Consider the following 230,686-nt stretch of genomic DNA (forward strand, 5'->3'; position numbering starts at 1 on the left):
TAATCAAGTATGGTCGCATAAAAGGTAAAAATTTCATTTGATAATACAATAAGTTATTCTGATATCGAGCAATTTTTAATAAATTATCATAATCTAATAAATGATTATAATTAGAGATCATTTTATCCTGAGGCTTATAGGTTGCTGTCGTAAGATCTTTCCTAAAAACGGTAAATTCAATAAGACAATCTTTAGCCACATCAGCAACGCCTACGTTGTATAGGTGGCACTCCTCTTCAAATGGCGTCAAATACTTTTTGAGGCATTGAGGAATAGGCTCAAAACTATAAATCAATGCATTATGTTTACATTGACGTAGAGCGAACAGTGGAAAAAGCCCAATATGTGCTCCTACGTCCATAATGATCGAACCGGGACTTAAAGTGAGATAATCTGACAAATAAGTTTTTTGATAAAAAAATTTCATAGATTAAACCACGCGTTTCATACTCATTTACAAAATGCAATTTACCAATTGTAAATTGTTTATTTAAAATTGTATTAGACATGAACGAGTGTCCCATTATTAAAGTTTGTCTATAAATTAGAGCCTATAGTTCTGGACAAGCTTCCATCTTACCGCCATTAATATGAGATTATTTTGGAAAATGAGAGGACCTTTTAAAACTTATAATAATCTAGCCTTTCTATAAGTAGTATAGTCTAGGTCTTCTTGTTTCGACAGAAGCGCTATTCCTAGTTTATATTTAGGTCATTGCTAAGGTATTAGAACGTGATGAATACAATGTTGCAGATTTAATTCGTGAGTAATTCGCATTCTTGCGAATCTCAAAAATTTAGCCACGCCCTGCATCCTGTATATGTCCGGTAATTTGTTGACAAAAAAACAGAGGGATTGTCACTTTTTCGTATGGATTATCAATTGTCTCTTATCAGATAGGGATTGTCTCAATAGACATATTTTTAAACAAATATATACTTTATTTAATGGTTATGAATTATGCCAGAGTTCATGACTGGTTCACTTTGATTGAGATGAAGTGGGCAAGGCAAAAAATAAGGATATGTGAATTATGAAACATGGGCATGGTGAGCACGAGCACCATAAAACGCTTTCTACGCCCGAGAATGCGCATGAATCGTGTCATCAACATTATCAGATGCATAAGCAATCTAACTCGAATGCACAGCGAACTGTGACCGGAATTTATACATGTCCTATGCATCCAGAAATCCGTCAATCGGGTCCTGGACATTGTCCCATTTGTGGTATGGCCTTAGAGCCAGAAACTACTTCTGCAGAACAAGAAAATCTTGAATACAAAAGCATGAAGTATCGATTTTGGCTGGCACTGATTTTGAGTATCCCGGTTGTTGTATTAGAAATGGGCGGACATTTGTTCCATTTTATTTCAGCGAATCATTCTGCTTGGGCTCAGTTTGTTTTAGCAACCCCTGTCGTTTTATGGTGTGGATTTCCTTTTTTCCAGCGCGGCTTTCTTTCACTGAAAACACGTCACCTGAATATGTTTACTCTCATTGCAATGGGGATAGGTGTTGCCTGGGTTTACAGTAGCATAGGTCTATTGTTTCCTGGTCTTTTTCCTGTGGCATTCCGACATCAAGGAATAATCAATGTTTATTTTGAAGCAGCAGCAGTCATCACCACTTTGGTTTTGCTCGGACAAGTTCTGGAATTAAAAGCACGAGAGCAAACGGGCGGTGCTATCCGTGCTTTATTGAATTTAGCGCCTGAAAGTGCTCGCCGAATTGATCAGGACGGTAACGAAGAGGAGGTAACCCTAGATCATGTGCGGGTAGGTGATCAGTTGCGAGTTCGTCCAGGTGAAAAAATTCCCGTGGATGGAGAGGTGCTCGAAGGACACAGTCATGTGGATGAATCCATGGTTACTGGCGAGTCGATGCCTATAAGCAAAGATGTAGGGGCAAAAGTAATTGGCGCGACCATAAACCAGAATGGTAGTTTCGTGATGAGGGCAGAACATGTAGGCAGTGACACCATGCTTTCACATATTGTACAGATGGTAAGTGAAGCACAACGCAGCCGTGCCCCCATTCAGCGATTGGCTGATAGCATTTCAGGTTGGTTTGTTCCTGCAGTAATCTTGGTTGCAATACTGGCATTTATTATTTGGTTTTTCTTTGGTCCAGCACCTGCATTGAGTTATGGCTTGCTAGCAGGCGTTTCAGTGCTCATTATTGCTTGTCCTTGTGCCTTAGGCCTCGCAACGCCCATGTCCATTATGGTTGGTGTGGGCAAAGGCGCGCAAAATGGAGTGTTAGTCAAAAATGCTGAAGCACTGGAGCAGATGGAAAAGGTTAACGTACTCGTGGTTGATAAAACTGGTACTCTGACGCTGGGACATCCTCAACTCACCCAAATTATTACTGACAAAGAGTTTGAAACCAATGAAATATTGGCTTTGGCGGCTGCATTGGAACATCAGAGCGAGCATCCGCTTGCGTATGCAATCATGACTGCTGCAAAAGAAAAACAGTTATCGCTTGCTACTGTATCGGATTTTGAAGCAGTTTCTGGGAAAGGGGTTATTGCTAAGGTTGATGGTGTGAAAATTGCATTGGGTAATTTAAAACTGATGCAAGAATATGGAACAAGTAACACCGTACTGATTCAGCATGCAGATGAATTACGCGCACAAGGAGCAACTGTAATGTTTCTGGCGGTCGATGGTGAAACGATTGCGATTCTAGCAGTTGAGGATCCCATTAAACCGAGTACATCAAAGGCTATAGATGAACTGCAAAAAAATGGAATCAAGGTCTATATGTTGACTGGAGACAGTCAAGCAACGGCAGAATCTGTTGCACAGCAATTAGGAATAAACACCGTGATTGCTGAAATTATGCCTGAAGATAAGCGTCGAGTGGTCAGTGAGTTGAAAGAAAAAGGTCTGATTGTGGCGATGGCAGGCGATGGCGTAAATGATGCGCCCGCGTTGGCCATTGCTGATATTGGTATTGCAATGGGCACTGGTACGGATGTTGCGATTGAGAGTGCTGGTATTACTTTGTTGCATGGTGATTTGAGTGGCATCGTTAAAGCACATCATTTATCGCGCGCGACCATGCGCAACATCCGTCAGAATTTATTTTTTGCTTTTGTTTATAACGGATTGGGTGTGCCCTTGGCTGCTGGAGTGTTGTATCCGCTAACTGGGCTATTACTCAATCCTATCATTGCGGCAACCGCGATGGCATTAAGTTCTGTATCTGTGATTTTTAATGCGCTCAGGTTACGGGGGCTTAAGTTATAAAACGAGTTTAGGTTGCCTATGTGCAGTACGGAAATGAACCGTCCTGTGATTGTTTAACTACAGAGATTTTTATGTCTAAAATACTGATGAGTGCATGTCTTCTTGGTCAAAAAGTTCGTTATGATGGCGGTGATTGTTTGCAAAGCCATCCTCTGTTACAGCAATGGTTTAATGAAGGAAACATAATCACTATTTGTCCTGAAATGGCCGGGGGCTTGCCCACACCAAGACCTCCCGCCGAGATTCAAGATAAAAAATCAGGTGTTGATGTATTAAAGAGAGCTGCTTCAGTAAAAACAAGCAATAATCAAGATGTTACTGATTTTTTTCTACGTGGTGCACAAAAAGCACTTGAGTTGGTAAAGCAACATCATATTCGTGTTGCTATTTTGAAGGCAAGGAGTCCTTCGTGTGGGGCTGAGATGATTTATGACGGGACATTTTCGCGCACATTGATGCAAGGAGAGGGGGTTACCGCAGCACTATTGATGGAGCATGGTGTACAGGTATTTGATGAATATCATATTGATGAGGCATTAAGTGCTGCACTAGGGTAAACCCTAAGTGATCTTCGGTTTGACGCGTCCATAATCTATATGAGACATGAAATTTATTTGACGAGGAGTTTGCTCATGGAATACAAGTGCCATAAGTGTGGGATGGGCGTGAAAAACTTAACCTGCAGCAAATGCAACACACAATTAGTTAGTGATATTGTTAAAACTGAGAATGGACATGTTCAAGTAGCAAAATGTCCTAATGGATGTGGACAAATTAAATCACCAATATGTTGTGGCAATGATATGGTCTGCAATGATTGATACATTTGCACTCAAAACAGACCTTTCCTCAAGATTCTTTATTTGTGACTATGAGGCAAGGTGCTTTTAACTTTGTAGCCTGGGTGAAGTGCAGCGTAACCCGGAGTTACGGAAACATTTTTATCTATAACCTCAGGCTACGGCTTTGCCTTCACCTAGGCTACAAATCAGCAGATTTAATTGATCTTTATGGTAGGCTTGCAAACAGATGGATTTGCAAGTTAAGAATCAATCCGTGTTTCATGCAATATTCGGCTGCGTATTCATGATTACGTTGATTTTTTTTCAGATCTAAAAGACCAGGCTCCCAAAAACTGACTACTTCATTGATTTCAGAACGTTCTTCTAAAGTCAAGTCACGTCCTTTATCGCGAATTTTTTGAACACGTTGTGGTTCTCTAAGATATCTATTCATAGGGCTCACAAAAACTTGTTTCTTTGTTTTTTCGGCCCATTCATGCGCCCATGTGGGTATTTCGCTATAGGGCGTGTAGTGGTTGTCCTCAGGTGCTGACATGACAAACTTCAAATAATCAGCCCGTTCTAACATTTTAATATTAGGTTTTAGGTAGCGGATAATGGCGCCGTCTTTTTCCAGGCATTTGGGACTAACAACCAGAGTTGTGTTTTCGGGAAGATCAGGCAGAATGGAACTGCCGTTTGATTCAATTTGAGTTTGTTGGAAATAGGGTTGGGCTTTTTCTAAAAATGCAGATAAATTCCGTTGCAATGAAGGTTCACCACCAGTAATGACCAAAACCATTTTTTTTGCAAGTCCCTGGGCCCAAGCAGGTGTAGGGAGATTGCGTTTTTGAAAAAAGGCAGCAATGACCGTGTCAGCTTCTTCCAATAAGGAAGTAAAATCCAGCCATTCGCCCGTATCAAAATAAGTATCACAAAAAGAGCACGCCAAATTACATTTAGCTAAACGAATAAAGTAGGCAGGATGGCCACGAAAAGGACCTTCTCCTTGTAACGTAAAGAAACGGCTGGTAACAAAAAGCGCATCGGATTTCGCATCTTTGAAAAAAGATCTGCCTACTTTGTCATTCAGTCCAAACATCAATTAATCCTTTTCTGTATAAAAATTTTTCATATTATACGCTATTATGTTGCAAATGGTAGTCAGGATGCAGTGCAGTGGAACTCAGGATGTTGTGTAGAATAAGACCTCTTAATCCCAGGTTCTGCTAGGCTACAAGTTACAATATCATTTTGATTTATTTTCTAAGGATTGAATCAGAGCAAAGCGTTCAATTAAATTGATTTTTTCTGAAGCTAATTGATAAATTTTAGCAATTGTTTCCTGGCTCAGTTGATGAAATATAATTTTTACTTCATTTTGTTGTGGCTGGGGGATAGGGGCATATTGATGTGAACCGAGAATTTTTTTCATTGAATTTAAATTAATAGAATCAAAGGAGTAAAAATTATTACGGGTATAAATTTTAATGGGAAATGTAGTTTTTCTTATTTCAGAATCAAAATTCAACTTACTAAAAGGCAGTTTATTAGAGCCATAGCAATTTAATTCTTTATAGCGTTTTATAAAATTGATGCGATTTACATAGAAAAAATCTTGCGATATGCCACTGAGCTTTCTGTTTATAATAGAACAGTTAATTAAGGGAAGGCCAAAACCGATATAATTAATAAAAAGCAATTCAAATATACTTTCAATGTAGTGTTCTAGGTTGCGCTCATGGTGGTTGAGTAATGCTTCATGAATAAAATGGAAGTCCAGTCCCTTCCATGGAGCGGTATCAGAGTGTAAATACCAAAGAATATAATAAACTCCATCCCAGGGTTGGGCGTAGTATTGCTCTGCTACTTTATTCTGTAATCTCCGAACCTCATGAACTAGCGAGGGGGTAATAATGTATGGAATTTTTGGCTTTAAACAAACCGCCATGCCATTTGTTTTGTGATCCCGAATGGCTAGTAACTCAATATTATGCACAGCAATCCTTACAAAAATAGGCTTAAAATATCTCAATAAGGTAAAAAAAATAACATGTAGAAAGTGTAGTAAAGAAAATAGATTTTTTCAAAAAATAAACAAATTTTTTATTTATGGTTGTTTTTCATTTTGCCAGTTTGAACCAAAATGGCTTGGTTTTCGAATCCCGAACATGCAGCTCCGTTATCCCGAGCTGGTATACCCCATTGTTGTTTTTCCTACGAAGGTAGGAGCCTATTGAGATATTGTGCTGTTTTGATGGCTTGAAACCAGTCGTATATTGATTAAATTGGGGATATGCTTCAATTGATCGCACAGTTTGGAAAGGGATTCTTTAGAGCCTGATATATCAATAAGGTTCACGGCAATGGCGCCACGTGATTTATTTTCCATTTGTTCAATATTGTATCCAAGTTTTGAGATGTTCTGAGTGATTTTACCCATAGCTCCTGGAATATTTTCGTTAATCGCCAGCAAGCGGTAACAGTTAGATACTTGGGAGGTGGAGAGTGATATATTAGGAAAATTAATCGAATACTCGATAATTCCATATTCCAGATAATTACAAATATTGCGAATGACCATTTCTGCTGCAGTTTGCTCTGCTTCCTGCGTACTTGCTCCCAAATGAGGAAAACACAAGACATTAGGGTGTCCTGCTAAATTAATTGTTGGGAAATCAGTGATGTAACCCATGAGGCGTTGATTATTCAATTGTTGCAAAATTGCTGCTTCATTTACTATTTGTTCACGTGAAAAATTAAGTAAAAGAGTATGTGGTTTAACAAGGGAAATGTTTTCTTCATTGATTAAATGAGTAGTATTCGTATTTAAAGGGATATGTAGCGTAATGATATCTGCATGAACAAGCAATTCATTCATATCCATGATTTTTTCAACCCCAGGCATCAATGCGAGCGCATTAGTCAGGGTCATATTGGTGTCAAAACCTAAGACATTCATGCCTAAAGCCAGTCCTGCATTAGCTACTTTAACGCCGATATTCCCTAAGCCTATGACACCTAATGTTTTACCTGAAATCTCATGTCCAACAAATTTCTTTTTTTTAGTTTCTATCTCTCGATTTAATAGTTGATTGTCCTCTTTTGACAGTTCGGTAATAAAGGAGCGGGTTTCATCTAAATGTCTATAACCCATTATCATGGCCGCCATCACGAGTTCTTTAACTGCATTAGCGTTTGCTCCAGGGGCATAAAATACGGGGATACCCAAATTTGTAAGTGCCTCAACAGGAATATTGTCCGTCCCAGTGCCTGCTCGGGCAACTGCTTTTAGGTTTTTTTCAAATGGGTGATCATGCAATTTATGAGAGCGTACTAAAATAACATCAGGATCAACAGGGTTAAGACCCAACTGATAAAGGTCAGGATGAAATAAACTTAAGCCTTGAGGAGATATATTATCAAGAACTTGAATAGTGAACATGGTCATTCCCCTTGATCAGAACAACAGAATTATAAATATCTGTCAGTCCTTGTTCATAATAAGCATAATCTTGTGACGATAATTGTTTCAATTCGTCAGGCGTTAATCCCAAAGCAATTATTGGGTAAAAGCTTGTGCTAGTGATATAAAAATTGGCATGGTTTTTCACCCATTCTTTAGGGCTTAGTCCAGAGAAACCTATAAATCGGGTTACTGCGTCTCGAGCTTCCCAGTCACTCACGCCATCACCGACTAATAAGGAACGCTCGTCTGGTTTCAGGACTGACGCGATTTCTACAGTTTTACCATTGCCTTGAATCATATTACTTTGCTCATCAAATCCTTGATAGTTGCCTGCATCATCAAAATAAACGTCCACTGCGAGCACATGGCTCGCAGGAATTCCCAAAGTTTGCGCAAATGGAACTACTGCCGTTTTAATCCCTGCAGAAATAATATAAATTTTTTTATGCAAACCATGCAACAACTGAATGAGTTCTTGTGCCCCAGGAGCTATATGTTGCTTGTAGCACTCTGCCAATTCCTCAACTTGTTTGAGTGTAGGTTGAACATGGAGTAAACGCTGTCGATAATCATCAGGCGTCATGCCGGTTTTTCCCATGCAGCGTGCAGTGATTTGATGTACTTGTTTGGCAACACCATTTCTCGTTGCAAGTACATTAATCCCCTCAATAAGGGAGAGGGTTCCGTCACAGTCAAAGAAAAAAGAATCGATTGGGGCGTTTAAAGCCCAGGGATTTCTATTATCCATGAATTACCCTTATTTAAGCTCTATACAATTCGTAGCATTTGGCAAGATAGTTGAATTGTAAACAGACCCATACTTAATGTAGGCATAGATGTACTATAATCCATTTATTAAGTAGATTCCAATTTAGTGAATCCATGCTTGGAATGGGTTCAAATTGATAAGAAAAATTACTGCAAAGGAATGAGTATGAAAGTAAAGGGGATGTTATTGGGGTTAGTGTTTTGTTTTTTCTTTTCTACTTTAAGTCATAGTACCGTTCGAATTGGCACCCTCGTTTATAATCCTCCTTTTGTTATATCCAGTAGTGAAGGATTTGATATTGATTTATCCCATTTGCTTTGTTCGCGCCTGAAAATAAAGTGCCAGCTTATTCCAATAAAGAACACAAAACAGCTTTATCAAGCGTTAGAAAATGGACAAGTTGATTTGGTCATTGCTGGAGTTACTATTTCGCCTGCTCGTCAGAAGGACCATGTTTTTAGCTTACCGTACATGCTCAGTAAAGGACAATTTTTAACATTGAAAGATCAAAGCCACATTAATTCCGAGGCTGATTTAGAAGGGAGTACAGTCGGTGTGATCAAAGACGAACTAAGCGGCGGTGTTTTATATGCTTATGTACTCAATAAGTACCAAGGAAAAATTAAAGTGAATCAGTATGATACAGTAGAAAATATGTTTGCTGCATTAAGCAATAAAACGATATCTGCTGTATTTCTTTATCGTTCTGACGTGAACTATTGGAATCACAATTATGGTAATTTATTTAAAACCTTGGGGCCTGTAGTGACGCTAGGCGAGGGTATAGCCATTATGGCTCAATCTAAAAACTCAAACTTAATTGACCGCATAAATAAAATATTACAACAAATAGAACAAGATGATACGTATCTTGCTTTATATAAAACGTATTTTTCTAATCAATAGATGAGGTAGAGGGCGTAATCTTTCCCTGATTTCTAATAAATTATTTTAAAAGTCTATACTTGGAGTTAAGAGAGGTTTCAGGAAAAGGAATGCGCATGAATACCTATACTGCAGATATTCAACATCCCGTAACAATTCCCAGTAAAAATGTTTATCTGAACGGTTTTTTATTTATACCTGAAAAAGCCAAAGGGATTGTAATTTTTGTACATGGAAGTGGAAGCAGTCGATTTAGTAGCCGCAATCAGTATGTAGCAAGCACTTTGAATGAAGGGAACTACGCAACGTTGCTTTTTGACCTGCTCACATCACAAGAAGATATTATTGATAATGTGACTCGTGAATTTCGTTTTGATATTCATCTATTATCTTCTCGGCTTGTTGATGTAATTCATTGGTGTACCGAAGAATTAGCCGCATACCATTTTCCAATCGGTTTATTTGGGTCAAGCACCGGAGGTGGGGCTGCACTTGTCGCTGCAGCGCAAGAGCCTAAATTAGTCAACGCAGTTGTTTCGCGTGGCGGTAGGCCTGATTTGGCTAGGAATTATTTACCTCAAGTCAAAGCACCTACATTGCTTATTGTAGGCGGTCAAGATGATGTAGTTATTGATCTCAATCAACAAGCAATGTCGCATATGAATTGCACCACACAATTAGACATAGTGGAGGGGGCAACTCATTTATTTGAAGAACATGGAAAATTAAGCGAAGTTGCGAGTTTAGCCACAAATTGGTTCGATCAGTATTGTTCTGGAAAATAGATTGCTTCGGAGCTTGCACGCAACGCTCCACATACTTTTTGGCTTGAGCACAGCGAAGCTACAAAAAGACGATCATTGATAGTCACTTAATATTTAATGCAGCCAAATCTTCTTCATTTAGAGTTTCTTTTTGTAATAACAGCTTAGCCCCGTTTTCTAAAATTTTGCTGCGTTTTTTTATTATATCCACGGCATCATCAAATGCAGATTGAATGATTTTGCGGACTGCAGCATCAATTTCACATGCAGTTTCTTCACTAAATTCACGATCGTTATGCATTATGGGTGGTTCTAAGAAGCTAGAATGTTCTTTCTGATAAGTAACGGGCCCTAGTTCTTTATCCATCCCATAACGCATCACCATGCTACGGGCAATATCCGTTGCTTTGGCAAGATCATCTGCTGCGCCCGTTGAAAAGTGGCCAAAAACCACAAATTCGGCTGCCCTACCTCCGAGAAGAACCATCATTTTATTTTTTAATTCTTCTTCAGTCATAAGATAGCGATCTTCAGTGGGACGTTGAATGGTATATCCCAAACTACCTATTCCGCGTGGAATAATCGACACTTTATGTACTTGATCGACATTAGGTAACGAGAGTGCGATCAAAGTGTGACCCATTTCATGATATGCCACCGCTTTACGTTCTTCGGGATTGAGTAAACGGTTTTTTTTCTCTAGACCAGCTACAATGCGTTCAATTGCGTTAGTAAAATCATCCATGCTCACCGAGTGGCCATTATGACGTGTGGCCAGTAAGGCTGCTTCATTGACTAGATTCGCTAAATCAGCACCAGAAAAACCTGGAGTTAAAGCTGCAATTTTTTCAGGATCAATATCAGGAGCTTGTTTTATTTTTTTCAGGTGTACATTCAAAATTTCTATGCGGCCCTTTTTGTCTGGGCGATCAACCAATACATGGCGATCAAAACGTCCAGCACGTAATAACGCAGGATCAAGAATTTCCGGACGATTTGTTGCGGCAAGTAGAATGAGTCCTTCACTAGGGTCAAAACCATCCATTTCTGAGAGCAGCTGATTTAAGGTTTGTTCTTTTTCATCATGCCCGCCGCCAATAGGATAAGCACCGCGGGCCCTCCCTAAAGCATCCAGCTCATCGATAAAAATAATTGCTGGAGCTGTTTCTCGGGCATGAGTGAAGAGATCACGAACTCGCGCTGCCCCAACGCCAACAAACATTTCTACGAATTCTGAACCATTAATTGAGAAAAATGGCACCCCTGCTTCACCTGCTACGGCGCGTGCGAGCAATGTTTTTCCAGTTCCAGGTGGACCAACTAAAAGTACCCCTTTAGGTATATGCGCTCCTATACGCGTATAATGTTGTGGATTTTTGAGAAATTCAACAACTTCCATAAGCTCAGTTTTCGCCTCATCGACACCTGCAACATCTTGGAATGATACGTGTGTTTCTTTTTCCATGTAGACTTTGGCTTTGCTTTTGCCGACATCCAAGACACCACCAGCAGCGGTGCCCATACGTCGTATCAAAAAACTCCACAATGCAAAGAAAAGCAGGGCGGGAATAAGCCAAGATAACACCATGGTTAACCATTTATTTTCAGCTTGCCCATTAAACTTTACTTTTGCAGCTTCCAAGGTGGATACAAGTGAAGGATCATTGATACGTACGGTAGTCACTTGGGGGGCATCGCCACCATATTTCTTTATTTCACTTAATTTATCTTCGGGGAGTAATCCTACCAAACCGTCGGTTTTCACGTTTGCGGTAATGTAGCTGTCATCAAGGAGGACATTATCTAACTTATCGGCTTTCAAAAGATTGATAAAGTCACTGTACGCAATATTGACAGGATGTGGGGCGAAAAAAAAGTTCTGGAATAGAATGATAATCCAGAAAATCATCAGCACATACCAGAGCGACTGCCATTGTTTGTTTTCCACACTCTTCCCCTGATTTCACTATCCTAATGCGTAGAAAAAACGGACTGGTTTTGTATAAGTATATACCAACGGATAAACATCGGTTCGCTCATCTCGTAGTTTCTTATGTAGTGATATCCCAACATTGCGTCTTGAAGGCAATAATTTATTAAACAGTCTGTTTGTTGAGAATTTAATCTCTTGGTATTATAATAAATCTATTTAGTGATGATTTCCGGTCATTTATGTATACAGAGTTAGATAACAATGCCGTGCTGCCAAGTTCAACGCACTATGTTCTAGATTATCCTAATAAAAATGATTTATCTGTTTTCTTTGATTATGTTAATCACGAAAGCGCGATGGCAGAAATTTATTTTGAAAATGAAGATGAAGCGGTATTAGAGGATGTAACCATTCAGTTATTTAACAATAATGGAAAATTGCTCCATAAAGAGGGCAATCGATGTGATTTAATGCTTGTTTTGCGAGACAATGGAAAGATTATTGGCTTTATAGAATTAAGGCTAATTCAAAACTCAGAAATGATGTCTCAATTATATGGCCTATTTGTAAGTGAAAAATATCGCCAAAAAGGGCTAGCCAACTTAATGACGGCTCATGCTTTGGATTTTTTCGTACATACAGGGCTGACAAGTATGACAGTCAGTCCTTCAGCAGAATCGCTTACCGTTTATAATAAATTTGGTTTTTACCCCGCAGAGCTCGATGATGTTGATATAAAAAAATGGTTCCAACAAACACAGAAAGAACGGCTAGAACAGTTAATAGAGGAGCCTTCGTTGTATCTTTTAATGGATTTAGAAATGGACGTCTGTCAGCAGGCTTTTACAAGTCATTGTAAACAATCCGCCCAAAACTTTGTTCCATTTGAGATTTCTCAAAATTTAAAAAAAGATTTAAAAACGAATGTATTTGACTGGAGAAAAAGAGCGAGTTCCCCAACTTTATTATCGGACAGCGACTTGGGCGTTTTAAGTACTCCGGAAGACCATAAAAAAAGAAAAATCGAGTCAGACGCTCAATCATCTTTAAAGCCCTAGCAAAAAAATCGTTATTGAACTAACAAAGGGAGCGCACGTACACCATAAACTATAGTTATAGGAGGAGTGTGCAAAACCTAGGGATAATAATGATGTCATCAATAACATCTCAATTTCATATATTTTTATGTGGTGATGTCATGACGGGACGAGGAGTTGATCAAGTCTTAACTCATCCCTGTGAACCACAAATTTATGAATCTTATGTTCGCGATGCACGAGATTATGTCCGACTTGCTGAGCAGATCAATGGCTCGATTCCTCTGCATAACAAAGGAGAATACGTATGGGGGGATGCATTAGACGAATTAAATTTAAGAAAGCCTGATCTGCGTTTAATTAATCTTGAAACAAGCATCACCAGCAGCGATACACCATGGCCAAATAAGGGCATCAATTACCGCATGCATCCTAAGAATATAGACGTAATTACTGCCGCACATATTGATGTTTGTGTTTTGGCAAATAATCACGTATTAGATTGGGGAAAAGAAGGTCTTTTAGAAACCTTATTGACTCTGGACAAGGTGGGAATTAGCTATGTAGGTGCCGGAAAAAATATCCAAAAAGCAACAGCACCTGCAATTCTTTTTGTACCTGGTTTCAAGGGCAGAATACTCGTATTCTCTATGGGGCTCTCTTCTAGTGGTATTCTCAAAGAATGGGCGGCTACAGTGGAACAACCTGGCGTGTGGTTGTTACCTGATTTAAGTAAAGACACTATCAAGCAAATTAAAAAAGTGATTGAACATTATAGAAAAGCAGAAGATTTATGTATCGTGAGCATTCATTGGGGAGGAAATTGGGGTTATGAGATTCCCCTATACCATCAACGGTTTGCGCATAGACTCATTGATCAATTAGGTGTTCATGTGATTCATGGCCACTCCGCTCATCATCCAATGGGTATTGAGCTATATAATCAGGGTTTGATTTTATATGGTTGTGGTGATTTGATTAATGATTATGAGGGGATAGGAGGCTGGGAGCAGTTCAAAAGTGAGTTGTCATTAATGTATTTTTTAACCTTTAATGCGCAGGGACGATTAACGCAATTAGAGTTGGTGCCTATGGTCAGGAAAAACTTCAAATTACACTATGCAAGTAAGGATGACGGACAATGGATGGCTAAAAATCTTACTGCATGTTCGCGGAGGTTTAAGACTTCTTTTGAATTCAATAATTATGTAATCCATTGTTTATGAATGCATTAATTTGTAGTTGGTTGCTGCAGATAAAGGAGGGGCCATATAATTCGAAATCCCTTCGAAAAAAATAAAAGAACATCACCCATAAAAACCAATCATTTCGCAAAAGAATATACTGAAATCAGTAATCAATTAAATGGACTCAAAGTTGATACGGAACGAACAGATAACTTAAAAAGATTAAATGAGGGAATAGTGCAAATAAAGAAAGATGACGCGTTATCTGATGATGCAAAAATTGTTGCACTCCTGGATGTTTTTTTAACTGAAAATACACTGATTTCAAAATCATTTGGTGGCTCAAGTAGTGGTTTAAGTAAATTTATTAGAAATTTTTGTGTCGAAAATTTTGGTGTAGAATTAGTCCAGGAATCAACATTTCGTGTTAAACCAGATGGTTTAATAATGCAGGTTCTAAATGATCAAGGTATCAAACCTCCAGAGAAAGACAGTTTATTACCCCCTGTCCGAAGGAAAGAAACTGAAATGGGACGTGTCTCTAAAAGTGCTCCAGTGCTAAAAATACAAGACGAACCAAAGATTAGAGTCACCGCTTCACTAGACAGTATCGAAACATCTCGAGAGGAAATAGGTCAATTTACTTTGCGTAAAAACAAGGAATTCACTCGCTTAGGTAGTATGTTTGGTGCCAAACAATTTTGTTATGCGGAAAAGCCTGGTGGTGTAGAGCCAGGATTTAGAGCAGTTGATTTAGATGAATTATTCTTTAAAGAGCTGGATAAAATTTTAGCTGCAGAACGTTTGCCACCAATAAAACAAGTTGCTGATGTACAAAAGCTTAAAGACTTGAAGGATGTTTTGGGTAAAGAAGAAGATTTGCGCCAAAAGCAAATTATTTTTGCAACGTTTGTTAACACCCAGATAAAAGGGCCTCATGCTAAGGAGGTAATGGTTCCTAACATTCAATGGCTTTGTGATGAGGTAAAAGCGGCTGTTGCTAAGAATAATCAGTTAAGTGCTTGGATGTATAAACTCGATTATGCAGAAGGGCAAAAAAACAGAATCAAAGCGAATAAAGAAGCGCTTAGAGAATTTGTAGGTACACGCCTTGCTGGCATTTTTAGTGCACAAAATCAAAAGCAGGAAATTGTTTGGGTCAATAATGGGGAAGGAGACGTGCATGCCTTATTGGCTTGTGGTTGGAAAAATGGTTTACAAGAGTTAACACAGTTTCTACATGGTGGTTCTGAGCCTGATTATAATGGCGTTTTGGTTGAAGACAAGAAGGCATTCGTAAAGCGTTCTAAATATATTCGTGGTTTAGGCAAGAACCTGCCTTTTGGGATTGGGATTGGTGATCGTGATGGCATGGGTAAGGATGCGCAAAATAAAGGCTTTGCGGATGAGGCTTATTATGGTTTTGATTATGGCAAACCTTATGAAGGAGCAGGGGTGGCAGCAAGTCTAAGCGATGACTTTTCATTTGAAGACACTTTTGCTAAAGCACCAGCACTATTTAGAGGTTCTTCAGTGATAGGTTTTGCTCGTCATTTTATGTATCGAAATTACAGTGTTTTCTATGATACGGCTTTGTCTGAACGCATGGAAGGGATCCATTTACTCAGAAAGATGATTACTGGAGAAAATCCCAGCGATGAGGTGATAGAAAGCTATCCGGAGTTAAAAGAAGAATTACAGCGAATTCAAGAAATTACTCCGTCCCCTGAAGAATTATTAAACATTTTAGGCACGCTTAGAGAGAAAAGTAAGGATGGGAGTCCATTACAGTCTTTAATCGATGCGCAAATTTTAGAACTATGCTCAGGAAAATTATCCACTTTTGATTTGTATTTTGCTCAAATAAAAATTGATTTAATCGATATGGTTATCGAAAACAATGTGAATTCTGCAGAACTTGCTGACTATATAGAGTTTATTAATGAAATGGCTGCAAACGCGCGTAACAGCAACCAACATATATTAACCACGTTCAAACAACGACTATCATTAACCGCTCAAGAAATTGATCTGCTCGACCGCCTAGAGAAATATTTTTCTCCTACTTCGGTGATGTCTCATGATGGTGAAGTCTTCTTAAATCTGATGCGTTTTGATCCACCAAGTAGCAGAACTCCTTTTCAACTAAAAAAAGAAGAGAGTGGAACGTATACCTTAACTACAACGAATAAAGATATTGCTCGCCAATTAGAGGATGAGTTTGGGCTCAAGTGCACTAAAAGCGATGCAGGATTAAGTTGTACAGTCGATGCTGAGGCACTGAAGCAATTAATGAAAAACGCTGAAGTGAAGTACAATCAAAAACGAGATGGGTTGTTGATTAAACCAACCTATAAATTAGTTACTTTTCCTTATATGGTTTCCATACTGAATCAAGATAATGCACCTCAAGATCCCAAAGTGGATCTGAGCTTTTCATGGCTGGAGGACAACAGTTTGTCTCTACGAATCATTGCGAAAACAAAGCAACAAGTCGAGCATGTTGAGCAGTTATTCGGAATCAAGCTTATGCTGAATGACGCGCAATTGATACAAATTCCACCCGATATGCATGCTAAATTTCAAAAAAGTGTCGACAAACACTACGAGCAATTAACGAATAGCAAAGTAAGTATTGAGCAGAGACAAAGAGAGTCCGTCATTTCTGTCCTCTCTAAAAAAGAAGAAATTTTCCCACCTTCTGATAAATGGAAGGGGTTACACGACAAATCAGAGACAGAAATTTCCAAAACGAAGCTCCCAACTGAATTACTCATGAAGCGTCTGAGTGCACTAATCCATGATGGTGGTGTTTGGGAAAGGGCTCGCAATGTAATCGAAGATATAACCGATCTGCAAATCATTGAGCAGTTGTTGTCTTACAATGATCAATCATTATCTGCACCGGATAACCTCAAAGCGATTATTGATGAGCGATTTGCAGAAATTCATGCTATTGAGGACAAGCAAGCTGTAGCTGAAGCGTCTGATAAAGTTAGCGTAAGACAAACTTTATTTTAATAAATATAATCTAGATGCTTTGTAGCTACAACTCATAATAATGGTTTGTAAACAGTGGTTGAAAACCGATGCGTTTGTAGAGATTGAGACCTGCGCTCGACGCTTCTAAAAAACAGATTCGCACGTTTAATTCTAAAGCTTTTTGCAGCGCATAAGTCATCATGGCACTTGCAAAGCCACGTTGTTGAACATGGGGATGTGTCGCTAAATCATCGATGCGGGCAAGATGTTCCTTTACGGTTAATGTCATCGATACAACAGGTTCCCCTGCTAAAAACCCGGAAAAATGATAAACGCCGTTGCATTTCTTTAATGCATCGCTGTGTCTTTGAGTATAAATATGTGTAATTTCTGGGGTTGATTGAAAACCATGAGTAATCGGAATGCTCCAAGTATGTAACTCTTCATTCATTAGTTTAAATTCAAGCGGGCTTTCAACCGCATGCAGATTATTCGATAAAAGATTGAATGCCATCCCTACGCCTGTATCGGCTAATTCATATTCTTGGAGTAATTGATCATTTTTTTGGGTAAGCAATTGTTCTGAAATAATAAGTGCCCAAGGCAAATTATTTTTGGTGAAATAAGACTTACACTGTGCAAGATCATTTAAAAAATGCTCGTTTATTTGGGTCACAAAAGCGGGATTAAGTCCTGATGCAAGTACCCCTGTTGCAAATGCGGTTATTGTTTGATAATCAACGCAATGTAAGCTTATGAGAGAAAAAAAATGCCTCTCCATCTCATGAAAATCATTGATTAGTTGCATAAATATAGGTCCAACAATAATTTTTCCGGGCATTATATCAAACTATGAAAAAGCAGTAACATTTGCGAAGAAATTATCGTCTATAGTCTCTTGCATAGGGATAATTCTTCGCTTGGTTAAAATGGAGTTTAGGTGGGTTGTTTGCTACGGATAAGAAGAACAGGTATGGAGGCATTACGAATCACACCCTCTGCAACACTACCCAGTAATAAATGCTGAAAACCACGACGGCCATGGGTTCCTATAACAATCAAATCGGCTGACCAATTTTTTGCTGCGTCAATAATTTTATTTGCAACTTTTTCATGCGCTGAATTAATTTCCAGTAGCTGCGCATCACAATCTACATTATGTTCGCGTGCAATTGTTAGCATTTTACTCAAAAATTGTTGGCCATACTCCTTGAATGAAGCTTCAAGTTGTTCATAATCAATACCGGTCCCCACATAAGGTGCATGAAATTCATTGGCAATATGTACAAGGCATAATTTTGCACGATGTACTTTACTGAGCTCAATGGCTTCCTGGAACGCCAGCATTGATGTATCACTGTCATCAATTGCTACTAAAATATTCTGATACATTTCTATTTCCTTATGAAAGTAAATAAGTTTCACTAATCTGAAATATCTTACCTATAATCTAGATTGAAGCATAGATTGAGTTTCGAGGTACAGAAATATAACGAATTATTTTTTGAGTAACACCGCACGAGGCAATAATGACTAAGAATCATGAAATTCTATTTACTCCATTTAAATTAAGAGAACTTACTTTAAAGAACCGTATCGTTATGGCACCACTAACACGAAATCGTTCAATACACGGAATTGATACTCCTTCAGAACTTAATGCAGAATATTATGCCCAACGTGCGGAAGCAGGCTTAATCATCGCTGAGGCAACACAAATCTCTCCTACTGGAAAAGGATATGCTTGGACGCCTGGAATCTATTCTCCGGAACAAATTGTTGGATGGAAATTGGTAACAGATGCAGTTCATGCCCGTGGAGGGACGATTTATTTGCAGCTCTGGCACGTAGGAAGAATTTCCCATCCTTCTCTTCAACCTGGAGGTATTGCTCCGGTTGCTCCTTCTGCTCTTACAGCAACTGGGCAACGTACATTTGTTGAAAATGGTACATTTGTCGAAGTTGGAGCGCCACGTGCGTTAGAGCTTAGTGAAATTCCCGGTATTATCGAAGATTATCGAGTCGCGGCAAGGAATGCGGTTTTAGCTGGATTCGATGGGGTTGAAATTCATGCGGCGAATGGGTATCTCATTCATCAATTTTTGTGTGATGGCAGCAACCATCGAACCGATCAATATGGTGGTTCGATTACTAATCGATTGCGTTTTGCGTTAGAGGTGACCAGTGCAGTTGTTTCTGAGGTTGGAGCCTATCGAACAGGAATCCGAATTGCTCCAGTAAGCCATGCCAATGGTGTGACTGATACCTCACCTGCTGCTGTATTTTTCCCACTTGTCCAAGAATTGAGCCGATTTAATTTGGCTTATGTGCATGTTATTGAAGGAGAAACTCAAGGGGCGCGAGCGTTTTATGGCTTTGATTTCCATGCATTACGTAAAGCGTTTGATGGTCCCTGGATGGTGAATAATGGTTATACTTTAGAAATGGCAACTGAGGCAGTTGCAAGTGGTTATGCAGACCTAGTTGCTTTTGGACGATATTTCATTGCCAATCCTGATTTGGTGACGCGATTTAAAAAGAATGTGCCATTGAATGAACCAGAGCGCGCGACTTTATACGGTGGTGGTGTAAAAGGGTACACCGATTATCCTTTTTATAGTAATCCAATAAATGAAGATGACATAAAATGATGCTCAAAATAGCGCTTTGGATTTTCTTTATTTTTATTTTAATTTTTATATTGTCTTATCCATTGCAGCGCTATTTGATTTATTTTCCGTCTCCCGAACAACCTAATCGCAACGATTTTCATGCAGAAGACATGCACGTTGTTAAAATCCCAGTTGCTGATGGACTGTCTTTAAATTCTTGGTATAAACCCGCTGTGGATAACAAGCCTACGATTCTCTATTTACATGGTAATGCAGGACATATTGGCTTTCGGATGGATCTGATTCGACAGTTTCTATCAGAGGGATTGGGTGTGTTATTGCTTGAATATCGAGGATATGGAGGAAACCTGGGAAAACCTACAGAGTCAGGATTTTATCAAGATGCTCGCGCGGCAATGAAGTTTTTACAGCAGCAGGGTGTTCAAGAACATCGTATTGTGCTCTATGGGGAATCATTGGGAACTGGAGTGGCAACACAAATGGCAACAGAGTTTCCTGTGTGTGCTGTGGTATTACAATCCCCTTACACGTCGTTAACGGATTTGGCTCGATTTCATTATCCTTGGTTACCCGTACCGCTAATGGATAAGTATGATTCTTTATCACGTATTCAAAAAATTCATGTTCCTATCTTAATGTTGCATGGGAAATTAGATGAAGTTGTTCCTTATGAGCAGGGCATTACTCTGTTCAATCATGCCAACCAACCTAAGAAATGGATTGATTTTCCTGAGAAAGGCCATCAAGACTTATGGAATCCCCATTTTGCTCATAGTGTGATGCATTTTATTAATTCTTATTGTACGCATGCAAAATAAGGGGTTTAACCATAGTACCGTTTGCGTAAATGAAAAAATGAATAAAATATTTACAAAAATTCGTCCATCGATTACCATGTGTACAGGCTTCATGGGACGCCTATACCCACAAAAGAGGATCTCACCCTGGTTAGTAATTGATTGATTCATTATTCATTAACCTTTTTGTTGCTGGAAAAAGTGGGTGTCTAGCAGAGAGCAAAGGGGATTTACATGAATAAGCCACACAATTCATTTCGTGTTGACGAATATAAAATTCAAGCGTCTATTTTATTAAAATCGTTACATGCTACAAATCATGCAGTAGCACAAAAAGCTGCTCGACGTTTTCAAAATTTGCCTGAGTTTAAAAATTTTTCTCTTGAAGAAATAATACGTGCTGATATGAAGCGCAAACATGCGCTTACTGTGATTGCGATAGGAATCGGTTTTAAATCTTGGCGTGATTTGAAATGTCAGTTGCCATTTATTCGCGGTGGATTTCTGAATCATTGGTTTTCACATTATGCGGAAGCTAAATTACATCAGCGCACGCAGGGTGGTTTTTTATTGCCATTTAAAAATCAATTTTTTGTTTGTGACGCAGATTATATTCGTAATCTCGGTTTTAATCCTGAGGATCGGGATTGGACATTCATAGGAAATGACTGGGTGCATCCAGAGAGTAAAGAGGCATGGCAACGACTGTATAAAAAATGGATGGTAATTCAGCAATAAGGATATTAATTTTTATTTTTACGTGAACGTATGCGTGCTCTAGTGAGGGCCAGTGTAGCCTGTTGCTTGCAACCAGGCTACGTTTAGTTTTTCGGGCATGTCTTTACGTAATAAATAGTTCTCTTGCAGTAGGAAAAAAAATTAACATAGAATGGATTATGTTTTTTTGTTTGGAGGTTATGAATGGCCTATTTGAAGCACATTATCGTTACTTTTATTACATGCTTATTGACTCAAGGCTTGGCTTTTGCACATACAGAAACTAAGGCATGTGATGGCAGCATTTATAACCCTTGCATTGTAGAAGACAGTGCGTTTTCTTACTCTTCCTTAAAATGGTTGCGTGATGCATCCATGATTGCTACGGCTTATCAGGGCAATACACTGGGTATTAGAGATTTACCCGTTTCGGGTAGTGAGGAGCCGAGTGAGAAAGGGTGGAAAGAGATTTCTGAGTATATTGCCAAGCATAGGCACTCGAAAATAGTAGTACTGGATTTGCGCCAGGAAAGTCATGGCTATATTAATGGACGAGCGATTACTTTAGTGAGTGACTACGATTGGATAAATCGAGGAAAAAGTAATGCACAAAGTCTTACAGATCAGAATCATTGGCTTAAGTCATTAAGCACTCAGAAAAAGATAAGCGGTGTTTTATCACATCAGCAGTTTGCTGCTAAGGAATACTCTAGTGGAAAAACCATTCCCGTGAAAGTGGTAAAAAATGAAGAGGAGTTAGTTTCTCAATTAGGTTTTGCATATCAGCGACTATACGTTACTGATCATGCGGCTCCATCTGATGCAGAAGTTGATGCATTTTTGTCAATAATAAAAAATGCGTCTAAAGATACTTGGTTCCATATACATTGCCGGGGAGGAAAGGGGCGGACTACGACTTTTTTGGTGATGTATGACATGTTAAAAAACGCAGATAAAGTCAGTTTTGGCGAAATTATTGCACGACAGGCTTCAATACCACCTTATTATAATTTGTTTGAAGTGCACCGAGCAGATCCTTTTCTTACATCTTATTATGAACAGCGAGTTATTTTCCTTTCTCGTTTTTATCGATTTGCACAACAGTTTTTAAAGGGATATCAAGGAGCCTGGAGTCAGTGGAGTGCTGCAGATTTTGATAAGGTTTAGTCAATCATCTTAGCCCTCCGGCCCTAATGGCACCATCTCCCCACAAGGGAGAAGGGATTTACTTACTCTCACCCATATGGGTGAGAGCATCAATTCTAATGGGTTCTCTCTTCAATCAACAAAAGAGGATATTCCTAACTTTTTTGAGGATGAGTGGTATACCATTTTTCCCCGAGGATGATTTGCTCCCACCATACCTGCATTTTGGATTCATCCATTTCTTGCCATGCAACAGGGTGTAATACTAATGCATCCGCCATGCGTTTGGATAAATCATACATTGCAAGACGTTTCGGGAGAGCATCTTTTTCCCATGCAGAAATTGCTTGTTGGATATCCTCATAGGTCTCGAAATGCTCACGAAGACTCAGTGCATCTTGAATAGCCAAGGAAGCGCCATTGCCTACATGAGGGCGTAAAATAGCGCTGGCATCACCCAATAAAAGTGCTCCTTGAGTGGCAAGACGATTGACGCAGACATCAACAATGTTCTGCATAAAAGGAGCAGGGGTATCGAAGATAATTTGTGCCGCAGCCTCAGGCAAGTTATCTTGGGCTAATTGATACAGATGTTGTTTTGCTTTAATAGAAAAGTCGTTTACAGAGGTTGAGCCTAAGTCTTCTAGATCTGTACGTGCTAATTTTTCGTAGAAAACCCAGTTTAATTTGTTTGTTTGATGGTGATATACCGGATAAGTTAATAAGTGCCCCTTATCAAAACAGTAGTAAAGTCCCTGATCGTTGAAAAGTGTTTTATCTTTAATTCGTTCAAACTCCAATGTACCACGCCATGCAACATAACCTGAATATTCAGGTTGGACATCGGATATCAATGCTCTTCCAATGGATTGGACGCCATCTGCAAATACAATTAAATCGAAGCGTTGCTTTTCACCGGACTCTAAAGTAATTTGCCCAGCATTGCCTTCGTTAAGTTGCACATCGATGACTTTAACTCCATGGTGATATATCGAGTCGGGTATCCTTTTTCTGAAGTTTGTAAATAAAGTATCCCAGTGCAAGCTGGCCATGGATATTCCCTGCTGCCATAAAAATTTACCATAAACTGGCTCATTATCGGTTTTGCAATAAAAACTACGCATCGTGCACGTGTGCGATAAAGTGTTTTTATCAATAAGATTTTTGGCAATTAACAGATTTAACAATTCGATAGGAAGCGTAATCCCCGCGCCACGAGACTTTAAATCATGTGCTCGCTCAAAAACAGTGACTTGAAACCGGTCTTTCAATAATAAGGCCAAGGCACAACCTGCGATGGAGCCTCCAATAATAGCAACGTTCAATTATAATTTCTTCCAAGAAATTGAATACATATAAGGGATTATATAAAGTAAGCCAACAAAATCAATAAAGACCGATTAAACGTACAGGTGCTTCAGTTAAATCAGCAATTTTCATGGGTAAAACCATACTATAGGCACCTGAGGCAGGTAGTTTTGTTGCGTTGAAAATATTTTCTACAATATATTTTTTATTTTCCAGCATCAGTTGGTGCACGATATAATCATTTTCTGGCCTATCTGGAGACAGGGTATCGATACCAATACCTGCACCATTTCGCTCAAGTATTAATTGTGCCGCTTCTTCACTAACACAGGGAAAAATTAAATTATTTCGGTATTGCTTGGCATCATGCCAGTACTTTTCCCAGCCAGTATAAAAAATGACAAATGTATGTTCAATAATTTTTCCATGCACTTTCTCGAAGTTCAAAATGTCTTTTCCAGTAACGGTATAGCGTTCATGCGAGTGATAACTTACATCAATAACCACACAGTGAGTAATTAAATGGTGGTTTAAAAGATCGAGTTCAGCCACATAAAGTCCATTGCGGATGCAATGGGATGGTGCGTCAATATGAGTGCCAATTCCTGCAGGCATACTCATTTCCTGGACCTTAAAGTGTACTGCTGTAGAACATTCATCATAATCCAGAATGGTTTTATGATTAAAGCCACAGCCAATATCCCATGAGGGACTCTTTGTTGAGAGCGTATGAGTCAAGTCAATGATTTTAAAAGGAAACGTCATTTAATTCTCTAGAAAACTGGGTACTTTATTTTTTGTCATAATTTTGCAAAAAGCAAAAGCTTTTATTGCACCCTGGCTACAATCGATCCCTGATGTCATGTAGTATAATAATGAACAGATAATGTCCATGGAATTAGGAAACATGTCATGTTCACTCAACCTGCACTCAAATCTGATTGTTCACCAAGATTACTCATGATTAAGAGACAGTTGTAGCCTGGCTGCAAGCAACCAGACTACCTTTCTTACGTATACAGTATAATGGAGTTAAAAATGAGCCACAAAGCGCAAAATTCCATTAGTTCCTTGAGCTCGATTTTTAGCATCTTGCTCAGAATACACATTTAAAAAGACGAAATGATTTTTACTAAGGCTGTATACCATTCCTGGACCAATCGCCCACACACTTTCTTTACGACCAGGAACCCCAACACCATTTGCCAGGGTATCGGTAATTTGATTGAAAAAGTAGCCATTCACACCCACAGTAAATTTTTCTATTATTGCATAACCTACGGCAATATCGGCGAAAACAGCTTGTCCTGCTTGCGTGGTATGGACATTGGGGCCAAAGGAAACATTAGGACTATGATTCACTCCATTCCACAGATAATGCAGTCGTGCCGAAGTGGATAATTTGGGTGTCATCCACAATGTAAAAGCCCAGTAGGGATTTAGAGACCAAAAGTGACTGCTGGGGTTAATCGCATTGACACTGCTGTATCGTCCTATGGGCATAATCACGTCTAGATCGAGACGCATAACGAATAACGGTCCTCTTCCATCTTTGCGCATAATTGGATCAAATTGCAGAGCAGGGCCAATCCACAAATCACCAGGACCACTTTCAGCTTTTAAGACGGTATTATCCAAACCATCATTTACATAGTCATTTACTACCCATGGTAAGAGTACGGATAAACCTAAGTTCGCCCCGAAAATTTTTTTTGTAGACACATAAATAAACTGAGTCACGTTCGCAACAACGTCAAGATCAGTACGCGGCAGAGACAGTTTATTACCATTTTTGTCATTAAAACGATTGGACGTATAGTATTGAAAATAATCTTGGAAGTACAAACCGGGTCCTGAGGGCGGGCCTCCATCATAAAAACTGGTGTAGCCCAGATTCACAACTGGCTCATCATAAGCCAGCGCTGATGATGTGACGCATAGGATTGCTAAACTAAAACAAGAATGCAGTATTCTTTTCCATTGCATAAAAAATATCCTTTCTAAATCAGTCATTAGTTGCGGTGTATGATAGATCTTTTGGAGCGTCCATCCAGAAATCAGCTGAGTGTTACCTTGATGCTTATTGTACGGGAGTTTGTCAGGATTCACCGACTTTTGCTAGAGCCCGATCCTGAGCACTTATATATTTATTTTTCATAACTAAGGATACTCTTAATTGTTAATTAAATTATGTCTGATTTATTGAAGAAGAACAATATGAGTAAAAACAACTTTCTCATAGAAATCAATAAGTAAACCTTAGTTTTTAGAAGCTTTAATAAGAAGAGCCTCATAGAGCAATTTTAAATTGATCCGAGTCCTATTCTCCATAAGTTTTGCTTGTTAGTACTATAATTAAATTATAAAAATAAAGAGCTATGGGGATAAACGGACGAAAGAGATGAGAACTGTTGTAGTTACTATTGTGCGGCCAGGTAAATTTAATAATCCACTTACTACCAATATAGCTGTTACTTTTGATGATAATCCTTTTGAATTTCTTGATGAACGTAATAAACCAACGGATACAACTACAGAACAAGCGCAAGAGCTTGAAGCGGATCAAGTATGGAAGCTGCCCCTTAACCACGTAAAAGTATGGGGGGCTGGAATATAAAACATAATCCAAAACCGTGCTGCTCAACTCCATTGTTATTACGAAATGTACCTTTGCTTACCAAAATCATACCAGCTTTTTCGGGCACGCACACGTTCACGTTAATCAGCGTAGTAACTGTATTTAATTGTGTTTCTTATGTATTATTTTTGGAGGATTTTTTTAAATAAAACATACAGGAGGTACTTATGTGTCGTAGGGGCTATACAAATGTTTTTATTGCTATGTCATTGGCTTTATTGATTATTCCATCTTTTTCCTCTGCAGCACAAAAATCGAATCTTCGCGGACAGCGTTATTGTGAGATTATTTATAGTAAAAACCTCATGGATTATGCCGTCTATAACACCATCGGACTTAATGATTGCCCACAAGACATTTGGAGTAAAATAACACCCGAGAATGTGCAAAAAGAAGTAGGTACTCCACATGTCCATTTCAATGGTCCTCGCTATTGGATGATTGATGGAATGCAAAACTCCGATTTGGTAAATACTAAGATTAAAAAATTTAATGGACTGGCAATGCGAGAAGCCGGAGTAATCCATATTAGTTTAAAGGACTTATTATTAAATCCTGCCTATGAACAACGAAAAGTTGCTCGTAAAACAACTTGGGTTTATGACGCTGGTAAGCCTGTTTTTGAGCTCATCGATCCCCAAGGTAATGTATTTGTTATGCAATCCTATAGTGTTCAAAAATTACCACAAACACAACAATCCCTTTCTCAGCTCGGTTCAAGGCTTACTTTACCTCGCAAATGGCAATTTAAAACAGGTGTTCTTAAGAAAACAGAAATGGTACAAGCTATTGATAACATGGCTGTAGTTGTGCAAGATAACTTTTTAAATACGTATCAAAAAGCAACGCATGATTTGCTTGCGGATCAAGCCTCATAACAGGTGTTTTGATGAAGTCGGGTCTATGTGCTACGACTTGTTCGCGGCACATAGACGAGAGAATTATAGAACACGTCCTACTTATTTATCACTTTAATGGGGAAAGGAGGAAGTTCTTCATGAGCTTTTAAAAAGTTGGTTATCTGCTCTCCATCCTTAACTGTTGCGGATGAGTACATACCAGTCGTACAGGTATCTTTAGTGTATGTATCGGTAACAATCATGTAAGGCCCTTTATTGCTGACTACGGAGCATAAGCATGTCGCTTTTGTAGGATCTTTTTTATCAATGACACAAGGACTATCCAAACACCAAGCCCAAGGACGATCGTTTTTGCACACTGCATAGGATTTAATAGGATAATAGCGTGATTTAACGAGTTGTCCTTTATTGGTTTTCATGACACCAGAACAGGGTTTTGTGCCTACTGAGTATCCATCTTGTACGCTGCAGTGGCAAGAAACCCAACCTTTTTTTCCGCCAGGTATTGGATTACATGGTGCCGTAGTACATAGGGCAAATTTACTTTTACACAGCTTAAAATCAGAATTTTTGGCTGCTAAAGGAAAACTGAGTGCCAATAATAAGAATAAAAATAGATTCTTTTTCATGATCAAATGTCCTTATTGTTAATTTTACTTCCATACTAGAATTTCTGGTGATTTACGAGGTACCGCAGGCGGTTCACTTGCTGGAATACCAACAATAATTGGCGCAATTGCATTGATATCAGAGGGAAGCCCCAGTTTTGTTTTCCACTCTGGAGTATTTAGCGCTAAAACCGCAAGACCAATAACACAAGTGCCAAGCCCTTGTGCACAGGCAGTCAGCATTAAGTTTTCAGCAGCCAACCAACAATCTGCGGCGACAAAAGGGCCATGGTATTTACTGTAAATAACAATAAGTGTACTTGCATTGTAAAATGCATGAAAATCAGGGTTATTCACGAGCTCTTGCAGATGCTTCATTTGTATTTTGGGATAATTATGAGTTTCAGTGTAAATCAATGCTTTCACGCTGTTCGATAAACTGTCCAGCATCTCTTGGTCTTGAATGACAACAAAGGACCAAGGCTCTTCATCCATAGCCGTAGGTGCTTGCACTGCAGCATCAAGCAATGAATTAATAACTGTTTTATCTAGTGTATGCGAGGTGTAATTCCGTACAGCGCGACGCTTATAAATCGCTTCAATTTCGCTCATCAAAGGTTTTTCTTCCTTAGTTTTCTTTGAAGTAGCCATACTTTCCTCCAATTAAACTCCATAACCTATTTAACCGCGGCTCTAATATGATAACCGCTCTTAGATAATAGGGGGTTTTTCATCACATCAAATAATTCCTTTTATGGTTCTTAAAGTCTGGTTCATCTTCTTGCTTTGTCAAGTTCATAAGGCAACTCCCTTCTAGGCCTTTATTGAAAAAATCATGTGTCATTCCCACCCTGTGCGGGAATGACAAAGATGCAGTTTGGTCATTATCATATTCTTTCAAACTATTCATTCAACAACGCCCTAACCCTCCCACAAGAAGCGAGATGTTTGACTATCTTGGCTTAATAAGAGAGCGTTTCATGACGTTCCAATTGAGGCTTGAATTGATTGTTACTTTTTACTGCTTGGTGAAATATGGAATAGTAACTCAGTAACGTATTCGGTGAATCTTTTGGCATGCCTAAAGCTTTGAATGCGTCAGTAGGTATCTGCTTCTCTGGATCTTTACGGATATCACGTATTTCAATAAGATCAGCAGTCACATTATGGGCATCAGACTCTGTAGTACCTTGTAAGCGTCTTCCTTTAGTAGAAAACTGTGCCAAATGAATTAATTCCTGTGGATTTTCAGAGGTCACTTCGACTCGTTCTAATCTGGATATAGCGTTCGCAGCAATCGCATTGGTTGCCGTTGCTTTTAAATGTTGTAGTAATTCCTTGTTTGGTTTCTCAGCATAACTGTTTAAGTCTTTCTTCCATGTCTTTTTAGCGGCATCATCTTCAGTTCCTGAAAGCAAAGACACATGCATTGCAATCGTCTTATCACCATTTCCTACTTTAAACCAACTTGTAAACCTACCTAAGTATTTTAAGAATGACTTGCCATCGCCACGACCTGATGTTTGAGGTTTTACAACGGTTAAGGCTTTACGCTCTGCAGGAATTTCATTATATGCAGCTGCAGGATTCATATTCCAATTGGTGAGGTAAAGTAGCGGTGTAATAATCAAAAATTTAATTAACGGTTGAAGTGCATAATGTATTATTTCCTTAATTCCAGGAATTAATTTAGCGAAATTAAAAAGAGCTCCTAAAATAGGTAATTTGTCAGTAACCACATTAGCCATAGTACTCAACGTTCTGTCACAAAACAGATTAACTTGGATGCCTTGGGGATAGAGATCAGAGCGATAATCTTGTAGCTTTTTGGCTGTTGCTGCTGCGGTAGCTGCACCAATTGAAAATCCAGTTAGTTCAATATGGCTAGGGTTTACTCCTTTTTTAAGTAGAGCGACCACCTGTGCAAAAAGGGCATTAACTAAATCATCTTGACTCATTGTGATGCTGTCGCTGCCTTCCACGCCAGGATGGTTATAGGTTATTGTTTTTAATTCAGGATGGTTAATGCTTAATTGAGCCAATTCACCAAAAAAACGACCACAATTTCCAGCATTTCCTGAACAATGAATACGATAATACTGATCTTCTGGAGCTATTGTCTCAAATTGTGTGCTTGCAAAACTAAATGTTTCAAGCGTCACATTTCTGCCAAAATCGGTTTGATATGGAGTGTGGGTGTATTCTGTAATTAATTGATCGACTTGCTTAAATTGGTTTGCTTTGGGATTTTTATTGAACCAATCAAGCCAGCTTGACCTCTGTTCAACAAGTTTATCCAGGTGGTTTTTTTGAAAATCTTGATTGAAAATTTCTAATGCGGTTCGAGAATCTTTACCTGTTTTTCGTGCGATAAAACCTATGATTGATTTTAAGCCAGGTATTTTTCTTAGTGTACTAAGTGTTTGGGCTGGAAAAATGCCACTCGCCATAAAAAGCTGTGTGGGTATAAATAAAAAGATACGCCCAGCATTTCTTAGCCATTGAAACGATGATGGTGCATGAAAATTCTCTTCTGCAAGCGATTTTTTTCGAGCTTCAGCTACTGAATTACCTGGCATAATGATAAATCCTTACAATGTGTAGCAAGTTTCAAAAGTAACAAGTTTTGAGAAAACGAATTATACTGCAGTTATACTAAAAGGACAATAATTAATCAATTGACATGAAATGTTCGAGAAAAATGTTTTACGTAAACGGAGGCGCTTCCAAAAAAGGCGTAGGTTGGGGCTGATAAGCCCAGTATTTAACTTCCAAATCATTTTTTTGATAGTGTAAATTAATTAACAAACGCTGGACTTAACAGCCCAGCCTACGCCAATTTGGAGAATGAGGATGCGTTACATGTACCCAGAACCATTAAAACCTGGGGATACCATTGGCTTGGTTACTCCGTCGAGCCCCATGGTACCTGGTTTGTTGGAAGTCGGTATTTCCTATTTAGAACAAAAAGGTTTTCAAATAAAGTTAGGAGAACATGTGAACGCTGTAGATCGCTTCCTAGCCGGAGAGGATGAGTATCGAGCTAAAGACATTATGCGTTTTTTTATGGATGATGAAATCAAAGTGATTATGGCGATGGGAGGAGGTTATGGATCACAGCGTATACTCCCGCTTCTTGATTATGAATTGATCCGTTCTCGGCCTAAATATTTAAGCGGATTTAGTGATACTACTGCGTTACAAGCCGCTTTATTTAAGAACGCAGGAATTATTTCCTGTTCTGGTTTTGTATTTGGCGATTTGGCTGCAGGTAAACTTGATTCTTTAATTGAGCGAACGCTTTGGGCGTGCCTAAAAGGAGAGTCATTTCAAATCAAAAAAGGGCAAACCATGCAGCCAGGTGCGGTTAAAGGAAGACTAGTTGGCGGGAATCTGGAGTCTTGGATTGCATTAATGGGGACGCCTTTTCAACCGGAAGTGAAAGACTGCATTTTATTACTGGAAGATGTCGGTGCTGAACCATATCAAGTCGACAGCCGTCTCTCCCAATTGGATTTAGCTGGAGTTTTTACCCAAGTTGCCGGAGTTATTTTTGGGCAATTTGCGCGTTGTACTGCAAAGTATTTTCCAAAACGTGATGGAACAGTTGATGATGTGATTGAGGAGTGGGCATTACGCCTCAACGTTCCCTGTATTAAGAATTTTCCTTATGGACATTTTTCCCGACGCTGTGTGTTACCGCTGGGTAAAGAGGTTTTTTTGAATGCCGATCAATATAGCCTAACAGTATGCTAAATGAATCTTATCAACACCTGTGTTTTGCTGTACAATAAGTAAAAATGTTGTTTGTTTTGTGGTGCTTTAATGTCGTTTTTTGAAACAGTAGAACAGATTCGCTCACAGTCAGCTCAGACAAATGAACACCAACAGTCTGCAAGACTTTTCCAACTTCTGGAGACAGCCTATTTAACGGAAGTTAATAGACTTATAAAACAATTAAATGTGGCTCAGAGTGAGCAGCTTCAGCACATTTTACGTATGCTTCGCGAAGCAGATAGACTGTATCTTAATGCGCGAGGCATGGAAATTACTGGCCATATTTTATTTAGTCGCCATGGACAGTGCAGTATTTGGGATCAAAAGAAGCTGGGTGTAAGTCCTAATACAGCGATTTCAGAAGAAGCGGAGCGAAATATGGCAAAAACGAATCGCTCCAGTGGTGCTTTGTTATGCTATGCTCCTCAAGAACATCCTCCGTTGATTGCTGTTTCGCCAATGAATCGAGCGATGCAAACTGCTGGTTTGGCGACTCCTTTGGAAATTAAGAATGCAGACATCAGGGTTTTGTCTTTTTTAGCAGAAAACAGTATTGCACCATCTGGCTATGATGTTCGTTCCGTCGCTGATATGCAGGAGTTATATAACCAGCTTTCTTTTTGGACTTCTCCGATTAGAAAACTTCTGTTAAAACTTGCCATCTGGACTTACAGTGATCGAGACTTTGATTTGCTTTATGAAAAAAGAAAGAGTGCTGCGGAAAAAATACAGGAACACGGCAATAAAATCCTTTCTAATAGTGATAAACCGGATGTTTGTCAGGACCTAAAGTATCATGGTGATAAAATTAAGGATATTCGAGCACTGATTGATACTGTAGATCAGCGAGATTGTTGGTTGTTTGGACATGGAAAGAATTTTTGGGCTTTTTTCCAAGATGTTTTTGGCATGGAATCCGCGTTTGACTACGCAGAAACACGCAGAGTTTATAAGACCAATACCCAAGGTAACTCTTCATTGTATACCCCTCCCTATGTTTTAGTCATTAATCAAAAAACTGGAGTAATAGAAGGGAAATATACTGGTGAGCCTAGGATACCGCGCCAAGAAAAATCATCACACGTTGAACATGTATCTCCGTCTGGAGAAGAAAGTTCCCCTGATGTATCAAGAGCGATGACTCAGCTTGGAAACCCTGTTGTACAACAACAAGAAGGATCTAGCAAAAAAAGTACCTTAAAACCGTCAGTACATTTTGTAAAACAACCACATATAGAAACAGAACATTATGTACATAGCGTAACGCCTTGATAAATATTTCAAGCGCACGAGCATGCACGTTTACGTAAACGTGCATACCTTTTATCTCGTCAACATATAAAAAAAGTTAATCTACTTTTGATTGTCCTTTTCTTTTAATTTTATTTCTTAGCTTGACGGCTATGGGCCTTGGTCGGACAAAAATTTAGACAACAATGTATTATTTATTCGTGCATGCATATGTTCATATCAATAAGTCCTCTTACGTGTTGAGGTGATACATGATACAGTGGTTTTTAGTTGATAAAATGAACTTTGGATATTATGTTTGACGCGATTATCTTTGATTTTGATGGGGTTATTTTAGACAGTGAACCTATTCATTATGAAGCATATTGTCGTGCACTTAAGCCATTAGGGATAACAATAAGTTATTCGGAATATATGGCGCACTACCTGGGCTTATCTGACAAAGACATGCTCCCAAAGCTGCTTCACAATATGGGGCTGAGATACTCTGAAGCAGAAATTCAACACCTGATTCAGCAAAAAATTGCCGCCTATACACACATTATTAATACCTGTGAACCCTTACCATTGATTGTAGATTTTGACCAGTTTCTTTTTAAAATTGCTCTTAAGGTAAAAAAAATTGCTATTTGCAGTGGCTCCAGCCGTGTTGAGATAAACACAGTACTTTCTAAAGTTCGGCAGGGAAAATTACATGCTTATTTTGATGCGATTGTTACTGCTGAAGATGTGCAGGTTGGGAAGCCGTCACCTGAAGGATATTTATTAACTGCAAAACGTTTGGATGTTGCTCCTGGGCGTTGTTTGGTTATCGAAGACACACCCTACGGAGTAAAAGCTGCCAAAGCAGCAGGTATGCAGGTGATTGGTTTGATGACTACTTATGATCGACATCAATTTTTAACTGCAGATAAAGTGATTACGGGTTATAGGCAGTTATTGTCCAGAGTTTGGTAGTAGAAAAGCCCTATTTGGCGCATATTGAGCGAAAATCTGACTTTTCTATAAGGATTCTTTAATTTGTTATCAGATTACTTATCAGTTTTGCTACAAGCATTTAAGAGATAGAATTGTTCTATTGATTTGCTAACCAGTCTTCGTAGGTTAAGGCGAAACGAAAATGATCACACCATACGCCATTTATTTTCAGGTATCTTGGTGAGAAACCTTCTTTAAGAAATCCATTTTTAGTCGCTAAATGTATGGATGAGATATTAGTCGGTTGAATGTTGGCTTCGATTCGATGCAATTTTAAGTCTGAAAAAATTTCTTTTAAAACCAGTTTTAATGCCTGGCTCATTAAGCCTTGACCCGCATGGGTTACTGAGGCGAAATAACCTAAATAAGCACTTTGAAACACCCCTTGCACGATGTCACTAATGTTAAATATACCGATAATGTCCTCGTTTTGATTTAATGCTAAAAAACATCGGCGATCTTCTTGTAAAGACTTTTGTAAATAAGCTTGAAATTCCTCAGGGGTTTGAGGAGCAGTAACAAAAGGGTAATGAAAATCACGGCTTTTTTGCATGCTCAGGAGAAAACGAGCTTCATCGAGGTGATTTAATCGACGTAGATGTATGGTGTTTTGCATAAATAGAAACGTTTGGGAAAGAAGTCATTTTATCATGAACAGGAATGAAACATAAGGGAAGTCTTAATTTGAAACGTCCTATTATTTGGGATAAGATCGCGCGAAAAGTAACAGGGGTATTGTAGTCATGCCACTAATTGTTAATTTGTCATCCATTCATGAGTTACATCCAACAAGTACATGTGTCCAGGCATTTAAAGACATTTGTGATCAATATTCTAAAAAAGGTTCTTACTGCTGTTCCAGTTTTTTTCAATCGTGGACAAACTCAGCCTGGCTTATGTATCAATTAGCTATGAATGACTCTAAATTAATTCAGCCATATCGCTTAGGTAAACTCACTACAGAACAATTTCTCGAGCGTTTATTGCAAATTTTCTCTTTTCTTAAGAATGTAACTCCTAAAAAGGGTGAAATGGAGCGGTTGCAGAGTAAGCAGTTGTATTCCACAACTTTTCCAATGATGCTCCTAGAAGAGGCGTGGAATTCACAAGTTGGTTGGGATGCGGCAAAAGCGGGTTATCTCCCCGCATTAATTCGTGAAGCAGAACGACGTGATGAAAAAGAAGAGAAAGCTTCAGAGTCTCAGCCTAAACCTAAAATGGATCCTATTTATTTCATAGCTAATACCAATGAATTGCATGTGCTACAGATTCTCAATATGTTGCGAAAAGAATATCCAGACCTCAATTTTTATCGGGATGTGGATGTCCGCATTAAAGAAGATAAAACCCCTATTGAAATTGCACCCGGTATATTTCTTTGCCTGTCTTATCGCTACCAGCTGTTTAAAACCCAGGATCAAACGCAAACGATGAATCCTAGTTCAACCATGTCGTTACTGAATTATTTGGTTACTAAGCAACTTAAAGACGTTCCCGTTTCTGAGTTGCGTGTGATTAGCCAACACCAAGCTGATTTAGTTGAAGCGTTGCGAGTGGGTATTGATGCAGATCATATGTATCAGGCAAGTGATTATTTTGCAGCACAAACTACAAGTTTGAAAAAAACGCAGTAACTATATGAGCTGGCGTTTTCGTATGGTGTTATTCCTTTTCCTAATAGGGAGTTCAACGAGTATGGCAATGGATATCGTTACTATAGAGCAGCCGGAATACCGTCAGGTTCTGAAAAATAAAGCTCAAGAAATTCAGTTTCCTTTAAGTCAAGCAGATAAAGATTTAATTACTGCTATGAAAAGTAAATTACATGGATTGGGTGGGGTTGGTTTGGCTGCACCTCAGGTTAATTTTTCACGAAGAATTATTGCAATTTATATTCCTGAAGAGGCGACCTTACTGCGGGATAATGTGAAAAAATTCTATCCCATGCATATTATGATTAATCCAAGTTACGAACCAGTGGCCGGTTCTGGGGTGAGTTCTGATTTTGAAGGGTGTTATTCTGTGTCCAGCAAGTCTGGCAAAGTTCCTCGTTATGAGCAAATCACAGTGAGTTACTATGATGAGTCAGGTCAGTTGCATCAACAAATTGAAGAGGGATTTTATGCTCGGGTTTTACAGCATGAAATCGATCACTTAAATGGTTTTCTAATTCTTGATAGGCTAACTGCTGATTGTGTCCAAGGTTCTGTGGAGGAAATGATGGCTTTGCGACGAGCATCATTACCTCCAGGAAAAAGAATTATTTTTGATCAGGTTATGGCGAGAAAAGCAAAGAAGTAGCGAAGCAAATGTAGGCTGGGCTGTTAAGCCCAGCGTTTGCTGAATTAATTTCTTATGCCCCCAAATGCCCATTATAAAACTCATCACTGTACCCCAATTAACAAGTAACTTATCCGTGGTGTTCTTAAGAAAGAAACTAATTGGCGTTGTTTCATGCTGGGCTTAGCAGTCTGAGGTAGCCCCCTTTTTTTAAACAATAATATGGTGTTTTTAATAGACATATTGCTTACATATAGTGTCATTCCCGCACAGGCGGGAATCCATCTCTCAAACAAAGGGAAGTATTAATTTTATGGATAGATTCCCGTCTGTGCAGGAATGACAAGAATTAGAGGGATTCATTATAACCGGCGTTACTTTTTAAAAGCTCAGCTAAATTTTGGGCAGGCAGCTGCGCTTTTGCTTGTTGATAACCTGTTTCGATAATTTCGTCAAATTTTTTAAAATCCAAAATGCCGTATTTATCTACTTTTAAAGTGATGCCGCAATCTGCCATGGCCATCATTTTTGCCGTATTTTGATGAGAACTGATGGTTAAGAGCCTTAACACTAACTCACCTAAACTAAGGGGTAATATTGACTCTTTCCCCATGAATTTATTGTAGAGCAATTTCCAGCCAGAAAGTGAGTAGGGCAATGGGCTCAGTTTAAAGAGTGTATTGTTGTTAATATTGGAGGCAATAATCTTACTGCTGTGTGAGTACTGTCTCATGACATCGGTGGGTATATTATTAAGTACCCCACCATCAATAAGTAGTTTGTCATTAAAAGATACCGGAGGATAGATAAAGGGAAGAGAAATACTAGAGCGAATGGATTCCCATAATAATCCTCTGTCATGGACATATAAATTTTTGCTCACTAAATCTGTGGATACACAAAAGTAGTTCAGCCATAAATCTTCAATTTTACTGTTTTCACCATAGAGCTCGATCAAACTGTCTGTTGCTCTTCTTCCGGTAGCAATTGCAATATATGGGAAGGTAAAATCAATTTTAGTTCCTTTGATCAAATAATTTTCAACCAATTTCATGAGCTCAGCTGAAGAATATCCCATAGCAAAAGTGGCAGCGAGCATCGCGCCCATACTTGTTCCGGCAATATAGTCTACAGGTATGCCTCGTTCTTCTAACAAACGATAAACTCCTATATGAGCAAGACCTCTGGCGCCGCCACCGCTGAGAACCAAAGAAATGGTGTTGTCAGTAAAGATGCGCATCATTCGTGAAATGCCTGCTTCGGTGTTACTGCGAACATGGAAGTGGGAATTTACATTTCGTTTTTCTAACCAATTTTGAGTATTCAGAGGTGGGTTTGCTGTCTGGTGTAGCAGGACTAATACGTTGCGCTTGACAAAATTATGCTGCATGCTTAATGCATATTGTTCTACTTCAGATAAGTTAACATCATGTTCTTCTGCGAGTGCTAAGTATGCAATTGAATCGGCTTGGCGTACACAAAATTTGGTCCAATTCGTTATCTTTTCATCAGCCAAGTAAAAAATAAAGGAGTATTCCTTTTCGAGTTGGTTAATCCATAAAATCCCTTCATTGCTCATGTTTCCATGTACATCCAGCAGGTCTTTTTTATCTTTCAAATAACTACTGGTTAATAAAAGAATTTTTTCTCCATAAGAGAAGCGGAAAATCATTTCTTGTAATTGAAATTCTAGGTCGGATATTGGCCCTATAGGTACCAGGGCGATGGATTTATTACGTGATGCCGTTACAGGAGTCCCTTGCAATGAGTCTGTTAATCGTTTAATCGTGAATTGGGTTATTTTATTTAAAAGTTCTGGATATGATTTGCATAATTTCAAAAAGTTCTTTTTTGATAATTTTAAGATAATACTATCACGCAGTGTGTACACATTAGCAGAACGGGGTAAATCAGACAAAAGCGCCATTTCACCGATAATTGCTCCTTCCTGTAATTCACCTTGAAAGGTCACATTCCCGTCTGGGTCTGTTACTTGATAGTAAAGGCGTCCCTTAATGAGAATGTAAAGGTCATTCAATGTTTCTCCCTTTTTAATCAAAAGGGAATCACCAGTTCGAGATTCTATTTCCAAAACACGAGAAAGTTTTAAAAGGCATGCTGAGCTCATAAAACTAAAAGGCTCATGATTCTTAATGAACTCATAAATCTCTTTTGGTGTGAATAAGGGATTATTCATATATATCGTTATAATTTATTATATTAATTATTTTGATTATAGACATTGTTTCACCTAAGAGTGGTGAATCTTATAACAAATAATAATTCTTAGGTAATTCAATGAGATATTCTTTAATATAAGACAAAAGTTGGTGAAATGCTCATATTGCTCCTTATCTGAGTGGCAATCGATACAAATTTTCACATAAGCACGACAAAGTGTGAGTTTTTAAGTAGAAGTGATTTAAAGGAAAACCATTATTTTTCAAAGGTAACTTGACAAAATTAAAAATTACTTTCTAAAATGCAATTGGCTAAATTATATTTTGCCTATTGCTTATAACTAACTCTAAAAGGAATTAAGTAAATGAATAAATTACAATTAACAGGCGTTGCTCTTGCAATTGGTGCTGCTTCAATGTTTGCTATTGCTCCTGCTTTCGCTGCTGATGCTGCTTCTGGTATGGTTAAATGCCAAGGTGGTAATGCATGTAAAGGCCAAGGCGCTTGCAAAGGTGCTGATAACGCTTGTAAAGGTCAAAATGCTTGCAAAGGCAAAGGCATGAGCGAAATGTCTAAAGAAGATTGCCAAAAAGCTGGTGGTACTGTTGTTCAATAATTCTGATTGAGTATTGCGTTACTCCAGGCATGCATCGCATGCCTGGTCCACATTTTCCCCGGATATAATACATGGATAGCTCAAAATATAAATTAGCCCCAAAAATGCCTTTTCTAGGTTTTGGATTGGGATTACGACCTGATTATTATGAAGAAATCTTGACGCAAAAACCTAATTTGGATTGGTTTGAGATCCTCACCGAAAATTATATGGTTCCTGGTGGAAAACCACTATACTATCTTGACCAAATAAGAGCCCACTATCCCATAGTGATGCACGGTGTTTCTCTCTCGTTAGGTAGTACTGACCCTTTGGATAGAGAATATTTAAAGCAACTGAAAGAATTAGCAGCACGGGTCGAACCAGCATGGGTTTCTGATCATTTATGCTGGACAGGGGTTAACGGAATTAATGCCCATGATTTATTGCCTATTCCCTATACACGTGAGGCGGTAAATCATGTTGTTTCACGAATTCAGCAGGTTCAGGATTTTTTAGGACGCCCCATTTTAATCGAAAATGTATCTAGTTATCTGACTTACAAACAATCTGAAATGTCTGAATGGGAATTTATATTAGAAATTGTAAGACAAGCAGATTGTTATATTTTACTAGATGTAAATAATATTTATGTGAGCTCCGTAAATCATCAGTTTAATCCTATGGATTATATTTTTTCTATGCCCGCTGAGCGCATAGCTCAGATCCATTTAGCTGGTCACTCGGATCATGGTAATTACATTATTGATACACATGATGCTCCTGTCATTCAACCCGTTTGGGATCTTTATGCTGCAACATTGCAACGCCTGGGCCCTATATCAACGATGGTTGAACGAGATGATAATATGCCTCCCTTTGCTGAGCTACTTGCAGAAATAAATCATGCAAGACGAATTGCAGAATCTATTTTGATTGAAGAGGTGCTTGTATGACCGAGCTTGCACAGTTACAAAATCAATTTCAAAAGTTTTTATTATCAGAGCACAGCGAGATTCATGATTCTATTGTGCAAACTGAATTGGTTTCAGTGGATACTCGCTTAGGTATTTATGGTGATGCCTATAAACTCAGATTGATTGAAAGTTTGAGCACAAGTTTTTCTGCCTTGTATGCTTATTTAGGCACGGAGGAATTTAATAAGTTGTCGACTTATTATATTGAGGCACATCCTTCGTGTTATCGCTCCATACGTTGGTATGGGGATTTATTGCCTGAGTTTATAAAGCACAATTACCCACAGTATCCCTATTTGGCTGAGCTTGCTGATTTTGAATGGAAAATGTGTTTGGCCTTTGATGCTGCTGATACACCGGTAGTACGAGTTGAAGACATGGCTGTTGTTCCTCCTGAAGCCTGGGCTAATTTACAATTTGTTCTTCATCCCTCTCTACAGCGAATTAATTATTTTTGGAATGCAGTTTCTCTTTGGCAAGCCCTAACTTATGATCACGAGTTACCTGAATTACAGCAAAATGAGGCATTCACTCCTTGGGTTTTATGGCGTGCACCAGAATATATGCTCCAATTTTATAGCTTGTCTCAACAAGAAGCTTGGCTTTTGGATGGTGTATCACAAGGACTATCTTTTGGTGCTCTTTGTGAGGGGCTCTGTCAGTGGGTAACACCTGAGGAAGTGGGGATGACTGCTGCTTCTTATCTCAAGGGGTGGATTCAAAATGGTATGCTATCGCAATTATTGATTGCGGATTAATGTCTACCTGTCATCCCAAGTGCAGGCTGGGCTGTTAAGCCCGGCGTTTGCTGAATTAATTCTTACTCTCATATCCATCATAAAACTCAACTAACAAGTTTCTTATCGATGGTGGTTCTAAGAAAAAAATATTTTGGTACGTTATTAAATTAAATGCGAGGCTTAGCAGCCTAGCCTACGTTTATTTAGCTATTTTTGTCGAAACATGACAAGAGGTATATGTTGTGCTTCGGTACTCAAAAATCAGGCTCGAGAATTCCTCTCCTCAGTCAGAACCAGTTCGTTTGCAGCTCAACAAAGTAATAATAGGCGGTAAAATAGAAATAAAAATAATACCATAAATTACCACGGCGAAGTTTTCTTTTACTATGGGAATTGAACCGAGGAAATAACCTAAACTTAACAGACTCCCAATCCAAATTAAGGCACTAATCAAGTTGTATAGTGAGAAATGAACAACGCGCATCGTTCCTATGCCCGCTACAAAAGGAGCAAAAGTACGTATAATTGGAAGAAAACGAGCAAAAACTATCGTCTTTCCACCATGCTTCTCATAAAATGCATGCGTTTCTTGTAGATGCTTTTTATTCAGCAACCAGGATTTATCCGTGGAAAAAATGCGTGGCCCAAGTATTCGACCAACTAGGAAATTGATTTGGTTTCCTAAAACTGAGGCAAGAAAAAGCAGTAGAAATAGGATTGAAATATTTAATGGATTTCCAGATTGGGCAGCAATACTACCAGCAGCAAACAGCAAGGAATCACCAGGTAAAAAAGGTGTCACAATAAGCCCGGTTTCACAGAAAATCACTGCAAATAAAAGAAAATAGGTCCAAAATCCATAAGTTGAAACAATGGCATTTAAATAAACATCGATGTGAATTATATAATCAAAAAAATGCATTTTATCTTTTGAATTGAGTTAAATAGAGTAAATATTCTTACACACTTATTTCTTAATTAATATAAATTTTATATCATTTAGACTTTAGTGTGTTTACTATTCTATAAAAAAAGACCCAATAAGAAGCCCTATGCATGAATACTTTATTTCATCTTGCGTTCCCAATTCATGATTTCGCATTAGCAAAAGATTTTTATCACCATAAATTAGGTTTTTCATTAGGGCGTGAATCGGAACATGCCTTAATTTTAGAGTTTGGCAATCATCAAATTGTGGCACATAAAATTGATACTCTTCCCTCTCCTCAAGAGGGCATCTACCCAAGGCATTTTGGTTTGATTTTTCTGGAACGACACGAGTTTGATGCATTCCTGGAAAAAATTAAAAAGGAAAACATTCCTTTTGAAATTCCACTCAAAACTCGCTTTAAAGATACTCGCATTGAACATCAATCATTTTTCTTGAAAGACCCAAGCAATAATTTACTGGAGTTTAAATATTATCAATTTCACTCGGCAATTTTCGGTGAAAAAGATTTTAAAAGAATAGGTGAGATGGCTTAAATCAGTTAAAAACCAATATTCTCATCCGCCTTGATGGGCACCTTCTCCCATAAGGAGAAGGGAAGTTCCTTACTCAGTAGCAATATATGACATAGGTTGTACTTCTGGCGAACGAGCAAAATCTGCCGGTGCAATAAAGCCCTCTTGGTTATAATCTATTGTAATGCCAGCGGATTTATAACAAATGGCCACATATTCAGAACAAATAAATGCATGTGGCGAGGTTACCTCTGCACTTGTTTTGTCAAAACCAAAAGCATCCATCCCGATGCGTGCAGCGATTTTAAGAATTTCCTCTGTATTATAAGGGTAACCAAGTAAATCAACTGCTTGTTTGGATAGATTAGCAAAAGCATCAATCGGGAAATTCTGATAATGTGCGATCATTAATCGCCCAGGGTATCCCTGGCCACTGCCATTATAATTGCGTACATAGCTGCTTAAAGGAACAGTACGTACACCAATGGTTTCAACACTTTCCATAACCATGACTCGATCAATGGCTTCTAGACGTACAATAAATGCGATGTGACTCCACACACTATTGGTTGCCCCTTTAATCATCGAAGACATTAAAGAGTTCCCTGAAGCAAATAAAAGATCTCCCGTTTTTATTGTATCCCTTATTTGTTCGTAACCGCTTGTGCTTACATTAGGAAAATCTTCTCTAGGAAAACTATCCATAGTTTGCTCCTAAACTATAAAAATAATGATAATAGCCTGTGCCTCTGCATTTTAAAAGTAAAGATATAAAAAGTGCACTTTGGTGTTTTTAGCGGTATTTGGGCTTGGTTGAATAATCCCTTTTATAATCTTACAATTCTATTTTTATAAGAATGAATTTTTAATCAAGGATGCTTTGTGCGTTTTTTATTCCCAATCTGTTTGTTCTTAGGCGCCATTCTATTATTTAGTATTCAACCTATGGTTGCAAAATCGTTGTTGCCTGTTTATGGAGGAACACCGGCAGTTTGGATTGTATGCATGCTTTTTTTTCAAGTGATCCTGTTGTTTGCTTATGGATATGCCGCAATACTTAGTGTTTTTAATAAGCCTGTAGTATGGCGATTGACGCACAGTGTTCTTATTATTTTGAGCTTTATAGTTTTTCCCCTTTTACTTAGACCGGTGACTATCAATAACTCTCCTGAATGGAGTATTTTATTTAATTTGTTAACCCAATTGGGACTTCCTTTACTTGTAGTTGGAGCTTCAGCCTCTTTATTACAGTTTGCATACAGTCAGACTAAAGAAAAAGGAGCGACTGACCCCTATTTTTTATATTCTGCCTCAAATCTGGGGAGTCTCTTGTCTTTATTACTTTATCCTTGGGTGATAGAGCGTTTTATTGGATTAAAAAATCAATTCCATTTATGGAATGTCGGGTATGTGTTCTATGTGGTTCTATTGGGGCTTATTTTATTTGCTCGGCGTTATCAACCTTTAGAAAAACAAAATACAGAAGTGCGCGATTGGCAGTGGCAAAAAGTACTGTATTGGATTTTTTTAAGTTTTGTTCCATGCAGCTTAATGCTTGGGGTGACTCTGTATATTACTACGGACATAGCAGCAACACCCTTATTCTGGGTATTGCCTTTGGCGTTGTATCTGCTTACTTTTGTACTTATATTTACGAGCAAGCCTCTAATTTCATTCCCATGGATAGTACGAAATAGTCTATTTTTTCTTATTTTTCCAATCACCGGATTTATTTTAACTGCAAGCCAAATCAAGATTTGGCAAAGTATTTTGTTTCACTTGTTAAACTTTTTTGTTCTGGCGTTACTGTGTCATGGCCAATTGTATTTAAGTAGGCCCAAACCACAATTACTTACCTTATTTTATTTTTGCTTGGCTCTTGGTGGCGTACTTGCTGGAGTATTTAATGGAATTTTAGCGCCGCATTGGTTTAATCAGGTTTATGAATATCCTTTAGCACTCTTACTCAGTTTATTTGCTTTGCCTCAATACAAAAAGAAGAGTGCTTGGTGGTTGCCTATGGTGGTTTTGATTCTTATGTTGTTGCATTACTGCATCCTCGACATTCATTGGCCAGGAGGTCTTTCATCTTTTCAAGTATGTGCTTTTCTAGCGTTACTTCTAATCGTTGTTTGGCAAAAAGATAGAACCAGTTTGATCTTATCATTATTGATTTTATTTGGGTTTATTTTTTCACCATTATTGCAAGATGATACTATTTTATTACAAGAACGTAATTTTTATGGGGTAAAAAAAGTAATTGATAGACACGGAGTGCACGCATTAATTAATGAGTCTACAGTACATGGATTGCAAGTTATGGGAGAGAAAAAACCTAATGGGGGTAATTCTTATTATGGAGCAATTAGTTCTATAGTTGCTGTAATGCAACAACAAAAGAGTCCTTTGTCTGTAACCATCATTGGTTTAGGTATTGGCACGATGATGTGTCAATTCAGACAGGAGGATCAAATTAAAGTCATTGAAATTGATGATCAGGTTATCGGACTGGCAAAAAATCCTCAACTCTTCACTTACTTACGAGATTGCCCCGTACATGCGACCATTATACGAAATGATGGGCGATTGGCTGTGGAGCAATTATCTGATCATTCGCAAGATTTGTTAATCGTGGATGCTTTTAATTCCGATGCAATACCTGTGCATTTATTGACTTTCGAAGCATTTACTTTATACCAACAAAAAATTACTAAAGATGGTGGAATACTGATTAATTTAAGTAATCGACACTTACAATTGTTACCAGTGATTAATGCTGCTGGAAGAGCTTTGGAGCTGATGGTGTTTTATTTAAATAGTAAAGGGGTTCCTGCATTAACTCAGTTTGATTCAGAGTGGGTTTTTTTGACCTCTAATGAAGATTTTGCGTTTCAACTCATGAAAGGAAGCAATTGGCGATTTGATGCAAGCGACGAACAGCTTTTATGGACAGATGATTATTCTAATGTGATCCCTTTGTTGAGGTGGTGATTTCTTGTCGCTTAGAATGGCTTGCATAAATAAAGACGTAGGTTGGACCAAGGTGTTTAGGGACGCGACCTAGATAACAAGGCCAACACAAATTCAGTATTATAGCCTGGGGGCAGCGAAGCGGAACCCAGGAATGTAGTGGCAGCGATCCCAGTTCCGCTTCGCTGCACCCAGGCTATAAAATTAAACTTCAGCTAAGTTGCCTTTGCTCTCTAGCCATACTTTTCTGTCACTAGCACGTTTTTTATTTAACATCATATCCATAATTGCTTCAGCCCCTTGTTCATCGTCCAAGGTTAATTGAACCAAGCGCCTGGTATTAGGATCCATAGTCGTTTCACGTAATTGAATCGGATTCATTTCACCTAAACCTTTAAAACGTTGTACATTGACCTTCGCTCGAGATGATTGTGCCAAGTGGTTGAGGATACGGTTTTTCTCTTCATCGTCCAGGGCATAATAAACTTCTTTGCCCGCATCAATTCGATAAAGAGGAGGCATAGCTGCAAATACATGTCCGGCTTGGACCAGTGGTTTGAAATGACGTAAAAATAAAGCACAGATTAATGTTGCAATGTGTGCGCCATCTGAGTCTGCATCGGCGAGAATACATAATTTACCATAGCGAAGTCCACTCAGATCAGATGAGCCGGGGTCTACCCCAATAGCTACTGAGATGTCGTGAATTTCTTGAGAGGCTAAAACTTGTGATGAATCCACTTCCCAGGAATTAAGAATTTTTCCACGCAATGGTAAAATTGCCTGGAAGTCTTTATTACGTGCTTGTTTTGCAGAACCTCCTGCTGAATCTCCCTCGACTAAAAATAATTCAGCCTGGCTTAGGTCTGTAAGCAAGCAATCAGCTAGTTTTCCTGGGAGGGCAGGGCCTTGACTCACTCGTTTACGTGCCACTTGTTTGGCTTGTCGCAAACGTTTTTGTGCGCGCTCGATTGCTAAAGAGGCAATGGCTTCACCTTGATTACGATGTTGATTGAGCCAAAGTGCAAAAGCATCTTTAACCACGTTACTGACAAATGCTGAAATTTGACGCGAGCTTAAGCGCTCTTTTGTTTGACCTGCGAATTGTGGTTCTTTCATTTTAACCGATAATACATATTGGCAGGGTTCCCACAGATCATCTGCGGTAAGTTTTATTCCCCGAGGGAGTAGATTTCTTAGCTCACAAAACTCCGCCATTGCATCAAATAAACCAGAGCGAAAGCCATTCACATGGGTACCACCTTGGATCGTTGGGATTAAATTCACATAACTTTCACTAAAATCACTGCTTCCCCCATTGGCCCAAACCAACGCCCAGTCAACAGTTGCTTCATCACTTTTGAATTCACCTGTAAATGGTTCTTCAGGTAGGTAATCTCCATCAGGTAATGATTGATTTAAATAATCAATAAGCCCCTGTTCATAGCACCAATTCATTTCTTCATTACTTGTTTTATTGACAAAAGTCATGGACAAGCCGGTGCAAAGGACTGCTTTTGCTCTGAGCACATGTGTTAAATGTTTTACTGAAATACGGGTGGTATCGAAATATTTAGGATTTGGCCAAAAACGAATAATGGTGCCTGTATCCCTTTTTTTTGTGACGCCTGTTTCATTTAATTCGCATACTTTATCACCATTAGCAAAAGACATTTGGTAAGTAATTCCGTTGCGTTTGATGGTGACATCAAGACGATCAGACAAAGCATTGACTACAGAAACCCCTACACCATGTAATCCGCCTGAAAAGCTATAGTTTTTATCTGAGAATTTACCTCCTGCATGCAGTCGAGTCATAATGACTTCCACACCACTTAAGCCTAATTGAGGGTGTAAATCCACGGGCATACCGCGACCATCATCCTCTACTTCAATAGAACCATCCTCATGAAGGGTGACACGAATATGACTTGCAAAGCCAGCCAATACCTCATCGACACTGTTATCAATCACTTCTTGAGCTAAATGGTTTGGGCGCGTCGTATCGGTATACATGCCGGGACGTCGTTGAACAGGTTCGAGTCCACTTAAGACTTCAATTGCTTGGGCTGTATAGTTTTCAGACATGGGGTATTTCTCAAATAAAAGTTACGTTTATTTTACCATATATTATGATACAGTAGGACGAAAGACGAATGTTCCTTTTGTAAATCTATTATAAAGAGCCCCTTTTCTGCAAGCGGGAGCAAATCAGAATGTTGTCATTGATGCCTAGATTTAAATCGATCTTAATCTAGGAGTAAGTAGGGACACTTTTCTGGATTATGCCTTGTCTAATCTGGATTAAACAGAACATATATGCAAGAAACTAGTGCTGAAATTCATCAATTATCTGTAGCTTTTCAAGATCACCATAAAACGGTCTCTGCTTTGGATGAGATTAGCTTTAATTTATATCCTAGTGAAACCCTGGTTTTGTTGGGGGAGTCGGGTTGCGGTAAGTCCTTAACATCTCTTGCTTTGATGCGTCTATTACCTAAGGCTGGTGTTTATGGAATGAATAGCCTAATCCAGATGAATGGACAAGATATTCTCGATTTACCGGAGCAAATGATGCGGCAGTTGAGAGGCCGCAAGATTTCGATGATTTTTCAAGAGCCAATGACTGCGCTTAACCCTGTGATGACTATAGGTGAGCAGCTGACCGAGGTTTTGGTGAAATGTAACTCTTTTACTACACATGAATTACAGGAAGCATTATTGTCTTTACTTCATGAAGTAGAAATGCCCCAGCCAGAAGTTAGAATTCATCAGTACCCCCATCAATTGTCTGGGGGACAGAAACAACGCGTAGTGATTGCTATGGCTTTGGCGTGTAAACCAGATATTTTGATTGCAGATGAGCCAACAACCGCTTTAGACGTGACCATTCAGGCCCAAATCCTTGCTTTATTAAAAAAAGTACAAAAAACACATCAGATGAGTTTGCTACTGATTACTCATGATCTTGGTGTGTTGAGAGCTATGGCATCTCGTGTGTGTGTGATGTATGCAGGTCAAGTAGTAGCACAAGCCACTGTGGATGATTTTTTCTCACGTACCAAACAACATCCTTATGTACAGCAATTATTGGCTTCAGTGCCTTCTATGGCTAAACGAGAGGAGCGTCTGTCTGTAATTCGTGGATTTGTGCCCGCTTTGGAAGAGATGCCTCCCGGTTGTCGTTTTCACCCACGCTGTATTTACGCATTTTCGCGATGTTCCGAGGAGGAACCCCAATTACAAGAGCAAGCAGGACGGTTGGTACGCTGTCATTTATATCCTGATCATGATGAATTACCTCCCTTGCAAAAAAACAAAATAGCTTGGAGTGGCACCACTACTGAGACAAAAACGATACTTACCGTGAAGGATTTATCGGTTGATTTTACCCAGAAAAAAGGGATATTCAGCCGTCGTAAAACGTTATTTAAAGCGGTAGATAATCTTTCATTTCGTCTACAACAAGGAAAAACATTAGCATTAGTAGGTGAGTCAGGATGCGGTAAAACAACGACCAGTCGTGCTTTATTGCGTTTGTTACCTATTGCTGGAGGAGAATTATTTTATAAAGAACATGATGTGCTGGCATTAAAAGGGCGTGCGTTAAGAGAGTACAGGAAAAAAGTACAAATTATTTTCCAAGACCCTTTTTCTTCTATGAATCCGCGGATGACGGTAGGTGACATAATCGCCGAAGGCATGCATGCTCAAGGGATGAAACGTTCGGTAATTAACGCACGGCAAAAAGAGCTATTGAATCAGGTTAATTTGCCTAGCAGCAGTTTACAGCGTTACCCACATCAATTTTCTGGTGGGCAAAGGCAACGAATTTGTATTGCGCGGGCTCTAGCTACAGAACCTGATATCTTGATTTGTGACGAACCTACCAGTGCCCTGGATGTTTCTGTGCAAGCGCAAATTCTTAATTTATTAAAAGAATTGCAGCTGGAAACAGGCATTTCTTACTTATTCATTACCCATAATATGGGGGTTGTTTCCTATATTGCCGATGAGGTGTTAGTTATGAAGGGTGGGGTAGGGATTGAGTTCGGAAGCTGTGAGATGATTTTCAAGGAACCCAAAGAAGTTTATACACAACAGCTATTAAATGCCGTTCTTGATGTTTTTTAATCAATCTTTCAAAGCCCACGTATTTTCTTTAACCTAAAAAATAATTAAATCGTAGTGAGGATTATGATTTTCAAAGAGATTTTAACGATTTTTTTACTTCATCTATGGGTAGTACAGCTTCAGCAAAAAAATCGTTAAAATCTCTATAAAATCAGTGCAGTAGCAACTCTTTGCAGATTCAGCTTCTTTTTTCAGGTTTAATATTTTATTAATTAAAAATGTGATATATTTGAGCACTATTTGGATAATAAAGTCTTAGTATTTATTATTTGGGGGGCATGGTTGCATGAGAATCACTCTGGGCACAGATAATTTTAATAATGTCAAAGATTTTACTGCCCATTTGGCAAACACTTATGAGCAAGATAAGCGGATTTCTGCAGATGTCACGGTCTTACTGGAGTGTGATACATTTTCTCAAGAACACTTCGATGAGTTGATGACATTTCTTTTAAGCCCAGAACGCACGAGACTTTACAAATTTACGTTTCCCCCACAACAGGCACAGTATCAATTATCCTTTGATAATGCGTATCTGCACAGCAAACGCCAAAAATGTTCTCTCGACTTTCAACCACAAATAGTTGAGTTATCTGACTCACCAATTTCTTTTCAGCCTCATATACCTAAAATACGCAAAGCGAAAAAGAATTGGGTTGAAGATGTAAAAACTCCCGGGATTGGTTTACAGTTCCAATATCAAATGCCGCATGTACACCAGCCTCAACAACGAAAAGCAACACAGAGAAAACGAAGAAATAATGAAGAACCCCAATATCAACATCCCGAAATAAGCCCTTTGACATTAGCCCCTGAACTTTCTCAAGAAAACGCGCGCCATTTGCTTGGTTCTTATCAGCAATTTATTTTTTTGAAAAAAGACTCAGAACGCATTAGTCTTTATAAAAAAGAATTTGGCTATTTACTGAGTGGGCAAAGTTCGCCAGAACAACGACTAGCTGCCTTTATTTTTTTCGTATCTAAGTTGACTGAACATGATGCGGCAAAGTTGAAGTTGATAAAAAAACTGTTACAGGCCATGCCTTTATCTGATCGTCACTATCAGGGTTTGGCTCAGGTGTTAATTCACACTGGGGCTGATGGTGTTTTGCTTTTATTGCAACGCATTAAAACATTACACGATAAGGAATTTTTTAAAGAGTTTGATGCGCTATTTCTGGATAAACCTGAGAACTATCTGGCATTAATGTCTCCTCGAGGTTTGGCAAACCTTAAAAAATTGAGTGAATTAAGTAGCGAACAGAAAACATGGTGGGTTACTTTAGTGACGCAACATAAAGCATCAGGAGCTTATACTGAGGTTAATGATTTATTCGTAGCCTATAACTATTTCCTGGATGAGCTGGAAAAGAAAAAACTGAAGCTGCCCAGCTCCTGTACTTTAGAAAATGGTACAGAACTGAAGCCTACATTAGATCGCTTGCTGTTCATCATCAATAACAGCAGTGCTCCGGAAGAACAACTGACTTATTTAGATGGGATAGATGTTCATGCGGCCTACAATGCCAGTCGTTATCACCATTATCAATTAGTGTCACGGCACATGAATTTAAGGGCCAATGTTAATGAGGTAGTTCCTGATTATTCAACCCCTACAACGCCTAGAGAGGTGAGTGCGTGGCTAGCGCGTTTTGATTGTCCCTATGAAGAAACGGTGGCCCGTTTTTATCGTTTTATCGGCACACAAGAATGGGCATTCAGCCTGGATGTGTATCAAAAAATTGAACAGGAAATCAGTAAAAATAATAAGCTTAATCAGCAGAATAAAGTATTATTACTTAATCTCGTTGCTTTGTTAACTACGGGACAACGTGTATGTACTCATAGTGAATATCCTGATTCTTCCGTTCAAAAACTAATTAACCAATTGCTTGCAATGGCAGAGCAGTTTGGTGAAGACTTGCATGAAATTCCAGTGCTGGCAGAATCACTGGCCCACCACAGCTGGGAGTCAATGCCTACAATTGATGAGTTGAACACGCTGCTTGATATCTTATTGTTAGCGCAAAAAACAAAAGCTCAGGCTCCGGACCTAGCACGCCATGAAATTCGGGAGACAAGTACCCTGGCTTTAAGGCTCATGAGAGAGTATGGTAACGCGGCCTCATTCGTTCTTGATAATTATAAAAGACGTTTGCTGATGGAGCAGACACATACTGCACCGATACAGCAATTATCTTATAAAGATTTGCTAAACCATTTGGTTTCTGCATCCAACTTGGATAAGTTTTTGCCTGAGCTTTTTCATGATCAACCCCAGACATTATCTCAGTTTGTAGTACTTCTATCCTTATTAAGTGATGAAATTCCCAAAGAGACACAACCTGATGCAGAAGATAGCGAGTATGAGACCAAAATCAAAATGCTTGCACACGCTATCCATGATATGCAAGAGGGACGAGGTGAACAGTTACTGGCAATTCTGACTGATATTAATATTGAAGCTTCTTACCGTTTGCCTTCTCTAGATCAGCTCATCACCGTGGTTGAATCAGTCAGAAAGGCGAATTTTACTGAAGATGAAAATCAAAAAACACGTATTTTTGAAATTGTACGTACCGGATTACCGGCGTTAAAAATAGGCAAAGAAGCGGTTAAAGAAACAACTATCGATCTTTTTAGCCTGATGAGGCAAAGCTATGATGACTGGCAACTCGAAAATCAACTGGAGAATTTATCAGGAACGGTAAAAGGGTATTTGGAATCCTGGATGGAAGCCCATAATGTTGTGCTGTATTATTTGCAACAAAAACCTATTAGACCCTCAATGATCCTTGACTCTTTAGCTGAAGAAGAACAAGAGGTTAAGAATTTGCTGGGGGGGAGAATGTTTTCTCGAGCTTTATCGAGAGCTCCTCTTTCAAAAATGAAAATGGTTGAGGTCTTGGGGCAGGAATTTTTTTCCGAGCAATCCTTTTTGGTTGCGCTGCAGTCTAGATTAGAGGAAAGCGTGCAATCTAGTTTGAATGCTGCTTTAGGCTCATTACAGACATCAAATAAAGGCTTTGATGCTTTTATATTAAAACAACATAATGGATTAGATACAGACCTTCCTATTGATGAGGCGTTTCACCAATGGAGGCAGCAATTAGATGACGTGAATGGTTTGATCAACTCACTCATTCGCATTAAGAATAAAAGCAGTATTGAGTTTCGTCGCTGTATTTCATTATTAGCTGATGAAATCAAGCTCAAAAAAGCTGGAAAGAGAACGCTTACTGTAGTGCAAATGCATGAGCTACTGAATGTCTTAAGTGAAAACGAGCCGCTTGCAGTTGCATCTTCATTAGCTGTTTTATGCCAAATATTAAAAGATATACCAGTATATTCCGCAGAGCAGCTACGTCGTGCTTTAAATGAGATTACTTATTTAACAAAATACCGAGAAACTCTTGGACAAGAAGCGTATGAAACTCTATTGCGTTGGTCATGCACTTATAACTTAACACAGAATGCTTTATTCCCATTGAAGGAACTCATTGGGTTGAAGTCCTTGAATGGGGTGGATGAAAAGCAGTCCGCCGCGTTGTTCAATACTTTAATTCAGTTAATAAAAAAAGCTGGTCCTGAAGTTGATGAGCACTTGTTAAAGAACATTGTTGATAAAATTACATCAATTACTCGCGCTAAAGCAGAAGTGCATTCATTAGTGCCCTTGCTTAGTTTATTAATCAAGACTTGTACTAACGGCAAAGAAAGGATGCTCCCTAACTTAATCGATAAGTTAGAGGGTATGCGTGATTCTGACTTAAAGATCTGGTTAAAAATAGTATTGATACTTGGTGAACGTACTCCGGATAAAAATATTCGTTGTCTGCTAGACCTGCAAGCTGGACTTGAATTAAATCGACACAATCTAAAGGAATTGGAACAATTATTTAATTCACCGCCATATCCAGAGATGGAAACGTTTATCCCCGCATTAAAGGGTTCTTATAATGCTCTAAAGGCTTATATCGATGCATTTGATAAGGATCCAAAATCTGGTCGTGCCCCACAAATCAATGAATTTGGTATTATCCTAAAAGATACTGATCAGATTCTTGATGAGCAATTTGATACCTCACAAATTGCGCGAGTTATTGCCAATATTCAAGAGGGTGTTGAGGGAGAGCCTTTAAGTGGCCAAGAACAATATGATTTGGCGCAACAAATTACCTACATCAATGCCATAGGAAGAGATAAACCGTTTACTTTGACTTTTGGTTATGATCTTGCAACAAAAGTGGTTAAGCCTTATGTGAATTTAACTCAAGCCAGCCGTGCTGAGTTGCGCAACTTATCTGATACATTGATTAACACCATAAGAACACCAGCTCTTGATACGGATGAAAAACTAAAACTCCAATTAAAACTGCTTGCGGTATTACGTGAACAATATTTCCGTGCCACTGGAGTATTTGTTGATACGACGCAACTTATTTCCATTTTAAGGGAACTCAAAAGCCAGCCACACAATATGCTGATGGAAGCAGATACTGATGAGGAAAATAGTAGAGTAACATTGCTTGCTGTAATGCAGTGGGTTGAGGCGGATGGTGGAACGGTTGACGTATGTCTCTTTAACCGCGATGCAGTGATTCAGGATGATAAAAACAAAGGGAATAAAGACTTTTTGACTTCAATTGGTATTGATTCAAGTAGTATTAAAGCAGATTCTCCTAAGGGAACTTATCAAGTTGGCGGGATAAATTATTCTACTGCAGGAGATTTGGCTTTATATCGTTCACGAGCTAAAACTGAGAATGAAGACTTGGTTGCTTACAGGGGGCGCCATCTTTTATCGAGTAATTTAATTCTTTGTGGATCTGTTTCAGAATGGGAGCAAAGAATTTTATATCATCTTGTTCAGGATTATGAAGACAGTGAAAATCATACCTATGCATGGATTTATCCTCTAATCAATGAATTTGTTAATCAGCGGAAGTTTAAAACGCTGTATCCAGATAATGTTTGGAGTGAGGGGCAGGATGTCGCACGCTTAAAAGAACTTTTGGACCGACATGCACCAACAGGCCCACATAAGACACACTTAAACTCTTTGCCTGACGAGCAATTTAATTTATGGATCAATGCAGCTATAGAAGCTCAGCGTTTGGTTGCAGGAGAGGATTTTGTTATTCCTGCTTCTGAAACAACAGTTCATGTTGCTATTCCTTTGAAAGCATCTCAAAAAGGTTTTTCCTTTCTAGTTCAGCAATTCCTTCACGCTCGACTACAAAAGGAAAATCCGGATTGGGAGTTTATTATTGAACCGGAAATGCGTTTTATTGACTCGGCATCAATCAAGGACTTGATTGATGATTACAAAAAACAAGGGCGTATTATTGGTGTTTCTAGAACTGTAAGCCAAAAAGATGAGTTGGTTGAGCAATGCGATAAGCTCAGCATGAGTGTGCAGTGCAAAATACCAGCGCATTACCAAAATGAACGTAATGAAGCGGCTATAAAATCTAACGCAGAGAAGCAAGCTTATGTAGGGGCTGTTAAAAAGGCGGTCCAGAAAGCTGACTCCGGGCAACCTATTGTGCTCATTGCTCAAAATGCAAGTGAAGTAAAACTTCTTGAGCAGGAATTAAAGGCACAGTTTGGTGAAAAAAATATTACCGCATTTGTAGGTACTGAATCAGCCATAGAACGAAAGCACTGGATTAAAAATAAGTCAGGAGAAAAGAATACGATCACTATTGTTACCTTACCTGACAAAGAGGATGCTTTTTATACAAAGCATCCTAAGGGATTTTTGACCATTCAAACCAGCTTAGATACTTCAAGTAGCACGCAGCAGATTATTAAAAGCGTTGCACTGAACAATCACCCAGGTAAACATGTCACACTGTATAAGGACCATGGAAAATTCTTGTTGCGCTCTTGGCTTTATCAATCTGCGCAAAACTGCGAAGAGCTACTTACTGCATTGATACAACTGCAAAGAAAACAAAATAAAGGTGTTGCTGTTGAACGTCATTACACACGGAGAGTTTCTGAAATACAGCAGGTTGTTTTGCAACAATTCCAAGAATGGAAAGAGTTGCTGCATCTTGTTTATCCTAAATCGACATGGCGAGCACTGGATGCAGAATTATTGAAACAACGCGAGGATTTAATTCTTATTTTGAACGAAAAATGGGATCAATGCCTGGGGTATTCTGATCTGCAGAAAAAATACCCTAATCCCTATGTCCGTTGGGGTGCAAAGAAATTGGATGACGCGGTGAGTACTTATAAAGAAGCCGTTCATTTGCTTTGGGAGCAGAAACGGGCGTTACTTAAAGAAAAAGCAAAGGCGCTCATTACAGAAGGCTCTATTAATGATTTACGTTGTCACTACTTAGACGGAGTTTTATTAAGTGAGCAATTGAAATTAAATCGATTGGCTGTGCGCGAAAACAAAAAAGAGGTGCGTGCAGAGAAGAAAAAATCACATCGTTATCTTGTCTCTGGATTAGATGTTAATGGAGCGATGTTGCGATTTGCTGATGGAGCGGTAGATGTCTATGCTCATGATTTTGCTAAAAATCAGGTGAAAATATTTGCTGCAGATATAAGTCGCATTATAGAAAGTAATCCTTATTTAAGTGAAACGGCACGAGCTGAATCGCTTGAGCAAGTCGCTAAAGCAAAAACTTTAGATAATCTCGTTACGTGTTTACGACATTATGGCACGAGGCATGCTCCTGCAGATCAATTTGCTGAAAAATATGCCATGCAACCCGTAATTCATGAGTTGTTGCGGGTATACAAACAAGCCGGACTTGCAGAAACAAAGCAACTGCAGCATTTAAAAACAATTTATTTGGATCGGGTGCTAGTAGAACTTGTCGATGAATTGGAGTCTTCTTTATCTTGGGCGAAGAAAAAAAATCAAGGTTTGGGGTATTGGCTTGAACGCACGACTGTGAAAATGGCGGCAGAGGCTATATTGAGTGCTGTATATCAGTTAAAAAGGGCAAAAGATCTTGATAGGAAAAAAATTGCGATTAGGAACTTGTATAAAGTATTAGCAGAACATGAGCTGCAACTTGAAGGGGTATGGATATTTCCTTTTTTTGGTCATAGGAATACACATACTTTAATTAAAGAAACTTTGGCTACCCTAGGTGGCTTAACGGCTATTGGTTCAGGCAAAAATGAACTGGATGCTGATTTTATGCATGATTGCAGAGAAGAATCTCTGTATGAGGCTATGAAAGTGCAATGGAACTCTTCTATTAAAAACTTAGAAGATGGCAATGAAGACTTGCGCGAAAATAATGAGTGGAAGGCAATTAAAAAAGCATTGGATACTGTGCAAACTGAAAATAAGACGATCTATGCTTTTGATGAAATGTATCATTTTCTTTCGAGTAAAGCAGAAGAGCTGGCCCAAAAACATTCTCCGTTGCAAGGGCCAGTAGCCCATATGCGTGGCACGGCGCGTATGCTTTTCGAAACATTTAGTCAGGATCATAGTGAATTACTCAATAGAAGTAAGTATCTTGCAGATAAAGCTGAAAATATTAAGAAAAAACTGCAAGGATTAAACGGATTTAATGTGAAACAGGTGAGGCTCAAAGAAGAGCATAATGGGTTTAGTCATTATTGGGACTTAGTGATTGAAGGCTCTGGTGCGCATGCTTTATTTGATGATTTTACCCAATATCATTCACGTGCACACGAGCTAACTCGAGAGCGAGAAGCTTTAGAACTAAGACTAATTCAAGCCAATGAACAGAGCATTGCTCTCGATCGATTGATGAAAGAGCAAGTGCCGCTACTCAGCTTTAAAGCAAAAACTAAAGCATCTGTAGCACAATTTCCTGAGCAATTTCGTGAGCAAGTCAATGATGTTCTTGTTTTAAAAGCATGGATAGCCGATCAAAAGCCAGGAGATTTAAGTCAGTTTCATCGGCAGGTCCACGATAGTTTTCTCGATAGAGACTTAGTCAAAACGTTTAAGTTTCCTGGGTTACAAGCAGAAAAAATTGAGCAAATACAGGATATTCTACTAAAAATTAGCTTTAGGGATTTGCATGATCGGCTCGTTGAGGGAACGAAAAAGAAATCTTTTATGGGTTCAATTTATTCTTATGCATCCAGTTATCTATTTACGCCGGAAAATATGGATGACTGGCAGTTAGAGTTTGATGAATTAGTAAGTAGGCCTGCACAAAATTTAGAGAAGGTATTTCGCCCTAGAATTGAAAAAATCCAGAGTGAATTGGCTAGCCAATTGACTCAAGTGCAGCAAAAAACAACACAGCAAATTGAGTTGTTACAACAACAAATTCTATTTCTCACGCAGAAAATTGATGAGGAAAAGAAAAAAAGTGGTGTGTATGTCAAACGAGTTACTCTGGCGGAGCTTGGTGAGTTTGAAAAGCAACTGATGATGTTTAAAGCGCCACCAGTAGCGCGTGTAGTTCCTCAAGAGAATCCAGAACTTGTGATGCCAGCAGAAAACCCTCAAGCGCATGAAGCACGAGCATTAATTATGTAGTAGCGCGATATATTGCGCTACTATGCCTCTAAAGTTGAGGCAAGTATGTGGTTATTATCAAAAAAGCTTCCAGAATAGATCTACTTTAATGTTTAAATATTGAACTATAATCAGATCTAGGTGATATAGAATTTGGAACAGAAATGTTATCCCTAGATGTAGTAACCGTTATTGATAATATTAGTGAAAAAATTGAAACAAATAATTTTGAGTCATTAACGTTTGAAGATATAAAAAATGCATGCTTTATGGTGATGGGACATATAGAGCAGCTGAAAACCAACACCATATTTCCTACGGCAGATAACATCAAGGAAAAGGAACTGCTCGCATATAAACGCACGGTCATGCATTTAGTGGAGTGGCAAGCACGATTTATTGAAATGAAGAAAAACAATGTACTAGGGAATTACATTGCTGATTTAAATTTTTTGCGAGAAATGATTCATTCAATACCTGAAGTATTAGGCGAGGTTTATAAAGAAAAAATAGAAAAAATTAACTTGTGCATTTCCAATATGCTTGTCTATATCAATAAATTGAAAGCCAAATTACTTGAAGCAAATTGCTTTGATGTTGCTTTAACAGCACATACACAATGTACTCAAGAGGTTACTTTTTTATATTCTAAATTACTCGAAATACATCATACTGCAAAAATGCGTTACTCCGTAGTCATTAAAGGATATTTTGAAGCGATTCAGGAAACTTTTGATTTTTATTTAAAAGAGATTACCTACTTCCGTAACCTTGAGATTACCAATGCCAAGTGTTTAAGCTACTGTGTGATCAATTATCTCCCTAAAAATGTTCGACACTGAATCACAGCAGGCTTTCTCTACTTCATTTTCCCATCATTCTTATTGTCTAAAAAGCCTATTTTAATTTTCATCACCTCAATATGCTCAAAAAATACTATAATTAGTTAAAATATGGGCAAGGTGTTTGGCAATGGGACGCATTCATATATCACCAGAAGAACGTTTAAAACGGATAATGGGTAATCCCAGCGATGCAATTTTAAAACAAGGTGATTTGTCTGATGCTACTTATCCGCTTTTAGTGTCTTATTTAGAATGGCTTAGAAGACTTAATGGGGTCCACAATAAAAACGATGTGATTCGTCAAAATGAACAGATTTTCAATGAGTTTATTCATTTGTGTGAACATAATCTACTTTTTTTTCTTACAGTCACAGGCCGCTTTGATGTAATCCGCAAACTTTTTACAGACAAGGGTTTATTAACAAAAGAAATGGTGATGCTTTTTGAGATAGAAAAAGAGCAGGCTAAGGCTACAGCAGCACATCTCCAAAATGCTGTGTTCGTACCTAGAAAAAAAGAGTCATCAATCCTACAACAAGCTGAAGAACTTAAACCACATCGTCCTCCTTTATCTGAATGGGAAAAATCGCTTTTTGGCTTAAAAAATATGGATTTGTATCAGTATTATGAGGCTGAGATAAAACGAATTACCCATGTACATCATATGAAGCACATTAAATTATTAGATGATACTTATGATGAGCATATGATGCTGATGCGAAAGGCATTGGAGGTGATCATTCAAGATGAACATATTAGTGAAGAAAAAAAACAAAAAGCAATCGCAATTTATCAAAGCTTATTAGTAAAAAAAGAAGAAATGGAGGCCGAAGTAAATGCGCTTGTCCCTTTAGGGGAAAGACAATCTGGTCTAGAGCCACTCGATATAGAGATCCTTGAAAAGCAATGCCAAATTAAAGAAGACAAACTTAAAGAAGCTCTGGAAGTTCTTGATGGTTTTTTTGAGGAAATACGCCATGAGTCGCCACAAGTGCAAATGATTTATGAGGAGCACCTAGAGAACATCAGCAATTTTAAAAAGGAAAGCCAAGTAATCCACATCCAGTGGGAACAGGAGATGCAAACGCTGTCTGCTCATTATGAAAATGCCCGTGTGCACGCCTTAGACGACCTGGGTATCAGTTTGGACTTAATCATCGAGGAGTTGCAAAAATGCCCTGTCGACGAGTTAGAGCGAGAGCAGGTTGAGCGGTTAGATGCTGGCGTAATTCAATTAAAGAAGTATAAAGAGGAACTTAAAAAAGCAGAAAGTCATGAAGACATTCAGCTTTTATTAAGTAAGTGCAATAAAGAGTTAGAAATAATAGCGAGTATTGTGCAATCTGTATTACCCGAAGAGGTAAAAAAACGTTTTGAAGTTCATGTGAATTTAATGAAACAAATGAGTATGGCACCGCCCAAAGATGGTGAGGGTTTGACGTCAACTATAGACAGATCCTCGTTAAATCAAGAGTCGCTCGATAGAGATTCTTTAACCGCTGCTCCAAATCCTATGAATGCTGTGTCTGAAAAACTAGAAACGCAAGTGGAGCCCCACACATCTGATGTGGTGCTTACGCATATGGCAATTCATCAGGTTGTTTCTTTGTCTGACAGGGACGAAATGGAGCTGGAAACTCATAGGCCTGATGTTAAGTCAGTAGGCATGGAAATGCCCGCCGATGGGGAGCTGCCGCAAGCTGCCCCTTTGCCTGAGAAGGGAGGAATGGAGGTGGAAACCCATAAACCTGATGTTGAAGCTGTAGAAATGGAAATGCCCCCAACCATTATTCCCGATGGAGAGCTTCCGCAAGCTGTTCCTTTGTTTGAGAAGAGAGGAGTTGAATTGGAGTCTCGCGTACCGGTTGTTGCGCATGGAGGTATGGAGATGTCAAAACCTATAATTTCTAATGGTGAGTATCCTCCTGTGACTTCTTTGTTTGAAGAACAACAAAGAGTTGAGACGAAGTTAAGTGTCTCAGAGCGTGAAATTGATATAAGAGAACATCAACCAATCGATGATGAGGAAAATTCACAAAATGCACACCGATATCGATTTTTTATGAACACTATCAGAGATGGGACTGCGCTTATCGAGTTTGATCCTGAAAAACAGCGTAATTATGAATCAGCGCTTAAAGAATTATCCAGTATTTTAAGTGACCTTCAAGAAGAGGTCGAGCCAGAAGTTTCAGCAAAAATAAAAGAAATTGAAGGACTAATCAAGGGCGCAAAATTGATAGGGTTTAATAAAGCGAATCCGATTCATATTCAAAAAATTTGTGAGGCTTGTGATTTAGGGATTGAGTATGAGCCTTTGAATCATGTAAAAAACAGTCTTTCCTCAATGATTCAACTCAAAACTAATTCCCAAAATAGTGTTGGAATGTAAGACGTTTTGTATAACAATTGATTATCTATATCTCATCATGCCTCTTTTTTGGTATAATATGGCCAATTTTTCATAAAAGGGAGAAAAAAATGCCGTCACCACAAGAAGTAGCATTATGGCAAGCTGTGACTGAAAAAAAATATGACAAAGTACAAACACTGATTAAGGACCATCCTGAGTTGGTGAATGCTGAGAATGACAAAGGAAGGACACTTCTCATCCGCGTTGTTCTTGCTCTTGTTCCACCATTAGATTTGATTCGCTTTATTGCACAACACCCTGATCTTCGCTTTGAAACTCAAAGTCCTCATGCGACTCAAACGACTATGGGAGCAATTTTATCTACAGGACGGCCCGATATTCTAGAAATCTTTGCAAAAGATCCACGCATTATTTTTGATGGAGATAAATTAGCATACGTCACGTCCAAGAAATATGTGGAAAGCGCGACAGAAGGCAAAAAAGAAAATTACACAAAAATGTTTAACATTATACGTGATACTACAATACGTCATGCAATGAAGACGGATAACGATGCGTTACTCGAGCAATTAGCGACTGCAGGAGATAACCTGTCTCAAGCATTAAGTGATGGAACACTTCCTGTGCGTCTCATTACTAAAGAGAGTCCTGCGCCTAAAGCGAAATTATGGTTTCAATCGCAAATCGGTAAAAATGGCGCGAGTGCGGCGAAGTATGCTGGGTCGTTTCTTGGTAACATGCAAGACATGCAACAAACCAAAGAAAAAATGGATGAGGCGACTCAAGATAAGTTGCAGGCTGAAAAGAGTTTATTTGATAAGGCTTATGATGGCACTCTTGCCATTATGGGAAGGGTGGGAAGCTCTATGGGTTTCAGCAGTTAATTCATTGAAATAACACGCACGGGACGCATAGGTTCACAAAGGTGAGCCATTAACTTAATGGCTCCATACTACCATTAAGTATCATTTCCCCTTCTCTACATAGAAGAGAAGGTGCCCGTTAGGGCGGATGAAGGGGCATCCCAGCCCCTCCAGGAGAGTGTTTTAATTATTTAATTTTCTTTATAAAAGCGAAGGGATCATTATACCGTGTGGTATCAACGTGATGTGGAAGGTTTAATCCTGCATTTATATGTTCAGCCAGGTGCCAAAAAAACAGAAATTGTCGGCATTCATGAGGGGGAGCTTAAAATCCGCTTAAATACGCCGCCAATTGAAGGTCGTGCTAATAAAGCACTATTGCAGTATGTTGCGCAGATTTTTAAAGTACCAGTAAGGCAAGTAATATTAAAGCGTGGAGAGAAATCCAGGCATAAAACCCTTACGGTTATAGGCACTGTAATAGAGCCTAATGATTTGCTTTGAATGATAGCGTAAATTTTGCGATAGTAACTATACTAATAATTAAATCCTTACTCTTATGAGAATCGAACAATTTTCTATCACCTTTCATACCCAAGGTCGAGGATCGCAGGATATTACTGCTGAAGTAAAATCTTTTCTTGCAAAAGCTACAATAAAACAGGGTTTATGCCATTTATTTCTCAAGCATACCAGTGCTTCTTTGATGCTTTGTGAAAATTATGATCCTCAAGTTCGTAGGGATCTGGAGCATTTTTTAATCCGTTTAGTTCCAGATGGCGATCCTCTTTTCAAACACATCATTGAAGGTAAAGATGATATGCCCGCTCACATCCGTACCATATTAACGCAAAGCAGTTTAACTATCCCCATACAAAATGGGGAATTGGCTTTGGGGACATGGCAGGGGATTTATCTATATGAGCATCGATACAAACCTCAAGAACGCTATTTGCTTATTACTGCTGTAGGAGACTAATCGAAGTAGATCACTAAATTTAGTGATCTCTGCTTCGTTTTTGTTACTATATGTCTTTTTTAATAGGAAAAAATATGAGCTCACTACCTCAATGCCCTAAATGTAATTCAGAATATACTTATGAAGATGGGAATCAATTGATTTGTCCAGAATGTTCCTATGAGTGGGCAAAAGATGAAGTGGGGGAGCAGATACAACATGATCAACGTATTATCAAAGATGCGCATGGGCAAATCCTCCAAGATGGAGATACAGTCACAGTCATTAAAGATTTAAAAATAAAGGGCTCGTCACAAGTTGTAAAAGTTGGCACTAAAGTAAAAAACATTCGCTTGGTCGAAGGTGATCATGATATTGATTGTAAAATTGAAGGGATTGGTGCTATGAAATTAAAATCTCAATTTGTTAAAAAAGGATAGACGCGATGTCCAAACCACTACACATTACTTTTTTATTTTATGACGGAATGACTGCTCTGGATGCCATTGGTCCTTATGAAGTGCTCAGCCGTTTGCCAGAAGTAGTGGTGCAAAGAGTGGGCTTAAATCATGGACCGATACGCACTTGTTCCGGACTTACTTTGATTGCAGAGCATGCATTAACTGATATTGCGCATACGGATGTTTTATTGATTCCGGGAGCAGGTAACGCAACTGCTTTACGCGACTGTCCTGAAATTCTCACATGGATTAAAAAAATTCATGAGCATTCCTTATGGACTACTTCAGTGTGTACTGGGAGTTTGATTCTAGGGGCTGCAGGGGTTTTATCAGGAGTTAAGGCAACAACCCATTGGGCTGTCATGAATCGGCTGAGTCATTGGGGAGCTATACCCACTTCCAAACGATTTGTAGAAGATGGAAAAATTATGACTGCCGCTGGAGTGTCTGCAGGCATTGATATGGCGCTCTATCTTGCTGCGAAACTTACCAATGAAAACGTAGCGCAAAGTTTACAACTTGGTTTGGAGTATGATCCTGAGCCACCTTTTAATTCAGGATCACCAGATAAAGCACCAGAGGAACTGGTGCAGTCACTGCGTATACGTTTAAAAAACAGATTTGAAGTGGAATAACTAGGGTAATACATAGATTATCAAAGCAATTAGTCCGGCAATGGCAATGATTGGATGAATAAGGACTACTACTTTAGGAGCTGGTTTGCCTTTTTTAGCCAGAGAAACTAAGGTTAATCCACCTAATGCAGCAATAATTAAGATGATTAAACTTACTTTAAGAATGAAAGCCTCTCCTGTCATAAACGCAAGCATATAAACGATTATTATGATTAACCCTAATGCTGCAAAAACGCCATGGAGTGTTTTCACAACTTGATTAACAGGCCTGTTCTGCAGTATTGCTGTTAAAAGAAAGAGACCCCCGAGTGCTACAGCAAGGAATAAAACGATTGCAAGTATTAACATATAACATAACCTCCTGTTTAAAAAATTGTAAGCTATAAAAAATCATCACTCTTCATAACATTGTAGCCTGGGTGCAGCGAAGCGAAACCCGGGGATTTCCGAATCAGTTTTCCCGGGTTTCGCTTCGCTGCACCCAGGATACAAAATAATTTACTCTGGTGTTACATAATTTTGTTTTGATTTTGGAGGATTTAAAAGCTCGTTTTCTAGCTCATCTCCCAAAGTATCTTTTTTCATTGAAGGAGAAAAATTGATGGTTGAACCAGGATTTTTCAAAGCCTCCGTTAAACTGATGAATTTATACCCATTCTTTTGATACATTTCCAAAATATCGCCTAATACATAACTATTGAGCAGGTTTGCATGAATTAATAATATTTGTTTTTTACCTTTGCCTTCTCTCTCTGCTCTTAATGTTTGTTTCCATATATATGCCAGATAGCGTGGCTTGATTTTTTGAATATAATTCACACGTGAGCGAAACGGGACTTTATAAAGCATTTCATTAAAGTCAAAATCTTTAGTATCAATGGTTACTGGGGCAATTGTGTAATGATGTTCTTTAAGATAATCATACACTTTTTGTTTTTTGGATTTATTGCCTTCTGCTAGATAGGGGTAACGGAAATATTTGGGGGTGGTCATTATTGGGGTAAGAATTTTATCGGCGCGATCAATATCAGCAATGTATTTTTCAGCACTAATTCGGTCGAGATCGTAATGCGAATAAGTGTGATTGCCTAGCATAAAGCCTGCCTTACGAAATTGCTCAAGAAAGTCCCATTGCCCTTTCTCTATTGCTCCTGCAATTACAAAACCGATAACTGGAACTTGATATTTTTGGAATGTCTGTACAATTTGCGTAAAGCGTTCTGTGGAGCGTTGTCTATTTCCTGGATTATTCATTCTTGAGGCAACTAGAGGTAAATCATCCATCGTAATCGCAATTTCTTTTTCGTCAGCAAAACAAACAGAAGATAACAAGGCAATAAAAAGAAAGAGTACTTTAAGCATCGATATTCCTTATCAAGTTCGAATAACATGGATGGTATCATAATTTGATGAATACATTAAAAAAAGATTGTCTATCGCACTCTTTACGTAAACGTATGTCTTGTTCAAAGTTTTTGATGGTCTTTTAGGAAAAATTTTTACACTGATAGACATGAAGCGCATATTCCTTGTGCCTAAAAGGGTATGTAGGAGTAGGTATTTTTTGACATTGATCAAAATGTTTTTCCAAACAACTTAGTCGGTCATATCGATCAATGTAGAATGCTTCTTTTAATGTTTTATCGGTAATTTTTTTATTAATGTCGCTACCCCATAAAGCATATTGATTTTCTGCAGTGCCACAACCTAAAGTATAAATAGTTGGTTTATTGTGGAGGAAAAAAAGCATACGAGCCTCAAACCAACCTGAAGTAAGAATTGTGTTCGGCAACTGAGGGTATGCAGCATTAAATCTCTGAATTAAATGATAGAAAACAAGTTTCTTTGATTTAATAAAATTAAATTTAGACGTGTTATCAATTAAAACGAAAAGACTAATGAATGCATAGAAAGCAATCAGGCCTATTGCTATTTTTCGATAATGAGTTGTTGTGACGTAATAGCCTAATAAAAGTGCGCTGCTAATTAAATAAGGCGTAAGCCAAAACTCCCTAATCTCTGCTTTACTTGCGGTATATAAGTAAAAGCAGAGGAACGTAAAACAAACAGTACGACATAATCTCACAATTAATGCTTTTTTCTCATCCAACTCTTTATTGCATACTAAAAAAGGGGGGAGCAGCATGATATTCAATGCAGGAACAAAGGAGTTAAAAAATGTTTTAAGCGCATGAAAAAAAGGGGAGACTGCTTGGTTGAGTTTATGGGTGGTTAACTGGTAAATAAATGATTGCCAGTGATTTTGATAATTCCAAACGATGACTGGGCTAAAAATAATAATGGCGAGAAGAATTGCAAAATAAAAATGTTTTGTTTTAAAAATTGAGCGATAGGTAGTAGAAATTAAAAAAATAAGTAGCGCAAGAATTAAAACGATGCCTGTGTATTTGGATAGCATCATCAATCCGGCACTAATCCCTATACAATAGAGATCTTTTGTTTTATTTGTTTGGATAAATTTTATAGTGTAATAGAGGGTAAGTGCCCAAAATAAAGTAAGTGGTGTGTCGTAGGTGGTTTGTTTCAGAATATCCAGAGTGACAAGCGGAGAAAACAACCATACAAGCATCGCAATACAGCTTGCTTCATAGGATAAAAAAAATCGGGCGCATTTATAAATAATTGCACTAGTGAATGCGGTTACAATAATGCCCACAAAACTCAACGCGAAGAGGCTATTGCCGAATAATGAAGTTGACAGTCTAATAAAATAAGCAATCATGGGGGAGCCGTCATAATAGGATAATGCGAGGTGTCGACTCCAATCCCAATAATAATAAGTATCAAGTGATAATATGTTAATCGGGGCTAGCAACAGTAAAATCACAAAATAGAGGATGAGGTAAGGATAGACACTTTGCCAATTAAAGAAGTCCCATGAGCTTACTTTGCTGTTGCGCATATCAGACGTATATCCTTTCCTTTGAGTATTGGGAGCACTGTGTTTTAATCATGAACCGTTTTACCTTTTAATTACTAGGAACAAGTTTTTCGGCCCATATGTGTCGAGAATAAGCATAGTAATTCAAAAGAGACATTAAACCTATGCCAGTACCCATGATTATATTTTCTCGCAATGCGCCACCACCAAAGCAAAGCACACCAAACCGTAGCCAATAACTTTGCATGTTAATTATAAATATTGAATAAATGGTGAAAATGAGCAAACGTTTTGTTTTTAAAGGCCAAGATGTTTTATTTTTGTCACTAAACGTAATTTTATTATTCAGAATGAAATTGTTAATGATTGCCGCACACACTGCAATTTGCGAGGCATCAAAAGGGGTAAAGTGAAAATATTTACGCAGTGTATTATAGGTTATAAACTGTACAGCAATACCCAAGGAGCCAACAAAGCACATTTTTAAATAGCGTTTGACTTCATGATAGCGCAAAGTAAAAACGACTCGTAATGAATCGATAATACTGTTTTTAGGCAACTTGCTGTATCCTTCATTTCGATCAATAAAATCAATAGGATATTCACGAATTTTTGCTTTGTTTTTATGCAAAAGCCACAACAATTGCATTTTATATGCATAATTATTCGTGAGAAATCGATGCGGTAGAATTTTTAAAAGCTGTTGTCGGCGAGTAGCACGAAAACCGCTAGTAAAATCCTTATACTTAGGAGTAAGTACTGCACGTGCAACATAATTACCCAAGACAGAGAACAATTTGCGATGTAATGCCCAATCGTTTGGAATACTACCGCCATCTACATAACGGCTTCCCAACACACAATCACAGGTTTGCAGCATATCCAAGATAGGTCGAATATACTTGGGTTGATGGGACAGATCGGCATCAAATTCAAAAATAATATCGGCATTTAAAGAGGTCAACGCATAATTCATAGCTTGCAAATAAGCAGAGCCAAGCCCCGATTTTTGGGGTTCATTACATAAATGTAAGTTGGGGTGGTTATTTTGTAATGAAGCAACGATTTGTTGTGTGTTATCTGTAGAGGCGCTATCAAAAATTAAAATATGTACTTCATATTGGTCTGTTGGTTCTACTGATGCAAAAACTTGCTCTATTGTCGTTTGAATGACTGACGCTTCATTATATGTCGGAATGATAATGACTACGTTCTCTTTTTTTGATGAGTTTTTTTCATCGAAATCAGAGGAATTATTTGCATCAAGAATCAACTTTATGTCTCGGACTTGTGGATATTTGGGCAATGAGTGTATCAATTAGTTTTTAGAAAAAAAAGGGGTGTTTCGGTTCTTAAATCCAGAAAAAGCAATTGAAAACTGTTGTGCACGCGATGCCTCAATCGCTTTTTTTAGGTTAAATCATTGATCTGCTCTTGGCTTTCGCGCATTTTCTCCATTTTTAACAGTTTTTTTGCAGAAACTTAACACTATTGTTTTAATCTGTTTTTGATACTCATAGTACAATGGAACAAGTCATCTCAATTCATCCGAATGAGTTTTTTTATGGGAAAAACAAAAATTAGTCTCATAAAACATACTTTTTTTAATCATTCCTTTAAAAAAACTGATTTTTCTTTTAAAGAAGAAGAGTTTAGTTTAGATCAATTAAATTATGAGTTTTCATCTTTATATCAAGTGCTTCTCTCGAATAAAACCCATTGGAGTGAAGAGAATGCTGCAGTTCTTTGTTTATACTCTTTATGTGATTTACTGATTTCCTATTATCAATTGGATTATGTTGGTTCTGATTTGGAACAATTAAAACAACGGCGCAAAGAACTGAAAAATCTTTATAAAATCGATCTTGCTCAGAAAAAGCAAAAATCGAGTGATAATTTCCCAGAGTTCATAATGGGGGGAATAAGGACGGGTCTGTCCTCATTACAGAGTATTTCTAAGCTGCGCAAATATATAGGCAATATCAATACGGTACGCTCCCAATTCTCTTATAGCCGTGGTTTTGCAAATTACGCAATTGTTTATCTGCAAAAAAGCGCTATTTCTGAATTAATCAAAGAGGTTAATAAAGCGCTTGGAAATCAATACAGTTTTGTTGAAGGAGTTTATTTTTTAGATAAATCACGTGAGGCCATCACTGATATAGGTATTGCCCTCTATGCATTGCGTTTTCTTATTCATTTTATTCTTTTGATGAAACATATTATTGAGTCTGCAATAAACGATGAATTATCAACAAAGAAAGTACTGAAACAAGAAATGGAAAAACGTGGATTTACTATGGCGAGCGATTTAGTTTGGGCGGTAGTAGGGTTACTCACGACGTATAATAAAGTTTTTCACATTGCTGAATCAGCTTCTTCAGTCATCGTCATTGCATTTCTGATTTTTGATGCACTTTTGTTTTTAGCTCAATGGTTTTTTGAAGCGAATCGATATCAGAATCGTTTGCAGACATTGCAGCGTCAGTTAAAAGATGCGACTACGCTGGAACATGCGGTGATTCAACGACAAATTGATGTATTAAATGATGAATGGGAGGCTCAATGCACCTATTTTACAATCAACATTGTCGCAGCAAATCTAATCGCCACCAGTTTTGCAATCAGTTTATTATGCACGGGACCACTGGCTTTGGCTGGGCTTGCTTTGCTTAGTTTGCTGGGTAATGCCTTGTATAATACTGCAGAAGAGTATAAAAAATACCAAAAATCTGCGATAGCAGTACGCCGAGAATTGACAAATGGTACGATTTTAGATGACGAGCATCATCGTCAACTCTTAAGCGTACTCAATGAAAAATGTGATAAAAGCTATCAAGACTTTTGGAAAAGCTTGGCATTTAATGTTGGAGGTATCGCATTCATCATTACTGCAGCTGTAGCATCTTGGCCAGTTGCTCTGGGTTTAACCTGTATCTATGTGGGCTATCGATTATACGATATGTATCAAAAACAGCTTACCGCTAAAAATGATACATCTGAAGATATTTATCGTCTTTTAGAGCCGGACGAATCTGCAAGAACCACTGTGCAATTTGCTTAGGCTCAGGTTCTATTTCACTATGCTGGCCAAACTGCTCTGTTATCTCGAGTTCTCCCATATCGTGGCTGGGCTGGGTTGTTAAGCCCAGCCTTACGCTTACTTATGCTTGCGAAATGTAACTGCCTTTAATAATCACACCATTACCGCAATACCTACATTAATATAATGTTTAAAATTGCCCAAATAATTGTGTAACTGTTGTCCACCGCTGAGATTTAATATGGTATTGGGAAAAACAAGAAAGGAAATTCCCCCATCAAAATTATAGCCAGAACCTTGGGTCGCGCTAATTTTACTTTGGCCGTATAGTTCTACATAAAGAGAAATCTTTTCAGTAGGTGAGAAACCTAAAGAAATATCAGGGTTAATCGTGTTGAAGTAATGGCCTCCAGTAATCCTTGGATCACTGAGTCTACTCAAACCAAGCTGTGCAGTAATACTGAGCTGATTTATTTCATAATATGCAATTCCATTGAACGTTACTCCCCAGTGATTACTGCCATAAGCAAAACTTCCAGTTGGGGTATTAGCAATCCCTTGGAGCGCAAAAACCCAATTATTTTTGTAGTTGATGGTGTGTTTTAGGCCAAAGCGATTATCCGTAGCACCTGATTTAGGAATACTTTTTTGGTCAATATAGTTGGATGGGAATACAAAAAATTCATTATTTGATGGTAAACCAATACGCAGATCTGTATTCGGAAAGTTTTGTTGGGCACCGGCATGCTCGGGTAACTGCTGATTAATGTAATTTAATTCAACAAATGCCTTTTTAAAGGGGACGGAGCATGGGCTATTTACATTACTGGGAGAATTGATAAGGGTTAATAAATCAGAGCAAATATCATTATCGGCAATGGCCGGGTATGGGATTGAAGCAAGAGTGCAAAGAAAAATTTTAATTAATGTATTTTTCAAAACCAATCGACTCCATTAAATAGGCAATAAAAATTATTTTGTGCCTCCAAATATTATAAAAATACCATCTAGACTATGAATATAAAAATTATAATTTTAAGGAATAAATTATGGCTGTTACAACAGGATTATCTGGAAATGAAATATATTGTTTACAGCTTAAAAATTACTCACCAGGAACCATAGTTGTTGGCAATAGTGTTCATTCTTTGGGGATCATCGGCAGTGTGGGGTCTGGTTTTAAAGCGATATTAGGTGGTGAGTTAACTCAGATTACATCGCTTATAGAGGAAGGTAGAGAAACAGCATATAAACGCATGCTAGAAGAGGCTGTAAGCAAAGATGCAACAGGGATTACTGGTGTCACCAGTCAATTAATTGTCCATGGAGCCAATATTGAGTTTTTATCAATAGGTTCGGTGATTTATGCAGACAGTGGAGCGGATAAAAACAAGTTTTCGACTTCAGCAGATGGTCAGGAATTATATGCTCAGCTTGATGCAGGGTACAAACCGATTTGTTTTGCTTTTGGCAATGTTGCCTATTCCATGGGATTAGGTCGGGGGATAATCGGTAGTTTAAAAACGTTAGCACGTGGTGAAATCAAAGAATACTCTGATATTTTTAATAAAACTAGACACTTAGCATTAAGTCGTATTATTGCTCATGCGAGACAATATAAAGCAAATGCTGTCCTTGGTATTAAGACTACTGTTCTACCTTTTGGTGGTGTCAATGAAATGCTTATGATAGGGACTGCTTCTCAGAATTCACAGTTAATCACGGATACAGATAATGATGTAGTAACTAGCGACATGACTAATATTGAAATGTGGAATATGGCTCGTTTAGGTTATGCACCTATGAAGTTGCTTTTGGGCACATCAGTTTATTCTCTAGGGTTAGTCGGTGGGATTACTTCGGCAATTAAAGCATTTGTGCGCGGGGAAATTAATGAGCTGACACGACTGATTTATAATGCGCGCGAGAATGCATTGGCAATTATCAATGAAGAAGCGCAGTCCATAGGGGCGGATGATGTAGTAGGAGTCAAAACTTATGTATATCAATTGGGCAATGGCTTAATTGAGTTTCTTGCCATAGGTACCGCCGTCAAAAAAACGAATCGCACCAAAACTGAATCAGAACAATTACCCCCTCAAGCAATCATTGTCGATAAAGATACTTTTTATGATTCGACCAATGCAGACAGTATGAATGTTAATGTGAACAGCGGCTCAAAGCCCATTAATAGAGGGAACTTATCTGTATTAGTTCCTTTTTTAATCATCATAATTTTTATATTTTTTCAATTTTTTATTAGGCATTTAACCTGATTTTTAGATAGCTTCCCCCTTCAACTCTCGATTTTAAGGAGCAATAAAAGGGCTATGCAACTGAGAATAAAGACGATACTGCGGCGAGCTTAGCAAGGCTGCTTCCGCAGCGTGATAGGGACTATATGGTGTTTTAGCTCATTGTTCTAACATCTTTGGGAATTATGAGCTATTATTCAAACACCTCTAATAAGATAAGGAAATAAATCATGGCACAAGATTCTATGGGACAATTTTGTTGGAATGAATTAGCTACTGCGGATGTGAAGAAAGCGAAAGAGTTTTATAGCAAAGTATTAGGCTGGCAATTTAAAGAAATATTTGCTGACGAAACGATGACCTATACGCTCATACAAACGAACGATAAAGACGTTGGCGGTATGTGGCAAATCCCTACAAATCAACAAAAAGAAATACCACCACATTGGATGGCGTACATTCTGGTGAATAATGTTGCAGAAACTTTGGCAAAAGCAAAGCAAAACGGGGCTCAAGAGGTTAAAGGGGTGACTCAAGTCGGTGAAATGGGGCTTTTTGCAATTATTCAAGACCCTACAGGTGCTCACATTGCATTTTGGGAAACCAGTAAGTAAATTATTTATTGTCGCCTGGGTTATGGCTTCGCCTTCACCCAGGCGACACATCTTAATATTTCACCCAATCTTGCTCGGGGGAATTTTGCATAGGCAACAGTTCGTACGTTTTAAAAATATCCCCATCTCGCGATAAAAGAATCGCAATCGCCCTGGTTTGTTCGAAATGAGCAAAGATAATCATCATCATCACGGTAATTGGCACGGAGAGAAACATGCCTAATATTCCCCAGATTGCGCCCCAAACTGCTAAGGCCACTAAGATGACTAAGGGACTTAAATTCAACGAATTGCTTAAGAAACGTGGTTCAATCAAATTCCCTACAATAAACTGAACAGCTCCTAAACCTATGATGACTTCCGTAAAAGGAATCCACCCGGTAAATTGTACAATTGCCAGCGAAGCTGGAAACGCAATAGCAATAATTGCACCGATATTGGGAATAAAATTGAGGAAGAAAATCAGCAGCGCCCAAAATTCCGCGAAATCTAAGCCAACCCACTTCATAATAATCCAGCTGGAAATGGCGGTAAAAATACTCAAAATGGATTTTAACCCCAGGTAAGTCTGAGTGTCATTGACGATGTGGTTAATGATGTTGTTAATCAAAAGTCGTCCTTCCAATGAGGGAAACAAGGCATCAATTTTTTTAAAGAAAAAATGCTGCTCAACGAACAAAAACGCTACATATAATAAGATGAGTACGGTTGAACTTGCTAAAGTAGTGAATACTCCATAAACATTAACAATAATTGTTTGAAAATTCAGGCTTTTTATCATGCTAGTAATGCTTGCCAAAAGTTCAATATGAAATTTTCTATCGATATCATTAGAAATTTTTAATAAATTTTCTTGATAACGACTTGAGGCGGCGATGACATTATTCACATTATTCGTAATGATATTAATCAAAACGAAAATAAACACCGCAACTATGGTGAACGCGACAATCATACTGAGCCAATTAGGCAGAAGCGGGCCTAATTTGGGTATTCGCTGAATGATATTGCTTATGGTATTAAGCAGGTACCAAATAAAAATCGCGATTACAATAGGAATCAGAACATGGCTGCCAACAATGAGGAAGTAGCCTACTATCCATAGGACAATTAATCCGGATGTAAAAAGAACGATGCGGCTCATGGGCTCACTCCTGAAAAATGAGTTGGCTGAGCAGAGTGGGGTTTATTTCAAATACATCTTGCATAAGACAATTCCTTTTGAAATTTTTTAATTCATTAATATTAGCACTGTTGGATTAGGATAAGAATTTAAAAATAGAGATTATAAAATAGGGAAGTGATTTACTCGTAGCCCGGATTAGGAAGCCGTAACCCGGGGTAAGTCCATATAATTCCCGGGGTGAGTTCCGCTTCGCTGCTCTCAAGCTACAAGTAAAATTTCTTATCTTAGAATTTCATTGGAAAGCAGCTGCATTGATCATCCTCAGAATCGCTAGGAGACTTTTTGGGCATGAGATCGCTTTTTGTATTGTTAAATTGTTGCCTAAAATCCTCTTTTAAGCCAAGTGTGCTTTTCTCCACTTCTAAGAATGGCTGATAGTTAAAATATTCCACGAGGAGATTGATGTATGCTTTGCACTTATTCCAAATGCCAGGAGCTGCTATTAAGGTTGGCTCGTAACTTAAGATAGCTGATCGACAATCGTTAGCAAATTCTCGACAGCAAAACGCGTATTCAAAGACATTCATCGGTTGATTGGTGTTTTTGTTGAAGGTTTGCTGTATTTCATCTAACCTAGCATCGAGTTGTTGTAACGCATTGATGATGTCTTTAGAATGGTTTTCATTTGCTTCAGCTTTTAATTCAACCCTCAAATCACGAACTGTATTATAGATGTCGGGCTTGGATGAACCAAATTTTTTTAATCCAGCTTTCGCTTGATCCACTTTCTTTGCACCCCAATTCCACTTAAAAAATGCCATTTTATCACCTCTTACTTTCGTTATAAAAAATACTATCTTTCTTTGGTTGTTGACAAGGGATGTGAATTTTAGCACAACTAGAACACAAAACAATACCAATAACCAAAAAAAGAACACTATGTGTATTTGTAGTGATTTAATTGATTAAAATATGATCAATTATTTTGACTACAGGCACTGGACCATCCATATGCACATGATGCCCTCCCTCAATCTCATACAGAGTACAATGTTTTATTGCACGCATTCTCGCTTGAAAAACCTCCTCAGGATAAGCTACCCCTTGTTTTGCGCGAATGAGGCACACTGGGGCCTCAATTGCTTGCAACATTGCTCTTAACTCATCTTCAAATGGAAGGGTGGAGCCTACACAGTGCAAACGTTTATCAAAAGTCCAATGCCAGCCTTCTTTATTTTTTATGGTACCTCGAGCAACTAAAGCCTCAGCAGCTTGATAACTGATAGAACCAATGTTCATTCGCTCATGGATGGCAGCAATGCGGTCAGTAAATAGAATTCTTTGTTGTGGGTTATAGGATAAATAACGTGCTGCATCTTGTTGTATGTTTGTTATTGCTTGCTCAATAAAATTAACTTTAGGTCCCAAAATATCAAGAAATATTAATTTGCCAACACGTTGGGGTTGGGCAATGGCCATGGTTGTGGCCAGTAGTGAGCCTAATGAATGGGCAATGATATCAAAACGTTCCCATTTTAATGCTTTGGTTAGATGCAACATCAATAATGCATCATTTTTCCAATGCGGCATGACGCCTGCGGGATAATGGCTGGAAAATCCAGTGCCTGGATAGTCAACAGCAACAAGCTGTCTGTCAGGCATTAATGGTGCTAAGAAATCAAAGCTTGCCGCATTATCCAGTTTGCCATGCAAACACAAAACAGGATTGGGTTTTTCAGGATGCCAAACTTTTAAGGCAAGGCTAAAACCCGGAATGTGGATCTTTCGTTCTTCATAGTTTTGCATAAACTCTTACAAACCTCTTTGAACCTGGTGAAGATTTTATATTGTGCCGGTATAGGTTTATAGTCCAATGTGTGTAAAAAAAACGTAATATTAGTGTAAATTTATAATAGCCTAGCTCTGTTAGCGCAGTGTAATAGGGGTTTCTATAACCCGAAAAACCTCATCTGCAATCTGTTGTATATTCATTTTTTCAGTGTTAATACACAAATCACAATGTTCTTGGAAATCAAATCGTTTTAGCCAATGTAGTGCCGAACCTTTTAATCGATCGCCTCTGGCTTCTTCTCTGTGTGCAATGGTTGCCTCAGAAACATCAAGATATACAAATAAAACGCCATATTGCGCCAACGATTCTTGATAACTTTTAAACTCATCCATGGTTGTGATAAAGGAATCAACAATTATATTGAAGTCTTGCTTTGCAAGAAGTTTCAGGACATTGGGTATGGTTAAATAAAGTTTTGAACACAAAGCCCCGGGTATGATTTCATAGGTTCCATCTGCATACTGTTGTGCGTAGCAAACGTCATTGGGGATACAAACTTGCGGATTATCAGGATGCAATCCCCCAAATTTATCGCCTAGCATGCCTAAATATCCATCGGTACTGAAGTTGAGCCAGCCATCACCAAGCCGACTTTGCATTTCATGACAAAGAGTTGATTTTCCCGAAGATGAAGTCCCACAAACTATAATAATCATTTTATGCCTTTAAACGAATAATAGAGATACCCTGATAGCTATCTGAAAAATAAATCTTTTTGATTCTACTGTGTTTTATTATGAAATATGAAGTGAATTAAGATGAGCTAAGGTTTAATTAATGAACAAATACTGCTACAGTATGTTTTTTTATCTATTTAATAACCAGAGTGTGCTTGATGCTAGAAAAATATGTGCAAAAAGGTATTCATTTTAAAAGAACCAAAGAAACTTTAAATATGGGATTCGAATTAGTAGCACAAGCAAAAAATGATGAAGCTAAAGTGGGCCCTGAGCTAGTAAAAAAAACAAAAAACAGTGTTGAAAAAATTATTACTGAGTACAAGGGCATTTTTGCGACCTCTTCATTATGGGCCACCCGGCAAACACAATTAATGAAGGACTTAAGGGCAAAGGTGGGTGCTGAGCAGCCTGATGAATCCAAAATATCTGATGCACCAAGCTTGAGCACCTAATAAACTCGTCATCAATAGGTGAAACGCATGTCAACACATAGTTCAATTCGTCCTGAAGATATATTGTCTGATGGAGTGGATAGCGCATCAATTCACGGCAAAATCGTAAGGAAAGGAACAATTGCTGCTTTCTTAGCGAATACAGAAATTTTGGAACATCCAAACAGTACCAAACAGCAAAAACAAGAAGCAATTAAGGCTATGAAAGAGTTAGCGCCAGCAGTAATTGCTGTAGGGTTGCATCGACATGTAGTATTTAAAAATAAAGAAATTGAACAAATTCTTATTGATGCTGAGCAATAAGGGTTTGTTGACAATCCGTGCTATCTCTCTATTGCTAATTCGTTAACAAATAGAGCTAAGTAACCGTCGGCTGGGCTGCTAAGCCCAGCATGTAACAACGCCAATAGAATTAACTCAGCAAACGCTGGGCTTAGCAGCCAAGGCTACACTCGCTTGCGTGGAGGAGAGGCTAAAATCAGCTTGGGATGATGTAGCATTAGGGACTGCTATACCCTAGCAAAATCACCTATACTATGTATTGAATTTGCCCATTTATTACTAATTTCATGAATGCAACAACGTATCAAAGCCTAGCTTGGGCGCATCAGCTCGTACAAGATTGGTTTAGACAGAAAGTAGGTAAGCCCACCGAACCACAAGAGCAAGGATGGCCATTTATTTTATCGGGTAATGATATGCTGATTTCCTCACCTACTGGCTCAGGAAAAACTTTGGCCGCATTTTTAGCTTGTTTGGATGGCTTGGTACGTAAAGCGATATCAGGGCGTTTAGAGGATCGAACGGAGGTCCTTTATGTTTCACCACTCAAAGCACTAAGTAATGATGTGCAAAAAAACTTACTTGTGCCGCTGCAGGAAATTACCAAATTGGCCAAAGAACGTGGTATTTATTTACCAGAAATTCGTGTGGCCGTAAGGACTGGGGATACACCAACCAGTGAGCGCCAGAAAATGCTGAAACAGCCACCACATATTTTAATCACCACACCAGAATCCTTTTATATTTTATTAACCGCTGAAAAAAGCCGCCTTAATTTAGCGGACATCCATACTGTGATTGTCGATGAAATTCATGCCTTAGCAAACAACAAACGCGGCACGCATTTGCTTTTATCTCTTGAGCGTTTGGAAGCACTCACTATAAAACCATTTATTCGTATTGGATTGTCGGCGACGCAAAAACCTTTGGAAAAAGTAGCACATTTTTTAACTGGTGCGAAAAAGACCAAAGTGAAATTAGTCGATATAGGGCATACACGCCAATTAGATCTGCAGGTTGTAGTGCCAGAAAGTGAGTTAGCCGCTGTTGCTTCCAATGAGATGTGGGATGAACTCTATGAAAAAATTGCTGCCTATGCAGAAGAAAATCGTTCTACTTTGGTCTTTGTGAACACGAGAAAATTGGCAGAACGGGTGGCCCATCATTTAGAGCAACGTTTGGGGGAACACAAGGTTTTGGCACATCATGGGAGTTTATCGCGAAAACTAAGGCTGGAGGCAGAAACAAAATTAAAAAACGGCGAACTGCAGGTCTTGGTCGCTACCGCGTCTTTGGAGTTGGGAATTGATATTGGCAGCATTGATTTGGTGTGCCAAATTGGATCCCCGCGTGCTATTGCCACAGCATTGCAACGCATTGGTAGAGCAGGGCACTGGCATGCTGCAATTTCTAAAGGACGTATTTTTGCCACCACACGCGATGAATTATTAGAATGTGCTGCCTTAGTGTACGCAATACGCCAAGGTGATTTGGACCAGCTGATTATTCCACAAGAGCCTTTAGATATTTTAGCGCAGCAAATAGTTGCTGCTTGTGCCACCCAGGATTGGGATGAGAAGGTACTTTTTCACACTTTTAAAAACGCTTATCCTTATCACCACCTAACATGGGAACAGTTTGATGAACTGCTTACTATGTTGTCTGAAGGAGTTTCTGGGGCGCGCGGGCGTTATGGCGCTTATATTCATAGAGACCAAGTGAATCATATTATTAAAGCAAGGCGGGGCAGTCGCCTTGCTGCAATTACCAGTGGGGGAGCCATTCCTGATAATGCTTTGTTTACCGTTATTGCAATGCCGGATAATGCGATGGTTGGTACTTTGGATGAAGACTTTGCTGTAGAGAGCAATCGCGGTGACATTTTTCTATTAGGTACGAACTCTTGGAAAATACTGCGTATTGAAAACGGGCGAGTGCTTGTAGAAGATGCACATGGAGCCCCACCTAGCGTGCCTTTTTGGCTTGGTGAAGCTCCGGCACGTAGCATGGAGTTATCGCTTCATGTGTCGCAGATGCGCGAAAAAATAAGTGAATTATTGCCGGAAAAAAGCCCACAGATTGTTGATACCAAGCATTACCCTGAAATTAAAGCTGCCATTCACTGGTTGGTGAGCCAGTGTGGTTTAGATCATTCCGCTGCAGAACAATTATTGGAGTATGTTCGTTTGGGGCGTCAAATTTTGGGTGCGGTTCCAACACAAAAAACAGTCATTGCGGAGCGTTTTTTTGATGAAAGCGGTGGCATGCAACTGATCATCCATGCGCCTTTTGGCGCCCGCATTAATAAGGCTTGGGGATTGGCTTTGCGTAAGAAATTTTGCCGATCGTTTAATTTTGAATTACAAGCTGCCGCGACAGATAATGGATTAAACATATCTTTGGCGGAACAACACAGTTTTCCTTTATCGGATGTGTTTCATTTTTTGCATACCAACACTTTAAAAGAAGTTGTAACCCAAGCGGTTTTACAGTCCCCTTTATTAGGCGTGCGTTTTCGGGCAGTCGCTTCACGATCTTTGTCATTATTACGTTTTCGTGGCGGTAAAAAAACGCCGCCAAACATTCAACGCATGTTGGCGGATGACTTATTGGCTGCTGTCTTTCCTGATGCAGCGGCATGCCAGGATAATTTAGGCGGTCGTGATGTGGCATTGCCTGAGCATCCACTTATAGAAGAAACAATGAAGGATATCCTAACGGAAGCTTTAGACCTTGATGGATTAACGCAAGTGATCCACGCTATTGAATCCAGGAACATAACCTGTATTGCAGTAGATACTCCAGTGCCTTCCGTATTTTCTCATGAAATTTTAAATGCCAATCCTTATGCGTTTTTAGATGACGCGCCTTTAGAAGAGCGACGTTCGCGAGCAGTAGAAATGCGTCGGGTACTTCCTGAAGCGATGTTGGAAGAGGTCGGTAAGCTGGATCCCAAAGCGGTTACCGAAGTTCAGGAGCAAGCTTGGCCAGATATACGCTCTGCCGATGAACTACATGATGTATTACAAACAGTGATTGTTTTTCCAGAAGCAATGCACATATCAGAGTATCAAGCGACGCTACCTATTTGGAAACAATATTTTATTGAGTTGCAGCAGGAAGGCCGAGCTGTATTGGCTACGGTTATGGGTAAAAAATATTATGTGCCTGCTGAAAAAAAGAAAACTTTTCATTGTATTTTTCCTCAGGCACTATTTGCTAACGAAATGGTTGATATTGAGGAAGAGCCATGCACACAAGATGAGGGCATCTTGAAGTCTCTTCGTGGTTGGCTTGCACATACAGGTCCAATCACTCAAAAAACGCTTACTCACTGTTTACAACTTCCATCTATAGATGTTGAACATGCTTTATTAAAATTGGAAGCGAGTGGTTATCTATTGCGTGGGAATTTTCGTGCAGAGTATGCCGGTGAGGTTGAGTGGTGTGAAAGACGTTTATTAGCACGTATACATCGGTATACTACAGAGTCGTTGCGTAAACAAATCAAACCCGTTACCCGGGCTCAATTTATGGCTTGGTTACTCCGGTGGCAGCATGTGGCAACAGGAAATCAGATGCGCGGTGAGAGCGGGTTGTTGGAAGTAATCAAGCAACTCCAAGGTTTTGAGCTCGCTGCAAATGCATGGGAGTCGGATATTTTCCCAGCACGGGTACACGATTATGATCTATTGATGTTAGATAAATTGTGTATGAGTGGTCTTGTGGGGTGGGGGCGGGTGTCGCCTCATCCTTCTGTTGCTGTTGTGGAAGAAACGAAAAAAATAAGACGTTTGTCTCCAACCCGAAATGCACCAATTACGTTTTTTGTCCGGGAAGAAGCCGATTGGATTCCCCCGCATGCACTTGTTGATAATATCGAAGAGGTAGAAAGTTTAAGCCATCCTGCACGTAATATTTACCGGTTTTTACAAAAATATGGTGCTTCATTTTATGCAGACATCGTGCGCGGTACAGGAAATCTGAAAATAGAAGTAGAAAATGGTTTATGGGAATTGGTTGCAGCAGGTATGGTCACTGCCGACAGTTTTGATAATGTGCGTACCTTGATGAGTACAAAACGTAAATACAGCAGTCGCCATCGTCGTAGACCACTGTTTCCACTGAGTACGGGACGTTGGTCTTTATTGCATGTCCATGCGCAAACTGATCAAGAGAAACGCATAGAAGCTGCATGTTGGATGTTGTTGAAACGTTATGGCGTCGTATTTCGTGATTTACTCGTTCGCGAGAAAAATATTCCACGCTGGCGCGAACTATTGATTTTCTTAAGACGCCTTGAATTACGGGGTGAGGTTCGTGGTGGTCGTTTTGTTGATGGATTTTTAGGAGAGCAATTTGCATTGCCTTATGCCGTAGATTCTTTACGAGCCATGCGCAATGAAGAGCTCAATGAAGTGCCACAAACCATTTCATCCGTAGATCCGTTGAATTTGGTGGGAATTGTATTACCAGGTGAGCGAATTTCTGCAGCAATGAGATCAGAGATTCGGCTGATTGGAGGACAAGTTGCTGCATATGGGGCATGATAAGCTAAGCACTTTGTAATTGTTGCCTGGGTGAAGGGGGAAGCTGTAACCTGATAAAGAAGTGCATTTATGTCCGAAGATCCCGGGTTTCGCTGCGTTACACCCAGGCTACAATTCTAAATGATATAAAAATCTCCATCCGAGAGGGGTATCAGAACTTAATTTCCTTGCTGCGTAGGAATGTAACGCCCTTGTCTAAAAGTTCCAGTTTGATTTTTTTAAAGTGCGCTTCATGCAAAGGCATAGTCGCATCTTCGATTAAATAACATTTAAATCCTTCTTGAAGGGCATCTTTTATTGTGAAATACACACAGATATCAGCACATAGACCACAAAAATAAAGTTCTTTGACTTTTTTATCACGAAGAAAACCAGCCAAGCCTATATTTTTTTTATGATCGTTATCGTGAAAACCGCTGTAACTGTCTATTTCAGGATCCATTGCTTTGCGAAAAATAGCAGCTACAGGCTTCATATCTAGTGTTGGATAAAAATCTGCCCCCCAAGTTCCCTGCACACAATGATCAGGCCAGAGCGTTTGTTCTATCCCATGCAGCATAATTTTTTCAAAAGGTTTTTTTCCAAGATGGTTGGATGCAAAGCTTTTATGGTTTTGTGGATGCCAATCTTGAGTCGCAACAGCTAAATCAAACTTGGGTAGCAAGCGATTAATTACGGGAATAATTGAATCGGCGTGTGGTGCTGCCAATGAGCCACCGGGCATAAAATCATTTTGTACGTCAAGAATAATTAAAGTATTCATCGTTTTCTAGAATTTATTTTTTATATTTTTTAATTAGTTCATTACGTTTTATTTGCAGCTGATTGCTTAATCCTACTTGATAAGTATTCGGCTCATCATGCCTTTTGTATTTTTCGGGCAGTTGACGCAAACGTGTTCTACTGTATTGAGCGATTTCTTGTAATGTTTTTGGTGGTATGAGCCGTTTGCCATGCTCCATGACTTTTTGCAATAAAGGTTCTTGCTGATAATGAGCAAGAGGCACTAATTCTTCTATTGCAAAGGGAGTATAGATCTTGTCTAACTGCGTCTCATCCCTCAGGCCAACAACATCTACGCCTAAAAAGGTATCTTGATGCACTAAGCGAAACACTTGTTTTTTATAGGGTAGCGTGATTTTAGTAATTGATTCAGAGAGTTTAAGTCGAGGTTGTTCATTGGCAAAAGCCAGTTTATACACTCCATCTAAAGCTGCATCTGGGGCGCCAATAACTAAATTTGTACCTACGCCAAAAATATCAATAGGTGCTTTTTGTTCACGCAGAGTTTTTATTCTCGACTCATCTAATTGATTGGATGCAACTATTTTTACATAATCCAAACCGGCTTCATTTAACATGTGCCGTGATTTTTTTGCTAAATATTCCAAATCGCCACTGTCTAAGCGGATTGCATGCAATCGATGTCCCTGTTGCTCCATTTCCTTGCCTACGCGAATTGCATTAGGTACACCACTTTCTAGTGTGCTGTATGTATCAACAAGAAGGGTACAATTATCAGGCCAGACTTCAGCAAAGTCACGGAATGCAGTTAACTCACTGTCGTAACTTTGTACGAATGAATGAGCCATAGTTCCAGAAATAGGAATATCATAATCACGGCCTGCACAGACATTACTTGTTCCATCAAAGCCACCAACAATCGCCGCACGACTGGCATAATATCCACCTGGGCCTTGGGCTCTGCGCAAACCAAAATCAATTAATTTACAATCACCTGCAACCTGTCGTATTCGGCTTGCTTTTGTTGCAATAAGGGTTTGAAAATTGAGTAAATTTAAAAGAATGGTTTCAATCAGTTGCGCCTCGAGCATGTTTGCTTCGATAGTTACAACGGGGGCGGTAGGAAAAACTATATCTCCTTCTAATGGAGCATAAACGGTTCCATTAAAGCGAAAATTTTTCAGATAATTAAGAAATTCAGGATGCATTCCTTGGCTTTGTAAAAAATGAAGGTCGTGTTCATTGAAATGATAGTTTTCTAAGATTGCTAATAAGTCTGCCAAACCAGCAAAAACTGCATATCCTGAGCCGAATGGAAGTTTTCTAAAAAAATAATCAAAGACGGCAGTATCATTTTTGTGACCTTTCAAAAAATAAACCTGTGCCATAGTCAGTTGATATTGATCTGTATAACTTCCGGTAAAATCAAACATTTTGGTTAGACATCCTTTTTGCGCAATAGAATTCTATGCAATGATAACAAACTGTTTATATTGCCATAATAATGATTGAAATACACTTCCAGGACAGCCGACAAAAAATAACGTACAGATTGAGGTGGCAGTATGCATCAGTTGTTATGTAAATATAGACAGATTGCTCTAAAATCTTGTTATTCTGACGCAGGCGGGAATCTATCTCCGCCCTATTTGTTTAATGGCCTATATCACGAGCATAACGTGCTAAATCGTCTTCAAAAAGTCGCTGGGATTCTTTATCTGTAAGCGCGTAGGGGAAGACCAAAATGATAGTTTATTGGTGGGCTAGGCTTGGTGTGAATGATTAAAATTTTATTTTTTAGTCCCCCATCTTCCGGTAGCAATGCATTGGCTTTTCGGTGTTCTGAGGGGGATTGGTAAATACTTCCGGGGGAAAATAGCGTGTAGAGTACAGATCAAACCATCCTAGATCATACTTGTAAAATGATTCAGGAGTACGACAAGAAGAAAGTTTGCTTGATGAAAAAGCCTGTTCAGCAGTAACCTGGGTTGTTTTTGAGCACGTGTTCTTCGATAAACTGAGAAAAATCGGTAATGTGGGGCATGATATTTTAGAGAAAAAAAACATACTCTGGCATCTAGTTAGTTAAAATGTCAATAATTTGCATTAGTTGTTGACTAAAGCTCGTCGTGTGTTAGATTTTAGTTCAGAAGTTTGTTAAGTACTTTCTTAATCACAGCTTAATACGACAAGGAGTGAACGGATGAAAGTCGGCGAGTTAAAAAAACAGATTGATGAACTTAGAAGCAGTGTTGCCTTATTAAAAACGCCTATGGACGCGAGTGACCTCGTTCAAAAATTATCTGAACTGGTTGCGCCATTTGGGGAGCAGATCGATATTCAACCTGATATGATGCCTCCTGTTAAAGAACTCTTGAAACAATTCTGGAATCGGGTAGTTCGTACCATGCCTTGTGAGCAAAGTAACCAATGGAATACCTCTGCATGTGTTACACCCTGGCTTACTTTACAACGATCATTAGTGAACGCGGATTTACTGAATGTTGATTTTCATCATCCCATGATGTTTGAAGAATTAAAAAGTCGTTTTTATCATCTTTCGGCGACAAGTAACTCTTTGAAGTGTATGGAGCTTATCTCCTTACTGATGTCTACGAGTCGCATGCTTCTCTATGCAGAACTCGATGAGCTAAAAAACTATCCAGTTGCAAAGTTGAATGAAAAAATTATTGCAAACAGACCACAAGAAATCGAAAAGCTGCAAGACATAATCTTTTTGTTAAGGTCAACTTTTTATCTCATGTATCAACATTGCACTTTGGAGCAACTCGCCTTAATGCCTGCATTGATTTATTTTCGAGTCCCTACAACAGATGAAGAGCGGCGTTCTGAATTGGCAATTTTTAATTGGCTTACTAAGGACGTTAATGCATGTGTGCAATTTTTCAATATTAATGATAGATACATTAATCTGCGCTCAATTAAAGAAGTTGATGCGTTGCATCATGTGGCTCATTTACTACCTACCGGCCTTATTGGACGTAAAAATTTGCTTAGGGCTACGGATGCGAGCCGTTGGATTTATCCTTTTATTCATAGATTCAGAGGGAATCCAGATTTTTTAGAGGATAAGGAGGCGGCACTAGAAGAAACACTTCGGCTATTAAAAAAGGATTTTAACCGCCAAAATGATAAATCCCTTATTGGCGTTTGGGATTTTGCCCTATCAGTCAAAATGTATGAGCGAATACTGACAGGTAGCGAAGCAAAAATTGTCCACTCTGCAATTTATGCTTTGTGTATGGAAAAATATATAGGGCAGTTTAACGTGGGTGCCCAACCCCAAGAGTCTTTTTCACTGCGTGCTGAATGGGAGTCAGTGAAGCGTCAAGCCGCAGAAAAAAGCAAAATGGTGGCGGTTTATGGCAAAACGGAACGATTAGGTTTTTTTGAAACTTTAGCCGTAAACCAAGGACGCTTGAAAAAATTAATTAATTTTCTTGAAGAGAATCAAACAGCAAATTTAGAAAGTTATAGGTCTTATCGATTAGCTATGTCCTCAGGTAGTTGATAACTCGTCATAGACCTCATGCATCTTCGTTTTGGCAAGAGGTCTAAAGTAATTTTCTCGTGTTTTTTGAATCGCTTACTCGATCTCTGTTCTATAAATTTCAGCGCATTTGGTTGCAACTTAAAATGGCTATTTATATAAAATTTATTCTATTTGAAATTTGATTTTCCATATTGTGTAACATATATTTATTATTATCTTCGGTACCTTAAAATCATTTAAGTTCTTAAGAAAAGGAGTTCTTATGCGTGCCATCAATAAGCTTTCCCTAGCAACGATGTTAGGCGTTTTGGCAGTATCACCCAATATCTATTCTGCGGATACCCCCGATATTTCTGGAGCATATAAATGTTCATATCACGATCCGTTTACTACGCCTAATGATGGAACAGAAACTATAGTATTTAAAAAAAATGGGGATGTTTTTAAAGTTTCTGGTATCCCAACTGGAAGCGTATTTCCCTATTACATAGGCAAGGGAATTTTTAATAAAGATGTCCCTAACGCGATTGGTTATATTTTTTGGCAACCTAAATCGCCAACTGTAACAACGGTTCAAATTTTCACGATTAAACCTGATGGTTCTTTGGATGGTGTTTTTGCAGAAAGTAACAAAGATAAGGGTGGTACGGAAACGTGCACCAAAGCAACACAACAATAGAATTAACTCGTATAAAAGGTGATTATGAGAAAAGGAATTTATTATGAAAACTGTGATTAAGAATGTTTATTTGGTGACTGCGTTATCTTTATCAACGCTAGCAGCTTATGCTGATGACACAAGTACAAGTAATTCCAACAGCACGACAAATAGTGCAGGTACTGATACAAGTAATACGACAAGTACGACACCAAATAATACAAGTACCACCACAAGCAATACAGGTAAAGCAACAAATAATAACAGTACTACTTCTGTTTTAGGGAATTATCAATGCCAACGTACTGACGCTGCAAACAATACAGCTTCTTATCCCATGAGTTTAACAAAAACAGGGGATACGTACACTTTAGAATGGGATAATAGTGCGGGGGATCCGGTTCTTTATGGTACAGGCGTGATGCATCCTAATTTAACTAATGTTATTTCTTCTTCATTTTGGGATCCTAGAAAACCGGATACCATTGGTATTCAAATGATTGAGATTAAGCCAGATGGTTCATTGCAATCTAATTGGGTATTGCAATCTGACAGCCAACTGGGAACAGAAACATGTACTAAAGGCAAATAAAGTAGGTAATAGTGTGGGTAGATTAAGTAACCTGGGAGACGGTCCGTAGGCCGAAACCCGGGTTTCACCTCGCTCTACCCAGGCTTCGAGTGCATTTAATGTCGTTGTCATTTCTTTTTTACTGGCCATCAAAGGGTTTCATAATCGATTTTTCATTTTATAAAACATAATAGCTAGTGGTTCTTTGAGAAAATAACGTGATAAATATTTGTTTTTGGTCCAACAAATGCTGTCGATTGCAGGTGAGCTGACTGCATCAAGGCCAAATTTTTGCGCTACTAAAATAGCCCTGGGTGCATGAAAAGCTTCAGTGACTAAAATAATAGTTTTCATCTGATTCGCCTGTAATAATGGCTTAGATAGAAGAAGATTTTCATAAGTTGACGTTGATGCAGGTTCAAGCAGGATGTCATTGGCAGGTACTCCTAATGATAGGGCAATTTCTTTCATTGTCTGTGCTTCATTTATTCCATCTTCTTTATCTGTTCCCCCGGAAAAAAGAAGTTTGGGCGCATAGTGAGCTTTATATAAATCTACTGCATGTTTTACACGAGCAACAAGGCATGGGTTATAGGTGCCATCACGATAAGCTTTTGTACCAAGAACCAAAATAACATCTGCTCGTTTTTTCTCATCGTTCTCTGCGGTTTTACTGACATAAACTGCCAAAAATGAATAAATGACCAGTGATAAGAACAGAAAAAAAATACCTAATTGCATGAATAGTTTCATGAATCACTCAATAATGGGCTCGTGTTATAGAAGAAAAATTTTAGCAGATCTTTGTATGTGGTTTGAATAGCATGTAGAGAATGTATGCAAAAAAATTTGATTGGAGTTTCGTTGGTATCTTCAAACTGTAACACCCAAGTGTAGGCTGGGCTGCTAAGCCCAGCATTACAATGATCGGTTTCATGATGGATATTTTGGGGATTAAGAATTAACCCAGCAAAAGCTGGGCTTAGCAGCCCAGCCTAGGTTTATTTGGTTTTGTTAACAAATGTACAGGGTGGGACAAGCCTCAGGACGTTGTAAGTATCAGTAATGTTGATGGTATCTTGGATTTGGCCCGCCATTTTCTACTACAATATAGTCTCGCGGTGGTGTCCATCGATGGGCATTTTTCCATCTTGAATAATGATTATGGTGGTGGTGACGATAGAATTTGAACCGTGGATAATCATCATGTGAATGATAGTAAGCAAAAGCAGTAGCGGAAAATAAGGTCGCTGCACCTAATACGCCGCACAGCAATAATTTCTTAATCATCTGATTCCCCTCTTATTGTTATCTGCTCTTAGTTTAAAGAAAGAATGTAACAGGGGTATAACAAGATTCTTTGCGATTGTAACAAAGTTGTTACAAAAGATGATGTATTGCTTGCATACAGTAGAACCCGAATGCCATCCCTTGCTATGCTCGGGATGACGGAAGACCAAACATCTAGAGCAACCTTAGGGCGCTATTGAGCGTTGTGCTTCAATATCATCTACCTTATCGTTTAAATCGATTTCCTCATTGGGCACCTCAGGGATAACGCAGTTCGCTATTCCTTTCGATAACAAATAGGCAGCACAGGGACTAAAGCAAGTCAGAACGCAGATTGTGGCGGGAATTGTAGCAAGGAATGTAATTGTTGCTGAAGAGGAGGCACCGCTTGCACGCAAAATGTAATAAACGCTAAGATGTACGCCACTGCCTAAGGCTGCCATAGTCAGACCAACGCATTTTCTATAGCAAGTGTCTTTATCAAGCCGAGAAGCACAATAGCCAACATCCTCTTTCCTGCGTTTTACATTGGATTTATAAATTTCTTCATGCTCTTTAACCAACTTCTGCACGGGCGGATTAATATATTGATCCTCTATTTCTGGAGGTAATTTTTTATTTTGGTACAAAGTAAAAAAAAGATTGGGGTTTGTTTTATTGATTGCCTGTGCGGTCAAGGTGAGTAATTTAGGAATTTGTCTGGTTTGTGTTGGTATTTTTTCTGACATATTTTTTTCTGGCATTTATCGACCCTTTTTTATTTAAGAAAATCGCATTATATAACAATAAGTTAATGTGTCATTAGCGTTTGTATGTATTTCTATTATCTTCGCCAAACCGTCCTGATTGTTGGCGTTTCGCTGTTTACATATTCCCGTCCCAAGTGTAACGAGAGATCTCTTAATGATGGTAAGTTGATCTGAAAATTTGGCCATTTTGACTCGAGTTCGCAATAGGGAAACAGACATTATTTTGTGTAAAATTTTAAAAAGAAATTTTAATAAAAGGATGATGGTTATATCATGGGATTCGGATAAAGTTTTGAGGATAAAAATGAGACGTTTTTTTCTAGGAATGCTCTATATGGTACAAGGGATTCATCATCTTGTTACTCCTGGATTGAAGCGTTTTATTCTATTGCCTTTAGCCATTAATTTTATAATGTTTGCTGGCTTGTTTTATCTTATCGATTACTATTTACTACCTTATGCATATCACTACCTTGATAAATTACCTTCCTGGCTAGGTTTTCTCAGCAGTGTCCTTTTCGTCTTTTTTATATTGAGCTTTATCTTAATGTTTTTGTCACTTTTTACTGTATTTTTCAATCTCATTGCTGCTCCTTTTAATGGCTTATTGGCCGAAAAAACTCAAAATTTACTTTTTGGCAGTACAATTCCATCTTTGCCCTTTTATGAAATGGTACTACGGAGTCTAAAACGTCAAGCTGAGTTTCTTGGCTATTTTTTGCCTCGTTTTTTAGTTATGGGTATTTTATTTTTTGTGCCTTTTCTCCAACCGATTTATCCTATCTTATGGTTTATTTTTAATGCTTGGATACTTAGTATTCAATACCAAGATTTTGCTATGGATAATAATCTTATTCGCTTCAAAGAAATGCGTAAGAAAGTTGCTAGTAATAAAATGCTGTCACTTGGATTTGGTTTTTCTATAAGTTTGGCCAGTTTGATACCTATTCTAAATATATTGGTTATGCCTGCGGCTGTTATAGCAAGCACTATGCTGTTCTGTAAATTGAATCAAGATTTGCTTCAACCGAGCTTAAAACATATCGATTTAAAGACAATACATTAAAGTATCTGTAGCCTTGGTGAAACAAAGTGAAGCCCGGGTTTTCAGTTAGACCTGCACCCGGGCTATAAGAGTAAAGAATTAATATGCTTGAACCACAATTTTTCCTACCGCCTTTCCTGACTCCAATAATGAATGAGCCTTTTCAATGTTCTCGAAATAAAAAAGGTGTGGGTCAATAAGTGGTTTTAAATGCTCCTCATCGACTAAGCGTGCGATTTCTTTTAAAATTTTGCCATGCCGTGCACGTTGTTGGTTATGCAATAAAGGCAATAACATAAAAACAGCGTGTAAACTCGCTGATTTGGCATGTAAGGGGGTAATATCATGATTGGACGTTGCCTGGATACTGACGACATTGCCATAGGCAGCAACAGCAGCTAATGATTTTTCAAGATTTTCCCCGCCAATCGTGTCAAATACCACATCAAACCCCACGTCTTTAGTCCATCGATAAACATAATCTTGAACTGACTCATGCCGGTAATTAATTGTCTCTTTGGCGCCCAGTGATTTTGCTATGTCCCCTTTATCTGAAGACGATACGGTAGCATATACTTCGGCCCCAGCCCATTTTGCCAACTGAATTGCAATATGCCCGACTCCACCTGTTCCTGCATGAATTAATACTTTTTGCCCTGGCTTAATTTTAACTTTTTCAAATAATGCTTCCCAAGCAGTGATTGAAACGAGGGGTAATGCAGCAGCCTCCACCATACTCAGCTCTTTGGGTTTTTTTGCAATGAGTTGCGCATCAGCCAGCATAAATTCAGCTAAAGCACCGCTTTCATTGAGAAAGCCACCCGCACATCCATAAACTTCGTCGCCAACAGCAAATTCAACAACATCATCACCTACTTCTTCAATAATGCCTGCTACATCACTGTGCAAAATTGCTGGAAATGGGGGCGAAATATGGGCGTATTTTCCAGATCGAACTTTACAGTCAACAGGATTTACGCTAGTTGCTACAACTCGAATGAGTACATAGCCGGGTTTAACTTGAGGTTTGGGAAGTTCAATCGTTTTAAAGACTGAAGAATCACCAAAAGATGATATCACTTGTGCTTTCATGGCGTCCTCCTAACTGAAAGGCAGAAGATATTTATTAAAAATTCTGAAGAGGGTAAAGTTACCTTCATACATATAAAGTAACATATTAAAAAAATCACAGAATAATTGCTACAGCTGATGATTAAGTCTTTGCGTAAAATATTAATGCGGAAGAACAGATTGGAACTTTTTAGAGCTAAATCTACACTTATAGTATTCATAGAACATCGAGTTTAGGACTAATGAATTTAAAAAAGGATAAATCAACATGTGGCAGACAAGACTAACCGAACAAATTGGTTTAAAATTTCCGCTTATTCAAGCACCTATGGCTGGTGGTCCCACCACCCCGGAATTGGTGGCGGCAGTCTGTAATGCCGGTGGTCTTGGCTCATTGGGCGCTGGATATATGAATCCTCCTGAAATACGAGAAGCCCTAAGAAAAATTCGTGAGTTAACGAATAAACCTTTTGCAGTTAATCTGTTTATTCCCGGGAACCACCATGCCACGCGCGCGCAAATTGAAAAATCATGTAATGATATTGCACAATCCTGCACGGAATTAAATATAGAAATTGAGCCACTTACCGGACCTTACGCCCCATCTTTTGAGGAACAAATAAATGTCCTCATTGAAGAAAAAATTCCTGTGTTTAGTTATGTATTTGGTTTGTTGGATTCTAAGTGGATATCTCAATTTAAAAAAAATGATACCTTTCTAATTGGCACCGCGACAACTTTAACTGAAGCATGGATACTTGCAGAAAGTGGTATTGATGCACTTGTTGCCCAAGGAAGTGAAGCAGGGGGGCATAGAGGAACTTTTATTGGTAATGATGAAGATGGGTTGATTGGTTTGTTTAGTCTTGTGCCCCAATTAAGGGATCAAATAAAAATCCCTATTATTGCAGCAGGAGGAATTATGGATGGCAGAGGCGTTGTTGCTGCCCTTGATTTGGGTGCTGAGGGGATCCAAATGGGAACTGCATTTCTTAGTTGTTTGGAAGCGGGGATTCCTGATAGCTATCAACACACTTTACTGGCTCAGAAGCAAGATAATACGGTACTTACACGTGCTTTTTCTGGGAAACTAGCACGAGGAATACGCAATCAGTTTACTGAACGAATGGATAGAAGGAAAAACAATATTCTGGACTATCCAATTCAAAATGCGTTAACAAGTATGATGAGAAAAAAAGCAAAAGAAAAAAACAATAGTGATTTTATGTCTATGTGGGCAGGGCAATCGGCTCAATTATGTAGAAATATACATGCCGGTGAGTTGATAAGCGCTTTGGTACGTGAAGCAGAAGCGTTGAATTCAAGATCCTAATTTTTCAGTGAGATAGTCGTAAAATGAAGGTAGTGCTGCTTCCATGGTGGGCTGATAGGGGCCAGTTTGATTTTCACCTTGCTCATAAAGCGCTTTTCTTCCTTGCTGAATTTTAATGCATATCTCTTCATCTTCACGTGCTGTTTCTAAGTAAGCTGCTTGTGCAGCGGCGCATAAGGCTGGATTAGATGACCAAATATCCTTGGGATGAAAAAACTCTACGCTGTTGAGGCATTGATTAATGCCTACAGGTGAAATCGTACTAATGATTAACATAAATGGAAAATATTCAATCATAATATTGGGGTAATAAGCGAACCAAGCGGCGCCATACTTAGGCAAATCACCATGTGTCTGGGCCAATAACTCATCTTGATATGCCTTAAAATTATCAGATCCAGATTTTGATAGATCAGGTTGTATGCCTACATACTGGACGGAGTGCCTGTCATTGATTGTCCAACCAAGCTGCCGTACATCGACTAATCGCCTTAAACCGTTATGAACAAAAGGGATATGATAATCATCCAGATATACTTCCATGAATATTTTCCAGTTAAAGGAATAGTATTCATGTTTTGCTTGAGCGAATACGTAATCAGAAAAATCAAATAGGACGCTTGCTGGAGCATCTAAAGCATTCGCTTCTATTTTATTGTTTCCTCTAAATAAAAGTCCATTCCATTCACTCAACTGATCTTTTTTTAAGTTGAAGCATGGCGTGAGTTCAAATTGTGGCGCATGGATCAATTCACCTTGGGTATTGTAGGACCAACTGTGAATTGGACAACGAATTCTTTTTACATTTCCTGAGTCGGATAAGATAATAGCTTGCCTATGCCGGCAAATGTTGGAGAGTACACTGACCCCCTCTTCGTGATGGATCAGCATTTCTTTATCATGACTACGTTTCAAAACATAATAATCATTTAAGTTAGGCACCATGAGCTTATGTCCGACATATTCAGGGCTTTGTTTAAAAATATGTTCTTTTTCAAGTTGATAAATCGATGGATCAAAATACCAATGAACCGGAATGGGATGATATCGATTCATAATAGAATAGCTCCTATACCGAACGAGTAAATAGGCTACTTGTTTATTTTCAATATATTATTTATGTGTTTCGTGCATAACCATAAACATCAGCATATTTAGAATTATAGTCTCATCTCAAAGTATTTTTTTATATTAATTCTAAATGATTTCCATAGAGCCTGGGTTAATAAGCCTCTTTTGATAAATCAGCTTAATTTTCATAAAACGAGCAAAAAGGCTTAAGCATTAGAAGAAATAGGCTATAAATATATAAATGGAGCCCGGTTTGGAATCAATTTTTTGGGTAAGCAAAAGAAGGAACGACTATGTTACAACATCATTATCGTTATAATTATTCACCCATTATTGATAGACCTGTCTTTGATTGGCCTAACAAAACGCGTTTGGCATTTTATATCGGTCTTAATCTAGAACATTTTTCTTTTGGTGAAGGTTTGGGAGCTGAGTTAGCGCCTGGGCCAAGACCACAACCTGATATTTTAAATTACAGCTGGCGTGATTATGGCAACCGTGTGGGTGTGTGGTATTTACTTGAGTTATTTAATCAACTTAATTTACCTACGGCATTACTGGTGAATACATCAATATATGATTACTGCCCGCAAGTCGTTACCGCTTTTCGTCAACGCAATGATGAGGTAGTTGCGCATGGTCATTCTAACTCCATTCGACAAGGCAGCTTAAATAAAGAAGATGAAAAAATAATGATTCAAGAAGTTACAAAGAAAATCAAACAAGAAGAAGGAAAGCTTCCTCAAGGTTGGTTAGGTCCATGGATCTCAGAAAGTCTGGCTACGCCTGATCTTTTGCATGCTGCAGGCTATGAATATGTACTCGATTGGGCGCATGATGATCAACCCACTTGGCTTAAAACAGAAAGCGGGAAAATTTTATCGATTCCTTATTCACAAGAAATCGATGATATCCCAGCGATTGTCCCTAATCGAATGAGCGCCTCAGTGTTCGCCGATATGATGATAGACCACTTTGATGAAATGCTCGAACAATCTAAGTTAAGGCCGTTAGTTTTTGGGGTTGCCCTCCATCCTTATATTATTGGTCAACCTTTTCGCTTAAAGCATCTACGACGCGCGTTAACCTATATTGCAAAGCATCGTGATCAAATCTGGATAACTCATCCTGGAGCAATTGCTGAACACTATAAAAGTCTTTTTCCCTAAAATGATATAGGACAATTTGTAAAAACTCTTATAATTGTTCAATTATTCCACTGTAATCAATGTCGATAATTCGCGTAGTGCAATAAAGAAAATAGTGTAATCGATGCTGGAGCTGCTCAGGAGCATTTCCATTAACTTTTCCCAACGCTGCTGGATAAAACTGTTTTTTGCGAACCAATAGGCAATCAGTTTATCAGACTCCAATTTTTTTTGATCATTCATTAAAATGACTATAGTTAAGCGGCGTTGTAAGTTGTCCAGTTCATCACGTAAAGATAGCCGTGCCAAACTGTTCCAATGTCCTTCTCGAGAGTCGTTACCAATTTGATCACGGAACCAAACCAAACTAAAAGTACTGCCTACTTTAAAGTAAACTTCTGCTGTTCTTCCTAGGTCAAATTTATTTTGTGTCGCCACTTCTACTACATTTAACACGGTATACATAGCGCGAGTTGCGGCAATTTTTTTTGCGGCTTTTTCGGATAAACCGATTCCTACAAACTGTGTGACTATCTTATCAAGGTATTCTTTAGTCACACCCGCCATGAGATCAGGAATTGATTTTTCAAGTTTGCTTATCGATTGACTGTAATGGGCAATGTTCTTCGCAATGTCACCTTCCAGACGTCGATGATGTAAAAACCAACGTGTTGCTAAGTTCATTAGTTGTCTGACGTGATGCAACAACTCATATTGAGTTTGTACGGTTACTTTATAGTTCAGCGAGTCAATTAGTTGATGTAAATCATCTATTTGATAAGCCTTTGCTGCAATAGTATAGGCACGAGCAATATCGGCCACTGGCTGTCCGGTTTCGATTTGCATACGATACATGAAGGTGATGCCCATACTATTAACGATTTGATTACTAAGCTGTGTTGCGATGATTTCCCGTCGTAATCGGTGTGCCTGCATTGCATTGGCATAAGACTTTATGAGTAATGAAGGAAATCCGGTATCGAGTATGGTTGCAAAATAGGGATCATCGGGTAAATCCGATTTTAATAACTCTCCAGTGATATAAATTTTTGTATAAGCCATAATAATAGACAATTCGGGGCGCGTCAGTCCCTGGCTTGCTGCTTGACGTTCTAAAAGATGCTTATCATCAGGAAGAAACTCAACACTTCTATCTAAATCGGCTACTGTTTCCAGTTCCTTAATATACGTTTGATATAAACCGCTATAGCTTAGGGAATTCATGGCAGAAAAGCCTAAAACTAACGCTTGATTGTAATTATCTTGTAACACCAGCTGCGCAACTTCCTCGGTCATTTTGGTCAGCAATTGATTGCGTTTTTTCTCAGTAAGTGTTCCTTGATTTATTTCCTTGTTGAGCAGAATTTTGATATTTACTTCATGGTCAGAGCAATTTACACCTGCTGAGTTGTCGATTGAATCAGTATTAATCAGACCACCTTCTAAGGCATATTCTATTCTTCCAAGTTGCGTAAATCCGAGATTGCCACCTTCACCAACTATTTTGCAACGCAATTCATTGCCGTTAATACGGCAAAATTCATTGGTTTTGTCGCCAACATCTGCATGCGATTCAGTTGATGCTTTAACATAAGTGCCAATTCCGCCATTAAATAACAAATCTACGGGGGCTTTTAAGATTGCTCGAATCAATTCGTTTGGAGTTAATGAATTGTCGGTAATTGCCAGTATTTTTTTTACTTCTGGGGTGATGGCAATGGATTTACTTGCGCGTTTGTAAATGCCGCCACCTTTGGAAATGAGTTGAGGGTTAAAATCCTCCCATGATGAGGTGGGTAAATTAAATAAGCGCTGACGTTCTTCAAAGGATTTACGCCCGTCAGGATTAGGATCAAGAAATATGTGACGATGATCAAATGCTGCGAGCAAAAGACCGTGGGGGGTATAGGTTAGGCCATTACCAAATACATCCCCGCTCATATCGCCAACACCAACGACTGTAAAATCTTGTTGCTCGATATTGATATCCAATTCGCGGAAATGACGTTTAATTGATTCCCATGCACCACGCGCAGTAATACCCATTTTTTTATGATCATAGCCCGCAGATCCTCCAGAGGCAAAAGCATCTCCAAGCCAGAACTTGAATTCTTTAGAAATCGCATTCGCAATATCAGAAAAGGTTGCTGTTCCTTTATCAGCTGCTACAACAAGATAAGGATCGGCATCGTCGTAACACACGGTTTTCGGGGGAGAAATAACACGGTCGTTTTCAAAATTATCTGTAAGATCAAGTAACCCTCTGATAAATGATTGATAACAATGGGTTACTTCTTGTTTTATTTGCTCACGATCAAGCAGGTTGAGTGATTTTTTTAAAATAAAACCACCTTTAGCTCCAGAAGGTACAATCACTGAGTTTTTTACTTTTTGCGCTTTCATAAGGCCAAGAATTTCCGTACGGAAATCTTCTGGGCGATCAGACCAGCGAATACCGCCACGTGCTACCTTGGCGCTACGTAAATGGATGCCTTCAAACTGTGTTGAATAAACAAAAATTTCGTACAGGGGTTGTCCTGGAGGTAAATCAGGCACTTTGGTTGTATGAAGCTTAAGTGATAAATATTTTTTGGGCTCACCATGGGAATCTAATTGAAAATAATTGGTGCGCAGTGTCGCTTTAATTAAAGACCAGAAATAGCGGATGATATGATCTTCGTCCAGACTGGTAATGGCATCGATATCAGCTTGAATTTCAAGCGCCAAATCCGCCATTTTATTTTTGCTGGCGGTATTTTGTTTTAGACCAAATTTTAAATAGAACAGCTGAATTAGTTTTTTGGCAATCACCGCATAGGCTGCGATCGTTTTTTCTATATACTGTTGGCTAAAGCGAAAGCCAATTTGTTGCATGTACTTAGCATAAGCTCGAATGATGGTTATTTCGCGCCAGGATAATCCTGCCCCTAAAACCAGCTTATTAAAGCCGTCATTTTCACAATCCCCAACATGTATTTTGATTAAAGCTTCATTAAAAATGTCTTTTACCTGGTCCAAAGTGAATAAATTGGAATGAGCATAGGACACATTAAAATCACCAATCCAAATAAATTGATTGGGATCGATAGCGATGCGATACGGTCTCTCGGTATAAGTTCTTAATCCCATGTTTTCAATCATAGGTAAGATGTCCGATAAGGGAATGGAACTCCCGTATCGATACAGCGTAATATGTAATGGATGTTCCCCACGAGGAGATTCGTAAAAAACAATCGCTAATGGATTGTCTGGCGATAGTTTGTCAATTTGTACGAGATCAGCTATTGCCTCCTCAACAGTATGTTGCTCACAATAGCTCATTGACAATGCAGGGAGATATTTTTTGGCTAATTGTTTCCCTTTTTTCGTACCCAACTGCTTGATTAGTGCTTGATCTAACTGATCTTTCCATGAGTTTTCCATTTTTAAATCTCACAAAGGTGCAGTGTTATTATTCAATAAGTATAGGTCATGAAATGGGTTGCAGATAATGGAGGCCTTTCGAAGCGCTACTGCGGCGGCATCTTTGTAAGAAAGAATATGGATTAGCTGCTTTCTCGAAAAGTGAAAAATTTGTGTCCCAGAAAACTTGTAAACATAGGGGAGGTTAACCCCAATAGATGCGCTATTACTCGAGTGTGTGATTGCACATCGAGTGCAGGTAAAACATAATAAGCAAGCAGTAAACTGAAAAACCAAGTTTGCAGCATCCCTACCAAGTTGACTAAAATAAAAAAAATAATGGAACGGGTGAGCGTTTGTTTGCTGTTCTTAAATACAAATAATTTTCCAAGAGTAAAAGCGGCAATCATCCCAGTAACATAGGCTAAAATAATGGATGTTGAAAAACTGAATGAATAGTTATAGATAATTCTGCTAAAGAAATTTATTATTAATGATATTAATCCTACCATTAAAAAACCAATAAACTGTTTTGACCTAAAATGATGAATCACAGGTTATCTCACTTCAATTTATAAATAAGTCAGGCTTTATTTAAAACCATGCCAAATTTTTTTCCCTATCCAATAAACAACCAAGAAGATACAAATCCATATTAAAATTAAGGGTAAGAAATACACGAAAAATGTAATTAAACCATAGGTAAAATGACGCAACTCATCGACTAAAGAATGGTAGGCATCAATAAATGTAGCAGAAATGTTCCATTGTTTTTGTTGTTCGGTTTGAATGATTGGATTCATGCTTAAATTAATATTGATTAATGAATAAGCTACTGATTCTTTGTAATATTTTATCTGTCCTTGAAGGACATCGATTTGTCCTTGTATCTCGTTTAATTGTTTGAATACGTTAAGAACATCCGTTGTTTTTGTTGCGCTGGCCATAATTTTTGATAATTGTTCTTTGGCGGTTTGTAAGTTACTTAGTTGACTTTGTAAATCGACAAATTGTTGTGTAATGTCTTCGCCAGTTACCGATTCTTGTACAACGTGTGTTGCAAGTGATTTCAAGGTACTTAATGCATTATTCAAGCCCTGAGCAGGTACTCTGATACTGATATTTGCAGTAGTATTCCCCGCAATATTGTTATCTTGATATAGATTGGAATTGACTACGTATCCTCCAGAACTCTCTGCCAAATGAGTGATTTTTTCCATTGCCGAATTAATGTCATCGACTTGCAAAGCAATATCCGCATTGCGAATAATCATACCTCGCATCACATGTTCTGGAGCTTGGTTTGTATTGGACTGGTCTTGATTACGCATCATGGCTATGGGACCGCTCGCGTAATTAGGATTTCCAACTCCTGCTGGTACGGGTAGAGGACTTCCCCCTCCATACATTGTTGTTCCAGTTGTAGTAAACCATTCGGAGATAAAAAATAATATTGCGAGTGTGCCAATAAAAGCTAAAAAATAAAGGATGATTTTCTTCATTATTATTCTGCGCAACACAATAGATCATGTTAAAGTGTGGCAAAAATTTCTTGAATTGTAAAATAATAGGTCTAATGGTTTAAATTATGCAACTTGACGTTTTTTTTATGTCAACATAGGGTCTGTTTACATTTAGGCTCAAACTTGCTCAATATAAACAGACCCTATGGCTTTGATGTCACATTATTATTGGCGTTTATCACAAAAAGCGACACATACTTTATGTTCTATGACTTCACCGCCACAGGCAGAATAACATGCTCTATAGGTCGACTCACATCGACAAGAATGGTTGCAGCTACTGCTTCGATCAAAATCAGTTACTGATTTATCGATAGGTAAACCCATTCTTCTTCGCTCTTCTTTATATTGTTTGTATTCAAATAAAGCATTTTGTTGGGCTCTCATACGACAATGGTCATTGTCTACCCTACAACTTTGTTCGCAATCATTTCTGCCTTGAATACACTGGGCAGTACACATTTTTGCAACATCTGATTTAGGCGGAACAAAATTGTATTCGGTATTATAAATAGGACCACAGGCGCTTAGCATGCTCGCTAGAACCATAATTGAAAAAATAAAAAACTTTTTTAGCATATGATCCTCTTTTATGAGTTATAGGGATGCAATTGTTCTGGAATTTTGGCCGTGATACGGTCCAGAGCAGACCGGGGTAGTTTAGTAACGCTTAGTTGAAAAATCAAGCATGAAACTCGCCGCTATGCTACAAATTAAAAACGTATTACCCCGGCGTTTAAAAGTTGATTATTCTCATGCGGCCGATTTGGTTTCGTTGTTCTTAAAAAAATTCATAATTTTAAATTCATTAAATTGTATAAAAAAGACCTTGGCAGTCTACACAAGATATTACTCTTACATCGAATTTCTCGTTAATAAAGCAACAATTGCCTTATAAAATGATCATATTGGCTAATGTTTGTGACATTGTGTGGCTTTAACAACAAAACCGGAGCCGAATCAATAAAGGTTATGATTTAAAAATAATCTGCATGCTTAATATTTAGTTAAGATGTTTTATGTAAAATTAGCCCAAGTTATGTATGTTAAGTTAGGAGATGAAACGATGTTGGCTAGAACGCTTATGTATTCAAGAACTTCTTCTCGGGTAGCTAATAGACATATTGCTCTAGGTGGCAATACACATATTGTGCGTTTCTATTCTCAACACAATTGGGGCAAGTACAATGAAGGTTCTTGTGATATTGAGTCAGTTCTTGAGTCCGGGAAAGAATCATTTCCAGAGGTGTTTCGAGATGCTTCTGTCGAATTTACTGCATTAAAAAATTCAGTGCAAAGAACAGATGAATTGTCATTGAAGGTAAAAGGTTTTGGGCGTTACAAAGGTCAACATGGTGAATCTGTTGGTGATTTAATGTTGTTTGAAACGTTTCGTCGCTCCTTACAAATCACTGGCGCTTTAATTCCTTTATTGTTAAAAACTCCTCCTCAAAATAATGATTTTGGGGCATTCGTCCGTAGTTTTCACACACAGCATGTTTTGCCAGTGCTTCCAGAAATATGCATGTTATCTCAACGACAGAAATATTTGAGTTGGGTATATGATGCTTTTAAGGATCCAAGTAAACAGGAGCATCATCAAGTCCATAAGCATTTTAAGAGATTTAAAGCAGAGCTTTTAAAACGAAAAGAAAAGGGAATAATAGATGGATCTGATTCTATGTTAAGCGAGTTAGCGATGACGCACATAGCAGATAAATTACTTAGAAGTGAAGTCGATGAGCGAATGTATACTCTTACAGAGCGTATAATCGAGAGACTTCTTAAACAGTCTCAATATGAAGCATTACCATTAGTTTCAGCAATGGATGCGAATACGTTTGTTGGTGTTCAAGAAAAAGCCCCTAAAAGTTATCCTGACCGTTTCACTGTATTGATGGCAGGGGGACCTGGCAGTGGTAAATCTATTACAACAGAGAGTTTTGCGTTGCAATTGCAACAGCAAACAGGATATGCATTAGATGAGCTTGCGCTTCTTACCGTTGATAGAAAAAGAACAATTTTTTATGAGGATGAATGTGTGAAGGGAGCTCATAAAAAACACATTGGTACATTGACGCATGCAGAAGCAGTAGTGACTTACAATATGAGCGGTGATTTTCTGACACGTCGAATGGATCAACATAAGCGCGTTCCTAATGTATTCAAAGAGATGTGTAATATATGGCCTAAATGGCTGGATATCGGTTTAGAAAAGGATGGGACTTATCTAATAACTGTCTCGACAAGAAAACCTGAGAAAGCGGTTGATGGGGTAATCCAAAGGGGTATTTCTAATAATGATTTTATTACTCCCCCTAAGTATGTATTGGATTCTTATCGTAGTGTGAGTGAACGGTTTCCATCAGTTATTCAAGAAAATCAATCTAAAAAGGTAATTATTAGTGTGGTAAATAATGAGTTGGCGATTGAGAAAAAATTCAGTAAAGGGAAAGAGCAAGAGTCAGGGCAGCCAGAAGATAATAAGCCAGCGGTAGTAGTAGATTGTGAAACCAATACAATTTATGTTGTCAATCTTTTGCAATATGTAGACTTCATTAATCAAAGCCAACTCAATAGCAATGCGACATCTGAAGAGGAGCTTTTTAAGGGGGCAGATATTTCGATTGCCACGAGTATGGCAAGAGTCATTGATCCAAGTAAATTTGGATCGGCTAAAATTGCATTTGTGCGACAAGGAATTACGTCAACTTCAATTAATAATCTTGAGGAAAATATCGTCGCCACGGTTCAAGACGGTGTGCTTGATGTTCAAGCTGAAGCTGATTTTGAGGAATTAAAATCTGCTGCTCCCGAGCATTTTGAGGCATTAGATAGTTTGGTATTGCAAAATCGGCTGAACTTATCATGACAATAAGAGCAGGATTACTGGCAAGAATTCTGCTCTTTTTGCATCAAAATTATTTAAATTTTCTCGCAGGCCCTGAAGCATCTGTTGACGAAGTATTCTCAAGCTCTTTCACAATAGTTTGAACCGATTTGCTTAATTCTGATTTTGCCTCATTTTCTTTGACTCTTGTCCAATTTATATCTTTGAAAAAACGGTTGGTAGCAGGAGTAGGCTTAATTGCTTTAGGGGCAGAGGAGGTAACAAATCTTCTAAATAACATCATTTATAAAATCCTTTTTCAATAAAAAGCGTATTAGTTATGATAAGTTTTTATAAAAAATACGCAAGTTTTATTTTTTGTTGATCAATTAAAGTGTATGTTATTGTTTTTTCTTTGGATTTAATTGATCTTTATCCGGGAATGGATTTTTGTCCAATTGCTCGGCAATTGTCCGGGTGTTTTTATTCAGCGAATTTATTTGTTTTTTGTCTGAAGTTACGCTCCAGTCAATCGACTTTCCAAAATTTTTGGGTGTCTTTTTAGTCATTGATTTTCTCCAAATGAACAAAACCATTTGTGTATAAAAAATGATTTATTTGTATATATTAGCAAAATATTTCATGTGGATCAGCCAAAAAACAAGAGAATTACTCGTGTTCACGTCAAGTTCATCTGGTATAAGATGCGCTTGATGCCTCTACATAGACCTGATAGTAAGAAATTTATAGAGTTTTTAGGGTAGATTACATCGCTAGGGTAATCAAAAAGTCATTATTACGTTTATTTTTATTTTGATATATAATTAACCAATTTATGATCGCTCATACGATCAGCTGTTCAATAATCATTTTAATTTAGAATAAACATCCATGGACATCTCATTTTTATTTGGTTTTTTAGCTGGCGGTCTTACTACTGCTCTAAGTGGGTTGCAAATACAAAAATTCATGAATAATAGGAAAAATGTTGCACGCATAAAGAATAAAAAAATATTAGATTTAGACCGGCTTTTTCATGATTTCCCTCATTTTATGAGTATTATTAAAAATGACATTAATAACCCTAGCCATAAAGATGTAAGGGAGTTTTTTGTAGTCGATAAAGAGGCAATCTTGAATTCGTTTGTTCCTCGATTTCGATATGAATTGTCCACCGAGATTCTTCCCGCCTTAAATCGATTAGAAGAGTTGGGTTATATTGAAAAGTTAAAAAATAATTGCCTTCACTATAAAATTGAAGAAGAGTTTATAATACAACTCCAATCTATGGCGACAACTGCAAAAGAGTAAAAAACATAGATAAAGTTTAGGGGCTAGCTGTCATAGATTTGCTCCAATTAAATTATAGGGGGAGGTTTTTATGTCACGCAAACTGTTAGCGAAACAATTTTTAAGCCGTGTTATTAAGTATCTTCAGAAACAATCTGATCCATCCATTGCTAAAAAAATTGTAGCAGATTTAAGGTTAGGTTCCGCTGAAATTCGTGATGTAGACTTCAAAGAATTTTTGGCTAAATTTACAAAAGAACCAATTGATTTGGATGGGCTTATCAACGCCATGCAAAAAGGTTTGCTCAGCAACACGCTCTTCTGTGATTTACTTGCTTTTATAGAAAGAAACCAGTTAATTTCAGATGAAGAGTTGCAGGCTATGTCAAAACAGTTGCAAATCCAACTGAATTTATTATGTTTATTCGAAGCGTTCGCAGTGACGATGGTAAACAGTTTCACATTTAATGAGGATGTTTATTGCTTCACAAAAAAACAAAGAAATACGGCTTATCCAGGAAATCCTCTTTTCAATTTCTTTTTTGGTTCTAATAGTAACAATTTTTCTCTTTTTAAAAATTTAAAGTTAATTTCTGTTGATCCTGTCATTGCTGCGGGTGCATTTCTGCGCTCATTAGGCAGTGAGCAACTGGATAAGGCAGAAATTGAGGCAAAGTCAAAAGAGTTTATTAAGAAATATGGACTAGCACTTTGGAATGCACAAATTTGTCCTCCTCCATTAGGTGAAATGTCTGATGATTCAGTTAAAAATGTGAGTTTAAATATCTTAGAGGCAACATGGGAAGAACAGCAAAAGGAGAGTGGGGCGCCTGGTGATAATGCTTATGCTGGTGCTGCTCTTATCCGGATGTTAGAGCATCTTCGACCTCTGCATGCTTATATCTTTCAAAATCTGGTCTTGCCTGATGACAGTTCAATCACTGCAAGTGGCCGATACAGCTTGCTTCCTGATTTAACAGTGAATCAATCACGTAAGCGAGTGAGCCAATTTTATGTTAGTAAGGAATGGATGTATTTATATAATAGCTGGAACTTGTTTTTTGTTGTTCAGAACTTAGATAGCAAATTCTTGCCTATTAAACTCCTAATCCCCTCAGTGTTGAATGCTCTGCCAAGCCAATACATGGAAACACGTGTGTTTGTACTTTATCTTATAGGTAATTTATTTCATTACAATAAGTTAAGTGTTTTTACAGAGGACATTAAGCTTTCTCAAGCACAGGTAATCTTGAATAAATGGGGAGAAATAAATAAAAAATATGCTGACGCGCTACTAAAAACTTCTTGTGCTGATTTAGAGGAAACTTCAGAAATGGTTTATCATGATATTTTTGGGGAGCATACTCATTTTTCATTAGCGTATCATGTTGCAAATTTCATTCGTGATTTTGAGCATTTTAGAATTACCAGTGATCCCGAGACGCGCACACTCCAATTAGCGTGATTCACCCTAATATTTTTTTATCTGGTCGTGAGAAAAGAATATCCGACCAGTTTTTCGTGTTGGTTTTTATTGACCTTCATGATACAAATCCCCATAGCCCCAATTTGTTATTTCTGATCGCGGGACCTGCAGATTTAAAACAAAAGGATTGTGCATGATGAGAAAAGTGGTCTTTAGTCTTTCGCTTATATTGAGCATAATAATTTCCCCTTTATTTGCAAAGGAATACATTAAAAATCCTGAGCTACAAAATAATGAATGTGTCGATACCATTGCATCACGTGTCGCTGATGGTGGTTTATTTTTGGATCAATGCCACATACATGATCGTGATGTACCGCAAATCCTTTCCTTTCTCAATGCACATCCAGAAATTACCCGCTTGAGCATCTCTGACAATCAGATCGGTTATCAAGGTACAGAATTGATTGCTACGAATACCCATATTCGTTATTTGTTCCTTACTGGAAATCGCATTGGTTCACTAGGAGCTGAAGCCTTAGCTAAAAATACTTCTTTGGTTTATCTTCTTTTAGGAGAGAATCATGTTGGTCCCTATGGGGCTGAGGCTTTGGCCAAAAATAGTACCCTGATTTTTCTTTCTCTTGATGGCAACCCTATAGGTACTTCAGGCGCAAAAGCACTAGCAAAAAATAAGACGTTAACGCATCTTTCGCTAAGAAAAAGTCAAATTGGTGTGGCCGGTGCGAAGGCATTGTATGCAAATGAAACATTGAAAAGTTTATATCTAGGCAATAATCGATTAGGAAATGATGGGCTGGAGTTTCTTGATAGAAATCAATCCATCAATTTTATTGATTTGGAGAACAATAATATTGATAAGGATGGCGTCAAAATCATAGCAAGAAAACCTAATTTGTTTTATCTCAATCTTGATAAAAACCCTTTGCAAAATGAAGGGGCTGCTTTTTTAGCGCAAGCGAGCGTTCTGGAGTGGCTGTCAATTGTTGGCTGTGGTGTGGGTGTGGAGGGTGCTCATGCTTTATCTGCATTGAATCATCTCACCATGTTGAATATCGACAATAATTTAATTGGTGATGAAGGCATTATTGCTTTGACGAAAATGAGTTCTCTGAATAACTTATATGCCAATAATAATCATATTGGTGACGAGGGAGCAAAAACTTTAGCAAGCGTGCTACAGCTGCACAATTTGAGTTTGAGTCATAATAATATTGGCGATGATGGCGCCTTAGCTTTAGCTGAAACTACGACTCTGTATACTTTAGACGTGGGATTTAATCAAATCAGTGCAATCGGAGTAGAAGCATTAAGAAACAATGAAATTCTGACTTATTTGAATACTTTAGGGAATCCTGGGGATGAATAGCCTTCGACCGTGCACATGATCGAAGGCTATTGGAGAAATTTGATTTTGAACTAAATACTTATTTTAAACTTTATAAAACAAGCGAGGATTGCTTTTCCGGTGAATTGATTGGTTCATGTGGTTGTTCCGATTTTTGCGGAGTTTGTTTGCTTGCAAAAAAAAGAATATCATTTGCAGTGAATTTTTTTTGTTCTTCTACCTCTTTTTTTTCTAAGGACGAGAATGAGTTTATATCTTCCTTATGACATAGGTTTTCTCGAGCATATTTCTCTAGAGTGCTGCGTTCAATGAAATGCCACCTTAAAAAAACACCACTAAGATTCGTTTCACAGAGCCTAAATGAGTCAGATATGGGAAGCTCAAGGCATAAAAAGTGAGGGAGTGCAAACTGCAATGAATGAAAGGATGTAGGAAACTCCATGCAATGGCTACCTAGAGCAATTAACTCATTACTGTCTGTGAAATAGGCATTTCCAGCAGTGATACATTGAGCATTATAAAAATCTTCTTCTGCTGCTAAATGTGGATAAGCAGGGATATTATTCTCTGGATGTGAATTTCCGCATGGACCAAAAACCAGTTCATTTTGTATTGTTAATAAAAACTTTACCATTTTTACATTTTTGAAATCAGTAGTCAGATTACATCTGGAACAATCAGAATCATTAAGTAAATCAATCAGTTCGCTGGTATTCCTGGCAATCCATTTAGGCGTTTCTATTATAATTTTAGGAGGTTCGTGTAACGAAGTCATCGAAAGAAAAACAGGTTTTATAGGTTTAAAAATACCCAATACTTTCCCATTTTGGTCGTTTTTAAATCCAGAGGCAGCTTTTTCCTTATGCAGCATATTTGTTCTCCAAGTTATCTTTATTTTTATAATTGATTCATTATGAGGAGGGTCTAAAGTTGGTCGATTCTACATGAAAAATGAATTGAGACAAGTATTGATATACATCATCCTGATTTATAAAAAAGCGGATATTTATCTCGCTAATATCGCATCTCTCGATTTTTTTTGCTTGATTTAATTCTTTAATTACACTTCCTGTTTTTGTTTTTTCTTGTCAGGGGGGAGATACAGGCGATGGGGTGTAATCATTGTGTCGCCCAGATTGGCGAAGCGTAATTTGGTTTTTTTTGTCGTCATCCCGAGTACAACCAGAGATCTCTATCGTAACACAGTGCTACAGTGGAGACCCTTGTTGCGCTCGGGATGATGAGCTAGATATTTATTTTGAAACCATTTGAACCAGAGTATCAATTGCGTAATCTAAGTTTAATTGCTGCATTTCTCCAGTAGCACGATTTTTATACTCTACGCAATTTTGCTCCATATTTCGCTCACTGACGATGATTCGGTGTGGGATGCCAATTAAATCATGATCTGCAAACAATACGCCTGCGCGCTCATTACGATCATCAATTAAGACATCAACTCCCAACTCATTTAAACGTTCATATAAAGCATTCGCTTGCGTTGTGACTGTTTGTGAGCGGTGTCCATTTAAAGGAATGATGACGATTTGGAATGGAGCGATGTTTTGCGGCCAGATGATCCCTTGCTCATCATGATGTTGTTCAATAGCAGCAGCAACTACGCGTGTTATCCCTAAACCGTAACAGCCCATCATCATGGTTTCTAGTTGGCCTTGCTCATTAATTACCGCGGCATTCATGGCTTTGGCATACTTATCACCTAACTGAAAAACATGGCCCACTTCAATACCGCGGCAGGAGCGCAGAGTTCCTTGACCATCTGGACTAATATCACCTTCTTTAACGTTACGTAAGTCATAGGCAAGGTAATCACTAATGTCCTTATCCCAAGCAGCATGTTGATAATGCTTATCGGCTTGATTGGCACCACAGATAAAAGAATCCATAGCCAGTGCATGATAATCTGCGATTACAGGAATCGATAAATGGATTGGTCCTAATGATCCAGTCGGTACATTCAAGCTTTTTAAGACTGTTTCCTCATCTATAAATTGTAAGGGAGAATGGACTAAAGGATGTTTTGTTGCTTTGACTTCATTCAGTTCATCATCACCTCTTAAAACCAAAGCAACCATGGGCTGTTCTCTTCCTTTTACAATCAAAGTTTTGACGGTTTGATTGCTTGCTACACCCATAAATTTTGCTACTTCAGCTATGGTTTTTTGATTTGGCGTATCTACCAGCATCATTTTTTGTTGGGTCGGCGTTGCTTTTTCAGGTCTTAAGCTGGTCGCTTGTTCAATATTTGCTGCATATTCCCCTTTATCACTGTAGAAAATTAAATCTTCGCCGGAGTCAGCCAATACTTGAAACTCATGTGATGCAGAGCCGCCAATAGCGCCTGTATCTGCTTCAACTGCACGATATTTAAGCCCTAGGCGATCGAAGATTCGGCAATAGGCCTGATACATGTCTTTATAGGTCATTTGCAGACTTTCTAAGTTTAAATGAAAGGAATAAGCATCTTTCATAATAAATTCACGTGCGCGCATGACACCAAAACGAGGTCTTATTTCGTCACGAAATTTAGTCTGAATTTGATAAAAACTTGCAGGAAGTTGCTTATAGGATTGCAATTCATTACGCATAATGTCAGTGATGACTTCTTCATGAGTAGGCCCAAAGCAATATTCTCTATCATTAGAGTCTTTCATAGTGAGAAGCAGTCCACCAAAGGTATCCCAGCGTCCCGTTTCTTGCCATAGCTCAGCAGGTTGTACTGCGGGCATGAGCACTTCCATCGCATGAATGCGATTCATTTCTTCGCGGACGATTTGCTCTACTTTACGTAATACTTTTAAACCCAGAGGCATCCAGGTATAAAGGCCTGAGCCCAGTTTACGGATCATTCCTGCTCTTAGCATTAATTTATGAGAAACGATCTCCGCATCACTTGGAGTTTCTTTAAGAGTTACTAAAAACCATTGAGATGCACGCATTTCAACTCCTGAAGTAGTATTGTTCTTGATTGGAAAGCATTATACAGAAGTTTTTGTTCAAAAACAGATGAAATAATTTGAGTTTAGAAACGGTAGAAAATCCTGGTTGCAAGCAACCAGGTTATGTCTGGTAGGATGTTATATTTTAATTTTGGATTCTTCTAATAGTGCATTTAATTTAGAAGCTAAATGCGCATTATTTTCCCCTTCAAGTTGACTTAATTCATGTGCGTAATTATTAAAATGCACTTTGCCTGTTTGTACATTATAAACGGCACCAACCATAGCAATGTCATTTTTCTCTATCATTTGATGCAGAATAGGACTACGTTCATAAATTTTTTGCATGGTATTGGCAACATTCAAGTCAGTGACATTGTTCACGAAGGTAGTATTTTTACTGTGACGGTTCGTTTCCGTTTCGTTCTCAGCATTGATTGCTGGCTTTATTTTGTCTAACAATTCTGTAATATGTCCTGTTTCAACTCCGTCACATGCAGATAAAATGGCACCACAACGGGTGTGACCAAGAATGATAATTAGCTTGACGCCAACGACATGGCACGCATATTCAACACTAGCCAAAACATCATTGTTCACAACATTCCCCGCAACACGAACGCAAAAAACATCACCAAAACTTACGTCGAAAATGGTTTCAACAGGTACGCGTGAATCAATACAGCCAAGAACTATGGCAATGGGATGTTGTCCTTTGGCTGTAAGTTTTATGTCTTGTTGGTTAGAACGATGAATTAAGTTGTCATTTAGGAAACGTTGATTTCCTTCATATAAAATATTTAATACTTGTGCCGGTGACAGATTAGATTGCACATCGTATGTAGTAACGTTGATAAATTCAATATAATTATGAATCTTGTAATGTTCTTTGAAACCAATAAAATTTATGGCGATTTTTTTATTGGGGGCTTGTTCTTCTTTAAATTCTTTTAAAAACTCTGAAATTTCTTTATCAATATATTGAGTATAACGTGCATCAATAATTAGGTGTGATTCTTTGGGTATGGAATCAAGCTCAGCAATTAGTGCGGCTTTATTAAGAAAAGTCATTTGTTGGGGAAGTATCAGACGATTAACCTCACCAGTTGGATGAATTTCCTTCAGAATATTAATTCGCGCCTGACTGTTCGATTTTAAAATATAGAACAAACTGACGGCTAATCCAATTAAAATACCAGTCAATAAGTTAAAGACAATAATTCCAATTACGGTGGAGATGAATGGAATAAAACGATCGCTGCCTTGAGCATAAATGGTACGATAAATGGAAGGTTTATTAAGCTTATAACCAGTATAGATCAGAATAGCAGCGAGTGATGATAAGGGTATTTTATTCAAAGTGCCCGGAATTAACATGACTGCAAAGAAAATAAAAACTCCATGTAAAATAGTAGATAATTTACTTGCCGATCCTGCCTGAATATTAATGGATGTTCTTACGATTACTGAAGTAATGGGAATTCCACCAATTAAACCTGCTGTCATGTTGCCAACTCCTTGCGCCAATAACTCTCGGTTTGATGACGGATGTCGGCGTTTTTTGTCCAGTCTTTCCCCTGCTTTGAAGTTTAATAAGGTTTCAAGGGAGGCAACAATCCCGATGATAAACGCATATAAATAAACTTTGGGGTTCGACAGCGCGGACCAATTTGGGTATTCCAGTTTGCTTAATAGCTCATGAATATCATCTGTTTGCGGAATATTAACAAGTTGGGGGGAATTCTGAACCAGGCTTGAATCGGTCCATAAAAAAAACTCATTAAGCAGTACACCCAAAATCACGACGATAATTGGTGCAGGAATTTCTTTTAATATTTTATTTTTCGTTAAATCAAAATAAATTAAAGTCGATACTGACAGTACCGTAATCAGTATGGCACCTGTATTGAGGTGATGGTACAAAGCAAGAATAGGGCTTAGAGTGATTTCTTCAGTCGTCTCTAATAAATGCGTTTTTAGCTCGTTAAAATCTGCAGACAGTGTGAATGCTAATGGTAATTGTTTGATTATTAACAAAATACCGATTGCACAGAGCAGACCTTGCACTACATTTGATGGGACATAGTCTGCGACAAAGCCGGCTCTTAGGCTTCCTATTATCACCTGCAGAAGCCCCGCAAGTAACAGTGCAACTAAAAAGGTGTTGAAATCTCCAAGATGGGTAATCGCCGCAACAACTACAGCTGCCATACCTGCCGCAGGTCCGCTGACACTGACGTGAGAGCCACTTAAAAACCCAACAACAACGCCGCCAATAACCCCACTTAAAATCCCAGAAAAAAGAGGGGCGCCTGAAGCTAAGGCGATCCCGAGACATAATGGGATGGCTACAAGAAATACAACTATGGCTGCAACAAAATCAAACTTAAGATAGCGTTTGGTATAAATTCGAAACTTACGTGAGTCAACTGGTGCATTTGTAAACATGGAGTTGTTCCTATATTAACAAAGTAAATAAAAGTGTTAAGCGAAATTACCCCTAATTTTAGACTAAAGTGCTGTTTATTAAAACACCACTGTAACAAAATGTTATAAAAATGTTACGGTTTAGTTAAGATGCTGTGCTTTCGTCACTCTAATTGATGAAATTCAATTCATTGTGTGCGTTTTTTGGTATTTAAAAATGACTTAGGGCGTTATTCATTATAAAGATGAGGGGAGCTAGATTCTAATTTCAAGGTAGAGAAATTAAACTCAGCGCGAAAAGTCACATTGGGCATTTTGAGTAAAAATAATTCTCAATTTACGCACGAATGCAACTTTTCACCTATAACATAGAACGGTGGGTTAGGCTTCAATGGGGTCAAATTCTTCGGCATGGAACACTTCGTCCCTATCAGTTGCCTGATTCGTGACTAAGTCATGCTCAAGATTTTTAAAATTCCACATACTTTGATCCATCAGTTGGCTGGGTTTTATACTTTGCAGCGCATGCAGGATATTACTTGGTACTTTGGGGTTTTCGTCAGCAAGTTGATTAATTAAATGCGTTATTTTTTTGCGCATTAAATTTTCCTGAGAACCACAAAGAGTGCATGGAATGATAGGATAAGATTGTTCTTGAGCAAAGGTAATAATATCTTTTTCTTGAACATAACATAATGGTCGGATGACTATATGCTTTTTATTATCGCTAAGTAACTTCGGTGGCATTGAGCGGATATCACCATTGTATAAGATAGACATCATCAGAGTACGAACCAGATCGTCACGATGATGCCCAAGGGCGATTTTATTAAAACCGTGCTCCTCTGCATACCGATAAATAATGCCGCGTCGTAGACGCGAGCATAAAGAACAATATGTTTTACCCTCGGGTATTTTTTCTTTAACGATACTATAGGTATCACGAGTTAGTATTTCATGAGGAATGGAGCGATCCGCAAGCCATTGACGTAGTGCGGCATCATTCCATCCTGGTTGTGCTTGATCCAGGGTAAATGAAAAAAGTTCAAATTTATTGCCGGAGCGTCGACGTAATTGATTCAGAATGGTTAAGAGGGTAAAAGAGTCTTTACCGCCTGATAAACAGACCATAACACGGTCTCCACGCTGGATCATATTAAAATCCGCGATGGCCTTACCGGTGTAATGCAGTAGTTTTTTTTCAACTTGAGAAGGATTGGACATTATTAAAACCTAATAAAAAGTTGTTATGTAGTGGTTTTTTTGGCAGCTTGGGGTAATCCGTTGACCCTGGTTGTTTCTAACCATGAATTGATTAACTCGAGATCGTTTGCATTCAATGTGCCAGCCAAATATTTTAGAGTTAAAACAGCATTAATCAAACTGTATTGGTCATTAGCCAATTGATTCTGGGCTTCAAACAAACGCTGTTGGGCATTGACCACGTCTACCATGGTGCGAGTACCTACCTCAAATTGCGCCTCTGTACTTTCTAATGAGTTTTGTTGTGAAATAACAGTTTGTCTGTCTGCCTTTACTTTGCTAATTCCATCGGTGATTGTATTAAAAGCAATGCGGCTATTTACCACTACATCTCTGTATGACTGCTCCATTCGCTCACTAGTAGCCTGAAAATTATGTTGGGCTTGTCGTGTTTGTGAACGTACTAATCCTCCTTGGAATGCAGGAAAATTCAAGGCCACACCAACCGTCGATAGTTTTTGATTGGCCGGGAGTAAGGGATTCGAGCTATTTAATTGGTTTGTTGTTTCTGTTGAGTTGCCCTGAAGCGCAAGAGTAGGCCAATTCCCAGCAGAAAGTGCTTTCATGTTTTGACGTGCGACTTCAAGATTGAATTTTGCAGACAGTAACTTGAAATTTTGTTTCAGGCCGGTATCTATCCATTGATCTACAATATTAGGTTCTGGCTTGATTAAGGGAATTTTGCCTTCACGTAGAGGAGCTATTACTTCATAAACATGATTGGTCAGCTTTCTTAAATTTTCACTTTGATTGATTTGGTTATTACGCGATGCAATAACGGTAGCAACAGATTGATCATATGCAGCTTTTGCTTCATAAACAGACGTAATTGGATCAAGACCTACTTCAAAGCGTTGTTTGGCTTGTTCATACTGGCGCATGTTTGCGCGTTTTTTTGCTTCAGCGAAATTTAAAGTATCTTGAGCAAACAATATGTCAAAATAGGCCTTGGCTGTCCTAAGAATTAAATCCTGGGCTGCATCGTTGAATGTTGCTTGCGCTGCTTTAACGGATGCTTTTGCTTGTTGCACTTTTGCCCAGGCTTGGTAATTGAAAATAGCTTGCGATGCTGAAACTTGCCAGGTTCTCGAGTTGTAATAGCTATCTTGAATAGTAAAAAGACCATCGTTAACGTGCAAAACGTTTCGAGTTGCCTGAGCGGTAAGACCAACTTGAGGAAGCAACGCGGCACGTGCTTGGGGAAGTGCTTCTGTGTTGGCCATGTACGTATCATATGCATTCTTGAAGATAGGGTCATTTTCAAGGGCTTGATGATAGATATCCATAAGGTCTGTTGCCGCAAAGACGTGCGAAGACAGACCCAAAGTCATGAGATAGCAGACCAACAATTTTTTCATTAAACTAATTCCTAAAATACAAATTCTTTGGGTTTTGATTTATCGATCAGTAGTGGGACATCTGTTTCAAAAATGAGTTCATTGTGCCAATGCTCTCCATGGTCCAATTCATAGAGTCGACCTTGCATCACAGGAGAGTTTCCTTCAATAACAAATAGCTTGCCTCCAGGAAGAATCTGTAATCTTTGAGTCTCATTTATTTTTTCTATTGCACCAGTGAATATGACCACATCGTAAGGAGCACTCTCTAACCAACCTTGGCTGGCATCGCCGGTTATTAACTCTACATTGTTACAATGATGTTTTTTTAATTGATGGGCTGCATGAGCTGTAAAATCGGCATAATAATCGACACTGATTACTTTTTTACATAATTTACTTAACAAAGCGGTAAAAAATCCACTGCCTGTGCCTATTTCCAAAACGGTTTCATGACCTTGCAAATCAAGCGCTTGCAAAATTTGTCCTTCTTCCAAAGGAGTCAGCATGCGTTGACCATGATTGAGCGGTATTTGCATATCTGAATAAGCAAAATGTGTAAATTGTTCGGGAACGAATTCATGTCTGAATATCGTATCATACAAATTAAGTATGGATTCGTTTAAAACATCGCCAGTTCGAAGTTGTTGCTTGACCATATTAATACGCGCGCTTTGATAACTCATTTGTTCTACCGTGTTGATTGTTTTAGGTTAAGATTGACGATTCATTTGCTAAAGCCGTTGCTTCGCGACTTATTCGCGGTGATCCACATTTGGAGATTTTAGAATTCCACAGACATGCTGCGAAACGAGGTGGCAGAAGCGAATTGTCAACACACTTTTAAAACTTTGGCACAATCTTAGCAAAAAAATAGCGCATGTGCTAAGAAATAATGTTTGAATCCGGAATTTCATGGTGACTCTGTTTAAAGTTTGTTATGATCTGCAATTTTTAACCTAGAGAAAGCAGTTGCGACCATAGAGTCAGTTAAAGCGACCAACTGACTTTTTAGGTTGAATGGTTTTTTAAAATAGATTGGCCCATATTTCGATGTCGCACTTAAAGAGCGTGCCGAGATATTGTTCCAATTGTAACTTATAGGAGAATACAGTGCTTGAGCAATATACTGAATATTTGCAAACTGAAATAGCGACGCTTAAGAGTGAAGGCTTATATAAAGGCGAACGTGTTATTTCCAGCCAGCAACAAGCTGCTGTCACAGTAAATCATAAAGAGGTCATTAATCTTTGTGCTAACAATTACTTAGGTTTAGCGAATGATCAGCAATTAATTGCGGAAGGGCAAAAAGCACTCGATGAATACGGCTATGGTATGGCTTCAGTACGCTTTATTTGTGGTACACAAACACCTCATAAACAACTTGAGCAGAAAATCAGTCAATTTTTAAGCAAAGAAGATACTATATTATATTCTTCATGTTTTGATGCGAATACAGGTCTTTTTGAAACTTTATTGGGTGAAGAAGATGCGATTATTAGCGATGCATTAAATCATGCCAGTATTATTGATGGGGTACGACTTTGTAAAGCGGCACGTTATCGATATGCAAATAACGATATGAAGGCTTTAGAAGAGCAATTGATTGCTGCTAAAAACGCGCGTTTTCGTTTGATTGCTACGGATGGTGTTTTTTCAATGGATGGAATTTTGGCAAATCTTCCAGCAATTTGCGAATTAGCTGATAAATATGATGCTATGGTTATGGTTGATGACTCCCATGCTGTTGGTTTTATGGGAGAAACTGGTCGTGGAACGCCTGAGCATTTTGGTGTCAGTGATCGTATTGATATCATTACAGGCACTCTAGGTAAGGCTCTAGGAGGGGCCTCAGGTGGTTATACGGCATCAAATCAGACTGTCGTTGAATGGTTGCGCCAACGGTCCAGACCTTACTTATTCTCAAATACCTTGGCTCCAGTGATCGCACATACTTCTTGCGTTGTTCTCGATAATTTGATGAAAAATAATCATTTGGCAGAAAAATTAAAGCGTAACAGCCGTTATTTCCGTGAAGGTATGACCAAACTTGGATTCAAATTAATTCCTGGAGAACATCCAATTATTCCAGTTATGTTAGGGGATGCAAGCCTTGCAGGACGTATGGCGAACCGTTTACTCGAGCTAGGTATCTATGTAGTGGGTTTTTCGTACCCTGTGGTACCTAAGGGTTTAGCTCGAATTCGTACTCAAATGTCCGCAGCACATGAATTGCACCATTTGGATAAAGCCATTGAGGCATTTGAAACGGTAGGTAAGGAATTTTCTGTTATTTAAAGCAAAGCCATTATCTCTGAACGTTACAGAGATGATCTTATTTAGAGGTACTTTTATGAAATCATTAGTCAAAGCGAAAAAGGAACCTGGAATCTGGATGGAAGAGGTCGCTATACCTGAATATGGCGTCAATGATGTATTAATTAAAATTAAAAAAACAGCGATTTGTGGTACTGACATTCATATTTATTCTTGGGATGAATGGGCGCAAGCGACTATCCCTGTCCCCATGACGGTAGGCCACGAGTTTTGTGGTGAAATTGTTGCAGTAGGGCAGGAAGTACAAGGATTTCATGTAGGACAGCGAGTTTCTGGCGAAGGGCATATAACGTGTGGGGTTTGCCGAAACTGTCGTGCTGGTAAACGCCATCTTTGCCGCAATACTTTGGGTGTAGGTGTCAATAGACCTGGATGTTTTGCAGAGTATTTAGCGATACCTGCCAGCAACGTTATAGCGCTTCCTGATAACATTACCGAAGAACAAGCTTCAATTTTTGACCCTTTTGGGAATGCAACCCACTGTGCTTTGGCTTTTGATGTCGTCGGGGAAGATGTGTTGATTACTGGTGCAGGGCCTATTGGTATCATGGCAGCGGCTATAGTCAAACATATAGGTGCGCGTCATGTTGTCATCACCGATGTGAATGATTACCGTTTGGATTTGGCTCGCAAAATGGGGGGCATTCGTACCGTAAATATTAAGTCTGAAAAGTTGTCCGATGTCGCTGCGGAGTTAGGGATGCTCGAAGGTTTTGACGTAGGTCTGGAAATGTCCGGAAATCCTACAGCCTTAAATGACATGATGAAAGCAATGAATCATGGTGGGCATGTGGCCATGTTAGGTATTCCTCCTAACGAAACATCGATTGATTGGAATCAGGTTATTTTTAAGGGATTAGTGATTAAAGGTATTTATGGTCGTGAAATGTTTGAAACATGGTATAAAATGATCGCCATGTTACAAAGTGGATTAGATATTTCACCGGTAATAACACATCGTTTTCCAGTTGATGACTACCAACATGCATTTCAAATTATGGCATCAGGTCAATCAGGCAAAGTAATTCTTGATTGGTAAAAAATCCCCTCCCATTTATGGGAGAGGGGAGGGGTGAGGGGAATATTTAATGACAGTGCGACTGTTTCTACCCAAGCCACAAAAAACAGTTTTAAAAAGACGGAGTAGTTATGTCACAATATATTTTTACCATGAATCGTGTCAGCAAAATTGTTGAGAATCAGCGGTTTATTTTAAAAGACATTTCATTGAGTTTTTTCCCTGGTGCCAAAATCGGTGTTTTAGGATTGAATGGATCAGGTAAGTCCACTTTATTACGTATCATGGCGGGTGTTGATACTCACTATGAAGGGGAAGCAAGACCACAACCAGGAATTAAAATCGGTTATCTCGAGCAAGAACCCCAATTGGATCTCAATAAAACCGTACGCGAAGTTGTCGAAGAAGGCGTGAAGGAAATGAAAGAAAAACTCGCGCACTTTGACGAAATTAGTATGCGTTTTGCAGAGCCAATGAGCGATGATGAAATGAATACGTTACTTGCCGAGCAGGGTGAATTACAAAACGCTATCGAAGCTGGCGGTGGCTGGGATCTTGACAGGAAACTGGATGTGGCTGCTGATGCATTGCGCTTACCTGATTGGGATGCAATTGTGGGCAAATTATCAGGAGGAGAACGACGCCGAGTCGCTTTATGCCGTTTGCTACTCTCTAATCCTGATATGTTGTTGCTTGATGAACCAACAAACCATTTAGATGCAGAATCTGTTGCATGGTTAGAACATTATCTTGAAGGTTTTCCTGGTACAGTAGTTGCGATTACTCACGATCGCTATTTCTTGGACAACGCTGCGGAATGGATATTAGAACTGGATCGTGGCGAAGGAATTCCTTACAAAGGAAACTACACTTCATGGCTTGAGCAGAAAGAAGAACGCTTGGAGATGGAGCAGAAACAAGAAGATGCACATCAACGTGCGATTAAAGCAGAACTAGAGTGGGTACGCACTTCACCTAAAGGGCGTCATGCTAAAAATAAGGCACGTCTGGCTCGATTCGAAGAAATGAATTCGAAGGAATTCCAAAAGCGCAATGAGACGAATGAAATATACATTCCACCAGGTGAGCGCTTAGGTGACTTGGTTCTTGAAGGCGAAAAAATCAAAAAATCATTTGGTGATCGAATCCTGATTGATAATTTAGATTTTAAACTTCCTAAAGGAGGTATTTTAGGAATTATTGGTCCCAACGGAGCAGGTAAGTCTACATTTTTGAAAATGATTACTGGTCAGGAAGAGCCTGATGATGGTGTTATTCGTGTTGGTGAAACTGTGCAATTGGCATACGTAGACCAGATGCGTGATGAATTAGACTCTAATAAGACAGTATGGCAAGAGATTTCCGATGGCCATGACATCATGCAAGTAGGTAGTTTTCAAATGCCTTCACGCGCTTATGTAGGACGTTTTAATTTTAAAGGCTCCGATCAACAAAAGAAAATGGGACAACTTTCTGGAGGAGAGCGTAATCGTGTCCATCTGGCAAAATTACTCAAAAGTGGCGGGAATGTGTTGTTACTTGACGAGCCCAGTAATGATTTGGATGTAGAAACTTTACGTGCTTTGGAAGATGCTGTTCTCAATTTCCCGGGATGTGTGATTGTGATTTCGCATGATCGCTGGTTTTTAGATAGAATTTGTACGCATCTGATGGCTTTTGAAGGCGACTCACAAATAACCTTCATTGAAGGAAATTACAGCGACTATGAAGCAGATAGAAAACGTCGTTTAGGAGATGCAGCAGATAGGCCATCTCGTATTAAATATCGAAAACTAGAGTCATAAGGTATCAATGTACACTGAATATGTTGCAGGATTTTTGAATCCTGCAGTACATGAGTGAATCAGTTAAAGGAATAGAAGGTTAAGGAATACGTGAGCAGTTATAAAAACGTTTAATTAAGCGGAGATAAAATTTAAATGAATAAGTTGTTTTGGGCAGGTTTGTTATTGTGTGTTGGAGGGTTAACATCCTGTGTTGAGAATGATCCATCTACTTTAATTACTGATGATGCAGGCTATGTGCATCGAACAATTCACTATACAAAAGACAAACGTGGTCGTGATTATTATCCTCAGAAGATTCAAGCAACAGGCGAGAAGCGCTTTATTTTTGATCCTAAGGTTTCTGCATGGGCTGCTTATGATGAGGAAGGGAACCGTTTATTGACTGGCGGTGGGTCAGCAGGTATTGATGCATGTGAAGAAAATTCAAATCAATCATGCAGAACCGTTACTGGAACGTTTAAAGTTTATAATCGAAGAGGGTTTGACTGTAAATCAGGAGAATATCCTGTAGATACTAAAGGTGGCGCAAAAATGCCTTATTGTACCTACTTCTACCAAGGATATACTATTCATGCCGCCTATGAGGTTCCTGAGCATCCCTCAAGCCATGGCTGCGTGCGTATTTTCCCAAGTGCTGCTAAATGGTTAAGTGAAAACTTTTTCCATATAGGTACAAAGGTGATTGTATTGGAATATCCTAATGAATCGGGTGTCAATAAACCCACTGAACCCAATAAATTAGGGTGAAAGCGTTCGCGCTTTATTCGCTGAACAGTTGTATTTGGCGCATCTTGCGTGAAAATCCAACTGTTCTCCAAGACTCAAGTATGCCCCTTGAACGGTTACCGTTTTTAATCTAATTTTTATTTTAACCCGGGTTTTGCTTACGCGCCACCCAGGTTACAACAAGCGATTAAGGATTATTGTTTGGTAGTGAAGGTTGTGTAGAGCGATTTTCAGGCAAAGTAGGCTGTCCAGGAGTTGCTGGAGTTGGAGTTGCTGCAGGCTTTGCTGGGAAAGTTGGCTGTGTTGTTGTCGTTGGCGACGTAGTTGTAGTTGGTGGTGTTGTTGCCGGTGTCGCTGTTGGTGTGGTCGTAGTCGTCGGTGCATTGGTTGGATTTTCAGCAGCTCCGGTACTTGGATTAGGATTAGTACTTTGTGGTTTTTCTTGGGTGACCGTGCCTCTTGGCGCAGCAATCATTTGTGTAATTCCTAAATCTCCAGTCATCTTACGGCCTATAGTTAAGTCAACACTGAGTAATTGTGTTACTTTTTCTTTATCATTTTGATAAACAACTTGCAGTGGTAAATTAATTTTCCATTGATTGTCTTTTGCTTCGGTGATTACAACTTGTCCATCTACTTGACTGCTCACAGTGAGTTTTTGAGATTTAATGGCTTCCAAATTACCTGACTTCTGCAATGCAGTATTAAAACCAGTCCAGCCTTGCTCAGTAAAACAAGCTTGTAATTTTTGCAATTGGGTGTCTAAGTTGTTGGGATTAAAGTCAAAAGCTTGGGTAACAGCTTTTGTAGCCCATTTCATTACCAATGTTTGATCGATTGTTTTGGTTTCAGGTGAGATTTTGTATTCACAGTTGATGGGGGCTGCTGGTGCTGCTGCGGCTGGATGTACCGATGGTATATTTTGTCCGGGTGGTGTTGGTGTAGCAGGAACTTGTTTCAGAGCACTTGGAGTTTGAGGTGGTGTTACTGGCTGAGTATTTTCAGCATGAACTTGAGTACCAAGTACAGCAAAAAGGGTACTCCATAGTAATGTGTTCTTCATGAAATTGGCTCCTTAAATAGTATGTAGCAATTCTGCGATAATCAAAGCTGCTAGTCTAGCAGTTTTTTGCTCTTGATCCAAAGGCGGCGACAGTTCAGCAACGTCAAAACTAACTACTTTGCCACTTTGAATAATGTATTTCAAGAGTGGTAAAATTTGCCAAGGTGTTAGCCCTAGTGGTTGTGGTGCACTGACGCCAGGGGCAAAAGATTCTGCCAAAACATCTAGGCAAAGAGTCAAATAAATGTGATCCAAATTCAGCATAAAATCATCGAGAAAAGCTAAATGCCATGCCAAACTGTTTGTGTACAACTCTTCAGCGGTTAGATAATTAACATTAAGCTCATTGGCGCGCTCAAAAAGAGAGGAAGTATTTCCCATTTTTTGGATTCCGAGGCAGCAGTAATTAAAGGGTTGATTGTTTTCTTTACAATATGCTGCAATTTGTGAAAAAGGAGTCCCTGATGTGCCCGGTTGATTTTTTTGATGTGGTCTTAAGTCGAAATGTGCATCAAAATTAATAATACCCAATTTGCTATAATGAGGTGCCAAACCTTGATAATGTGCCCAAGCAATTTCATGTCCGCCTCCCAAGGCAACAGTTTGATGACCTTGCTGATGACAAAAACTAATTAAATTCGCAAATTGAGCTTGGGCTGTTTCCAACTCATCTTCATTACAAAAAATGGTACCCAGGTCAAAAAGTTGCTTATCTATAGAACAAGGTAGTTTGGCTAATTGTGTTTTGATTTGATCAGGTCCTAATTTTGCACCCGGCCTTCCCATATTTCGACGTACTCCGGCATCACTGGCAAAACCCAGAAAAACTGTTTTTTTCTCTTTAGTGATAAGCTCAGTTTGTTGCACAGGAAAAATAATTTTTTGAAAAAACCGTTCTGCATTAACCGTATCTTTTCTACCCTGCCAGATTGAGGGATTAGCACGTTGGTAATTGGAAAGATGTTCAAACATTAAATTCTCCCTATGTTCCTATTGGCGATGCGTTTCAAGTGAGTATGTTGAAGTACCGTGCTAACATCGACTTAAACACAATTGATGCCAAGTACTTTAGAAAAATCTTTATCATAACTCACAGTACAGCTTTTTGTTCCATTAGGAATTTTTTGAATCAATTGAATTTTAGTATGTGTATACTCACAGGCTATCCAAGTTTCTTGTTTATCAAATGACCAAGTTAGTTTTTTTACTTTTGATGTTTCATTGTCAGGGGCTAGGCTTGCATGTTCTTTAGGAGGTCCTGAATAAAATGTGATGCGATCAAAATGATGGGTACTATTCCAATCATCCTGGAATACATCCCATGTTTTTATTTCCTGTTGTAACGACTGATTTGTTTGAATGGTCTCGGGACAGTGTATTTCAGTTGCAGATACTGAACCACACAAGACCACAAACCCTAAAAAGAAGTTGATACGAATAAAAACGCTCATTCATGCTCCTCAGATATTTTACTTAGTATAACATGATGATTTTTGTGCCCAAAGATCGCCACTTCTAGCCCAATTGCCTTTGTGCCATCTGCCGTAATGTGTTGCGGTCAATCTTTCCAGTAAAACCATAAGGGAGCTGGCCTATAATAATGATTTGATATGGACGTTTGCTGATGGGGAGTGACGCTGCAAAATCCATTAATTTTTGCGAGGTCACCTGCTTGTCTTTAATTTTAAGTACGACGTAAACGATAATTTTGTCATCATTGACGGTGTTTTTATTGGGTAATGCAATTGCAGCAGCCTCCTTAACTGCATAATGCTGATAAAAAATGTTTTCTATCTCCATAGGAGAAATGAGCTCTTCGCCGCGACGAATAATATCTACCTTTCGACTTACGAACCAGTAATATCCCTCTTCATCTCGATAAGCCAAATCGCCTGTATGTAACCAACCGCTTTGGATTGTTTTTGCTGTTAAAGCAGGGTCTTGCCAATAACCGGAACACATGCTCTCTCCATGAACAATAATTTCTCCCGTTTTATGTGCATTTAAAATGAGCTCGCCATGTTCATCGATTAAGCGCATTTTCATACCTTCTATAGGAAATCCAATCGAACCAGTTTTCTTTTTTCCATAAGGAGGATTCATAGAATAGATTTGTAATTCAGACATGCCGCAGCCTTCAGTAATTTCTGTATGAAACAATAGATTAAATTTTTTCTGCAGCGAAATTGGTGTTGCATCTCCAGCGGAAAAACAAAAATCAAGTGTGTTGATTTCATATCCTAAAGATTCAGCATGATTAATAAGCTCAAGATAAAGCTTAGGAAATCCATAGATTTTTGTAATTCCATACGAGTGTAGTTTTGCCAACGCATGTTCTGGAGAAAAACCAGGTAAGAGCACGACAGTAGCACCTACCGCGTGAAAAGGTAATATTTGTGAACCTAAACCAATCAAATAACATATTGGAAACATCACAAGTGTTTGATCGGTATGATTTATTTGGATTTGCCGTAGCTGATTTTTTGTGCCTTGCATGAGACTATAATGACTATGGACAACTACCTTAGGTAGTCCAGTGGTTCCAGATGTAAAAAAGATCAAGGCGGGTTCTTTCGATGCAATTGTCTCATTGGGCGTTGTGGAAACTACTCTAGGTATGAGTAACTCTTGGAAGTTCTTAACTTCGGAATAGTTGGCCGATTCTGAGGTAAGATAACATTCATTAATTTCTTTTAATATTTTCTTATCGTCTAAGAATTGTTTATAGTAATTACCTGTAGTTATAAAAATACGGGCATTACTTTGTTCCAGTACATAGTGAATCAGTTCATTGTTAAATTGAATGTTAACAGGAACGGCTATAGCTCCTATCATAAAACAGGCGTAGTAGCATAAAACGATTTCAATGCTGTTGGGCAAAAGAAACGCAACGCGGTCTCCTTGCGAAATCCCTTTTTCTAAAAATGAAGTAGCCAAATGCTGCGTTAATTCATACAATTTCTTATAACTGTAACTCTGTTGTTCGATAATTAATGCAATTTTATCTGGAAACTGTTTCGCTGATTGAGCGAGTAATGTGCTTAATTGGTGCATAGAAAATCCTCACGGTTGGTAGGTTATGAGGATCTCCAGAGTTTCTAAGGGTTTGAGATCCGAGCCTACTCAGTTCTATTGCCTACAATCTATAATAGAGTCTGTTCATCGAGCAATGCTTTTTTAAAGAAATGATTTTTTTCTATATGCATTGCAAGAAACCAGTCCATATCCGGCATCACTTATTCAAGACAATAAATTGATAAAGTTCTTTTTACCTCCATTGACTTCTTTACTCAGCATCAAATACGCATAAAATTATGCCAAGTTTGTTCAATGTCTGGTATTATCAGCGCATGGCAATAAAAAGAATAAGAGGGTATTGTGATTGTTATTACCGGTGGAGGTAGTGGGATAGGAAGATCATTAGCTTTGTCTTTGGCAAAACGAGCGCAAACTGTCTTAATCGTAGGTAGAAGAGAGAAGTTATTACAAGAAACAGCCGCTTTTTCTTCAAACATCCAATATTTTTGTGCTGATGTCTCAACCCTCGAAGGTTTAGAGGCCATTAAAAATCATTTACATGATGTGAGCCATGTTCGCGCGTTAGTTAATAATGCAGGAACTTTGAATCCCTTGACTCCGATGAAAGATATTGATTCTAAAGACTGGCATCATGCGCTCAATACAAATTTAAATGCGGCTCTTTTCCTCCCGCAAAAAATGTACGACAAATTGGCTAACGGCCGTGTTTTAAATATAGGTTCCGGAGCTGCTCATTACGCAATCAGGGGCTGGACTGCATATTGTGTGACCAAAGCTGCTTTATCCATGTTGACCAAATGTTGGCAATTAGAATCGGATACAATTGCGTTTGCTAATGTCATGCCAGGAATCATTGATACCAATATGCAAGCTATTGCTCGCAGTAATGATAATCCTGATTATGAACGGATTAATTTTTATAAACGTTTAAAAGAGGAACATCGCTTGGTGTCACCAGATACAGTCGCAGAATTCTTGACCTGGCTTTTATTAGATGTGGATAAGAAAACTTATGTCTCTAAAGAATGGGATATTTATGACACCAAACATCATAAAGAGTGGCTCAAACCCCCTCATCAAGTTCTTCATTGGGATTTTTAATGTTCGCTTGTGACAAATTATTATTAAATGCAACAATTATTGATGCACAGGGAAATCAATTGCAGCAGCAAGCAATTGCAATTAAAAATGGTCTCATTGCTTGGTGTGGCCCGCAAACACAACTCCCTACACAATTTCATGAGTCAGGATACAAAGAAGACTGTCAAGGGCAATTGATTACTCCAGGTCTTATCGATTGCCATACGCATTTGGTCTATGCAGGAAATCGATCCACCGAATTTCAAATGAAATTGGCTGGAGTCAGCTATGCTGAAATTGCTAAGGCGGGTGGCGGTATATTATCTACGGTACAGCAAACTCGCGCTGCTTCAGAAGAAGAGTTACTCAAACAATCCTTGCCAAGAATTCTTGCTTTATGTGCAGATGGAGTGAGCACTGTAGAGATAAAATCAGGTTATGGATTGGATTTGGCGACTGAGTTGAAAATGTTGCGCGTAGCCAAACGTTTGGGTGAGCTGACTGGTTTAAGGGTTAGAAAAACTTTTCTTGGTGCGCATGCAATAGGTCCTGAGTTTAAAGGAAACAGCCAGGCATATGTTGATGTTCTTTGCCAAGAAATGCTACCTGCATTATGTGAAGAAAATTTAGTAGATGCAGTGGATGTATTTTGTGAGTCGATTGCTTTTTCACTGAAGCAAACAGAACAAATTTTTATTACTGCGCGTCAATTCAATTTACCTATAAAATGTCATGCCGAACAATTATCCAGCCTCGGAGCAAGTCAGCTTGCAGCAGAGCTTGGTGCCTTGTCTTGTGATCATTTGGAGTTCCTAGATGAGGAAGGGGCAAATGCTATGGCCAAAGCAAATACAGTTGCTGTCTTGCTTCCTGGTGCTTATTACTTTCTGCGTGAAAAGCAAAAGCCTCCCATAGACTTATTGCGTCACTCAGGCGTAAGAATGGCAATTGCTACTGATTGTAATCCTGGCTCATCGCCAACAACTTCATTACGGTTGATGATGAGTATGGCGTGCCAATTTTTTTCATTAACTGTTCCTGAAGCATTAATGGCGGTGACAAGCCATGCTGCAAGAGCATTAGGTCTACAAAACGAACTTGGCTCAATTGATAAAGGCATGAAGGCCGATTTGGTATGGTGGTCTGTTGGAGACAGTACCGCTCTTTGTTATTATTTTGCTTATCCCTTACCTCATCGGATGATGATTGCAGGGGAGTGGGTTTCTCCAAAGGATAACTATTAGGAATGTATATGCTGAAATCACTAAAAACAATTCTGGCTTTAGGCATTATTGCCTGTTCTTCTGCTGTTTGGGCAGTGAATCCTGTATCAGTAAAAAAGGAAACACCTGCTTATATTATTGATGTTAAATATCCACAGGGATTTAATGATCCTCGTATCAATGCTGCAGTGCAAGCGTTTATTGAAAAAACGAAAAAAAGCTTTCTAAAAGAAATTGCTGATGATGCGGATATTCCCGCTGATGCACCAGGAAAAACAGGTTTAAATGTCACATATACCCTGCCTTATAAAACAAAAAATGCCATCAGCGTCTCTTTTAATATTTCTATTTACCATCGAGGTGCTGCACATCCCTCAAATACTATAGCCGTATTGAATTTTATCAATGGTCGCCAGGTTCAATTGTCTGATTTATTTCGTCCCGAAGTAAATTATTTAAATCCTATTGCCAGTTTCAGTAATAAAAAAATCAATGAGAAAGATTTTTCGGACAAAAAATGGATTGAAGATGGAACAAAGCCCATAGACAAAAACTATAAGATTTGGTCTTTTTCACCCCAAGGAATAAATATTATTTTTGATACGTATCAGGTCGCTGCATATGTATATGGACCACAGACTGTAAAAATACCTTTATCGCAAATTTCTTCTTTAATTAAACCTGAAATAATGCGCAGTGTTTGGGGTCGTTAATGGTTGATATACCTTTAATAGCTGCCGATAAAAAGGTGGCTGAGCTTACTTTTCGAGTTGTTCTACTTGCCATAATATTGACCATCTTGTTGGCAATGTCTAATGCATATCTTGCATTGAAGTTAGGGATATTAACTTCAGCATCAATTCCGGCCGCTATTATTTCTATGGGGATTTTACGATTTTTTAAAAACTCCACCATTCTCGAAAATAATGCAGTACAAACTGCAGCTTCTGCTGGTGAGGCTGTGGCTGGTGGGATTGTTTATACTATTCCGGCATTGATTATTATTGGTTATTGGAATCATTTTGATTACATAACTAATTTCTTTATTGCAGTTAGTGGAGGGATTCTAGGGGTATTATTTTCCATTCCACTTCGTCGTATTTTGGTCCACGACCAATCTTTAAAGTTTCCAGAAGGTCGCGCCATAGCAGAGGTATTAAAATCTTCTGTTGAAAAAACAGGCATTAAAGACATTTTAATTGGAGGAGCCGTAGGAGGGCTTATCGAATTATTCCAAACTGGATTTAAAGTCATAGCGAATAGCTGGGGTTATTGGTTTGTGATAAAGCGCTCTCTCTTCGGTCTTGGTGCTGGCTTTTCTGCTACGATGATAGGCGCTGGTTATCTAGTTGGCCATGATATGGCAATCAGTATTTTTTCGGGTGCAGTGATATCCTGGCTCATTGCCTTACCTGTAGTTAGTCAATTCTATCCTGAATTTGTTAATCAATATCCTGCTGAGCAAGCTGCAACTTTTCTATGGAACAGCGAGATGCGTTACCTGGGAATAGGGGCTATGTTGTTTGCTGGTGTATGGACTTTTTTAAAATTAGTTAAGCCACTATCTAGAAATATTCAAGCGTCCTTGAAATCCTTTATGTCTAAAGGTAAAAACGAAATTCAACCTCTGCGGACCGATAAGGACATACCGTTACCTTATATTTTGATGGGTGTTGCTGCATTAGCTGCAATTTTGTTTCTTTTTTTCCAGCTTGTTCTACCTTTACAGCAAGTAGGATTAAACAACCAATATTCACCAACCCTAGTTTTCCTTGCTGTGGTTTATGTCTTGTTTATAGGGTTCATTTTCTCGGTTATTACAGCCTATTTTTCGGGTATGGTTGGTGTTACAGCCAGCCCTGGTAGTTCCGTTGTTATTTCAGGGATGCTTTTTGCTGCATGGTTGTTATTGGTCGCTATTGATCATCTTTTGCCTTTACCTTTAAAAACGGAACAAATCCAGGCAGCAGAGGCGATAACCATTATGATTGGAGCAGTTGTAACCGGTATTGCGGCGATTGCCAATGATAACACTCAAGATCTCAAAGTGGGGCAACTGGTTGGGGCGACTCCGTGGAAACAACAATTGATGTTGTTGCTTGGGGTCCTGATTTCTTCATTGGTTATCCCACCTGTAATGCAATTGTTGTTTAATGTGTATGGAATTGCAGGAGTGATGCCGCATGAGGGCATGGATATAAGTCAGTCTTTACCTGCGCCAACCGCAGCGTTAATGGCAGCGATTACAGAGGCAGTGTTTAGAAATTCATTACCCTGGACTATGATGCTCATTGGTTCTGCAATTATTTTGCTTATCGTGTTCCTCAATTATTTTTTCCGATTAAGACGCTTTTTAAATTTATCCATTTTAGGCGTTGCTATAGGAATGTATTTACCACTTTCTTCTTCGTTCCCACTGTTTATTGGTGGCATGATTGCGTTGTTTGTAAAAATACGTTTAAAACGGGCGGTGCCTGTTAAAGAAGAAGCAACTCTCTGCAAACAAAAAGGGACTCTTATTGCCTGTGGGTTAGTTGCAGGTTCCGCAATTATAGATGTAATGCTTGCAATTCCTTTTTCGATTTTTCAAAGCCCCAATGCGTTACAAATAGTCGGCCCAGATTGGAAAAATGCCGGCGTTTATTTAGGTGTTTTAACTACTTTATTACTTGCGTGGTGGATCAACCATAGGGTTGTTGGGAAAGGAAGTGATACAACCGCGTAATTTCGTAGCCTGGATGAAGCGTAGCGGAACCCGGCTATAGTATGTTTAAGAAAATCCCGGGTTACGCTGTGCTTCACCCAGGCTACGCTTAGTGTCGCCCCCTCTCCAGTGGGAGAGGGGAGAAATGTGAGTATTGATTACAGTGACTCAACTCTAGCCTTATGCTGTAACAGTTTCTCTTTAGTTTGCTGAGCTTGTGCCAATTTTTCCTGTTCTTTAGCGATAATTTCTGCGGGAGCCTTATCGGTAAATTTAGGATTATTTAGTTTGCCTTCAGCAAGACTAATGTCTTTATCCAGTTTGGCTAATTCTTTAGTTAAACGTGCCAGTTCGGCTTCTTTATCAATTAAATCAGCCATTGGAATGAGTAACTCGATTTCACCTAATACAGCAGTCGCTGAGACAGGAACCTTTTCATCTGAGCCTAAGAACTGAACATGGGTTAATTTACTTAGTGCCTTTAACGTATGTTGATATTTCTCTACTCTATCCTTGAGTTCTGGTGTCACGTTACGAATATAAAGTGGAATCAACTTCGCTGGAGAAATGGACATTTCACTGCGTATGGTGCGTACGGCTTGAATTGCTGATTTTAACCATTCTAATTCTTCTTCAACTACAGTATTGATAAACTCAGAATTCACTTGTGGATAAGCGCTGGTCATAATGCTTGCACCATTCTCACTTGTAAGCTTTGCTGTACGTTGCCAGATTTCTTCTGTAATAAACGGCATTAAAGGATGCAGTAGTTTCAGAATTTGGTCGAGAACATGAATTAAGGTTCTGCGTGTCCCTCGTTTCAAAGCACTCAATGCCTGTTCGTCTTGTAATACAGGCTTGGATAACTCCAAATACCAGTCACAATATTCATGCCATACAAACTCATAGATTGTGTTTGCTAATAAGTCGAATCTGTAGGTTTCAAAATAATGATGTACTTTGCTGATCGTGTGTTGTAAGCGCGATAAAATCCACTGATCTGCTGGAGTATACTGAAATGCCCCATCATCGAAATCCATATGTTCTTCGTCCAGGTTAAGCAATACATAACGAGCAGCATTCCATAATTTGTTACAAAAATTGCGATAACCCTCAACTCGCCCTATATCAAAGCGTACATTGCGTCCTGTAGATGCAAGAGAGCAATATGTAAAGCGAAGAGCATCTGTCCCATAAGCGTTAATCCCTTCAGGGAATTCTTTACGGGTGTTTTTAATGATGCGGTCGCGAACTGATGGCAACATTAAATTTGAAGTTCTTTTTGCAATTAAGGATTCGAGATCAATACCATCAACTATATCCAGAGGATCAAGCACATTGCCTTTAGATTTGGACATTTTATGCCCTTCACTGTCGCGGATTAAGCCAGTGATAAAGATTTCTTTAAAGGGGATTTTTCCAGTAAATTTCAAGCCCATCATGATCATGCGAGCAACCCAGAAAAAGATAATATCAAAACCCGTAACCAGAACCGATGTGGGGTAGAATTGCTCTAATTCTGGGGTTCTGTCGGGCCAACCTAGAGTGGAAAAAGGCCAAAGCGCCGAAGAAAACCAAGTATCCAGAACGTCTTCATCTTGTTTTAATACAGTTGAATCTTTAATTTTATATTTAAAACGAACATCATTTTCACTATAGCCTACATAGACATTGCCATTATTGTCATACCATGCAGGTATGCGATGTCCCCACCATAATTGGCGACTAATACACCAGTCTTCAATGTTATCCATCCATTGAAAATAGGTTTTACTCCAGTTCTCTGGAATAAATCGAATTTCACCACTTTTCACTGCAGCTATTGCTGGTTCAGCCAACGGTTGGGTTTTGACATACCATTGATCGGTTAACAGTGGTTCTATAATCACATTCGATTTTTCACCACGAGGTACTTTTAACTTATGCGGTTCTGTTTTAACTAATAACCCTGCCTCATCAAGATCTTTAACAATTTGCTCTCGGGCTACAAATCGGTCCATACCTTGGTATTTTAAAGGCGCATTTTTATTGATCGAAGCTTTTTTAGTTAAGATATTGATAACTGGAAGCTTATGGCGTTTGCCAACTTCATGGTCGTTGAAGTCATGGGCCGGAGTAATTTTAACGCAGCCACTGCCAAATTCTTTATCAACGTACTCATCAGCGATAATGGGGATGGTTCGCTCACAAAGTGGGAGATAAACTTGTTGTCCAATAAGATGTTGGAAACGTGGATCTTCGGGATGTACAGCAACTGCAGTGTCGCCTAACATGGTTTCAGGTCGAGTAGTTGCAACAATAAGCGACTCAGTTGAGTTTACAACTGGATAGCGAATATGCCAGAGAAAACCATCTTCTTCTTCAGAAAGCACTTCAAGATCAGATACAGCAGTACCTAACTTAGGATCCCAATTCACTAAACGGGTCCCACGATAGATAAGGCCTTCATCATAAAGTTGTACAAATACTTTTTGTACGGCAGCTGATAGTCCTTCATCCATAGTAAATCGTTCGCGATTCCAGTCTACTGAAGCACCCAAGCGTCGCATTTGTTGGGTTATGGTATTCCCTGATTCACTTTTCCATTGCCAAACCCGTTCTAAAAATTGCTCACGGGTCAGATCTTTTCTAGAAATACCTGAAGCTTCAAGCTGACGTTCAACAACAAGTTGCGTTGAAATACCGGCATGATCAGTGCCAGGTTGCCATAAAGTTTTATCACCTAACATGCGGTGATAGCGGGTTAACGCATCCATAATAGTATGCTGAAAACCATGCCCCATATGCAGGCTGCCCGTGACGTTAGGAGGAGGGAGCATAATACAGTATTTTTTACCGTCACCCTGAGGTTGGAAATAATGATGATTTTCCCAATTTTTATAGCATGCTTTTTCAATTGCTTCGGGAGAATAGATTTTATCCATGATTAAACCTGTACTGATAAAAGCGAGATACTACCATAAATTCAGTGATAAGTTGAGTTAGAAAATATACGTCTAAAATTAATTGTAGCTTGGAATGAAGCACAGCTGTACAATGAAGAATCTCCACGGTGTAGCACAGCGTACAAAGGGAGAACCATTGTAAGTGTTAGGTAATTCGTTGCCCAAAAAGCTCTATAAACGTAGGCTGGGCAGTTACCAGTACCAATGTGTAAGGCCTCTTTTCTATTCTTCCCACTGTGTCACAGAGCAGATGTTTTGCTGTCTATTGTAAATACGGCCGTATTTATGGTTTTTTGTCATTATTTTTAAAAAATTCATTTTGCCCAGCGTCTGTTGAGTTAATTCGTACTTTCCAAAATTCCATTATGAAGTCAAATTAACACGTATCTTATCCATGGTGTTTCTAAGAAGGAAATACTATAGCGCAGTGTTACATGCTGGGCTTAACAGCCCAGCCTACGATGGGAATTTTTTCAAATTTTAATGTTTTTGCTCAGGTACCTGTACATCAGGAATTTTTGCTTCATCAAACTGTGGCTCAGGTTTTTTTGAACGATGATCTTCTGCGATGTATGTATACAACGTGGGTACTACAAACAAAGTGAACCCTGTTCCAATCAATAAGCCTGTGGCAATAACTAGCCCTATATCAAAGCGGCTCACTGCCCCCGCACCACTGGCAATGAGTAAGGGGAGTACACCAAATACCATTGCAGCGGTTGTCATGAGAATCGGTCTTAATCGAATTCCAGCTGACTCTTCTACTGCAGCGCGTTTATCGAGATTTTTTTCACGTTGCAAATGATTGGCGAAATCAACGATCAAAATTCCATGCTTGGAGATTAAGCCAATAAGAGTAATCAAACCGACTTGGGTGTAAATATTGATGCTTGCTAGTCCTAAATTCAGAGGAATTAATGCGCCGCAGATGGACATGGGCACACTAATTAAAACAATTAAAGGATCACGGAAACTTTCATATTGAGCAGAAAGTACCAAAAAGATAATAATGATTGCAAAGACGAATGCAAATAACAAAGCGTTTCCTTCTTGCATAAACTGCCTTGATTCACCACCATAGTCGTATGCGAAGCCTTTAGGTAATGTATCGTTCGCCGCATCTTGTAAAAACTGCAGACCTTCTCCAAGCGTTTTTCCAGGCATCATTACTGCTTGAATGGTTGCTGAATTCATTTGTTGAAAATGCGAGGCTGCATTAGGTGCAGTTTTTTCCACAGCAGTAACTACAGTTGAAAGAGGAACCATGGTCCCGTTGATGGTTTTCACATAGATTTGTCCTAATTGTTCAGGCGCCATACGAAATGAACGGCTTAATTGCGGAATAACTTGGTAACTACGACCTTCAAGGTTAAAGTAATTGACATAATTACCGGATAAAGCGCTGGTTAAGCTGCTTCCTACCGCTTGCATATCTAACCCCATTTCGGAGGCTTTAGAACGATTAATATCCAATATAATTTGTGGTTTATTAAATTTGAGTGAATTATCTACATAAATAAATAGACCACTCTTACGGGCTTTATCGGTAAGCTTATTGGAAACGTCTAATAGACTCTGAAAGTCATTTGTCGTTTTGATAACGAATTGTACAGGGGTACCGCCTCCGCCGCCTGGCAACGGAGGAGGAACAATTGCAAAGGCATTTAAACCTGCAATTTGTGATAATTTATCTTGCAGTGGTTGTTTTAAAGCAAACTGACTTTTACTGCGTTGATTCCATGGTTTCAATACCATTCCTGAGATGGTTTGGCTGCTGTTGTTTACAGTAAAATAATTTTCTGTTTCAGGAAAACTTTTATAAATTTCATCAAATGGTTTGGTGAAAGACTCAATATAATTCAGTGTTGCAAATTGCGGGATCATGGCCATGACGAAAAAGAAACCCTGATCCTCATCAGGCGCTGTTTCTGCTGAAGTATGTAGGTAAAGATAAGGTAGCATCAGGATAACAACTGCCGAAAAAAACAACATAATGACTCGAGTATTCAACAGGCTATGCAAGGCTTTTTGATATTTCAATTTAAGTTTATTGAAAAAAGTATCGAGAAAATGAACAAACTTGCCACTACTAATCTCTTTAGATAATACCTTTGAGCACATCATAGGAGATAATGTTAATGCAATGATCCCAGAAATGATTACTGCACTGGCTAGCGTAAAAGCAAACTCCTTGAATAATGCTCCTGTCAGTCCGCCCATAAATCCAATAGGTGCGTATACCGCAGCGAGAGTAATGGTCATTGCAATGACTGGTGTGGCTATTTCACGAGCACCAATTAATGCGGCATCAAACGGAGTTTTTCCTTCCTCAATGTGTCGATGGACGTTTTCGACAACCACAATGGCGTCATCGACTACTAAACCAATAGCCAAGACAAAAGCCAGTAAGGTCAGCAGATTAATGCTATATCCTAACGTCAGCATTAGGGTGCATACACCAACTAAGGAGAGAGGGATGGTGACAATTGGAATAAGCACCGAGCGCATGGAGCCTAAAAATAAGAAAATAACGACAATAACAATGAGGCCTGCTTCAATAATAGTATGAGTTACTTCATCTAGAGACGCTCTAATGAAAGCTGTTGCATCGTAAACTATTGTTCCCGTTAAGGATGGTGGAAATTCCTTAATTATTGAAGGAAGTATTTTTCTTACATCACTGATTACTGTGAGTGGGTTGGCCGTGGGGGTTGGGGTAATGGAGAGGAACACCGCCTTTCTTCCATTAAATGTAACAGAAGTATCATAGTCTTGTGAGCCTAATTCAATTTTACCAACATCGCGTAAACGAACTATTGACCCTTTATCACTTTTAACAATCAAATTACTAAATTGTGTCGCATCGTTAAGGTCTGTTTTTGCGGTGATGCTGATGGCGACGTATTCACCTTTAGTATTGCCTGCTGCAGTTAGGAAATTATTTTTAGCAAGTACAACCGATACATCCGAGGGAGATACACCTAATGCTGCCATTTTTATTGGGTCGAGGAAAATTCGCATCGAATAGGTTGCACCACCTAAAATGTCCGCTTTAGCCACACCATCTACTGTTTGCAGTTGCGGTTGCACAACACGGGTTGCGTAATCGGTAATTTGTTGCGGTGTCATTTCTGTACTGTCCAAACTGATGTACATCAATGCAGTTGAGCTATCGGATGCTTTTAATATAACTGGTTGTTGGGATTCTTTGGGTAGTTGATTTAGGGTTTGTTGTACTTTACTCATCACATCAGTAAAGGCTACTTGTGGGTCAAAGTTTAGTTTAATGTTTAGAGTAATCGTGCTTAAACCTTGTGTACTTGAAGAGGTCATATAATCAATCCCCTCCGCACTGGCGACCGCTTTTTCTAGAGGTGAGGTAATGAATCCGGCGATAAGATCAGCATCTGCTCCTGGATAACCTGTCATAATGGTAATTACTGTATTATCCATACGCGGGTATTGACGAATTTGCATTTTATAGATGGAGTTAATACCAAAAAGAAAAATGAGCAAACTTATTACCATGGCAAGTACGGGCCGTTTGATAAAAAGATCGGTAAATTTCATAACTTTTCCTGATTAAAAATGTAACTTGAGTGCGTTGTAGCCTGGGTGGAGGCATAGCCGTAACCCAGGGTATCTATAGTAGAAAGCTCCGGGGTTACGTTGTGCTGCACCCAGGCTACGATTCAACTTGGTTTTTTATTGTCCTAAGATATCCGGATTACTGACTTCATTTAGTTTGACCTCATTATTGATTACAACAGGCGTACCATTTTGTAATTTTATTTCTCCAGCACTCACAACTAATTGTCCTGCTTTAACACCTTTTTTGATGACTGTATAATTTCCATGCTGCTCACCCGTGCTGACAAAGACACGTTTAACAGTAAGCAAATCAGAACCGTCTGGATTTTTCTTACCCTCAGCATTTTTCTCAATAATGTATACCGCATTACCGTATAAGCTATAGGAAATCGCAGTGGAAGGAACAATAACTGTATTGGGTACAGGAGGTTGGCTGATTTCAATTGAAGCAAACATTCCTGGTACAAACGTAAAGCTGCGAACTTTATTTTTACCATTTAAGTCGGTATCGCAGGTGATAATTCGCTTATTTCCCATGGGTTCTTTTCGTATTTTCACTAAGGGTGAGTTTTCGGGATCCTTAATGGCTGATGTAGGACAATTAGCGAGAGTACCCTGAACCAACATATTGTGGGTATTGAGATCTACCTTGGAGTTAATTGCAGTGACTTTGGCCTCAAAAAGCGCGTTAGGGAATCCTTCAACGGAAAATGTAATGGTTTGATCAGGGCGAATCCGTTTATAAAGTTGTTCCGGAAGATAAAACTCCAAATACAATGGATCTAATGACTGTAATGAAACAATTGTTGTTTGCCCTGGGCTAATAAATTGTCCCAAGTTAATTTGTCTTATACCTAATTTTCCGGCAAAAGGTGCAGTAATATGCTTTTGATTGATTTGTGCTTGCGTTTGCTCTAGTTTTGCTTGGGCTTGTCCAAGATTTGCTTTAGCTTCATCAACATTTGAAATAGGGGAGGCCCCTCGTTTAAATAAATCATTTTGACGTTGATAACTTAGGGTCTTTAACGTTAATTCGGCCTGATTAAACTTTAATATCGCTTGATCCACGCTGTCATCGATGGTAATTAACGGGGCATCTTTATCAACATATTGTCCTGACTCAAAATCAATTTTTACGACATTGCCAGATGCTTGGGCACTTACATCGACTCCATTTAGGGCAACGAAATTACCTACTGCATTTATAGTTGGTTGCCAATCTACGGCTTGAGCAACAGTAGAAGCAACAGAAACGGCGGGTGGTTGATAGCTTGCAAAGAAGCGCTTAATCAAGATGGATTTGATCAAGTTAAAGGCAATGATCCCACCAAAAACAATTAGTAAGGCTATTGCCATGATGGTCATTCTCTTTTTCATTATGCTCCCCTGAATACTACAAAAAAAAGGTAATTTTTAAAGTCCGCCAAATATAACATGAAAGATGAATATTATTACCCTTATTGTGCTTATAAGCTTCATTTTTATTTATTTCATGGTTATAAAAATATCCTATTGACTAAATACAACACTTTGTTACTATGCAGACTTTCAATAAAGTCAAAGGAGAAACCATGAAGTTGAAGTCCTTGTTATTTGCTCTTTGTTTTTGCTTAATTGGCCAAACTTTTGCTGCAAATGCTCATTTGCATCCAAAAGCTACTGAAGCTGATAAAAAGCCTGCTGGTAAATCAATGATGTTTCCAGGTTATTGTGAAATAGAAATCATCAACAACAGTATTGACAACGTTCGCGTATACGGTTCTTTTGATGATTCTACTCCATTAGAGCCTTTTACAATATTTTATTATGATGCACCTCATTACATTAGCTTGTACTACTATGGTTACTGTCATTCTGGTATGAACCTTATGATCCAAGGTCCTTACGGAACTATTTATTCTGGTTGGACTAATGTAAATAGCACTGTTCGCATTGTTAATTACCTGAATAAAGGTATTAAGAGTGAGAAAGTTGAAGTTACTGCAAAGAAATAAGTAATTTATAAAAAATAAGCGATAGTTTATTTGTTGATAGGGAAGTTGCATGTAATGCACCTTCCCTTTTTTTATGTTTCAGGAGTAGTTCATGAAGCGTTTAATCCCTTGTCTTATATTAGTTCCTTTTCTAACTTCATGTGATATTAGCGATCCCGAATATTATGATGCTGGTTATTATCATTCTGTTCCGCCACGAGCTGAAATTTATGGTTACGATGAGCGTCCACATGATTATCGTCCTCATTCTCGTCATCATCGCGGTCACAATGAAACGTACGTAGTTCCAAATCAACCTAAGACGCATGAGCATGGACATGGTCATCAGGAGCGTGGCCATAAAAAACATCATGAGCAAGCGGTTGTGACTGATAAAAATAAAAACAAAACGCACAAACATGATAAGGTCCGTATGATAAAGAAAAAAATTGGATGGTGAATCCAGTAAACAGTCTATAGGTTCATATTCACAATTCGTAACCAGTTAAATTTTGTGGTAATCTTATGGCGTTTTTTCTTTAGGGAGTTTTTGGATGTGTAACTCACTGAAAATGTTGTTTGTGGGACTTTTATCTATACTTATCATAGCATGTGTTGCTTCTCCTGGTACTGAGAGTACTGGGGAGTTTTTGGACAGTTCGACCACCACTACTAAGGTAAAAGCAACATTAGTGAATCAATTAGGGCGTACAGGTTTAGCAGTACAAGTTAAGACCTTTAAAGATGAAGTACAACTCAGTGGTTTTGTTGCTACTCCTCGATTGAAGCAAAGAGCAGAGATCATCGCTGCGAACGTAGATGGTGTTAGAAAAGTGCGTAATGACATCATCGTTAGACCTTAACCATTTTCCCGAGGATTACTCATGTTTGACCAAAGCGATACCATAGAAAACTTTGATGATGAATTATTTCAAGCTATTGTTGATGAACAACGTCGACAAGAAGAGCATATCGAACTTATTGCATCGGAAAATTATGTGAGTCCTCGTGTTTTGCAGGCTCAAGGCTCTGTATTAACGAATAAATATGCAGAAGGATATCCTGGAAAGCGCTACTATGGTGGATGTGAGTATGTTGATGTTGCTGAAGAATTAGCAATCGCTCGTGCAAAAAAACTGTTCTCTGCTGATTATGTTAATGTGCAACCTCATTCTGGTTCTCAAGCTAATGCGGCGGTAATGATGGCTCTATTAGCCCCTGGAGATGTCGTTTTAGGTATGGCATTACCCCATGGAGGTCATTTAACTCATGGTTCTAAAGTTAATTTTTCGGGTAAGCTTTATCAAGCAGTCCCTTATGGTGTCGATGTAGAAACTGGTTTAATTGATTATGATGTTTTGGAGCAGCTGGCCCTTGAACATAAGCCTAAATTGATTATTGCCGGATTTTCTGCCTATTCACGTGTTCTTGATTGGCCACGATTCAGAGCAATCGCAGATAAAGTAGGCGCTTACTTGATGGCGGATGTTGCTCATGTTGCTGGTTTAATTGCTGTTGGTCTTTATCCTTCCCCGGTACCTTATGCTGATGTAGTGACCACCACTACTCATAAGACACTCAGAGGACCGAGAGGGGGAATGATTTTATGTCGTGCTAATGAAGAAGTAGAAAAAAAATTGAATTCTTCTGTTTTCCCTGGCAGCCAAGGTGGACCATTAATGCATGTCATTGCAGCGAAAGCTGTTTCTTTTGCTGAAGCGTTGTTACCCGAATTTAAAGACTATCAACAACAAGTATTATTGAATGCTAAGACCATGGCCTCTGTGCTTATGAGTCGTGGTTATAAAATTGTTTCTGGTGGCACGGATAACCACTTATTATTGGTGGACTTAATTGATAAAAACATCACAGGTAAAGATGCGGATGCCGCTTTAGATAAAGCAAATATTACAGTGAATAAAAATACGGTACCTAATGATCCTCGTTCTCCTTTTGTGACCAGCGGCTTACGTTTAGGAACTCCGGCAGTTACCACCAGAGGATTTAAAGAAAAAGAAATTACGCTTCTATCTAATTGGATAGCTGATATTCTTGATGATATTAACAATGAAACGACCATCGCAAAAGTTAAAGAGCAAGTATTGCTGTTGTGTCGTGAGTTTCCGGTTTATAAATAATTATGTTTTGCCCGTTTTGTCATGCAGAGGAAACAAAAGTAGTCGACTCACGCCTAGTTGCTGATGGTGCTCAGGTGCGTAGAAGGCGCGAATGCCTTATATGCCATGAACGTTTTACTACTTTTGAGACAGCCGAATTAATCATGCCGTTAGTTGTTAAGCGTGACAGCCGACGTGAAGCATTTAACATTGATAATTTACGGTCAGGCATGTTACGTGCCTTGGAAAAGAGGCCGGTGAGTGTTGATGCATTAGAGGCATCGGTTATTGCAATTACCCAAGAAATTCGCCGTCGAGGAGAGCGAGAAATCGATTCGCAGATCATTGGTGAATTGGTGATGAAGGAATTATATAGTTTGGATCATGTTGCTTATGTGCGGTTTGCATCGGTATATAAACGTTTTAAAGATGTCAGCGATTTTAGGCAAACAATCGATCAAATGAATAAAGATTAGTGTTTAATTTAGATTAGTATGTGCAAGGTGTAAGAGAGTGGGCACACACATTCACGTAAAGTTTGTGTGTCTGTGCCTGGTTTGTTACGCTTTGTCAGATTTTTTTTCCCCTTTTCAGGCGAAAAGGGGCTTTATAGATGTTACGAAGAGTTCATGAGGTTAAGGTGGAAAAGCAGTCGATAAGCGGTAAAAGAAAAGCCAGAAAATTAGCACTTCAGGCTCTTTATCAATGGTTAATGTCTGGAAGTGAATTACATGAAATCGAAGCACAATTTCGAGTCATTAATAATATGGATAAAGTTGATGTAGATTATTTTTGCCGTATTTTACACGGTGTTCCAGCCCATGTTGAAAACTTAGAAGCGAGTATTACTCCTTTTCTTGATAGAGAAATCGCTGGACTCAACCCAATTGAATTGACTGTATTACGTATTGGTGCTTTTGAATTATTCCATTGCCCTGAAATTCCTTATAAAGTTGTTCTTGATGAATCAATCTCCTTGACTAAAGAATTTGGTTCTCAGGATGGATACCGTTATGTCAATGGTGTATTAAATAATTTGGCACAACAGGTACGTTCAATTGAAATCAATTCATAACTATGGATGAGTTTTCACTTGTTGAGAATTTTTTCAAACCACTTGATCTAAAGCGTGATGATGTACTGTTAGGAATTGGTGATGACGCCGCGTGTGTACGTATTCCTCAAGGAATGAACATGTTGGTAAGTACAGATACTTTAGTTTCTGATGTTCATTTTCTTCCGCAGTGGGATGCGTATGACATTGCGTGTAGAGCAGTTATGGTAAATGTAAGTGACATGGCTGCCATGGCAGCAGAGCCTCGTTGGCTCACACTGGCTTTGACTTTACCTAAACTCGATGAACAATGGCTTACTTCGTTTGCTCGTGGACTAAAAGATTCGTTAAGTCGATATAATTTGACTTTAATTGGTGGTGATACCACACAAGGTCCTTTATCAATCACGCTAACTATTTTGGGTACTGCTCCAGACGGACACGCAGTATTGCGTAGTGGCGCAAGAGCTGGAGATATCATTGTCCTTTCAGGTAAGTTGGGTGCTGCAGCTTTGGCCGTTAAATTTCTCGAAAATCCTGATCTTCCTCCCCACGAACATGCAGAGTTAATGAATAAATTGCTCCATCCCAAGCCGCGTATTGATTTAATTGGTTTTTTGCGAAATTATGCCACTGCAGCAATCGATATTTCGGATGGACTTAGTGCTGACTTAAATCATATTTGTGTTGCAAGTGGCGTTGGGGCTTGCCTCAATGAAGACGCAATTCCTATACATGCTTTGGTAAATCAATATTGGGCTGATGCTGTTGACTTAGCTTTGACTGGCGGCGATGATTATGAGTTATGTTTTACTGTTGCGGAATATCGATTCGCCTCATTGATGAACGAGTTTAAAAAAGCTAATTTACTTTGTTATCCTATTGGCGTAATTGAGGAGACCCCTGGGTTAAGAATAAAAGATGCGAACAATCAATATCATAAGCTAACACCTGCTGGGTACTCACATTTTTGATTGCAGTCTATCAGCAAAACAAAATTTAAGGACTTGACCAGGATAGTTAAATTGTCAATAGACCCTATTGTAAGTTAGAACATTTTGATCCAACCTTTACGATTAGCTAAGCATAGAGAAAGAATAAAATGAAACAAATAAATTTAGCAAAAAGTGTTTTCCAGGATCCTATTTACTTTATCGCCTTTGGTTTTGGCACGGGTTTAATGCCTACGGCACCTGGAACATGGGGAACATTGGCAGCAATACCTCTTTATTTACTATTGGTCGGCACCCATTGGGGCGTATATCTTTTTTTTACACTCATCGCATTTATATTGGGTGTCTGGGTTTGTGATAAGGTGACTCAAGACTTAGGGGTGCATGATTATAAAGGAATTGTTTGGGATGAAGTTGTAGGGTATTTATTGACTATGTTTATGGCACCTCAAGGGGTGTCCTGGATGATTTGTGGTTTTATTTTGTTCCGAATTTTTGATATTTGGAAACCTCAGCCCATTGATTACATCGATCAAAAGGTACGAGGTGGTTTTGGAATTATGTTGGATGATGTGTTAGCTGCGGTGCCCGCTTGGTTATTGATGCAACTATTAGCATGGAGTCTTACTTAATGAATGAGAATCATAAAGAACTCATTAGTATGGGTTTGACTATTGGAATTGTAGCGCTTAGTTTATTTATTATTCATCGTTTTATCCCGTCACTGATATGGGCTTCTATCATTGTTATTGCAACTTATCCTTTGTATAAAAAATGGCGTCGTTTTTTTGGCAATAAAGAGAATCTCTCTTCCTTGCTGTTTACTACTTTAATTGGATTGCTGTTTATCCTTCCCTTAAGCTGGATACTAAGCCTTTTGATTAAAGAATCGCAAATATTTGTTAATTTTTTGCAATCCTTAAACCAACAAGGGGGGGCTGCTCCCGGTTTTTTAAAGGAATTCCCTTTAGTGGGAAATGATTTGGTAACTTATTGGGATAATCATCTTGGAAAGCCAGGAATGATAAAGGGGATTTTATCGAATGTTCATTTATCATTAACCCCAACGAGCTATTACGTAAAACAAATTGGCTCTAGTTTGGCACATCGAAGCGTTCAATTGGGCTTTACACTTTTAAGTCTATTTTTCTTTTATCGTGATGGGGATCGATTATTAGCACAGATTTACCAGGTAGGGGAGTATTGTTTGGGTAAAAGATGGTTTCGTTATGCCGACCGACTTCCTCGAGCATTGAGAGCCACAGTGAATGGAACTATTGTTGTAGGTCTTGGTGTGGGTATTTTAATGGGGATTTGTTATGGCTTAGTTGGTTTTCCCGCACCTACTTTAGTTGGATTTATCACTGCGCTTGCGGCAATGATCCCATTTGTTGTTCCCATCGTTTTTATTACCGTTGCGATTATTCTGTTGTCATTAGGCAGTATGGTTAGCGCAATCATTGTTTTGGTTTGGGGAACTATAGTCATGTTTGTTGCGGATCATTTTATCAAGCCCGCACTGATTGGTGGTGCGATCGAGTTGCCCTTTTTAGCTGTGTTATTTGGAATTCTCGGTGGCGTGGAAACTATAGGATTGCTTGGTTTATTTGTTGGGCCTTTAGTTATGGTCCTCTTTATGACTTTATGGCAAGAGCCGCAAGTTCTGGCTACTTCCAAAATAGGTCATTCATAAGAGTCCAACCTCTCAAATTACAGTCATTCTGGGGAGTTTACGATGAAGGATCTTCCTGATACCGGAGATCCCTCATGTCGTTAGGGACGATGTATCGTTACAACCATTACTTATAATTGCAGCGATCGAAGCGATAAACAACACCTACATCACCTAAGTGAGCCTGGAATTTACGTCCAAAATCGTCTGATCCGCTTGTTGCCAAATAACGATAAGAAGCGTTCAATGCCCAGTTTTCTTCAAAGTTGAAGGTCAGTCCAGCCGTTCCTTGATAAGCAAAAGAATTGGCTTTTGCATTAAATGAAATTCCGTCAAATGGACCAGTACTGTTTAAAGTAATTTTGGTCGTTGCAGCGCCTATACCTACCCCCAAAAATGGTGAAATGGTTGGTAGAATGGCATCAGAGAAATCGTAATAGAGATTTATCATGCCCACATTAGATCGAGCTTCTCCAGATATTCCAGATTGTAGGACATCATCAAACTTGAACCTTCTAGTTTTAGCCTGAATATAAGTATATTCCAGTTCATAACGTATTGGATTACTTTGATAACCTAAACGAACCCCTGCGTTAAAACCATTGTGGTATGAAGCATCGGTGAGCTCTATGAGATCTCCAAGGAAGTGTATCGATACATTATTTGGTAAATAAGCATAACCACCAAATACACTGCCATACCACCCATTAACTGGAGTTGCAGCTGCAGCAATACTACTTGCTAATAAAGAAGCAGAGAAAAATGCAAATTTCATAACATCCCTTTGTAGTTATTATTTTTTTTGTGGAATCATGTTAACGTGTTACTTTAAATTTGCAAGTATTGGAAATGCATATTTTTGGAAAAGGGAAGTGTTAATGCAATTTTGTTGATAATAAAGTTGTTTTTTTGCTTAAAAGGTGTTCCATTCGTCCTCACGAAGTACTCCTGGATAGTAGCATTATCAAACATGGCATTGATGTAAATTTGCATAGATCAATTTTTGTGGCAGGATCTAGAACAGGGACTATACTTCCAATTGGCATCTTATATTCTAGAGATGCATTTCAATAAAATAATGCCGTAAATAATGTATTCCGTGATTAAAAACACCGCAGCCCATATTGTGCTCACGCACTGCTTTTCAAGCTGAAATGAATCCAATTTTTATCTTAGGAAGATGAAAATCCAGCCTCTTATCTAACGGAAAGGATGATGTTTAGATGGTGATAATTATTAGTATTTCGTGTGGTGTAGAAAATTAACATGACTACATTTGACGAGCAATTTAGCATAATAATTTTCTACTTGTATAAATTTAATATTAATGCAATGATAAATTTTGCATTATGAAAAGGAGTTTCAATAAATGCCAAAGAATAAAAAAAAACCATTGGAAGTATCTAAAGAATTTGTTGAGCAAGTACTCGCTATCATTGCAAATGAGACAGAGGAAGGACGCAAAAAAATAGTTGCTATTGCTCGCAGAGCTGAAGAGAAATATGAACAGCCAGTCAAATCATGGATAACAGGTTGGGTTTATCAATACACCAGAACTCGCGGTGAAAAAGTAGAGCAATCCATTAATGTAATGGAAAACTTTCCTGATGCTTATACGCGCTTACAAGAATTTAAATTGATGATCAGCGAAGGCAAGTGGGAAGTTGGCTCCTATAATTATTATCTCTTTCTTGAATTAATCGATGCTGTTCCTGATTACCAAACTTTGCCAGACGTTCTTATTCAGCCATTTGTTATAGAGCTTAAAGAACAAGTAATGATGCAGATTAATGATTTTATGGCTCATTATAAAACTGTATTAGCAGAGATAAAGGCTCGAGAAATAGAGCGTGAAGCGGCACGCGAAAGTGCACGCCTATTGGCTGAAACGGTCGCAGTACTTAATAATTTGGACGCGGCGAAAGATTATCAATCCAATAAACAGGACAAAATTACTTTTTCACTAAATTATGAAAATGAACAATGGCATCTTTCTTGGGTTGATACGACGGGTGAAGTTTATCCGCTTATAGCGGGCGATGAGTTGGTGAAGAAACTAGCAACGTTAGAAGATAAAGACATAGAAAAATTAAGTCAAGTACGGTTAAGAGGAATTAAGAGGGAGTGCCTCAAAGCAAGAGAACAATATATTGCTAAGGTGCAAGTACATATTAATCCAAAAGATACTAATGCTGAACAGGCCAATGTCTATCTTAGTGAGCTGATTGAAAAGGGCACTACCTCAGCTTTTGTTTTACAGCATAAAGAAAAAGTGGCAAGTCTTTGTTGGATAAATACCCGGGGTGTTTCCCAGGAGATTTCTTTAGCTAATTCTCCCAAACTGTCTTCTTGGTTGGCTACTCATGAGGGGCCATTTAACGAAGCAGATACCCTGCAATTGAAAGCTTATTTGTTGCAAGTGAATATCACCCAATCAAAAATTGCTTCCGCAAAAATAGATAAAATGAATGCTATGTTTGCTAAAGTATTACAAAAGAAGGATGAGGTAGCTAAAGAAGAGACTCATAAAGATAAGGCACCGCAACCTAAAATAAACCTGAAGCAATTTGCCTTTCTTGAGCAGCATATGAAAGATCAAATTGAAAAAGTGGTCTCTAAGAAATCATCTACAGAAGTGGTTTCTAAGCCCGCACCAAAACTAGAACAGGGTGTAGACACTACCTCTCCGAAACTAACTACGGAAGAAGCAGTCTCTGAACTGCCAGCAAAGCTAGAGGCAAGTAGGTATACAGCGCTTTCACAGCTATCTACCTTTTGGCAACAACGTAAAAGAGTAGTGGAAGGCACAGTGGACAATGAAATAAAAAATTCGAGCCATCCTTAATCTTTGTTTAGGCCGGGTCTAGCGAAAGCAAGTGTAGGCTGGGCTGTTAAGCCCAGCATTTGCTGAATTAATTTTTACGCTCCAAAACGTCTATTCACGAAATCCATCACTATAAACCCAATTAACAAATACTTATCCATTGTTCTTAGAGAAAGAAATACATTGGCGTTGTTATATGCTGGGCTTAGCAGCCCAGCCTACGGTTATTTGTCCTAACACATACCGGGATGACAGAGATGCTCTGGATGATAGCATCTTACAGATCAAAAGCCATTTGTGATTGGATAACGCCAGTCTTTACCAAAGGCAATTGGGCTTATTTTTATTCCTGGTGGAGATTGGCGACGTTTGTATTCATTGCGTTTGATTAATTGAATTACTTTAGTGACTGTCTCTTGCGCAAAACCTTGCTGAATTATCTCTTCAGGACTTAAGCACTTCTCCATATAGGCAACAATGATTGCATCCAATATTGCATAATCAGGTAAACTGTCCTGATCGGTTTGATCTGCCCGTAACTCAGCGGATGGGGCACGCGTAAGAACGCGTTCAGGAATAATTTCAGAAAGGCTATTGCGGTAGCGTGCTAGGGCATAAACCTGGGTTTTAAGCACATCTTTTAATACCGAAAATCCTCCTGCCATGTCGCCATATAAGGTGGCGTAACCAACGGCGGATTCACTTTTATTGGAGGTTGTAAGTACCATTTTGCCTGTTTTATTAGACAATGCCATAATCAACAAACCACGAATTCGTGCTTGAATGTTTTCTTCTGTAGTATCTGGGGTTAATCCTTTGAAAACTGGCTCGAGAGTCGTTATCAGAGTATTAAACGCGGGTTCAATTGAGAGAATGGCGTGCGATACATTTAATTTTTCTATTTGCCTTAAAGCGTCTTCATTGCTCATTTGTGCTGTATATCGTGAAGGCATAAGTACAGCATGCACTCGCTCTGCTCCTAATGCATCGACTGCCACAGTCAAAGTTAATGCCGAATCTACTCCTCCTGAGAGTCCAACTAAAACTCCAGGGAAGTGGTTTTTGTTGACGTAATCTCGAGTGCCGCAAACTAATGCTTGATAGATTAATGGTTCAAAATCAAGAAGAGGGGTGACTTCTCCCTTAACTTGATTTGCTTGGATCTCAACAGTGCGCAAATCCTCTTTAAATGCAGGAGCGCGTGCGCAAATTGTACCATGTGAATCAATTGCGAGTGATTGGCCATCGAATAAGAGCTCGTCTTGACCGCCAATTTGATTCACATAGATTATCGAAATTCCGCGTTTTGCATAAGCTTTTAAGAGGGTCTCTCTTTTCTGGTATTTGCTGTAATCAAATGGAGACGCATTTAAAACGAGGAGTATAGAAATCCCATTTTCAATTAAATCTTCAGCAGGACCTGGATGCCATAAATCTTCACAAATAATTACCCCTATTTTACTGTGATTTATCTCAATGATGCATGGATTTTTTTTCCCTGGAGTAAAGTAGCGTGCTTCATCAAAAATGTCATAGTTTGGTAAATTTTGCTTGTGATATTCTGCTATCTTTTGTCCTTGATAAAAAATACTCGCGCTATTATACAATCGTTGTTTCTCTCGGCTTGGATGTCCTACAAGAACGTAGCAATCTTTTGTTGCATCTTGAATTTGTTTTAAATGCTCAGTAATTGCTTGTTCAAACTCCTTGCGATAGAGCAAGTCCTCGGGGGGGTAACCCGTTAATGCCAGTTCAGGAAAGAGTATGATATGGTGATTTGCTTGCTCGCTTTCTATCACGTCAATAATTTTATCCCTGTTGGAGGCCAAAGCCCCTACAGTAGGATTAATTTGTGCCATAAGTACAGTAAGCTTATTCTGCATGATATATACTCTATTAAAGAACCCCAAGATGCGACAAACAGGATTTGTTGATAATTCTACTATCTTAGCTAAGATGATGAGATTTTAGCGCGTTTCATGTATGCATTGCTTCGATGCGCTAAAATCTCATCATTTTGTCTTAATCTAGAGAATTGTCAACAGACCCTAATACAAAAAATAAATCCTTAATTTAAAGATAAAATTGTTAATTAATTTAAAAATTGTCTAAAATAAACCCTTTGTCCGATAAAAAGCACATTTATGTTAAATGAAGCACTCTCAAAAATGCCAGAGGTCTTTGAGGCCAAAATATTATTGCGTGGCCAAGAATATTTTCAGAATGGACATGTGCTCAATATTCGTTTTAGTGATGGTTTACTAAAAGGTCGAGTAAAAGGCAGCTCAAGTCAGATTTATGATGTACATATGGATTTGAAGGTTTGGCCAAAAAAACTGGCGCACTGCACTTGTAATTATCAATATAATTGCAAGCATGCGGCTGCGTGCTTGTTCGCTTTACGTGATCGAGAAAAGGAAAACCTACCGTCTGTATTTGTCAATAAATTAGATAAAAGACTCGATAGCTGGTTGAAAAATTTACGAGCGCAAGAAGCAGCGGTAGTAAAGGCTCCGGAAAGCACCCACCATTTAGTCTATCTCGTAGAGTTAAGGCTTGCTGGACATGAGCATCGAGTCGCGATTAAGTTGGCTTTAGCCAAGTTATTAAAACGGGGTGGTTATGGAAAAATGATCACTTTTAATAGTCTTTCCGATTCTAAAAAACAGCATTTTGTGGGTGATGATAATGATTTGGTCGCCTTGCTGTTGTTTAAATGTGGTGTTTCTGGCTGGTTTGATACTTTAGTCATACGGAATAGCGAATTATTAGAACGAATCATTGCAACTGGCAGGGCTTTTTTTATACAGAATCAGCACGAGCCAATCCACTTAGGTGAGCCCATCCAAGGAACTTGTGAATGGAAGCTATCTCTGAACGGCAGTCAAAATTTATTATTAATGCATCAAAGTGAGGTTCTTGAACCTTTGCTATTGGATGATAGTTGGTATTTTAATCATTTAGAAAGCAAAATGGGGCATTTAATTACTGCATATCCAATAAAACAGCTGGGCTATCTCTTGGAGGCGCCTCCAATACCCATGGAACAAGCCGAGTTATTAGCAAATAAAATGGCTAAAACATGCCCTGAATTTCCTGTGCCGCAAGTTTTTGCACAACGAGAAATTCGCAATGTGATGCCAGTCCCTGTGATCGTTCTCGATGCGATTAGCGAATTTGATGAAGATGCTTCTTGGCTGTATGACGCTGAAGAAGAACTACATGTGTTATTTATTGCGCGCATTGTTTTTGATTATGAGGGTTTAATGATTGCGGGTTCTGAGGCGTGTGAAACCGTTGTTTGCCAACAGGATGGGGTTTTAGTTGAATACATGCGTCATAAGGATTTTGAGAAATCAAAATGGGATGAAGTGCAGGAAATCCTGGAGCTAAGAGTACCAAGGGCTTGGGAAAATGAACAATGGGAAAAAGTAAAGCGAGCTGATTTCGTTCTGCAAAATATTAATGTCTTGGCGGATTTAGAATATCTTTATAGTCAATTAATACCTGAGTTAGAAAGTCGAGGTTGGCGGGTTGAGCGTATCAGCTCTTTATATCAAGAAGTGATTAGCGCCGATGAAGTAGAGTGGTATTCGAATCTATCTGAAAGTACAACAGACTTTTTCTCCTATCAATTGGGGATTTTAGTTGAAGGTAAACCTGTCAGTGTCGTTCCTTTGGTAGCAGATTTAATTCAACGTTATCATGGTAATGACTTAGATGCTCTTCCCGATACACAATTAGTTAAGTTACCCTTGCATGATGGGCGTGCACTGCAGTTAGAAATGGGGCGAATTAAGCCATTAGTTCGATTGCTGCTACAGTTTGGCATACGCCATGTTGACGAAAATCAACAGGTGCAAATGAACAAATATCAAGTGATTTTGATGCGTGAAGCGGAATTGGCTATTGCAGCTACCAAAACCCGTTGGCAAGGGGCTGAAACTTTAAGAGAACAAATAAGAACACTTTCACAATTAACCCTTATTCCTGAAATAGAGCTGCCACTAGGTTTACATGCTCAGCTAAGGGATTATCAACGTTATGGGTTGAATTGGCTGCAATTTTTGAGAGTGAGCCATTTTAGCGGTATTCTCGCTGATGATATGGGGCTAGGTAAAACGGTGCAGACTTTAGCTCATTTACAGTATGAAAAGGAACAAGGGCGTATTAAAACTGCAAGCTTAATTGTTGCGCCGACCAGTCTTGTGGGGAATTGGCAGGCAGAAGCAAAGCGCTTTACCCCTCAATTGAAAGTCTTAATTTATCATGGTTCTGAACGTCATCAGGATAATTTTGATGACTATGACATTGTGGTGTCTACTTATGGATTGATTCATCGCGATAAAGACAAATTTATTACCTATCCTTTCTATTATTTGATTTTAGATGAAGCACAGTTTATTAAAAACGCGCGCACCAAAACCACACAAATTATTCAACAATTGCATGCAACTCATCGTTTATGCTTGACAGGCACACCTTTGGAAAATCACTTAGGGGAGTTATGGTCTCTATTTCATTTTTTGATGCCAGGATTATTAGGTGATGCAAAACAATTTAGACTATGGTTCAGAACCCCCATTGAAAAATACGCAGATTTGAACAGAAGGGAAGTACTCATAAAAAGGATTCAGCCTTTTATATTAAGAAGAACAAAAAATCAGGTAGTTCGTGAATTACCACCCAAAACGGAAATGACTCGGACTATAGAAATTATTGGTCCACAACGTGACTTGTACGAAGCGATTCGCATGAGTATGGAGAAAAAAGTTCGTGATGCTATTGCAAAACAAGGATTGGGTAAAAGTCATATTCTTCTTCTGGATGCACTGCTGAAATTACGCCAAGTGTGTTGTGATCCCAGACTTTTGTCTTTGTCTGAAGCATCAATTGCACATGGGACCTCGGCAAAGCTCGAAGCGTTAATGGATTTATTGGACAATTTAGTGGGTGAAGGTAGGAGAGTATTGGTTTTCTCACAATTTACTTCTATGCTGCAATTAATTGAAGAAGAATTGCGTGCGCGAAACTATGATTATTTAAAGTTAACAGGCCAAACAGTGCATCGACAAGCCATGGTAGAAAAATTTCAGGAAGGAAACACCCCTGTTTTTCTCATTAGCTTGAAAGCGGGTGGTACTGGACTTAACTTAACACGTGCTGACACTGTAATTCATTATGATCCTTGGTGGAATCCAGCTGTTGAAGATCAAGCAACTGATCGAAGTCATCGAATAGGTCAGGAAAACCCTGTTTTTGTCTATAAGCTCATTACCTCAGGTACGGTAGAGGAAGCCATTTTAGGAATGCAAGATAAAAAGAGACAATTAGTTGAAGGGGTTTTATCGGCAGATCCCGCTAAGGCACTGACTTTAAGTGAAGAAGATATAGAACAATTTTTTATGCCATTGACAATATCGTAGCTTGAGTATAGGGCGGCGGAACCAGGGAGTGTATTGGCAAAGTTCCCGGGTTTCAGGCTACAACACTAGATAATTCATTTTTTAAAATTTATTGCATTAAAACTGGCATAGTTATCAATCATGGCATAAGCTATTAAATGATTGTAAACATGGAGAAAATTATGAACTTATGGAAGCTCGCTTGTGGTTTTTTTATTGCTGTTTGCTATTTACCTACAGCACTAGCCGCATCTCAAGCACCGGTAGGTAGATGGGTCACAATTGATGATAAAACAGGTAAAAAGAGAGCAGTTGTCACCATTAGTGAATCTGGCGGACAACTAAGTGCGGTCATTGATAAGGTCTATCCACAACCTGGTGATACCGGGATTTGTGAGAAATGCCCTGGGGGTTTTAAAGGTAAAAAAATCCAAGGATTGCAATTTATGTGGGGATTAAAGAGTGAAGGTGAGAATGAATGGAGCGGTGGCTCTATTTTAGATCCTAAGTCAGGTAAAATCTATCGCGCAAAAGTCACAGTCCAAGGAAATAAACTCTTAGTCAGAGGATATGTGGGGATTTCTTTATTAGGTCGTACTCAAGTTTGGCAAAAACAATAATTCATCAATACATCCCGAACTGCTTTGTTCGGGATGATGTTGTTTAAATATCACACAATTTCCTGTTCCAAATTGTCAATCTAATGACATCTTTTCAAAAGCACATTACAATATCCAGTTCCAAATTGTCACTGTGCTATTACTATGTATGATCTGCAAAACCCCAAAAAGACGGTTGATCCATTAAAACGCCCACCTCATTCAGTGGAGGCGGAGCAGTCCATTATCGGCGGATTAATGTTGGACAATCAGGTTTGGGACAAAGTCAGTAATAAATTATGTGAAGCAGATTTTTACCGCACCGAGCATCGAATTCTATTCCGCTCTATTGCTAATTTGGTAAAAAAAGATCAGCCTTTTGATGTAGTGACTTTGCTTGATGCATTAAAGTCGCATAATGAATTAGATGATGCGGGTGGTGAGGCCTATTTATTTGAACTGGCTAATAATACTCCTAGTGTTGCTAACGTGTCGGCTTATGCTGATATCGTTCGTGAAAAATCAGTTCAGAGACAACTGATTCATGTAGCTACCGAAATTGCGGATTCAGCATATAACCCCGGAGGCAGACAAGTTCCAGAGCTACTTGATATGGCCGAAACCAAAGTTTTTGCTATAGGTGAACAAACTGGTGGGGATGGTGGTCCTGAAAATATAAAATCAATTTTGGTGCGTGCAGTCGAAAAAATTGATGCGCTCTATCATAATGGCGATGCACTTACTGGGCTTGCTACAGGCTTATCCGACTTGGATGAAATGACTTCCGGGTTGCAGCCTTCCGATCTGATTATTGTTGCAGGCCGTCCTTCCATGGGTAAAACCACCTTAGTGATGAACATGGCAGAGCATGGCGCAATTAAGTCTGGAAAACCCGTTCTTGTTTTTTCTATGGAAATGCCGGCAGATTCTTTGGCAATGAGGATGATGTCTTCTTTAGGGCGTATTGATCAGCATAAGATTAGAACTGGTAAACTGGATGATGATGATTGGCCTCGTGTTACCTCTGCAGTACATATGCTTTCCGAAGCGCCTTTATTTATAGATGATACTCCAGCTTTAAGCCCAGGTGAAATGCGTGCACGTGCGCGAAGATTGGCAAAAGATCAGGGTACTAACTTGGGTCTCATCGTGGTGGATTATTTGCAGTTAATGAAAGTACCTGGATTTTCTGCGGATAATAGAACGGCAGAGATATCTGAAATTTCACGCAGTCTTAAGTCGCTTGCGAAAGAGTTGCAAGTACCCGTTATTGCCTTATCTCAGTTGAACCGGAGTTTGGAGCAACGGGCAGATAAACGACCAGTCATGTCTGACTTACGTGAATCGGGAGCGATTGAGCAAGACGCCGACTTAATTTGTTTTATTTATAGGGATGAAGTTTATAACGAAGATAGTCCCGACAAAGGTACGGCAGAAATTATAGTTGCCAAGCAAAGAAATGGCCCTATTGGTAAAGTGCGTGTTGCCTTCATAGGTAAATACACGCGTTTTGAAGATTTAGCTTATAATGGTTATCAAGGGGTAGACTAAGGTGTCCAGACCTACCAGATTGGTGATAGAGCCAAATGCTTTACACCATAATTTAGCACAAATAAGACGTTTTGCTCCTGGCAAAAAAATAATTGCTATGGTCAAGGCAAATGCCTATGGCTGTGGTGTGCATGTCGTAGCACCAATATTGGAAGGACATGTAGACGCTTTTGGTGTGGCTTGTATTGAAGAAGCGCTAGTTCTTCGTAAAATAGGGATTCGCACTCATTGTATTCTTTTTCAGGGTGTATTTAGTCCTGATGAATTTAAGGTGGTTGCACAGCATCAATTTGGTTGTGTCATCCATCAACCTCATCAAGTTCAGTGGCTTTTAAATACTCCGCTTGATACGCCTCTTAAACTATGGGTTAAAGCGAATACGGGTATGCATCGTTTGGGTTTTAAAACCCATGAACTGCCAGGGGTGATGGATGCATTGAAAACCTGCCCGTGGGTGGACAATGATATTGGTTTGATGACACATCTAGCATGTGCCGATGAGCCAGATCGCATAGAAAATGTTCAACAAATGGCTTTGTTTGATAGTATTTCTGTTGCAGGATTTAGTCAACGCAGTATTGCTAATTCAGCCGCTATTATTGCTTTTCCCCAAACTCATGCTGATGTGGTCAGACCTGGGATTATGCTTTATGGTGTATCTCCTTTTGCCAATCAGACTGCATTTGATTTGGGCTTGCTTCCTGTAATGCGTTTTGTTTCTGCAATTAGTGCAGTTCATTATAACCCACCATTGGCTCAAGTTGGGTATAGTGGTATTTGGAAAAGTGAAAAACCGTCAATCATTGGTATTGTTGCTGCAGGTTATGGTGATGGTTATCCACGGCATATTGCTGAAAATACACCGGTTTGGGTTCAGGGTAAAGAGGTTCCTATTGTAGGACGTGTCTCAATGGATATGCTGGCTGTGGATTTAACCAATCATCCAGAGGTTAAGCCTGGAGCACCCGTTGAGCTTTGGGGTACGCATGTTTTAGTTGAGCGAATCGCACAAGCAGCAGGGACCTCGGGCTATGAGTTATTATGTCAGATTTCCGAGCGAGTACGCCACGATTAAGTAACCATGCCTTAGTATCTATCGCTACGATGGGGATGAACGGGGTATGGATAATAACTGAACGTGATGTTAGAATCGAAACCGATTTATAACCTTTTAATTGGGTGAGATGTTATGAAAAAAATAGCAGTTACATCATTGTCGTTGTCTTTATTATTGGTTGGTTGTGCGCCAATGAATCATCAAGATGTAGGTACGCTCTCAGGTGGGGTTATTGGTGGATTAATTGGAAGCCAATTTGGTGGTGGCCCAGCAGCTAGATTGGCTGCAACAGCAGGTGGTGCTATTGCAGGTGCTTATTTAGGTGGTCAAATTGGTAAATATATGGATAAGGTAGATAGAATGGAAATGCAACGTGCCTTAGAAACTGCACCCACTGGCAGATCCGTACATTGGTCAAATCCAGACACTGGAAATAGTTATACTGTACAACCTACTCGTACTTATTATCGTGAGCGTTTACCTTGTCGTGAGTACTTAACTAAGGCAATCATCGATGGACGTCCACAGACATTACGTGGTAGCGCATGTCGCCAGCCAGATGGTACTTGGCATGTTGTAAATTAAAAACAATTCATGTTATCCATGTAGCCTGGGTGAACCCAGGCTACGCAATTAAATGTTATTTAACTTCTTCATCCTTTTTTTTGTCACAGCATATACATTTACAGCAACAAAATAGGTTATACAGCCAGGCAATAATAAAACCCATGATGAAGGCATCAATAAACCCTATAATACCTCCCAAAATACTTCCTTTAATTGAAGGAGTATATCCTGGATATAAAGAACCTACAGCGATTACAAAACCATGCCCATATGTATAAAAGTATGCGAGTAATCCTATCACCAAGATAGACACACCCCAGAGTACTCCAAATGCAAGACCTAGAGCCACAGGGCTTAATTTGCAACCTTTCATGTTCATCTCTCCTTAAGTATCTTGTAGCCTGGGTGCAGCGCAGCGAAACCCAGGAGATAGCAACAAAACCTGGGTTTCGCTGTGCCCAGGCTACGAAAACAGCAAAACTAGAATAAAATCAACTGCCTTTCTCAAAGTATAGACTAAGGTATTAATTAATTAACAATTTCTCGCAAATTGAAAAATATAAAGTTTCTAATTGATGTAAATCACTTAAAGAAACGCATTCATTCACTTGATGAATGGTGGCATTAACCGGTCCAAGTTCTACAACTTCAACACCATAGGGGGCTATGAAACGACCATCAGATGTCCCACCACTTGTAGAAAGCTCAGGAGAATTTTTTGTGAGCTCGATGATTGCTTCTTTACAGCTCTCCAGTAAGGCACCTTGGGCTGTCAGGAAAGGTTCGCCACTGAGACGCCATTCCATGATAGGATTCAGATCGTGATTTTGAAAAATAGTGGTCATTTTTTCTTTTAGCACACTATGTGTTTGCTCTGTCGAATATCTAAAATTTAAGTGTAAAACCAGATCCCCAGGAATTATATTGAGCGCTTGGCCTCCAGATTGAAGATGGGTAATTTGCATGGATGTTGGCGGAAAATGATGGTTTCCCTGATCCCAAAGCGTTGTACTTAGCTCGGCTAATACGGGACTAATTTTGTGTATTGGATTATCTGCCAAGTGAGGATAGGCAACATGACCTTGTTTCCCATGTAAGGTAATTTTCGCACTCAAGGAACCGCGTCGGCCAATTTTAAGCACATCGCCAACTCGATGTGTACTTGAAGGTTCACCTACAATACAATAATCAATGTGAATCCCTTGATTTTTTAAAAGCTGCATGACATAAGGTGTGCCCATATCATAATCATTACCTTCCTCGCCACTGGTAATAAGGAATCCCAATCTTCCCTGAAACTTGGGATAGGTTTTAACAAATCGTTGTGCCATAAGCAGCATACATGCAAGGCTTCCTTTCATATCAGCAACACCACGCCCAAAAAGCATTCCGTTTTTATGTTCCATGATAAACGGATCGGATAACCATTTTGTTGCATCACCGACAGGAACTACATCGGTATGGCCAGCAAAGACCAGAAGCGGGCCTGATTCTCCATAAGATGCGAAGAAGTTAGAAACGGGCTCCTTATTCATGCGTTGGCAACTAAATCCTATACGCTCCAAAAATTGGATCATAAACTCCTGACAACCTGCATCTTCAGGGGTAATAGATGGAAAGCGAACCAGTTTGTTTAATATTTCTTGTAATTCAGAATGTGGTGTTACTGATTCAGTCATTTTATCCTGCTCTCAATAATTCATTAATACTCACTTTTGCTCTAGTCTTTTCGTCCACCTGTTTTACAATGACAGCACAATACAAACTGTAGCTTTTATCTTCACTGGGTAAACTTCCAGCAACGACTACAGAACCAGCGGGAATTCGACCGTAGGTAATTTCGCCAGTTAGGCGATTGTATATTTTGGTGCTTTGCCCTAAATATACACCCATGGATAAGACCGAATTGCGTTCCACAATCACTCCTTCAACTACTTCCGAACGAGCGCCAATAAAGCAATTGTCTTCGATTATTGTGGGATTAGCTTGTAATGGCTCCAGAACACCTCCAATACCTACTCCACCTGAAAGGTGCACGTTTTTACCAATTTGCGCACAAGAGCCGACAGTTGCCCAAGTATCAACCATGACTCCTTCATCAATATAGGCGCCTATGTTGACATAAGATGGCATTAAAACGCAGTTGTTGGCAATGTATGCCCCTTTGCGAACCATGGCATGTGGCACTACCCGTACACCCGTTTGCTTAAATTGTTCTTCTGTATAGTTATTGTATTTGAGAGGAACCTTGTCATAAAACTGACAAAAACCTGAATCAATAACTTGGTTAGGATAAAGTCTAAAAGACAAAAGAACTGCCTTTTTTATCCATTGATGAACTACCCATTGCTCATTTATTTTTTCTGCAACACGGTATTGGCCGCTATCAAGGCAAGAAAGAACCTCATTCACTGCAGTGATGAGCTCAGGAGAAGCTGTTTCAATGGAGAGCGTTTGACGTTCTTCAAAAGCTTGTTCAATTGTAGATTGTAATGTATGCATCTGTTTTTCCCGTATCATTTTGTAGCCTGGGTGCAGCGCAGCGAAACCCGGGGAGTTCTAAAACAGTTAAACCTGGGCTCCGCAGCGCTGCACCCAGGCTACAATAATTAATATGCAAGTGCATATTCCAGATCCGCTTGTAAATCATCCACGTGCTCTATACCTACTGAAAGACGAATAAACCCATCTTCTATCCCTAAAATTTTACGTTTTTCTGGTGGCACAGAAGCATGTGTCATAATCGCTGGATGCTCAATTAAGCTTTCTACTCCACCTAGGCTTTCGGCTAAGGTAAATAGCTCGCAGCGAGCAAGGAAGCGTTTGGCTGCATCAATACCGCCATCAAGTACCATGGAAATCATACCACCAAAACCATGCATTTGTTCTTTGGCCAAATCATGTTGAGGGTGGCTTGCAAGGCCTGGATAGATTACTTTCTTTACTTTAGGTTGCTTACTTAGCCAATTTGCCAGGTGATTTGCATTCTCACAATGTCGCTCCATGCGCAACGACAGGGTTTTCAAACTTCTTAAAACTAGGAAACTGTCAAAAGGACCTGCAACACCACCACAAGAATTTTGCAGAAAAGCAATTTTGTCAGCTAGATTAGGATTGTCACCAACAACCACAACGCCGCTGACTACATCTGAATGGCCATTAAGATATTTGGTTGCAGAATGAAGTACGATGTCGAATCCCAACTCGATAGGTCTTTGAATCCAAGGCGTCGCAAATGTATTGTCTGCAACGGCTATAAGATTATGGCGTTTTGCTATCTTAGCTATTTCACGTAAATTGGCTAGTTTTAACATAGGATTAGAAGGTGTTTCTACCCAGAGCATACGTGTTTTAGGAGTAATTGCTGCTTCAATATGGTCAGTATTAGACATATCTACAAAAGAAAAAGATAATTCTGACGTGCGGGTTTTAACTTTGTCAAATAAACGAAATGTGCCTCCATAAAGATCATCCATGGCGACTACATGATCTCCTGCATCTAATAAATCAACAACTGTATTAATCGCGGCCATTCCAGAAGCAAAAGCAAAACCACGTTGACCTGATTCCAAACTGGCAATACACCCTTCATAAGCATCGCGAGTAGGGTTATGTGTGCGTGAGTATTCATATCCAAGATGTTCGCCTGGAGCAATTTGTTTGTAAGTTGACGTTGCATAAATAGGGGTCATAACTGCGCCGGTACTTGGGCATGGTTTTTGACCTGCATGAATGGCTCGAGTTTCAAAGTGATTCTTCTTCATTGGATATCCTTAAGGGCGGTAAATTTTTATGCAATCGTTCACTATGTTCACTGAAAGCCATCTTGGTGGAGGTTAAATCTGACTTTTCGCTTGTGAATAGATACATTTTTGTGTTGATATCTTTCTTCCACTTGTGTACGAGTGATCTTTTCATAGTGGTTTATGTAGGATATTCTAGTGGGGGTTCTATTTATAGGCAAGTTCTACTTTGTGGGTAGCCAGGGGGCGGCTTAATGGCAATGCGGATGCAGCGAAGTTTGATACTTCAGGGGCGTTTTGATAATGAAATTTGATCTTCATGCTTTATTTTCAGCAAAATACGCACAATGGATTATTATTGCTTTTATTTCACTGTTTTCCATACTGATTATTACTGAATACGCTACTTTGATCTTTTCTCCTATAAAGATACACGCAGCACCTGAAGCTACAAAAGAGATGCCAGTGATACCCAAGCAGAATTCCTTCGATGCAATTTTACATTCCTCTTTATTTGGGGTGTATGTTTCTAATAATTTATCCAGTATTAAAAAATCCATGCTGAATGTTACTTTAGTAGGAATTTTACGTGCTCATAAGATCAATAATTCCCAAGTAATCATTCGTTCTGCAACTGGGGAGGAAAGAACTTATAAATTAGGCGATACCATCCCTGGGGGTGCCGTGATCAAGCGTATTATGACTTCCGGGATTTTGGTTGAACGCAATGGCGCATTAGAGAGTTTAAGTTTACCCAAAAATGAATTAATCTTTGAACCAGTGGCTAAGCCTTTGAAAGGGGAATAAAAATTTTATGAGACGCATATTTAATGTATTAATCGTTGTAATTTTTATTTCTACTCTTTCTGCCTGTGTTGTTACCCGTGCAAACAATTTGCGTGAAGGGATTGATAGCTTTAGACTCGAAAATTACCGTAAGGCGTTTATTCGCCTAAAACCAATAGCTGAAAAAGGCCAGCCTGATGCTCAATATGCCGTGGGCTATATGTATTATTATGGCAAAGGTGTAGTTGAAGATCGAAAGAAAGCGTGGTTTTGGATTAATGCTGCAGCAAATTTAGGACAGCCTGATGCCAAAGAAGCTATTCGCATATTGGCTCGTGGTGGCTCATTGAGTTAAAACTACAGTTCGATATTTTGTAGCCCGGGTGTAGCATGGCAGAACATGGGATTCTGAACATAGATAAGTATCTTAATCCCCGCGTTTCACTTCGCTGCACCCTGGCTACAAGGCAAAAATAATGCAGCCCTATTATTCTTTGAGGGCTTTAAATAAACATGCTGTAATGAGAAGACAATATTTTAGTAGTAGGTTGTGCTAATCCTAAGGCGTTTATTTGTTCTTTTGCAAACCACTGTCCCTGTTTCTCAGATAAGATGTTACCTAATGCTTTAGTTTTTATACTGAGCGCATTGATTTCCAAATGCAAATGAGTAAAACGATGTTTAAATGCGATCAATTTTTTTGGGGTTTCTCCTGATAAATCATAGTTCAGACGAATAAAATCAAGAGGGCAGTCCCCTTCATCCAAACTGGGTAAACACCATAAGCCTCCCCATAATCCAGTAGGGGGCCTTCTTTCTAAATAGATATGGCCTTGCGCATCGTGCAAAACCAGAAATTGCTGGAATTGCGTCGGTATGGTTTTTTTTACTTTTTTTGTGGGGTATAAATGTTGTTCCTTATGCTTCAATGCCAGGCAGTTATTCTGCACGGGGCAATTAAGGCAATTGGGATTTTTAGAGGTACAGCACGTTGCTCCCAAATCCATAATTGCTTGGGTGTAATCGGCACAATGTTCATTAGGCATGCATGAGTTAGCTAATTCCCACAGTGTTTTCTTTACTTGAGCCTGTTCTGGATATCCTTTGACCATGAAAAAACGAGTTAAAACGCGTTTTACATTGCCATCAAGAATAGCAACAGGTTGATTAAAAGCTTGTGACACGATGGCTGCCGCCGTAGATGGACCAATTCCTGGGAGTTCTTTTAATAACTGATAATCATCAGGTAAAACACCTTCATGATGTTCCATTACTCTTTTTGCTGTTTGGTGAAGATTTCTGGCGCGGCTGTAATAACCAAGTCCTGACCATAAAGAAAGTACCTCATCTTCCTGTGCCCGAGCCAAATCACTGAGCGTTGGGAATCGTTGCATAAAACGTTCGAAATAAGGGATAACTGTTTGTACTTGGGTTTGCTGAAGCATAATTTCAGAAATCCAGACTCTATACGCGCTACGAGGTAATTGCCACGGCAGATTGTGACGACCATAAAGAGCAAACCACTGTAGCAAAGGTTGACTAAATTGTTTGTATAAATTTTGTTTGTTCACGCGCCACTTCTTTGATGCTTTATTGTTGGCGTACTGTAAAAAAAGTAATGCTCCAGGTCAATGAGATATCGTCACAATATGTTAAGAGAGGCTATATATGCGCTAAGTTCCAAATCTACGGTTGGTGAATAAAAAAATGTGTTGGGCTCAGTGGTATAAAACTCATCATTAAATCGAGTTTTATCCTCTTCTTTAAGAAAAGGCCCAGGACCTAAATTTCTCATAATGGAAGTGACGGTATTATTTGGGATTAAATGAAATTTTGTAGGCTCTCCGTTGTCTAAGTTAGTCTGAATGGATAAGACTGGTTTTAGAGTTTCAACACACTGCGCGACATCTTTTTGAGTTTTTAAGTCGCTAATGCTATGAATAATATTAGAAGGGTAGGCATAAATGTTAACGTCTGCATAAATATTACGGATGTGTTGGAAAGTTTCCTTGTCAGACCAGCTCTGTTGTAGAATTACTGCATCATTGACCATCTGTTTAACACGTGCAAAGCCATATTGTTCCATTAGACTCACAAGTAAATCATGTAATTGTTTAAATGATTCCTCGTCAAAAATATCCATAGAAAACTGTTCTATCTTGTTTGCTTTTAAAAATTTAATAAAACCATCTACGAATAACAAGGGATTGGTTTCGGAACTCGAACTAAAATAGGCTTTGATTAATTTCCAACTGTCTGCAACTTGGGGACTTAGATCAACGATGATGATTTGAGGCACACTACTTACTTTTTCTCCTAAGTGAGAGGCTAAAGCAATAGAGCCAAAGATAGAGGTACCTACAAAGACAAAAGGTTTATCTGTTTGATACGGCTCCAGATCTTTCTTTTTAATAGGATCATTACCTAACCAAAATGCAAAGCATTCATTTAATTGCTCTGTTGGTAGTTGTCGGATTTTAGATAAAAGCTGAAGTCGTTTGTTTTGTGCTCTGTCACTTGGAGTTATTTCTAAATTTTCAAACATGATTGTGCATTGCTATTTGTATAAATTAGAATCATTATACCTCATTTTGATTTTAAATTAAACACTATGTTTGTTGTTTGTTGCTTGTTAGTTTTGAGCATCAAAATCATGAAAAAATTAAAGCGATACGCGGTGGCGATATGGCGATATATGGTCTATCGTTTTAAATAGGGGCCTGTTGTACTCAGGATGAGTCAAATCAAGCTGAATCATTTTGCTAGAGATTGTCGCGAATGCATTTACTGCATTGACGATGTGAGTTTTTTTAGGATTTTTTCAGGAAAAAAAGAAAATACTAAAGGGCAAAAAATCTTAAAAGCGTATCACGTCAATACATTAAATGAACGCAGTAAATCTGTTGGTGAGGGATTTAGGTAAAACAAGGAGAGGGATATGCGTCATAGCCAACACGAAATAGTAGTATTAAAACCTACGGCTGTTTTTTTATCATTTCTTGCCTCACAATTACCTGAGACTAAATTACCGGATCTTAGATTATTACAGATTGATAACACGGCTTACGTCTTACAAAAACAAAATTCAGATGACGCGACTCTAGATGAAATAGAGAAGTATTTTTCAAGGATGTTTCGTCATGAAATTAGTCGTTGGCTGGGCGATAAGGCACGTAATGCAATAGAAACCAATTTTCTTGATTTTCTTTGTTGTTTTAAATTTGAATTACACAATCATATTTTATTAATGGAACCCTCCATAGAAACAAGCCATCAATTGTTACTCATTAAGCCACGTCTAGCTTTACTTAATTGGATCAAAGAAAGCTTGGAAGGTCAGGATGATTTGGTGGATGTTATTGAAAAAGTAGAATTATCTCATTTGGAAGAAAATGCAACGGTGTTAGTTAAGAATTTTTCTAATTTGACTGAGATAAAACCTTTCATTAAAGAAAATTACATTCCCATTTATTCAGCTGCCATGAGCAGGATGTCGAGCCAACCCGATCAATGGCCATCAATTAATTCTTTTCAAGACTTTAATCGTTATTTTGCTATTGAAATACATACTCAATTGATTCATTTGTCTTAATTCAAGGAGTTGACTATGGAGCCAGTCAGTATAGCGCTTATTTGTGCCGCGGTATTGGGAACTGTTGTGGTTTTAGCTGCATTTATCCGACAAATCCTGCTAAGCCGAGACAAACAATTAAATGACGATGCGCAAACTAGGGCATTGTCTCATGAAGTCAAAGAATTGGAGCAAATGCGTGTGCAAATGCAAAGTGAGAAGCGTTTTGATTCTCATTATCAAGTTCTTGGTGCGAATAAAGAGGCGATTAGGTACATTGATACACAAATCGAAGAAATTTTACGTAAAAAAACAGAATTGATTGAGCGTTATGCTTTAGCTATTGTTAAAGAGTCCGGCTCTATCGTCAGTGGGGAAATTTCAGTTGATCGTAAAGTTGCTTGTGAGCGGTTAAGAGATGAAATTGATAAGAAAATTGCATTTTATGAGAGCGAGCTCAAGGAATTACAAGAAAGAAGAGGCTCTCTATGGGATGCGCATACTGATTTTCAACGATATCTCTTAAATCAAGAAAGGTCACGCAATGCCAGTTTGGATAGCGTCTACAAACAACATTCTGCTTTGTTAGAAAAAGTATATCTACGTCATATTGATGATACTGAAATTGTAGCGGTTAAAAGTATGGAAGCATCAACGATGACCTTTAAAGATATGTTTATGATTCCAATACAATTTTTGATGCAATTTTTTGGAGTATCAGTAACACCTGGGATTTCGCTTGTGCAAACGCGCGTCGAGAATATTGCGCGTACCGAAGTAGATAAAGTACAACACGAAATAAATGATCCTGCACCTGAGAAACAAGAAGATGTAGAGCACAAAGAGAATAAAAAGCGGACATCGCAGGAAGCCCATCAAGGTAAACCACAAGATGCAGAGCAAGATGAGGAAGAAAAGGAACATGTGACAATTAATGCAACGACATTTGCGTGAAAATTATTCTTCTGAGCCATTTAGTGACATTTTTGATTGTATATATTACAATTCACTTGCATTTGGGGGAATGCAAGGTTTTGAGCTAATTGGTGGAGATATATTGAATGGCAAGACATCGTTTTTTATGGTTAAGTACTTTTATGCTGTGTTCTATTCTGGCTTTTCCAGGACATAGCGCTAATGTAAGCTCTCTTCTTCCTGATGAACAAAATACTGTGACAGTTTTTCACGAGGCATCACCTAAAGTAGTTTATGTTCACAGGTTAGCAACAGTTACTAATAGAAATAGATCTGCTGCGCGTACAAAGCAAGTACCTGATGGTGCTGGCTCTGGAATTATCTGGAGTAATAACGGTTATGTAGTTACTAATTTTCATGTCATCAAAGGCGCTGATAAACTGGCTATTACATTGGGTAAATTGACAGTACCCGTTAAAGTAGTTGGAGCGGAGCCACGTAAAGACATTGCAGTACTAAAGATCGAATCACCACAAGCATTGGCTCTACTCAAAGGGTTCAAGCCGTTTGACGTAGTGCATCTTCATGATCTTATGGTAGGACAAAAAGCGATTGCGATTGGTAATCCTTTTGGACTTGATCATAGTTTATCTAAGGGTGTGATTTCTGCTTTGGGTAGAAAAGTTCCTGGAATTGGTGGGGTTACAATTCGCAATATGATCCAAACAGATACACCAATTAATCCAGGTAATTCAGGTGGTCCATTATTGAATAGTGCCGGACAGTTAATTGGTATGAACACCATGATTTTTTCTCATTCGGGCACTTCTGCAGGAATTGGTTTTGCTGTTCCGGCGGATGATATTGATCGAATTGTGACACAAATTATTAAAAATGGGAGAGTGGTACTGTCTGGAATAGGCATTCAAAGCGTACCTCCAAATATTGCCCGCCAATTAGGTATACGTAAAGGAATATTAATCGCAGATATTATTCGTAATACACCTGCGCATAAAGCTCATTTACGAGCTACTCACAGAGATGCTTGGGGACGTATCGAATTAGGTGATATTATTGTAGCTCTTAATGGGCATGCAGTGCCTAACTATGATGTTTTGTACAATATGCTTACTGAAATAAAAGTAGGCGAGCAAGTAACTGTTTCCATCCAGCGTGGTAATAAACAAATGGATGTAAAAATGAGAACAATTGATATAGCTGGTGTTTAGCCGTTTACTAAACTTCCACTAATAAATTGCTTATAGCCTAGATGAGGTTCCCCTCATCCGGGCTATAAGTTTTTATAAGTATTTAAATTTCAAGGTTCGTGCAAATATCTGCTTAAGGAGAATAAGGATGTTACTGAATAAAGAGGACTCACTTTTATTATTAGTTGATGTACAAGAAAAATTAACACCTGCCGTATTAGATAGTGAAGCATTTATCGCGCGATGTGAATGGCTTTTAAAATTGGCCAAACGCATGAGCGTCCCCATTCTTGTGAGTGAACAATATCCACAAGGTCTTGGTTCAACGTTAAACCAATTTCAAGCCTATTTTGATCAGCAAGAGTGTGTTGATAAAGTATATTTTTCCTGTATGGGTGAGCCAAGTTATGTTGCGCGACTCAAGCAATTCCATAAAAAACAATTAATTCTTATTGGTATCGAGACACATGTTTGTGTTTTACAAACAGCCTTAGAAATGCGAGAGGCAGGATTTGATGTTTTTGTTGTTGCTGATGCAGTGAGCTGTCGTGGTGAACAAAATATGAAATATGGACTGAAGCGAATGAAACAAGAAGGGGTACACCTAATTACCTCTGAAATGGTATTTTTTGAATGGTTAAGAAAGGCAGGAACTCCTGAGTTCAAACAATTAAGCAAGGAGTTTTTTTAGTTTAAGTCTGGGCTACAAATGATCCGGGCTACGTGACACACAAACCACAAATCATGGAGAGTTATAGTGAATTTTACGAATCAAATCGCATTAATTACCGGTGGTGCTTCAGGTATGGGCAAAGCATCCGTTCAATACTTACAGAAGCGGGGAATGCGGGTTGTAGCTTGGGATAAGCAGGAAGACAAGCAAAGCGAAGCCGATTTATTTATCAATTGTGATGTAACCAGTGATGAATCGGTAGAAAAAGCGATGCAACAAACAATCGAACAATTAGGAACTCCACGAGTTTGTATCAATTGTGCCGGAATTGCTCCTGCAAAGCGTATCGTTGGAAAAGATGGGGCTATGCCTTTGGCCGCGTTTAAACAAGTAATTGATATAAATCTTATTGGCACTTTCAATGTCATGCGCGTTGCTGCGCATGCGATGAGCCACCTAGAGTTGGAAGGTCATTCCCAGGAACGTGGCGTTATTATTAATACCGCATCTATCGCTGCATTTGAAGGACAAATCGGGCAAGCGGCATATAGTGCGTCTAAAGGGGGGGTTGTTGCGATGACACTTCCTGCTGCACGTGAGTTAGCCCAGTTTTCTATCCGCGTTAATACGATTGCACCTGGATTAATCGCTACGCCAATGTTATTGAATATGCCACAAGAGGTACAAGATAATTTAGTGGCGACTATGACTTTTCCAAAACGCTTTGGAAGACCGGATGAATTTGCTTCTTTAGTAGCACAGATTATTGAAAATGGGATGATTAACGGGGAAGTGATACGCTTGGATGGTGCGCTGCGCATGCGCTAATATGTATCAACGAGAGCTCCATTGAGTCTGCCTAAACGGTCAAAATTTCTCTGTTGTTGCTGACAAAGGTAGCAACAACAGAAAGAATATTGGATCGAGCTCACTTCATCCAGTATGAACTATTGAGGTTTAGTTGGATTAAACAACAATTGGCTTAGGGGACTATCACTGTTCACCGTTTCAGAAAGCAGGCAGCTATTGAACATGGTTAATTTCGTAGTTGAGTAACTTTGCTCCTGTCCTGTTGGGGTAGGAAATAAGCCTGGATCTTGATTAGGAAGAGATTCTGAAGCATGGATTGTGTCAAAAAAGACGCTTTCATCGCCTTCCCCATCCAACGCGTCTTTGTAGTAGGGATTTATTTCATGAGTATCAACTAAAACAACTTGTTTGGGAGAGGTCTCCTCAGGTCCTTGCATCCAGCCCATCTTCTTCACCTAGATCAACCCAGCGGTGTCCTGAGCTGTCAACAACTAAATAAGATTTATAGGCAGCCACTTCAGTATAGATACCTTTTTCAGCTAATTTTAGATGCAGAGCGGCAATGAATTCTTTCATTGCGCCTAAATGACAGGCGATGAGGGTAATTCGTTTAACTGCTGTCAATGAACAATCCTCTACTAGACGTTCTACAAGCATGTCAACATCACAGCCTGAAAACTTTTGTTTCTTTTCTCTGCCGTGACCAACCAAATAGAGGCGAGATTGTGTTGTTAATTGACTTAGATCAGGATAACTTTCAAGACGGGAAGAATATATTAAGCGATTTTTTCTTGCAAATGAACAGATAATAAGTTTTTAGCGTTTTCCTTGATTGCACTATCCTGTGTTGATTTATCTGAGTAAAACTCAACTACAACGGTCTGATCATATTTTTTTGAAAAGAATTTCATATAATGTGATAAAAAAATTTTGACCATTATACATTTATTTAACACGATTGCGTTAATTTAGAGCAAAAATAAAGTACTGTTTGGCAATTTACACAGTGTGATTTGAAAAATCTCCCTACAGTTGAGAGAGGGAACCCTTTGAAGCCCCTCTCCCTCAGGTGGAAGAGGGGGAGGGGAAATTTTTATCATTTATTAGTGAAAATCAGAAGTTTCATCCTGACAACACTTTCTCTCTTATGGGAAAAGAGGATGTGTCATTGAAGATGCTCCGTATTTAGGCTTCTTGATGATGTGTATTATCTTGAGATGATTTTATATTTCCAGTCGACGTGTACACACTGATCGCATCTGTTTTATTTCCTGACAGTGTATTGACAATTTCTTGACGTATATAAAGATTACTGGTAATTATTTGTCCGTTAACTGCATTTAACTCACGGCAACGAGTCAGAGTTTCAGCAAGTTTCGTATTTAATTGGTTAATTAAAGTTGCTTCGTCCACACTACAGTCTTTAAGAAATTCTGATAAAGCCAGATTCATCGATTGAGCGGGATTATTATGATTAATAAGCTGCATGCGCTGTTTAGCACTTTCTTCCAGTTTATTAGATAACTCCTGTTTTTTATTGGCAAACTCTTCAAGTCTATTGAATTGGCGAGATGATAATACTTCTTTTTCTTCAACCAACAAGGAATTGAGTGACTCTATCCAATTAATTTCCTGTTCCAAATGGTTACCTAACATGCCGATCTTATTATCCATATCATTGCCCTTAGAAATTAAGCAGGTTCTACATTTAACATTTTCATGGCAATTTTGTCACTATCAATCTGATAGTTTCCAAGCGCAATTTCAGTTTTGAAATATAAAACACGAGCTTCATTAACTTCAGAAACATCTTTAAGAGAGTTTTTTATCGCTTCTAACTGTTTGGAGGTATCACTTATGCTGACAAGTGATGAGGGATCCTCAATCAAGCTTTTGATTTTATCTTGTTGCTTCGTTTTTAAACGATTGTCAGAATCCATAGTTTTAACAGGAACTGCATCACTGATTTGATTAAACATAATTTATCCTCAATCACGTTCGACTTCTTTATGTATCGGCTTTTTTTAAAAAATCTTTAGTAAATTTTTAATTAGAGCTGTTTTTTGTTTCCTACATATTGGCGATCCGCTTATATTTTACGCGATCTGATGCTTGCACTCCCTCTGCCATCCCGTGCTTGTTAAATAATAACATTTACTTTCTTTATACCAGCAATTTGTGCTTCAATAATTTTTTTGGAGGATAAGTTGCGTACTTTTATGGTTTCGCCCAATGAGCCTTCCTCAATAGCCACCCCCTCCATACTTACAGTTAAATTGTTATCATTGACAACAATAGAAACACGCTCTCCTTTGTTAATTAATTTTGCAGCCTCAATATTATGTGGATTAAATGGACTGTTTGCGGGAATATTTTTTTTGCACACTTGTCCTATTAACAGATCCTTTTCAGTAAAGTATCCATTACTTAATCTTTGTACATCCATTTCTGTTTGGTAGATATCATCTCGGCTAAGCCTTGTCCCTTTAACAAGAGTACGTTTGGCCACATATATTGTTTTCGAAACGGTTATTCTAACAGGGACATACAAAGACCAGCGATTGTCATTTTCTTGGCATTTAATACCCATTGTGTTTGTGTTTAAGATAGGAGACTGATAAGGATTAAAAACAACTAATTGATCTTCAGCACAAGCTTTCAGATTTAAGCGAGAGTCAATTTTATCCGCTGTTACCCGAACTTTCCCTTCATTATATGAAGCAAGTTCGCTATGTATGTATTGTTCTACTTTATTTGTTAATACCTCAGGCGACTGTATTGCATCAGAATGCGATACAGTGCTTGCAAAAAATAGTAAAACACTTAGTATGCACTTTTTCACAAATAATCCCTCTTTGAGTAACTCGTTGTAATTAGCAAGTATTGTGCCAATTTTCTGGAGAGTATGACATGAACTTTTGCTTTAGTATTTATGCCATGGCTTTATTGATGTTTCAATTACCGGTTTATGCAGAAAGCCATCGTCCCCAAGAATTTTTAAAATCGATTAGTGGCAGCAAAAATGAAGGGGAACAAATTTATAATCATTTTTGTGTGAATTGCCATGCAAGTAAGCCATTAATTCCCATAGGTGCGCCAAGAATTGGAGAGGAATCTGATTGGAAAGGGCGATTAAAACAAGGAATGAATGTGCTTTTTGAACATACCAATGAAGGTCTAAATGCAATGCCATCAAGAGGTGGATGCTTCGAATGCACTGATAAACAGTTAATGCACGCTATTGAATATATGCTCCCAAAACGACCAAAAAAGTAATCATTAAATGCTCTCTGAGATCATAAAAAAAACACAATGTAAAAAAAATTTATAAAAAAACCTAAACCTATTTTCAAATCTCCCGATAAATAAGAAAAAAAGAGGGAGAAAAAAAGTGAAAAAATATCTAGCGTTAGTTCCAGTATGTGCTTTAGCTACATCCTGTGCTTCCATGGATAGATCGGTTCCTATAGTTGATGATGCGGGGAATACGCATTACACAATGAGTATGGCATCTGATCATAAGGGGGCTAGTTATTTTCCTAAGAAAAGAGCTGCGACAGGGAAAAAAGTGATTGTATTTGACCCTAAAGCAACCGCATGGGCCGCGTACGATAAAGAGGGTAACCGGGTAAATACTGGTAGTGCCTCTGGTGGTAAAGATTTCTGTGAGGACGAAGGCAAGCCATGTCATACAGTTACTGGAACATATAGCATTTACTCTAAAAAAGGAGAAGATTGTACCTCCAGTATTTATCCATTGGAAACACATGGTGGTGCAAGAATGCCGTACTGTATGCATTTCCATGGAGGCTATTCTATCCATGCAGCATATGAAGTACCAAACTACAACGCAAGCCATGGTTGTATCCGGGTTTTACCCAGTGCAGCAAAATGGTTAAACGAAGATTTTGCAGACATTGGTACTACAGTGATTGTTAAACCATACTAATCAATTTGCCATCAGAAAGAGTGTTTTATTTCTGGTGTCAAATTCACATTAATAAAAACATGACAATTTCCACAAAAGCCCTGCATAAGCAGGGCTTTTTTTATGAATTCTACTATCTTGTGCCAAAATGGCGAATTGTAATGTAAATAGAGCCTAAGAATTCAGCCGTTTTTTCATGTAACAACTTGCTAATAAGAGAATCACAATTTACTATCATATTTTTTAAAAATGGGCATGTGGCATTATGATTCTTTGTATTGATGTTGGAAATTCTCATATCTATGGAGGCGTCTTTGATGGAGAAGAGATAAAGCTTCGTTTTCGCCATACGTCTAAAGTAGCTACCTCGGATGAATTGGGTATCTTTTTGAAAACCGTTTTACGAGAGAATAATTGCTCTCCCGAAGCAGTGAAACAAATTGGCATCTGTTCTGTAGTTCCTCAAGTGGATTATTCACTGCGCTCTGCATGTGTTAAATATTTTTCTTTAGAACCATTTTTGTTGCAAGCAGGGGTTAAAACGGGGCTGAATATCAAATATCGTAACCCTATAGAAGTGGGTGCCGACCGAATTGCAAATGCGATTGCAGCAACTCATATTTACCCGAATCAAAACGTGATTGTGATTGATTTTGGCACTGCAACTACTTTCTGTGTTATTAGTGCCCAAAAGGCGTATATGGGCGGGGCTATTTTGCCTGGAGTTCGACTCTCAGTAGATGCTTTATCAAAAAATACAGCAAAATTACCTGCTGTAGAAATAATAAAAATTGAAAATGCGGTTGGACGCTCAACAATAGAAAGCATACAGTCTGGTGTTTATTACGGCGCTATTGGTGCGTGTCGCGAATTGATTCAGCGTTTGAAACAGGAAGCCTTCGGAGCAGAAAAAGCGTTGGTATTAGCAACGGGGGGATTTGCTTCCTTATTTGAAAAGCAAGAATTGTATGATCATCTTGTTCCTGATTTGGTTCTGCAAGGGGTAAGACTCGCTGCTTTGATGAATAATTGATTTAATTAGTAATAAGTATCTAATAGAATTGACTTATTCTTAAATTTAATATGTTAAAAATTCTTTGTTCGAGCAAACTACACAGATACTTTTTTAAAGATAATCCATTTAATCATAAAGAAAGTATCTGCAAAAACTAAATTATTGGAAGCTAATCGTATTAGTTCTTTCTTTATTATAATCTTCTTGGTGCTCTTCAAAATATTCCGTTAAGCTTTCTGGCATGATTCCTTTTATTTCCTCATGATCATCAAGAAATTGAACTAAATTTCCCTGCTCCATATCTTTTCCTGTTAAAAAGTTTTCCAAGACCTTAGCAAGCTGGCTTCCTTTACCAAATAATTCTGATGCAAGAATTTTATTATGTACTAAAGCCGCAGCTTGAACTCGAATAGGCTCCTCACAGTCTGTATGTTTTGAAATGGTATTTAAAAACTCAATTTCTTTGGCTCGGTCGCTCTTCCGAAATATGTTTTTAACCCATCCCCAAAATCGACCATAGGAATCCTCGTATGCTTTTTCATAGTGTTCAGCAATTGCTTGAATAGAGATTTCGTGACCCTTCAGAGACTTCATTTTCTTGTCTGCTAAATGCAAAGAAACCTCGTTTACTTTCTTTTTAAAAAAATCAACTTCATCTTTAAGAATTTCATTCTGCGCTTCTACATACCCAAATCGTTCATTAAAATCATTTCTATTTACTCGATTATACATAAGAAATGCTTCAGCCATTATTTGTTGATACTTTAAAAGAAGGTCCAAGGCTTGATAATATTGTTTTGTAGCTATTTCAAATTGATGTCTATTTTCTTCATTATCTACCCGCATTATTTTTTGTGCTGACTGAATGAAATGATTTTTATATGGAGAAAAGGCTGGTAAAAATTCGTCTTTATATATCCTTTGTTGCTCATTTAGGTCATCCATCCCTAAACTTAACATCTTATTAAAAATGCCCCTGTGAAGTAGGATTCTTTCATTTACACGAGTCATCTCACTGGCGTTTCCATATGGGTCATCTTTAGCAAGAGATTCTTTTGATAGTTCATATTGTTCAATTAAGAGATTAACCCTTGTTGTATTGGTGTTTTGACTCACTTTTCTCTCCGTTTATCAACGACAATGACTATAATACCGTTAGCAACATCAGCACAGTACTAAAATGATGCCTATAGGCTATATTGTATGCTATATTTTTCTACAATGTAATCTTTATATGGTCATTTTTCAGATTTTTAGTGCGTTGAGTGTATTATTATTGTTATGACTTTTTGATTTCGGCCTTGGATATTCTATTGAAGTTTGAAGTTCATTTTGATTATCTTTTCAAGACGCATTTTCTTTTAAATTACCCTGGCTCGTGGTGCCAAGAAGAAAAATAGATACTGAATCAGCACGCGCTACATCCCATGCCCCGGTTATGCCTTTTAATGAATTCCTTTTTTAATTGAGCACTGCTCATAATTTTTGTATAAAGATCTGTTTTTAATCATCTATTTCATGACCTCTAAATAAATTAATTAAAAAGTGGGTTTTTATCTTGACGCATGGAGAAATGTGTTCCTATAGTGTATAAAAGTGGGTTAAAATAATAAAAAAGTGGAGAATTGTGGGGGGATTAAAACTTCCACATAAAAGAAAGCAATGTTCCGTGGAATAAATGCCATCACCATCGATACCAAAGGGCGCTTAGCCATCCCTACGCGTTATCGTTCTGCGCTGGGTGCTGAAGAAAAAACGCCGCTGGTGGTGACTATTGATACGGAAGAAACATGTTTGTTGCTCTACACAGCGGCTCAATGGCAAATAATTGAAGATAATTTGCAAAAATTACCCAGTTTTAATGCAGCGGCACGAAGAATTCAGCGTTTATTAATTGGTCATGCGACTGACGTTGAGCTCGATGCAAATGGACGAGTGTTGTTACCTACAGTTTTAAGAAATTATGCGCAGTTGGAAAAAGATGTAGTGATGATAGGCCAAGGAAATAAATTTGAAGTATGGAATAAGGATCTTTGGGAAACCCGACGTGAACAATGGTTGGCTGAGGAAAGCTCTGGAACCAGTGGGTTACCTGATGAAATGAAAACGTTTTCTTTGTAATGGAAACAAAAATGGCAATGCATCAGTCAGTATTACTACATGAATCAATAGAAGGTTTGGCCATTAAAAATGGTGGAATCTATTTTGATGGTACATTCGGTCGAGGTGGCCATAGCAGAGAAATTTTACGCCATTTAAATGATCAAGGTCGTTTATATGCCATAGATAAAGACATAGATGCAATTGTGTATGCCGGAGAACATTTCGGTGAAGACAAACGGTTTCATATATTCCAAGGCTCATTTTCACGAATTCAAGAGTTTGCAACCGAAGCCGGTGTGGTGGGAAAAGTAGATGGCATTTTACTGGACTTAGGTGTGTCCTCGCCGCAGCTGGATAATCCTGAACGCGGTTTTAGTTTTATGCAGCAAGGTCCATTAGATATGCGTATGGATTTGTCTCAACCTCTGAGCGCCGCTCGATTTGTTAATGAAGCAGAAGCAGAAGAGATGGCTTCAGTGTTCAGGGTGTATGGGGAAGAGCGTTTTGCAGGCCGTATTGCAAAGGCAATTGTTGCTGCGAGAACCATTACCCCTATCACTACTACCTTGCAGTTGGCGGAAATTGTAAAAGAAGCAAATCCAAAATGGGAAAAGCACAAACATCCTGCAACACGGGTGTTCCAAGCTATACGAATTCATATAAATCAAGAGTTAAATGATTTAAAGAGTTGTTTGGAGCAATGCATTAATGTCTTGGCGCCCAAAGGTAGGCTGGCAGTGATTAGTTTTCACTCCCTTGAAGACCGTATAGTCAAACAATTTATGCGTGATAAAGAACAGGGGGCTAAACCACCTCCAGAAGTGCCCATTCGTTATGAAGAATTAACAACAAATTTTAAAAGAATAGGTAAGGCGATTATGCCGAAAGAAAGTGAAGTAAAAGAGAACGTCAGGGCTCGAAGTGCGGTACTGAGAATAGGGGAGAAATTAGCATGAATGCTGCAGCGAAAGTAATCAATCAAGGGACTTTATTTAATGGTCAACTGGCAGATATGCACATGTCAAAATCATTATACATGCTGGTTATATTATTAGTTGCTGTATTAGTGAGTGCTTTGGCAGTAGTATACAGTACCAATTCATACCGAGTGACTTTGAACAAGGTTGAACAACAAGAACAGCTAACACACTATTTACAGTTGCAATGGGGACAGTTACTTCTCGAACAAGCAAGTCTGGCTACTCCTGCTCGAGTGGAGGAATTGGCTGCCGAAAAATTACAAATGGTTTTACCAACCTCTAAAAATACTTATTGGTTGCAAGCACAGCAGTAGAAGTTTTTGTTTTAAACGAGTACCATTGCCGTTTAGTTTGAATAACGTAGCCTAGGTGGAGGCAAAGCCGTAACCTGGGATTCTAGTGCAATAAAAACCTGGGTTATGATATATCGCCTATCCTTAAAAGGAATTCCCCGCTCCCAGTAATGGGAGAGTAGGGATGAGGGAAATCAGCACCTCATTCGTCCTAAGGGCACCTTCTTCCCTGAGGAAGAAAGGAATTTTCTTCATTAAAGACAGTGCGGCTTTGTCTCCACCCTGGCTACAGATGGATAATATCCATGAAAAACTCAACTCATTTAAATAGACTTATTATCGTATCTTCCTTTTTTTCCCTGCTCTTGCTTATTTTGATTTGGCGCATGGTTGATTTAACGGTACTGCATCGACAATTTCTCCAGGGGCAAGGTAATGCACGGAGTTTACGTGCTGTAGCTATTCCTGCCCATAGAGGAATGATCATGGACAGGAATGGTACGCCATTGGCAATTAGTACACCTGTGGAGTCTGTTTGGGTGAATCCTAAAGAATTTTCACCCGATAAAGAACAATTTATGTCTTTGGCTGAATACCTGAATTTGACACCCAAACAATTAAGCAGAAAAATAGTAGATGCAGAAAATAAAGAATTAGAGTTCCTCTATTTACAAAGGCAATTACCTCCACCTTTAACTAAAAAAATAAAGGCACTAAAAATTCCAGGAGTTAATTTCCAAAAAGAATTCAAACGTTATTATCCTGATTCTGATAGTATTTCTCAGTTGGTTGGATTTACTAACGTAGACGATCAAGGTTTGGAAGGAATCGAACTTGCCTATCAAGATTGGTTGAAAGGTGTTGAGGGTAAAAAAAGAGTAATTAAGGATCGTTTAGGACGAATTATCGAAGAGTTAGGGGTAATCAAAGAACCACGCCCTGGGCGTGATATGGCTTTAAGTATTGATAGACGCTTACAATATTTAGCCTACAGTGAATTAAACAAAACAGTTGAGGAGTTCGGTGCAAAATCCGGCTCTGTCGTTGTTGTTGATACGGAAAACGGTGAGATTTTAGCCATGGCTAATGTCCCTTCGTATAACCCTAATTCAAGAGGACGTTACGATAAAGATACTTATAGGAATAGGGCGGTCACCGATACGTTTGAGCCCGGCTCGGTGATTAAGATGTTTAGTATTGCCAGTGCTTTGGAAACAGGTTTATATTCACCGACAACGATTATTGATACTAATCCAAGCTGGATGATTGTCCACGGCCATACCGTTCGAGATATTCATAATTATGGTGTCTTGGATGTAACGGGTGTATTGCAGCACTCGAGTAACGTTGGGGTAACGAAAATGGTTTTAGCCAGTCCCCCAGAACAATTAATTGGCTTGTTACAACGTTGTGGTTTTGGACAACGAACGGAAAGTACTTATCCTGGTGAAAGTGAAGGGGGTATCGTTAATGTGAAGGATGCAAATCCTTTTGTATTAGCTACTTTGAGTTTTGGTTATGGTTTATCAGTTACCGCGTTACAATTAGCTAAAGCCAATATGGTTTTTGCAAACCAAGGTAAATTAATTCCAGTCACTTTATTGCATAATGACCCACCTACTGCAGGTGTGCAGGTAATGAAACCCGAGACAGCACAGCAGGTTCTCTCTATGATGGAAGCCGTTTTGGGTAAAGATGGTACTGGGAAAGCAGCAAGAGTGCCTGGTTATCGAGTGGCAGGAAAAACAGGAACAGCGCGTATAGCAGGAAAAGATGGCTACAAAGATAGAAGATATACTGCAAGTTTTATAGGGATTGCACCAGTTTCAAAACCAAAATTTGTTGTAATTGTCATCATTCATGAGCCTTCTCGTAAAAGTTATTATGCGGCAGCGGTTGCAGCTCCTTTGTTTGCTAAAGTGATGTCAGGAGCCTTACGATTATTTAATGTACCTACTGATGAGCTGGTGGGATAAATTTTGTTCATAGGATAATAAACTAGTTGGACCGCAACCCCTAACCTTGTTTGGGAATACAGTACTTCCAGGTTTCGCTACGCTCACCCAGGCGACAATGGTACAAAGTGCGTTGGCTACTTTTAGAACTTATTGGAAATCAAGTGATGAAACTCTCACAATTATTAAAACCATGGATGCATCATATACAATCGGATTGCGCTATTAGCGGCCTGGAAAATGACAGTCGTCGTGTTCAACCTGGTGATTTGTTTATTGCTTATGCAGGTGCCGCAGCTGATGGCCGATTATTTATAAATAAGGCAGTATCTGCAGGTGCCGTTGCAGTTGCCTATGATCCTTCTCATTTTCCGTCGGATTGCATCTTACCTGAGACAATCCCATGTGTTCCTGTCCCTGATTTAGCGACACAACTCGCGGTGATTGCGAAACAATTTTATGAGGCTCCAGGTTGTTCTTTAACTATAACTGGTGTAACGGGAACTAACGGTAAAACAACGATTGCTTATCAATTGGCGCAAGCCCATCATCTACTGGGTCAGGGTGCAGCATATATTGGCACTATTGGCCAAGGCAATGTAAATGAACTGCAGCTTATAGATAACACCACACCTGATTCGCTATTTTTGCAAAAATTATTGCATCAATACAAAAATCAAGGGCTAAGACAAGTATGTATGGAAGTATCTTCACATGCTTTGGCACAACATCGGGTAGATGCGGTCGAATTTGACCAAGCTATATTTACTAACCTCACGCTTGATCATTTGGATTATCATCTGAGCATGGAAAATTATGCCATGGCAAAAGCAATGTTGTTTGCCCGGGAGTCATTGCAATGGGCAATAATTAATAAAGATGATGCGTATCAAGAAAAAATGGCAGCGGTAGTTAAGCCACATGTGAGAAAATTAACTTATGGAATACATCAAGATTGTGATGTAAAGGCTGTAAGTTGGTCTATGGACATTAATGGTACCGAAATTGAAGTTCACTCTCCTTGGGGGCGACATCATTTAAGAATAAAAGCTCTAGGAGAATTTAATATCTATAATAGCTTAGCTATATGGAGTAGCCTATTGGCTTGTGATTATTCACCTGCACAGATTATCGAAGTAATGGCGCAATTAAAAGCAGCCCCAGGGCGGATGGAAATTGTCGCTAATGCGCCTTATGTACTTGTGGATTATGCACATACTCCTGATGCCTTAGAGAACGCTTTAACTACCTTAAATCAATTAAAAAAAGGACGTCTGTGGGTTGTGTTTGGTTGCGGCGGAGACAGGGATAAAACTAAAAGACCTGTGATGGGTAGTGTTGCCAGTAAACTTGCAGATCACATTGTAATTACCAGTGATAACCCGCGCACAGAGGATCCACAGGTAATAGTCAATGAGATAGCACATGGAATTTCGAACCCATCTAATGTCATTCAACTCCTTAATCGTGAAGAAGCAATTGCATATGCCTTAAATGAGGCAGATGAACATGATGTCATTTTGATTGCAGGGAAAGGGCATGAGGCTTATCAGCAAATTGGTAAGGTAAAACATACTTTTTCGGATCAGGATGTAGTGAAAAAATTAATCCAAAATTAAAGATAAACCATAAGTTGGATGGATGCTTTGTAGAAATGCGTAGGCTGGGCTGTTAAGCCCAGCATTTAACAACACTTCCTATTAATTGGGCTTAAGAATTAATTCAATAAACGCTGGGCTTAGCAGCCCAGCCTACAAAACCCAGCTACATTTTCTTAGTGTTTGTGGATGTATTGCTTAAACCTCATCGGTGATATATCAACAAAGTCTTTAATTGCAACTGCAAAAAGATTGGGATCACCTGTTTCATAGAAACACACTAACTCCCCGTTTCTACCATGTTCAGGAATTCCTTGGGCAGTCAACTGGTCCAAAATATCGTTTGTTATCTCGAGGGTCTCTTCTTCCGATTCTGCTTCTATAGGACCAATAGCAAATCCCCAGCTTGCAGAGGTGTTGTAATTATTGATTGAATAACCAATATAATAATTATAACCCAGTTGCGATGCCATTTCGATTCCAACTGTCTGAACGTCATTGAGCTTGGGGCAAACTGCCTCATTTGCAAATGCAGATCCAGTAAAAACTAAAACAGCTGCTAAAGTGGTTAATTTTGCTCTTACAGACATATTTTCACTCCTTGTTAAATCCAATTATTCCAAATTAATCCGGGTTGAATTTGTCTATGCAACCCGAAGAAGTACATAGTTTTGTGCTTTTACTTGTGGGCCTTTTGTAAGTATTGTTTTAACTTCATTGGACTAATTGCATAATCTCTAACGGCAATAGAATATATATAAGGATTACCTGTGTCATATAAACACACTAATACGTCTCTATCGAGCTCCAAAGGAAATCCAGGAGTAGTCATATTATTTAAAATTTGATTTGAAGTATCTAGCGCATCTTCATCTGAATCTGCCTGCACTGGTCCAATAGCAAAGCCCCAGTTCGAAGAAGTACCGAAGTTACTGAGTGAATAACTGATATAATAGTCATTACCAATAAGGTCCGCCATTGTGATCCCTTCTGCTTGAATAGCACTCAGATCTGGACAACCTGTATCAATTGCAAAAGCAGAACCAGCAAGAACTAATGCTGCTGCAAAAGTAGATAATTTTACTCCTAAAGACATAACACATACTCCTTTGTTTTTTTTAAAATCGGAAAAAGAGTATCATTTGATTTCCTAATTTACAATGGACGGTTTTAGATTTATTCATGTACATAAAGTAAATAATTAGGATAAGAATTGCCTTGTTTTTTTACATTCCAAGCACTAACTTGGTTTCATTGTTCACAATAGATCCCGTAGGATATCGAGAAAAATCATGGCGCATTTGATGCTGTTTTCGTAAATCTAAGAAAGCAGTTTTTTTATCTAAAGCTTGCTTTAAGAATAATGTTTCTTGAGTGGGGTCATAAATGTTCAAGACCGATTCGTACCATAACTCGTTTTTTTTCAAGTTAAGGCTATTAGGCAATTCTGGTGCTGCAAATTGTGGAAGGGGGAGTCCTGCGATTTGATGTAATGCTGCGCTGACCATCGCAACCGCAGCGTATTTTGCTTCGAGACTATGGCCTGCAATATGCGGGGTGCATATGGTGGACTTATCAATAATGCGTGCGTCAATGTTAGGTTCATTGAGGTAGACATCAGTACAATAGATTAGTGGTTTTGAGGTGTGAAGAAGTGCTTCTTCATTGACAATACCCCCACGCGCGGCATTGATAATGACACAACCTGGTTTTAAGCGATTAAAAAAATCTTGATGAATTAAGTTAGCACTAGGGTAGGGCTGCTTATTATGTAATTCAGCATGGATGCAAAGAAGGTCAACTTGGTATAGTTCTTCTAAACTGCAACTATGAAACGTTTCACGTGTTGCTTTGAGCGGGTCATAGGTACGAATTTGCAAGCCAGCGGCCTGCAAACGCACAGCGACTTGAGATCCTACTTTTCCCAAACCAACAATACCGGCAGTATGTCCATGTATAAGACTTCGCTGTTTCAATACAGCAAGAGATGCAACGACATAATCAGCCACCGCTCGTGCGTTCGAACCTTTCGCATCGATTATTTGAATGTTTTGAGAATTCAGCCACAGATGATCCAAATGATCAGTTCCGCTGCTTGCGGTAGCAACATAGCGCAAAGAATGATTTTTTAATAAAGATTGATTTACTTTGAGCGCAGCACGACATAGGAGAACATCTTGTCCAAGAAGTAATTGGTTAATTTCATCAGGCTGATGATATGTTGTTACGTGAAATGGTTTGGGAAACGCTGCCTCTAGCCCAGGGAGAGAGGCATCAGCAAGAATATTCATTGTATTGCTTACTCCAGATCAATAGATTGCCTCTTCATCATATTTGAAAAATGGCACTTAGAGTGATTAGTCCCAGGTTAATTAGTGGCGTTAATATCATGCCAAGAACTCCAGTAAATACCAAAAGAATGAGGATAAAAAATCCATAAGGCTCTATTTTTGCATAGGCGATAGCCTGACGAGGAGGTAAAAGGCTCATGACTACCCGACTGCCATCTAATGGTGGAATAGGAAGGAGATTTAATGCCGCTAAAATCAAATTGATAAAGATACCTGCTTGGGCTGTTGCATAAAGAAACAGTACGGCCATCGAGGTGTTTGGATTCAGAATTATAGCGATTTTGTCACAAGCAGCCCATAAAACGGCCATCAGAATATTTGATACGGGGCCGGCAAGGGTTACCAAAATCATGTCACGTCGCGGGTGACGAAATTGGTTCCAATTAATGGGGACAGGTTTTGCATAGCCAATGACAAAATTAAATTGCGTTAAAATACCAATCAATAAGGGGATAAATACAGTACCTATTGGATCAATATGTCGAATCGGATTTAAGCTTAATCGACCAAACATTTTTGCAGTAGTATCACCGCAACGATATGCAACATAGGCATGGGCCGCTTCATGTAAGGTGATAGCGAGTAAAATGGGAATGGCCCAGATACATATTTTTTGGATTAAAGTAAATTCTATCATTAAAAAAGGACCTGTAATAAATATCTGATTCTATCGAATAGTAGCTTTCAATAACAAGTACAAAGGATATTAAAGTATTTGCCTCATTATATACCTAATTTTTAAACCTATTTTTTATTTTTTTTACTCTCCAAAATGCATCTTCTAAGTTCTTGATTAAATTGAAATCAGAAAGTTGATTGGTTGATCTGTGCATGATAATATTCTGCTCGAAATTTAACTAGTCTAGGAGACAAAATGCCAGCATTAAAAAAAATAACACCTGAAGTTAAAGAGGCCTTAGGTACATTGAACAGTTTTGAAACTCGATATGCAGGGTTAGTGAAAAAAAGTGAAGAAGGGCAATTGAAAGACAATCAAGATGCAATTCAGTATATTGATGATGTTATAAAAAGATATGCAATGATCAAAAAAACATCACCAAGTGCGTCAGCTGCGCAAGCAAAAAAAGAAGCTTATTTGCCAGCTTTAAGATCGCATGCTGCTGAAATCGGTGTCCTTACTTTTTCTAAGCCAGGAGATTTCGCATCTCGACTCAAAGAGCTGGATTTTGAACCCAGTAAAATTGAAGAAATTACTAAAGGGTTAGAACAAGCAGGAGGAGATGATGACTTACTCGCTACCCTCTCATCGTTAGTAATAACCAGCGCAATCTGCGGCGATGATGGTCATCATCATCATCATCATGGTTATCATCATGGTCCCTCTGCAGTTGTAACCTCATATGGTGGTAGCCGTAATAACCATGGTCACTGGTAATTAAGTAGTCATTAAGTCTAGGGGAGAGCGGTCATGTTAGTAATGAAGGATTGCGCTATTGATCCAGGCGATATCGTCTTTGTGGTCTCAAATAGCAGTAAACCTATAGTACGCCTAAAACAGGCCGCTCAATCCCTAACTACTGCTGGCAACAAACATGGACATAGAGAAGTCATTACAGTCTTTGTTTGTACTGGAAAGAATAAATATGGCGTCATTTGCCATAATTACGAACGACAGCTGTCTGTACCAACAGCACGATTTGTTGAAAAACTTCAAGAAAAAACTGTAGAAGAATTAACAACATTACTTTTAAGTTACTGTACTAAAGAGCTCACCCCAGTCCAAATAAGGGAGGCACTTTCAGGCGGTGCTAAATGGATGAAGCAATTGGCCTCTAAGATGACTGGCCTTGAGGGCCCAGAGGAATTAATTGAACGATTTCTTACCGCGTCTCGAGCGAATAAAGCAAGATTAATTCAATTGCTGATTGCATTCTGGCGTGCTTCGGGGCAAGCAGAAATCCTTCCTGTGGTGAATTCAAGCTTATTAGTGTTTAAGCATACTGATAGCAAACAAAGACAGCAATTTTTAGATGCTTATCTTAAGCAAGTCAAAGTAACTGAACGATTGTATGCGCAAGGGAAATTTCGTACCAGTTTCTGGGCTGTGGTTAAATCTTTTTTTCAATGGTCAAATCAGCAAGATGAAAAAGACAGACGACACATTACTCCTTCGGAAGCAACTTTTTGTTCACGCAACGTGATGCAAGTGTTAAATCAGGTTAATCCTAATCTGGTCAACAGAGGAAGGCATGTTTTACCAAAAACGTTGGAAGCAGGTCTGCGGGAAGCAACAAAAGGTAAACCGCAACCTGAAGAGTCTACAGCTGAGTCCGATGATTTTGAAGCAATGATTGCAGCACAAGAACAATTTCTGCCTGCATTTAAATTACAAATTTTGCCTGCGTCAGGCAAAGAACTGGTGAGTACCTTACTTACTACAATAGATAAAGAAATTCAGCGCATAGAATCCAAATGGTGGATCAATGAAGCGGATAGAAAAAAAGCTGCTGACTTGAAAAAACTACTTACTCCTTTTCGTCATTCTAAATATCAATACTATACTGTTGAAGTTCAGGTTGATTTTGCTTTAGAGCTTATTGCAACCTTACTGCCAACTTTACAAAGGAAAACAGGATTTTGGGGCGAATGGTTGCCGTCAACTGCTTATACCAATGTAAGAGCATTTGCACGAACACAGGGGATTTTTGATGGGGATATCCGTGAGGCAGCTGAAAAGCTAAAAACTAAGCCATCAATCACCATGCAACAAGGGATGCCAAAAGAAGTGGTTAAAGGGCAGGAGTCATCGCCTACTGGTCAAATTTATATTTTTTCTGACTGGTCATTTTCCAACTGGCCAACAACTAAGCGCGAACAGTTGTTAAGACATATGAGTGGATTGCTTGTTCACGGCCATGCGTTATACGCCTTGGAAAATGGACAATTAGTCAAAATGAGTCAAGAGACCTTAAAGAATGCGATTAATGGAGAGGATTTTGATGATTTGCTGGCATCTAAATTAAAACCGGCAACCCGCGCTACAGTGCTTGCGCAAGCTAAGCTGCAGCAATTGGATACAACAAAGGTGCACTTTCTTGATTATAAAATCTGCCAAGAAATAGCTGATGATCACCAAACTCTTGCAACACATCTTGACCAAGTCGCGCCAATATTCTCGCCCAAATTGGACGAGTATCACTTAAATCAAACAAAACAAGCGATAATTGACGTTGAACTGGAAAACTCTGAGTATGGTGAAAATTCGCGATTAGCGTTGCAAAGATTGAAGCAACAAATTATTACCCAGAAAGAAATAAAACAAAAAACATACCAAAGTGGTGTTGATACGAAAGCTTTTGTATCTCAAGCACGACATAGAAAACCCATATTTACACCCGTTGATACACTGTCTTTTACACCATCGACTAAGTATTATCGTGATGAAGTGTATTCCGACTTGGTCATTAAGAAAGACCCATCGTCCCCATTCCAATATTTCGAATTAGTAGGAATGAATGCCACTCAAAATTTAGTGGCTTGTAACTATGAGTTTCACCCTGAGGGATTAACTGAAGAACTCATTGAGCAAAGGAAAGAGGAATCAAATTTTGTCCTTTTGAAAGGAAAAAAGAAATTAAGTTTGACTGCAAATTGGCAAGCATTGCCTTCAGTACATCCTGGTGAAACCTTGCTGGATATTGCCATTAAAGGATTAAAAAAAGATGACTTTGAAATAAAGTACTCTAAAGAAAATCGTTTGCACTATATTCGCCTACTTAAACCAACAACAGAGCCACAGAAAGCCGCTATTAATTTATTGTTACGTATGCCGAAACAATATAGAGCACACCCTGTTTTTAATACTGTGGCTGCGCACCGTGAGCATGAAGAGATACATCATTTATTGATGAAGTATCTTAAGTTTGGCAAAGATCATGGGCTATTACGTAACGCCAAAGTTCATGATGGCAATGAATATCTTGACGAAGCAAGAAAATTAACTGTTGGAAGTTGCCGTTTAAGGGCTATTGCTTTTAAAGAAGAAATGGGGCGTTTGTATCCCGAAGTTCCTGTCTCTATTGATATTAACCCAGATCACTGTTTTATTGAAATGGAATTAGATGGTCAATGGGAGAGATACTGTCTCGGTGGGTATAGGGATGTCCCAAGTTTGATCGAATCAGTCCAGGAAGATACCCTGACCTCTATGAACTCCGGTTCAAAAAAACATCGATTTTTTGCTGAAAAAGAGAAACCGCAATTGCCAATTGAGGCTCCTGTTGAAGATAAGATGTTTATTAATCGCTTTGGTTAGTTTTGCGTAGCCTGGGTCTAGCGGAGTCGAACCGGGAAAGTCTATGATAAGAAACCCGGGTTTCGCTGTCGCACACCCAGGCTACAAAGCAGTGCAGGGAAATATACAAAAAAGGACAAAAATGCTTAACCTATTTGATGCACATTTGCATATTATCGATTACCGGTTCCCCTTAGTTGCCAATCAATCCTATTTGCCTAATGAGTTTACGGTTACTGATTATCTTAACATTGCAAAACCGTTGCATATTATTGGTGGGGCAGTGGTATCGGGTTCTTTTCAAGCGTTTGACCAGACATACCTCGTCAATGCTTTGCAAACATTGGGTCCTAATTTTGTTGGGGTGACGCAATTACCAGCCACAGTACATGATGAGCAAATTATTGAGTTAAATCAGCAAGGGATTCGCGGTATACGATTTAATTTAAAACGTGGAGGCTCAGAAACCGTCGAACATTTAAGTGACATGGCACATCGAGTTTATGAGATTGCCAAATGGCATGTTGAATTATATGTTGACGCTTCCGAGCTTGCAGAATTAACCGATCTTTTGCTCGCTGTACCTGCTTTGAGTATCGATCATATGGGCCTATCAAAAGACGGACTACCTGTATTATTTGAGCTCGTTGAACAAGGAGTCAAAGTGAAAGCATCAGGATTTAGCCGAGTTGACTTTGATGTAGCTAAGACTTTAAAAACGATCGCTTCTATTAATCCGGATGCATTGATGTTTGGCACCGATCTTCCTTCAACGCGCGCGCCGCAGCCTTTTAAAAAAGAAGACATTACCTTTCTTTTGGATATATTTGATGAGCATATGGCTAATAAAATCTTATTGACTAATGCGGCCGATTTCTATCGTCTACAGTTTAAGAATTAGAAACGTCGGGCATTCTTGTTGGTCGACTCAAATTCGGCATTAAACCTATTATTATCTTTTAGCACCGCTTCCAAAGATGTCTTTATTAACATTTATTGAATAGATACAATGGATTAAAAATCTTGAGGTGATAGGGATATGTCAATCATAGATAAAATCTTGGGAAAGCCTCTTTCGCTAAGGGCTAGGAAGTCACAAGAGTTATCGATATTAACCGGGGTTCCTGCACTGGGATTGGATGCTCTGTCTTCAACCGCTTATGGACCAGAGGCTGCACTTGCTATTCTCTTACCCGCAGGAGTATTCGGACTACATCATTTTTTTGCTATATCCTTATTGGTTGTTGTTGTTCTACTGTCTTTGTATTTTTCTTATATGCAAACAACCGCAGCATATCCAAATGGAGGAGGGGCATACGTTGTTGCCAGTGATAATTTGGGCAAAAAATATGGTTTAGGCGCGGCAATTTCCTTAATATTGGATTATTTATTGAATGTTACTGTTGGTATATCAGCTGGTGTTGGTGCCATAGTATCAGCAATCCCGGCGTTGCATCCTTACACACTGACATTATGTCTTGTGATCTTACTCATGCTTACCTTAATTAATTTGCGAGGAATTCGTGAGTCAGGAACACTTTTTGTAATTCCAGTAATTATTTTTATAGTGTGCATATTAATTACTCTGCTTATTGGATTAGGGCAAGTCTGGATAAGTGGTGGACATCCACAACTTGTGCATAGCTTAACAAAAACGCAAACGAACTCAGTAGCTGAAACATTGACATTTTGGATGTTGTTAACCGCTTTTGCCAATGGTTTGACTGCGATGACAGGGGTAGAGGCTGTGAGTAATGCAGTGCCCTTATTTCGCAAACCAACCATTCGAAATGCACAATGGACGTTGACTATAATTGTTGGCACGCTTGCCCTATTTTTAATAGTCATCGGTTATCTTTGCCCTGCTTACCATATCGTCGCTATGGATCAGAATCATTCAGGATATCAAACTATACTGTCGCAATTAGTTGAAGCAACAACAGGAAAAGGTATTTTTTATTATATTTCGATTGCTAGTATTTTCATTGTTCTTGCCTACTCAGCACAAACCAGTTTTTCAGCTTTTCCAAGAGTCTGTCGCTTCCTTGCTGAAGATAATTACTTACCCTATTTTTTTGCTGAGCGTGGTAGACGCCTGGTTTTTTCTGTCGGAATTATTATTTTGGCAATTTTTTCTGCACTCATTTTGATTGTCTTTAAAGGAATTACCAATAATCTGATCCCATTATTTGCTGTTGGTGCTTTTAGTGCTTTTCTCTTTTCCCAGATTGGCATGGTAAAGTATTGGTTACGTAAGGAAAATCAACAATTTCGCTATAAATTAATAGTCAATGCAGTAGGAGCCGCAGTCACCGCGATTGAGCTTATTATTATCATCATGACAAAATTTGTAGAAGGCGCGTGGATAATTATTGTTCTTGCACCTACATTAGCATTTCTAATGCATCGTATTAAACGTCATTATAGAAAAATTGCTCAGGAAATAGAAAATCCAATAAAAATAGATCCTTGTTCACTAAAGCATCCTATAGTAATTATTCCAATTCATGGTTTGGATTTAATTGCAGAAAAAGCAATTCAATTTGGCATGCTGCTTTCGAATGATATTACTGCTGTGTTTATCGATGCAGGATATGGAAATGTTGAGCGTTTGCAACAGCTTTGGCATGAAAAAATTGAAATACCAGCTAAAGAAGCAGGTAAAAAAATTCCCAAACTAGAAATTATTAAATCACCGTATCGGCGTATTTACAAACCATTATTAAATTTTGTGGCTCAAGTAAGAAAAGGGAAGAAAAACAGGCTTATTGCGCTTATTATACCTGAGTTGGTAGAGCCTAAATGGTATGAGTATTTACTTCACAATATTCATGCACCAGGATTACGTACGAGATCCAAATACGATTGTTATTACCATTCCATGGTACCGATGTGAAAAATAAGGATTTAATTGATGACACAATTTGATAAGTTATTTCATTTTATGAAAAAACCCTGGGTTATTATTGTTTATGCAATTTTTGTAATTTTAGCCTATTATTTTGTAGACAAGCCTTTGGCGATTTATTTTTATCACCTGGCTCTTGGAACCAAGGTTCCTTTTTTGGAAATACTGACTGCGTTTGGTAAATGGATTGCGTATATCATTTTGTTTCTTGTTGCAGGATTGTATTTTCGTTATATTCAAGTGAATGCGATATATGAAGCCCGATCATGGTATTTGCTAGGTTGTGTGTTTTTAGCCAATGTGGTTTGTACGATTTTGAAAGTTACATTAAGCCGTGCTCGTCCTGACTTATTATTTTCAAGCAATGAATTTGGTTTTTATTGGTTTAAATTAAGTTCTAACTATTGGTCTTTACCTTCGGGGCATACAACGACAGTGATTAGTTTGGCCGCAGGGTTGGGGATACTTTTTTCTCGATATTTTTATGCTTTACTGGTTATGGCCCTATCGGTTGTCACCTCGAGAGTCTTACTCTGCTTTCATTATTTGAGTGATGTAATGAGTGCATTTTATATTAGTTTGTTGGTTGTTGGCTTTTTTACTGAATATCTTAAACGAAAGAATTGGTTTAATAAAATGGATTGTACTGTTCGATAACTAGAGATCTTAGATCTCCACGTTGACTGAGTTTTTCGCAGTATCGATCCGAGTAACCAAGGAGTGGTTATGACTATAGAGACTGAATTAAAAACTCTGGTGAGCATCTATGCCAGTTATGATGAAGAAAAAAAATGTTATACCAGTAATTTGAATAAAGAGGCTCTTTTACGTCTGGATGCTGATTTTATTAAATTAAATAATAAGTTGTTGCTGCAAGATGGTCCAGAAAAAGCAAAAATCCGAAAAAATTATAAAAGTTTATCTTTGTTCTTTCATCCAGACCGTATAGAAAACTTTGAAGCGGAGATAAAATGGATCGAAAAAAATTTATCTGAAGATCGTAATGATGGGGCTTGTTTTAAAACATTAAGCCTCTGTTATGGGAAATTAACAACTCCTCAGGATTTTAAACCCATTAAATTTGAAGAAATTTCAACCCGAGAGGATCTTAAAAAATGGTTGGAAAACTTAAGAAATACTTCCAGAACATTTACTGAACGTAATTTTTATATAAGCCTTTTAGGTTTGCTTGATCAGTCGTCGGGTTATTTTGATGAGGTAGGAAAGATAAAGCCTAAGGGGATACGGGCTTTAATTTCATTTCTACCAATGGTTTTTATCAGTTTTGGTACCTTTGTTTTTGCTGAGGAATTATTTGCTGTTTACGCACTTTATTTTGCTTTATTGAAGAGCGGACAATATATGGAGAGTAGCAAGTCAAAAGAATTACAGACCCTTGGGAGTACTTTGCAAAAAATTACTATGGTTTCAGCTACGACGACTACAACTTTATTGGTGCGTCTTGTTGAAATGACCTTTTGGGCATCTCGACATTGTTATGAGATGAGTTTGCAGATAGGCTCTACTCTTTTAACTCCATTAATTGGCTACTCTCCTGAAGTTACATTTGATGGTGCTGCGGTTGAGGAAAACCTATGTCGCGAATTAATTCTTGCAAGTCAAAATCAAAGCACTAGCGACCATTTTAAAACACCACAACTCAATATGATCGCAGCACCTATCAAATCATATCTTGGATTATTGGAACAACAGTTTTTTAGAAATTGGAGAGCTGGAGGAGAAAAGCATCGTGCATTGGATGCGTTTTTACTTAGGATGCGTGTTATAGATAAAGACGATGGCTTGCAGATTGAACAAAAAATTGCGAAAGCTCAGGAGGCATTAGAAATAGTCAAAAAAAAATCTACTGTTTACACTGAGGGAGGAAAAACTGCTTTGGCAGTTGACCGTGCCGAACGAGTGATTAGTCTGCTAAACGATGATTTTGCGATGCAGCCTGCTCTATTAAGCAAGTCCTAAGTCTTTGTATTTAAATTAATTATAAAAACAAAAAGGTCTTGTTTTAGTCGCTATTCTAGCCACAATATAGGTGTCAAATTCAGCTTAAATAGAAATAACCCCTTGAATTTGGCACAGTATCTCTGGCAAGATGCATTTGTTTTGATTATCCAGTGAGGAATTATGAAAATTCTCGTGGCAGTGAAGCGTGTAATCGATCCTTATGTCAAAATTAGGGTCAAATCGGACCATTCCGGAGTTGAAACACAAAATATTAAAATGGCAATGAATCCATTTGATGAGATTGCTGTAGAGGAAGCGTTACGTTTACGCGAAAAAAATTGGGCAACCGAAGTGGTCGCGGTAAGTATTGGTGCCGATAGCTCACAGGAAACTTTAAGGCATGCTTTGGCTTTAGGAGTGGATAGAGCAATATTGGTTCATAGCCAAGATTCATTGGAAAGCTTGAATATTGCAAAAATATTAAAAAAGATTGTTGATGATGAAAAACCAGATTTAGTATTGATGGGTAAACAAGCTATTGATGGGGATAATAATCAAACGCCACAAATGTTGGCGGCTTTATTAAACTGGTCGCAGGCTACATATGCTTCCAAAATAGAAGCACACGCCGATCAGCTTGATGTCACTCGTGAGATTGATGGCGGACTCGAAACAATAAGCGTGCATTTGCCCGCTGTAGTGAGTACGGATTTACGCTTAAATGAACCACGATATGCCAGTCTTCCCAATATCATGAAAGCAAAAAAGAAACCTTTAGATGTTTTAGAATTAGGGAGCATGGGATTGTCACTTAAAAAACATGTTGAGATACTAAAAGTCACCGCACCTGCGGTTCGTAGTGCTGGAGTGCGAGTTGAATCAGTGACTGAGTTATTGGATAAATTACAGCATGAAGCCAAAGTGCTTTGATAAGGGGACGTTATGAGCACTTTAGTACTCGTTGAACATGATAATCAAACATTACACCCATCTACTCGTAATGCTTTAGCTGCGGCATTGGAGTTGAGCGATAATCCAACCTTACTTATTGTCGGCCATCAATGCAAAGCCGTAGCGGAACAAGCTGCAACACTTGCTGGAGTACATGCTGTTTGGTGTGCTGATAAACCTTGTTATGAACATCCTTTAGCAGAGCAAGTAAGTGAATTGGTTCTTTCTTTTGCTCATTCATTTCAAGCCATATTAGTACCGGCTAGCACCTTTGGTAAAAATATTGCACCACGTATTGCAGCACAATTGGACGTGGCTCAAGTTTCTGATGTCAGTAAAATTGTTGATAAAGATACTTTTGAACATCCAATATATGCGGGTAATGCTATAGAAACCGTGCGAGTCCTTGATTCAATAAAAGTTCTGAGTATTCGCTCAACGGCATTTAATCCTATAATTGCAAGCCAGCCAAGTTGTTGCATCGAACAAATCGATAAAGAATGTGTTGCAAAAAGCAGCCAATTCGTTAAACATGAACTAAGTAAATCTGAACGGCCTGATTTAGGCAGTGCTAAAATTGTTGTTTCAGGTGGAAGAGGATTGCAAAGTGCCGAAAAGTTTAAGTTAATTGAAGAATTAGCCGATGTACTTGGTGCGGCAGTGGGAGCATCTCGTGCTGCTGTAGATGCCGGATTTGTCCCTAATGATTATCAGGTAGGTCAAACCGGAAGAATAGTTGCACCAATGCTATATATTGCTGTGGGAATTTCAGGAGCAGTACAGCATTTAGCTGGGATGAAAGATTCCAAGTTTATCGTAGCAATTAATAAAGATGAAGATGCCCCTATTTTTCAAATCGCTGATTATGCTTTGATTGGTGATTTATTTGAACTTGTGCCACAGTTAATTGAACAATTAAAAAACCGTTAGAGGGAGAAAGTATGTTAGTAGGTGTTCCAAAAGAAATTAAACCTCAAGAGAATCGTGTAGGTCTTGTTCCTTCTAGTATTAGGGAAATTATAAGAGTAGGAAGCTCTGCAATCGTAGAGAAGGGTGCTGGATTGGGAATTGGTATTTCTGATGATGATTATCGACATGCAGGAGCAGAGGTTGTTGATAGCGCAGATGAAGTATTTGCTAGAGCGGAACTCATTGTAAAAGTAAAAGAACCGCAACCAATTGAGTGCAAACGCCTCCGTGAGGGACAAACTTTATTTACTTATTTGCATTTGGCCCCAGATCCTCAGCAAGCACGTATGCTTAAAGAGTCTGGAGTTACTGCCATTGCTTATGAAACCGTAACTGAAGAGGGCGGTGGTTTGCCATTATTGGCTCCTATGTCTCAAGTTGCTGGACGCATGTCTATTCAAGCAGGAGCTCATTGTTTAGAGATGGCTCAAGGTGGCAGTGGCATTTTATTAGGTGGTGTTCCTGGAGTGGCTGCGGCAAACGTAGTGGTTATTGGGGGCGGTGTAGTCGGTACGAATGCGGTGCGTATGGCTATGGGAATGGAAGCACGTGTTACAGTACTTGATCGCTCGTTACAACGTTTAAATGAGTTAGATTTCCAATTTGGTTCTAAGATCAATACTATTTACTCTACTGCTGATGGCATAGAAAAATATGTGGCTAGTGCTGATTTGGTGATTGGTGCGGTATTGGTTCCGGGCGCAGCAGCTCCAAAATTAATGACTCGTTCCATGCTTAAATCAATGCGTCCTGGTTCGGTATTAGTGGATGTGGCCATTGACCAAGGTGGATGTTTTGAAACAAGTCGTCCCACAACGCATCAGGAACCAACGTATGTTGTTGATAACGTAGTTCATTACTGTGTTGCGAATATGCCCGGTGCAGTACCTAGAACATCGACTTTTGCCTTGAACAATGCAACCTTACCTTTTGTATTAAGCATTGTAACTAAAGGGGTGAAGTTAGCTCTATTAAATGATCCACATTTACTCAACGGCTTAAATGTTCATCAGGGTAAAATTACTTTTGATGCTGTTGCTCGTGATTTAGGTTATGAGTATACACCCTCAGCGATTGCATTGGCTGGACGATAATATCTAAATTTACGCTATAAACTGTAGCCTGGGTGAAGGCGAAGCCGTAACCCAGGATTTGAACTCCTTTATTGAACCCGAGTTTCACTTCATCAGGCTACACTCCTGTCTTTATTCCACGCATTATTCGATCAATTTTCCTTATTATACTAAGATTACCTAATTTAGATTCTCGTTTTCTTACATGAGGTTTTTGCATGAGAATACTTATTTCCGGAGCAGGGGTGGCAGGACTAACCGTTGCATATTGGTTGAAACACCATGGTTTTGCTATCACTATCGTTGAGCGAGCACCAACGTTGCTCGTTGGAGGCTATAAAATTGATGTACGAGGCTCAGCCTTACATGTTTTACGGAAAATGGGTATTTATGAGCATGTTGTTGCAGCAAGCACTGATATGCAAGGTGCATTGCTTGTTGATAAAAATGGAAAAGTCATTCAAGAAATGACTGGGGACGAGTTTGGACATCGAGTTGGCGATGATGTGGAAATTATTCGTGGTGCTTTATGTCAGATTCTTATGGAGCATGTATGTGATGTAGCGTTTATTTTTGATAACTCCATTCGCGAGATCACTCAGTTTTCTGAGCGCGTCGAAGTGACTTTTCAAAATAACGAAGTTCGCGAGTTCGATCTGGTGATTGGTGCTGATGGGCTTCATTCAAATGTGAGACAGCTTGTATTTGGTGATGAGTCGCTTTTTTCACAATCGCTAGGTCTATATCTTTGTGTATTCACCGTCCCTAATTATTTGAATTTGGACCGATTAGAGATGCAATATTCTGAATTGGGTCGAGTTGCATCGGTATGGAGTGTTCATGGAGAAGCGCAGGCTAAAGCTTGCTTTGGATTTACAGCCCCAATGCAAATCGATCTTCATAACATAGCACAACAACAGCAAGTACTTAGGACTGTTTATGAGGGCATAGGTTGGGAAGTTCCTAGGCTTCTGCAAATGATGCCTAACTCAACCGATTTTTACTTCGATACAGCAGCCCAGATTCATATGGATCATTGGTCAAAAAGTAGGGTAGTCGTATTAGGTGATGCTGCTTATTGTGCTTCGCCCATGTCGGGGCAAGGTACAAGTCTTGCAATTATTGGCGCATACATACTCGCCGGGGAGCTTGCTGCAGCAAAAGGAAATTACCAGCTGGCTTTACAAAACTACGAACAACAAATGCGTCCTTTTGTTTATATCAATCAGGAGCTAGGGATTAAGGCCGCACAATTGATGCGATCTCAGGAAAAGGGTAGCGTACGTTCTTGGCTACTCAAGCAGCTTATGCAGCTTGCTCCGAGTTATTTAATAAAATTTTTTATTAATCGTTCAACTCGACGTATCAATCAAGCCGCCAATTCGATTGATCTTAAAGATTATTAATGAAGATGTTGTAGCCCAGGATTGTATGTCAGTAATTCGTTGACAAAAAACAGCAAGTGTAGGCTGGGCTGCTAAGCCCAGCGGTTGTAAAATTAATTCTTACTCTTCAAAATTTCTACCACGAAACTCAGCACTATAAGTTCAGTTGACAAGTAAACTTATCTATCGTGTTTTTCCTAAGAAAGAAAAATATTGGTGTTGTTGCATGCTGGGCTTAGCAGCCCAGCCTACGCTTGCTTAAAATAAACTTTCCTCGCTAGTTGGCAATTGTTGTTGATCATTACTCGCATTATAGACAGGAGTTGGATCTTCTTCAGCAGGAACTTCTTTATTGCGAAAATACTCGATAATTCCATTTGCCTGATTAGGGCGCGCCAGCAAGCCGCTATTTGGATCAATGCGAGCCGCGACTACATCTTCGGGTTGTTTCATTTCGCTTTCGGGTTTTCCTTTCAAAGCAACTTTCATAAAATCTATCCATAAAGGCAGGGCGAGTCCTGCTGCATATTCATGTAAAGATTTGGGATTGTCAAAGCCGACCCAGGTTGTTACAACAAGATCAGAATTAAACCCTGCAAACCAGGAATCCACTTGATCATTGGTTGTCCCAGTTTTACCTGCTATATCTTGACGATTAAGCACTCGAGCTGCACGCGCGGTACCATGCTGAACCACGTCTTTTAATGCGGTATACATTAAAAATGTAATATCCTCAGGAATGACACGAGGAGCGAGTGTTGAATGGTCCACATTATTTTTGCAATTATTACAAACAACAGTTGGTTTGGCTTGTAACAAAATTTTGCCATCTGTATCAGTAATATGATCAATAAGATACGGCTCAATTTTATAACCGCCATTTGCGAAAATAGCGTAAGCAGCGGTAAGATCCATAGGACTAATCGACAAACTACCTAAAGCTAAAGATAATCCTTTAGGAAGGGTTTTCTTATTAAATCCAAATCGAGTTAGAAAATCGATGGTGTAATTGATGCCAATGTCATCAAGAATACGTATGGACACCAAGTTTTTAGATTGAACTAAAGCTTGTTTTAAACGCGTTGGTCCATTGAATTTCAAATTTACATTATGTGGACGCCATAGGTTTGGTTGACTTGGGTCATCAACAACAATAGGCGCGTCATTAATCAATGTTGCTAGGGTATAACCATTGTTTAATGCTGCAGCATAGACAAAAGGTTTAAAACTGGATCCTGGTTGTCTGCTTGATTGCGTTGCACGGTTAAATTTGCTTTTTTGAAAATTGAATCCACCAACCAAAACTTCTATGGCACCATTTTTAGGATTGAGTGCTACCATCGCTGACTCAGCCTCAGGAATTTGCGCTAACTCCCAATGGTCTTTGGTTGAGTGAACATAAATAATATCCCCAACCGCAACAATTTGCATGGCTTTGGATGGAGATTTTCCTACCCAACCATTTTTAAGCGCTGGTCTAGCCCAAGACATACCGCTCCAAGGGATAAGAATCGTTCGACCACTTTGTAGCGTAACTGTCGCCTCTTTTTCGCGAACTTCCGTAACAACTGCAGGAATAAGGTGGTTGAGCTCTGGATATTTCTCTAGATTCTTTTGAATTGAATCTAAGGATTTACTGTCATGTTCACCAATGGTCGCAACAGGTCCTCGATAACCATGTCGGTGATCATAGGCTATTAAGTTCTTTTCAACTACATCATTGGCTGTATTTTGTAGTTTTCCATCAATAGTTGTGTACACTTTGTAGCCTTTTGTATATGCATCAGGGCCGAAATTGTCATATAGGGATTGTCGAATCATTTCCGCAACATAAGGGGCTTTTACTTCAATATGAGTGCCATGATACTTCGCGGTGATGGGCTGATTAATGGCATTTTGATACTGTTCTTCATTGATATAACGTTCTTCAAGTAAGCGCTCTAATACGTGGTCACGACGCTTTTTGGCAGCAAGTGGATTTGCAATGGGATTTTGTGTTGAAGGGGCCTGAGGAAGACCTGCGATCATTGCTAATTCAGCCAGATTTAATTCTTTGAGTGGTTTGCCAAAATAGACCATTGCCGCAGCACCAACTCCATAAGCACGATTACCTAAATAGATTCTATTAAGATAGAGCTCGAGAATTTTTTCTTTACTTAATTCTCTGTCTATTTTTATGGCGAGCATAATCTCATTAAATTTACGTAGAAAGGTTTTTTTGCGGCTTAAGAAAAAATTACGCGCGACTTGCATGGTAATGGTACTACCACCTTGGGATTTAGTTCCTGTTTTCACCATACGCACGGCAGCACGGCCAAGACCCATAATATCGACACCAGGATGTTCAAAAAAGCGTTGATCTTCAGTGGCTATCAACGCATGAACCAACATTGGTGGTATTTCATCATAAGTGACTGGAATTCGTTTTTTCTCGCCATATTCTTGAATAAGCAAACCTTCTTTACTGAAAATTTGTAAAGGCACTTGCAGTTGCACTGTTTTTAACGAATCAACATTGGGGAGTTGGCTTTCAAGATAGAGGTATATGAAGCTACCTGCTACTATTAAAACAAAAGACAGGCTCATCAGCGCCCATAGACCTTTACGCCAGAAGTATGCCATTTTCATAGAGTCATGTGTTTTTAATGAAATTTGGCCGGTATTATACAGTGTTTCTCTGTAAAATTGCGAGTTTTGTGCAAAAAATAGGGAAATTTTGTACTAATTTTTAGTGTTTCATTGAGTTATATGGAAAAAAAACCAATGAAACAATAAAAAGCAAACTTGAAGATAAAGAGCGATGCGCTCTTTATCTTCATTCTATAGCTAACTTCGTAGACGCATCAGCATCCAACTGAGATGATGTATCTGGAGTTTGAGAAGGTTGTAGTTGTGGGAAAAAGCGGGGATTAGTTCTGTTTTGATTTAGCATTAATCCTGCAAAACCCGTATAAAAATAAGGACTTGTGCGTACTTTTAATGTGAGGATTTCACCCTGAGCTTTTTGTAAGTCTACTTTAGTTTTTTCCAATTCACGCTGTAATTCCTCAATGACTTGTTGTGATTGATTTTTGTCTACGGATTCGGATGATGGTTTTGGTGCTTCTTTTGCTTTCTGCAATTCACTTTTTAATTGCTCAACAACAAGTTGATGTGCTTTGTCTTTTTCTGACATTGCTAAGCTATGGGCTGCGCCTAACTCAGATTTTTGTGCTTCTAACGAGGATGATATTTGTTTTTCGTGTTCCAATTCTTGAGCTACTTTTTTTTGTTTTTCGCTTTGATGTTCTAGCTGCGTTTGATGTTCACTACAAATGTTCGCGGCAATTTGTTTGAGCTCAGCATCTGAGTCCTCTGTAGTCATATGCAGTACAAACAAAACTTCATCGATGAGTAATTGACCTGAATTACAATATTTGCCGCCTACATATCGAGTATTCAATAAACCAGATAGCTCCTTAGGCTCATTACCTTTGGAGCTGTTTTCGGTGGCTTTATGTATTACTCCATTTTTTAGATTTAATAATTGTCGAAAATCAATGAACAGTTGGGTTAATTGTCCCTGAAATGTTTGCAACTCTAGGTGTTCAAATGGAGTTTTTCTATTTAATTGCTCTTTTAGAAAAGAGATTTCCTTTAAAAGGAATAGAAGGTATTGTTCACGAGCATGATAACCCTTTGTACACGCAGTAATCTTTCCTTCTAGGTATGAAACATAATCAGTCTCTTTATTTTGAATTATTTCTACTGCGCGCTCGTGAGATTTTTTTCTAAGTGCTGTGGCTGTGAGTTCAGCCGGAACAACAAGTTTAGGTTCAATGGCTTGGCTGTCGTGATAACGAACGATAACTGTTGCGAGTGAATAAATTAATTCTTCTAACCTAGTCATGTAAATCTCCTTTTAAAGCATAAATGTGAAATCCCCTTACAAGATGCTCTTTCACTATATTAAATGTTTTTGATGAGCGCAAGTTGTTATGACGAAATGGGAAAAATGACAAAATCAAGTCATTTATGATGCGTTAACGAACAGAAAACAGTGTAATTTTTTAAGAGCTTACGTTAACATCAATAAATGGTCCTAAAGGAGTTTTTTTGAATGCATGGAAGATTCAAGGGAATAAGAGACATACTCAAAGTGTTTCAGCCCAAGCATCGTTCAATTCTTGGAATAGACATTACATCAACGGCAGTTAAAGTATTGGAAGTTTCAGGGCAAGAAGACGCGCTTGTTGTTGAAAACTATGGCCGTGAAGTATTACCATCAAATGCAATGGATGGGAACATAATTAAGGATATTGATGCAGTTTCCCGTTGTATTAAGAAAGTAATTGATCGCTTGCACACAACATGTAAACAGGCCGCTTTGGCTGTTCCTGATGCTTCAATCATTAGCAAGATAATACAAATCAATGAGGGGTTAAATGATGAGGAAATGGAAGAGCTAATTGTTACTGAGGCTGATAAATACATTCCTTACCCAATCGATGAAATCAACCTTGATTTTGAAATTTTAGGCCATTCTGAAAAAAATCCACATATGTTAGATGTACTTATTGTTGCCTCACGGGCGGAAAATGTGAATCAACGTGTTGAGACCGCAGTTCGCGCGGGTTTGGATGCGATGGTGATTGATGTAGAATCTTATGCTGTGGAGCGAGCGGCACGGCAACTTGCTAAAGATTTACCCGCATCTGGACAAGATAAAACAATTGCCATTATTGATATTGGTGCAAGTTATACGCATTTATTTGTATTACAAGAAATGAAATTAGTGTACTCCAGAGAAGAAAAATTTGGCGGCAAGCAATTAATAGAGGCACTTGCTGAACATAATAAAATGACTTTAGAACAAGCGGCACTTGCTAAAGATAATGGGGAACTACCCGAAGATTATGAAAAGGAAGTTTTAGGGCCTTTCAAAGAAGATATTTTGTTGCAAATCAAACGTACCTTACAATTTTTCTATTCCACAAGTCAGGATGGAGAGGTGGATCATATTTTACTGGCTGGAGGATTAGCCAAACTACCAGGTTTAGTTTCATTAGTTCAAGAGCGATTAGGAATGAGTACTACTATTGCTAACCCATTTTCGTATATGACTCCAGGTAAAATGGTGCATCTGGATTCTATAAATAATGATGCTCCAACACTTATGGTCGCTTGTGGCCTGGCATTAAGGGATATTAAGTGAGGCTATATGACGCAGATTAACCTTCTTCCCTGGCGAGAATTAAAACGGGAGCAGGATAAAAAACTGTTTACGACCATGCTGCTTGTGTGCGTTGTGGTTGCTGCCTTTATCGTATTTTTAATTAACTCTTATGCTTCAGGTTTAGTGAGTAATCAAATTACGCGCAATCAAATGTTGCAAAAAGAAATTAATACTATGAATGCGCAACTAAATGAATTAAAAAACTTACAAAAAGCTAGAGAAATGCTTATTTCCAGGATGTCTATAGTCCAACATTTACAATCCACCAGAACATTAATGGTCCATTTATTTGATGATCTAATTAATATTATGCCATCTGGAGTCTATCTGACTCAGGTCGAGGGCAAGAATGATGTTATCACGGTATTAGGGTATACTGAGTCAAATACATTTGTCTCCATGTTAATGAGAAACATAGAAAACAATGATTGGCTTCATGACCCTAGGCTTACTGAAATCAAAAGAGAAGAGAACAATAAAGATAAGGATAAAGAAAAACAGCAATCCACAGAAAATGAATTTAAATTAACTTTTTTATTGGCTCCTCAATTCCAGATTGGAATTATACTATGAACAGCATTAACCTGAATGAGTTAACTCTGGACAATGTAGGGCAATGGCCACTTGTGGTCAAAATGTGTGTTTTTTTAGGGGTTAGTATTTTAATTATTGCTCTAGGATATTGGCTGATCATACAGGATAATTTTACCCAGTTTAATAAATTGAAAGGTCAAGAGGCGACTTTAAAAACAGATTTTGAAAGCAAGCAGCGACAACTGTATAATCTACCTGCCTATCGTGAGCAGTTAGAGGTTATGCGTGAACGTTTTGTATTAATGCTCAAGCAGCTTCCTGAAAAAAATGAGATGCCTGGCTTGTTGGAGGAGATTTCTAAAACAGGTGTGGCCTCAGGTTTAAGGTTTGAGTTATTTGCCCCGCAACCAGAAGTTATGCATGATTTTTATGTTGAATTGCCTATAAAAATTTCAGTAGTAGGAACTTATTTTCAATTGGCTATGTTTATAAGTCGAGTAGCTCAAATGAATCGTATTGTAACGTTGCATGATTTTAGTATTGAAGGGGTGTCTTCTAAAGACCATAAAGAAGTCTCGGAAGATGAGTTGGACATGAGCATTACTGCTAAAATATATCGATATCGCACACAATGATGAGCCGAAAACAAGGGATTGGTTATAAACTCAAGTATATTGGGTATATTTGTACTTTGTCTTTATTACTGGGGTCTTGTTCCGGTAATAATGATGATTTGAGGCGATATATTGATGAAGTAAAACATAGAAAAACACGAGAGATTGAACCTATTCCTTCATTTTCACCTTTACCTACTTTTAAATTTCCTGATAATGGTAACCGGCGTAATCCATTTAAGCCTATAACGCACAAAAAAGAGCAAGTCGATATGAACGCGCCAGATAAAAACAGGCCTAAAGAACCTTTAGAGGCTTACCCTTTGGATGCATTAAAATTTGTGGGGACTTTAAGGCAAGGAAATGATACGTGGGCATTGATTAAATTGCCTAGCTCAGATATTACCCATGTTCGAGTTGGTAATTATATGGGACAAAATTATGGTCGTATCGTGTCGATTAAAAATAATGCAATTCAATTAATAGAAACAACACAAACCTCTGGAAAGTGGGATAAACATAAAACCACGATTGAGTTATATACTGGGAAGTAGGAGCAAAAGTGCGGAGAATAGTTGCTTTATTCATTTTCATTGGTATGAGCTTTAGTATGATGGCTCTTGCCCAAAATAATCCTCTTGTTGCCGTAAAGGTAATTCCTTTACCTGAGGCAAAGTTGCGTATGGATTTCGAATTTGCGAAACCACTTAAGCAAGAACCCGCAAGTTTTGTGACCCAAAGTCCGGCGCGTATAGTCCTTGATTTCATTGACGCCAATCTGCAATTGCCTCCTGAACAGAAAACGAAAGAAGTTAAAATAGGTTCTCTGAATACGTATACAGTTGTGGCTGTAGGTACACGTGTTAGGGCTATACTGGATTTAAATTATCCAGTACCTTATTCAGGCTCAATTTCTGGCGCAATTTATACGCTTATCTTAAATGGCAAAAGCAATGACATCTTTCAACCCCCAAAAGAACTTTTAATCACGCATCGACCAGTCAAAACCAGTTATGAAATCAATCATTTTGATTTTCGTGGTATTGAGCACCAAGGGGGGCGCGCAATCGTTAATGTTTCCAGCACCAATGTTCCAATTGAGGTTGAGGAACATGGTAAAGAAATTCTCGTTAAATTTTTAAATACTAAAATTCCACAAAATTTAATGAAGCGTTTTGATGTTTCAGATTTTCGTAGTCCCGTACAGCTGGTAAGTTTTCGACAAGTAGGTAAAAATGCACACATGACTTTGTCAAACAAAGGTAGCTTTGGTCAGTACGTTTATCAAGTGAATAAACAGTTTATGATCGATGTACTTTCCTTAACTCCAGAAGAAGCACAACAGGCCAAATTGAAAAAGAAAGTCTTTTCTGGAAGAAGAATTTCTTTGAATTTTCAGAACATTAGCATACGCGCTGTATTACAGTTATTGGCTGATTTTACTGGAATTAATATTGTAGTAAGCGATAAAGTTCAAGGTAATATAACCCTTAGATTAAATAATATTCCATGGGATCAAGCGTTGGATATTATTTTAACGACACAAGGTTTAGCGAAACGCCAGACTGGTAATGTGATTTTGATCGATTATAAAGCTGCTTTTGATAAAATGGAGGCAGAAGAACTTAAGAGCCGACATGCTATTCAAAGACTTGAACCGGTACGTTCTGAACTGATTCAGATTAATTATGCCAAAGCCACTGATCTGGCGATTTTAATTAAAGACAAGCAAAACTCACTTTTATCTGAAAAAGGTAAAGTAAGTGTTGATACACGTACAAATACCATCTGGATTCAAGATAGTGGTACCAAAATCGACGAAGTCAGGGAGTTAATCAAACAGTTGGACGTTCCCGTCAAGCAAGTGCTTATTGAAGCCCGCATCGTTGAAGTCACTAAAGATTTTGCGCAAGACTTAGGAATACGTTGGGGGGTTTCTAGGCCGCCAACTTTAAGTGGTACATTGGCTGGAGCCAACCAGATGCAACAAGGGGTTACCCCTGCAAATGTTGTGCCGTTTACAGACCGATTAAATCTGGATTTAGTTGCTGCTCCTGTCACAGGCGCTGTGCCTGCGTCTCTTGGTATCGCATTGGCACAACTTGGCGATAATATTTTACTTGATCTCGAACTGTCTGCTCTGGAAAGCGAGGGGCTTGCTGAATTGATATCCAGCCCTAGACTTATCACTGCAAATCAACAACCCGCAGTGATTGATTCAGGACAGGAGATTCCTTATCAGGAGGCGACTTCCAGTGGTGCGACTGCTGTGGCTTTCAAAAAAGCAGTATTGAGTCTAAAAGTCACACCACAGATTACTCCTGATAGTAAGATACTTATGGAATTAAAGATTAATCAGGATACTGCTTCACCGCAATTATTTAATGGGGTACCTGCGATATTAACTAAGGAAATTCAAACTAATGTCCTTGTCAGTAATGGACAAACTATTGTTCTTGGGGGTATTTTCCAGCAGGACAAAAGTAAGACTATTACGCGAGTACCTTTTTTTGGGCAGCTGCCAGTAGTTGGAAATTTGTTTAAGAATACGCAAATTGCTCTTAAAAATGATGAGCTGCTAATTTTTATTACACCCAAAATCATTACAAACTCATTATCGATTACAACAATTGAAGGTAGAAAACCGATTCGTTTTGATGAAAAATAAGATTTAGATATCCCTCGCATGCTTTTGAATCACTTGCGATATTTTTATTTTCCCCTCTCCGCTTAGGGGCGAGGGGAAAATAAAAAAGTGAGGATACCTCAGGCTTAATAACCCAGCCTACGTTTGCTTTTTCGGGTATATTCGTGGATATGCATACGTTTAAGCACGATGTAGGGGAAAAAATTTGTAGGGATTCTCTGGAATAAATTGTGGCAATGTACTATTTATGAAGGTACCAAATATGATGTGTTTTGCCCCACTTAAATACATTTTATGAAACACTTACCCCCAACAAGGACCTTAAGAAGTGATATAATAGAAATGATTAAGAGTAAATAGTTATAAAATATGCTCATTTGTTGTAGAATAATGAGCGGGAATTTCTAACTGCGAAAAATACAGTTAGGGTTGAGCCCCAAATACTCCCCACTTTCGGCTACTTATAATATTTTAGTTTGACGCTAAAATGGGAGGTTATTTCGGACTCGATCTTTAATTAATGACATTTCAGTTAAAGAGGTATGTAATAAAAAATGAGCATAGTTAAAGTACGAAATATTTTTCTCATCGGACCCATGGGTGCAGGTAAAAGCACTATAGGTCGTGCTTTGGCAAAGGAGCTCAAGTTAGAATTTTTTGATTCAGATGAAGTGATTGAAGAACGTGCTGGTGCGGACATATCTTGGATTTTTGATATTGAAGGCGAAGAAGGGTTCAGACGACGTGAGCAAAAAGTTATCGAAGAGTTAACTCAAAAGACCAACATTGTTTTGGCAACTGGTGGTGGAGTCGTAATCACTCCTGAAAACAGAAATGCATTAGCGGGGCGTGGAACCGTAATCTATCTAAAAACCTCATTACAACAACAGTTCGAAAGAACGAAGCGCGATACAAAACGTCCTTTACTACAGACAAATGATCTTGAGGGCCGATTGGAGTTATTGAGAGACGAGCGCGAGCCATTCTACAATGAATTAGCTGATGTTAGTTTTGAAACAGATAAATTAACGGTCAAAGCAGTTGCAAATAATATAATAAAATATATTTATGGCGAACTTTGAGGTTTATGATCAGGTTGATGTCTCTTTAACTGAACATCAATATCCCATTATTATTTGTCGCAATGGTTTGCAAAATCTAGATTTTCTGCGAACCATTGCCACGTCTTCACAGATTCTAATTGTTACCAACCAAACAATAGCTCCTCTTTATTTAAAACAGGTGCAAGCTGCATTTGGGGATACTCAGTGTGATTTGTTGATTTTAAAAGATGGAGAGCAATATAAAAATCAGCAAAGTTTATTTACCATCTATGATGCATTAATCCAACATAAACACCATAGAGACACAACGTTAATCGCTTTAGGCGGAGGTGTGATTGGCGATATGACGGGATTTGCAGCATCAACGTATCAGCGCGGAGTGAAGTTTATTCAAATACCTACCACGTTATTAGCGCAGATCGATGCTGCTATTGGTGGGAAAACTGGTATTAATCATGCTTTGGGTAAAAATATGATTGGTAGTTTTTATCAACCCCAAGCAGTAATTATTGATTTGGCTACATTAAGCACTCTGCCTGAAAGAGAGTTTCGTGCGGGTTTAGCAGAAATGATCAAATACGCGCTACTGGCTGGAGGTGATTTTTTCAAATTTTTAAGTGAAACGCTTCAACAAGGGTTAACTGCTGAGAGTCCCCAGCTGCCTGAATTAATTGCTGAATGCTGCCGTATTAAAGCGCAATTTGTTGAAACTGATGAAAAGGAAGCGGGGCAGCGTGCGCTACTCAACCTGGGCCATACTTTTGCACATGCCTTGGAAACTTATACTCAATATCAGCAATGGTTGCATGGTGAAGCGGTGGCAATTGGTTTGTATTGTGCAACAGTTTTGTCACATAAAATGCATTTGGTTGATAAGCAATTGGTGGAACAAGTTGAACAAATTTTACATCAAGCAGGTTTGCCACATAAAATCCCAAGTATGATAAATTTGAAAAAGCTCAAAGAGCTAATGCAATCGGATAAAAAAATTAAAAATAACTGTTTACGCTTTGTACTACTTAAGAAACCCGGTGATTGTTATCTTGAAGCTGGAGTAACAGAGGATTGTTTGTATAATGCACTTGTTGCAGCTGTAAGAGGAGAATAAAAATGAAAGAGGGAATGATTCAGTCTGATATAGCGGCTGTAATTCAACCAAGAGTATTGTTTAAACCAGGATCTTGGCTTGCTAAAATTGATTTCATTAATCATTTGATTCTTTTTAACAACGTGCTCATTACGGTTTTATCTGAGAAAGAGGGCGGTAAAACTTCTTTTAGTACTTTGTTACAAAGTAATTTAGATCAACAAATCAAAGCGGTGCCTATGACGGTTAAGGCTCCTTGTAATAGAGAGACCTTAATTCAGGAAATTGCAACTCAACTACATCTGAATCATGATGAAAATACAGACATTAGTTCATTAGTCGCGCAAATTAATGAGCGCAAAGCTCATGTATTACTCTTAATTGATGATGCGCAACATTTGCCAGAATCTTTAATTAAAGAAGCGATGCTAGCAATCAAGAATCAGGAGAATTTTAGTTTCTTTCATCTCTGTTTGATATCAGATTATTCAATTGTTGCAACGCTTAACAACTTAGTCGCTTCGTTTTTTGATAATTTGGTACATACTATAGAATTGGGTTCATTGAATGAAAGTGAAACAAGAACTTATGTTTTACAACGTGCCATGGCTGCCCATTTGATCAGTAAACCATTAACTGATGCTCAGTTTAAGCAATTTTATCAACTGACCAAAGGAAATGTGGCAAAAATTAACAGCAATCTTGAAGCATTTGTATTTAAATGTGCGGCACAAAAGAAAAAAGAGCCACTAAAATGGGTAAAGAAAGCTGGTATCGCAGGCAGCGTCGCTTTAATTGCAGGGCTTGTTGGTTTTTATTTTGCGCAACACTATGATTTTTCATCATTTCATTTAGAGACAATGAGCAATGAAAATACAATAAATCAACAAGCACAATCTGAAGTATTAGTAAGTCAAATTGCTTCTTGGCAGGATTCTTCAACACGACAATTGGTATATGCTTCTTTGCCTAAAAAACAAGTATTAGATGACTTTAGTGATGAAATACCTAGTGATACAGTTGCAATTGTTGATAAGGTTGTTGTGATTCCTAAACTACAAATAAAAAAACTGGCAGCACAGGATGTTAGAATTCCTGAGTCTGAGTTTAAGCGTGAGAGCCCTGAATCTGATCTCACTCGCGAATCAAAATTAGTCGAAATTCCAACTGCAAAACAAAATAAACAAGAACAGCTCCCTAGCTCAAAAAACAATTCTAATTTGTATACCATACAAGTTGCAGCCAGTCATAATATAAAAGATATAGAACGGTTTCAGCAGAATAATAAACTACTCACGCAAGATGCCAAAATAATGCATTTTACGAATGCAAAGGGAGTTTGGTATGTGCTGGCTGTTGGTGAGTATGAAAGCAGGGCTGAAGCACAACGTCACATAAGCAAATTACCCGCACGTTTAGCTAAATTAAAGCCGTGGGTAAGACCCATGTCGAGTCTTGGTTAAATAACAAGGGTAAATCCTGTACATGCTGATAGCCGAAAAGTAGCCTGGGTGAAGACGACGTCCTAACCCGGGTCACTCCGCTTCACCTAGCTACAATATAACAGGTAAAGTTGCTCTGTATACATGGCCAGTCCAAATGCTAGATTAAATTTTAGAATTTAATGATTGCGTTATTTGCTCAATGCGCTCTTCTGCATCTGCATAAATTTGCTTAAAGATATCAAAAAAATCAGTAAAAGACAGATTTTCTAAAGAATGAGCGGTCACACCGTGAGGAGTAGTTACACCTGCACGCAATTGCGCGAAAGAGCGCCCTGATTTTTTTGCTAGCTCTGCAGCACCCAATACAGATTCCAAGGCAATTTTTTCCGCAAGGTCCTCAGGAATTCCTCTACTTATTGCTGCTTTTTGTAACGCTTCAAGGAATAGAAAGACATAAGCTGGTGCACAGCCAACAGGAGCGGTAAGTGAGTCGATCATAGATTCTTGGTCTACCCAGAAAGTATATCCGACTTCATTAAAAAGCGTTTCAGCCAACCGCTTTTGTTCAGCGGTCGTCGAGGTACATGCGAACAACGCAGATGTTCCTTTACAAAATTCAATGGGAGTATTTGTCATTACTCGCATAATTCCCTGCTCATTTTTGTTAAGCCAACGCTTCATGCTGGCAATGTCTATTACACCCGCCAAAGAAATAATAAGAGGTTGCCGTAACTGGATGGTAGGTGCAATTTCCATACATACATCCTGCATAAATTGAGGTTTTACAGCAAGAATTAGAACCTCTGCATTCATAGTTGCTTGAATATTAGTGTTAGCTGACTGAACCCTGAGTTCTTTAACCAAACGCTCCAATTTGCTGGGATCTCGATTGCTGAATGTTATAGCATTTGCCGGATGTCCACTTTTAATAAGTCCCCGAGCCAAAGCACTACCTAAATGACCTGCTCCAATAATGGAAATAGATTTATTTTCAAACATATTGTCTTATATTTCAAATTTTATACAAAAATACCAAGATGAGGAGGTTTATGTCAAGAAACACGTAGAGATAGAGCCAATGAAAAATAATTTTTTTACATTGAATATCCTATGTATCCTGTTACACTAAAAAAAACCAAAAGATCGATCCTCTTCACCAATGTGGTATTGATGCTCAGAGAGGTATGTTAATTTTGATGATTATGGACAAAGAATAATAATGATGGAAACGGTACAAATACAACAAAAAACTCATGCCGTGTGGCGTGATATCAATGGATGGAATTATTATTTTTTGTTGAAATTTGCACTTTTATGGGCCGGATATTTAAACTTTCATCCTTTCATTAATCTGATTTTTTTGTCTCTTTTGCTTTTTCCTTTACGATCAATGGTTCTTCATCGTTGTCGCAATTGGCTCGCTATTCCAATAGGTATTGTACTGTTTTATCATGATACTTGGTTACCTGGGTTAAGTACCATTACGAGTCAAGGAACAAATCTTTTTGCTTTTAGTTCCAGCTATACTCTTGAGCTATTACATCGATTTATTAATTGGGAGCTACTCGGTCTGGCTTTTGTGTTATTAGTTGCTTATCTGTTCTTTTCTCAATGGATTCGTATTACGACGCTTACAGTGATCGCACTTATTTGGTTAAACCTTATTACTCTTACAGGTCCTGCCATTAATCTGTTGCCTGTACAAAACAAAATTGTTGCAACTACGGAAGAAACTAAAGCGGAGGCTAGTCCAAGTGAAGTAGGGCTCAACGATAGCTTACCGCCAACGAATGAGAATCTGAATGCTTATCTGAATCAATTTTATGCACAACAAAAAGGGTTGCATACGGATTTTCCAAATGCTCTTTCTGCTGATGCTCAACCTTTTGATATAATTCTTATTCAGATTTGTTCCCTTGCTTGGGCAGATATAGATGCGGCGCATCTAAGAAATCACCCCATATGGGGAAAATTTGATATTCTGTTTAATGAGTTCAATTCAGCTGCGTCCTATAGTGGCCCTGCAGCAATCCGTTTATTACGCGCAAGCTGTGGTGAAACAACGCATGCTGACCTTTATAAACCTGTTCCGCAAAATTGTTATATTTTGGATAATCTGGCTAAACTGGGCTTTTCTCCAGAGTTTATGCTTGACCATGGGGGGGTATTTGGTAATTTCCTCGATGAGCTTAAAGAGTATGGTGGCTTAGCAAATATGCCCATGATACCAAGAACAGGAGTTTCTCCAGATCTCGTTTCATTTGATGGAAAACTGCTTTCAGATGATGGGCAAATGTTTGACCGTTGGCTTAAACAACATGATGCGTCACAACAAAAACGTAATGTTACTTATTTCAATGAAATCTCTCTCCATGATGGCAATACATATATTGGTGATAATAAACCCGCACCTTATGGACCGCGGGCACAAAGGCTTTTAGATCAAACAATGAACTTCTTTGCCGCATTAGAGAAGGCAGGACGTAAAGCAGTTGTTGTTTTTATTCCTGAACATGGAGCTAATCTTGTTGGCGATAAATTACAAATGCCAGGTTTACGCGATATCCCCAGCCCGAGTATTACGCATATTCCTGTTGGAGTTAAATTTATTGGTTTGAAAACCGGCCCTACCCAAATACAAATAAATGCCCCCAGTAGTTATTTAGCTATTTCAGAATTAATGGCTCGTTTAGCTGATGGAAAGATATTTAGTCAGGATAATGTAGACTTAAAAGCGCTCACCAAAAATTTACCCAAAACGCCATTTGTTTCATCCAATGAGGGCGTTACCGTAATGAAGTATCAGGATAAATTTTATATTTTATTAAAAGGTGATACTAACTGGGTGCCTTATCCTTCTTGATTACTCGTATAACTTGTATTACGTGAACGTAGGCGTCCTCAGCCGAATTGTCATCAAATTTCATGTAGAAAAAACACCTTTATCTCCTATAAGTAAAGAATTTGTTTCATAAACAAAATGTATTATAGACCTATATTAGGCGCTGCTAAAATTGCGAAATACTATAAAACTACTAAAGAAAAAAGCAGTTAAATTGTTGCAGAATCGTCTCGTAATACGTAATAGTAACCGAAGCAACTAGTAATTAACGGTATTAATGTGGGGGTTTTAAATGTTAGAAATGATATCATTCATGTTTATCTGAAATTAATAGTGCTAAATATTAAAATGACCACTCTAAACTCCAATAGAGAGAATAACTTGGATAGTAAAGTTAACGAATTTATTCAAGCGATTCAGAAGTATTTAGGCCATAGAAGGTATAAGTTTTTTGAAACTATTGTGTCATTCTTAATCATTACACTACAAGCAATTACGTTATTTAATTTAATTTATACCTATGAAAATAGTTCTTTTTTTTATTTAATTCTGGTTTTGGTTATTGCGTATGTCGCTACAGATTTGGTTAATGGTTTAGTCCATATGTACATGGATAATAATACTTATTACTCATGTTTAGTTGGGCCTTATATTGCTGCATTTCACTTACATCATGCAAAATCTATTTATCAAATAAGGCATCCACTAAGGGTCTATTTTGATGAGTCGGGAACTAAATTTTGGTTGTTGGTGTATTTGTTTATTTTGGTGAGCATTCAGCTAAATGTTCACTTAGGTGTTTTCTTAAATGTTGGACTGGTCGCTTTTGGTATTTTTTCATCTGTTGCTGAGGTGTCACATTATTGGTGTCATAATGCAACTGAAAAAAATCGACTCATCTTATGGTTACAGAATAATCACGTATTACTTTCTAAAGAGCATCATAAAGCACATCATTGTTCTGATAATACTCAGTATGCATTTTTAAATGGAGTAACTGATCCGCTATTAAATTTAATTGCTGGTTACTACTATAAGGGTTATAAAAATTATGCAGACAAACATACTCGCATTTATATACAACGAACGTTGCACTCAAGACCAAAATAATGACCAACAGAACAATCCCCCGATTTTAATCCTATAGAGAAATTTTGGGCCAACTACAAATCATTCATCAGAAAAATTATTGGCCAATTTCATTCCCTTTCTGAGGCTATTGACTATGCTTTCAAATCGATCATTTAAAAAGCGCTCATCCCGTTTCTTCTTTGAAGAAATTCCCTTGCCTAACAGTTGGTCCCGAGCAATGATAAATAAATCCTGATCCTAGAAGATTTCTCATACCTGTTCAATGCTCAATGAGACATTTTGCACAAGTGGTTACCCTTTACCATATGATAGTAATCGAGCTCTATTAAAACATATTTTTAAGACACAAGGCTTGGCTTAACAGGCCAAGCCTACGTCTATCTAAAGTTAGAATAGGGTACTAAGGGGATAATAGGCATGTCCATATTGCCCTGCCAGCCTTCGAATGAATAGCGTAGGAAAAGAGAGACATGGCTTGGGGTATAATCTGTTGATTGCTGAATATCTACCAGCCCGCCAACAATGAAATGTGAACCCAATCGACGTTCTAGCAAGGCAAGTATAGAATAACCATAACCTGTACTATTACCCCCAGTTTGCAGGGAGTTTTGTGTATTATCAAAATTCGGAATAAGGTTTGGCAGTGGGAAGTTTTGAATATTTTTAGTTGTTGCGTAGGACCAGGTTATAGTGCCGCCTAACTCATAAGACCAGTTTGCAGTTCGTCTGCGATAATCAATTGGCACTGTGAACGACAAATAGAAGTCTGGACTGTAATATCCGCCTTGTCCAAGATTGAAGCCGTATAAGTTTTTATCATAGTGCCAAACCATATTGGTGAGCCCAACGATAAACCGGCGATTGTCTTCGTTGATTAGTTTGTAATAATAACCATCCATTAGGAGAATACGCTGATTCGATTCTACATTTTTCCCTGTTAATTCACTGCCAATGATATTAGCCCAGAAACCGTTTGCTTCACCTCGATCGTAACTAAGTGACAAAGTAAGTCCGGTGGCTACGACCCCACCCCATACAATTCCTGTATTTGGATCTTTTGCACCAGCAAAAGAAAGTAATGAGTTAGTCATGGGGCGCTGTGATGCTGTGATTGTCCAGCCAATATGGCGTATTTCACCGCTATAATTGATGCCGCCAATAAAATTAGTTACAGGAAATCCTATAGGTGTTTCACCGACATCAAATCCCCAAACTGGATTTTGCCATCCACCATCCCAGCTGAGCCCATTTGCGCGTTGGGCTATATCTGTAGTACACCCATTAATATTACAGGTACCAAAGTCACTAAAATATACGCCATCAATTGTCGAAAAGCTTCCGGCACTTATACTCACTGCATCAGTTCGTAAAAATGCGCGTCCGTTTGCATAACCCCAATCTGCTTGTGTTATAGTGTCTTCGGCACGCATATCAGAAGTTCCAGCAGTGCCTGTTAGACGCCAGTAATCTTGATCGACAGTAATGCGCGTTTCTCGTTGCTGATACAGTGAGCCTGCTTCAGCGCGGATGCTGCGTTTAAGCCAATCATCTCCTGTATGATTACGGGTCAACAAAGTATAATAGTCATTGTTGGCAGGCCAAATGGGTGTAATCTCACTTTCGACCATGGCTTTTTTGTAATCTTCTTGCGCCAGTTTAGGCATGCGAAGTTGCGTTTCTAAACGAGCTGCGTCGCGAAATATAAGCGCACTATCTTGACTAGGAGCAGCATTGGCGTTTTCTCGTTTGATACGGTTGAAAATGGCTAACGCTTTTTGTGAGTTGCCTACAGCGTTCCATGCATTTGCTAATCTTCTTTGCATGTTGCTATTGAACGTTAATTTCATTGTTTGCTGCTCTTCCAGCAATTGCTGGGCTTTTTTCTTGTTTCCTAAGGCGATAAGCGACTCTATAACACCTAAGTTGGCATCCGCATTAAGTGGCTCCTGGGTTTTCACCTCTTGATAGTAATTCAATGCTGTTGCAAACTCAGCATCGTTAAAAGCCCAATCGGCCAAAGTAAGCTTGATGGGTATTGTTTGTGCTTGCTGCATTAAATAGGCTGTTGCACCTTGCGTATCTCCACTATCTCGCAATTGTTGCGCGTGTTGCAAAATCAATTCAGCAGTGATGCGTTGCGCCAGTTGGCGCATGCCTTCATTCCATAGTTTTTGTGGAATACTATGGAGTTGATTCAGAGCTTGTTGTAATTTTTCTATACTTGATAAGTAAAGTGCATAAGCATACGCTTGAGTTGGCTCTTTTTTTTGTTTTGAGAGTAACTTCTGAAATAGTTCATTTGCTTTTTTAGTGTTGCCTACATGATTTAAAGCAAGTGCATAATGATAAGTTAGCCAGACATCATCGGGATCGAGCCTCTCTGCTTGGCTGTACTTTTCTATTGCTTTCCCCCATTGGTTGCCTTTTTCAAATTGTGCCGCTTGCTCTTGTAGCAAGGAACTTTCCAAACTACGCCGAGCATCACTAAATTTGCTTTTCACATCGTCAGGCAAACTATTTAGATAATCTAATGCTTTCTTCAATGACTGACGTTTATAGATGCCTACAAGTCCATAAACTGCACTACTCTTACCTGGACTTACGAGTAACGCTTGTTTATATGCTTTTTCTGCTTCGACAAAATTTTTACGAGCAAATGCTACCTCTGCTAGTCCAACCCAAGCATAATAATTTGCATGATCTAGAAGGAGAGATTGCTGATATCTTTTTTGGGCTAAGTCCATATTACCAGTGCGAAATGCATCATCTCCGCTGGCTACCCATAATCCTGCAAGTCTTTCTTTAAGTCCATAAGTCCAATTATCTTGATTGCTGTTGATGGAGTAAATTTTATGTGCATTTAAAAAATTGTAGAGCACCTGCAAATGATTGAATGCATTTTGACGCTGCTTCGGAATATAAGATACGAGACGCCAATATTCAGAACTTAATTCTCGGCTAGGGAAATCCCCATGAAAAAGGGCATCATATTGGGCTTTAGCTGCATCGAGATGTCCAGATATTGCCATTATTCTTGCTTGTTGCAGTTTTTGTATGGCTTCAGGTTCAGTAAGAAATAAACTCATTGCAGCCTGTTTGTATTGATCAGAATTAGGTGCTTTTTGTTTTAACTCAGCAAGCAGTTCTTTTGCTAAAACCAAGTTTTTTTGTCGTATGGCAAGCTTAATTCGAGCAGCAAGAACGTCGGGATCATTGGGGGCGATTAATTGCAGACGATCTAGTGAGTTCTTCACAAAATCATCTCGATAATAAGTTTCGCCCCAAATGACTTGATCCAATAAAAGTTGCTTCGGGTCAAAATTGTCAGCCGAAGCCTTTAGCGCCAAGAAGCCAAGCAATAATAAACCGAATATAGCTCTGGACATCAGTTAATCCAATTATTTTGTCGAGCTATTTCTTTAGAGCTCTCGACTCCAGGTTGGTCAAATGAGTTGATATTCCAAATTACACCTTGAACAAAAATTTTATGTTCGTATAAAGCAATCAATGCACCAAGAGTTTTAGGGGAACAATCGGTCAAGCAGAGAAGATTTACGGGTGTTTCTCCGCCAATGTAACTGTAAGGGTTCTCGCTGTGCTTGCTACCTTTGGTTAAAACCTCCTTGTGGGTACGACATATTTTATTAATTGCATCGCCATCGAAAGTACGAACACAAATTAAATCAGCGGCTACTTTATGAGTTCCTTGGCACAACAGCTGATAGTAACTGTGTTGCGCGTGGTTACCTAGACCACCCCAGATAATGGGGCCTGTTGCATAATCTACTTTACGTCCTTGTCTGTTTATCGATTTCCCATTACTTTCCATATCAAGTTGTTGCAGATAAGGAACAAAATTTTGTAAGTCTTGGGAATAAGTCATGACGAGTAAGTTATTAATGTTTAAAAAATTGATGTTCCATATACCGAATAATGCCATAAGAACAGGTAAGTTTTTTGCAAAAGGCTCATTGCAAAAATGCATATCCATTTCGTATGCTCCGGTCAAAATTTCTGTAAAATTGTCAAAACCAATAGCAATACAGGAAATCAAATTAATCGCTGAGCAGAAGGAATAACGTCCGCCAACCCAATCCCATATTGGAAGAATCGTTTCAAAACCCATTTCTTGTGCTTTCTTTACCTGTGCGGTGACTGCAATAAAATGTCGATTAAAATCGTGTTTTTGGTTAATCCACGATAAGGCTTTTTGGAAGTGAGATAAGGTTTCGGGCGTAGTGAATGATTTAGAGGAAATAATAAATAAAGTCGTTTCTGGGTTTAGTTTCGCAGTAGTCCGTGAAAATGCTTTAGGATCAATATCCGAGATAAAATGAAACCCTAATTTGTCTGTTACCAAATCACTTAATGCATCAACGCAAAAGAAAGGACCAAGCATGGAGCCACCAATCCCTATATTAACCACATCAGTGATGGGTTTTCCTGAGTAACCAAACCATTCTCCACTTCTTATTTTTGTAGCAATGAGCTTCATGGTGTTACGAACATTAACTACTTCAGGCATAATGTTCTGTTCGTTAACCCAGATGGCTTTATTTTCTGGAGCACGAAGAGCTGTATGGAGGACAGGTCTATTTTCTGTATTGTTAATAGGCTTACCACTCATCATGGCATTAATGTGATCATGCAGATTACACTCATTAGCAAGTTCAATGAGTGAATCCATAATCTGAGAATCAACATGTTGTCCGGTATAATCCAGAGTAATATGGTCATAGGATATAAAATAATTTTTTGTTTCTGGATTATGACTAACGTATGTTTTGGCGTATTTTTCGAGTGTTTTCCACGAATTCATTTTTGTAAGCTGTTCCATATATCATCTCAATCTAATTAGGGGCTGTTTCCATTTCTATTATCCCATTTCTACTATCTTGGCCAAGCTGCCCTGATTTTCTGCGCTCCGATGCGCACATACTGCATGTATACTGCGCTTTGGTACTCTAAAATCAAGCCGTTTTGGCTCAAGCTAACGAAATGAAAATTGGCCAAATTGACCTGATTTTCTGCGCTCCGTTGCACACATACTGCGTATATGCTGTGCTTCGGTACTTGAAAATCAGGTCATTTTGGCTAAAGTTAGCGAAATGTCAACAAGTCTGTCTAAGCTAAAAGCCACTTGGAAAATTTCTCTCCCTCAGTTGGGTGCTCTTTTCCTAAATCTACATTAGCTTTTAGAAAACCAAGAACACTTCCACAGTCATAGCGTTTCCCATCATAAGGCTGTGCTAAAACGGTTTCTTTTTTTACTAAACCATTAATTGCATCAGTTAATTGAATTTCTTTATGCTCCTCATGAGGTAATATCCTGATTTGTTCAAAAATACCTGGAGTAAGGACGTAACGGCCTACTATTGCAATATTTGATGCGGCAAGATGTGGTTTAGGTTTTTCCACCAGATGGTGTATGCTTAAAAGGTTTTTATCCCACGGTGCACCTTGAATAATACCATAACACTCTGTTAACTCTTGAGGGACGCTTTCTACTGCAATAATACTATGACCGTATTGTTCATACATTTGGGTTAATTGCCGAATCACAGGCGTCGTACTTGTCATTAAGTCATCAGCAAGTATTACAGCAAATGCCTCATTACAAACAATTTTTTCAGCACATAAAACTGCATGCCCCAATCCTAGCGGTTTTGCCTGACGCACATAAAAACATTCCATATCGTTAGGTGTTACTGATTTGACTATAGATAACAGTTCATTTTTATCATGAAGTTGCAGTTCATTTTCAAGCTGATAGGCGAGGTCAAAATGATCTTCAATGATGTGTTTGTTATGGCAGGTTACAAAGATCATTTGCCGTATACCAGCCGCATAAGCTTCTTCTACTGCATATTGAATCAAGGGTTTATTAACCACAGTTAACATTTCTTTGGGGGCTGTTTTTGTTGCAGGTAGAAATCGAGTCCCTAAACCAGCAACAGGAAATACTGCTTTACGTATTGGTGGAAATGTTTCATTCATTGATAATCTATCCGTTTAGTAACACTATATAATACATATAGATTTTACAAATTACTTTTAAGTATGCACGTAAAATTTTTTGATTTATATAGTTTTTTATCAGATTTTTAATAAAAAGTAAGCGGTTATTTTAGAAAAAGGTTGATGTATGTATTCTATAGATTGGGCATATGCGTATGGACTTCCAAAATCTACGGCATTTTTTAAATGCACTCCTGAAGATTTCCAGGTAAATGAGTTTTTTGATAGTCCATTTTCTGGAGCGGGGGAACATATTCTTCTTAAAATTGAAAAAAAAGGGCTAACAACTTTAGAGGTAGTTAAAGTACTGGCGAAGTTATTGAAAAAACCAATCAAGTCAATCGGTTACGCAGGATTAAAAGACCGACAGGCATTGACGACACAATGGTTGAGTATTCATGCTCCTGGTGAAGAAATTCCAGGCGTTGCGCAACTTGCAGGACCTGGTTGGCGAGTTTTAGAGTGCACCCGACATTATAAAAAATTAAGGCCTGGATTTCTAACTGGAAATCATTTCCTTGTCCGCTTGCGCGAAATTTCCCATAAAGAAGATTTGTTGGCGCGTATTGAACGCATTAAAGAGCATGGCGTACCTAATTATTTTGGAGAACAGCGATTTGGTCGAGATGCGGGTAATTTGATAAAAGCAGAAGAAATGCTCGTTAAAGGGCATAAAGTTAAAGACCGATTTTTAAAAGGGATGTATTGTTCTGCTGCACGTTCATGGATTTATAATCTAATTTTATCACATCGTGTTATGGAACAATGTTGGGATATAGCATTGCCTGGAGATGTAATGCAGCTTCAAGGTTCAAACAGTATTTTTGTTATTGATCATGTTGACAATGAAGTATTACAAAGGATTAAAAATAAAGATATTTCCCCTGCAAGTCCCTTACCTGGAAAAAGCAAGCACAAAGTAAAAGATGAGGCGTTACAATTGGTTCATAAAATTTATCACGACTGGCAATTATGGCTAGATGGTTTAGAACTTTATGGTTTAGAGGAAGACTGGCGCGCCAATATCCTACATGTGGAACAATTTACCTGTTTTATTCAAGGAAATGTGGCTGAGCTAACTTTTAGTCTACCTGCAGGATCTTATGCTACGGCGGTTTTACGCGAGCTAAGTGTCTATCAAAACGAATAATTAGTCCCTAAATCAGGTTTTTTCCATTAAACTCCCCAAGCTTTACTATACTGAACATTAAATGGATGGCTTGGGTGTTTTTGATGCGAAATGAACAATTGAATGCTGCGATAAAACAGGGAAATCTAGAGAAGTTTAAAAGGCTCATGTCAGGGGTAGACGAAGAAAATTTTTTAATGGATGATGAAAATGGTAATACCCTGGCACATCTTGCTGTTATATGCGATCAACCTGAAATTCTGCAAATACTTATAGATAAAGCAAAGGAGTTCGATAGGCCATTATTTGAAATTTCTAATGCCAATGGATTCACTCCTTTGGAATGTTGCTATATCTATTCCTCATCAAAGACGATGTCATTATTAGAATCTAATCCTCAATTAAGTGCTTCAAGTAAGCTGGTTGTTTCTCAAGATTATGAAAAGATAAAGAAATTGTCTCCAAGTGGCTTTCGTAGAGAAGGATTGGGTAAAATTACCGTAGTTGCGAGTGCATTAGGAGATGTAACCGCCTTAAATATTCTTTGGGGGATCACAAGAGACCGGGAAAATTTACTTCGTCATAAAACTCCAGATGGTTGGTCCTGTGTTCACTTCGCTGCATACAATAATCGATTAGAAACAATCCAATTATTCCCTGAACAATTTGCAGCCGAGGTCACTGACAATGAAGGCAATACTCCTTTGATGATTGCTGCTGGTAGAGGGCATTTAAAAATTATTGAGTATTTTCGGGAAAAAGGTGGTGATCTGCATCAAAAAAATAATCATGGCGAAAATGCAATTTTTCTTGCTGCTGTGCAGGGACAGTTAAATGTACTTAAATTTTTAGATAAAGAAGGGGTTGCTTTGTCGGTCATTAATGCTCAAGGTGAGAATGCCTTAATGACTGCTGCTCGAAATGGACACTTCGATTGTGTACATTATCTCCTTACGCGAGATGTGCCTGTTGATTTGCAAAATAAGCAAGGTAAAACAGCGTTCCAAATTGCATTGGAAGCAAAGAAATTCGATATCGCCGATTTACTTGTGACTAAAAGTACTACAAAAGAAAAAGATCAGGCTTTGCTTGATGCCGTAAAGAAGGGGGATTTAGTAGCGGTACAATGGTTAATAGCGCATGGAGCCTCTTTATCCGCAACGGATAAATCTAAAATGACGCCAATGTTGTTAGCAGCAAGTTCGGGAAATATACAATTAATCGATTATTTTCTAATCCAGGAGCCTTCTCCCATTCATGATAAGGACAGTGAAGAAGATAACCTCTTGTTTGTTGCAATAAAAAACCGCCAGACGGATCTTGTGAAACATCTTCTTGCTAGTGGTCTTTTTTCGCTTGAAGATAAAAATTCGAAAGGAAAGACTCCTTTATTAGTAGCTGCTGAAGTGAACTCCGATGAACTTGTCGAGTTTTTCCACCAACAAGGTTGTTCATTGGAGGCCCGAGATGAAGAGGGTAATACTGCTTTTCATTTGTTAGTAGCCAAAGGGAATTTGGGAAATGCGATGAGTTATCTACATACTCACAGCCCTACTTTGATTTTAGAAAAGAATAATAAAAATGAAACTCCTTTACATACAGCAATTATGCTTAAACGAGCAGAAGAAACAGAAGCAATGCTACGTTTAGTTGCGGCAGATCCACAAACAAAAACTAAGTTACTTGAAGCAAAAAATGAGCAAGGCAACACTGCGTTGTTATCGGCAATTCAAGGTCAAAATTCGGAAGCAATACCTTTGCTTTTGGCCGCAGGGGCTGATGTTTTGGCCAAAAACAATAAAGGTCAATCAGTTATTACTATCGCATACTTGAATGTGTTTTCTCAGAATACCCTAAAATGTTTTTTTGATGCATACCATATTGATTACAGAGAATATTACAATCGACGAAGACTTTACTTTATCTTTGGTGGAGAAAAGTTGAACGAAGTTCTTAAATTTCCTAATGCGGAGGTTCAATTTGGTTCGGGTTTATTTGATGAAGGTGTATCGGTTCTGAATCATTATTTAAAAGCGTTTATTCAGGAAAAACATCCAGAGTACTCTTCACAGTTCGCAAACTTATTATCTGCATTAGCGCAATTGCAATCAGACTCCTCAGTGGGGAATATATTAAATCGTTTGGATAGAGAAGGTATGGCTTTTCAGGCAACAGGGTTTAGTGGACATGGTGTTCTCGCTACTTTAAGAAATATGGCAGATGGAAGTATGAAATTATCAATTGCTGAACGAGGTGCACGGGTAGGGGGAGCTCCTTTTTTAAATGATGAAAATAGGAAATTTGCGGCCACCCGCTCACTTATCGTCCCAGAAGACAAACGTCAACGGGTGGTTGAGCTTTTGTCTCAAGCAAAAAATGAACCCCAGGCAAAAGGTGCCGATATCCTATTTAATCAAATACCTGACTTTGTGGGGGAACCCTATCAGTTTTCTACGGTATATCAGAAGAAATTTTTAGATATTTGTTTTTATAGCAATCCCAAAACAGGTTTATATGAGCAATTTATTGAGATTCTTGGGAAGGAGGCTGGGAAGACCTTGTACAAAGAGTTTGAGCTTTATATGCGTGAACAAGAGTTAGAGAAATATAAAGAATTCTGTCAGCGTAGTCATCCTGATGAACATATAGAAGCAAATCCAATTATTGCTGCAGCGCAAGAACTCATTGAAAAAAGACATGCGTCGCTAGACACTGTACCAAAACTAATCTAAGAAAAGCAGATATAGCACCACACGCTAAACTTGATACTGTAGTGCAAGCTCACTAGGCTTCAGTCATGTATTATTTATACGTTTCATTGACAAAAAAAAATGAATTACCTAATACATACAGGAATGCTAGGCCAAATTGGGGGCATTTATTCTCTCTGCAGAATAAAAAATAAGATGATGAATCAGAGTGTTACAGGCTAGATAAAATTGATTTTTTTAATAAAGCAAGCTATGTTTTAAATGGGGAGTCTTATTTATACACAGTTTGTAAAAGGTGTACTATGAATAATCAGATATCAGATCCTCATGGACTGAGATCTCTTGGGCTTCAGGATGATTTGCTTATGCTGAGTAAAATATATTCTTTAACTCAGTTCGTTTATGTTGATATTTCACAACAAGAAATGATCACAGTAATAATGAAACGTTGGATTATATTGAAAGAGTTTAGTGACATTAGCTCAAAAAGATAATAGGAAAAGAGCATGCCAGTTATTGCACTACAAGGAATCCGTGGTGGTGTCGGTGTAACTTCGATTACTGCGGGATTAGCTTGGGCTTTACAAGAACTAAATGAATCAGTATTAGTTATTGATTTTACAGCTGATAATTTGTTGCGCTTGCATTTTAACATGCCATTTGAGCAGACAGAGGGCTGGGCGCGTTCTTATCAAGACAAACAAGATTGGAAGGAAAATATTCGCGCTTATAATGACCAGCTGAGTTATGTGCCTTTTGGAAAAATAACCCAGGCTGAACGCGAGTATTTGGAAAAAGAACATCAGGAGGCTCCAGATTTTTGGCAAAAAAATCTGGAGGATTTATTGACAAAAAATGAGTACCAGTGGATTTTACTTGATCTACCATCAGACAGTACATTAGTGACACAACAGGGATTGGATATAGCCGATATTGTATTCTTAGTATTAAATCCAGATATTAATAGTCATATTCGTTTGCACCAGCAAAAAATTCCGAAACATTGCTATTTTTTAATGAATCATTATTCTCCTGCTAAGTCATTACAAAAAGATTTGAATGAATTGTGGCATCGGTTATTGCCAAATTTTCTACCAATAATACTGCATAGTGATGAAGCAATCGCAGAATCACTCGCTATCAAAAAGCCAATCGGTGAATATCAAGCTCATAGTCTTATAGCAAAAGATATCAGTGCATTGGCCAATTGCTGCTTGAATCATGATTTTAGGAATCATAATGAGTAAAATATTGCGTTTGCTCTTATCTCATCATGCATATAAAAAAGTTGAAAAAATTTATTATCATTTTCATCAGCATAATACCTCATTTTTCACTACAATTTGTATTATTTTATTCCGAGCAGCAGGCTGGACTTTTTTTAGATTGGAGTCCCCCAGTTGGCAATGGGTACGTGAGAATCGTCCAGTTTGGTTCCCCCATATTTCAAGAAAACATCCTCGCCCGGGAGACCTATTTCGCTACTTAATTCAAGGCTTATGGCTTATTCTGTTTTATCCAGAACGAAGAAGAAGAGCAACTCATTTTTTACAGCATGGCCTTAATTACTATTATTTCTTGGTAGAAAAATTTCCAGATAAGATAGAAAGCAATAGAGTGACTAAAGAAACTGTCAAGCATTTTGCACAGGCAAGCAATATTGTACGGCGTATTTTGTTCATTATATTAGGTATTTTTTCAGCCGTATTATTGCTGATTTGTATTACCCAGCCATTTAAGCCAATTGCACAATTTATTTTCGTTATACTGCTATGGGTAATGGCGATGAGCATTCGTAAAGCTCCTGGACACGTATGCACGATTATGCTGATTGTTCTTTCTGTAATTGTTTCATGTCGTTATCTATGGTGGCGGTATACATATACCTTAGTATGGGATGACGTACCCAGCACTATATTCGGAAGCTTACTTATTTTTGCCGAAACATACATTTGGTTGGTTATGATCCTAGGCTATTTTCAAAGTATTTGGCCATTACACCGTAAGCCAGTGCCGTTGCCCGCTGATCAGTCTTTGTGGCCAAGTGTCGATATCATGATAACCACTTACGATGAAGATTTGAGTATATTAAAGCCAGGTATCTATTCGGCTTTGGGTTTGGATTGGCCAAAAGAAAAGCTGAATATATACATTTTGGATGATGGCGATCGCCCAGCATGTAAAGCATTTGCTGAGGAGGTGGGTGTACACTATTTAGCACGTCCTACCCATGAACATGCAAAAGCAGGCAATATTAACTATGCCTTAAAACACTCAAGTAGTGACTTGGTGGCAATTTTTGACTGCGATTTTGTCATTAGTCACACTTTTTTACAGCTAACGGTGGGCTGGTTTTTAAAAGATGCTAATCTCGCTATTTTACAAACACCACATCATTTTTTCTCACCCGATCCTTTTGAACGCAATTTAAAATCGTTTCGAAAAACTCCCAATGAAAGTTCCTTATTTTATGGTGTAGTTCAAGATGGAAATGATACATGGAACGCAACTTATTTTTGTGGTTCATGTGGCATTATGCGTCGTACAGCTTTAGAGAGAATCGGTGGTTTGGCGGTAGAAAGTGTTACGGAAGATGCCCATACTTCATTGCGACTACAACGCCTTGGCTATAATTCTGCTTATATTCGCATACCATTAGCCGCAGGCTTAGCAACAGAAAGTCTTGCAGGCCATGTAGGCCAGCGTATTCGTTGGGCACGTGGCATGGTCCAGATTTTACGGATAGATAATCCTTTATTAGGTAAAGGATTAGCCTTTGGACAACGCCTTTGTTATTTTAATGCGATGTTGCATTTCCTTTCTGGAATTCCCCGTTTAATTTTTTTCATTACCCCTGCGGCATTTTTGGTCTTGAATGCATACGTAGTCTATGCTTCTGGGGTGATGATCATGCTTTATGCCATACCTCATATTGTTCATGCAGTATTAACGAATGACCGCATTCAAGGTCGATTCCGTCATTTTTTATGGAATGAAATCTATGAAACGGTAATGGCTTGGTATATTGCAGTGCCTACAACCATAGCTTTAATTAACCCACGTAAGGGGAAATTTAATGTGACACGAAAAGGGGATATTGTTGCAGAAGAGCATGTAGATTGGATGACGGCACGCCCTTATATCGTTTTATTATGTATTAATATAGCAGGTTTAATCGCAGCGGCCTTTCGTGTGACCGTTGATCCAGCTGCAACAATTCTCGCGGTGCTCATTACCTCAATCTGGTCTTTATATAATATTGCTATTCTTGGCGGGGCGCTGGGTGTCAGTATCGAAGCCAGACAAAGACGCAGAGCACCTCGTGTCACTTTTGTGATGCCAGCAGCAATTATGCGTTCTGATGGTCATATCTATGAATGCACCATAAGAGATTATTCTGATAAAGGGGTCGGGATACAAATGGAAGCTCAGGATTTGTTCAAAGAAGGAGATGAGATAACTCTTTTATTGAAGCGTGGATACAATGAATTTGTTTTCCCAGGAGTTATTGCTTATACATTTCATCGCCATGCAGGGATTCGTTTACATGAGCTTTCTCTGAAACAAAACATCGATTTTATCCAGTGCACATTCGCTCGCGCAGATGTTTGGTCATTATGGCAGGAATCGTTTGGTCAGGATAAACCTCTAAAAAGTATGCGGGATGTATTTGTTCTGGACTTGCGTGGTTATTACGATATCATAGAATATACGCCAAAAAGAATTCGTAAGATGCTCATAGGCTTTACCAATGCAGTTATCTGGATAGGGACATTTCTTCCTCACAGGCCTAAACCAAGAGGGCATCTTTAATCACGGATTACCTGAGTTGGAATAAAATTTAAAACTAATGGATGAGATAATGATAAGAAAAATAATCTGGATTGCGTTGCTGGTTTTAGGGGGGGCTAGTGTTTCTATACCGGCTATCTCTGCCACATCAGCAAACTCCACTCAAACACAACCTATATTATCAGCTTCTGCCAATGCGCCAACGCGAACAATCCAATTATATTTTAATAATTTAAACCAGCAGCAAGGTAACTTTACTTTAGGTAATTTTACTAGTGGAAGAAATATAGAATTCACTGTACGTAAAGATGAGCTAATATCTCAGGCTGTATTACATTTGCAATTTATTCCTTCACCTGCACTTGTTCCTTTACTGTCACAGCTTAAAATTTATTTAAATGATGAGTTGGTCAATGTTATTGCAATTAGTGCAGAACAACTAGGGAAATTAAATGCTGTTGATGTACCTATAGACCCGCGTTATGTCAGTGATTTTAATCGTCTTAGACTTGAATTTATTGGCCACTATAAATCAATTTGTGAAAACCCGGCACACAGCTCGATATGGATGGATATTGATAAGCTCAGTTACCTTGAATTGACGTTTCAAACCTTACCTGTGAAAAATGATCTGGCACATTTTCCAGAACCTTTCTTTGATTCACTAGATAGAAATCAATTAACCCTTCCAATAGTGTTTGTCGACCAACCTAGTTTAATGCAACAACGAACGGCAGCAATTTTAGCGTCGTGGTTTGGGAGTAAGGCCTTATGGCATGGAGTGTCTTTTCCGGCCTTATTGAATCAACTACCAACAAGAAATGCTGTTGTATTTGTCACAAATGAGCAAAGGCCTGATTTCTTGAAAAACTATAAGACTGTCAATGCTCCCACTGTCGAAATGATAAGCCATCCCAATAACCCATATATCAAATTATTGCTTATTTCAGGGCGTGATGATCATGATTTACTTACTGCTGTTCAAGGCATCACGCAGGGGAGTGTTCTTTTTCGAGGACCAAGTGTTACTGTCAATAATGTACAGATGTTTAAACCACGCAAGCCCTACGACGCGCCAAACTGGATACGCACTGATAAACCAATAACTTTTGCAAAATTAGTAGAGTATGAAGGGCAATTGCAAACAAAAGGGTATACTCCTTATCCAGTTTCCCTACGGTTTAATTTACCTCCTGATTTGTATCTTGATCAAAGCAGAGGTATTGATTTACGTTTAAAATACCGTTACTCGATACCTCCAGAGGCGAGTATTTCACGACTGGATATTAGCTTGAATAATTCTTTTGTAAAAAGTTATAAACTGGAGCCGCACCAGGAACATCTTTTTGCTGAAAATATGGCAGAAACAAGTACGAAACTCTATATTCCAGCAAAATTAGGAGCACGCAATCAATTCACGTTCGATTTTTCATATGGAACTCAAATTGCTGGAGGAATGCAAAATGATCAATGTATTACCTATCAAGTCATTAACAATGTAGCGGCTATTGATCCTACTTCAACGCTGAATTTGTCCAATTATTATCATTTTATTACAATGCCCAATTTAAATGCATTCATGAGTTCTGGTTATCCTTTCAGCATATTGGCCGACCTCTCACAAACAATAGTGTATATAGCTCCTCAATCACAGCCTGAAGCCATAAGTACTTTATTAAATGTTATGGGTAATATTGGTGCCGCAACGGGTTATCCTGTATTGTCAATGACCTTGACTGATGATTGGTCGCAAGTTGAAAATAAAGATGTGGATCTTTTAATCATCGGGGCGTTACCTAAAGCGCTTCATGATAATGAGGATCTCAATTTGTTGATTAGTAAAACACAAGATTGGGTTAAAAAACCTATAAATCAAAATCAGATACCTGATATACATCCTCTAACTTCTTTCGGACCAGCTGAAAGTAAAGCCACTATTAGTGCTACAGGCTCTTTGGCCGCAATTTTAGGCATTCAATCACCTTATTACAGCAAACGTAGTATTATTATTCTATTGGCAGAAAATCAGCAGAATTTTGAATTACTCAACAAGGCATTAACTAACAATAAAAATATTGATAAAGTCTTTGGTTCTCTCTCTGTGATTCGTAATTCTGGAATTGACAGCTTCAGAGTAGGTGAGACCTACCAGCTGGGTTATCTACCATGGTGGGAGCGGTTTTGGTTCGCATTGCAAAAACATCCCATTAATTTAGCACTTTTATCTCTTTTGGCTGCAATAATAGTCACATTCTTGATTTGGAATGGCTTATCAATAATTAATAATCGTCGTTTAAAAGGAACTCAACGGGATAAGACGTGATTTTTAAATCAAAGAATAAAAAATCTTTGTTGATATTATTCCTGGTTGTGTTGGGTATTCCTAACACTTTTGCAAGTACACAATGGCCAATTTGGGAGAAATTTAAGCAGTATTATATCAGTGATGATGGACGAGTTATTGATCCACAGCTTTCAGAAAGAAAAACAACTTCAGAAGGTCAAAGTTATGGATTATTCTTTGCTTTGGTTGCCCATGATCAACCTATGTTTGACAAATTATTACGTTGGACTGAAAGCAATCTTGCTGGAGGTGATTTGACAAAACATTTACCTGCATGGGAATGGGGGCAAAATGCTCAAAAAAAATGGGTTGTGTTAGACAGCAACTCTGCTGCCGATTCCGATTTATGGATTGCTTATGATTTACTTGAAGCAGGGCGATTGTGGAACAATAAGCATTATGATTTTCTTGGTAAAAAGCTTCTCCAACGTATCCTCAAAGAGGAGGTGACACAAGTTCCAGGTTTGGGACTCATGTTGTTGCCAGGAAAGTTCGGATTTAATTTTAAAAACAGTTGGCGTTTTAATCCCAGTTATTTACCACCTCAATTACTGATTCGTTTTGCGACACTTAATAATAAGTGGGGTATTCTTGAACGTAATAGTAGACGCTTGCTATTAGAAACGTCTCCAAAAGGATTTGCTCCAGATTGGGTTATTTGGAAAAAGAATGTTGGTTGGCAACCGGATCTGAAGAATCCTAATTTGGGGAGTTATAATGCTATTCGTGTGTATCTTTGGGTAGGGATGTTAGCCCAGAATGCATCTGGCGCAGCAGAATTGACACAGCACTTTTCGCCTATTATTACTCTGACGCAACAATTGGGGAGTCCTCCAGAGAAAATTGATATTATCAGCGGTAAAACACAAGGTACTGGTTCTATTGGTTTTGCTGCTGCTCTATTACCATTATTAGCAAATAACCCTTCAGAACTTGCCAAACAAAGACAGCGTATTGATGCAGTGGAATTGAGTGCTGATAGTTATTACAACGCGGTACTAAGACTTTTTGGACAAGGATGGGATCAAAACCGATATCGTTTTAATGCTCAAGGCGAACTTGTATTACCTTAGTCAGAGTACTTTTGTAGTTTTGGATAAGTGCAGCGCAATCCGGGTTTATTTATAACGCCTAAGAACAAACTATTTTAATACCCTCACCCTAGTAACTTATTCTTCCCTATATTCGTTCAATACTTTAAGGAACTGGCTTCCGTAATGAGACAACTTATGTTGACCAACTCCAGGTACTGCAAGTAACTGTTCCAAGTTTTTGGGCTTGGCTTCAGTCATTGCATGTAAGGTTGCATCGCTGAAGATCATAAAAGGTGGTTTGTTTTCTTCATCGGCCAATTTGCGTCTTAGCGCACGAAGCAATTCGAATAAGGGACTGTCTTTCTCTTGAATTAAATGTCGTGTTTTACCTTTCTTTTTACTGCTTTGAAGATCATTATTCGGAATGGTCAATGATATTTTTTCTTCACCTTTAAGCAAAGGAATCGCTTTAGGTGTTAACTTAAGAACATTAAACTGGTTAATATCCTGCACACAATACTCTTTATGAATGAGTTGCCAGGCCAGTTGTTTCCAGTAATGGGCAGATTTGTCTTTACCAATGCCAAAGGTGCTGAGTTGCTCATGACCGTATTGTTTTATTCTATCTGAAGAGCTGCCACGTAAGACATCTATAGTATGGGTTAAACCATAATTTTGTCGTAAGCGATAAATACAAGACAAGAATTTTTGTGCATCTTCTGTCGCATCGGCAGTTATGGGTGGATTATCGCATACATCACAATATTGGCATTCTGTATCACAAACTTCATCAAAGTAGCGCAATAAAATTTGGCGACGGCAATGTGATGCTTCAGCAAAAGCCAGCATATGATTGAGTTTATTGGTTTCAACTCGTCTTTGTTCATCGAGTGGCGTGTTAATAATCCAGGAGCGTAAGCGAGCACTATCTGCTGCATCATAAAGTAACAGAGCTTGTGCGGCTAATCCATCACGCCCTGCACGTCCGGTTTCTTGATAGTATCCTTCAATATTTTTAGGTAAATCGTGATGTACGACAAAACGTACATTAGATTTATCAATCCCCATTCCAAAAGCGATGGTAGCAACAACAATGTCGATACGATCATGCCTGAATGCAGTTTGTACTTCTCGACGTTCTTTATGGGGAAGTCCGGCATGATAAGCACGTGCTTTGAAGCCTATGTCTTGTAATTTTTTAGCAAGATTTTCTACACCAGTACGGGTTCCACAATAAATAATTCCGGATTGTTGTTCCACTGTTTGTAAAAATTGATTTAATTGTTTCACTGCGTTCGTTTTGTATACCACTTTATAATGGATATTTGGTCTATTAAATGAAGCAATGTATTTTTTAGGCGTGTAATTTAATTGTTTAATAATATCCTGACGTGTTTGTTTATCAGCTGTTGCAGTTAAAGCAATAATTGGGATATTGGGAAAATGGTTTTTTAAGATCCCTAAAGCAGCATATTCAGGACGAAAATCATGCCCCCATTGAGAGATACAATGAGCTTCATCAATTGCAAAAAGTGCGAGGGGACATTCTTGTAATCGTTCTAAAAACGAGGTACTAATTAAGCGTTCAGGAGCAATATACAACAAATCCAATTCATCATTGTGTAATTGCATTAATACGTTTTTTGCCTCTTCGCTAGTTAAAGAGGAGTTATAATAAGCGGCGCGAATTCCTTGTAATCTTAAGGCAGCTACCTGGTCTTCCATTAATGCAATTAATGGAGAAACAACAATGCCTACTCCTGGCCTGACGATGGCGGGTATCTGATAGCATAGAGATTTTCCACCGCCAGTGGGCATTAAGACAAGAACATCATGTCCCGCAATAACATCATTAATGATGTCTTCCTG

191 protein-coding genes and 1 pseudogene (2 of these 192 cut by a window edge) are annotated in these 230,686 nt (G+C 38.7%); 113 read left to right on the plus strand and 79 right to left on the minus strand.

Going from position 1 to position 230,686, the window contains the following annotated elements:
• Positions 1-427: the 5' portion of an FkbM family methyltransferase gene (locus BGO44_RS04965; RefSeq protein ID WP_273198858.1), read on the minus strand. The gene continues 323 nt to the left of window position 1, outside the view; 427 of the gene's 750 nt are visible here — the first part of the coding sequence; its start codon is at positions 425-427; its stop codon lies off the left edge, out of view.
• Between the two features lie 607 nt (positions 428-1,034).
• On the opposite strand from BGO44_RS04965, the gene copA reads away from it, so the two are divergent.
• Complete coding sequence (gene copA / locus BGO44_RS04970; RefSeq protein WP_273198856.1) at positions 1,035-3,257, plus strand: copper-transporting P-type ATPase; 2,223 nt, start codon at positions 1,035-1,037, stop codon at positions 3,255-3,257.
• A 71-nt stretch (positions 3,258-3,328) separates the two neighbouring features.
• Positions 3,329-3,814 (plus strand): 2-thiouracil desulfurase family protein, encoded by a 486-nt coding sequence (locus BGO44_RS04975; protein WP_058512032.1) that lies wholly within the window; start codon positions 3,329-3,331, stop codon positions 3,812-3,814.
• 451 nt (positions 3,815-4,265) lie between these two features.
• On the opposite strand, the gene BGO44_RS04980 is transcribed toward BGO44_RS04975, so the two are convergent.
• The 4 genes from BGO44_RS04980 to BGO44_RS04995 all read right to left on the minus strand — a co-directional run bounded on the left by BGO44_RS04980 (position 4,266) and on the right by BGO44_RS04995 (position 8,256).
• Positions 4,266-5,141, minus strand: a complete 876-nt coding sequence (locus tag BGO44_RS04980; protein ID WP_273198853.1) for a 7-carboxy-7-deazaguanine synthase QueE — start codon at positions 5,139-5,141, stop codon at positions 4,266-4,268.
• Between the two features lie 147 nt (positions 5,142-5,288).
• Positions 5,289-6,038: a hypothetical protein gene (locus BGO44_RS04985; protein ID WP_273198851.1), complete on the minus strand. Its 750-nt coding sequence runs from the start codon at positions 6,036-6,038 to the stop codon at positions 5,289-5,291.
• A 234-nt stretch (positions 6,039-6,272) separates the two neighbouring features.
• On the minus strand, positions 6,273-7,484 hold the full coding sequence (locus BGO44_RS04990; protein WP_273198848.1) for a 3-phosphoglycerate dehydrogenase family protein: 1,212 nt from the start codon (positions 7,482-7,484) through the stop codon (positions 6,273-6,275).
• A complete protein-coding gene (locus tag BGO44_RS04995; RefSeq protein WP_273198846.1) occupies positions 7,462-8,256 on the minus strand; it encodes an HAD-IB family phosphatase in 795 nt (264 codons plus the stop codon). Before BGO44_RS04995 ends, BGO44_RS04990 begins: the two co-directional genes overlap by 23 nt.
• Before the next feature lie 186 nt (positions 8,257-8,442).
• Between BGO44_RS04995 and BGO44_RS05000 the strand changes: the two genes are divergently transcribed.
• Together BGO44_RS05000 and BGO44_RS05005 are read left to right on the plus strand one after the other, a co-directional pair.
• Positions 8,443-9,183: a transporter substrate-binding domain-containing protein gene (locus tag BGO44_RS05000; protein ID WP_058512038.1), complete on the plus strand. Its 741-nt coding sequence runs from the start codon at positions 8,443-8,445 to the stop codon at positions 9,181-9,183.
• 95 nt (positions 9,184-9,278) lie between these two features.
• Positions 9,279-9,947: a dienelactone hydrolase family protein gene (locus tag BGO44_RS05005; RefSeq protein ID WP_058512039.1), complete on the plus strand. Its 669-nt coding sequence runs from the start codon at positions 9,279-9,281 to the stop codon at positions 9,945-9,947.
• Positions 9,948-10,029: 82 nt separating this feature from the next.
• Here the strand turns inward: BGO44_RS05005 and ftsH are convergent, their stop codons facing one another.
• Positions 10,030-11,874, minus strand: a complete 1,845-nt coding sequence (gene ftsH / locus BGO44_RS05010; RefSeq protein WP_058512040.1) for an ATP-dependent zinc metalloprotease FtsH — start codon at positions 11,872-11,874, stop codon at positions 10,030-10,032.
• Positions 11,875-12,098: 224 nt separating this feature from the next.
• Between ftsH and BGO44_RS05015 the strand changes: the two genes are divergently transcribed.
• The 3 genes from BGO44_RS05015 (at position 12,099) to BGO44_RS05025 (ending at position 17,104) form a co-directional block, all read left to right on the plus strand.
• Positions 12,099-12,917: a GNAT family N-acetyltransferase gene (locus BGO44_RS05015; protein WP_273198843.1), complete on the plus strand. Its 819-nt coding sequence runs from the start codon at positions 12,099-12,101 to the stop codon at positions 12,915-12,917.
• An 89-nt stretch (positions 12,918-13,006) separates the two neighbouring features.
• A complete protein-coding gene (locus tag BGO44_RS05020) occupies positions 13,007-14,122 on the plus strand; it encodes a CapA family protein (RefSeq protein ID WP_273198842.1) in 1,116 nt (371 codons plus the stop codon).
• Between the two features lie 198 nt (positions 14,123-14,320).
• Positions 14,321-17,104: a hypothetical protein gene (locus tag BGO44_RS05025; RefSeq protein ID WP_273198840.1), complete on the plus strand. Its 2,784-nt coding sequence runs from the start codon at positions 14,321-14,323 to the stop codon at positions 17,102-17,104.
• A gap of 25 nt (positions 17,105-17,129) precedes the next feature.
• Here the strand turns inward: BGO44_RS05025 and BGO44_RS05030 are convergent, their stop codons facing one another.
• Together BGO44_RS05030 and BGO44_RS05035 are read right to left on the minus strand one after the other, a co-directional pair.
• Positions 17,130-17,873 (minus strand): GNAT family N-acetyltransferase, encoded by a 744-nt coding sequence (locus tag BGO44_RS05030; RefSeq protein ID WP_273198837.1) that lies wholly within the window; start codon positions 17,871-17,873, stop codon positions 17,130-17,132.
• Positions 17,874-18,001: 128 nt separating this feature from the next.
• Complete coding sequence (locus BGO44_RS05035; RefSeq protein WP_273198834.1) at positions 18,002-18,457, minus strand: universal stress protein; 456 nt, start codon at positions 18,455-18,457, stop codon at positions 18,002-18,004.
• A 137-nt stretch (positions 18,458-18,594) separates the two neighbouring features.
• On the opposite strand from BGO44_RS05035, the gene BGO44_RS05040 reads away from it, so the two are divergent.
• The 4 genes from BGO44_RS05040 to BGO44_RS05055 all read left to right on the plus strand — a co-directional run bounded on the left by BGO44_RS05040 (position 18,595) and on the right by BGO44_RS05055 (position 22,379).
• Positions 18,595-19,716, plus strand: coding sequence for an alkene reductase (locus BGO44_RS05040; protein ID WP_273198831.1), 1,122 nt, complete (start codon positions 18,595-18,597; stop codon positions 19,714-19,716).
• Complete coding sequence (locus BGO44_RS05045; RefSeq protein WP_273198829.1) at positions 19,713-20,516, plus strand: alpha/beta hydrolase; 804 nt, start codon at positions 19,713-19,715, stop codon at positions 20,514-20,516. Before BGO44_RS05040 ends, BGO44_RS05045 begins: the two co-directional genes overlap by 4 nt.
• 213 nt (positions 20,517-20,729) lie before the next feature.
• Positions 20,730-21,233, plus strand: coding sequence for a hypothetical protein (locus BGO44_RS05050; protein WP_273198827.1), 504 nt, complete (start codon positions 20,730-20,732; stop codon positions 21,231-21,233).
• 183 nt (positions 21,234-21,416) lie between these two features.
• Positions 21,417-22,379: a phosphatase domain-containing protein gene (locus BGO44_RS05055; RefSeq protein ID WP_273198824.1), complete on the plus strand. Its 963-nt coding sequence runs from the start codon at positions 21,417-21,419 to the stop codon at positions 22,377-22,379.
• 134 nt (positions 22,380-22,513) lie between these two features.
• On the opposite strand, the gene BGO44_RS05060 is transcribed toward BGO44_RS05055, so the two are convergent.
• The 3 genes from BGO44_RS05060 to BGO44_RS05070 form a co-directional block, all read right to left on the minus strand.
• Complete coding sequence (locus BGO44_RS05060; RefSeq protein ID WP_273198822.1) at positions 22,514-23,683, minus strand: FAD binding domain-containing protein; 1,170 nt, start codon at positions 23,681-23,683, stop codon at positions 22,514-22,516.
• A 61-nt stretch (positions 23,684-23,744) separates the two neighbouring features.
• Positions 23,745-24,431 (minus strand): cyclase family protein, encoded by a 687-nt coding sequence (locus BGO44_RS05065; RefSeq protein ID WP_273198819.1) that lies wholly within the window; start codon positions 24,429-24,431, stop codon positions 23,745-23,747.
• A gap of 267 nt (positions 24,432-24,698) precedes the next feature.
• Positions 24,699-25,652, minus strand: coding sequence for a SphA family protein (locus tag BGO44_RS05070; RefSeq protein ID WP_273198816.1), 954 nt, complete (start codon positions 25,650-25,652; stop codon positions 24,699-24,701).
• A 415-nt stretch (positions 25,653-26,067) separates the two neighbouring features.
• Between BGO44_RS05070 and BGO44_RS05075 the strand changes: the two genes are divergently transcribed.
• Entirely contained in the window at positions 26,068-26,283 is a 216-nt protein-coding gene (locus BGO44_RS05075; RefSeq protein WP_273198813.1) for a hypothetical protein, read from the plus strand.
• A gap of 188 nt (positions 26,284-26,471) precedes the next feature.
• Positions 26,472-27,182: a hypothetical protein gene (locus tag BGO44_RS05080; RefSeq protein WP_058512052.1), complete on the plus strand. Its 711-nt coding sequence runs from the start codon at positions 26,472-26,474 to the stop codon at positions 27,180-27,182.
• A 77-nt stretch (positions 27,183-27,259) separates the two neighbouring features.
• On the opposite strand, the gene BGO44_RS05085 is transcribed toward BGO44_RS05080, so the two are convergent.
• The 3 genes from BGO44_RS05085 to BGO44_RS05095 form a co-directional block, all read right to left on the minus strand.
• The gene (locus BGO44_RS05085) at positions 27,260-27,793 is read right to left on the minus strand and encodes a hypothetical protein (protein WP_058512053.1); all 534 of its coding nucleotides are present in this window, start codon (positions 27,791-27,793) and stop codon (positions 27,260-27,262) included.
• A gap of 24 nt (positions 27,794-27,817) precedes the next feature.
• Positions 27,818-28,423 carry a nitroreductase family protein gene (locus tag BGO44_RS05090; RefSeq protein ID WP_273198810.1) on the minus strand — a complete coding sequence of 202 codons (606 nt, stop codon included), beginning with the start codon at positions 28,421-28,423 and terminating at the stop codon, positions 27,818-27,820.
• Between the two features lie 311 nt (positions 28,424-28,734).
• Positions 28,735-30,351 carry a type IV secretion protein Dot gene (locus BGO44_RS05095; protein ID WP_273198808.1) on the minus strand — a complete coding sequence of 539 codons (1,617 nt, stop codon included), beginning with the start codon at positions 30,349-30,351 and terminating at the stop codon, positions 28,735-28,737.
• A gap of 274 nt (positions 30,352-30,625) precedes the next feature.
• Here BGO44_RS05095 and BGO44_RS05100 point away from each other — a divergent pair, with 274 nt between their 5' ends.
• The 3 genes from BGO44_RS05100 to BGO44_RS05110 all read left to right on the plus strand — a co-directional run bounded on the left by BGO44_RS05100 (position 30,626) and on the right by BGO44_RS05110 (position 33,757).
• A complete protein-coding gene (locus BGO44_RS05100) occupies positions 30,626-31,528 on the plus strand; it encodes a S66 peptidase family protein (RefSeq protein ID WP_273198805.1) in 903 nt (300 codons plus the stop codon).
• A 69-nt stretch (positions 31,529-31,597) separates the two neighbouring features.
• The gene (locus BGO44_RS05105; RefSeq protein ID WP_273198803.1) at positions 31,598-32,821 is read left to right on the plus strand and encodes a histidine phosphatase family protein; all 1,224 of its coding nucleotides are present in this window, start codon (positions 31,598-31,600) and stop codon (positions 32,819-32,821) included.
• Positions 32,822-33,094: 273 nt separating this feature from the next.
• The gene (locus BGO44_RS05110; RefSeq protein ID WP_058512058.1) at positions 33,095-33,757 is read left to right on the plus strand and encodes an HAD family hydrolase; all 663 of its coding nucleotides are present in this window, start codon (positions 33,095-33,097) and stop codon (positions 33,755-33,757) included.
• A 118-nt stretch (positions 33,758-33,875) separates the two neighbouring features.
• Here BGO44_RS05110 and BGO44_RS05115 read toward each other — a convergent pair whose 3' ends face one another.
• A complete protein-coding gene (locus BGO44_RS05115) occupies positions 33,876-34,394 on the minus strand; it encodes a GNAT family N-acetyltransferase (RefSeq protein ID WP_058512059.1) in 519 nt (172 codons plus the stop codon).
• A 127-nt stretch (positions 34,395-34,521) separates the two neighbouring features.
• Between BGO44_RS05115 and BGO44_RS05120 the strand changes: the two genes are divergently transcribed.
• Together BGO44_RS05120 and def are read left to right on the plus strand one after the other, a co-directional pair.
• Positions 34,522-35,412: a hypothetical protein gene (locus BGO44_RS05120; protein ID WP_058512060.1), complete on the plus strand. Its 891-nt coding sequence runs from the start codon at positions 34,522-34,524 to the stop codon at positions 35,410-35,412.
• A gap of 61 nt (positions 35,413-35,473) precedes the next feature.
• Positions 35,474-36,079, plus strand: a complete 606-nt coding sequence (def, locus tag BGO44_RS05125) for a peptide deformylase (protein WP_273198799.1) — start codon at positions 35,474-35,476, stop codon at positions 36,077-36,079.
• A 328-nt stretch (positions 36,080-36,407) separates the two neighbouring features.
• On the opposite strand, the gene BGO44_RS05130 is transcribed toward def, so the two are convergent.
• On the minus strand, positions 36,408-38,255 hold the full coding sequence (locus tag BGO44_RS05130) for a patatin-like phospholipase family protein (protein ID WP_058512062.1): 1,848 nt from the start codon (positions 38,253-38,255) through the stop codon (positions 36,408-36,410).
• A 348-nt stretch (positions 38,256-38,603) separates the two neighbouring features.
• On the opposite strand from BGO44_RS05130, the gene bufA2 reads away from it, so the two are divergent.
• The 3 genes from bufA2 to BGO44_RS05145 all read left to right on the plus strand — a co-directional run bounded on the left by bufA2 (position 38,604) and on the right by BGO44_RS05145 (position 40,569).
• Positions 38,604-38,855, plus strand: coding sequence for a BufA2 family periplasmic bufferin-type metallophore (gene bufA2 / locus BGO44_RS05135; protein ID WP_273198798.1), 252 nt, complete (start codon positions 38,604-38,606; stop codon positions 38,853-38,855).
• Between the two features lie 71 nt (positions 38,856-38,926).
• Complete coding sequence (gene bufB / locus BGO44_RS05140) at positions 38,927-39,790, plus strand: MNIO family bufferin maturase (RefSeq protein ID WP_273198795.1); 864 nt, start codon at positions 38,927-38,929, stop codon at positions 39,788-39,790.
• Complete coding sequence (locus BGO44_RS05145; protein ID WP_058512065.1) at positions 39,787-40,569, plus strand: HvfC/BufC N-terminal domain-containing protein; 783 nt, start codon at positions 39,787-39,789, stop codon at positions 40,567-40,569. The genes bufB and BGO44_RS05145 overlap by 4 nt, the downstream gene beginning before the upstream one ends.
• A gap of 265 nt (positions 40,570-40,834) precedes the next feature.
• Here BGO44_RS05145 and BGO44_RS05150 read toward each other — a convergent pair whose 3' ends face one another.
• Positions 40,835-41,473, minus strand: a complete 639-nt coding sequence (locus BGO44_RS05150) for a DedA family protein (protein ID WP_058512066.1) — start codon at positions 41,471-41,473, stop codon at positions 40,835-40,837.
• Between the two features lie 134 nt (positions 41,474-41,607).
• Here BGO44_RS05150 and BGO44_RS05155 point away from each other — a divergent pair, with 134 nt between their 5' ends.
• Entirely contained in the window at positions 41,608-42,036 is a 429-nt protein-coding gene (locus BGO44_RS05155) for a VOC family protein (protein WP_273198791.1), read from the plus strand.
• A gap of 69 nt (positions 42,037-42,105) precedes the next feature.
• On the opposite strand, the gene BGO44_RS05160 is transcribed toward BGO44_RS05155, so the two are convergent.
• On the minus strand, positions 42,106-42,720 hold the full coding sequence (locus BGO44_RS05160; protein WP_058512068.1) for a YiiX/YebB-like N1pC/P60 family cysteine hydrolase: 615 nt from the start codon (positions 42,718-42,720) through the stop codon (positions 42,106-42,108).
• 177 nt (positions 42,721-42,897) lie between these two features.
• Here BGO44_RS05160 and BGO44_RS05165 point away from each other — a divergent pair, with 177 nt between their 5' ends.
• Entirely contained in the window at positions 42,898-45,006 is a 2,109-nt protein-coding gene (locus BGO44_RS05165) for a fused MFS/spermidine synthase (protein WP_273198788.1), read from the plus strand.
• Between the two features lie 183 nt (positions 45,007-45,189).
• Here the strand turns inward: BGO44_RS05165 and parE are convergent, their stop codons facing one another.
• Entirely contained in the window at positions 45,190-47,073 is a 1,884-nt protein-coding gene (gene parE, locus BGO44_RS05170) for a DNA topoisomerase IV subunit B (protein WP_273201591.1), read from the minus strand.
• 231 nt (positions 47,074-47,304) lie between these two features.
• Here parE and BGO44_RS05175 point away from each other — a divergent pair, with 231 nt between their 5' ends.
• The 9 genes from BGO44_RS05175 (at position 47,305) to BGO44_RS05215 (ending at position 63,734) form a co-directional block, all read left to right on the plus strand.
• A complete protein-coding gene (locus BGO44_RS05175) occupies positions 47,305-49,119 on the plus strand; it encodes an ABC transporter ATP-binding protein (protein ID WP_273201589.1) in 1,815 nt (604 codons plus the stop codon).
• Positions 49,120-49,405: 286 nt separating this feature from the next.
• The gene (locus BGO44_RS05180; protein WP_273201588.1) at positions 49,406-57,619 is read left to right on the plus strand and encodes a hypothetical protein; all 8,214 of its coding nucleotides are present in this window, start codon (positions 49,406-49,408) and stop codon (positions 57,617-57,619) included.
• Between the two features lie 143 nt (positions 57,620-57,762).
• The gene (locus BGO44_RS05185; RefSeq protein WP_273201586.1) at positions 57,763-58,440 is read left to right on the plus strand and encodes a hypothetical protein; all 678 of its coding nucleotides are present in this window, start codon (positions 57,763-57,765) and stop codon (positions 58,438-58,440) included.
• Between the two features lie 130 nt (positions 58,441-58,570).
• A complete protein-coding gene (locus BGO44_RS05190; protein ID WP_273201584.1) occupies positions 58,571-60,835 on the plus strand; it encodes a hypothetical protein in 2,265 nt (754 codons plus the stop codon).
• 89 nt (positions 60,836-60,924) lie between these two features.
• Positions 60,925-61,701, plus strand: coding sequence for a hypothetical protein (locus tag BGO44_RS05195; protein WP_058512075.1), 777 nt, complete (start codon positions 60,925-60,927; stop codon positions 61,699-61,701).
• Positions 61,702-61,908: 207 nt separating this feature from the next.
• Positions 61,909-62,184: a DUF167 domain-containing protein gene (locus BGO44_RS05200; RefSeq protein ID WP_273201581.1), complete on the plus strand. Its 276-nt coding sequence runs from the start codon at positions 61,909-61,911 to the stop codon at positions 62,182-62,184.
• A 55-nt stretch (positions 62,185-62,239) separates the two neighbouring features.
• Positions 62,240-62,659, plus strand: a complete 420-nt coding sequence (locus BGO44_RS05205; protein WP_058512077.1) for a secondary thiamine-phosphate synthase enzyme YjbQ — start codon at positions 62,240-62,242, stop codon at positions 62,657-62,659.
• A 74-nt stretch (positions 62,660-62,733) separates the two neighbouring features.
• Complete coding sequence (locus BGO44_RS05210; protein ID WP_273201579.1) at positions 62,734-63,078, plus strand: zinc ribbon domain-containing protein YjdM; 345 nt, start codon at positions 62,734-62,736, stop codon at positions 63,076-63,078.
• 5 nt (positions 63,079-63,083) lie between these two features.
• Complete coding sequence (locus tag BGO44_RS05215; protein ID WP_273201577.1) at positions 63,084-63,734, plus strand: DJ-1/PfpI family protein; 651 nt, start codon at positions 63,084-63,086, stop codon at positions 63,732-63,734.
• On the opposite strand, the gene BGO44_RS05220 is transcribed toward BGO44_RS05215, so the two are convergent.
• The 4 genes from BGO44_RS05220 to BGO44_RS05235 all read right to left on the minus strand — a co-directional run bounded on the left by BGO44_RS05220 (position 63,735) and on the right by BGO44_RS05235 (position 67,909).
• Entirely contained in the window at positions 63,735-64,082 is a 348-nt protein-coding gene (locus BGO44_RS05220; protein WP_058512080.1) for a hypothetical protein, read from the minus strand.
• A gap of 150 nt (positions 64,083-64,232) precedes the next feature.
• On the minus strand, positions 64,233-65,096 hold the full coding sequence (locus BGO44_RS05225) for a polysaccharide deacetylase family protein (protein ID WP_058512081.1): 864 nt from the start codon (positions 65,094-65,096) through the stop codon (positions 64,233-64,235).
• Between the two features lie 124 nt (positions 65,097-65,220).
• Positions 65,221-66,657, minus strand: a complete 1,437-nt coding sequence (locus BGO44_RS05230; RefSeq protein WP_273198674.1) for a glycosyltransferase family 39 protein — start codon at positions 66,655-66,657, stop codon at positions 65,221-65,223.
• Between the two features lie 67 nt (positions 66,658-66,724).
• Positions 66,725-67,909 carry a glycosyltransferase family 2 protein gene (locus tag BGO44_RS05235; RefSeq protein WP_273198677.1) on the minus strand — a complete coding sequence of 395 codons (1,185 nt, stop codon included), beginning with the start codon at positions 67,907-67,909 and terminating at the stop codon, positions 66,725-66,727.
• 291 nt (positions 67,910-68,200) lie between these two features.
• Here BGO44_RS05235 and BGO44_RS05240 point away from each other — a divergent pair, with 291 nt between their 5' ends.
• On the plus strand, positions 68,201-69,700 hold the full coding sequence (locus BGO44_RS05240) for a hypothetical protein (protein ID WP_273198673.1): 1,500 nt from the start codon (positions 68,201-68,203) through the stop codon (positions 69,698-69,700).
• A gap of 132 nt (positions 69,701-69,832) precedes the next feature.
• Here the strand turns inward: BGO44_RS05240 and BGO44_RS05245 are convergent, their stop codons facing one another.
• On the minus strand, positions 69,833-70,618 hold the full coding sequence (locus BGO44_RS05245) for a transporter (RefSeq protein WP_273198672.1): 786 nt from the start codon (positions 70,616-70,618) through the stop codon (positions 69,833-69,835).
• 110 nt (positions 70,619-70,728) lie between these two features.
• Here BGO44_RS05245 and BGO44_RS05250 point away from each other — a divergent pair, with 110 nt between their 5' ends.
• Positions 70,729-71,955, plus strand: coding sequence for a heavy metal-binding domain-containing protein (locus tag BGO44_RS05250; RefSeq protein WP_058512085.1), 1,227 nt, complete (start codon positions 70,729-70,731; stop codon positions 71,953-71,955).
• 209 nt (positions 71,956-72,164) lie between these two features.
• A complete protein-coding gene (locus BGO44_RS05255; protein WP_273198671.1) occupies positions 72,165-72,548 on the plus strand; it encodes a VOC family protein in 384 nt (127 codons plus the stop codon).
• A gap of 52 nt (positions 72,549-72,600) precedes the next feature.
• Here the strand turns inward: BGO44_RS05255 and BGO44_RS05260 are convergent, their stop codons facing one another.
• From BGO44_RS05260 to BGO44_RS05275, 4 genes are all read right to left on the minus strand, one after another.
• Positions 72,601-73,692 (minus strand): AI-2E family transporter, encoded by a 1,092-nt coding sequence (locus tag BGO44_RS05260; protein ID WP_273198670.1) that lies wholly within the window; start codon positions 73,690-73,692, stop codon positions 72,601-72,603.
• A gap of 266 nt (positions 73,693-73,958) precedes the next feature.
• On the minus strand, positions 73,959-74,495 hold the full coding sequence (locus tag BGO44_RS05265) for a hypothetical protein (protein WP_273198669.1): 537 nt from the start codon (positions 74,493-74,495) through the stop codon (positions 73,959-73,961).
• 136 nt (positions 74,496-74,631) lie between these two features.
• Entirely contained in the window at positions 74,632-75,480 is an 849-nt protein-coding gene (locus BGO44_RS05270) for an alpha/beta fold hydrolase (protein WP_273198667.1), read from the minus strand.
• Between the two features lie 120 nt (positions 75,481-75,600).
• Entirely contained in the window at positions 75,601-76,182 is a 582-nt protein-coding gene (locus BGO44_RS05275) for a phosphotransferase-like protein (protein WP_273198666.1), read from the minus strand.
• Positions 76,183-76,361: 179 nt separating this feature from the next.
• Here BGO44_RS05275 and BGO44_RS05280 point away from each other — a divergent pair, with 179 nt between their 5' ends.
• From BGO44_RS05280 to BGO44_RS05290, 3 genes are all read left to right on the plus strand, one after another.
• Positions 76,362-76,658 carry a hypothetical protein gene (locus BGO44_RS05280; protein WP_273198664.1) on the plus strand — a complete coding sequence of 99 codons (297 nt, stop codon included), beginning with the start codon at positions 76,362-76,364 and terminating at the stop codon, positions 76,656-76,658.
• Positions 76,659-76,685: 27 nt separating this feature from the next.
• Positions 76,686-76,961: a hypothetical protein gene (locus BGO44_RS05285; protein ID WP_273198662.1), complete on the plus strand. Its 276-nt coding sequence runs from the start codon at positions 76,686-76,688 to the stop codon at positions 76,959-76,961.
• A gap of 266 nt (positions 76,962-77,227) precedes the next feature.
• A complete protein-coding gene (locus BGO44_RS05290; RefSeq protein ID WP_273198660.1) occupies positions 77,228-81,490 on the plus strand; it encodes a DEAD/DEAH box helicase in 4,263 nt (1,420 codons plus the stop codon).
• Between the two features lie 151 nt (positions 81,491-81,641).
• Here the strand turns inward: BGO44_RS05290 and pncA are convergent, their stop codons facing one another.
• The gene (gene pncA, locus BGO44_RS05295) at positions 81,642-82,253 is read right to left on the minus strand and encodes a bifunctional nicotinamidase/pyrazinamidase (protein ID WP_273198659.1); all 612 of its coding nucleotides are present in this window, start codon (positions 82,251-82,253) and stop codon (positions 81,642-81,644) included.
• A gap of 13 nt (positions 82,254-82,266) precedes the next feature.
• Positions 82,267-83,667 carry a nicotinate phosphoribosyltransferase gene (locus BGO44_RS05300; RefSeq protein WP_273198658.1) on the minus strand — a complete coding sequence of 467 codons (1,401 nt, stop codon included), beginning with the start codon at positions 83,665-83,667 and terminating at the stop codon, positions 82,267-82,269.
• A 770-nt stretch (positions 83,668-84,437) separates the two neighbouring features.
• Here BGO44_RS05300 and BGO44_RS05305 point away from each other — a divergent pair.
• The 3 genes from BGO44_RS05305 (at position 84,438) to BGO44_RS05315 (ending at position 86,998) form a co-directional block, all read left to right on the plus strand.
• Complete coding sequence (locus BGO44_RS05305; RefSeq protein ID WP_273198656.1) at positions 84,438-85,766, plus strand: hypothetical protein; 1,329 nt, start codon at positions 84,438-84,440, stop codon at positions 85,764-85,766.
• 244 nt (positions 85,767-86,010) lie between these two features.
• A complete protein-coding gene (locus tag BGO44_RS05310) occupies positions 86,011-86,427 on the plus strand; it encodes a hypothetical protein (protein ID WP_058512096.1) in 417 nt (138 codons plus the stop codon).
• Between the two features lie 43 nt (positions 86,428-86,470).
• The gene (locus tag BGO44_RS05315; RefSeq protein WP_273198654.1) at positions 86,471-86,998 is read left to right on the plus strand and encodes a hypothetical protein; all 528 of its coding nucleotides are present in this window, start codon (positions 86,471-86,473) and stop codon (positions 86,996-86,998) included.
• A 138-nt stretch (positions 86,999-87,136) separates the two neighbouring features.
• Here the strand turns inward: BGO44_RS05315 and BGO44_RS05320 are convergent, their stop codons facing one another.
• The 3 genes from BGO44_RS05320 to BGO44_RS05330 all read right to left on the minus strand — a co-directional run bounded on the left by BGO44_RS05320 (position 87,137) and on the right by BGO44_RS05330 (position 89,010).
• Complete coding sequence (locus tag BGO44_RS05320; RefSeq protein WP_273198653.1) at positions 87,137-87,730, minus strand: YdcF family protein; 594 nt, start codon at positions 87,728-87,730, stop codon at positions 87,137-87,139.
• A 306-nt stretch (positions 87,731-88,036) separates the two neighbouring features.
• The gene (locus BGO44_RS05325) at positions 88,037-88,267 is read right to left on the minus strand and encodes a hypothetical protein (RefSeq protein ID WP_083504005.1); all 231 of its coding nucleotides are present in this window, start codon (positions 88,265-88,267) and stop codon (positions 88,037-88,039) included.
• Positions 88,268-88,452: 185 nt separating this feature from the next.
• Positions 88,453-89,010 (minus strand): hypothetical protein, encoded by a 558-nt coding sequence (locus BGO44_RS05330; protein WP_273198652.1) that lies wholly within the window; start codon positions 89,008-89,010, stop codon positions 88,453-88,455.
• A gap of 310 nt (positions 89,011-89,320) precedes the next feature.
• Here BGO44_RS05330 and cysZ point away from each other — a divergent pair, with 310 nt between their 5' ends.
• Complete coding sequence (gene cysZ, locus BGO44_RS05335; RefSeq protein WP_058512099.1) at positions 89,321-90,082, plus strand: sulfate transporter CysZ; 762 nt, start codon at positions 89,321-89,323, stop codon at positions 90,080-90,082.
• 78 nt (positions 90,083-90,160) lie between these two features.
• Here cysZ and BGO44_RS05340 read toward each other — a convergent pair whose 3' ends face one another.
• A complete protein-coding gene (locus tag BGO44_RS05340) occupies positions 90,161-91,153 on the minus strand; it encodes a zinc-dependent alcohol dehydrogenase family protein (protein WP_058512100.1) in 993 nt (330 codons plus the stop codon).
• A gap of 247 nt (positions 91,154-91,400) precedes the next feature.
• Between BGO44_RS05340 and BGO44_RS05345 the strand changes: the two genes are divergently transcribed.
• Positions 91,401-92,465: an NAD(P)H-dependent flavin oxidoreductase gene (locus BGO44_RS05345; RefSeq protein ID WP_273198651.1), complete on the plus strand. Its 1,065-nt coding sequence runs from the start codon at positions 91,401-91,403 to the stop codon at positions 92,463-92,465.
• On the opposite strand, the gene BGO44_RS05350 is transcribed toward BGO44_RS05345, so the two are convergent.
• On the minus strand, positions 92,454-93,521 hold the full coding sequence (locus BGO44_RS05350; protein WP_273198649.1) for an aromatic ring-hydroxylating oxygenase subunit alpha: 1,068 nt from the start codon (positions 93,519-93,521) through the stop codon (positions 92,454-92,456). The genes BGO44_RS05345 and BGO44_RS05350 overlap by 12 nt on opposite strands.
• A gap of 308 nt (positions 93,522-93,829) precedes the next feature.
• Here BGO44_RS05350 and BGO44_RS05355 point away from each other — a divergent pair, with 308 nt between their 5' ends.
• On the plus strand, positions 93,830-94,705 hold the full coding sequence (locus BGO44_RS05355) for a polysaccharide deacetylase family protein (RefSeq protein ID WP_273198647.1): 876 nt from the start codon (positions 93,830-93,832) through the stop codon (positions 94,703-94,705).
• Positions 94,706-94,747: 42 nt separating this feature from the next.
• On the opposite strand, the gene BGO44_RS05360 is transcribed toward BGO44_RS05355, so the two are convergent.
• The 4 genes from BGO44_RS05360 to BGO44_RS05375 all read right to left on the minus strand — a co-directional run bounded on the left by BGO44_RS05360 (position 94,748) and on the right by BGO44_RS05375 (position 100,188).
• Positions 94,748-98,107, minus strand: a complete 3,360-nt coding sequence (locus tag BGO44_RS05360) for an NAD-glutamate dehydrogenase (protein ID WP_273198645.1) — start codon at positions 98,105-98,107, stop codon at positions 94,748-94,750.
• Between the two features lie 122 nt (positions 98,108-98,229).
• Positions 98,230-98,598, minus strand: coding sequence for a GtrA family protein (locus BGO44_RS05365; protein ID WP_273198643.1), 369 nt, complete (start codon positions 98,596-98,598; stop codon positions 98,230-98,232).
• Positions 98,599-98,676: 78 nt separating this feature from the next.
• Positions 98,677-99,588, minus strand: coding sequence for a DUF4349 domain-containing protein (locus tag BGO44_RS05370; protein ID WP_273198642.1), 912 nt, complete (start codon positions 99,586-99,588; stop codon positions 98,677-98,679).
• 186 nt (positions 99,589-99,774) lie between these two features.
• On the minus strand, positions 99,775-100,188 hold the full coding sequence (locus BGO44_RS05375) for an Aq_678 family protein (RefSeq protein ID WP_058512107.1): 414 nt from the start codon (positions 100,186-100,188) through the stop codon (positions 99,775-99,777).
• 487 nt (positions 100,189-100,675) lie between these two features.
• On the opposite strand from BGO44_RS05375, the gene BGO44_RS05380 reads away from it, so the two are divergent.
• Positions 100,676-102,481, plus strand: coding sequence for a hypothetical protein (locus tag BGO44_RS05380; protein ID WP_273198641.1), 1,806 nt, complete (start codon positions 100,676-100,678; stop codon positions 102,479-102,481).
• A 49-nt stretch (positions 102,482-102,530) separates the two neighbouring features.
• Here BGO44_RS05380 and BGO44_RS05385 read toward each other — a convergent pair whose 3' ends face one another.
• Together BGO44_RS05385 and BGO44_RS05390 are read right to left on the minus strand one after the other, a co-directional pair.
• On the minus strand, positions 102,531-102,743 hold the full coding sequence (locus BGO44_RS05385; protein WP_058512108.1) for a hypothetical protein: 213 nt from the start codon (positions 102,741-102,743) through the stop codon (positions 102,531-102,533).
• Between the two features lie 97 nt (positions 102,744-102,840).
• Entirely contained in the window at positions 102,841-103,008 is a 168-nt protein-coding gene (locus tag BGO44_RS05390; protein WP_193393439.1) for a hypothetical protein, read from the minus strand.
• A 322-nt stretch (positions 103,009-103,330) separates the two neighbouring features.
• On the opposite strand from BGO44_RS05390, the gene BGO44_RS05395 reads away from it, so the two are divergent.
• The 3 genes from BGO44_RS05395 (at position 103,331) to BGO44_RS05405 (ending at position 106,545) form a co-directional block, all read left to right on the plus strand.
• Positions 103,331-103,750: a hypothetical protein gene (locus BGO44_RS05395; RefSeq protein WP_058512109.1), complete on the plus strand. Its 420-nt coding sequence runs from the start codon at positions 103,331-103,333 to the stop codon at positions 103,748-103,750.
• 70 nt (positions 103,751-103,820) lie between these two features.
• Positions 103,821-105,194 carry a hypothetical protein gene (locus BGO44_RS05400; protein WP_273198639.1) on the plus strand — a complete coding sequence of 458 codons (1,374 nt, stop codon included), beginning with the start codon at positions 103,821-103,823 and terminating at the stop codon, positions 105,192-105,194.
• A 154-nt stretch (positions 105,195-105,348) separates the two neighbouring features.
• On the plus strand, positions 105,349-106,545 hold the full coding sequence (locus tag BGO44_RS05405; protein ID WP_273198637.1) for a leucine-rich repeat domain-containing protein: 1,197 nt from the start codon (positions 105,349-105,351) through the stop codon (positions 106,543-106,545).
• 70 nt (positions 106,546-106,615) lie between these two features.
• On the opposite strand, the gene BGO44_RS05410 is transcribed toward BGO44_RS05405, so the two are convergent.
• From BGO44_RS05410 to BGO44_RS05435, 6 genes are all read right to left on the minus strand, one after another.
• A complete protein-coding gene (locus BGO44_RS05410; RefSeq protein WP_273198636.1) occupies positions 106,616-107,395 on the minus strand; it encodes a hypothetical protein in 780 nt (259 codons plus the stop codon).
• A 382-nt stretch (positions 107,396-107,777) separates the two neighbouring features.
• The gene (locus BGO44_RS05415) at positions 107,778-109,484 is read right to left on the minus strand and encodes a proline--tRNA ligase (RefSeq protein ID WP_058512113.1); all 1,707 of its coding nucleotides are present in this window, start codon (positions 109,482-109,484) and stop codon (positions 107,778-107,780) included.
• A 138-nt stretch (positions 109,485-109,622) separates the two neighbouring features.
• Positions 109,623-111,932, minus strand: a complete 2,310-nt coding sequence (locus BGO44_RS05420) for a bifunctional SulP family inorganic anion transporter/carbonic anhydrase (RefSeq protein WP_273198635.1) — start codon at positions 111,930-111,932, stop codon at positions 109,623-109,625.
• Positions 111,933-112,292: 360 nt separating this feature from the next.
• Positions 112,293-113,135 carry a tRNA 2-thiocytidine(32) synthetase TtcA gene (ttcA, locus tag BGO44_RS05425; protein WP_273198634.1) on the minus strand — a complete coding sequence of 281 codons (843 nt, stop codon included), beginning with the start codon at positions 113,133-113,135 and terminating at the stop codon, positions 112,293-112,295.
• Between the two features lie 23 nt (positions 113,136-113,158).
• The gene (locus BGO44_RS05430) at positions 113,159-114,532 is read right to left on the minus strand and encodes a TolC family outer membrane protein (protein WP_058512116.1); all 1,374 of its coding nucleotides are present in this window, start codon (positions 114,530-114,532) and stop codon (positions 113,159-113,161) included.
• An 11-nt stretch (positions 114,533-114,543) separates the two neighbouring features.
• Complete coding sequence (locus BGO44_RS05435; RefSeq protein WP_058512117.1) at positions 114,544-115,197, minus strand: protein-L-isoaspartate O-methyltransferase family protein; 654 nt, start codon at positions 115,195-115,197, stop codon at positions 114,544-114,546.
• A gap of 427 nt (positions 115,198-115,624) precedes the next feature.
• On the opposite strand from BGO44_RS05435, the gene BGO44_RS05440 reads away from it, so the two are divergent.
• The 4 genes from BGO44_RS05440 to BGO44_RS05455 all read left to right on the plus strand — a co-directional run bounded on the left by BGO44_RS05440 (position 115,625) and on the right by BGO44_RS05455 (position 120,421).
• Complete coding sequence (locus tag BGO44_RS05440; protein WP_273198633.1) at positions 115,625-116,809, plus strand: glycine C-acetyltransferase; 1,185 nt, start codon at positions 115,625-115,627, stop codon at positions 116,807-116,809.
• Between the two features lie 55 nt (positions 116,810-116,864).
• On the plus strand, positions 116,865-117,887 hold the full coding sequence (gene tdh / locus BGO44_RS05445; protein ID WP_058512119.1) for an L-threonine 3-dehydrogenase: 1,023 nt from the start codon (positions 116,865-116,867) through the stop codon (positions 117,885-117,887).
• A gap of 110 nt (positions 117,888-117,997) precedes the next feature.
• Positions 117,998-119,671, plus strand: coding sequence for an energy-dependent translational throttle protein EttA (gene ettA, locus BGO44_RS05450; protein ID WP_058512120.1), 1,674 nt, complete (start codon positions 117,998-118,000; stop codon positions 119,669-119,671).
• A gap of 135 nt (positions 119,672-119,806) precedes the next feature.
• The gene (locus BGO44_RS05455; RefSeq protein ID WP_058512121.1) at positions 119,807-120,421 is read left to right on the plus strand and encodes a L,D-transpeptidase; all 615 of its coding nucleotides are present in this window, start codon (positions 119,807-119,809) and stop codon (positions 120,419-120,421) included.
• Positions 120,422-120,587: 166 nt separating this feature from the next.
• Here the strand turns inward: BGO44_RS05455 and BGO44_RS05460 are convergent, their stop codons facing one another.
• The 4 genes from BGO44_RS05460 to BGO44_RS05475 all read right to left on the minus strand — a co-directional run bounded on the left by BGO44_RS05460 (position 120,588) and on the right by BGO44_RS05475 (position 124,517).
• Positions 120,588-121,463 (minus strand): DotI/IcmL family type IV secretion protein, encoded by an 876-nt coding sequence (locus BGO44_RS05460; RefSeq protein ID WP_058512122.1) that lies wholly within the window; start codon positions 121,461-121,463, stop codon positions 120,588-120,590.
• A gap of 12 nt (positions 121,464-121,475) precedes the next feature.
• Positions 121,476-122,435 (minus strand): formimidoylglutamase, encoded by a 960-nt coding sequence (gene hutG / locus BGO44_RS05465; protein ID WP_273198632.1) that lies wholly within the window; start codon positions 122,433-122,435, stop codon positions 121,476-121,478.
• A gap of 71 nt (positions 122,436-122,506) precedes the next feature.
• A complete protein-coding gene (locus BGO44_RS05470) occupies positions 122,507-122,914 on the minus strand; it encodes an STY0301 family protein (RefSeq protein ID WP_273198631.1) in 408 nt (135 codons plus the stop codon).
• A gap of 64 nt (positions 122,915-122,978) precedes the next feature.
• Positions 122,979-124,517, minus strand: a complete 1,539-nt coding sequence (locus BGO44_RS05475) for a class I adenylate-forming enzyme family protein (protein WP_273198630.1) — start codon at positions 124,515-124,517, stop codon at positions 122,979-122,981.
• 324 nt (positions 124,518-124,841) lie between these two features.
• On the opposite strand from BGO44_RS05475, the gene BGO44_RS05480 reads away from it, so the two are divergent.
• The 4 genes from BGO44_RS05480 to BGO44_RS05495 are packed head-to-tail and all read left to right on the plus strand — an operon-like array spanning position 124,842 to position 129,530.
• Positions 124,842-125,603 carry an SDR family NAD(P)-dependent oxidoreductase gene (locus BGO44_RS05480; RefSeq protein ID WP_273198628.1) on the plus strand — a complete coding sequence of 254 codons (762 nt, stop codon included), beginning with the start codon at positions 124,842-124,844 and terminating at the stop codon, positions 125,601-125,603.
• Positions 125,603-126,826 carry an imidazolonepropionase gene (gene hutI, locus BGO44_RS05485; protein WP_058512127.1) on the plus strand — a complete coding sequence of 408 codons (1,224 nt, stop codon included), beginning with the start codon at positions 125,603-125,605 and terminating at the stop codon, positions 126,824-126,826. The genes BGO44_RS05480 and hutI overlap by 1 nt, the downstream gene beginning before the upstream one ends.
• Before the next feature lie 8 nt (positions 126,827-126,834).
• Positions 126,835-127,518, plus strand: a complete 684-nt coding sequence (locus BGO44_RS05490; protein WP_058512473.1) for a DUF3298 and DUF4163 domain-containing protein — start codon at positions 126,835-126,837, stop codon at positions 127,516-127,518.
• Positions 127,518-129,530, plus strand: coding sequence for an OPT family oligopeptide transporter (locus BGO44_RS05495; protein ID WP_273198626.1), 2,013 nt, complete (start codon positions 127,518-127,520; stop codon positions 129,528-129,530). Before BGO44_RS05490 ends, BGO44_RS05495 begins: the two co-directional genes overlap by 1 nt.
• A gap of 137 nt (positions 129,531-129,667) precedes the next feature.
• Here the strand turns inward: BGO44_RS05495 and BGO44_RS05500 are convergent, their stop codons facing one another.
• The 3 genes from BGO44_RS05500 to BGO44_RS05510 all read right to left on the minus strand — a co-directional run bounded on the left by BGO44_RS05500 (position 129,668) and on the right by BGO44_RS05510 (position 137,422).
• A complete protein-coding gene (locus BGO44_RS05500) occupies positions 129,668-132,433 on the minus strand; it encodes a valine--tRNA ligase (protein WP_058512129.1) in 2,766 nt (921 codons plus the stop codon).
• Between the two features lie 501 nt (positions 132,434-132,934).
• A complete protein-coding gene (locus BGO44_RS05505) occupies positions 132,935-136,024 on the minus strand; it encodes an efflux RND transporter permease subunit (RefSeq protein WP_058509571.1) in 3,090 nt (1,029 codons plus the stop codon).
• 135 nt (positions 136,025-136,159) lie between these two features.
• On the minus strand, positions 136,160-137,422 hold the full coding sequence (locus BGO44_RS05510; RefSeq protein ID WP_058509572.1) for an efflux RND transporter periplasmic adaptor subunit: 1,263 nt from the start codon (positions 137,420-137,422) through the stop codon (positions 136,160-136,162).
• Between the two features lie 194 nt (positions 137,423-137,616).
• Here BGO44_RS05510 and BGO44_RS05515 point away from each other — a divergent pair, with 194 nt between their 5' ends.
• The 9 genes from BGO44_RS05515 to BGO44_RS05555 all read left to right on the plus strand — a co-directional run bounded on the left by BGO44_RS05515 (position 137,617) and on the right by BGO44_RS05555 (position 143,835).
• A complete protein-coding gene (locus BGO44_RS05515) occupies positions 137,617-138,039 on the plus strand; it encodes a hypothetical protein (RefSeq protein WP_058509573.1) in 423 nt (140 codons plus the stop codon).
• 91 nt (positions 138,040-138,130) lie between these two features.
• Positions 138,131-138,478: a hypothetical protein gene (locus BGO44_RS05520; protein WP_273198624.1), complete on the plus strand. Its 348-nt coding sequence runs from the start codon at positions 138,131-138,133 to the stop codon at positions 138,476-138,478.
• 94 nt (positions 138,479-138,572) lie between these two features.
• Positions 138,573-138,881 (plus strand): BON domain-containing protein, encoded by a 309-nt coding sequence (locus BGO44_RS05525; RefSeq protein WP_058509575.1) that lies wholly within the window; start codon positions 138,573-138,575, stop codon positions 138,879-138,881.
• 21 nt (positions 138,882-138,902) lie between these two features.
• Positions 138,903-140,156 (plus strand): serine hydroxymethyltransferase, encoded by a 1,254-nt coding sequence (gene glyA, locus BGO44_RS05530; RefSeq protein ID WP_058509576.1) that lies wholly within the window; start codon positions 138,903-138,905, stop codon positions 140,154-140,156.
• A 2-nt stretch (positions 140,157-140,158) separates the two neighbouring features.
• Positions 140,159-140,611, plus strand: coding sequence for a transcriptional regulator NrdR (gene nrdR / locus BGO44_RS05535; RefSeq protein ID WP_058509577.1), 453 nt, complete (start codon positions 140,159-140,161; stop codon positions 140,609-140,611).
• 164 nt (positions 140,612-140,775) lie between these two features.
• The gene (gene nusB / locus BGO44_RS05540; protein ID WP_058509626.1) at positions 140,776-141,210 is read left to right on the plus strand and encodes a transcription antitermination factor NusB; all 435 of its coding nucleotides are present in this window, start codon (positions 140,776-140,778) and stop codon (positions 141,208-141,210) included.
• A 2-nt stretch (positions 141,211-141,212) separates the two neighbouring features.
• The gene (thiL, locus tag BGO44_RS05545) at positions 141,213-142,163 is read left to right on the plus strand and encodes a thiamine-phosphate kinase (protein WP_058509578.1); all 951 of its coding nucleotides are present in this window, start codon (positions 141,213-141,215) and stop codon (positions 142,161-142,163) included.
• 128 nt (positions 142,164-142,291) lie between these two features.
• A complete protein-coding gene (locus tag BGO44_RS05550; protein WP_058509579.1) occupies positions 142,292-142,774 on the plus strand; it encodes a phosphatidylglycerophosphatase A family protein in 483 nt (160 codons plus the stop codon).
• Positions 142,774-143,835 carry an AI-2E family transporter gene (locus BGO44_RS05555; RefSeq protein ID WP_058509580.1) on the plus strand — a complete coding sequence of 354 codons (1,062 nt, stop codon included), beginning with the start codon at positions 142,774-142,776 and terminating at the stop codon, positions 143,833-143,835. The genes BGO44_RS05550 and BGO44_RS05555 overlap by 1 nt, the downstream gene beginning before the upstream one ends.
• A gap of 106 nt (positions 143,836-143,941) precedes the next feature.
• Here the strand turns inward: BGO44_RS05555 and BGO44_RS05560 are convergent, their stop codons facing one another.
• Positions 143,942-144,589, minus strand: coding sequence for an outer membrane protein (locus BGO44_RS05560; protein ID WP_058509581.1), 648 nt, complete (start codon positions 144,587-144,589; stop codon positions 143,942-143,944).
• 594 nt (positions 144,590-145,183) lie between these two features.
• Between BGO44_RS05560 and BGO44_RS05565 the strand changes: the two genes are divergently transcribed.
• A complete protein-coding gene (locus tag BGO44_RS05565; RefSeq protein ID WP_273198623.1) occupies positions 145,184-146,659 on the plus strand; it encodes a hypothetical protein in 1,476 nt (491 codons plus the stop codon).
• Between the two features lie 263 nt (positions 146,660-146,922).
• Here the strand turns inward: BGO44_RS05565 and BGO44_RS05570 are convergent, their stop codons facing one another.
• The gene (locus BGO44_RS05570) at positions 146,923-148,521 is read right to left on the minus strand and encodes an NAD+ synthase (RefSeq protein ID WP_058509583.1); all 1,599 of its coding nucleotides are present in this window, start codon (positions 148,519-148,521) and stop codon (positions 146,923-146,925) included.
• Positions 148,522-148,782: 261 nt separating this feature from the next.
• Between BGO44_RS05570 and BGO44_RS05575 the strand changes: the two genes are divergently transcribed.
• The 5 genes from BGO44_RS05575 to BGO44_RS05595 all read left to right on the plus strand — a co-directional run bounded on the left by BGO44_RS05575 (position 148,783) and on the right by BGO44_RS05595 (position 155,835).
• The gene (locus BGO44_RS05575; RefSeq protein WP_058509584.1) at positions 148,783-152,064 is read left to right on the plus strand and encodes a DEAD/DEAH box helicase; all 3,282 of its coding nucleotides are present in this window, start codon (positions 148,783-148,785) and stop codon (positions 152,062-152,064) included.
• A gap of 161 nt (positions 152,065-152,225) precedes the next feature.
• Positions 152,226-152,663: a DUF2147 domain-containing protein gene (locus tag BGO44_RS05580; protein ID WP_058509585.1), complete on the plus strand. Its 438-nt coding sequence runs from the start codon at positions 152,226-152,228 to the stop codon at positions 152,661-152,663.
• A 144-nt stretch (positions 152,664-152,807) separates the two neighbouring features.
• Complete coding sequence (gene dnaB, locus BGO44_RS05585; RefSeq protein ID WP_273198622.1) at positions 152,808-154,193, plus strand: replicative DNA helicase; 1,386 nt, start codon at positions 152,808-152,810, stop codon at positions 154,191-154,193.
• Position 154,194: 1 nt separating this feature from the next.
• On the plus strand, positions 154,195-155,268 hold the full coding sequence (alr, locus tag BGO44_RS05590; protein ID WP_058509587.1) for an alanine racemase: 1,074 nt from the start codon (positions 154,195-154,197) through the stop codon (positions 155,266-155,268).
• Positions 155,269-155,382: 114 nt separating this feature from the next.
• Complete coding sequence (locus tag BGO44_RS05595) at positions 155,383-155,835, plus strand: RT0821/Lpp0805 family surface protein (RefSeq protein WP_058509588.1); 453 nt, start codon at positions 155,383-155,385, stop codon at positions 155,833-155,835.
• Positions 155,836-155,890: 55 nt separating this feature from the next.
• On the opposite strand, the gene BGO44_RS05600 is transcribed toward BGO44_RS05595, so the two are convergent.
• The 4 genes from BGO44_RS05600 to BGO44_RS05615 all read right to left on the minus strand — a co-directional run bounded on the left by BGO44_RS05600 (position 155,891) and on the right by BGO44_RS05615 (position 159,581).
• Positions 155,891-156,190 carry a bacteriophage holin gene (locus BGO44_RS05600; protein WP_058509589.1) on the minus strand — a complete coding sequence of 100 codons (300 nt, stop codon included), beginning with the start codon at positions 156,188-156,190 and terminating at the stop codon, positions 155,891-155,893.
• 151 nt (positions 156,191-156,341) lie between these two features.
• Positions 156,342-157,496 carry a succinyl-diaminopimelate desuccinylase gene (gene dapE / locus BGO44_RS05605; protein ID WP_058509590.1) on the minus strand — a complete coding sequence of 385 codons (1,155 nt, stop codon included), beginning with the start codon at positions 157,494-157,496 and terminating at the stop codon, positions 156,342-156,344.
• A 1-nt stretch (position 157,497) separates the two neighbouring features.
• On the minus strand, positions 157,498-158,319 hold the full coding sequence (gene dapD / locus BGO44_RS05610; RefSeq protein WP_058509591.1) for a 2,3,4,5-tetrahydropyridine-2,6-dicarboxylate N-succinyltransferase: 822 nt from the start codon (positions 158,317-158,319) through the stop codon (positions 157,498-157,500).
• A 107-nt stretch (positions 158,320-158,426) separates the two neighbouring features.
• Positions 158,427-159,581, minus strand: coding sequence for a trans-sulfuration enzyme family protein (locus tag BGO44_RS05615; RefSeq protein WP_273198621.1), 1,155 nt, complete (start codon positions 159,579-159,581; stop codon positions 158,427-158,429).
• A 282-nt stretch (positions 159,582-159,863) separates the two neighbouring features.
• Here BGO44_RS05615 and BGO44_RS05620 point away from each other — a divergent pair, with 282 nt between their 5' ends.
• Entirely contained in the window at positions 159,864-160,367 is a 504-nt protein-coding gene (locus tag BGO44_RS05620; protein ID WP_058509593.1) for a type II secretion system protein N, read from the plus strand.
• 7 nt (positions 160,368-160,374) lie between these two features.
• Positions 160,375-160,701 carry a tetratricopeptide repeat protein gene (locus BGO44_RS05625; protein WP_058509594.1) on the plus strand — a complete coding sequence of 109 codons (327 nt, stop codon included), beginning with the start codon at positions 160,375-160,377 and terminating at the stop codon, positions 160,699-160,701.
• A gap of 148 nt (positions 160,702-160,849) precedes the next feature.
• On the opposite strand, the gene mutY is transcribed toward BGO44_RS05625, so the two are convergent.
• Positions 160,850-161,917: an A/G-specific adenine glycosylase gene (mutY, locus tag BGO44_RS05630; protein ID WP_058509595.1), complete on the minus strand. Its 1,068-nt coding sequence runs from the start codon at positions 161,915-161,917 to the stop codon at positions 160,850-160,852.
• 71 nt (positions 161,918-161,988) lie between these two features.
• A complete protein-coding gene (locus BGO44_RS05635) occupies positions 161,989-162,891 on the minus strand; it encodes a hypothetical protein (protein ID WP_058509596.1) in 903 nt (300 codons plus the stop codon).
• 393 nt (positions 162,892-163,284) lie between these two features.
• On the opposite strand from BGO44_RS05635, the gene BGO44_RS05640 reads away from it, so the two are divergent.
• From BGO44_RS05640 to BGO44_RS05660, 5 genes are all read left to right on the plus strand, one after another.
• On the plus strand, positions 163,285-163,938 hold the full coding sequence (locus tag BGO44_RS05640; protein ID WP_058509598.1) for a hypothetical protein: 654 nt from the start codon (positions 163,285-163,287) through the stop codon (positions 163,936-163,938).
• A gap of 15 nt (positions 163,939-163,953) precedes the next feature.
• On the plus strand, positions 163,954-164,871 hold the full coding sequence (locus BGO44_RS05645) for a hypothetical protein (RefSeq protein WP_058509599.1): 918 nt from the start codon (positions 163,954-163,956) through the stop codon (positions 164,869-164,871).
• A 107-nt stretch (positions 164,872-164,978) separates the two neighbouring features.
• Positions 164,979-166,061, plus strand: a complete 1,083-nt coding sequence (locus BGO44_RS05650; RefSeq protein WP_058509600.1) for a S1C family serine protease — start codon at positions 164,979-164,981, stop codon at positions 166,059-166,061.
• A gap of 127 nt (positions 166,062-166,188) precedes the next feature.
• Complete coding sequence (locus tag BGO44_RS05655; protein WP_058509601.1) at positions 166,189-166,731, plus strand: hydrolase; 543 nt, start codon at positions 166,189-166,191, stop codon at positions 166,729-166,731.
• Between the two features lie 66 nt (positions 166,732-166,797).
• On the plus strand, positions 166,798-167,541 hold the full coding sequence (locus BGO44_RS05660; protein WP_058509602.1) for an SDR family NAD(P)-dependent oxidoreductase: 744 nt from the start codon (positions 166,798-166,800) through the stop codon (positions 167,539-167,541).
• Between the two features lie 119 nt (positions 167,542-167,660).
• Here the strand turns inward: BGO44_RS05660 and BGO44_RS05665 are convergent, their stop codons facing one another.
• From BGO44_RS05665 to flgA, 5 genes are all read right to left on the minus strand, one after another.
• Positions 167,661-167,969: a hypothetical protein gene (locus BGO44_RS05665; RefSeq protein WP_058509603.1), complete on the minus strand. Its 309-nt coding sequence runs from the start codon at positions 167,967-167,969 to the stop codon at positions 167,661-167,663.
• Entirely contained in the window at positions 167,947-168,234 is a 288-nt protein-coding gene (locus tag BGO44_RS05670; RefSeq protein WP_237760407.1) for a C80 family cysteine peptidase, read from the minus strand. Before BGO44_RS05670 ends, BGO44_RS05665 begins: the two co-directional genes overlap by 23 nt.
• Positions 168,235-168,708: 474 nt before the next feature.
• The gene (locus BGO44_RS05675) at positions 168,709-169,197 is read right to left on the minus strand and encodes a flagella synthesis protein FlgN (protein ID WP_058509605.1); all 489 of its coding nucleotides are present in this window, start codon (positions 169,195-169,197) and stop codon (positions 168,709-168,711) included.
• Positions 169,198-169,214: 17 nt separating this feature from the next.
• Positions 169,215-169,502, minus strand: coding sequence for a flagellar biosynthesis anti-sigma factor FlgM (flgM, locus tag BGO44_RS05680; RefSeq protein ID WP_058509606.1), 288 nt, complete (start codon positions 169,500-169,502; stop codon positions 169,215-169,217).
• A gap of 161 nt (positions 169,503-169,663) precedes the next feature.
• Complete coding sequence (gene flgA, locus BGO44_RS05685) at positions 169,664-170,365, minus strand: flagellar basal body P-ring formation chaperone FlgA (RefSeq protein WP_058509607.1); 702 nt, start codon at positions 170,363-170,365, stop codon at positions 169,664-169,666.
• A gap of 68 nt (positions 170,366-170,433) precedes the next feature.
• Here flgA and BGO44_RS05690 point away from each other — a divergent pair, with 68 nt between their 5' ends.
• The 3 genes from BGO44_RS05690 (at position 170,434) to BGO44_RS05700 (ending at position 172,484) form a co-directional block, all read left to right on the plus strand.
• Positions 170,434-170,799: a c-type cytochrome gene (locus BGO44_RS05690; RefSeq protein ID WP_058509608.1), complete on the plus strand. Its 366-nt coding sequence runs from the start codon at positions 170,434-170,436 to the stop codon at positions 170,797-170,799.
• Between the two features lie 115 nt (positions 170,800-170,914).
• Positions 170,915-171,472: a L,D-transpeptidase gene (locus BGO44_RS05695; RefSeq protein ID WP_058509609.1), complete on the plus strand. Its 558-nt coding sequence runs from the start codon at positions 170,915-170,917 to the stop codon at positions 171,470-171,472.
• A gap of 244 nt (positions 171,473-171,716) precedes the next feature.
• Positions 171,717-172,484 carry a type III pantothenate kinase gene (locus BGO44_RS05700; protein WP_058509610.1) on the plus strand — a complete coding sequence of 256 codons (768 nt, stop codon included), beginning with the start codon at positions 171,717-171,719 and terminating at the stop codon, positions 172,482-172,484.
• Between the two features lie 141 nt (positions 172,485-172,625).
• Here the strand turns inward: BGO44_RS05700 and BGO44_RS05705 are convergent, their stop codons facing one another.
• A complete protein-coding gene (locus BGO44_RS05705; RefSeq protein ID WP_273198619.1) occupies positions 172,626-173,582 on the minus strand; it encodes a hypothetical protein in 957 nt (318 codons plus the stop codon).
• 546 nt (positions 173,583-174,128) lie between these two features.
• Between BGO44_RS05705 and mraZ the strand changes: the two genes are divergently transcribed.
• The 5 genes from mraZ (at position 174,129) to BGO44_RS05730 (ending at position 179,416) form a co-directional block, all read left to right on the plus strand.
• The gene (gene mraZ / locus BGO44_RS05710) at positions 174,129-174,587 is read left to right on the plus strand and encodes a division/cell wall cluster transcriptional repressor MraZ (protein WP_058468368.1); all 459 of its coding nucleotides are present in this window, start codon (positions 174,129-174,131) and stop codon (positions 174,585-174,587) included.
• An 11-nt stretch (positions 174,588-174,598) separates the two neighbouring features.
• Positions 174,599-175,525 carry a 16S rRNA (cytosine(1402)-N(4))-methyltransferase RsmH gene (gene rsmH / locus BGO44_RS05715; protein ID WP_058509612.1) on the plus strand — a complete coding sequence of 309 codons (927 nt, stop codon included), beginning with the start codon at positions 174,599-174,601 and terminating at the stop codon, positions 175,523-175,525.
• On the plus strand, positions 175,522-175,863 hold the full coding sequence (gene ftsL / locus BGO44_RS05720) for a cell division protein FtsL (RefSeq protein WP_058509613.1): 342 nt from the start codon (positions 175,522-175,524) through the stop codon (positions 175,861-175,863). The genes rsmH and ftsL overlap by 4 nt, the downstream gene beginning before the upstream one ends.
• A 284-nt stretch (positions 175,864-176,147) precedes the next feature.
• Positions 176,148-177,818: a peptidoglycan D,D-transpeptidase FtsI family protein gene (locus BGO44_RS05725; RefSeq protein ID WP_273198616.1), complete on the plus strand. Its 1,671-nt coding sequence runs from the start codon at positions 176,148-176,150 to the stop codon at positions 177,816-177,818.
• A 146-nt stretch (positions 177,819-177,964) separates the two neighbouring features.
• Positions 177,965-179,416: a UDP-N-acetylmuramoyl-L-alanyl-D-glutamate--2,6-diaminopimelate ligase gene (locus BGO44_RS05730; RefSeq protein ID WP_273198614.1), complete on the plus strand. Its 1,452-nt coding sequence runs from the start codon at positions 177,965-177,967 to the stop codon at positions 179,414-179,416.
• A 155-nt stretch (positions 179,417-179,571) separates the two neighbouring features.
• On the opposite strand, the gene BGO44_RS05735 is transcribed toward BGO44_RS05730, so the two are convergent.
• The 4 genes from BGO44_RS05735 to BGO44_RS05750 form a co-directional block, all read right to left on the minus strand.
• Positions 179,572-179,985, minus strand: coding sequence for a DUF4949 domain-containing protein (locus tag BGO44_RS05735; RefSeq protein ID WP_058509616.1), 414 nt, complete (start codon positions 179,983-179,985; stop codon positions 179,572-179,574).
• Positions 179,986-180,074: 89 nt separating this feature from the next.
• Complete coding sequence (locus BGO44_RS05740) at positions 180,075-180,491, minus strand: DUF4949 domain-containing protein (protein ID WP_273198611.1); 417 nt, start codon at positions 180,489-180,491, stop codon at positions 180,075-180,077.
• Between the two features lie 130 nt (positions 180,492-180,621).
• Complete coding sequence (locus tag BGO44_RS05745; protein WP_273198610.1) at positions 180,622-181,686, minus strand: 4-phosphoerythronate dehydrogenase; 1,065 nt, start codon at positions 181,684-181,686, stop codon at positions 180,622-180,624.
• A gap of 37 nt (positions 181,687-181,723) precedes the next feature.
• Positions 181,724-182,383 carry a site-2 protease family protein gene (locus BGO44_RS05750; RefSeq protein ID WP_058509619.1) on the minus strand — a complete coding sequence of 220 codons (660 nt, stop codon included), beginning with the start codon at positions 182,381-182,383 and terminating at the stop codon, positions 181,724-181,726.
• A 237-nt stretch (positions 182,384-182,620) separates the two neighbouring features.
• Between BGO44_RS05750 and BGO44_RS05755 the strand changes: the two genes are divergently transcribed.
• The 10 genes and pseudogenes from BGO44_RS05755 to BGO44_RS05800 all read left to right on the plus strand — a co-directional run bounded on the left by BGO44_RS05755 (position 182,621) and on the right by BGO44_RS05800 (position 195,270).
• Positions 182,621-183,142, plus strand: coding sequence for a hypothetical protein (locus BGO44_RS05755; protein WP_068310877.1), 522 nt, complete (start codon positions 182,621-182,623; stop codon positions 183,140-183,142).
• Positions 183,143-183,175: 33 nt separating this feature from the next.
• Entirely contained in the window at positions 183,176-186,022 is a 2,847-nt protein-coding gene (locus tag BGO44_RS05760; protein WP_273198609.1) for a hypothetical protein, read from the plus strand.
• Between the two features lie 121 nt (positions 186,023-186,143).
• The gene (locus tag BGO44_RS05765; RefSeq protein WP_058509627.1) at positions 186,144-186,902 is read left to right on the plus strand and encodes an amidohydrolase family protein; all 759 of its coding nucleotides are present in this window, start codon (positions 186,144-186,146) and stop codon (positions 186,900-186,902) included.
• Between the two features lie 138 nt (positions 186,903-187,040).
• Positions 187,041-188,904: pseudogene (locus BGO44_RS05770) on the plus strand (APC family permease).
• A gap of 11 nt (positions 188,905-188,915) precedes the next feature.
• Entirely contained in the window at positions 188,916-189,566 is a 651-nt protein-coding gene (locus tag BGO44_RS05775) for a phosphatase PAP2 family protein (protein ID WP_058509621.1), read from the plus strand.
• 69 nt (positions 189,567-189,635) lie between these two features.
• Positions 189,636-190,889 (plus strand): hypothetical protein, encoded by a 1,254-nt coding sequence (locus BGO44_RS05780; RefSeq protein ID WP_058509622.1) that lies wholly within the window; start codon positions 189,636-189,638, stop codon positions 190,887-190,889.
• Between the two features lie 162 nt (positions 190,890-191,051).
• Complete coding sequence (locus BGO44_RS05785) at positions 191,052-191,801, plus strand: electron transfer flavoprotein subunit beta/FixA family protein (protein WP_058509623.1); 750 nt, start codon at positions 191,052-191,054, stop codon at positions 191,799-191,801.
• Positions 191,802-191,813: 12 nt separating this feature from the next.
• A complete protein-coding gene (locus tag BGO44_RS05790) occupies positions 191,814-192,752 on the plus strand; it encodes an electron transfer flavoprotein subunit alpha/FixB family protein (RefSeq protein WP_058509624.1) in 939 nt (312 codons plus the stop codon).
• A gap of 11 nt (positions 192,753-192,763) precedes the next feature.
• Entirely contained in the window at positions 192,764-193,885 is a 1,122-nt protein-coding gene (ald, locus tag BGO44_RS05795) for an alanine dehydrogenase (RefSeq protein ID WP_058509625.1), read from the plus strand.
• Positions 193,886-194,082: 197 nt separating this feature from the next.
• Complete coding sequence (locus BGO44_RS05800; protein WP_273198605.1) at positions 194,083-195,270, plus strand: FAD-dependent monooxygenase; 1,188 nt, start codon at positions 194,083-194,085, stop codon at positions 195,268-195,270.
• A 237-nt stretch (positions 195,271-195,507) separates the two neighbouring features.
• Here BGO44_RS05800 and BGO44_RS05805 read toward each other — a convergent pair whose 3' ends face one another.
• Together BGO44_RS05805 and BGO44_RS05810 are read right to left on the minus strand one after the other, a co-directional pair.
• Positions 195,508-197,877, minus strand: a complete 2,370-nt coding sequence (locus BGO44_RS05805; protein ID WP_058512131.1) for a penicillin-binding protein 1A — start codon at positions 197,875-197,877, stop codon at positions 195,508-195,510.
• A 187-nt stretch (positions 197,878-198,064) separates the two neighbouring features.
• A complete protein-coding gene (locus BGO44_RS05810) occupies positions 198,065-199,138 on the minus strand; it encodes a hypothetical protein (RefSeq protein ID WP_058512132.1) in 1,074 nt (357 codons plus the stop codon).
• 240 nt (positions 199,139-199,378) lie between these two features.
• Here BGO44_RS05810 and pilM point away from each other — a divergent pair, with 240 nt between their 5' ends.
• The 8 genes from pilM to BGO44_RS05850 all read left to right on the plus strand — a co-directional run bounded on the left by pilM (position 199,379) and on the right by BGO44_RS05850 (position 207,873).
• Positions 199,379-200,443, plus strand: coding sequence for a type IV pilus assembly protein PilM (gene pilM / locus BGO44_RS05815; RefSeq protein ID WP_058512474.1), 1,065 nt, complete (start codon positions 199,379-199,381; stop codon positions 200,441-200,443).
• 6 nt (positions 200,444-200,449) lie between these two features.
• Positions 200,450-201,037 carry a PilN domain-containing protein gene (locus tag BGO44_RS05820; protein ID WP_273198604.1) on the plus strand — a complete coding sequence of 196 codons (588 nt, stop codon included), beginning with the start codon at positions 200,450-200,452 and terminating at the stop codon, positions 201,035-201,037.
• A complete protein-coding gene (locus BGO44_RS05825) occupies positions 201,034-201,633 on the plus strand; it encodes a type IV pilus inner membrane component PilO (protein WP_273198602.1) in 600 nt (199 codons plus the stop codon). Before BGO44_RS05820 ends, BGO44_RS05825 begins: the two co-directional genes overlap by 4 nt.
• On the plus strand, positions 201,630-202,166 hold the full coding sequence (locus BGO44_RS05830; protein ID WP_273198600.1) for a pilus assembly protein PilP: 537 nt from the start codon (positions 201,630-201,632) through the stop codon (positions 202,164-202,166). The genes BGO44_RS05825 and BGO44_RS05830 overlap by 4 nt, the downstream gene beginning before the upstream one ends.
• A gap of 8 nt (positions 202,167-202,174) precedes the next feature.
• Positions 202,175-204,280, plus strand: a complete 2,106-nt coding sequence (locus BGO44_RS05835; protein WP_273198599.1) for a type IV pilus secretin PilQ — start codon at positions 202,175-202,177, stop codon at positions 204,278-204,280.
• 533 nt (positions 204,281-204,813) lie between these two features.
• The gene (aroK, locus tag BGO44_RS05840; protein ID WP_010653139.1) at positions 204,814-205,341 is read left to right on the plus strand and encodes a shikimate kinase AroK; all 528 of its coding nucleotides are present in this window, start codon (positions 204,814-204,816) and stop codon (positions 205,339-205,341) included.
• Positions 205,328-206,431 (plus strand): 3-dehydroquinate synthase, encoded by a 1,104-nt coding sequence (gene aroB / locus BGO44_RS05845; protein WP_273198593.1) that lies wholly within the window; start codon positions 205,328-205,330, stop codon positions 206,429-206,431. Before aroK ends, aroB begins: the two co-directional genes overlap by 14 nt.
• Positions 206,432-206,433: 2 nt before the next feature.
• Complete coding sequence (locus BGO44_RS05850; protein ID WP_273198592.1) at positions 206,434-207,873, plus strand: SPOR domain-containing protein; 1,440 nt, start codon at positions 206,434-206,436, stop codon at positions 207,871-207,873.
• 144 nt (positions 207,874-208,017) lie between these two features.
• On the opposite strand, the gene proC is transcribed toward BGO44_RS05850, so the two are convergent.
• Positions 208,018-208,854 (minus strand): pyrroline-5-carboxylate reductase, encoded by an 837-nt coding sequence (gene proC / locus BGO44_RS05855; protein ID WP_273198591.1) that lies wholly within the window; start codon positions 208,852-208,854, stop codon positions 208,018-208,020.
• A 220-nt stretch (positions 208,855-209,074) separates the two neighbouring features.
• Here proC and bcsG point away from each other — a divergent pair, with 220 nt between their 5' ends.
• Positions 209,075-210,718: a cellulose biosynthesis protein BcsG gene (gene bcsG / locus BGO44_RS05860; RefSeq protein ID WP_273198589.1), complete on the plus strand. Its 1,644-nt coding sequence runs from the start codon at positions 209,075-209,077 to the stop codon at positions 210,716-210,718.
• Between the two features lie 360 nt (positions 210,719-211,078).
• Entirely contained in the window at positions 211,079-211,807 is a 729-nt protein-coding gene (locus BGO44_RS05865) for a fatty acid desaturase CarF family protein (RefSeq protein ID WP_273198588.1), read from the plus strand.
• 359 nt (positions 211,808-212,166) lie between these two features.
• Here the strand turns inward: BGO44_RS05865 and bcsC are convergent, their stop codons facing one another.
• From bcsC to galU, 3 genes are all read right to left on the minus strand, one after another.
• The gene (bcsC, locus tag BGO44_RS05870; protein WP_273198587.1) at positions 212,167-215,175 is read right to left on the minus strand and encodes a cellulose synthase complex outer membrane protein BcsC; all 3,009 of its coding nucleotides are present in this window, start codon (positions 215,173-215,175) and stop codon (positions 212,167-212,169) included.
• Positions 215,175-216,626, minus strand: a complete 1,452-nt coding sequence (gene pgi, locus BGO44_RS05875; protein ID WP_273198586.1) for a glucose-6-phosphate isomerase — start codon at positions 216,624-216,626, stop codon at positions 215,175-215,177. Before pgi ends, bcsC begins: the two co-directional genes overlap by 1 nt.
• Before the next feature lie 287 nt (positions 216,627-216,913).
• Entirely contained in the window at positions 216,914-217,786 is an 873-nt protein-coding gene (gene galU / locus BGO44_RS05880) for a UTP--glucose-1-phosphate uridylyltransferase GalU (protein WP_058512144.1), read from the minus strand.
• A 148-nt stretch (positions 217,787-217,934) separates the two neighbouring features.
• Between galU and truD the strand changes: the two genes are divergently transcribed.
• The 7 genes from truD (at position 217,935) to bcsZ (ending at position 228,856) form a co-directional block, all read left to right on the plus strand.
• Entirely contained in the window at positions 217,935-218,957 is a 1,023-nt protein-coding gene (gene truD / locus BGO44_RS05885; protein ID WP_273198584.1) for a tRNA pseudouridine(13) synthase TruD, read from the plus strand.
• 83 nt (positions 218,958-219,040) lie between these two features.
• The gene (locus BGO44_RS05890; RefSeq protein ID WP_273198582.1) at positions 219,041-221,668 is read left to right on the plus strand and encodes an ankyrin repeat domain-containing protein; all 2,628 of its coding nucleotides are present in this window, start codon (positions 219,041-219,043) and stop codon (positions 221,666-221,668) included.
• A gap of 344 nt (positions 221,669-222,012) precedes the next feature.
• Entirely contained in the window at positions 222,013-222,141 is a 129-nt protein-coding gene (bcsR, locus tag BGO44_RS05895) for a cellulose biosynthesis protein BcsR (RefSeq protein ID WP_353743533.1), read from the plus strand.
• A 12-nt stretch (positions 222,142-222,153) separates the two neighbouring features.
• Complete coding sequence (bcsQ, locus tag BGO44_RS05900) at positions 222,154-222,894, plus strand: cellulose biosynthesis protein BcsQ (protein WP_273198578.1); 741 nt, start codon at positions 222,154-222,156, stop codon at positions 222,892-222,894.
• Positions 222,887-225,460 (plus strand): UDP-forming cellulose synthase catalytic subunit, encoded by a 2,574-nt coding sequence (gene bcsA, locus BGO44_RS05905; RefSeq protein WP_273198576.1) that lies wholly within the window; start codon positions 222,887-222,889, stop codon positions 225,458-225,460. Before bcsQ ends, bcsA begins: the two co-directional genes overlap by 8 nt.
• Before the next feature lie 49 nt (positions 225,461-225,509).
• A complete protein-coding gene (gene bcsB, locus BGO44_RS05910) occupies positions 225,510-227,762 on the plus strand; it encodes a cellulose biosynthesis cyclic di-GMP-binding regulatory protein BcsB (RefSeq protein WP_058512149.1) in 2,253 nt (750 codons plus the stop codon).
• Positions 227,759-228,856 carry a cellulose synthase complex periplasmic endoglucanase BcsZ gene (gene bcsZ / locus BGO44_RS05915; RefSeq protein ID WP_273198574.1) on the plus strand — a complete coding sequence of 366 codons (1,098 nt, stop codon included), beginning with the start codon at positions 227,759-227,761 and terminating at the stop codon, positions 228,854-228,856. The genes bcsB and bcsZ overlap by 4 nt, the downstream gene beginning before the upstream one ends.
• 96 nt (positions 228,857-228,952) lie before the next feature.
• Here the strand turns inward: bcsZ and recQ are convergent, their stop codons facing one another.
• Positions 228,953-230,686: the 3' portion of a DNA helicase RecQ gene (gene recQ / locus BGO44_RS05920; protein ID WP_273198572.1), read on the minus strand. The gene runs 90 nt beyond the window's last position; only the last 1,734 of its 1,824 coding nucleotides appear in the window; its start codon lies off the right edge, out of view; it ends in the stop codon at positions 228,953-228,955.

The organism is Legionella sp. 39-23 (genome assembly GCF_001897665.1).
GTDB lineage: Bacteria > Pseudomonadota > Gammaproteobacteria > Legionellales > Legionellaceae > Legionella > Legionella steelei.

Bases quoted from the DNA above. Each gene is read 5' to 3' on its own strand.
- BGO44_RS05375 (WP_058512107.1), bottom strand. From the start codon at position 100,188: ATGCTAAAAAAGTTTTTTATTTTTTCAATTATGGTTCTAGCGAGCATG.
- dapE (WP_058509590.1), bottom strand. From the start codon at position 157,496: ATGACTGAATCAGTAACACCACATTCTGAATTACAAGAAATATTAAAC.
- BGO44_RS05330 (WP_273198652.1), bottom strand. From the start codon at position 89,010: ATGCCAGAAAAAAATATGTCAGAAAAAATACCAACACAAACCAGACAA.
- BGO44_RS05360 (WP_273198645.1), bottom strand. From the start codon at position 98,107: ATGGAAAACTCATGGAAAGATCAGTTAGATCAAGCACTAATCAAGCAG.
- BGO44_RS05380 (WP_273198641.1), top strand. From the start codon at position 100,676: ATGTTGGCTAGAACGCTTATGTATTCAAGAACTTCTTCTCGGGTAGCT.
- hutI (WP_058512127.1), top strand. From the start codon at position 125,603: ATGTTCGCTTGTGACAAATTATTATTAAATGCAACAATTATTGATGCA.
- BGO44_RS04975 (WP_058512032.1), top strand. From the start codon at position 3,329: ATGTCTAAAATACTGATGAGTGCATGTCTTCTTGGTCAAAAAGTTCGT.
- BGO44_RS05620 (WP_058509593.1), top strand. From the start codon at position 159,864: ATGAAATTTGATCTTCATGCTTTATTTTCAGCAAAATACGCACAATGG.
- BGO44_RS05790 (WP_058509624.1), top strand. From the start codon at position 191,814: ATGAGCACTTTAGTACTCGTTGAACATGATAATCAAACATTACACCCA.
- BGO44_RS05750 (WP_058509619.1), bottom strand. From the start codon at position 182,383: ATGATAGAATTTACTTTAATCCAAAAAATATGTATCTGGGCCATTCCC.
- dnaB (WP_273198622.1), top strand. From the start codon at position 152,808: ATGTATGATCTGCAAAACCCCAAAAAGACGGTTGATCCATTAAAACGC.
- BGO44_RS05850 (WP_273198592.1), top strand. From the start codon at position 206,434: ATGAAAGAGGGAATGATTCAGTCTGATATAGCGGCTGTAATTCAACCA.
- pgi (WP_273198586.1), bottom strand. From the start codon at position 216,626: ATGGAACAGCTTACAAAAATGAATTCGTGGAAAACACTCGAAAAATAC.
- BGO44_RS05085 (WP_058512053.1), bottom strand. From the start codon at position 27,793: ATGAAAAAGAATCTATTTTTATTCTTATTATTGGCACTCAGTTTTCCT.
- BGO44_RS05460 (WP_058512122.1), bottom strand. From the start codon at position 121,463: ATGAAGAACACATTACTATGGAGTACCCTTTTTGCTGTACTTGGTACT.
- BGO44_RS05510 (WP_058509572.1), bottom strand. From the start codon at position 137,422: ATGAAAAAGAGAATGACCATCATGGCAATAGCCTTACTAATTGTTTTT.
- BGO44_RS05735 (WP_058509616.1), bottom strand. From the start codon at position 179,985: ATGTCTGTAAGAGCAAAATTAACCACTTTAGCAGCTGTTTTAGTTTTT.
- BGO44_RS05700 (WP_058509610.1), top strand. From the start codon at position 171,717: ATGATTCTTTGTATTGATGTTGGAAATTCTCATATCTATGGAGGCGTC.
- BGO44_RS05275 (WP_273198666.1), bottom strand. From the start codon at position 76,182: ATGATTATTATAGTTTGTGGGACTTCATCTTCGGGAAAATCAACTCTT.
- BGO44_RS04995 (WP_273198846.1), bottom strand. From the start codon at position 8,256: ATGGATAATAGAAATCCCTGGGCTTTAAACGCCCCAATCGATTCTTTT.
- BGO44_RS05890 (WP_273198582.1), top strand. From the start codon at position 219,041: ATGCGAAATGAACAATTGAATGCTGCGATAAAACAGGGAAATCTAGAG.
- galU (WP_058512144.1), bottom strand. From the start codon at position 217,786: ATGAATGAAACATTTCCACCAATACGTAAAGCAGTATTTCCTGTTGCT.
- BGO44_RS05040 (WP_273198831.1), top strand. From the start codon at position 18,595: ATGACTAAGAATCATGAAATTCTATTTACTCCATTTAAATTAAGAGAA.
- thiL (WP_058509578.1), top strand. From the start codon at position 141,213: ATGGATGAGTTTTCACTTGTTGAGAATTTTTTCAAACCACTTGATCTA.
- bufA2 (WP_273198798.1), top strand. From the start codon at position 38,604: ATGAATAAATTACAATTAACAGGCGTTGCTCTTGCAATTGGTGCTGCT.
- BGO44_RS05305 (WP_273198656.1), top strand. From the start codon at position 84,438: ATGAAAGTCGGCGAGTTAAAAAAACAGATTGATGAACTTAGAAGCAGT.
- BGO44_RS05490 (WP_058512473.1), top strand. From the start codon at position 126,835: ATGCTGAAATCACTAAAAACAATTCTGGCTTTAGGCATTATTGCCTGT.
- BGO44_RS05050 (WP_273198827.1), top strand. From the start codon at position 20,730: ATGAATAAGCCACACAATTCATTTCGTGTTGACGAATATAAAATTCAA.
- bcsC (WP_273198587.1), bottom strand. From the start codon at position 215,175: ATGTCCAGAGCTATATTCGGTTTATTATTGCTTGGCTTCTTGGCGCTA.
- BGO44_RS05780 (WP_058509622.1), top strand. From the start codon at position 189,636: ATGACTATAGAGACTGAATTAAAAACTCTGGTGAGCATCTATGCCAGT.
- BGO44_RS05725 (WP_273198616.1), top strand. From the start codon at position 176,148: ATGAAAAACTCAACTCATTTAAATAGACTTATTATCGTATCTTCCTTT.
- BGO44_RS05755 (WP_068310877.1), top strand. From the start codon at position 182,621: ATGCCAGCATTAAAAAAAATAACACCTGAAGTTAAAGAGGCCTTAGGT.
- BGO44_RS05065 (WP_273198819.1), bottom strand. From the start codon at position 24,431: ATGACGTTTCCTTTTAAAATCATTGACTTGACTCATACGCTCTCAACA.
- BGO44_RS05100 (WP_273198805.1), top strand. From the start codon at position 30,626: ATGCGTTACATGTACCCAGAACCATTAAAACCTGGGGATACCATTGGC.
- BGO44_RS05745 (WP_273198610.1), bottom strand. From the start codon at position 181,686: ATGAATATTCTTGCTGATGCCTCTCTCCCTGGGCTAGAGGCAGCGTTT.
- BGO44_RS05785 (WP_058509623.1), top strand. From the start codon at position 191,052: ATGAAAATTCTCGTGGCAGTGAAGCGTGTAATCGATCCTTATGTCAAA.
- ttcA (WP_273198634.1), bottom strand. From the start codon at position 113,135: ATGTCCAATCCTTCTCAAGTTGAAAAAAAACTACTGCATTACACCGGT.
- BGO44_RS05210 (WP_273201579.1), top strand. From the start codon at position 62,734: ATGAGCTCACTACCTCAATGCCCTAAATGTAATTCAGAATATACTTAT.
- truD (WP_273198584.1), top strand. From the start codon at position 217,935: ATGTATTCTATAGATTGGGCATATGCGTATGGACTTCCAAAATCTACG.
- BGO44_RS05260 (WP_273198670.1), bottom strand. From the start codon at position 73,692: ATGAGCCGCATCGTTCTTTTTACATCCGGATTAATTGTCCTATGGATA.
- BGO44_RS05370 (WP_273198642.1), bottom strand. From the start codon at position 99,588: ATGAAGAAAATCATCCTTTATTTTTTAGCTTTTATTGGCACACTCGCA.
- BGO44_RS05280 (WP_273198664.1), top strand. From the start codon at position 76,362: ATGCTAGAAAAATATGTGCAAAAAGGTATTCATTTTAAAAGAACCAAA.
- BGO44_RS05255 (WP_273198671.1), top strand. From the start codon at position 72,165: ATGGCACAAGATTCTATGGGACAATTTTGTTGGAATGAATTAGCTACT.
- BGO44_RS05115 (WP_058512059.1), bottom strand. From the start codon at position 34,394: ATGCAAAACACCATACATCTACGTCGATTAAATCACCTCGATGAAGCT.
- BGO44_RS05240 (WP_273198673.1), top strand. From the start codon at position 68,201: ATGGGAAAAACAAAAATTAGTCTCATAAAACATACTTTTTTTAATCAT.
- pncA (WP_273198659.1), bottom strand. From the start codon at position 82,253: ATGAATACTTTAATTATTCTTGACGTACAAAATGATTTTATGCCCGGT.
- bcsB (WP_058512149.1), top strand. From the start codon at position 225,510: ATGATAAGAAAAATAATCTGGATTGCGTTGCTGGTTTTAGGGGGGGCT.
- BGO44_RS05325 (WP_083504005.1), bottom strand. From the start codon at position 88,267: ATGATTAAGAAATTATTGCTGTGCGGCGTATTAGGTGCAGCGACCTTA.
- BGO44_RS05290 (WP_273198660.1), top strand. From the start codon at position 77,228: ATGAATGCAACAACGTATCAAAGCCTAGCTTGGGCGCATCAGCTCGTA.
- BGO44_RS05250 (WP_058512085.1), top strand. From the start codon at position 70,729: ATGGCTGTTACAACAGGATTATCTGGAAATGAAATATATTGTTTACAG.
- BGO44_RS05410 (WP_273198636.1), bottom strand. From the start codon at position 107,395: ATGCTGCATAAGGAAAAAGCTGCCTCTGGATTTAAAAACGACCAAAAT.
- hutG (WP_273198632.1), bottom strand. From the start codon at position 122,435: ATGTTTGAACATCTTTCCAATTACCAACGTGCTAATCCCTCAATCTGG.
- BGO44_RS05580 (WP_058509585.1), top strand. From the start codon at position 152,226: ATGAACTTATGGAAGCTCGCTTGTGGTTTTTTTATTGCTGTTTGCTAT.
- BGO44_RS05395 (WP_058512109.1), top strand. From the start codon at position 103,331: ATGGACATCTCATTTTTATTTGGTTTTTTAGCTGGCGGTCTTACTACT.
- BGO44_RS05550 (WP_058509579.1), top strand. From the start codon at position 142,292: ATGAAACAAATAAATTTAGCAAAAAGTGTTTTCCAGGATCCTATTTAC.
- BGO44_RS05265 (WP_273198669.1), bottom strand. From the start codon at position 74,495: ATGGCATTTTTTAAGTGGAATTGGGGTGCAAAGAAAGTGGATCAAGCG.
- def (WP_273198799.1), top strand. From the start codon at position 35,474: ATGGCAATGGATATCGTTACTATAGAGCAGCCGGAATACCGTCAGGTT.
- bcsG (WP_273198589.1), top strand. From the start codon at position 209,075: ATGATGGAAACGGTACAAATACAACAAAAAACTCATGCCGTGTGGCGT.
- BGO44_RS05775 (WP_058509621.1), top strand. From the start codon at position 188,916: ATGACACAATTTGATAAGTTATTTCATTTTATGAAAAAACCCTGGGTT.
- BGO44_RS05315 (WP_273198654.1), top strand. From the start codon at position 86,471: ATGAAAACTGTGATTAAGAATGTTTATTTGGTGACTGCGTTATCTTTA.
- bufB (WP_273198795.1), top strand. From the start codon at position 38,927: ATGGATAGCTCAAAATATAAATTAGCCCCAAAAATGCCTTTTCTAGGT.
- flgM (WP_058509606.1), bottom strand. From the start codon at position 169,502: ATGTTTAATCAAATCAGTGATGCAGTTCCTGTTAAAACTATGGATTCT.
- bcsR (WP_353743533.1), top strand. From the start codon at position 222,013: ATGCTGAGTAAAATATATTCTTTAACTCAGTTCGTTTATGTTGATATT.
- BGO44_RS05320 (WP_273198653.1), bottom strand. From the start codon at position 87,730: ATGAAACTATTCATGCAATTAGGTATTTTTTTTCTGTTCTTATCACTG.
- BGO44_RS05575 (WP_058509584.1), top strand. From the start codon at position 148,783: ATGTTAAATGAAGCACTCTCAAAAATGCCAGAGGTCTTTGAGGCCAAA.
- BGO44_RS05105 (WP_273198803.1), top strand. From the start codon at position 31,598: ATGTCGTTTTTTGAAACAGTAGAACAGATTCGCTCACAGTCAGCTCAG.
- BGO44_RS05020 (WP_273198842.1), top strand. From the start codon at position 13,007: ATGATGTCATCAATAACATCTCAATTTCATATATTTTTATGTGGTGAT.
- BGO44_RS05470 (WP_273198631.1), bottom strand. From the start codon at position 122,914: ATGAGCGTTTTTATTCGTATCAACTTCTTTTTAGGGTTTGTGGTCTTG.
- BGO44_RS05600 (WP_058509589.1), bottom strand. From the start codon at position 156,190: ATGAAAGGTTGCAAATTAAGCCCTGTGGCTCTAGGTCTTGCATTTGGA.
- rsmH (WP_058509612.1), top strand. From the start codon at position 174,599: ATGGCAATGCATCAGTCAGTATTACTACATGAATCAATAGAAGGTTTG.
- BGO44_RS05625 (WP_058509594.1), top strand. From the start codon at position 160,375: ATGAGACGCATATTTAATGTATTAATCGTTGTAATTTTTATTTCTACT.
- BGO44_RS05045 (WP_273198829.1), top strand. From the start codon at position 19,713: ATGATGCTCAAAATAGCGCTTTGGATTTTCTTTATTTTTATTTTAATT.
- BGO44_RS05520 (WP_273198624.1), top strand. From the start codon at position 138,131: ATGAAGCGTTTAATCCCTTGTCTTATATTAGTTCCTTTTCTAACTTCA.
- BGO44_RS05730 (WP_273198614.1), top strand. From the start codon at position 177,965: ATGAAACTCTCACAATTATTAAAACCATGGATGCATCATATACAATCG.
- BGO44_RS05230 (WP_273198674.1), bottom strand. From the start codon at position 66,657: ATGCGCAACAGCAAAGTAAGCTCATGGGACTTCTTTAATTGGCAAAGT.
- BGO44_RS05560 (WP_058509581.1), bottom strand. From the start codon at position 144,589: ATGAAATTTGCATTTTTCTCTGCTTCTTTATTAGCAAGTAGTATTGCT.
- parE (WP_273201591.1), bottom strand. From the start codon at position 47,073: ATGTCTGAAAACTATACAGCCCAAGCAATTGAAGTCTTAAGTGGACTC.
- BGO44_RS05205 (WP_058512077.1), top strand. From the start codon at position 62,240: ATGAGAATCGAACAATTTTCTATCACCTTTCATACCCAAGGTCGAGGA.
- BGO44_RS05195 (WP_058512075.1), top strand. From the start codon at position 60,925: ATGCCGTCACCACAAGAAGTAGCATTATGGCAAGCTGTGACTGAAAAA.
- mraZ (WP_058468368.1), top strand. From the start codon at position 174,129: ATGTTCCGTGGAATAAATGCCATCACCATCGATACCAAAGGGCGCTTA.
- BGO44_RS05805 (WP_058512131.1), bottom strand. From the start codon at position 197,877: ATGAAAATGGCATACTTCTGGCGTAAAGGTCTATGGGCGCTGATGAGC.
- BGO44_RS05570 (WP_058509583.1), bottom strand. From the start codon at position 148,521: ATGCAGAATAAGCTTACTGTACTTATGGCACAAATTAATCCTACTGTA.
- ettA (WP_058512120.1), top strand. From the start codon at position 117,998: ATGTCACAATATATTTTTACCATGAATCGTGTCAGCAAAATTGTTGAG.
- BGO44_RS05810 (WP_058512132.1), bottom strand. From the start codon at position 199,138: ATGACTAGGTTAGAAGAATTAATTTATTCACTCGCAACAGTTATCGTT.
- BGO44_RS05525 (WP_058509575.1), top strand. From the start codon at position 138,573: ATGTGTAACTCACTGAAAATGTTGTTTGTGGGACTTTTATCTATACTT.
- bcsA (WP_273198576.1), top strand. From the start codon at position 222,887: ATGAGTAAAATATTGCGTTTGCTCTTATCTCATCATGCATATAAAAAA.
- BGO44_RS05820 (WP_273198604.1), top strand. From the start codon at position 200,450: ATGACGCAGATTAACCTTCTTCCCTGGCGAGAATTAAAACGGGAGCAG.
- BGO44_RS05015 (WP_273198843.1), top strand. From the start codon at position 12,099: ATGTATACAGAGTTAGATAACAATGCCGTGCTGCCAAGTTCAACGCAC.
- BGO44_RS05130 (WP_058512062.1), bottom strand. From the start codon at position 38,255: ATGAATAATCCCTTATTCACACCAAAAGAGATTTATGAGTTCATTAAG.
- BGO44_RS05340 (WP_058512100.1), bottom strand. From the start codon at position 91,153: ATGAAAGCACAAGTGATATCATCTTTTGGTGATTCTTCAGTCTTTAAA.
- BGO44_RS05070 (WP_273198816.1), bottom strand. From the start codon at position 25,652: ATGCAATGGAAAAGAATACTGCATTCTTGTTTTAGTTTAGCAATCCTA.
- BGO44_RS05645 (WP_058509599.1), top strand. From the start codon at position 163,954: ATGGAGCCAGTCAGTATAGCGCTTATTTGTGCCGCGGTATTGGGAACT.
- BGO44_RS05030 (WP_273198837.1), bottom strand. From the start codon at position 17,873: ATGCAACTAATCAATGATTTTCATGAGATGGAGAGGCATTTTTTTTCT.
- BGO44_RS05345 (WP_273198651.1), top strand. From the start codon at position 91,401: ATGTGGCAGACAAGACTAACCGAACAAATTGGTTTAAAATTTCCGCTT.
- BGO44_RS05455 (WP_058512121.1), top strand. From the start codon at position 119,807: ATGAATAAGTTGTTTTGGGCAGGTTTGTTATTGTGTGTTGGAGGGTTA.
- BGO44_RS05420 (WP_273198635.1), bottom strand. From the start codon at position 111,932: ATGTTTACAAATGCACCAGTTGACTCACGTAAGTTTCGAATTTATACC.
- BGO44_RS05385 (WP_058512108.1), bottom strand. From the start codon at position 102,743: ATGATGTTATTTAGAAGATTTGTTACCTCCTCTGCCCCTAAAGCAATT.
- BGO44_RS05765 (WP_058509627.1), top strand. From the start codon at position 186,144: ATGCTTAACCTATTTGATGCACATTTGCATATTATCGATTACCGGTTC.
- BGO44_RS05740 (WP_273198611.1), bottom strand. From the start codon at position 180,491: ATGTCTTTAGGAGTAAAATTATCTACTTTTGCAGCAGCATTAGTTCTT.
- BGO44_RS05430 (WP_058512116.1), bottom strand. From the start codon at position 114,532: ATGAAAAAATTGTTGGTCTGCTATCTCATGACTTTGGGTCTGTCTTCG.
- BGO44_RS05075 (WP_273198813.1), top strand. From the start codon at position 26,068: ATGAGAACTGTTGTAGTTACTATTGTGCGGCCAGGTAAATTTAATAAT.
- proC (WP_273198591.1), bottom strand. From the start codon at position 208,854: ATGTTTGAAAATAAATCTATTTCCATTATTGGAGCAGGTCATTTAGGT.
- BGO44_RS05495 (WP_273198626.1), top strand. From the start codon at position 127,518: ATGGTTGATATACCTTTAATAGCTGCCGATAAAAAGGTGGCTGAGCTT.
- cysZ (WP_058512099.1), top strand. From the start codon at position 89,321: ATGAGACGTTTTTTTCTAGGAATGCTCTATATGGTACAAGGGATTCAT.
- BGO44_RS05365 (WP_273198643.1), bottom strand. From the start codon at position 98,598: ATGGTAGGATTAATATCATTAATAATAAATTTCTTTAGCAGAATTATC.
- BGO44_RS05435 (WP_058512117.1), bottom strand. From the start codon at position 115,197: ATGAGTTATCAAAGCGCGCGTATTAATATGGTCAAGCAACAACTTCGA.
- aroK (WP_010653139.1), top strand. From the start codon at position 204,814: ATGAGCATAGTTAAAGTACGAAATATTTTTCTCATCGGACCCATGGGT.
- BGO44_RS05800 (WP_273198605.1), top strand. From the start codon at position 194,083: ATGAGAATACTTATTTCCGGAGCAGGGGTGGCAGGACTAACCGTTGCA.
- BGO44_RS05555 (WP_058509580.1), top strand. From the start codon at position 142,774: ATGAATGAGAATCATAAAGAACTCATTAGTATGGGTTTGACTATTGGA.
- BGO44_RS05400 (WP_273198639.1), top strand. From the start codon at position 103,821: ATGTCACGCAAACTGTTAGCGAAACAATTTTTAAGCCGTGTTATTAAG.
- BGO44_RS05285 (WP_273198662.1), top strand. From the start codon at position 76,686: ATGTCAACACATAGTTCAATTCGTCCTGAAGATATATTGTCTGATGGA.
- BGO44_RS05055 (WP_273198824.1), top strand. From the start codon at position 21,417: ATGGCCTATTTGAAGCACATTATCGTTACTTTTATTACATGCTTATTG.
- tdh (WP_058512119.1), top strand. From the start codon at position 116,865: ATGAAATCATTAGTCAAAGCGAAAAAGGAACCTGGAATCTGGATGGAA.
- BGO44_RS05355 (WP_273198647.1), top strand. From the start codon at position 93,830: ATGTTACAACATCATTATCGTTATAATTATTCACCCATTATTGATAGA.
- BGO44_RS05825 (WP_273198602.1), top strand. From the start codon at position 201,034: ATGAACAGCATTAACCTGAATGAGTTAACTCTGGACAATGTAGGGCAA.
- BGO44_RS05515 (WP_058509573.1), top strand. From the start codon at position 137,617: ATGAAGTTGAAGTCCTTGTTATTTGCTCTTTGTTTTTGCTTAATTGGC.
- BGO44_RS05090 (WP_273198810.1), bottom strand. From the start codon at position 28,423: ATGGCTACTTCAAAGAAAACTAAGGAAGAAAAACCTTTGATGAGCGAA.
- BGO44_RS05005 (WP_058512039.1), top strand. From the start codon at position 9,279: ATGAATACCTATACTGCAGATATTCAACATCCCGTAACAATTCCCAGT.
- BGO44_RS05655 (WP_058509601.1), top strand. From the start codon at position 166,189: ATGTTACTGAATAAAGAGGACTCACTTTTATTATTAGTTGATGTACAA.
- BGO44_RS05110 (WP_058512058.1), top strand. From the start codon at position 33,095: ATGTTTGACGCGATTATCTTTGATTTTGATGGGGTTATTTTAGACAGT.
- BGO44_RS05640 (WP_058509598.1), top strand. From the start codon at position 163,285: ATGCGTCATAGCCAACACGAAATAGTAGTATTAAAACCTACGGCTGTT.
- BGO44_RS05650 (WP_058509600.1), top strand. From the start codon at position 164,979: ATGGCAAGACATCGTTTTTTATGGTTAAGTACTTTTATGCTGTGTTCT.
- BGO44_RS05635 (WP_058509596.1), bottom strand. From the start codon at position 162,891: ATGTTTGAAAATTTAGAAATAACTCCAAGTGACAGAGCACAAAACAAA.
- BGO44_RS05180 (WP_273201588.1), top strand. From the start codon at position 49,406: ATGAGAATCACTCTGGGCACAGATAATTTTAATAATGTCAAAGATTTT.
- BGO44_RS05120 (WP_058512060.1), top strand. From the start codon at position 34,522: ATGCCACTAATTGTTAATTTGTCATCCATTCATGAGTTACATCCAACA.
- BGO44_RS05095 (WP_273198808.1), bottom strand. From the start codon at position 30,351: ATGCCAGGTAATTCAGTAGCTGAAGCTCGAAAAAAATCGCTTGCAGAA.
- BGO44_RS05595 (WP_058509588.1), top strand. From the start codon at position 155,383: ATGAAAAAAATAGCAGTTACATCATTGTCGTTGTCTTTATTATTGGTT.
- BGO44_RS05145 (WP_058512065.1), top strand. From the start codon at position 39,787: ATGACCGAGCTTGCACAGTTACAAAATCAATTTCAAAAGTTTTTATTA.
- BGO44_RS05415 (WP_058512113.1), bottom strand. From the start codon at position 109,484: ATGCGTGCATCTCAATGGTTTTTAGTAACTCTTAAAGAAACTCCAAGT.
- BGO44_RS05225 (WP_058512081.1), bottom strand. From the start codon at position 65,096: ATGCTTAAAGTACTCTTTCTTTTTATTGCCTTGTTATCTTCTGTTTGT.
- aroB (WP_273198593.1), top strand. From the start codon at position 205,328: ATGGCGAACTTTGAGGTTTATGATCAGGTTGATGTCTCTTTAACTGAA.
- BGO44_RS05830 (WP_273198600.1), top strand. From the start codon at position 201,630: ATGATGAGCCGAAAACAAGGGATTGGTTATAAACTCAAGTATATTGGG.
- bcsQ (WP_273198578.1), top strand. From the start codon at position 222,154: ATGCCAGTTATTGCACTACAAGGAATCCGTGGTGGTGTCGGTGTAACT.
- BGO44_RS05150 (WP_058512066.1), bottom strand. From the start codon at position 41,473: ATGCATTTTTTTGATTATATAATTCACATCGATGTTTATTTAAATGCC.
- BGO44_RS05760 (WP_273198609.1), top strand. From the start codon at position 183,176: ATGTTAGTAATGAAGGATTGCGCTATTGATCCAGGCGATATCGTCTTT.
- BGO44_RS05215 (WP_273201577.1), top strand. From the start codon at position 63,084: ATGTCCAAACCACTACACATTACTTTTTTATTTTATGACGGAATGACT.
- glyA (WP_058509576.1), top strand. From the start codon at position 138,903: ATGTTTGACCAAAGCGATACCATAGAAAACTTTGATGATGAATTATTT.
- ald (WP_058509625.1), top strand. From the start codon at position 192,764: ATGTTAGTAGGTGTTCCAAAAGAAATTAAACCTCAAGAGAATCGTGTA.
- BGO44_RS05615 (WP_273198621.1), bottom strand. From the start codon at position 159,581: ATGAAGAAGAATCACTTTGAAACTCGAGCCATTCATGCAGGTCAAAAA.
- BGO44_RS04990 (WP_273198848.1), bottom strand. From the start codon at position 7,484: ATGTTCACTATTCAAGTTCTTGATAATATATCTCCTCAAGGCTTAAGT.
- nrdR (WP_058509577.1), top strand. From the start codon at position 140,159: ATGTTTTGCCCGTTTTGTCATGCAGAGGAAACAAAAGTAGTCGACTCA.
- BGO44_RS05675 (WP_058509605.1), bottom strand. From the start codon at position 169,197: ATGGATAATAAGATCGGCATGTTAGGTAACCATTTGGAACAGGAAATT.
- BGO44_RS05405 (WP_273198637.1), top strand. From the start codon at position 105,349: ATGATGAGAAAAGTGGTCTTTAGTCTTTCGCTTATATTGAGCATAATA.
- BGO44_RS05185 (WP_273201586.1), top strand. From the start codon at position 57,763: ATGTTATCCCTAGATGTAGTAACCGTTATTGATAATATTAGTGAAAAA.
- BGO44_RS05390 (WP_193393439.1), bottom strand. From the start codon at position 103,008: ATGACTAAAAAGACACCCAAAAATTTTGGAAAGTCGATTGACTGGAGC.
- BGO44_RS05565 (WP_273198623.1), top strand. From the start codon at position 145,184: ATGCCAAAGAATAAAAAAAAACCATTGGAAGTATCTAAAGAATTTGTT.
- BGO44_RS05000 (WP_058512038.1), top strand. From the start codon at position 8,443: ATGAAAGTAAAGGGGATGTTATTGGGGTTAGTGTTTTGTTTTTTCTTT.
- BGO44_RS05035 (WP_273198834.1), bottom strand. From the start codon at position 18,457: ATGTATCAGAATATTTTAGTAGCAATTGATGACAGTGATACATCAATG.
- BGO44_RS04980 (WP_273198853.1), bottom strand. From the start codon at position 5,141: ATGTTTGGACTGAATGACAAAGTAGGCAGATCTTTTTTCAAAGATGCG.
- BGO44_RS05665 (WP_058509603.1), bottom strand. From the start codon at position 167,969: ATGGGCTGGATGCAAGGACCTGAGGAGACCTCTCCCAAACAAGTTGTT.
- BGO44_RS05500 (WP_058512129.1), bottom strand. From the start codon at position 132,433: ATGGATAAAATCTATTCTCCCGAAGCAATTGAAAAAGCATGCTATAAA.
- BGO44_RS05160 (WP_058512068.1), bottom strand. From the start codon at position 42,720: ATGGATAGTTTTCCTAGAGAAGATTTTCCTAATGTAAGCACAAGCGGT.
- BGO44_RS05175 (WP_273201589.1), top strand. From the start codon at position 47,305: ATGCAAGAAACTAGTGCTGAAATTCATCAATTATCTGTAGCTTTTCAA.
- BGO44_RS05475 (WP_273198630.1), bottom strand. From the start codon at position 124,517: ATGCACCAATTAAGCACATTACTCGCTCAATCAGCGAAACAGTTTCCA.
- BGO44_RS05690 (WP_058509608.1), top strand. From the start codon at position 170,434: ATGAACTTTTGCTTTAGTATTTATGCCATGGCTTTATTGATGTTTCAA.
- BGO44_RS05300 (WP_273198658.1), bottom strand. From the start codon at position 83,667: ATGTTTGATTTTACCGGAAGTTATACAGATCAATATCAACTGACTATG.
- BGO44_RS05155 (WP_273198791.1), top strand. From the start codon at position 41,608: ATGAATACTTTATTTCATCTTGCGTTCCCAATTCATGATTTCGCATTA.
- BGO44_RS05350 (WP_273198649.1), bottom strand. From the start codon at position 93,521: ATGAATCGATATCATCCCATTCCGGTTCATTGGTATTTTGATCCATCG.
- dapD (WP_058509591.1), bottom strand. From the start codon at position 158,319: ATGCATACATTACAATCTACAATTGAACAAGCTTTTGAAGAACGTCAA.
- BGO44_RS05505 (WP_058509571.1), bottom strand. From the start codon at position 136,024: ATGAAATTTACCGATCTTTTTATCAAACGGCCCGTACTTGCCATGGTA.
- BGO44_RS05190 (WP_273201584.1), top strand. From the start codon at position 58,571: ATGGGACGCATTCATATATCACCAGAAGAACGTTTAAAACGGATAATG.
- BGO44_RS05270 (WP_273198667.1), bottom strand. From the start codon at position 75,480: ATGCAAAACTATGAAGAACGAAAGATCCACATTCCGGGTTTTAGCCTT.
- BGO44_RS05080 (WP_058512052.1), top strand. From the start codon at position 26,472: ATGTGTCGTAGGGGCTATACAAATGTTTTTATTGCTATGTCATTGGCT.
- copA (WP_273198856.1), top strand. From the start codon at position 1,035: ATGAAACATGGGCATGGTGAGCACGAGCACCATAAAACGCTTTCTACG.
- BGO44_RS05310 (WP_058512096.1), top strand. From the start codon at position 86,011: ATGCGTGCCATCAATAAGCTTTCCCTAGCAACGATGTTAGGCGTTTTG.
- ftsL (WP_058509613.1), top strand. From the start codon at position 175,522: ATGAATGCTGCAGCGAAAGTAATCAATCAAGGGACTTTATTTAATGGT.
- BGO44_RS05220 (WP_058512080.1), bottom strand. From the start codon at position 64,082: ATGTTAATACTTGCAATCGTTTTATTCCTTGCTGTAGCACTCGGGGGT.